Source organism: Bdellovibrionales bacterium, assembly GCA_016716765.1.
Lineage (GTDB): Bacteria > Bdellovibrionota > Bdellovibrionia > Bdellovibrionales > UBA1609 > JADJVA01.
In genome coordinates, this window is the sequence record JADJVA010000025.1 from 230687 (window position 1) to 461372 (window position 230686).

219 protein-coding genes, 3 tRNA genes, 2 other RNA genes and 5 pseudogenes (2 of these 229 cut by a window edge) are annotated in these 230686 nt (G+C 44.9%); 108 read left to right on the forward strand and 121 right to left on the reverse strand.

Annotated elements, in window-relative coordinates; genetic code table 11:
* The 10 genes from IPL83_17415 to IPL83_17460 form a co-directional block, all read left to right on the forward strand.
* Window positions 1-539, forward strand: partial view of a DNA translocase FtsK gene (locus IPL83_17415; protein ID MBK9040904.1) — the end only. 1897 nt of this gene lie to the left of the window's left edge; 539 of the gene's 2436 nt are visible here — the last part of the coding sequence; its start codon lies beyond the left edge, outside the window; its stop codon occupies window positions 537-539.
* 220 nt (window positions 540-759) lie between these two features.
* Window positions 760-1230, forward strand: coding sequence for a hypothetical protein (locus IPL83_17420; protein ID MBK9040905.1), 471 nt, complete (start codon window positions 760-762; stop codon window positions 1228-1230).
* Window positions 1227-2105: a tetratricopeptide repeat protein gene (locus IPL83_17425; GenBank protein ID MBK9040906.1), complete on the forward strand. Its 879-nt coding sequence runs from the start codon at window positions 1227-1229 to the stop codon at window positions 2103-2105. The genes IPL83_17420 and IPL83_17425 overlap by 4 nt, the downstream gene beginning before the upstream one ends.
* The gene (locus tag IPL83_17430; GenBank protein ID MBK9040907.1) at window positions 2102-2329 is read left to right on the forward strand and encodes a hypothetical protein; all 228 of its coding nucleotides are present in this window, start codon (window positions 2102-2104) and stop codon (window positions 2327-2329) included. Before IPL83_17425 ends, IPL83_17430 begins: the two co-directional genes overlap by 4 nt.
* Window positions 2316-3200: a 4-hydroxy-tetrahydrodipicolinate synthase gene (locus tag IPL83_17435; protein MBK9040908.1), complete on the forward strand. Its 885-nt coding sequence runs from the start codon at window positions 2316-2318 to the stop codon at window positions 3198-3200. The genes IPL83_17430 and IPL83_17435 overlap by 14 nt, the downstream gene beginning before the upstream one ends.
* The gene (locus IPL83_17440; protein ID MBK9040909.1) at window positions 3200-3898 is read left to right on the forward strand and encodes a 4-hydroxy-tetrahydrodipicolinate reductase; all 699 of its coding nucleotides are present in this window, start codon (window positions 3200-3202) and stop codon (window positions 3896-3898) included. The genes IPL83_17435 and IPL83_17440 overlap by 1 nt, the downstream gene beginning before the upstream one ends.
* Before the next feature lie 62 nt (window positions 3899-3960).
* Window positions 3961-4428: a 2-amino-4-hydroxy-6-hydroxymethyldihydropteridine diphosphokinase gene (locus IPL83_17445; GenBank protein MBK9040910.1), complete on the forward strand. Its 468-nt coding sequence runs from the start codon at window positions 3961-3963 to the stop codon at window positions 4426-4428.
* Between the two features lie 52 nt (window positions 4429-4480).
* Complete coding sequence (fsa, locus tag IPL83_17450; GenBank protein MBK9040911.1) at window positions 4481-5122, forward strand: fructose-6-phosphate aldolase; 642 nt, start codon at window positions 4481-4483, stop codon at window positions 5120-5122.
* A gap of 13 nt (window positions 5123-5135) precedes the next feature.
* The gene (locus tag IPL83_17455) at window positions 5136-5576 is read left to right on the forward strand and encodes a hypothetical protein (protein ID MBK9040912.1); all 441 of its coding nucleotides are present in this window, start codon (window positions 5136-5138) and stop codon (window positions 5574-5576) included.
* A gap of 59 nt (window positions 5577-5635) precedes the next feature.
* On the forward strand, window positions 5636-7927 hold the full coding sequence (locus tag IPL83_17460; protein MBK9040913.1) for a hypothetical protein: 2292 nt from the start codon (window positions 5636-5638) through the stop codon (window positions 7925-7927).
* Here the strand turns inward: IPL83_17460 and IPL83_17465 are convergent.
* Complete coding sequence (locus IPL83_17465; protein MBK9040914.1) at window positions 7924-9510, reverse strand: lytic transglycosylase domain-containing protein; 1587 nt, start codon at window positions 9508-9510, stop codon at window positions 7924-7926. The two genes, IPL83_17460 and IPL83_17465, sit on opposite strands and share 4 nt — an antisense overlap.
* A 161-nt stretch (window positions 9511-9671) precedes the next feature.
* Here IPL83_17465 and IPL83_17470 point away from each other — a divergent pair, with 161 nt between their 5' ends.
* Window positions 9672-11132, forward strand: coding sequence for a metallophosphoesterase (locus tag IPL83_17470; GenBank protein ID MBK9040915.1), 1461 nt, complete (start codon window positions 9672-9674; stop codon window positions 11130-11132).
* Between the two features lie 186 nt (window positions 11133-11318).
* Window positions 11319-11513: a hypothetical protein gene (locus tag IPL83_17475; protein ID MBK9040916.1), complete on the forward strand. Its 195-nt coding sequence runs from the start codon at window positions 11319-11321 to the stop codon at window positions 11511-11513.
* A 23-nt stretch (window positions 11514-11536) separates the two neighbouring features.
* On the opposite strand, the gene ligA is transcribed toward IPL83_17475, so the two are convergent.
* Window positions 11537-13681 (reverse strand): NAD-dependent DNA ligase LigA, encoded by a 2145-nt coding sequence (gene ligA / locus IPL83_17480; GenBank protein MBK9040917.1) that lies wholly within the window; start codon window positions 13679-13681, stop codon window positions 11537-11539.
* 129 nt (window positions 13682-13810) lie between these two features.
* Between ligA and gatC the strand changes: the two genes are divergently transcribed.
* The 6 genes from gatC (at window position 13811) to IPL83_17510 (ending at window position 19933) form a co-directional block, all read left to right on the forward strand.
* Window positions 13811-14092, forward strand: a complete 282-nt coding sequence (gene gatC, locus IPL83_17485) for an Asp-tRNA(Asn)/Glu-tRNA(Gln) amidotransferase subunit GatC (GenBank protein MBK9040918.1) — start codon at window positions 13811-13813, stop codon at window positions 14090-14092.
* Window positions 14093-14098: 6 nt separating this feature from the next.
* Entirely contained in the window at window positions 14099-15574 is a 1476-nt protein-coding gene (gene gatA / locus IPL83_17490; protein ID MBK9040919.1) for an Asp-tRNA(Asn)/Glu-tRNA(Gln) amidotransferase subunit GatA, read from the forward strand.
* The gene (gene gatB, locus IPL83_17495) at window positions 15561-17000 is read left to right on the forward strand and encodes an Asp-tRNA(Asn)/Glu-tRNA(Gln) amidotransferase subunit GatB (GenBank protein MBK9040920.1); all 1440 of its coding nucleotides are present in this window, start codon (window positions 15561-15563) and stop codon (window positions 16998-17000) included. Before gatA ends, gatB begins: the two co-directional genes overlap by 14 nt.
* Window positions 16997-17905 (forward strand): Ppx/GppA family phosphatase, encoded by a 909-nt coding sequence (locus IPL83_17500; protein ID MBK9040921.1) that lies wholly within the window; start codon window positions 16997-16999, stop codon window positions 17903-17905. The genes gatB and IPL83_17500 overlap by 4 nt, the downstream gene beginning before the upstream one ends.
* An 86-nt stretch (window positions 17906-17991) precedes the next feature.
* Window positions 17992-18393 (forward strand): DUF192 domain-containing protein, encoded by a 402-nt coding sequence (locus tag IPL83_17505; protein MBK9040922.1) that lies wholly within the window; start codon window positions 17992-17994, stop codon window positions 18391-18393.
* 112 nt (window positions 18394-18505) lie between these two features.
* On the forward strand, window positions 18506-19933 hold the full coding sequence (locus IPL83_17510) for a LysM peptidoglycan-binding domain-containing protein (GenBank protein MBK9040923.1): 1428 nt from the start codon (window positions 18506-18508) through the stop codon (window positions 19931-19933).
* Window positions 19934-19948: 15 nt separating this feature from the next.
* Here the strand turns inward: IPL83_17510 and IPL83_17515 are convergent, their stop codons facing one another.
* Window positions 19949-20320: a PilZ domain-containing protein gene (locus tag IPL83_17515; GenBank protein ID MBK9040924.1), complete on the reverse strand. Its 372-nt coding sequence runs from the start codon at window positions 20318-20320 to the stop codon at window positions 19949-19951.
* 506 nt (window positions 20321-20826) lie between these two features.
* Here IPL83_17515 and rho point away from each other — a divergent pair.
* The 6 genes from rho to IPL83_17545 all read left to right on the forward strand — a co-directional run bounded on the left by rho (window position 20827) and on the right by IPL83_17545 (window position 29158).
* Window positions 20827-22395 carry a transcription termination factor Rho gene (gene rho / locus IPL83_17520; protein ID MBK9040925.1) on the forward strand — a complete coding sequence of 523 codons (1569 nt, stop codon included), beginning with the start codon at window positions 20827-20829 and terminating at the stop codon, window positions 22393-22395.
* Between the two features lie 217 nt (window positions 22396-22612).
* Entirely contained in the window at window positions 22613-23686 is a 1074-nt protein-coding gene (prfA, locus tag IPL83_17525; protein ID MBK9040926.1) for a peptide chain release factor 1, read from the forward strand.
* 14 nt (window positions 23687-23700) lie between these two features.
* Window positions 23701-24582: a peptide chain release factor N(5)-glutamine methyltransferase gene (gene prmC, locus IPL83_17530; GenBank protein ID MBK9040927.1), complete on the forward strand. Its 882-nt coding sequence runs from the start codon at window positions 23701-23703 to the stop codon at window positions 24580-24582.
* A gap of 25 nt (window positions 24583-24607) precedes the next feature.
* A complete protein-coding gene (gene murA, locus IPL83_17535; protein ID MBK9040928.1) occupies window positions 24608-25861 on the forward strand; it encodes a UDP-N-acetylglucosamine 1-carboxyvinyltransferase in 1254 nt (417 codons plus the stop codon).
* Between the two features lie 36 nt (window positions 25862-25897).
* Window positions 25898-28831, forward strand: coding sequence for a tetratricopeptide repeat protein (locus tag IPL83_17540; GenBank protein ID MBK9040929.1), 2934 nt, complete (start codon window positions 25898-25900; stop codon window positions 28829-28831).
* 30 nt (window positions 28832-28861) lie between these two features.
* Window positions 28862-29158, forward strand: coding sequence for a hypothetical protein (locus IPL83_17545; protein ID MBK9040930.1), 297 nt, complete (start codon window positions 28862-28864; stop codon window positions 29156-29158).
* 33 nt (window positions 29159-29191) lie between these two features.
* Here IPL83_17545 and IPL83_17550 read toward each other — a convergent pair whose 3' ends face one another.
* Window positions 29192-29860, reverse strand: a complete 669-nt coding sequence (locus IPL83_17550) for a hypothetical protein (protein ID MBK9040931.1) — start codon at window positions 29858-29860, stop codon at window positions 29192-29194.
* A gap of 349 nt (window positions 29861-30209) precedes the next feature.
* Between IPL83_17550 and serS the strand changes: the two genes are divergently transcribed.
* Complete coding sequence (gene serS / locus IPL83_17555) at window positions 30210-31532, forward strand: serine--tRNA ligase (protein MBK9040932.1); 1323 nt, start codon at window positions 30210-30212, stop codon at window positions 31530-31532.
* A 245-nt stretch (window positions 31533-31777) separates the two neighbouring features.
* Window positions 31778-31867 (forward strand) — tRNA-Ser (locus IPL83_17560).
* Window positions 31868-32012: 145 nt separating this feature from the next.
* Here IPL83_17560 and IPL83_17565 read toward each other — a convergent pair.
* Window positions 32013-32621 carry a hypothetical protein gene (locus IPL83_17565; GenBank protein ID MBK9040933.1) on the reverse strand — a complete coding sequence of 203 codons (609 nt, stop codon included), beginning with the start codon at window positions 32619-32621 and terminating at the stop codon, window positions 32013-32015.
* Window positions 32614-32820 carry a helix-turn-helix transcriptional regulator gene (locus IPL83_17570; protein MBK9040934.1) on the reverse strand — a complete coding sequence of 69 codons (207 nt, stop codon included), beginning with the start codon at window positions 32818-32820 and terminating at the stop codon, window positions 32614-32616. Before IPL83_17570 ends, IPL83_17565 begins: the two co-directional genes overlap by 8 nt.
* A 253-nt stretch (window positions 32821-33073) precedes the next feature.
* On the opposite strand from IPL83_17570, the gene IPL83_17575 reads away from it, so the two are divergent.
* From IPL83_17575 to IPL83_17605, 7 genes are all read left to right on the forward strand, one after another.
* Window positions 33074-33241, forward strand: coding sequence for a type II toxin-antitoxin system Phd/YefM family antitoxin (locus IPL83_17575; protein ID MBK9040935.1), 168 nt, complete (start codon window positions 33074-33076; stop codon window positions 33239-33241).
* Window positions 33242-33440: 199 nt separating this feature from the next.
* Window positions 33441-34730: an aspartate--tRNA(Asn) ligase gene (gene aspS / locus IPL83_17580; protein MBK9040936.1), complete on the forward strand. Its 1290-nt coding sequence runs from the start codon at window positions 33441-33443 to the stop codon at window positions 34728-34730.
* Window positions 34727-34909, forward strand: coding sequence for a hypothetical protein (locus IPL83_17585; protein ID MBK9040937.1), 183 nt, complete (start codon window positions 34727-34729; stop codon window positions 34907-34909). Before aspS ends, IPL83_17585 begins: the two co-directional genes overlap by 4 nt.
* 178 nt (window positions 34910-35087) lie before the next feature.
* The gene (locus IPL83_17590) at window positions 35088-35747 is read left to right on the forward strand and encodes an HD domain-containing protein (GenBank protein MBK9040938.1); all 660 of its coding nucleotides are present in this window, start codon (window positions 35088-35090) and stop codon (window positions 35745-35747) included.
* Between the two features lie 108 nt (window positions 35748-35855).
* Window positions 35856-37643, forward strand: a complete 1788-nt coding sequence (locus IPL83_17595) for a DUF1538 domain-containing protein (GenBank protein ID MBK9040939.1) — start codon at window positions 35856-35858, stop codon at window positions 37641-37643.
* Entirely contained in the window at window positions 37640-38002 is a 363-nt protein-coding gene (locus IPL83_17600) for a P-II family nitrogen regulator (GenBank protein ID MBK9040940.1), read from the forward strand. Before IPL83_17595 ends, IPL83_17600 begins: the two co-directional genes overlap by 4 nt.
* Window positions 37995-38324 carry a hypothetical protein gene (locus IPL83_17605; protein ID MBK9040941.1) on the forward strand — a complete coding sequence of 110 codons (330 nt, stop codon included), beginning with the start codon at window positions 37995-37997 and terminating at the stop codon, window positions 38322-38324. Before IPL83_17600 ends, IPL83_17605 begins: the two co-directional genes overlap by 8 nt.
* Window positions 38325-38353: 29 nt before the next feature.
* Here the strand turns inward: IPL83_17605 and IPL83_17610 are convergent, their stop codons facing one another.
* The 8 genes from IPL83_17610 to IPL83_17645 all read right to left on the reverse strand — a co-directional run bounded on the left by IPL83_17610 (window position 38354) and on the right by IPL83_17645 (window position 49951).
* Window positions 38354-39682 (reverse strand): BamA/TamA family outer membrane protein, encoded by a 1329-nt coding sequence (locus IPL83_17610; protein ID MBK9040942.1) that lies wholly within the window; start codon window positions 39680-39682, stop codon window positions 38354-38356.
* Window positions 39679-40353, reverse strand: coding sequence for an FMN-binding negative transcriptional regulator (locus IPL83_17615; GenBank protein MBK9040943.1), 675 nt, complete (start codon window positions 40351-40353; stop codon window positions 39679-39681). The genes IPL83_17610 and IPL83_17615 overlap by 4 nt, the downstream gene beginning before the upstream one ends.
* On the reverse strand, window positions 40311-40748 hold the full coding sequence (locus tag IPL83_17620; GenBank protein MBK9040944.1) for a GNAT family N-acetyltransferase: 438 nt from the start codon (window positions 40746-40748) through the stop codon (window positions 40311-40313). Before IPL83_17620 ends, IPL83_17615 begins: the two co-directional genes overlap by 43 nt.
* 68 nt (window positions 40749-40816) lie before the next feature.
* Window positions 40817-41476: a hypothetical protein gene (locus IPL83_17625; protein ID MBK9040945.1), complete on the reverse strand. Its 660-nt coding sequence runs from the start codon at window positions 41474-41476 to the stop codon at window positions 40817-40819.
* Window positions 41477-41525: 49 nt separating this feature from the next.
* Window positions 41526-41951 (reverse strand): DUF1398 family protein, encoded by a 426-nt coding sequence (locus tag IPL83_17630; GenBank protein MBK9040946.1) that lies wholly within the window; start codon window positions 41949-41951, stop codon window positions 41526-41528.
* A 141-nt stretch (window positions 41952-42092) separates the two neighbouring features.
* Window positions 42093-43307 carry a hypothetical protein gene (locus IPL83_17635; GenBank protein MBK9040947.1) on the reverse strand — a complete coding sequence of 405 codons (1215 nt, stop codon included), beginning with the start codon at window positions 43305-43307 and terminating at the stop codon, window positions 42093-42095.
* On the reverse strand, window positions 43273-44088 hold the full coding sequence (locus tag IPL83_17640) for a transglycosylase domain-containing protein (GenBank protein ID MBK9040948.1): 816 nt from the start codon (window positions 44086-44088) through the stop codon (window positions 43273-43275). The genes IPL83_17635 and IPL83_17640 overlap by 35 nt, the downstream gene beginning before the upstream one ends.
* Complete coding sequence (locus tag IPL83_17645) at window positions 44063-49951, reverse strand: hypothetical protein (protein MBK9040949.1); 5889 nt, start codon at window positions 49949-49951, stop codon at window positions 44063-44065. Before IPL83_17645 ends, IPL83_17640 begins: the two co-directional genes overlap by 26 nt.
* A 312-nt stretch (window positions 49952-50263) precedes the next feature.
* Between IPL83_17645 and IPL83_17650 the strand changes: the two genes are divergently transcribed.
* From IPL83_17650 to IPL83_17690, 9 genes are all read left to right on the forward strand, one after another.
* Entirely contained in the window at window positions 50264-51307 is a 1044-nt protein-coding gene (locus IPL83_17650; GenBank protein ID MBK9040950.1) for a polyprenyl synthetase family protein, read from the forward strand.
* Complete coding sequence (locus IPL83_17655; protein ID MBK9040951.1) at window positions 51301-52155, forward strand: ABC transporter ATP-binding protein; 855 nt, start codon at window positions 51301-51303, stop codon at window positions 52153-52155. The genes IPL83_17650 and IPL83_17655 overlap by 7 nt, the downstream gene beginning before the upstream one ends.
* Complete coding sequence (locus IPL83_17660) at window positions 52152-52895, forward strand: ABC transporter permease (protein MBK9040952.1); 744 nt, start codon at window positions 52152-52154, stop codon at window positions 52893-52895. The genes IPL83_17655 and IPL83_17660 overlap by 4 nt, the downstream gene beginning before the upstream one ends.
* The gene (locus tag IPL83_17665; protein ID MBK9040953.1) at window positions 52892-53686 is read left to right on the forward strand and encodes a sterol desaturase family protein; all 795 of its coding nucleotides are present in this window, start codon (window positions 52892-52894) and stop codon (window positions 53684-53686) included. Before IPL83_17660 ends, IPL83_17665 begins: the two co-directional genes overlap by 4 nt.
* Window positions 53668-55185, forward strand: a complete 1518-nt coding sequence (crtI, locus tag IPL83_17670) for a phytoene desaturase (protein ID MBK9040954.1) — start codon at window positions 53668-53670, stop codon at window positions 55183-55185. The genes IPL83_17665 and crtI overlap by 19 nt, the downstream gene beginning before the upstream one ends.
* Window positions 55185-56030 (forward strand): phytoene/squalene synthase family protein, encoded by an 846-nt coding sequence (locus IPL83_17675; protein ID MBK9040955.1) that lies wholly within the window; start codon window positions 55185-55187, stop codon window positions 56028-56030. The genes crtI and IPL83_17675 overlap by 1 nt, the downstream gene beginning before the upstream one ends.
* Window positions 56027-56785 carry a lycopene cyclase domain-containing protein gene (locus IPL83_17680; GenBank protein MBK9040956.1) on the forward strand — a complete coding sequence of 253 codons (759 nt, stop codon included), beginning with the start codon at window positions 56027-56029 and terminating at the stop codon, window positions 56783-56785. Before IPL83_17675 ends, IPL83_17680 begins: the two co-directional genes overlap by 4 nt.
* Entirely contained in the window at window positions 56782-57252 is a 471-nt protein-coding gene (locus IPL83_17685; protein ID MBK9040957.1) for a sterol desaturase family protein, read from the forward strand. The genes IPL83_17680 and IPL83_17685 overlap by 4 nt, the downstream gene beginning before the upstream one ends.
* Window positions 57253-57330: 78 nt before the next feature.
* Window positions 57331-57486: a transposase gene (locus IPL83_17690; protein MBK9040958.1), complete on the forward strand. Its 156-nt coding sequence runs from the start codon at window positions 57331-57333 to the stop codon at window positions 57484-57486.
* A 65-nt stretch (window positions 57487-57551) separates the two neighbouring features.
* Here IPL83_17690 and IPL83_17695 read toward each other — a convergent pair.
* The 5 genes and pseudogenes from IPL83_17695 to IPL83_17715 all read right to left on the reverse strand — a co-directional run bounded on the left by IPL83_17695 (window position 57552) and on the right by IPL83_17715 (window position 60325).
* Window positions 57552-58119: pseudogene (locus IPL83_17695) on the reverse strand (DUF1211 domain-containing protein).
* Window positions 58120-58140: 21 nt separating this feature from the next.
* Complete coding sequence (locus IPL83_17700) at window positions 58141-58332, reverse strand: MFS transporter (GenBank protein MBK9040959.1); 192 nt, start codon at window positions 58330-58332, stop codon at window positions 58141-58143.
* Window positions 58329-59027, reverse strand: coding sequence for a pirin family protein (locus IPL83_17705; GenBank protein MBK9040960.1), 699 nt, complete (start codon window positions 59025-59027; stop codon window positions 58329-58331). The genes IPL83_17700 and IPL83_17705 overlap by 4 nt, the downstream gene beginning before the upstream one ends.
* A gap of 28 nt (window positions 59028-59055) precedes the next feature.
* Window positions 59056-59427 carry a VOC family protein gene (locus IPL83_17710; GenBank protein MBK9040961.1) on the reverse strand — a complete coding sequence of 124 codons (372 nt, stop codon included), beginning with the start codon at window positions 59425-59427 and terminating at the stop codon, window positions 59056-59058.
* 289 nt (window positions 59428-59716) lie between these two features.
* Window positions 59717-60325 (reverse strand): TetR/AcrR family transcriptional regulator, encoded by a 609-nt coding sequence (locus IPL83_17715; GenBank protein ID MBK9040962.1) that lies wholly within the window; start codon window positions 60323-60325, stop codon window positions 59717-59719.
* 90 nt (window positions 60326-60415) lie between these two features.
* Between IPL83_17715 and IPL83_17720 the strand changes: the two genes are divergently transcribed.
* From IPL83_17720 to IPL83_17740, 5 genes and pseudogenes are all read left to right on the forward strand, one after another.
* Entirely contained in the window at window positions 60416-60784 is a 369-nt protein-coding gene (locus IPL83_17720; GenBank protein ID MBK9040963.1) for a cupin domain-containing protein, read from the forward strand.
* Between the two features lie 17 nt (window positions 60785-60801).
* Window positions 60802-61254 carry a hypothetical protein gene (locus IPL83_17725; protein ID MBK9040964.1) on the forward strand — a complete coding sequence of 151 codons (453 nt, stop codon included), beginning with the start codon at window positions 60802-60804 and terminating at the stop codon, window positions 61252-61254.
* Between the two features lie 197 nt (window positions 61255-61451).
* A complete protein-coding gene (locus IPL83_17730; protein ID MBK9040965.1) occupies window positions 61452-62033 on the forward strand; it encodes an AbiEi antitoxin N-terminal domain-containing protein in 582 nt (193 codons plus the stop codon).
* Window positions 62030-62875, forward strand: a complete 846-nt coding sequence (locus IPL83_17735) for a nucleotidyl transferase AbiEii/AbiGii toxin family protein (GenBank protein ID MBK9040966.1) — start codon at window positions 62030-62032, stop codon at window positions 62873-62875. Before IPL83_17730 ends, IPL83_17735 begins: the two co-directional genes overlap by 4 nt.
* Before the next feature lie 238 nt (window positions 62876-63113).
* Window positions 63114-63937, forward strand: a pseudogene (locus tag IPL83_17740) (transposase).
* Between the two features lie 45 nt (window positions 63938-63982).
* Here IPL83_17740 and IPL83_17745 read toward each other — a convergent pair.
* The 7 genes from IPL83_17745 to IPL83_17775 are packed head-to-tail and all read right to left on the reverse strand — an operon-like array spanning window position 63983 to window position 67873.
* Window positions 63983-64510, reverse strand: a complete 528-nt coding sequence (locus tag IPL83_17745) for a GNAT family N-acetyltransferase (protein ID MBK9040967.1) — start codon at window positions 64508-64510, stop codon at window positions 63983-63985.
* A 6-nt stretch (window positions 64511-64516) separates the two neighbouring features.
* Window positions 64517-64897, reverse strand: coding sequence for a VOC family protein (locus tag IPL83_17750; GenBank protein MBK9040968.1), 381 nt, complete (start codon window positions 64895-64897; stop codon window positions 64517-64519).
* Window positions 64898-64933: 36 nt separating this feature from the next.
* On the reverse strand, window positions 64934-65314 hold the full coding sequence (locus IPL83_17755; protein ID MBK9040969.1) for a GFA family protein: 381 nt from the start codon (window positions 65312-65314) through the stop codon (window positions 64934-64936).
* Between the two features lie 11 nt (window positions 65315-65325).
* Window positions 65326-66141 carry a class D beta-lactamase gene (locus IPL83_17760; protein ID MBK9040970.1) on the reverse strand — a complete coding sequence of 272 codons (816 nt, stop codon included), beginning with the start codon at window positions 66139-66141 and terminating at the stop codon, window positions 65326-65328.
* Window positions 66134-66649, reverse strand: coding sequence for a hypothetical protein (locus IPL83_17765; GenBank protein ID MBK9040971.1), 516 nt, complete (start codon window positions 66647-66649; stop codon window positions 66134-66136). Before IPL83_17765 ends, IPL83_17760 begins: the two co-directional genes overlap by 8 nt.
* Before the next feature lie 6 nt (window positions 66650-66655).
* A complete protein-coding gene (locus tag IPL83_17770; GenBank protein MBK9040972.1) occupies window positions 66656-67207 on the reverse strand; it encodes a GNAT family N-acetyltransferase in 552 nt (183 codons plus the stop codon).
* A 15-nt stretch (window positions 67208-67222) separates the two neighbouring features.
* Window positions 67223-67873, reverse strand: a complete 651-nt coding sequence (locus tag IPL83_17775; GenBank protein MBK9040973.1) for a nucleotidyltransferase domain-containing protein — start codon at window positions 67871-67873, stop codon at window positions 67223-67225.
* 81 nt (window positions 67874-67954) lie between these two features.
* Between IPL83_17775 and IPL83_17780 the strand changes: the two genes are divergently transcribed.
* The 3 genes from IPL83_17780 to IPL83_17790 all read left to right on the forward strand — a co-directional run bounded on the left by IPL83_17780 (window position 67955) and on the right by IPL83_17790 (window position 69935).
* The gene (locus IPL83_17780; GenBank protein MBK9040974.1) at window positions 67955-68497 is read left to right on the forward strand and encodes a hypothetical protein; all 543 of its coding nucleotides are present in this window, start codon (window positions 67955-67957) and stop codon (window positions 68495-68497) included.
* A 141-nt stretch (window positions 68498-68638) separates the two neighbouring features.
* Window positions 68639-68998 (forward strand): winged helix-turn-helix transcriptional regulator, encoded by a 360-nt coding sequence (locus IPL83_17785; GenBank protein ID MBK9040975.1) that lies wholly within the window; start codon window positions 68639-68641, stop codon window positions 68996-68998.
* Window positions 68982-69935 carry an SRPBCC domain-containing protein gene (locus IPL83_17790; GenBank protein MBK9040976.1) on the forward strand — a complete coding sequence of 318 codons (954 nt, stop codon included), beginning with the start codon at window positions 68982-68984 and terminating at the stop codon, window positions 69933-69935. The genes IPL83_17785 and IPL83_17790 overlap by 17 nt, the downstream gene beginning before the upstream one ends.
* A gap of 125 nt (window positions 69936-70060) precedes the next feature.
* Here IPL83_17790 and IPL83_17795 read toward each other — a convergent pair whose 3' ends face one another.
* From IPL83_17795 to IPL83_17820, 6 genes and pseudogenes are all read right to left on the reverse strand, one after another.
* Window positions 70061-70477 carry an SRPBCC family protein gene (locus IPL83_17795; protein MBK9040977.1) on the reverse strand — a complete coding sequence of 139 codons (417 nt, stop codon included), beginning with the start codon at window positions 70475-70477 and terminating at the stop codon, window positions 70061-70063.
* Window positions 70478-70619: 142 nt separating this feature from the next.
* A pseudogene (locus IPL83_17800) lies at window positions 70620-71095 on the reverse strand (VOC family protein).
* Between the two features lie 75 nt (window positions 71096-71170).
* Entirely contained in the window at window positions 71171-71443 is a 273-nt protein-coding gene (locus IPL83_17805; GenBank protein ID MBK9040978.1) for a YdeI/OmpD-associated family protein, read from the reverse strand.
* 53 nt (window positions 71444-71496) lie between these two features.
* Complete coding sequence (locus tag IPL83_17810) at window positions 71497-72048, reverse strand: SRPBCC family protein (protein ID MBK9040979.1); 552 nt, start codon at window positions 72046-72048, stop codon at window positions 71497-71499.
* A 118-nt stretch (window positions 72049-72166) separates the two neighbouring features.
* Window positions 72167-72370: a DUF4287 domain-containing protein gene (locus IPL83_17815; protein MBK9040980.1), complete on the reverse strand. Its 204-nt coding sequence runs from the start codon at window positions 72368-72370 to the stop codon at window positions 72167-72169.
* Window positions 72371-72394: 24 nt separating this feature from the next.
* On the reverse strand, window positions 72395-72766 hold the full coding sequence (locus IPL83_17820; protein ID MBK9040981.1) for a DoxX family protein: 372 nt from the start codon (window positions 72764-72766) through the stop codon (window positions 72395-72397).
* Window positions 72767-72896: 130 nt separating this feature from the next.
* Between IPL83_17820 and IPL83_17825 the strand changes: the two genes are divergently transcribed.
* Together IPL83_17825 and IPL83_17830 are read left to right on the forward strand one after the other, a co-directional pair.
* Window positions 72897-73457 carry a helix-turn-helix transcriptional regulator gene (locus tag IPL83_17825; protein ID MBK9040982.1) on the forward strand — a complete coding sequence of 187 codons (561 nt, stop codon included), beginning with the start codon at window positions 72897-72899 and terminating at the stop codon, window positions 73455-73457.
* 335 nt (window positions 73458-73792) lie between these two features.
* A complete protein-coding gene (locus IPL83_17830; GenBank protein ID MBK9040983.1) occupies window positions 73793-74341 on the forward strand; it encodes a DUF1697 domain-containing protein in 549 nt (182 codons plus the stop codon).
* A 351-nt stretch (window positions 74342-74692) separates the two neighbouring features.
* Here IPL83_17830 and IPL83_17835 read toward each other — a convergent pair whose 3' ends face one another.
* Window positions 74693-75256: a dihydrofolate reductase family protein gene (locus IPL83_17835; GenBank protein ID MBK9040984.1), complete on the reverse strand. Its 564-nt coding sequence runs from the start codon at window positions 75254-75256 to the stop codon at window positions 74693-74695.
* Window positions 75257-75356: 100 nt separating this feature from the next.
* Window positions 75357-75754: pseudogene (locus tag IPL83_17840) on the reverse strand (SRPBCC family protein).
* Between the two features lie 371 nt (window positions 75755-76125).
* Here IPL83_17840 and IPL83_17845 point away from each other — a divergent pair.
* The 3 genes and pseudogenes from IPL83_17845 (at window position 76126) to IPL83_17855 (ending at window position 77330) form a co-directional block, all read left to right on the forward strand.
* Window positions 76126-76389 carry a winged helix-turn-helix transcriptional regulator gene (locus IPL83_17845; protein MBK9040985.1) on the forward strand — a complete coding sequence of 88 codons (264 nt, stop codon included), beginning with the start codon at window positions 76126-76128 and terminating at the stop codon, window positions 76387-76389.
* Window positions 76390-76436: 47 nt separating this feature from the next.
* Window positions 76437-76835, forward strand: a pseudogene (locus IPL83_17850) (SRPBCC domain-containing protein).
* A gap of 3 nt (window positions 76836-76838) precedes the next feature.
* The gene (locus IPL83_17855; GenBank protein MBK9040986.1) at window positions 76839-77330 is read left to right on the forward strand and encodes an SRPBCC family protein; all 492 of its coding nucleotides are present in this window, start codon (window positions 76839-76841) and stop codon (window positions 77328-77330) included.
* Window positions 77331-77412: 82 nt separating this feature from the next.
* On the opposite strand, the gene ssrA is transcribed toward IPL83_17855, so the two are convergent.
* Window positions 77413-77764: a transfer-messenger RNA gene (gene ssrA, locus IPL83_17860) on the reverse strand.
* 114 nt (window positions 77765-77878) lie between these two features.
* On the opposite strand from ssrA, the gene IPL83_17865 reads away from it, so the two are divergent.
* On the forward strand, window positions 77879-78745 hold the full coding sequence (locus tag IPL83_17865; GenBank protein ID MBK9040987.1) for an aldo/keto reductase: 867 nt from the start codon (window positions 77879-77881) through the stop codon (window positions 78743-78745).
* Window positions 78746-78747: 2 nt separating this feature from the next.
* On the opposite strand, the gene IPL83_17870 is transcribed toward IPL83_17865, so the two are convergent.
* The 8 genes from IPL83_17870 to IPL83_17905 form a co-directional block, all read right to left on the reverse strand.
* Entirely contained in the window at window positions 78748-81807 is a 3060-nt protein-coding gene (locus tag IPL83_17870) for an efflux RND transporter permease subunit (GenBank protein ID MBK9040988.1), read from the reverse strand.
* Window positions 81804-83069, reverse strand: a complete 1266-nt coding sequence (locus IPL83_17875; GenBank protein MBK9040989.1) for a TolC family protein — start codon at window positions 83067-83069, stop codon at window positions 81804-81806. Before IPL83_17875 ends, IPL83_17870 begins: the two co-directional genes overlap by 4 nt.
* Before the next feature lie 46 nt (window positions 83070-83115).
* A complete protein-coding gene (locus IPL83_17880; GenBank protein ID MBK9040990.1) occupies window positions 83116-84804 on the reverse strand; it encodes a hypothetical protein in 1689 nt (562 codons plus the stop codon).
* A gap of 173 nt (window positions 84805-84977) precedes the next feature.
* Window positions 84978-85808 (reverse strand): hypothetical protein, encoded by an 831-nt coding sequence (locus tag IPL83_17885; GenBank protein ID MBK9040991.1) that lies wholly within the window; start codon window positions 85806-85808, stop codon window positions 84978-84980.
* Between the two features lie 540 nt (window positions 85809-86348).
* Complete coding sequence (locus IPL83_17890) at window positions 86349-87305, reverse strand: TIGR02147 family protein (GenBank protein MBK9040992.1); 957 nt, start codon at window positions 87303-87305, stop codon at window positions 86349-86351.
* A 171-nt stretch (window positions 87306-87476) separates the two neighbouring features.
* Window positions 87477-89039 carry a hypothetical protein gene (locus IPL83_17895; protein MBK9040993.1) on the reverse strand — a complete coding sequence of 521 codons (1563 nt, stop codon included), beginning with the start codon at window positions 89037-89039 and terminating at the stop codon, window positions 87477-87479.
* 154 nt (window positions 89040-89193) lie between these two features.
* Window positions 89194-89580, reverse strand: coding sequence for a hypothetical protein (locus IPL83_17900; GenBank protein ID MBK9040994.1), 387 nt, complete (start codon window positions 89578-89580; stop codon window positions 89194-89196).
* Between the two features lie 145 nt (window positions 89581-89725).
* The gene (locus IPL83_17905) at window positions 89726-90499 is read right to left on the reverse strand and encodes a M48 family metallopeptidase (GenBank protein MBK9040995.1); all 774 of its coding nucleotides are present in this window, start codon (window positions 90497-90499) and stop codon (window positions 89726-89728) included.
* Window positions 90500-90718: 219 nt separating this feature from the next.
* Between IPL83_17905 and IPL83_17910 the strand changes: the two genes are divergently transcribed.
* Entirely contained in the window at window positions 90719-91696 is a 978-nt protein-coding gene (locus IPL83_17910) for a serine/threonine protein kinase (protein ID MBK9040996.1), read from the forward strand.
* Window positions 91697-91757: 61 nt separating this feature from the next.
* Here the strand turns inward: IPL83_17910 and IPL83_17915 are convergent, their stop codons facing one another.
* Complete coding sequence (locus IPL83_17915) at window positions 91758-92417, reverse strand: hypothetical protein (GenBank protein ID MBK9040997.1); 660 nt, start codon at window positions 92415-92417, stop codon at window positions 91758-91760.
* 291 nt (window positions 92418-92708) lie between these two features.
* The gene (locus tag IPL83_17920; GenBank protein MBK9040998.1) at window positions 92709-93092 is read right to left on the reverse strand and encodes a hypothetical protein; all 384 of its coding nucleotides are present in this window, start codon (window positions 93090-93092) and stop codon (window positions 92709-92711) included.
* A gap of 240 nt (window positions 93093-93332) precedes the next feature.
* Here IPL83_17920 and ffs point away from each other — a divergent pair.
* The 9 genes from ffs to IPL83_17965 all read left to right on the forward strand — a co-directional run bounded on the left by ffs (window position 93333) and on the right by IPL83_17965 (window position 98764).
* Window positions 93333-93431, forward strand: an RNA gene (gene ffs, locus IPL83_17925) — signal recognition particle sRNA small type.
* A 19-nt stretch (window positions 93432-93450) separates the two neighbouring features.
* Window positions 93451-94755, forward strand: a complete 1305-nt coding sequence (dnaX, locus tag IPL83_17930; GenBank protein ID MBK9040999.1) for a DNA polymerase III subunit gamma/tau — start codon at window positions 93451-93453, stop codon at window positions 94753-94755.
* Window positions 94756-94802: 47 nt separating this feature from the next.
* Window positions 94803-95147 (forward strand): hypothetical protein, encoded by a 345-nt coding sequence (locus IPL83_17935; protein MBK9041000.1) that lies wholly within the window; start codon window positions 94803-94805, stop codon window positions 95145-95147.
* The gene (locus IPL83_17940; GenBank protein ID MBK9041001.1) at window positions 95144-95467 is read left to right on the forward strand and encodes a YbaB/EbfC family nucleoid-associated protein; all 324 of its coding nucleotides are present in this window, start codon (window positions 95144-95146) and stop codon (window positions 95465-95467) included. Before IPL83_17935 ends, IPL83_17940 begins: the two co-directional genes overlap by 4 nt.
* A 17-nt stretch (window positions 95468-95484) precedes the next feature.
* Window positions 95485-96105: a recombination protein RecR gene (gene recR / locus IPL83_17945; protein MBK9041002.1), complete on the forward strand. Its 621-nt coding sequence runs from the start codon at window positions 95485-95487 to the stop codon at window positions 96103-96105.
* On the forward strand, window positions 96105-96698 hold the full coding sequence (locus IPL83_17950) for a gliding-motility protein MglA (GenBank protein MBK9041003.1): 594 nt from the start codon (window positions 96105-96107) through the stop codon (window positions 96696-96698). Before recR ends, IPL83_17950 begins: the two co-directional genes overlap by 1 nt.
* 20 nt (window positions 96699-96718) lie before the next feature.
* The gene (gene nadA / locus IPL83_17955; protein MBK9041004.1) at window positions 96719-97699 is read left to right on the forward strand and encodes a quinolinate synthase NadA; all 981 of its coding nucleotides are present in this window, start codon (window positions 96719-96721) and stop codon (window positions 97697-97699) included.
* Complete coding sequence (locus IPL83_17960; GenBank protein ID MBK9041005.1) at window positions 97692-98291, forward strand: 4'-phosphopantetheinyl transferase superfamily protein; 600 nt, start codon at window positions 97692-97694, stop codon at window positions 98289-98291. The genes nadA and IPL83_17960 overlap by 8 nt, the downstream gene beginning before the upstream one ends.
* Before the next feature lie 68 nt (window positions 98292-98359).
* Window positions 98360-98764, forward strand: a complete 405-nt coding sequence (locus IPL83_17965) for a hypothetical protein (protein ID MBK9041006.1) — start codon at window positions 98360-98362, stop codon at window positions 98762-98764.
* On the opposite strand, the gene IPL83_17970 is transcribed toward IPL83_17965, so the two are convergent.
* The 6 genes from IPL83_17970 to pbpC form a co-directional block, all read right to left on the reverse strand.
* Window positions 98761-99432, reverse strand: a complete 672-nt coding sequence (locus IPL83_17970) for a hypothetical protein (protein ID MBK9041007.1) — start codon at window positions 99430-99432, stop codon at window positions 98761-98763. The genes IPL83_17965 and IPL83_17970 overlap by 4 nt on opposite strands.
* Window positions 99433-99445: 13 nt before the next feature.
* On the reverse strand, window positions 99446-100747 hold the full coding sequence (thrC, locus tag IPL83_17975; GenBank protein MBK9041008.1) for a threonine synthase: 1302 nt from the start codon (window positions 100745-100747) through the stop codon (window positions 99446-99448).
* Window positions 100744-101715: a homoserine kinase gene (locus tag IPL83_17980; GenBank protein MBK9041009.1), complete on the reverse strand. Its 972-nt coding sequence runs from the start codon at window positions 101713-101715 to the stop codon at window positions 100744-100746. Before IPL83_17980 ends, thrC begins: the two co-directional genes overlap by 4 nt.
* On the reverse strand, window positions 101712-103787 hold the full coding sequence (thrA, locus tag IPL83_17985) for a bifunctional aspartate kinase/homoserine dehydrogenase I (protein MBK9041010.1): 2076 nt from the start codon (window positions 103785-103787) through the stop codon (window positions 101712-101714). The genes IPL83_17980 and thrA overlap by 4 nt, the downstream gene beginning before the upstream one ends.
* 9 nt (window positions 103788-103796) lie before the next feature.
* Entirely contained in the window at window positions 103797-104192 is a 396-nt protein-coding gene (locus tag IPL83_17990; protein ID MBK9041011.1) for a hypothetical protein, read from the reverse strand.
* Between the two features lie 84 nt (window positions 104193-104276).
* On the reverse strand, window positions 104277-106400 hold the full coding sequence (pbpC, locus tag IPL83_17995; GenBank protein ID MBK9041012.1) for a penicillin-binding protein 1C: 2124 nt from the start codon (window positions 106398-106400) through the stop codon (window positions 104277-104279).
* Window positions 106401-106639: 239 nt separating this feature from the next.
* Between pbpC and IPL83_18000 the strand changes: the two genes are divergently transcribed.
* The 3 genes from IPL83_18000 (at window position 106640) to IPL83_18010 (ending at window position 115085) form a co-directional block, all read left to right on the forward strand.
* A complete protein-coding gene (locus tag IPL83_18000) occupies window positions 106640-112576 on the forward strand; it encodes a hypothetical protein (protein MBK9041013.1) in 5937 nt (1978 codons plus the stop codon).
* 695 nt (window positions 112577-113271) lie between these two features.
* Window positions 113272-114714, forward strand: a complete 1443-nt coding sequence (locus tag IPL83_18005; protein ID MBK9041014.1) for a hypothetical protein — start codon at window positions 113272-113274, stop codon at window positions 114712-114714.
* A 92-nt stretch (window positions 114715-114806) separates the two neighbouring features.
* On the forward strand, window positions 114807-115085 hold the full coding sequence (locus tag IPL83_18010; protein ID MBK9041015.1) for a hypothetical protein: 279 nt from the start codon (window positions 114807-114809) through the stop codon (window positions 115083-115085).
* 271 nt (window positions 115086-115356) lie between these two features.
* Here the strand turns inward: IPL83_18010 and IPL83_18015 are convergent, their stop codons facing one another.
* Window positions 115357-116679 (reverse strand): HAMP domain-containing histidine kinase, encoded by a 1323-nt coding sequence (locus IPL83_18015; protein ID MBK9041016.1) that lies wholly within the window; start codon window positions 116677-116679, stop codon window positions 115357-115359.
* On the reverse strand, window positions 116676-117344 hold the full coding sequence (locus tag IPL83_18020) for a response regulator transcription factor (protein MBK9041017.1): 669 nt from the start codon (window positions 117342-117344) through the stop codon (window positions 116676-116678). Before IPL83_18020 ends, IPL83_18015 begins: the two co-directional genes overlap by 4 nt.
* A gap of 531 nt (window positions 117345-117875) precedes the next feature.
* Between IPL83_18020 and IPL83_18025 the strand changes: the two genes are divergently transcribed.
* Window positions 117876-118829, forward strand: a complete 954-nt coding sequence (locus tag IPL83_18025; GenBank protein MBK9041018.1) for a transposase — start codon at window positions 117876-117878, stop codon at window positions 118827-118829.
* Window positions 118830-119097: 268 nt separating this feature from the next.
* Here the strand turns inward: IPL83_18025 and IPL83_18030 are convergent, their stop codons facing one another.
* The 3 genes from IPL83_18030 to IPL83_18040 form a co-directional block, all read right to left on the reverse strand.
* Window positions 119098-119433: a DUF4087 domain-containing protein gene (locus tag IPL83_18030; GenBank protein ID MBK9041019.1), complete on the reverse strand. Its 336-nt coding sequence runs from the start codon at window positions 119431-119433 to the stop codon at window positions 119098-119100.
* A gap of 411 nt (window positions 119434-119844) precedes the next feature.
* Complete coding sequence (locus IPL83_18035; protein MBK9041020.1) at window positions 119845-125031, reverse strand: hypothetical protein; 5187 nt, start codon at window positions 125029-125031, stop codon at window positions 119845-119847.
* Between the two features lie 164 nt (window positions 125032-125195).
* Entirely contained in the window at window positions 125196-125894 is a 699-nt protein-coding gene (locus IPL83_18040; protein MBK9041021.1) for a hypothetical protein, read from the reverse strand.
* Between the two features lie 151 nt (window positions 125895-126045).
* On the opposite strand from IPL83_18040, the gene IPL83_18045 reads away from it, so the two are divergent.
* Entirely contained in the window at window positions 126046-126423 is a 378-nt protein-coding gene (locus tag IPL83_18045) for a two pore domain potassium channel family protein (GenBank protein ID MBK9041022.1), read from the forward strand.
* Window positions 126424-126443: 20 nt separating this feature from the next.
* Window positions 126444-126833 (forward strand): hypothetical protein, encoded by a 390-nt coding sequence (locus IPL83_18050; protein MBK9041023.1) that lies wholly within the window; start codon window positions 126444-126446, stop codon window positions 126831-126833.
* A gap of 10 nt (window positions 126834-126843) precedes the next feature.
* Here IPL83_18050 and IPL83_18055 read toward each other — a convergent pair whose 3' ends face one another.
* Together IPL83_18055 and IPL83_18060 are read right to left on the reverse strand one after the other, a co-directional pair.
* Complete coding sequence (locus tag IPL83_18055; protein MBK9041024.1) at window positions 126844-127116, reverse strand: response regulator; 273 nt, start codon at window positions 127114-127116, stop codon at window positions 126844-126846.
* Between the two features lie 175 nt (window positions 127117-127291).
* Window positions 127292-127636: a hypothetical protein gene (locus IPL83_18060; protein MBK9041025.1), complete on the reverse strand. Its 345-nt coding sequence runs from the start codon at window positions 127634-127636 to the stop codon at window positions 127292-127294.
* 389 nt (window positions 127637-128025) lie between these two features.
* Between IPL83_18060 and IPL83_18065 the strand changes: the two genes are divergently transcribed.
* Both IPL83_18065 and IPL83_18070 read left to right on the forward strand, forming a co-directional pair.
* Window positions 128026-129018 (forward strand): hypothetical protein, encoded by a 993-nt coding sequence (locus IPL83_18065; protein ID MBK9041026.1) that lies wholly within the window; start codon window positions 128026-128028, stop codon window positions 129016-129018.
* A 94-nt stretch (window positions 129019-129112) separates the two neighbouring features.
* The gene (locus tag IPL83_18070) at window positions 129113-129634 is read left to right on the forward strand and encodes a DUF1499 domain-containing protein (protein MBK9041027.1); all 522 of its coding nucleotides are present in this window, start codon (window positions 129113-129115) and stop codon (window positions 129632-129634) included.
* A gap of 80 nt (window positions 129635-129714) precedes the next feature.
* Here IPL83_18070 and IPL83_18075 read toward each other — a convergent pair whose 3' ends face one another.
* The 10 genes from IPL83_18075 to IPL83_18120 form a co-directional block, all read right to left on the reverse strand.
* Window positions 129715-130908 carry a hypothetical protein gene (locus tag IPL83_18075; protein MBK9041028.1) on the reverse strand — a complete coding sequence of 398 codons (1194 nt, stop codon included), beginning with the start codon at window positions 130906-130908 and terminating at the stop codon, window positions 129715-129717.
* 162 nt (window positions 130909-131070) lie between these two features.
* Window positions 131071-131808 carry a queuosine precursor transporter gene (locus IPL83_18080; GenBank protein MBK9041029.1) on the reverse strand — a complete coding sequence of 246 codons (738 nt, stop codon included), beginning with the start codon at window positions 131806-131808 and terminating at the stop codon, window positions 131071-131073.
* Between the two features lie 15 nt (window positions 131809-131823).
* Entirely contained in the window at window positions 131824-132774 is a 951-nt protein-coding gene (locus IPL83_18085) for a heme A synthase (GenBank protein MBK9041030.1), read from the reverse strand.
* Entirely contained in the window at window positions 132771-133655 is an 885-nt protein-coding gene (locus IPL83_18090; GenBank protein ID MBK9041031.1) for a protoheme IX farnesyltransferase, read from the reverse strand. The genes IPL83_18085 and IPL83_18090 overlap by 4 nt, the downstream gene beginning before the upstream one ends.
* A gap of 62 nt (window positions 133656-133717) precedes the next feature.
* Complete coding sequence (locus IPL83_18095) at window positions 133718-134050, reverse strand: cytochrome C oxidase subunit IV family protein (protein MBK9041032.1); 333 nt, start codon at window positions 134048-134050, stop codon at window positions 133718-133720.
* Between the two features lie 10 nt (window positions 134051-134060).
* Window positions 134061-134714 (reverse strand): cytochrome c oxidase subunit 3 family protein, encoded by a 654-nt coding sequence (locus IPL83_18100; GenBank protein ID MBK9041033.1) that lies wholly within the window; start codon window positions 134712-134714, stop codon window positions 134061-134063.
* Complete coding sequence (ctaD, locus tag IPL83_18105; protein ID MBK9041034.1) at window positions 134701-136296, reverse strand: cytochrome c oxidase subunit I; 1596 nt, start codon at window positions 136294-136296, stop codon at window positions 134701-134703. The genes IPL83_18100 and ctaD overlap by 14 nt, the downstream gene beginning before the upstream one ends.
* Window positions 136297-136306: 10 nt before the next feature.
* Entirely contained in the window at window positions 136307-137245 is a 939-nt protein-coding gene (gene coxB, locus IPL83_18110; GenBank protein ID MBK9041035.1) for a cytochrome c oxidase subunit II, read from the reverse strand.
* A 1-nt stretch (window position 137246) separates the two neighbouring features.
* The gene (locus tag IPL83_18115; GenBank protein MBK9041036.1) at window positions 137247-138071 is read right to left on the reverse strand and encodes an SCO family protein; all 825 of its coding nucleotides are present in this window, start codon (window positions 138069-138071) and stop codon (window positions 137247-137249) included.
* A gap of 2 nt (window positions 138072-138073) precedes the next feature.
* Window positions 138074-138586 carry a cytochrome c gene (locus IPL83_18120; GenBank protein ID MBK9041037.1) on the reverse strand — a complete coding sequence of 171 codons (513 nt, stop codon included), beginning with the start codon at window positions 138584-138586 and terminating at the stop codon, window positions 138074-138076.
* Window positions 138587-138805: 219 nt separating this feature from the next.
* Between IPL83_18120 and IPL83_18125 the strand changes: the two genes are divergently transcribed.
* The 3 genes from IPL83_18125 to IPL83_18135 are packed head-to-tail and all read left to right on the forward strand — an operon-like array spanning window position 138806 to window position 140586.
* On the forward strand, window positions 138806-139492 hold the full coding sequence (locus tag IPL83_18125) for a CsgG/HfaB family protein (GenBank protein ID MBK9041038.1): 687 nt from the start codon (window positions 138806-138808) through the stop codon (window positions 139490-139492).
* A gap of 5 nt (window positions 139493-139497) precedes the next feature.
* Window positions 139498-139890 (forward strand): DUF4810 domain-containing protein, encoded by a 393-nt coding sequence (locus IPL83_18130; protein MBK9041039.1) that lies wholly within the window; start codon window positions 139498-139500, stop codon window positions 139888-139890.
* A 12-nt stretch (window positions 139891-139902) separates the two neighbouring features.
* The gene (locus tag IPL83_18135) at window positions 139903-140586 is read left to right on the forward strand and encodes a DUF799 family lipoprotein (GenBank protein ID MBK9041040.1); all 684 of its coding nucleotides are present in this window, start codon (window positions 139903-139905) and stop codon (window positions 140584-140586) included.
* A gap of 62 nt (window positions 140587-140648) precedes the next feature.
* On the opposite strand, the gene IPL83_18140 is transcribed toward IPL83_18135, so the two are convergent.
* Window positions 140649-141788, reverse strand: a complete 1140-nt coding sequence (locus IPL83_18140) for a hypothetical protein (protein ID MBK9041041.1) — start codon at window positions 141786-141788, stop codon at window positions 140649-140651.
* Window positions 141789-141877: 89 nt separating this feature from the next.
* The gene (locus tag IPL83_18145; protein MBK9041042.1) at window positions 141878-143065 is read right to left on the reverse strand and encodes an aldo/keto reductase; all 1188 of its coding nucleotides are present in this window, start codon (window positions 143063-143065) and stop codon (window positions 141878-141880) included.
* Window positions 143066-143154: 89 nt separating this feature from the next.
* Here IPL83_18145 and IPL83_18150 point away from each other — a divergent pair, with 89 nt between their 5' ends.
* The gene (locus tag IPL83_18150) at window positions 143155-143763 is read left to right on the forward strand and encodes a hypothetical protein (GenBank protein MBK9041043.1); all 609 of its coding nucleotides are present in this window, start codon (window positions 143155-143157) and stop codon (window positions 143761-143763) included.
* 16 nt (window positions 143764-143779) lie between these two features.
* On the opposite strand, the gene IPL83_18155 is transcribed toward IPL83_18150, so the two are convergent.
* The 4 genes from IPL83_18155 to IPL83_18170 all read right to left on the reverse strand — a co-directional run bounded on the left by IPL83_18155 (window position 143780) and on the right by IPL83_18170 (window position 147581).
* A complete protein-coding gene (locus IPL83_18155; protein MBK9041044.1) occupies window positions 143780-144175 on the reverse strand; it encodes a hypothetical protein in 396 nt (131 codons plus the stop codon).
* Between the two features lie 164 nt (window positions 144176-144339).
* Window positions 144340-144756, reverse strand: a complete 417-nt coding sequence (locus IPL83_18160; protein ID MBK9041045.1) for a hypothetical protein — start codon at window positions 144754-144756, stop codon at window positions 144340-144342.
* A gap of 44 nt (window positions 144757-144800) precedes the next feature.
* Complete coding sequence (locus IPL83_18165; GenBank protein MBK9041046.1) at window positions 144801-147146, reverse strand: cbb3-type cytochrome c oxidase subunit I; 2346 nt, start codon at window positions 147144-147146, stop codon at window positions 144801-144803.
* Between the two features lie 75 nt (window positions 147147-147221).
* Entirely contained in the window at window positions 147222-147581 is a 360-nt protein-coding gene (locus tag IPL83_18170; protein ID MBK9041047.1) for an alkylphosphonate utilization protein, read from the reverse strand.
* A 196-nt stretch (window positions 147582-147777) separates the two neighbouring features.
* On the opposite strand from IPL83_18170, the gene IPL83_18175 reads away from it, so the two are divergent.
* Window positions 147778-148449 (forward strand): MOSC domain-containing protein, encoded by a 672-nt coding sequence (locus IPL83_18175; GenBank protein ID MBK9041048.1) that lies wholly within the window; start codon window positions 147778-147780, stop codon window positions 148447-148449.
* A 74-nt stretch (window positions 148450-148523) separates the two neighbouring features.
* On the opposite strand, the gene IPL83_18180 is transcribed toward IPL83_18175, so the two are convergent.
* Window positions 148524-150245, reverse strand: a complete 1722-nt coding sequence (locus tag IPL83_18180) for a hypothetical protein (protein MBK9041049.1) — start codon at window positions 150243-150245, stop codon at window positions 148524-148526.
* Window positions 150246-150512: 267 nt separating this feature from the next.
* On the opposite strand from IPL83_18180, the gene IPL83_18185 reads away from it, so the two are divergent.
* From IPL83_18185 to IPL83_18215, 7 genes are all read left to right on the forward strand, one after another.
* Window positions 150513-152564: a DUF1588 domain-containing protein gene (locus tag IPL83_18185; protein MBK9041050.1), complete on the forward strand. Its 2052-nt coding sequence runs from the start codon at window positions 150513-150515 to the stop codon at window positions 152562-152564.
* On the forward strand, window positions 152564-153883 hold the full coding sequence (locus IPL83_18190) for a DUF1552 domain-containing protein (protein MBK9041051.1): 1320 nt from the start codon (window positions 152564-152566) through the stop codon (window positions 153881-153883). Before IPL83_18185 ends, IPL83_18190 begins: the two co-directional genes overlap by 1 nt.
* Before the next feature lie 245 nt (window positions 153884-154128).
* Window positions 154129-156063: a hypothetical protein gene (locus IPL83_18195; protein ID MBK9041052.1), complete on the forward strand. Its 1935-nt coding sequence runs from the start codon at window positions 154129-154131 to the stop codon at window positions 156061-156063.
* A 45-nt stretch (window positions 156064-156108) separates the two neighbouring features.
* The gene (locus IPL83_18200) at window positions 156109-157326 is read left to right on the forward strand and encodes a U32 family peptidase C-terminal domain-containing protein (protein MBK9041053.1); all 1218 of its coding nucleotides are present in this window, start codon (window positions 156109-156111) and stop codon (window positions 157324-157326) included.
* Between the two features lie 467 nt (window positions 157327-157793).
* Complete coding sequence (locus IPL83_18205) at window positions 157794-159563, forward strand: hypothetical protein (protein ID MBK9041054.1); 1770 nt, start codon at window positions 157794-157796, stop codon at window positions 159561-159563.
* A 559-nt stretch (window positions 159564-160122) separates the two neighbouring features.
* Window positions 160123-161646 (forward strand): hypothetical protein, encoded by a 1524-nt coding sequence (locus tag IPL83_18210; protein MBK9041055.1) that lies wholly within the window; start codon window positions 160123-160125, stop codon window positions 161644-161646.
* A gap of 116 nt (window positions 161647-161762) precedes the next feature.
* Complete coding sequence (locus IPL83_18215; protein ID MBK9041056.1) at window positions 161763-163550, forward strand: zeta toxin family protein; 1788 nt, start codon at window positions 161763-161765, stop codon at window positions 163548-163550.
* 5 nt (window positions 163551-163555) lie between these two features.
* On the opposite strand, the gene IPL83_18220 is transcribed toward IPL83_18215, so the two are convergent.
* Window positions 163556-164074 (reverse strand): rhomboid family intramembrane serine protease, encoded by a 519-nt coding sequence (locus tag IPL83_18220; protein MBK9041057.1) that lies wholly within the window; start codon window positions 164072-164074, stop codon window positions 163556-163558.
* Window positions 164075-164385: 311 nt separating this feature from the next.
* Between IPL83_18220 and IPL83_18225 the strand changes: the two genes are divergently transcribed.
* The 3 genes from IPL83_18225 to IPL83_18235 all read left to right on the forward strand — a co-directional run bounded on the left by IPL83_18225 (window position 164386) and on the right by IPL83_18235 (window position 167171).
* Window positions 164386-165267, forward strand: coding sequence for a hypothetical protein (locus IPL83_18225; protein ID MBK9041058.1), 882 nt, complete (start codon window positions 164386-164388; stop codon window positions 165265-165267).
* A gap of 306 nt (window positions 165268-165573) precedes the next feature.
* Window positions 165574-165843, forward strand: a complete 270-nt coding sequence (locus tag IPL83_18230; GenBank protein MBK9041059.1) for a hypothetical protein — start codon at window positions 165574-165576, stop codon at window positions 165841-165843.
* Window positions 165844-166112: 269 nt separating this feature from the next.
* Window positions 166113-167171 (forward strand): hypothetical protein, encoded by a 1059-nt coding sequence (locus IPL83_18235; protein ID MBK9041060.1) that lies wholly within the window; start codon window positions 166113-166115, stop codon window positions 167169-167171.
* Window positions 167172-167223: 52 nt separating this feature from the next.
* Here the strand turns inward: IPL83_18235 and IPL83_18240 are convergent.
* From IPL83_18240 to IPL83_18265, 6 genes are all read right to left on the reverse strand, one after another.
* Window positions 167224-167299: transfer RNA gene (locus IPL83_18240), tRNA-Val, on the reverse strand.
* 85 nt (window positions 167300-167384) lie between these two features.
* A complete protein-coding gene (locus IPL83_18245; GenBank protein MBK9041061.1) occupies window positions 167385-167939 on the reverse strand; it encodes a hypothetical protein in 555 nt (184 codons plus the stop codon).
* A gap of 31 nt (window positions 167940-167970) precedes the next feature.
* The gene (locus tag IPL83_18250; protein ID MBK9041062.1) at window positions 167971-169080 is read right to left on the reverse strand and encodes a winged helix-turn-helix domain-containing protein; all 1110 of its coding nucleotides are present in this window, start codon (window positions 169078-169080) and stop codon (window positions 167971-167973) included.
* Between the two features lie 264 nt (window positions 169081-169344).
* Entirely contained in the window at window positions 169345-171816 is a 2472-nt protein-coding gene (gene lon, locus IPL83_18255) for an endopeptidase La (GenBank protein ID MBK9041063.1), read from the reverse strand.
* 83 nt (window positions 171817-171899) lie between these two features.
* A complete protein-coding gene (clpX, locus tag IPL83_18260) occupies window positions 171900-173228 on the reverse strand; it encodes an ATP-dependent Clp protease ATP-binding subunit ClpX (protein MBK9041064.1) in 1329 nt (442 codons plus the stop codon).
* On the reverse strand, window positions 173228-173845 hold the full coding sequence (locus IPL83_18265; GenBank protein MBK9041065.1) for an ATP-dependent Clp protease proteolytic subunit: 618 nt from the start codon (window positions 173843-173845) through the stop codon (window positions 173228-173230). Before IPL83_18265 ends, clpX begins: the two co-directional genes overlap by 1 nt.
* A 306-nt stretch (window positions 173846-174151) precedes the next feature.
* Here IPL83_18265 and IPL83_18270 point away from each other — a divergent pair, with 306 nt between their 5' ends.
* Window positions 174152-175723 carry a leucyl aminopeptidase gene (locus IPL83_18270; GenBank protein MBK9041066.1) on the forward strand — a complete coding sequence of 524 codons (1572 nt, stop codon included), beginning with the start codon at window positions 174152-174154 and terminating at the stop codon, window positions 175721-175723.
* A 5-nt stretch (window positions 175724-175728) separates the two neighbouring features.
* Here the strand turns inward: IPL83_18270 and IPL83_18275 are convergent, their stop codons facing one another.
* The 6 genes from IPL83_18275 to IPL83_18300 all read right to left on the reverse strand — a co-directional run bounded on the left by IPL83_18275 (window position 175729) and on the right by IPL83_18300 (window position 181656).
* Window positions 175729-176385, reverse strand: coding sequence for a hypothetical protein (locus IPL83_18275; GenBank protein MBK9041067.1), 657 nt, complete (start codon window positions 176383-176385; stop codon window positions 175729-175731).
* Between the two features lie 136 nt (window positions 176386-176521).
* The gene (gene gshA, locus IPL83_18280) at window positions 176522-177775 is read right to left on the reverse strand and encodes a glutamate--cysteine ligase (protein MBK9041068.1); all 1254 of its coding nucleotides are present in this window, start codon (window positions 177773-177775) and stop codon (window positions 176522-176524) included.
* Entirely contained in the window at window positions 177750-178526 is a 777-nt protein-coding gene (locus IPL83_18285; GenBank protein MBK9041069.1) for an EI24 domain-containing protein, read from the reverse strand. Before IPL83_18285 ends, gshA begins: the two co-directional genes overlap by 26 nt.
* A 1-nt stretch (window position 178527) precedes the next feature.
* On the reverse strand, window positions 178528-179685 hold the full coding sequence (locus IPL83_18290) for a hypothetical protein (protein MBK9041070.1): 1158 nt from the start codon (window positions 179683-179685) through the stop codon (window positions 178528-178530).
* A 59-nt stretch (window positions 179686-179744) separates the two neighbouring features.
* On the reverse strand, window positions 179745-180764 hold the full coding sequence (locus tag IPL83_18295; GenBank protein MBK9041071.1) for an ArsA family ATPase: 1020 nt from the start codon (window positions 180762-180764) through the stop codon (window positions 179745-179747).
* Window positions 180745-181656, reverse strand: a complete 912-nt coding sequence (locus IPL83_18300; protein MBK9041072.1) for a P-loop NTPase — start codon at window positions 181654-181656, stop codon at window positions 180745-180747. Before IPL83_18300 ends, IPL83_18295 begins: the two co-directional genes overlap by 20 nt.
* A gap of 151 nt (window positions 181657-181807) precedes the next feature.
* On the opposite strand from IPL83_18300, the gene tig reads away from it, so the two are divergent.
* A complete protein-coding gene (gene tig / locus IPL83_18305; protein MBK9041073.1) occupies window positions 181808-183112 on the forward strand; it encodes a trigger factor in 1305 nt (434 codons plus the stop codon).
* An 8-nt stretch (window positions 183113-183120) separates the two neighbouring features.
* Here tig and IPL83_18310 read toward each other — a convergent pair whose 3' ends face one another.
* Window positions 183121-183723, reverse strand: coding sequence for a hypothetical protein (locus tag IPL83_18310; protein ID MBK9041074.1), 603 nt, complete (start codon window positions 183721-183723; stop codon window positions 183121-183123).
* A gap of 86 nt (window positions 183724-183809) precedes the next feature.
* Here IPL83_18310 and IPL83_18315 point away from each other — a divergent pair, with 86 nt between their 5' ends.
* Entirely contained in the window at window positions 183810-184304 is a 495-nt protein-coding gene (locus IPL83_18315; GenBank protein MBK9041075.1) for a hypothetical protein, read from the forward strand.
* Between the two features lie 19 nt (window positions 184305-184323).
* Here IPL83_18315 and IPL83_18320 read toward each other — a convergent pair whose 3' ends face one another.
* From IPL83_18320 to IPL83_18340, 5 genes are read right to left on the reverse strand one after another with little or no spacing between them, the layout of a single operon-like run.
* Window positions 184324-185754, reverse strand: a complete 1431-nt coding sequence (locus tag IPL83_18320) for a S41 family peptidase (GenBank protein ID MBK9041076.1) — start codon at window positions 185752-185754, stop codon at window positions 184324-184326.
* 8 nt (window positions 185755-185762) lie between these two features.
* On the reverse strand, window positions 185763-186932 hold the full coding sequence (locus IPL83_18325; protein MBK9041077.1) for a peptidoglycan DD-metalloendopeptidase family protein: 1170 nt from the start codon (window positions 186930-186932) through the stop codon (window positions 185763-185765).
* Window positions 186929-187864 carry a hypothetical protein gene (locus IPL83_18330; GenBank protein MBK9041078.1) on the reverse strand — a complete coding sequence of 312 codons (936 nt, stop codon included), beginning with the start codon at window positions 187862-187864 and terminating at the stop codon, window positions 186929-186931. Before IPL83_18330 ends, IPL83_18325 begins: the two co-directional genes overlap by 4 nt.
* A 6-nt stretch (window positions 187865-187870) precedes the next feature.
* Window positions 187871-188530 (reverse strand): cell division ATP-binding protein FtsE, encoded by a 660-nt coding sequence (gene ftsE, locus IPL83_18335; protein ID MBK9041079.1) that lies wholly within the window; start codon window positions 188528-188530, stop codon window positions 187871-187873.
* A gap of 19 nt (window positions 188531-188549) precedes the next feature.
* Window positions 188550-188837: a hypothetical protein gene (locus IPL83_18340; GenBank protein ID MBK9041080.1), complete on the reverse strand. Its 288-nt coding sequence runs from the start codon at window positions 188835-188837 to the stop codon at window positions 188550-188552.
* Between the two features lie 178 nt (window positions 188838-189015).
* Here IPL83_18340 and IPL83_18345 point away from each other — a divergent pair, with 178 nt between their 5' ends.
* Together IPL83_18345 and IPL83_18350 are read left to right on the forward strand one after the other, a co-directional pair.
* Window positions 189016-190809 (forward strand): hypothetical protein, encoded by a 1794-nt coding sequence (locus IPL83_18345; protein ID MBK9041081.1) that lies wholly within the window; start codon window positions 189016-189018, stop codon window positions 190807-190809.
* Window positions 190788-191441: a hypothetical protein gene (locus IPL83_18350; protein MBK9041082.1), complete on the forward strand. Its 654-nt coding sequence runs from the start codon at window positions 190788-190790 to the stop codon at window positions 191439-191441. The genes IPL83_18345 and IPL83_18350 overlap by 22 nt, the downstream gene beginning before the upstream one ends.
* 42 nt (window positions 191442-191483) lie before the next feature.
* On the opposite strand, the gene IPL83_18355 is transcribed toward IPL83_18350, so the two are convergent.
* From IPL83_18355 to IPL83_18380, 6 genes are read right to left on the reverse strand one after another with little or no spacing between them, the layout of a single operon-like run.
* The gene (locus IPL83_18355) at window positions 191484-192077 is read right to left on the reverse strand and encodes a NifU family protein (protein ID MBK9041083.1); all 594 of its coding nucleotides are present in this window, start codon (window positions 192075-192077) and stop codon (window positions 191484-191486) included.
* Complete coding sequence (locus IPL83_18360; GenBank protein ID MBK9041084.1) at window positions 192074-193294, reverse strand: cysteine desulfurase; 1221 nt, start codon at window positions 193292-193294, stop codon at window positions 192074-192076. The genes IPL83_18355 and IPL83_18360 overlap by 4 nt, the downstream gene beginning before the upstream one ends.
* On the reverse strand, window positions 193291-194673 hold the full coding sequence (sufD, locus tag IPL83_18365; GenBank protein MBK9041085.1) for a Fe-S cluster assembly protein SufD: 1383 nt from the start codon (window positions 194671-194673) through the stop codon (window positions 193291-193293). Before sufD ends, IPL83_18360 begins: the two co-directional genes overlap by 4 nt.
* Window positions 194674-194695: 22 nt before the next feature.
* On the reverse strand, window positions 194696-195445 hold the full coding sequence (gene sufC / locus IPL83_18370) for a Fe-S cluster assembly ATPase SufC (GenBank protein MBK9041086.1): 750 nt from the start codon (window positions 195443-195445) through the stop codon (window positions 194696-194698).
* 17 nt (window positions 195446-195462) lie between these two features.
* Complete coding sequence (gene sufB / locus IPL83_18375; protein MBK9041087.1) at window positions 195463-196908, reverse strand: Fe-S cluster assembly protein SufB; 1446 nt, start codon at window positions 196906-196908, stop codon at window positions 195463-195465.
* Between the two features lie 57 nt (window positions 196909-196965).
* Window positions 196966-197397, reverse strand: coding sequence for an Rrf2 family transcriptional regulator (locus tag IPL83_18380; protein MBK9041088.1), 432 nt, complete (start codon window positions 197395-197397; stop codon window positions 196966-196968).
* Window positions 197398-197598: 201 nt separating this feature from the next.
* On the opposite strand from IPL83_18380, the gene IPL83_18385 reads away from it, so the two are divergent.
* The 7 genes from IPL83_18385 (at window position 197599) to IPL83_18415 (ending at window position 205420) form a co-directional block, all read left to right on the forward strand.
* Window positions 197599-198525 (forward strand): hypothetical protein, encoded by a 927-nt coding sequence (locus IPL83_18385; GenBank protein ID MBK9041089.1) that lies wholly within the window; start codon window positions 197599-197601, stop codon window positions 198523-198525.
* 92 nt (window positions 198526-198617) lie between these two features.
* Window positions 198618-199355 carry a protein TolQ gene (gene tolQ, locus IPL83_18390; GenBank protein ID MBK9041090.1) on the forward strand — a complete coding sequence of 246 codons (738 nt, stop codon included), beginning with the start codon at window positions 198618-198620 and terminating at the stop codon, window positions 199353-199355.
* 5 nt (window positions 199356-199360) lie between these two features.
* Window positions 199361-199777 (forward strand): protein TolR, encoded by a 417-nt coding sequence (gene tolR / locus IPL83_18395; GenBank protein MBK9041091.1) that lies wholly within the window; start codon window positions 199361-199363, stop codon window positions 199775-199777.
* 18 nt (window positions 199778-199795) lie between these two features.
* Window positions 199796-200536 carry a TonB family protein gene (locus tag IPL83_18400; protein ID MBK9041092.1) on the forward strand — a complete coding sequence of 247 codons (741 nt, stop codon included), beginning with the start codon at window positions 199796-199798 and terminating at the stop codon, window positions 200534-200536.
* Window positions 200537-200549: 13 nt separating this feature from the next.
* Window positions 200550-201974 (forward strand): PD40 domain-containing protein, encoded by a 1425-nt coding sequence (locus IPL83_18405; GenBank protein MBK9041093.1) that lies wholly within the window; start codon window positions 200550-200552, stop codon window positions 201972-201974.
* The gene (locus tag IPL83_18410) at window positions 201953-204439 is read left to right on the forward strand and encodes a glutamine-synthetase adenylyltransferase (protein ID MBK9041094.1); all 2487 of its coding nucleotides are present in this window, start codon (window positions 201953-201955) and stop codon (window positions 204437-204439) included. Before IPL83_18405 ends, IPL83_18410 begins: the two co-directional genes overlap by 22 nt.
* Window positions 204440-204469: 30 nt before the next feature.
* Window positions 204470-205420, forward strand: coding sequence for a peptidylprolyl isomerase (locus IPL83_18415; protein MBK9041095.1), 951 nt, complete (start codon window positions 204470-204472; stop codon window positions 205418-205420).
* Window positions 205421-205569: 149 nt separating this feature from the next.
* On the opposite strand, the gene IPL83_18420 is transcribed toward IPL83_18415, so the two are convergent.
* From IPL83_18420 to IPL83_18445, 6 genes are all read right to left on the reverse strand, one after another.
* Complete coding sequence (locus IPL83_18420) at window positions 205570-206430, reverse strand: hypothetical protein (protein MBK9041096.1); 861 nt, start codon at window positions 206428-206430, stop codon at window positions 205570-205572.
* A 212-nt stretch (window positions 206431-206642) separates the two neighbouring features.
* On the reverse strand, window positions 206643-210656 hold the full coding sequence (locus IPL83_18425) for a hypothetical protein (protein MBK9041097.1): 4014 nt from the start codon (window positions 210654-210656) through the stop codon (window positions 206643-206645).
* 333 nt (window positions 210657-210989) lie between these two features.
* Window positions 210990-211742, reverse strand: coding sequence for an OmpA family protein (locus IPL83_18430; GenBank protein MBK9041098.1), 753 nt, complete (start codon window positions 211740-211742; stop codon window positions 210990-210992).
* On the reverse strand, window positions 211739-212509 hold the full coding sequence (locus IPL83_18435) for a flagellar motor protein (protein MBK9041099.1): 771 nt from the start codon (window positions 212507-212509) through the stop codon (window positions 211739-211741). Before IPL83_18435 ends, IPL83_18430 begins: the two co-directional genes overlap by 4 nt.
* A gap of 6 nt (window positions 212510-212515) precedes the next feature.
* The gene (locus IPL83_18440; protein MBK9041100.1) at window positions 212516-212764 is read right to left on the reverse strand and encodes a flagellar FlbD family protein; all 249 of its coding nucleotides are present in this window, start codon (window positions 212762-212764) and stop codon (window positions 212516-212518) included.
* 20 nt (window positions 212765-212784) lie between these two features.
* Window positions 212785-213252: a cyclic nucleotide-binding domain-containing protein gene (locus IPL83_18445; protein MBK9041101.1), complete on the reverse strand. Its 468-nt coding sequence runs from the start codon at window positions 213250-213252 to the stop codon at window positions 212785-212787.
* A 134-nt stretch (window positions 213253-213386) separates the two neighbouring features.
* On the opposite strand from IPL83_18445, the gene IPL83_18450 reads away from it, so the two are divergent.
* Complete coding sequence (locus IPL83_18450; protein ID MBK9041102.1) at window positions 213387-214370, forward strand: NAD-dependent epimerase/dehydratase family protein; 984 nt, start codon at window positions 213387-213389, stop codon at window positions 214368-214370.
* Window positions 214357-215238, forward strand: a complete 882-nt coding sequence (locus tag IPL83_18455; GenBank protein MBK9041103.1) for a transglycosylase domain-containing protein — start codon at window positions 214357-214359, stop codon at window positions 215236-215238. Before IPL83_18450 ends, IPL83_18455 begins: the two co-directional genes overlap by 14 nt.
* Here IPL83_18455 and IPL83_18460 read toward each other — a convergent pair.
* From IPL83_18460 to IPL83_18530, 15 genes are all read right to left on the reverse strand, one after another.
* Window positions 215235-216044, reverse strand: coding sequence for an ABC transporter permease (locus tag IPL83_18460; GenBank protein ID MBK9041104.1), 810 nt, complete (start codon window positions 216042-216044; stop codon window positions 215235-215237). The genes IPL83_18455 and IPL83_18460 overlap by 4 nt on opposite strands.
* Window positions 216041-216967 carry an ABC transporter ATP-binding protein gene (locus IPL83_18465; GenBank protein ID MBK9041105.1) on the reverse strand — a complete coding sequence of 309 codons (927 nt, stop codon included), beginning with the start codon at window positions 216965-216967 and terminating at the stop codon, window positions 216041-216043. Before IPL83_18465 ends, IPL83_18460 begins: the two co-directional genes overlap by 4 nt.
* Before the next feature lie 185 nt (window positions 216968-217152).
* Window positions 217153-218172, reverse strand: coding sequence for a tRNA dihydrouridine synthase DusB (dusB, locus tag IPL83_18470; protein MBK9041106.1), 1020 nt, complete (start codon window positions 218170-218172; stop codon window positions 217153-217155).
* A gap of 28 nt (window positions 218173-218200) precedes the next feature.
* Window positions 218201-218276, reverse strand: a tRNA-Phe gene (locus IPL83_18475).
* Window positions 218277-218376: 100 nt separating this feature from the next.
* Window positions 218377-219537, reverse strand: coding sequence for a cystathionine gamma-synthase (locus IPL83_18480; GenBank protein MBK9041107.1), 1161 nt, complete (start codon window positions 219535-219537; stop codon window positions 218377-218379).
* Window positions 219534-219737 (reverse strand): hypothetical protein, encoded by a 204-nt coding sequence (locus tag IPL83_18485; protein ID MBK9041108.1) that lies wholly within the window; start codon window positions 219735-219737, stop codon window positions 219534-219536. The genes IPL83_18480 and IPL83_18485 overlap by 4 nt, the downstream gene beginning before the upstream one ends.
* 81 nt (window positions 219738-219818) lie before the next feature.
* Window positions 219819-220220: a hypothetical protein gene (locus IPL83_18490; GenBank protein ID MBK9041109.1), complete on the reverse strand. Its 402-nt coding sequence runs from the start codon at window positions 220218-220220 to the stop codon at window positions 219819-219821.
* On the reverse strand, window positions 220217-220651 hold the full coding sequence (locus IPL83_18495; GenBank protein MBK9041110.1) for a hypothetical protein: 435 nt from the start codon (window positions 220649-220651) through the stop codon (window positions 220217-220219). Before IPL83_18495 ends, IPL83_18490 begins: the two co-directional genes overlap by 4 nt.
* The gene (locus IPL83_18500; GenBank protein ID MBK9041111.1) at window positions 220639-221415 is read right to left on the reverse strand and encodes a hypothetical protein; all 777 of its coding nucleotides are present in this window, start codon (window positions 221413-221415) and stop codon (window positions 220639-220641) included. The genes IPL83_18495 and IPL83_18500 overlap by 13 nt, the downstream gene beginning before the upstream one ends.
* Window positions 221416-221709: 294 nt before the next feature.
* On the reverse strand, window positions 221710-222324 hold the full coding sequence (locus tag IPL83_18505) for a hypothetical protein (GenBank protein ID MBK9041112.1): 615 nt from the start codon (window positions 222322-222324) through the stop codon (window positions 221710-221712).
* A gap of 12 nt (window positions 222325-222336) precedes the next feature.
* Window positions 222337-223113, reverse strand: coding sequence for an MCE family protein (locus tag IPL83_18510; GenBank protein ID MBK9041113.1), 777 nt, complete (start codon window positions 223111-223113; stop codon window positions 222337-222339).
* 10 nt (window positions 223114-223123) lie between these two features.
* On the reverse strand, window positions 223124-223834 hold the full coding sequence (locus tag IPL83_18515; GenBank protein ID MBK9041114.1) for an ABC transporter permease: 711 nt from the start codon (window positions 223832-223834) through the stop codon (window positions 223124-223126).
* Between the two features lie 62 nt (window positions 223835-223896).
* The gene (locus tag IPL83_18520; GenBank protein MBK9041115.1) at window positions 223897-224667 is read right to left on the reverse strand and encodes an ABC transporter permease; all 771 of its coding nucleotides are present in this window, start codon (window positions 224665-224667) and stop codon (window positions 223897-223899) included.
* Complete coding sequence (locus IPL83_18525) at window positions 224642-225394, reverse strand: ABC transporter ATP-binding protein (GenBank protein MBK9041116.1); 753 nt, start codon at window positions 225392-225394, stop codon at window positions 224642-224644. Before IPL83_18525 ends, IPL83_18520 begins: the two co-directional genes overlap by 26 nt.
* Window positions 225394-226149 carry an ATP-binding cassette domain-containing protein gene (locus IPL83_18530; protein MBK9041117.1) on the reverse strand — a complete coding sequence of 252 codons (756 nt, stop codon included), beginning with the start codon at window positions 226147-226149 and terminating at the stop codon, window positions 225394-225396. Before IPL83_18530 ends, IPL83_18525 begins: the two co-directional genes overlap by 1 nt.
* Window positions 226150-226422: 273 nt before the next feature.
* On the opposite strand from IPL83_18530, the gene mdh reads away from it, so the two are divergent.
* The 5 genes from mdh to IPL83_18555 form a co-directional block, all read left to right on the forward strand.
* On the forward strand, window positions 226423-227367 hold the full coding sequence (mdh, locus tag IPL83_18535) for a malate dehydrogenase (GenBank protein ID MBK9041118.1): 945 nt from the start codon (window positions 226423-226425) through the stop codon (window positions 227365-227367).
* 27 nt (window positions 227368-227394) lie between these two features.
* On the forward strand, window positions 227395-228564 hold the full coding sequence (sucC, locus tag IPL83_18540; GenBank protein ID MBK9041119.1) for an ADP-forming succinate--CoA ligase subunit beta: 1170 nt from the start codon (window positions 227395-227397) through the stop codon (window positions 228562-228564).
* On the forward strand, window positions 228564-229433 hold the full coding sequence (gene sucD / locus IPL83_18545) for a succinate--CoA ligase subunit alpha (GenBank protein MBK9041120.1): 870 nt from the start codon (window positions 228564-228566) through the stop codon (window positions 229431-229433). Before sucC ends, sucD begins: the two co-directional genes overlap by 1 nt.
* 65 nt (window positions 229434-229498) lie before the next feature.
* Window positions 229499-229924, forward strand: a complete 426-nt coding sequence (gene ndk, locus IPL83_18550; protein ID MBK9041121.1) for a nucleoside-diphosphate kinase — start codon at window positions 229499-229501, stop codon at window positions 229922-229924.
* A 165-nt stretch (window positions 229925-230089) separates the two neighbouring features.
* Window positions 230090-230686, forward strand: partial view of a tetratricopeptide repeat protein gene (locus IPL83_18555; protein MBK9041122.1) — the 5' portion only. 180 nt of this gene lie beyond the right edge of the window; the window shows 597 of its 777 coding nt (coding positions 1-597); its start codon is at window positions 230090-230092; its stop codon lies off the right edge, out of view.

Sequence of the window (230686 nt, forward strand, 5' to 3'; positions counted from 1 at the left end):
GTCCTCGTCGTGATGTTGTGACGGGACTGATAAAAACAAACATTCCGGGCAGGGTGAGCTTCAAAGTTGCAAGTAAAATGGATTCTCGAATTATTCTCGATGAAAGTGGTGCGGAAAGACTTCTGACAAGAGGAGACATGCTCTATTTAGCTCCTGGAGTAGCAAAACCCGAGCGTCATCATGGGGCCTACGTCAGTGAGGCTGAGCTGACTCAGCTCACCGAACATTGGGCAACTCAGAGTGAGCCCGTATTTGATCCATTGGCAATGAAAATTCTTGAGGGCAATGGTGGCGGATATGATTTATCTGACGAGCTTGGTGGAAACCAAGGCACGGAGTCCGAGTTTGATGATCGCTATGATGAAATTTTGGCTTATGTTGCGGGATTAAAAGAAATTAGTGCCTCTCTCATTCAACGAAGATTTAGAATTGGCTACCCACGCGCGGCCCGCCTCATTGAGATGTTCGAGGCCGAAGGAGTTATAGGGCCTTCGAGTGGCAGCAAGCCGCGTCAAGTTCTAGTTGGTCCCATATCTTGAAGGCGGGAGCCTCGCCTTTGGTCTGGCTCCACAGATACCAGTGTGGGTGTATAGCTGCTTGCTCTCACAGGCAAACCTATGATTCGATAGCTCTACAAACTCAAGGAGGATTTAAATGAGAAGTCTATTGGTCAGCGCAATGTTAATGATCGGGATTCACGCGAATGCAAACCTCATCGACACGCCTATTTTTACGTACGGCGAACTTCAGCAAAATTTAATGAGTGATGCCGAACCGATGGGATTGCCTTGGAAGACGGGAGAAAAGGCTAACTACAATATCGATATGGGTTTTATTAAGGGAACGGCCGTCATGACAGTTCGTGAAGAGACGACGGTTGGATTTTGGCTTGATCAAGATATGGATCTCGGATTCATGGGAAAGCAAAAAGTTGAAATCTACATCGATAAGCAGACGGGAAAGATCTTGGAATTAAGAGTTAATGGAAAGAAACAGCAACCACCCGAGCCAGGCCAGACCGAAGTTGAGGAAACAAAACAGGACAGAGTAACCGTTCCAGCGGGAACTTTTGATTGCATCTACGCTCGCATTAAGGATATAAGCAAAAACGAAACTTCTGAGGCGTGGATCAACCCTTCAATCGTTCCAATTATGGGCCTGATCAAGCAAGTAGCACCCGGTGCGATGGGTGAGGTAAAATTGGAGCTAACTAGTTTTGATAAAAAATGATGACTAGAGTTTTTATTGTTTTTTTGACGGCGAGGCTTATTTGGCTCGCCGTTTTAGTTTCAATTGATAGGAGCGCGATCGCTCTGAACCTCGGAGAAGGCCTTTCAGTAAAGCAGATGGTTGATCAAACTCGTGCGATGTCTCTTCGGGGAGAACGTTTTCAAGCTCAGAACCAGCTCGTTTTCGCACTCAATAATTCAAAGATTTCTATGAGAGAGAGGGCGATTGTCAAAGTGGCTTTGAACGAGCTTTCAAGACAATTTTTCAGCGACAGGGCCTTGGCAATCTTTGAATTGGGAGAATCCAACCTCTATGCCAAAAGAAACAGAGAAGCCCTGGAAAGATATCGAGAAGCACAGGACCTGGAGCCAGAAAATACAACTATTTTTTCAGCAAGGGTAAGGGCTCTCTTGGCACAGGGAGACTGTGCTGAAGCCGAGAAGTTAGCAGCACAGTCCATAGCTTTGCAGCCCTATGATGAATTGGTGAAACTCATTCAACTGAGATCACAAATTTGTACGGGGCAGAGCACTCTGTTCCAAAAAAGATGGGATTCGGAACTGAGTGACTTGGAAAAAAATTATGGACAAGCTGTTGCGTGGTTCAGAATTTTAGCTGCACACCATAGATCAAAGCTTTCGATTAAGTCCTTACGTCAGATATCTGTGGAACATCCAGACTTTCCCGAGCCACGTTACTATCTGTTTCTTCAGGCAACGGATCCTCACGAGAAGAGGATGCGAGGGGAAGAATATGTGAGCCTATGTAAAAAGAGTGACCATTTGGTGCGCCGACGATTTATCTATGAGCCTCAAATGTGCGAGCATGTTCAGACCGTAGAGGATATTCTTGCCAAGGGAGACCCGAACAGATGAGTCCATTTCAAGGTCTGCCCTTTTTGATCTTTGCAATATTGTCTGCCTGCATTTTTGGATGTGGGGTCAAGGGCGATCCGCTTCCTCCAGAGAGGCCTGTGGAGTTGGGAAGAGGGAAACCGTCCTATATTCGAGCAACAGAGGGAATGAATTACCCCGGCTTGTCTCCTATAAATAGGGAAAAAAATCAGTCTGAAGAGGAGGAAGAAGATGAAACCCGATAGTTTTTGTGGGGTTGTGACGGCTTTGGTGACACCTTTTAAGAACGGAGCAGTGGATTTTTCTTCTTTAAGAAAGATTGTTCATCATCAAATTAAAAATGGAATATTCAAATTTATAGTGAATGGGACGACTGCAGAAAGTCCAACTCTCGATCATCATGAGGTGAAAGAAATTTATCGATTTGTGAGAAATGAGGTTGGTGAAAAATCCATCATTGTCGTGGGGACTGGTTCCAATTGCACACGTAAAACGATTGAATTTTCGAAGGAGGCCGAATCCTGGGGTGCGGATGGCTTGCTCGTCGTAACACCCTATTATAACAAGCCACCGCAAGAAGGACTTGTTGCACATTTTTCAGCTGTGGCTCAAGCGGTTAGTATTCCTCTCATTCTTTATAATGTGCCGAGCAGGACAATTACGGCGATGACCTTGGAAACAGTGAGTTCCTTATCCAAAATAGAAAATATTATTGGAGTGAAGGAAGCCAGCGGAGATATTGAATTGGGTCGCCAAATTTTGAAAAAGTGCGCAAAGGGTTTTTTTGTTACATCGGGCGATGATTTTTCCTGTTTGGAGTTAGCGGTAGAGGGTGGAAGGGGAGTTATCTCAGTTGTTTCTCATCTTATTCCGGCAGAATTAATAGCGATGATGAATGCTGCCGTTGAAGGTGATACCAGAGTTAAAGAGAGTTTTTTGAAATATTCTGGACTATTAAAGGCACTTTACTCAGAAAGCAATCCAATCGGAGTAAAAATGGCCCTTTTTAAAATGGGAATCATTGAGTCTCCTGAAATGAGACTTCCCTTGGTAGCCATGAGTTCGCCTGCAACCGCAGATCTTGTTGAAGAGATGAAAAACTTGGGGTTGGTTTGATGTCTAAGAAAAAAGTTTTAGTTACTGGTTCACGAGGGAGAATGGGCCAGGAAATTCTCTCCTTGTTGAAGGAAAATAGTCTTTTGGAGCTAGGCTATGAATTGGACAGACAAACGGATAAATCGTGCTTTCCTCCGCTTCTGGATGTTGACGTTGTGATTGATTTTTCGTCTTTGGAATTATTCAGGGAAGGCCTCTCGTGGTCAGTTCAAAATGGGGTGCCTTTTGTCAGTGGTACCACCGGACTTAGCGCTCAAGATTATCGAGAACTTGATAGAGCTGCTTGTTCTATTCCGGTTCTATGGTCCGCAAATATGAGTCTTGGTGTAAATGTTCTTCTTGAATTATTGGGAAAGATGCGAGCATTGAGTGCCTATGATTTTCAGGTAGAGGAATTTCATCACAATAAAAAACTTGATAAACCGAGTGGAACGGCTGTCATGATTCAGGACAAGCTAGAGAAAACCTTAGGCAGAAAAGTGCCCGAGCCTTTGTCGGGAAGAGGCGGCGGAATATTTGGTATTCACAAGGTTTGGGTCATGGCTGAGGAAGAACTTTTGGTATTTGAACATACCGCCCTGAATCGGCGAATTTTTGCGCGAGGAGCAATAAGTTGTGCCTCCTGGTTGCTAAATCAGAAGGCTGGTTTGTATGGGGTTAGCGATATGTTGGGATTGCGGGAAACGGCAGGAAAATGATTGAGGAACTTCATCGAGCATTACTAGGGATAAGGGTGTTTTCCTCAGAGGGCTCCCTCTTGATGCAGAAGATCGTCGTGGAGTTAAGGACTGAGGCCGAGGTTTTGTCGTCCTCATCAATTTACAGGGTTTCGGGTGAAATCAATCACCCTGATCATGTCCATGAACTTAAGCGCGTGGAAAAATTTGATGGTTTAGCCGCTGTTCTTTTGGCATCTACGACGCAGGAGCCTAAGGCTCTGCTGAACTTTTTGCGGGAAATCGAAGTCAAATACCGCAGTGAAGTTTTACGGAGAAGTGTGAGTCTCAATTTACTGGCATTTGATGACGAGGCCGTCATGACTCCTGAACTCACTTTGCCTCATCCCGAACTTCATCGCCGCCCAGAATTTGTTTTGCTGTCAGCTGAGGTTTGGGGAGACTATTTTCATCCGGTCTTGAGGGAAAACCTCTACACTTTAACGCGAAAGTTTCATGACGAACAATGGGGCAGGTTTTACGCACAAGGGAAAACCCTTCTTGATTTTTGAATTAAGGAGCCTTAAATGTTAGCCCAATGAATCGCTTCTGAAGGAGAATGGAATGAAATTTTTTATTGATACTGCAATGATTGATGAAATTCGAGAGGCGAATAAGCGTGGTCTCGTTGATGGAGTCACGACAAATCCCACCTTGGTCGCAAAGACCGGTAAGCCACACAGCGTGGTTATCAGGGAGATCTGTCAGGAGGTCGATGGATTGGTGTCGGCTGAGGTCCTTTCTCTTGAGGCAAATGAGATGTACAGAGAAGGAGTTGAGCTAGCCAAGATTCATGACAATGTCGTTGTGAAAGTGCCAATGTGCGATGAGGGATTGATCGCAGTTAGACGCTTCGCGGCGGAAGGAATTAAGACAAATGTAACTCTGGTTTTTTCGCCTTTGCAAGCCTTACTTGTGGCTAAGGCGGGGGCAACTTTGGTTTCTCCGTTTGTGGGCAGACTTGACGATGTCAGCCAGGATGGAATGGAGCTTATCGGCCAGATGAGGCAAATCTTTCAGAACTATAGTTTTGATACGCAGATATTAGTAGCTAGTATACGTCATCCTATTCATATTTTTGAATCAGCGATGATCGGTGCTGATATTGTCACAGTGCCTTTCAAGGTTATCCAGCAACTGACGAAACATCCACTTACGGACAAGGGAATTGAGCAGTTTTTGAAGGATGCGAAAGGTATAGCGTAAACGATTGAATATAATGCGGCTGACCCTATCTTTTGTCTTTTGCGTCCTCCTGAGTTGCACTCACGGAGGACTTCGTCTCGATGAGTTGGATCAACCGCTGGCTGATATTGAAAGGGCGGTGCTTGATTCTTTGCCGGTTGGGAAAAGAGAGGTCAGTCTCAATGGCCGCGAGTTTTTTTCAGACTATTTTGTGGTTGTTGAAAAGAAGGCCAGAGCTGCTGGGCGTACGAATGTAAGATATTATGCCCACGTTTATGTCCTTGGGGACCGGCGTCCCTACTCGGTTGAGGGAGTTATTAGAAAGCAGGTTCGTGAATCTTCGACGCTAGGCCCAGAGTATGAAGAGGCGGGAGTCGATGACTATCTGACAGTCGTCTTGGTAAAAAAAATTAAGGCCGCGCTCTCTAAAGGTCGAGTGGATCGTAATGTAATTGACGATTTTCGAGTATTTTAAGATAATTAACTCTCAGTACCTTAATCTTCGTGGTGGCGTCAGCTCGGGATTGTGTAAAGGTGAAAAAAAGAGGATTTCGAAAGAATCAGCCCATTTGGCCAATTTTCCTGATGGTGGCCTTATGCATTCAATTATGGTCCCAAAAGCTTTCCTATATTGATTTTCGTTCGATGCCAAATTCCTCATTGGTGATTGGGCAAGCAAAGATTTCGCCGGCCTGGGCTGCATTTGAAGACAGTCGAAGTACCTGGGTGCAAACAGAAGACAATTTGTCAGTGCCGAAAGAGAAAGGAATACTGATCTCTTCTGGAACAAGAACACTGACGTACGAGCAGTTATCAGTTGAGATCAATAGGCCGCCCCACAGTTCAAAAGAAAAGAAGCCATCGAGATTGCCAAAAGATCCTCAGATCACTCTTCTTAATGGCATTGTTATCAGCCAAAAGGATGTTTTGATCGACTCAGATTCAAGGCCAAGAGTTCAAATTTCGAGCATAGATTTAGATGCTTCGCCGATGCTGAAGATCGCAGAAGGGGGCGGGCGTGGAGATTCATTTCTCACCAGGATGGGTCAAGGATATCTGTCCCCAGCCCCAGCCATTGAAGAAATGTCGGACCTGCAGAAAAAAGCTCAGGAGCTTGTTTCGGGCGAGCTGAAGCGCCGCGAAGAGGAGAGTCAGCGCCCTCGGCTTGTGCCAACAGAATCGGGCGGTGCAATAATAGTTGCCAAATCATCTGACTCAGACAATGGGAACACGTCAAGCTTTTGGATGTCTCCAAGTGAAAGACGTGGGCATGATTTGGCCAAACAACCCCTCAAGCCTGATCCCGGCGAGCCCGTATTGGCTGCGGTAACTCTGTTGACCCCTGATCTTGCGGAGAGAAATCAGAACTTCCTTCTGTCTGGTCGGTTCAATCTTTCTGGTGGGCTTGCTTATGTAGCGGGAGCGATGCGATTTGAATTGGTGCATTACTTGTATGACGTGCCTGTGGCTCAGGGCGTGATATGGGAGGACGAAGCAAAATTTGAAATTGCAGTCAAGGAGCTCAAAGGAGAATTGTCTCTTCGTCTTGTCGATCATGAGGGTCAGATTTTGGGGATTGGAACTCTTCAGCTTCATACTTTGAGTTTACCTCCAACAAATCAGATCAAGATCAGCAATATTAACATTCCTGTTATACCCGCTCCGCTCGGCGCAAAAATTGAGATTGTCTCAGCGTATTCGATTGGAACGGATGCACTGATTCCCTTACCCAAAGCAAAGGTTGAGATTCAGGGACTCAATAGAACTTACAATAGTGATCGGCGTGGACTAGTAGAGGACTCTGATTTTTTGCCTGGGTCTAGTTTTTTGCTTCGTGCTCGCTTGAAGAACTTTTGGGGAAGCCTCATGGTGGGTGCTAGCGGAGGGTCGCAGAGAATCCACTTGTTTCCGGTCAAAATGGTCGATGCGTTGTTGGGCCTGATAGCAAAAAATGAATTTGAGAGAAGAGATTTTCTGGAGAAGGCCATTGTGTGGGGTCGTGTGGTTCGAGACGGACAGCCCGTAGCGGGTGCAGTCGTTGAGTTTGCTGGCGATGCAGAGGTGGCTCCAGTCTATTTCAATTCTATTTATATCCCAGATTCAAATTTAATTGGAACCAGTAGCAATGGTCTTTTTGCATTTGTAGGAATCGATTCTGGAATTCAGTCTGTGCGAGCTCGAATTGGTGGTGTTCCTCACCCAGCCAGGATTATTCTTAGTGAAGGAAAATTTGTTTCAATTGTTGAATTAGAAACGGGAACTCCTGTTTCATCACTCATTAAAGTGACTTCTGCTCCGGAGCGAAAAAATCCAGCCTCGGCAGCTTTTTTGGTGATGGGCACAGAGAATGAACAGAGAGTAGAAAAGGAAACTATTCTGACCTTGCCCAGGAGCAATGACCTCACACTGGTTGAGGCAGATGGTGGAGAGGGAACTGAAATTGTGCGTCTTAACTTGGATGGAAGCAGGGCAGGAATTTCCGTTCCGATGATTCCGTCTCATTGGCTTGCTGATTTGGCTATAAAAAAGCGGATTAACCTAGAGGGAGAAAAAGGGGTTGTTGTCGGGTTCGTAAACAACAAGGACTTCGAAGTGTTTATTGACGACAAGGAACCCTATCTCCCTGAAAATAAGGTGTACTTTGATCGAGATGGACAAATATTGAGAGAAGGCCGGGGTAAGGCTGGAGGGGGCTTTGCCCTGTTCAATCTACCAACTGGGTTTCGATCAGTTGTTATTGTACCGAGTGGTTCGGATAGAGTATTGAGCCGCATTGTTGTGGCTGAACCGGCCGTCACTAACCTTATTCCAGAAATAACTCTCTAATTTTGGCCAACTTTGACGGAATTTGCTTTGGCTTGGGGAACAGAGTTCTCTTGGCCAACTTTTCTTTTGAGTTGGCTGCCAAATCCAGGAGGCAGGTGCAAATTAAAACCTCTCGGCAAAAGTGGATTGGACGCGGATGAGTTTCGAAGATCTAAGTTTAATTCAATGATGGCGTTAACTTCCAGTCCTGTTAGGGAGGCTATTCTTTTGAGACGAAGGGGATTCGCAATTTTTATGACTTCTCTTTCCAACAGATCGTCTTTAACTGCAAACGGAAAAATTTCATTGTGGTATTTTTCAGCGTAGAGCGCGGCCAAAAAGCAGGTATAGAAGTTCGAGGATGCAAACTTGAAACTTCCTCCGTGGTATTTGCGGATTATTGTCGCCAAATCTGAGGATTGTACTTTTCGCCGAGCCTTTAGAACTCCTCCGATGCCATGATTGTATCCTGTTACGGCGAGTGGCCAGCTCTTCAGTGCGTGAAAATAGCTGCGAAGGATTCGAGCTGCGGCGAGAGTCGCTTTGAGGGGAGAATTTCTTTCGTCAATATCACTGGATATGTTGAGGTAGGCTTTCCCTGTGCGAGGCATAATCTGCCAAATACCGCTTGCTCCGACCTTTGACTGGGCCTTGACATTAAAACTGCTCTCCACGAACGGAAGTCGCGTTAAATCGGCGGGAAGCCCCTGAGCAGAAAAAATTTCTTCCATATAAGGAATATAACGCTGACTCCAGCGCAGACCTGAAACAAAAAAATCCATCTGACCAAGTTGTGAGCGAACATTTTGAGCAGCGAAGCGAAATGCTGAAGATCTATTTCCAGGAAGCTCATTGATGGCATCAAACAATGCTTGCTCTGACGGCGAAAGATGTCCAAATGAATTTGTTTTAGAGAGGCGTCGGAGAAGATGAATGATTTGCGCCTTTTCTTGGGACACATATTTTTGAGCACGTTCGCGTCTGAGCCACAATGGACCTTTTCCTTTGGCAACAATTTCTCGCGTATCGATAACCTTAAATACAATCCATGGATATCTCATGTGATGAATGATATGAACATTGGAATCGTAGCGTGTGTAAACATCAAACCAAAATTGCGTGCGCTTAAAGAGACTCTCAGGAATGGTAAATTGAGCATCTACTCTATCTAACGGATCTTTGAGGGCATCAAGACGTTGAAATGGATTTGGATTTATCAGGGGGGAACTATTCTGTGAGCCAGTTTCGGAGAGATTGTGATCGGAAAGGAATTCCAACTCTCTGGGCCAAAGAGTAGAGTCCTTAAGAATCTGCGGATCAATTTCATTGTTCGAGTCGTTCTCCGCGAGACTTTCAGCTATCTCATTTTGAGATGGTAAAGGCGACTCAGATTTATCAAATATCTGCGCCCAACTGTCTTGGAGCCAATCAGCTCCAGTTTCAATTTGGAGGCGAATAAATGAGTTCTCAGGTAGATTTAGAAATAGGACGAAAAGGAGGGACAAGAAACCAATGAAAGAGAGAAAAAAAACTAAATAGGAAGCAATGAGAGTATGAACTTTTGGCCTGATCTTACTTTGGTTTTTGAGTGTAGACGACGACATGAGAGGCATACTGAGCAAGATTGGTGCCAAAAATAAATAAAAAACATCAATAATTTCAATATGTTGTGAATTGATGGTTTTGTAAGGGCCGAATTTTGTTAAACATACAGGCGCATTATTGAGCGCAGAGGCATGAAACGTCGATGAATTTGTATCGGAAAATGATTGAAGAGCTTCCGGATTTTAGTCAGGCTAAGTTTACCGCTGTGGTCAGCGATTTGCACCTTTGCGATGAAGAACCGCTCAATTCGAAATTTCCTCTTTGGAAGAAGTATAAAACACGACAATTTTTCTTTGATGAAGTCTTTCGTGATTTTCTTCAATCTATCGTACATCGTGCAGGAGGAGAACGCGTAGAGCTGGTACTCAACGGAGACATATTCGATTTTGACAGCGTGAACCATTTGCCAGATGAGCCACCCTACCGAATCACTTGGATTGAAGGGCAGCGTGGTCTTCATCCCCAGGCCGAGAAATCAATTTACAAGATTCAAAGGATTCTTGAGCACCATCGAGATTGGGTGTTGGCCCTGAACTGGTTTATCAACGCTGGGAACAGAGTCATTTTTGTGATTGGAAATCATGATCTAGAACTTCATTTTCCTTCAGTACAGGATGTAGTTATTCAAGCTCTTGGGCTAAATCCGAAGGATCAATCCAGTGTGCGTTTTGTGGAATGGTTTTATATTAGCAATGCGGATACCTTAATAGAACATGGCAATCAGTACGACCCTTATTGTTTGGCTCAAGATCCGGTGAATCCATTTATACTTCGATTGAATCGAGTGGAGATCAGAATTCCGTTTGGTAATCTTGCCACTCGCTACATGATTAACGGCATGGGTTTTTTTAACCCTCATGTTGATACGAATTTTATCATGTCCGCTAAAGAATACGTGCATTTCTTTTTTAAGTATGTCGTGCGTGCTCAACCGATGTTGCTTTGGACTTGGCTTTGGGGAGCAACGGTGACCTTATCTCAATCCTTTTGGGATCGTCTCATTCCCTCCATAATTGAACCTCTCACGGTTGAAGACAAAGTCGAACTCATCGCTGCCAAGGCCAACGCTACTTCACGAATGGTGAGAGAATTGCGTGAACTTTTTGCGACTCCGGCTGCGAGTACGCCAACGATCCTGATGCGGGAACTTTGGTTAGATCGAGCATTTTTGATTCTAATTGCCTTTTTTGTAATTTTCCAAATTATCCTTTCTATTAAGACTGTTTACTCCTTATCTTTTTTCTGGATGTTTATTCCTCTATCACTCTTTCTGCCCTTTTTCCTATTCTACTCACGTTCGATTACCTCCGAGGTTATCCAATACAAAGAGCCGAGCGAAAGAATTCTCAGCATGGCCAGTGTTATTACGAAGGCCAACCGTATCGTTTATGGGCACACTCATGTGGTTCGCCATGAAATCGTTGGCAACGTGGAGCACCTCAATTCTGGTACCTGGTCCCCTGCCTTCCTTGATGTGGAATGCGAACAGCCAATAGACCAAAAAACCTTTGTTTGGATATACCCTGGTTCTAAGGGACTCAAAAGGGAGGCCCGTGTCTACCAGTTCAAGGACGGCAAGCCCCATGAAGTATTTGGCACGGCCGGCAGACATCGACACTAAATAATGCTAAGCATTAGACGCGATTAGTTAAGTCAATAAATGCGAGAAAGAGCTGAAGCTAGGATCATTGTATTTGATCTTTTTCAAAATTTTTGACCAAAATGCTGTTTGGCGAGGCTGAGGGCGGTTATACTGGCCCCCATTTGTTATATTGGAACCAACTTAATTGAATAATTGGAGGCGTCCATGTCAGAAGTACTTGTTGTAACGAGCAAAGTAAAAAAATTCATCAAGGAAAATGGTGGTTGCAATACATCTTCGGAGACCATTGAGGTGTTAAGCGATGCCGTTAAGATTTTATGCCAAAAGGGCGTTGATCAGGCAAAAAAAGACGGACGGAAGACCGTCATGGCACGTGATATCAGTGTCGAACATGTTTGATTTTTGGTTTCGAGCCTAGTTTTCTAATTGGTAGGGCCCGATGGTAGAGCAGAGGGCCTATTTTTTTTAATGAGATCTTCGAATTCTCCCCATTCCAGAATTTTTATTCCTAGCTCCTTGGCTTTATCCAGTTTTGAACCCGGTTCAATTCCAGCTAGCACATAGTCTGTTTTTTTGGAGACTGAGGAGCCGCTCCTTCCTCCGAGTTCGGCGATCAAATCTTTAATTTCATCTCTTTCTTTTGGTAAAGTGCCAGTGATTACAATATTGAGGCCCGCCAATGGCTTTGATCCTTGCTCTTGTCCATGGCTTTGGTCGGACAAGACGGTGACCCCATTTTCAACAAGATGTTTGATCTCTTGCACAAAAGATCGGTCTGCCAGTGAATTGGCAATCGAGGCGGCAACTGTAGGTCCAACATCTTCGATTTCAAGGAGCGATTCGTAGTTGGACTTGAGGAAATTATCGAGTGATCCAAAACGATGGGCCAGATTTTTTGCTGTCTGCTCGCCGACAAAGCGAATCCCCAAGGCAAAGATGAATCTGGAAAGTCTTACTTTACGTGAAGCTTCAATATTCTGGATAAGCGTGGAAGCAGATTTTTCTCCCATACGCTCCAAGCCGATGAGAGACTCCTTGTTGAGTTTATAGAGATCAGAAAAACAGGTGACAATTCCTTTGTCGACGAGCTGATCTATCATTTTGTCGCCAAGCTTATCGATATTAACCGCGCGCCGCGAGGCAAAGTGTTTCAAAGACTCCTTTAAAATAGAGTCGCACAGACGGTTGGTGCAGCGACTGATGATTTCACCTTCGGGTTTTTGTACGGGATTTCCGCAGGAGGGACATGCTGCAGGCATGACAAAGGGCTTGCTATCTTTTTGGCGCCCTTCAGGAATCGATTTAACGATTTCTGGGATGACATCACCGGCGCGCTGAATAACGACCGTATCTCCAATGCGAACGTCTTTGCGGTCAATTTCCTGTTGGTTATGTAGAGTAGCATGAGAAACAGTCACGCCTCCAACCCTCACGGGCTTCAATATTGCCACTGGAGTGAGAGCCCCAGTGCGACCGACATTGACGACAATATCAAGCACCTTTGTTTGAGACTGCTCAGGTTTGAACTTGGCGGCAGTTGCCCAGCGAGGACTTCGGGCAATCAGTCCAAGTTCAGATTGCAATTTTAAGGAGTTAACCTTGATGACGACTCCGTCAATTTCAAACGGCAAATAGTGCCTTATTGAATCAATAAATTCGTAGTACTTTAAGGAGGCGCCAATATTTTCAAGGCGAATGGCCAAGGGATGGTGCAAAATATCTTGCCGCTTAGGGGTGAGTTTGAGCCCCTTCTCACGAAATTCAGATAGTCCTCCAGGAAATCTTGAAACCCCCAGAGTTGGCAGACCCCACTCAGCAAACTTGCCTACAATATCCTCCTGGCTTTTGAAATCGACTCCATTGATGGATCCTGTTCCGTAGGCATAGAAACGCAGACTGCGTCCAGCAGTTATTTTAGGGTCAAGTTGACGTACGCTACCAGCAGCGGCATTTCGCGGATTTGCAAATGGCTGAAGACCGTTCTCTTCTTGCCACTGATTTAGTTTTAAAAAATCGGCCTTATGCATGATCAGTTCACCTCTGATCTCAGCGAGGGAAGGGACATGGGGGGAGGGCCTCAGCCGCAAAGGGATTGTTTTGACGGTGAGGATGTTAGCGGTGACGTCCTCGCCAATCAGGCCATCACCTCGAGTCACAGCCGCACGCAAAATTCCGTTCTCATAGACGAGTTCAAGAGCAAGGCCGTCGAGCTTTGGTTCGCAAAAGTACTCGATATCTTTTGCGATTGAGAGCTGGGATTTAATTCGTTCATCAAAAGCGATAATCTCGTCGAGGGAATAAGTGTTCTGAAGGCTGAGCATTGGTTCGGAGTGCGAGCGCTTAATAAATTGCTTTGCAGGTGTCCCGCCGACCCGACGGGTGGGAGAATCCGGAGTCAGCAATTCGGGGTGATCGATCTCTAGCTGCTGAAGTTCACGAAAAAGATTATCGTATTCATAATCAGATATGATTGGTCGATCTAGAACGTAATAGGCATAATCATGCTGTTCGATTTGGTTACGAAGAGAAAGAATTCTTGAGGCGAAATTTTGCTTGAGAGAGTTCATTAATGGAAAATAGAGGGAGAATACTTGGTGGTCAAAGAGGACTCAATCGAAAATTAACGCGTCGCTTCGACCAAGAGGCTGGCACCAATTCAGACAATAAGGTAAATTCCACAGGGAGAGGATTATACAATGATTTCGAGGGAAATCATCGAGTCAGCTGCTCGATTAGCTCGCTTAAAATTGACTGAAACAGAAGTGGTACACTTTAGCGGGCAGCTTGCGGCAGTCATGGAGGCTTTCGCCAAGATCAGCAAGATCAATACAGATGGCATTAAGCCTTTGGTCACGCCAACGGATATGTCTCAACGTTTAAGGGAAGACAGGGTTGAACCTTGGCCCGACGTGGATCAGGCCTTGGCTCAGGCCTCTGAACGAAGTGGAAATCTCTTTAAAGTGCCGCCAGTAATATGAGGAAGAATGGATTTATTTGAGAACGACGCAACTGGGATAGCTGCTCTTGTGAGATCCAAGCGTGTGAGTGCAGTTGAAGTTGCTACGACCTATCTCGCTCGGGCCGAAAGGCTGAACGGTCTGCTCGGAGCTTTTATTCTGCTCAATCAGGAAGTCATAAACGAGGCCCGGAAAATAGATGAAAAGATAGGCAAAGGGATTGATGTCGGACCTCTGGCTGGAGTTCCCATTGCCATCAAAGACTTGTTATGCACAAAGGATATTCGAACCACGGCGGCATCAAAGATCCTCGAAAATTTTGTTCCTCCATACTCCGCCACAGTTGTCGATCGTTTAGAAGCCAAGGGCGCGGTCTTGTTAGGAAAGACGAATCTTGATGAGTTCGCAATGGGGTCCAGCAACGAAACCTCCGCCTATGGGGTTTGCCGAAATCCCTGGAACAGAGAATATGTGCCTGGTGGTTCGAGCGGAGGCTCTGCTGTTGCGGTGGCTTCTCGCATGAGCCCTCTAGCCATAGGGACCGATACGGGAGGGTCCATTCGCCAGCCGGCCAGTTACTGTGGAGTGGTGGGGCTCAAGCCAACTTACGGGCGAGTGAGTCGCTATGGCATCATTGCCTATGCTTCGAGCTTAGATCAGGCAGGACCAATGACTCTCACTGTGCGGGATGCGGCTCTTGCGCTGGAAGTTATTGCAGGAGCGGATTCAAGGGATTCAACCTGCGCACAATTCGAGGTGCCCCGCTTTAGTGAAAAAATATCACGCAACATAAAGGGCCTTAAAATAGGAATTCCACGGCAATTTTTCCAATCAGGATTAAATGGAGAAATTGAGCGTGTTGTTAAAAATGCCGGGGATCTTTTAAAAGAGGCAGGTGCAGAATTGATAGAAGTCGATTTGCCACTCACGGAAGTGGCCGTTGCGACTTATTACCTTCTTGCTACGAGCGAAGCATCGAGCAATCTTTCTCGGTACGATGGAGTGAGATACGGTCGTCGAGCTGATTTTACAAAATCTCCAGCGAAAACTCTTGAGGAATTTTACACGAGGACGAGGAGTGAAGGCTTCGGCGAAGAAGTCAAAAGAAGAATTATACTTGGAACCTATGCTCTCTCGAGCGGATATTACGATGCGTACTTTAAGAAGGCGGGACAGGTGCGACGTCTGATACGTGATGAATTTTTAAATGTCTTTGAGCGATGTGACGTTATTATGGGTCCAGTGACCGCAATTCTTCCCTTTAAAATTGGTGAAAAGGTGAGTGACCCTTTGGCCATGTATCTCAATGATGTTTACACAACTTCGGCAAATTTGGCGGGAATTCCCGGGATGAGCGTTCCGGCTGGCATGACGGAGCAAGGTTTTCCAGTTGGAATTCAACTTCTTGCTCCACACTTTGAGGAACAGCGGCTTTTTAACGTGGCCACTGCAATAGAAGCGGTCGTCGGAATGAAGGGGAGACTTCCTGATGTCATCGGGTGATTGGGAAGCCATCATTGGTTTAGAAATTCATGCTCAACTTTTGACAATGAGTAAGATTTTTTCTCCTGATTCCGCCTCTTTTGGGGGGGGAGATAACCAACATGTTCATCCGGTGTCTTTGGGGATGCCGGGGACTTTACCAGTATTGAACGAGAAGGCGGTGGAACTATCGGTTCTCATTGGTTTGGCTTTGAATTGCAAGATCAACAGGCAATCTGTATTTTCTCGTAAAAATTATTTCTATCCCGATTTACCTAAGGGATATCAAATATCTCAGTTTGATGTTCCTCTCTGTGAAAACGGCCATATTGATTTCTTTGTTGAAGGCGAACCTATGCAGGTAGAAATAACGCGCGCTCATATGGAAGAAGACGCGGGAAAGTCCATTCATCATGGCGATGGGACTCTTCTCAACTATAATCGAGCAGGCGTACCTCTCCTAGAAATTGTTTCTGCCCCAGTCATTCGATCACCAGCGGTTGCAGCTGAATATGTAAGAGCGATTCGCAGGACCTTAAGATATTTAGATGCTTGTGATGGAAACCTAGAGGAGGGATCTCTTCGCTGCGATTGCAACGTGAGCATTCGCCAGAGGGGCAATCAGCAACTGGGAACGAGAGTTGAAATTAAAAATATAAATTCATTTCGTTTCATTGAGAAGGCTATTGAATACGAAATTCAGCGACAGATTGATCTCGTAGAAACTGGTCAGCGGGTTGTACAAGAGACCAGACTTTTTGACTCGGTGAAAAATCGGACCTACTCCATGAGATCAAAAGAGGATGCTCACGATTATCGATATTTTCCTGATCCGGACTTACTACCCTTAGAGATTTCTTCTTCCTGGATTGAAAACCTTGGGCAAAGGCTTCCAGAATTACCATTTCAGAAAGTTCGTCGTCTCCAGAATGATTTTGGTCTGTCCCACATCGATGCCACTCACTTGGCAGATGAAATTGAACTGGCGGATTATTTTGAAGAGGCTGTCAAAGCCTCCTCCAATCCGAAATCGACCTGTAATTGGATTATGGTTGAGCTGTTGAGAGAGCTAAATCTAGGTAAGATTGAAATCAGGAATTCGCCGGTATCCCCCAAGAATTTGGGTTCACTCATTCATTTTATTGATCAAGGAACTATCTCAGGAAAGATTGGCAAACAGGTGTTTGCCGAGATGTGGTCGTCGGGCCGCAGGCCCGACGAGGTAATTGAAGAGAAGGGGTTCGTGCAGGTTTCAGACAACTCGACTTTAGAAAAGATAATCAACGCAATTCTGGCTAAGAACTCCCCTCAGGTAGAACAGTATCGGAGTGGAAAAGAAAAAGTTTTTGGCTTTTTTGTGGGTCAAGTAATGAGAGAAACAAAGGGGCAAGCTAATCCTGATTTGGTGAACAGTCTCCTTCTAAAGAAATTGAGACCACCTTTATGAAAATAGCGGCTTTGGATTTGGGTTCAAATACTTTTCTATTATTGATTGTTGAAATTGAAAAAGGAAAAATCGTGAAGGTCCTTCACGATGAATATCGTGTCACGCGGTTGGGTCAGAATATGGATCATGCGCGCGTTTTTGCACCCGAGGCACTGAAGAGGGCTGAGGAATGTCTCAGGGAGTATTCCTTGAAAATCTCTGAATTTAAGCCAGAGGTGGTGAAAGCTGTAGCGACCAGCGCAGCTCGAGAGGCCAACAACAAGGAAGACTTTATCGCTATTGGGGCTAAGTATGGAATTCCGATCGAAATCATATCGGGGACGGAGGAAGCAAAACTCTCATTTTTTGGAGCAACGAGCGATTTCATTCAAAAGGGGAATTGTCGAGTCATCGATGTAGGGGGTGGTTCAACGGAGTTTATTCTGGGAAGTAAAGGCGGAATTCAAGCAAGCCGTTCTCTCGATATGGGCTGTGTTCGATTGACCGAGAGGTTTATTTCTGGACACCCGGTTTTTGGTCAAGAATTGAGAACATTACGTACATTTGTCCAGAGCCAGCTTGAACACTTGCCTCACGATATCTGCACGGATTCGGGACCCGTTATAGCTGTTTCGGGAACGCCGACGACTCTCGCGTCTGTAATTCTAGGAGAAAAGGAATTCAATGCGAAAAGTATCCACGGGTTTAAATTGAAGTTGGCAATAATGGAAGAGTGGTGTGAGAGAATTATGGCTATGACTCTCACGGAGATTTCATCACTTCCAGGAATGGAGCCACAGCGGGCCGATGTTATTTTGGCTGGTTTATTGATTTTGATTGAATCGTCAAAGATTCTTGACGTTGAAGAACTTATTGTATCGGCAAGGGGCGTCAGATACGGAGTTGCTTTGGAGGTTGCAAAATGAATTTGTGGTTCAACAGTATTCTGTTCATTTGTCTCACGATTTCTCCACTCTTGGCAGTTGGCGAAGGTACGACTTTTGACCGACGTATGATTCAACTAGGCAATGTCAAAATGGTGGTCGAGGTGGCAGATACGGATGAACGAAGATCTGAGGGGCTCATGCATCGTAGGTCTTTGGCAAAAAATGAGGGCATGATGTTCCTTTTTAGCAAGGAACAAGTCCTTTCGTTTTGGATGAAAAACACGTTTATTCCTCTTTCAATAGCTTTTTTTGACAAGAATAGGACTCTGATCGAGATTGTTGACATGGAGCCGTCGAAATCGGTTTTAGAGCGAGAGATCCCGCAATATCGAAGTAGCAGACCAGCTCTTTATGCATTGGAGGCAAATAAAGGATGGTTCAGAGAAAACAAGGTGTCCGTTGGTGCAACATGGAACTGGACAGATGAGAACGAATCGAAAAGTAGGACAAAGGTCCGGTCTAAATAATCGGGTGACAAAGGGCGGGCCAACGAGAATTATTATTTTCCCTCATAGTCTAAATATGATCTAATGTTTACAGTATTTTAGCGGTTTGTCGTCAAATTGAGGTTAGGCAGCAATGAATAAACTCTTAAGTGTCCTCCTACCAATTATTTTTTGTTTTGGCGTCTCGTCTTGCACTTCGGGAAGTGTTGAAAAGGATAAGGCGACTGAATCCTCAGCTGAATCGGATGCTGTGGTGGGTGAAGGCGGGGAGGATTCCGAAGGTTTGATTGAAGGGGAGACTGCAGAGGGCGAGGGTCTCTCTGTTGAGAGTGGTTCAGAAGGGAGCGAGGGGGCCAATGGGAATTCTGAATTTTCAGATTCTACGGATGTGGGCGAGAAATTGGCTGATGATGAGGGGATGGCTGATGATGGGTTTTCTGAAGATGGCATAGCCAAAGAAACAGGTGAATCTTCAGATAGTGCGATGAGCACGAGTCCTGAATCTGGATCGAGTGAAGACATCAGTCCAACTCCTGAGCCAGGAATGATTTCTGAAACTGGGGACACTGGAGCGACGACTGGAACAGCAATTGAAGAAGGGAGTATGCCCAGTGAGTCTTCGATTTCTTCTGTTGAAAGTGAGGGAGAGGCGCCTGCCCCTAAGCCACTTGTTTCCTTAAAGAAGATTGCAAACACCCCCTATAAAAAGAATGGAATTCTTGTGAATGCGGTCTACTTGGCTAGACCGGGGGACACGCTTGTAGGGATCAGTAAGAAGATTTATGGATCGAATAGGAAATCAGATCTTTTAAAGGCTAATCCGAATCTCAAACGAAGAGTAAAGACTGGGGATAAAGTTTATTACAATTCACCGCGTCGCTCCACCGATGAGTCTCAGCTTCTCGTTTACTATGAGGACAATGGCGTTTCTCCCAGTATGTATGCGGCCCAGGAAGGGGATAATCTGAAGATTGTTTCCAAGAAATTATTGGGTCACGCTGATAGTTGGAAAGAGATTTGGTCAACCAACTTAGATGTTGAGTCAAAAGGTGATCTGGTTGCAGGAACTCAACTTCGCTATTGGGGTACTGACGTAGCAGTAGAAGCACCCATTCCACAGCAGGCAGAAAGCGGAGAAGGTGGCGCTCAGCCCCCAAATGGAGGACTTGCTTCAGGTACTGACGGGGGAGTTCCACCTCCGCCTCCATCTGATTTCGGAAATCCCCCTGACATGGCCGCAAATAATCCGCAGAATCCCCCTGGGGATTTTGAACCTGGGGCGCCCCCAGATGCAGCGAGTGCGGGAGGGATTGAGCCACCACCACCACCACCTCCTCCTCCTCCACCCCCATCTGCGCCGGGTGAGGACGGAATGCAGGCTAAGGCTGAGGAAGGAGGAGGACTCAACGACTTGATGAATGGTGATCCAGATCAAACGATGGCTCTCGGTGTTGGTGCTCTTCTCTTGTTTGCTTCTGTAGCTCTGTTTGTGATGGTCAGAAAAAAGAAGAGACGTCAGTCTCTTGACTTTAACACATCGACCCAAACCCAAATTGAGTGAGCGCGAAGCTTGGGGCTAGGCGACACGCCTAAAAATGTTGTCTAGGACGTCTCTGCGAGTTTCACGCTTACTCTCGACAAAGTACATCAGATCGTCAACGATCTGTATGTCACGGTTGTTTGTTGGATGAAATCGTACCCCGAATCCCAAAGTATTTTTCCACACAACTGTCGCTGTAATATTTCGTCTTCTGCCACTGACGACAAAAGTGAGATTTACCTTATCCTCAGCCCCAAGTCCTAGAACGCCAGTTTCTAGAAATGCGCCAGTCAAACTAATATTTCGCAGCTTACCCTTATCGGATTGTCGGGCATAGCTTCGTCGGAATTCCACATCCATGACTAACGGAAGCCGCGGAGCGGGTAAATCAGAATTGTAAGTCTCCATGTTAAAAACCCTCCCTCGATATAAATTATCGGTATTAGCCAAAAAAAATAAAGAGAAGGACGAAACATTTTCTTCGAACTGACTAAACCTTTGTCAAAAAACTGGTGATATGGTGGCCCGAATTGAAACGTCTCCGGCCGCTGAATTCATGGGGGCAATTTCACCGCAATTTGCCCATTTGTCATAAAGGGAGACCTGTTGGCAACGCAGCACGACGTTTATTTTGATGATTGACAGAGGCTCTGGCGCAGCCATAATTAATGCCAGCCGTGAGTAAGGGTTTTCGTTGGCCTAATAGTAACATTAATGAGCAAGTGTGTTTTAATTGTAGGGTCTTTTCGCTAGCCACTCAGGCTATTTTATTTCTCGGATAAAAATTCAAATAAAAATGAAGTGAAATCACTCTAAGAATACGAAGTTTATCAAGCGACCTGGGAAGAGATGTCATCTCTCTGTTTTATCATGAAAGGGACCGCCTAGAGGTAGGTGGGAAGTGTGAATAAGTAATGTCAGAGGAAAAAGAGCCTACAGCTCCAGTTGGAGCGGTCGAGTCGGAGCCAAGAGCAGAAAATCGCGTGGAAGATAATCGGTTAGAAGAAAATCGTGGGGATCGAGATCGCGATAGACACCACAAGAAGAGGGATTTTCGGCCCAACAATCTTCATAAGAAGGGTCGACCGTCTCACCAGCAACAGAAGCGCCATCAATATGGGGGAGCTCCAAACAACGGCAAACGTCAGATGCCGATGCGCGAGGAAGATGAAATTGAAGTCATAGACGAGAATGTCGATTTGTCAGATATCAATTTGAGTGAGGATGAGCGGGGTGATCTCAGCTCAAAAAATCTCAAATCAAAAGATATTCGTGATCTCACCGCTCTGGCAATAAAGCTTAAAATTGAAAATGCGGCCGGAATGCGTCGGCAAGATATGGTTTTTTGGATATTGAAGAGAGCAGCCCAGCTTGGAGATATCTACGGTGATGGAGTTTTGGAGATATTGCCTGATGGCTATGGTTTTTTGCGCTCTCCCGATTATAATTATCTTCCAGGACCTGATGATATCTATGTCAGTCCCTCTCAAATTCGCCGTTTTGGATTGCGCACGGGCGACACGATAACTGGTACGGTACGACCGCCCAAAGATGGGGAGCGATATTTTGCCCTGTTGAAGGTTGATGCTCTGAATTTTGAGCCACCAGAAAAGGCGAAGAATAAAATCCTATTTGACAATTTAACCCCACTTTATCCGCAAGAGCGATTGTTATTAGAACACCAGCCCAACGAATATACCACCCGGGTGGTCGATTTGATGGCACCTTTGGGAAAAGGTCAGCGGGCTTTGATTGTTGCTCCTCCGCGCACAGGAAAAACAGTTTTGCTTCAGAACATTGCTAACGCAATTTCCAGCAATCACCCTGAGGTGAAGCTTATCGTTTTGCTGATCGATGAGCGGCCTGAAGAGGTGACCGATATGTCTCGCACGGTAAAAGGGGAGGTTGTGAGTTCAACCTTTGATGAACCACCAACAAGACACGTACAAGTCGCTGAGATGGTTATAGAAAAGGCGAAGCGTCTTGTTGAACACAAGCATGATGTGGTCATTTTGTTGGATTCAATCACGCGCCTGGCTCGTGCCTACAATACGGTGGTGCCGCCCTCGGGAAAAATCTTGTCTGGCGGGGTGGATTCCAATGCGCTGCATAAGCCAAAGCGATTTTTTGGTGCTGCTCGTAATATTGAGGAGGGCGGAAGTCTAACGATTATAGCTACCGCACTGATTGATACGGGATCGCGAATGGACGAAGTCATTTTTGAAGAATTTAAAGGAACCGGTAATTCTGAAATTCACTTAGACAGAAAACTCATGGAAAAGAGAATCTTTCCGTGTATGGACATTAATAAGTCGGGAACTCGTAAAGAGGACCTTCTAATTGAAAAGGGTGAGCTGAATAGATTGTGGATTTTACGCAAGGTATTGGCCCCTATGAATGTTGTGGATAGCATGGAGTTTTTGTTGGATAAGTTGAAAGATTGCAAGGGCAATAAAGACTTTTTGTCAGGGATGAGTGGCTGATAACTATTTGAAAATAAAAGAAAAAGTAGTATTGATTGGGATTGATCGGAATGATCACAAAGAATTGACGCGCATAGCAAAATATGTGGACAACTCTGTGGATGTTTCGCTCAGGAAAGATGATAATTTTTACAGAGAACTACCTTGATAACATGCCTAAAAAATATAAGTAAAGATAAACATCCAAAAAAGAATTGATTAGGAAGCGGAGCGAAAAATGTTTTCAAAGCTCGAAGAGGTGGAGAGTCGTTTCGAGCGAATTCAACAAGAGTTGCAAGAGCCCGGAATTGCAAATGATCAGGACAAGTACAGAAATTTAATGAAGGAACTATCGAGCCTTCAGGATGTGGTTCGTACTTTTCGGGAATACAAAAGAACCTTAGCTGAAATTGCTGGTAACAAAGAAATATTGGAACACGACAAGGACGAAGAACTCAGAAATCTCGCTAAGGAGGAATTGGCGGATTTGGTCCAAGTCCAAGATCAGTTGCAGAGGGATCTACAGGTTCTATTATTGCCAAAGGATCCAGCTGACGAGAAGGATGTCATATTAGAGATCCGTGCGGGTGCAGGTGGAGACGAGGCGAGTCTTTTTGCCGCTGAATTGTTTGCGGCCTATTCTCATTACTCGAGCAAACGAGGATGGAAAGTCAATTTGATCAGTGCATCTCCTGGCAACTTAGGTGGGTACAGAGAGATTATTGCTTCTATAGCTGGCGATCGTGTTTACTCAAACTTAAAGTTTGAGAGTGGTGTTCATCGAGTTCAGAGGGTTCCAAAGACTGAGTCTCAGGGAAGAATTCACACGTCAACTGTCACTGTGGCCATTTTGCCTGAGGCAGATGAAGTGAGCGTAAAGATTGACCCCAACGACTTGCGTATAGATGTGTTTCGTTCGAGCGGACACGGGGGCCAGTCTGTTAATACGACGGAGTCAGCTGTTCGAGTGACTCATATTCCGAGCGGTTTGGTGGTGAGTTGTCAGGATGGCAAGTCACAACTTTCAAACAAGGAACAAGCACTCAAGGTATTGTATTCTCGGTTGTTGGCTCTAGAGGAAGAAAAAGCAAGAAAGGAAGCTTCCACAGCCAGATTGGCTCAAATGGGAACTGGAGATCGAAGCGAAAGAATAAGAACCTACAATTTTCCCCAGTCGAGAATAACGGACCATCGAGTTGGATTAACTATTCATCAGTTGAATGAGGTATTGGCGGGAGACATGGAGCCAATCATTGATCCTCTCAAGGCTCATTTTCAGGCCGAACTGCTGAAACAACAGGGTCTGAAATAGGACGACAGCTGAAAATGACTATTGATGGGATAATCAGGCTTGGTACTCAGAAATTAACGGATGCTCTGATAGAAAACGCGCGGCTGGAAGCGGAGTGGCTTCTGGCTGAAAAGTTGAAGTGGCGTCGAGAAGATCTCATCATCAAAGGGTCCTTGGGAATTACAGAGGACCAAGAAAATCAATTTTTTGCTTGGATAGAAAGAAGGGCCGCAGGCGAACCATTTGCCTACATTCTTGGTTACCGGGACTTCTATCGGTCCCGCTTCTTTGTTGGACCAGGTGTCTTAATTCCCCGCCCTGAGACTGAGATGCTTGTTGAATTTGGTGAAAAGTGGCTGAAGTCTCTTAAACCTGAAAGGAAAGGAAATTTCAAATTCATCGATTTTGGCTGTGGAACAGGATGTATCGGACTATCACTGCTGAGACAATGTGGCGGGAATTTATTAGCGATAGATATTTCTGCTCAAGCCTTAACTTATGCTATTAAAAACGCTCAGACTTTGGGCCTTATGGACCAAACAACTTTCATTGAATCAAGTGTGCAGGATTTCGAGAAAAAAATGGGATCTGCCTTGTCTGACTGGAACAAGGTCGATTTAGTCTTGGCAAATCCTCCCTACATTGGGCTTGAGGATCCAGAAATCAGTCCACAGGTGAAGAAATTTGAACCTCATTTGGCTCTGTATGGAGGCCAAACTGGATTGGAGCAATTTTCAGAATGGGTTCCAATAATAGCAAGAAGCCTGGCTAAAGGTGGGGCTTTGGTCGTCGAACACGGAGCAAAACAGTCGGAGCAAGTTGTCAAAATTATTCTGCAGAAAGGTCAATTTGAACGCGTTGAATCCTATCATGACCTGGCGGGATGGGATAGAATGGTGTTCGCGATAAAGAAATAGATGTCAAAGGGAGAAGGTTACACGAATGGATAAAATGGTCGTAGCAAAGAGCGGTCCTCTCTGTGGAACCGTAGCGACAAGCGGGTCCAAGAATTCAGCTTTGCCTATCCTCTTTTCTTCGCTATTGGCAGAGGGTGAGCATTTTTTTGAAAATGTGCCAAATCTTGTGGATATCGAATCGACGGCAATGCTTTTGAATTCCCTAGGGGCCCGTTTTAGTCGTGAAGGAAATACAGTCAAAATTCAAACGCAACGGGCAGATAGTTTTGAGGCTCACTACGATATTGTTCGCAAGATGCGGGCAAGTATTTTGTGTTTAGGACCGCTTCTTGCTCGCTACGGACACGCAGTTGTAAGTCTGCCAGGCGGTTGTGCAATTGGCTCTCGTCCCATTAATTTCCATTTGGATGGCTTGAGAGAATTGGGCGCCGATTTGAAGATCGAGAAGGGTTATGTCATTGGGGAATGTTCTCGGTTGCGCGGAGCGAGGATTTTATTTGATTCCCCAACCGTGGGGGGCACTGAAAATCTCATGATGGCTGCCGTGCTTGCCGAAGGGACCACCCTTATTGAAAATGCCGCGAAGGAACCAGAAATTATCGACCTCGCCAATTACCTAAATGCGATGGGAGCTCGGGTTACGGGTGCGGGCACAAGTATTATAAAAATTGAAGGAGTTAATTCGTTAAAACCGGCTACTCACCGAATTATTCCTGATCGAATTGAAGCAGGAACTTTGTTGATTGCAGGAGCGATAACGGGTGGAGAGGTAACTGTTACGGATTGTGTGGTTGATCATCTTGAAGCCCTCTTGTTGAAGATGGAGGAGAGTGGATTAAAGATATCTCGAGGAAAAAATGAAATCACTGTCCATCGAAATAATGGATTTCATGGAGTCGATATCACAACGGCACCTTTTCCGGCTTTTGCAACAGATTTGCAGGCCCAGTTCATGGCTTTGATGACTCAGGCGGAGGGAACCAGCCTCATATCTGAAACGGTGTTTGAGAATAGATTTATGCATGTTCAGGAGTTGGTGCGACTGGGTGCTGATATAACACCAAAGTCTCGAGTGGCGGTCGTCCGGGGAACTCCCGGGCGTCTCGAGGGAGCACCGGTGATGGCGACAGACTTGCGGGCCAGTGCAAGTCTGGTACTCGTCGGTCTCGTCGCCAGTGGAGTGACTAAAATCAGTCGTATCTACCACTTGGATCGTGGGTATGAAAGACTTGAGGAGAAGTTGTCGAACTTAGGGGCCATTATAAAACGCGAGAAATAGAAATGGGTTTTCAAGAATTCACGGAAGAATCATTGAATGTCAGATCGTCCAAAAAAATGGATTATTAAAGATACCGACGGGCGAATCCATGGGCCATTTGGCACTGAGAAAGTGCTTTATAAAATTGGCCGGGGGGAACTGTGCGGCGATGAGTCCATTGCGACATTTCCTGGCGGGAGTTGGTTTGCCATCTCTCAAGAGCCTCAATTCTATGATCGCTTAATGGAGGCCTTGGAGGGTGAGGATTCTTCCCTTGCCTATGATGAAAATTATGATTCCTTGACTCCCCTGGGAGGGAAGAGTGGAAGAAAATCTCACTCCTCTGCAGCAAGCGGATCAGAAAGCCAATTGACTTCATCCGCAGAGAGTGCCACGGAAAAGAAAGCGCAGGATCCTGTTCGAGGGAGTGTAAAGAGAGAGATCGAGACAAGTGATCCAACAGAAGATGACAAGAACCATAAGTTAGAAAATGACAATCTCAATCCTCAAGAGCGATCAAAAAATAAAAAAAGAGAACGTCGCAGTTCTAAAAGACAAGAGGACGGTAGCGGTGTCATCGAGCTGGCTGATCTCGGAAAATTGATAAAGAAGGAGAAATTCAGACAACTTAGACTCCCGATGATGATTGGGATCATTGTGATTGCATTGGGTGTAATTTCTCAACTTGAAAGGGAAAAAAAAGGGGAACGTGTTCATTTGCTTCACTTGCATCAAGGAACGAAGCCTTTGTCTAAGGTTCAACTTGCTGAACGGACGCGTCGCGCTCAGGAGATGTATACAGCTGGAAATTATTTTAGTCTTCTGAATGCACAAAATGAGCTTATCCAAGTCATAGAGGGCGATCATCAAAATGCCAGCATGATAGCCTTACTTTGTCTGACCTACTTTGAATTGTGGCCATACGCTTATCAAGACTCAAGTGATTTGAAAGCAATCAGTATTGCCAATCAACGAGTGAGTGGGATTGATCCTGCGGGCCAAAACACGGCGACCTGCCAAGTGGTGGATCTTTTGGTTCGGAGTAGGTATCCAGAAGCAAAGAGTTTGACGGAGGCGATTCTCGAGACTTACAGCGCCTCTGCTCAACCACCCACTCCGTTTTATTATTTAAAGGCCTACTTGTTATCCGGGGGGCGGGAGCTTCAAACCGCAATAGGATATTTAAATTCAGCACAGCAACTTTCTCCTAGATGGCTCGCTCCATATATTTTGGAGGCGGAGTTTCGGACAAAATCAGGGAACTCTAGTGAAGCAGCAAAGATCTATCGTAAGGTGTTGAGTCAAAATCCCCATCATAAGATCGCAAAGATTGAATTGGGCTTGCTTGAAATCAAGGACTTGAATCATTCAGAAAAGGGATTTGAGTTGATAAAGGAAGCCTTGGCGACAAATGATTTGGTTCCAACTGCCACATTCTCGCGGGCTTATTTTGGTCTGGCTGAAGTGGCTTTGGCTCGCAAAGACAATACGCTGGCTTTGGAATACGCCCAAAAATCATATTCTTATAATTCCAGCAATGCCATGGCCAAAAATGTGATCGTTGTTTTAGGTGGCAAAGAGAGGCTAGCAAGCACTTCGGTAAGCAGCCAGCAAATGGTTTTTCAAGGTGATCAGTTTGTGCGTGAAGGTGATTACAATGCTGCTCAGGCGCATTATAAAACGGCTTTTGAGCTCGATAAGACAAACGCTCTGGCTGCTTACAAAGCTGGACAAAGTCTGTGGCAATTGAGTTTCAGTCGTGAGGCGATTGATTGGCTTAATAAGGCCATAAAAGCGGACCAAAAACTTATTGATGCCTACGTGCTTTTAGCGGATTACTTCACTCAACGTTATGATTTTCTATCTGCGGCCAGAGTTTTGGCGCAGGCGCAACGAGTGGCACCCAGGAGTCATGAAGTTTTTCGAGGCTATGCTTTGGTAGAGCTGCGACGTGGAAATGCCAAGGGAGCAATAGGCTACGGGAATAAGGCTCTCTCTCTTTACGAGACAGATGTTGAAACCAATATTTTATTGGCTCAAGCTTATTTTGCTGATAATGATCCGAATCAGGCCTATAAATATGCATCTAAATCCATAGAATTAGATATCAATAGTCGGCAGGGGCAAATTGAATATTCTCGAGCGCTTGCTGGGATCAAGGGCATTGAGATGGGATTAGATTATCTTCTTAAGCTCGTCAACAGCTACCCACTTGTAACGGAATACCGAATGGCTTTAGGTGAAATGCTACTGAGCGACGAAAGATTCCCTGAAGCGATTGAGATATTTCGGCAGGTAACCGAAATTGAGGAAAAACCAAAAAAGGCTTTCTTGCTCTTAGGCAAAGCACAGCGACTGCATGGTCAGACTCAGGCGGCCTTGGAGTCTCTTCTGAAATCAGCCGTTCTAGATCCGGCTGACACGGAACCTCTCTTTGAGGCCGGGCTGCTTTACTTGGAGATTGGCAAGCCTACGGAGGCAAAAACACAATTTCAAAGGGTTTTGCGAATCAACGCGAGTCATCCGAGCGCTCATTATCATTTGGGAAGAGCAGCGATTCAAATGAGTGATCCAAAAGAGGCCTTGGCTCAAGCCGAAGAGGAGAAAAAAATTAATCCAAACCTCGCAGACGCCTACATTCTGGCCGCCGACGCTCACTATCGAATGAATCAACACAGTCTTTGCGCACGAGAGTACACGACAGCCATCAAGCTGCGTCCTCAAGGGGCAGAAGCCTATGTGAAACTGGCCCGCTGTTATCGACTGATGGGCAGTTTTGATATGGCCGAAAGCATGTTAAAGGCAGCCTCTAAATATGATTCTGCATTGCCTGATATCTATCGAGAGCTAGGTGAGGTTTATCTTGGAAAGGGAAATTTGGTTCTTGCGGCTGAGACTTTTAATCAATACTTCCAGCTCAGTCCGGGAGCACAGGATCGCGTGTTGATTGAAAAGCGGATCGAAGATGCGGCACGCGGAGCGAATCGTTAGAGACAAGTTATCGCTAAATAGGAGGGGCCCATGGCTCAGCTGGTAGAGGCATTTCAGGAAAAATTCAAGAAGACATCAAGCAGTTTTGGATTGGGGTTGGTTCGCCTGATATCTGGCACAATTCTGGGTCTAGCCTTTGCGTTGATAGGCGATGAAGCCATTAAATATGGCATTTTTTCCTTTCTATTTGTTATGGTATCAATTACAGCCGCATTTCTCAGGTTATCCAAATCCTGGCGGCTATCGAGCGTTTTGGTCTTTGACCTTTTTTGCGTCCTTCTCGGAATGCTCCTCAGGCTTTATATCTTGGTGGCTCCCGGGCAGTAGCAAAGACATAAGATCAAATTGAGCAAATGATACTTATACTTTGGACTTTCCCGTGATTCTATTTTTTTCTTGTTCGCCTCGAGATTTAGTCGCCAATTTAACTCGAATTAATGTACGAATGTTTTGAATTTTGGAAAATTTGACATTCAATTCCTCCAGGCGATCTAAAATTGCTAGAGATTCATGGTATGAACCTAGGTAGGCTAATATATGGGCCATTTCAGTCAGGCTTACAGTATTCTGAGAATCGATAGCTAAAGCCAGTTCAATCACGTGATAAGCATCTATGTACAGTTCGAGCCGCCGCAGAAGCTGACCCTTCTTGTTCAAAAAGAATATGTTACCAGGGTATTTGGTAGAAGCATCAATTGTAGTTTCAAGTGCTTTCTGAGGACTGTTCACCTGTTGGATCTGTATCAAATTCAAAAGATTGCGGTCGGTAGGTCCCTCAATCTCTATGGCCTTCTGTGCGTGGCTCTCCGCCAATTCAGGTTGACTTGCTTGCAGGTAAAGCTGGGCGATTTTCGTATGAGCCTGGACATTCCATGGTTGGACATCCAAGAGTCTCTCCAGCACTGCGATGGCGCTCTTCGCTTCTCCTTGATCGGACAGCTGTCGAGCCCTTTTGAGTGACCACCGCGCCTGATGTTCGTGATTTTGAAATCGGGGTTCCCTTAGGGATTGGCTTGAGGCGAGTGCCACTCGACAACTCCCTCTTTCTCTGGGTGGAGAGCTGTCCCAGTTCGGTTGACCATGGACATAGCCACCAGAGACTAAAAAAACGAAAATAATCAAAGAAATATTTACATGTACAAATTCACCTTTGTGGTAATCAGATCCTCTACATGAAGTCTGGAAGGTTGAAAATTGATAGCATGAAATTAACATGCCAAGTTGGTGGCTTGGGTTGGGTCGCGAAGATAAAAGAATTATTTTACCCTAAGTTCTCATCAGGCATTTTGAAACCGCTTGACTCCAAAACGTCTTATGGAGTCAAGATGGAGAAAAAGCCGCCGGGAATTTGCAGTCGAAAAGAATGAGGAATGTATCTATGATCGATATCAAGGCTCTCGAGAAAAGCGAACAAGTGGATGGGTTGGGAAGGTCTTATTCCGAGGCCTACCGTGAATCCTTAAAGAACCGCGGCGAAGACGGCTCTCTTGTGGATCAACTACTCAGTTTGAATAGCGAACGAAAGGCACTTGTTACTCAAGCTGAACAGGCCCGAGCCGAACAAAATCGGGTTGGCCTTGAAATCGCAAAGAGAAAGAGAGCCGGAGAGAATGCCGACGTACTATTGTCTGAAATGCAGAAACTGAGTTCACAGATCAAAGAAATGACTGAGTTGTCAGTCTCCAAAGAAGCGGAGCTAAATGAGAAGCTCTCGCGGCTGCCAAATATTTGTCATCACTCCGTGCCAATCGGTAAGGGTGAGGAGAATAATCTTGAAATTCGCCTCGTTGGTGAAATTCCCAAATTTGCGTTTAAGGCAAAAGACCATATTGAACTTGGCGAAGCCCTGGGTATTATTGATTTTGAGCGTGGCGGAAAAGTAACAGGTGCGAGATTTACCTTTCTGCGTTCGGCAGCCTCGGCCCTTGAAAGAGCACTCATTCAGTTTATGATGAATGTTCACACGCTTGAGCACGGCTACGAAGAGATGATTCCCCCTTTTATTGTGAATAGCCAAAGCCTGTTTGGCACTGGGCAGTTTCCAAAGTTTCGAGAGGACGTCTTTCATTTGGAGAACACGGACTACTATCTCGTACCCACAGCGGAGGTTCCCGTAACTAACTATTTTGCGGGTGAAGTTTTGGAAGAATCCCAGTTGCCTCTTCGCTTCTGTGCTTACAGCCCCTGTTTTCGGTCAGAGGCCGGTTCCTACGGTAAGGACACGAAAGGACTGATTCGACAGCATCAATTTAATAAGGTTGAACTGGTCACTTTCTCTCATCCCGACAAGTCTTATGAAATGCATGAGGCTCTTACATCGCATGCAGAACGCATACTCCAGAAACTGGAGCTTACGTACAGGCTTGTCTCTCTTTGTTCCGGTGACATTGGTTTTGGTGCGGCAAAGTGCTACGACCTCGAAGTCTGGTTGCCGGGGCAGGAGAAATTTCGGGAAATTAGTTCCTGTTCTAACTTCGAAGACTTTCAGTCCAGGCGGGCTGATATTCGTTTTCGCCCTGCAGGAGCCAAAGCCAAGCCCAGATTTGTTCATACCCTCAATGGTTCTGGTTTGGCAGTTGGCCGGACCTTGATAGCCATCATCGAGAACTACCAGCAGGAAGATGGTTCTATCCTCATTCCAAAGGTCCTTCAGCCCTATATGGGGGGGAGAGAAGTTATAGGTTCGGCGGCTAGGAGCTAACTTTGGTACGGTATCGGGTAAGGCATCAGGTACGGCATCAGGTGCGGCAGCAATTTTTGTGGCTTCAGACGCAACGCGCCTTTAAATCGAGAACATTCCGCCCAGGGAACAGAAATCAATTGCCAGGCTGGACTTCACTTCGTAACTTGCCCGACGGGATTTCTGCTTCTGTTGTCGCGCCAAAGTTGAAAACTCAACTGCTGCATGTTAAGTAGTCTGACCGAATTCGTACAGTTTCAGGTTGAGGAGAGGTGGCTGAGCGGTTGAAAGCACCGGTCTTGAAAACCGGCAGACCTTTGCGGGTCTCGTGAGTTCGAATCTCACCCTCTCCGCCACTTCGAACCAATTAAGCATCTGAAATCAAAAATGAAAATTTAAAGTCGCAAGACCGAGAGCAGATGTTCTTGTCAGACTTGGTTCTACGGTTCTGGTTCTACGGTTCTCCGGTAAAAGGCTCCAAGTCACTAAACATTCAAATCACTAAGCATTCAAATCTCCCATGTGTTCTCTTCTCGCGGTAATGTTAAACGCAGCAAGCTGCCATAAAATTAAAATGAGAAGGATGGCCGTTTTTGAAAGGGCAATATCTTTCGATTCAAAAAGAACCTGTCCTGTTGCCTGGTTAGTTTCAACACGAGGCTTGTCCAGAAGATTGAATTGTATCCCGATTGACACTGTACCGGTCTTGCCGTTAATGGCTTCATTTTCTGTTGCTCGATGAATGTTCAGGGAAAAAATTGAAAAGAACAAAAGGAAAACCAACAAACTGAGCGTTGAGATATAGGCAGTTCGCGAAGCCTTTCCAGTAATGTATTGTTCCCGTTCATCACGTTCTTTCAAGTTAGCTAAACGCTTTAAAGTTTTTTCTCGTGCTTCCGGCAATGCGACCAAGAGAACGAGAAATAGGATCAATACTGCGAACCACAACATCAAATTCCATGAGAGCAGCTCCCATATTGCTTTTGTTAGGAAGGGGGCATCTTTTAGAATTTCTTTCTCTGGACTAATGGTTCCCCAGGCCATGCATATGAAAACAAAAGGCAGGGTATAGACGAGATAGTTTTGGATATGATGAACGACTTTATTCATGGCGAGGTCCTTTCTCAAAAAATAGTTTTTCAATTCCAACTTTAAAAAATTTAGCTAAGCGAAAGGCAAGCTCCAGAGAGGGATTATAGCTTCCCTTCTCTAAGGCGATGATGGTTGCTCTTGTTACATCGACGGACTCGGCCAAATCTTGCTGAGTGAGACCCTTCTCAAATCTCAATTCCTGAATTCGGTTGTTAATAACCAGTTTTCCTTCAATGCGTGGCATGTGACCTTTCTCCATCGATTGCAATTGAATGTATAATAGACTGTACATTTAATGATGTCAAATAGACTTTACATTTCAAATAGTGAGTACGAAGGTGGACGCACAACTCAGTCAAATCAATAAGTTAGTTCAGGAAATAAGACTTTATAAAAACCGTTAAAGTTCTTGTAACGATAAATGGGAGGTTTCTATGAAGGATTTAAAGCTATGAAAAGATGTAGTGACATTGGCAGAGTTTAAGAGTCAGGCAGCCGCGCTTCTTGATCGAATCAACACTGCTTCACAGCCGCTATTAATAACCCAAAATGGCAAACCCGCAGGGGTCTTAGAAGAATCCTGGGTAAATGTCGATCTAATGCCAGAAGTGTTGAACATTTTATTCCTTGTGTGTTAGGTTTACTTAACTCATCGATGAGGACAGACCCCTCTGAGAGGTCAGAACGAACCGAAAGTGAGAAGTCGCAGGTCTTAGTAGTTCTGAACGGATAACCCACCCGACAGTGGCAATCAAGATCAGGGTTCTCCCTGAAAGCTGGATGGCACCACCTGCCGTCTTTCAGGTTCCAGCAGTTACAGACAGAAGAGAGTAGTTTATGAAACGCACGTTTGTAGAACGTGCGGGAGACATGATTGGTAAAGAGATTCGTCTGGTCGGATGGGTCTTTCGCTATCGCGCCCTCGCAAAGACAGTATTTATTGTCTTAAGAGACTGCACGGGCTCAATCCAAATTGTGGCGGCTCCGGATCGGGTTGCTAGTCTTGGCATGAAACTAGATGATGTTGTCGACATTCGTGGTCGTGTTCGAGAAGAACCTCGATCAAAATCAGGATTTGAAGTCGATTTACTAGAGGCGACGATTCTCAACCCCTCTGCACATGACCTACCCTTCAACTCCTCTTCAGATATTTCTCAAGTTGGAATTGAGGTAGTGCTCGATCATCGACCCCTTAGTATTCGGACGGAGTCCGTTCAAGAAATCTTTCAGGTTCAGGCGTCGATTCTCGATGGTTTCAGGTCATATTTAAGAAGGAATCGATTCACTGAGATTGTAACCTCAAAAATTGTTGCGAGTGGAACAGAGGGCGGAACTAACCTTTTTCAAATTAAATACTTTGAAAGAACTGCCTATCTTGCTCAAAGTCCACAGTTCTACAAAGAACATGGTGTTGCCGCATTTGAGAGAGTGTTTGAGACGGCACATGTCTACCGAGCTGAACCACACGCGACAAGTCGGCACTTGACGGAATATTACTCGCTCGACTTGGAGATGGGATTCATCAATGACCCGGAGGAACTGATAAGCCTTGAATGCGGTCTCCTTTCAGAAATGTTTGAGGACCTAAATACGAAGTTTGGAGATTCGATAAAAAAGCGATCTGGAGACTTCCTTCCAGACATGACAAAGACTCCAACATGGGAGTTTGCAGAGTGTATGGAGCGTCTCAAGAAGACATTTGGAAGGACAGATCTAGTTGATGACTTAGATCCACAGGGAGAAAGACAGCTCTGTGAAATTGCGCACAAAGAGTATGGCACTCCGAGTGTTTTTGTAATTGGCTTCCCTCTTGCCGCGCGCCCTTTTTACACACACCCCAGAGGAAACAGCGGCGCAGCTCAGAGTTTTGATTTATTGTTTCGAGGGATTGAAATCACCACGGGTGGACAGAGATTGCATACCAGAGCAGCGCTAGAGCAGGCATTGCTGACAAAAGGGGTGGACCCAAAAGCCTTTGAAGGTCATCTTAGAATGTTCGATCTTGGCATGCCTCCTCATGGTGGTCTTGCGATTGGACTCGAACGATTGACAGGTCAGGTGCTTGGACTTGCTAATGTCAGAGAGGCAACGATGTACCCCAGAGACAGAAATCGAGTTGAACCATGAGCGTACCTCCAACAATTGAAACAAAGAGATTGATTCTGAAAGAAGTAAGTCTTGTCGACTACGAAGTCATTGGGCATTTGACTTCGGCGGTGCCTTGGCCATATCCAAAAAATGGCGTGAAGGAGTTTTTAGAAACATTCATTCCTAAAATTAGAGGCTATGTAAAAACGTGTCAATGAAGTTTTCATTGACATCAAAGTAGTTCTTTTAATTTAAAAAAGAATGAAAGCTTGGCGTCCTAAACCCCTTGAATTAGGTTTTGGCGGCGAGTCGGCCAATTGCCTCGCAACGAAAAACATAAGATAGCTAAGCCACTGCCAACCGCGGAGAACTCCATGTCTATTGGTCGGAAAAAATATGAATCTCACTGATTGGGAACCAAAATTTGAAACGAAGATTTCAGAGATTGCATCGTCTGATGATCCTGCCCACGATCTGCTTCATTTCAAGAGAGTAGTGTATCTTTCTAAGTACCTTTGTGAGCGTGAAAATGGGGAAGCTGAAGTTGTCGTCCCAGCGGCATGGCTTCATGACCTCGTCATAGTTCCTAAAGATAGTCCGCTTCGCAGCCAAGCCTCTCGGTTGTCTGCCGATAAAGCAATCGAGTTCTTGAGATCAATCGGATATCCTGTGAGGTTTTACGATGAAATTGCTCATGCAATCGAAGGTCACAGCTTTAGCGCGAACATTGAGGTCAAAACCATTGAAGCGAAAATCGTTCAAGATGCCGATCGTCTTGATGGGCTGGGAGCAATAGGCATTGCCCGATGTTTTGCAACAGCGGGTCTTATGAAACGAACCTTCTATAGTTGCCAGGATCCATTTTGTGATGTCAGAACGCCGAATGACTCTCTATTTGCCGTTGATCATTTCTTCAAAAAACTCTTTAAGACGGCCGAGACAATGAAAACCCCATCTGGGATCGAGGAAGGCCGTAAAAGACTTGCAGTGATGAAGGACTATTTGTCGTCGTTGAGGTCAGAGGTTTCGAGTGGACCAATGGAGTGGTTCTACTAAGTTTAAGTGGATTTCTGAAATTACGCAGCCCATTAGGACTCGCGTTCAAGGTATCCGCCCGTGATGATTTAGATTCTGGATCTAAATCATCAGCGAGGTTATAACAGCATGAAGTCAGTTCGCTTTTCTGAATATGTTCATGAAATTTCAGTTCAGCAAAATGCAATTTCTTACAAAACTCTGATGCCAAAAATTGAAGAGGACAGCGCCGGTAAGGATAAACCCTATTCACCTCCCAAACTTCACTTAAAGCCAATGGATATCTATAAATTACTAAGGCCATATGTAGGTATACGATTTATGGATCAACTTAAAGCTGTTGGCCCCCTGGCTGTATATCTAGCGATCTTTCAATGGCTGGTTCTCAATGAATCAGTTCAGAATTCTAGCATGATAGGCGTTGGTCTCTTTGCAGTCATTGTTGGCTTAATGCTTTTTATGGAGGGCCTAAAATTGGGTCTGATGCCATTTGGCGAAATCATTGGAAATGTCCTGCCTCGAAAAGCGGTGCTTCCAATTGTTCTCGGCATTGCATTTTTGCTAGGCGTAGGAGTTACGTTTGCGGAGCCCGCCATTGGCGCACTTCAAGCGGCAGGAAAAATCGTTGATGTTCAGAAGGCACCAATCCTATTTTCCCTATTAACAGATCGCGCTCCAATCACTGTGATTATTGTAGGCATCGGGGTAGGAATTGCTGCGGTATTGGGGACGATGCGATTTATTTATTGCTGGAGTCTAAAGCCGCTCATCTATTATAGTTTAATTCCAACCATGATTCTCACTGGATATCTATTCTTCGATCCGGAAATAAGCAAGATTATTGGTCTTGCGTGGGATTGCGGTGCTGTCACAACCGGTCCCGTGACTGTTCCATTGGTATTAGCTCTTGGGATTGGTGTGGCCTCAGCTGTTGGAACCGGCGGCTCCACTCTTTCAGGTTTTGGAATTGTCACCTTAGCTTCGGTTTTTCCAATCCTGGGAGTTCTACTTTTTGGAACTTATGTGGGACTTACAACATCACCTGATCAAATTATTGCAGCAGCACAGGCCCTCGCGGCAGCACAGGAGGGTGTTACGCCGGGATGGTGGGAAGTCTCACCGGGCGTTGATGTCGTGCTAGGCGTACGCGCGATTGTTCCTCTGGTTCTGTTTCTACTTTTTGTTTTAATGGTTGTTCTTCGTGAGAAACTCCAGCAAGCCGGAATTATTCGTTACGGAATATTTTTAGCAGTGGTTGGCATGTGCATATTTAACGTGGGACTTACTTACGGCCTATCAGAACTTGGTGCGCAGTCTGGTGGTTTTGTTCCAGGATCATTTGCACGAATTGAAGGCATGGTGAATTCCCCTCTATATGGTTATGCTATCGGAGTGACAATCGCATTTTTATTCGCGTTTCTTTTAGGTTTTGGTGCAACCTTGGCCGAGCCCGCACTGAATGCGTTAGGCACAACTGTTGAAACTCTAACCGCAGGTGCATTTAAAAAATCACTTCTGATGTACTCGGTTGCTTTCGGAGTCGCGCTCGGAATTGCAATTGGTGTATTAAAAATTGTTTTTCAAATCCCTCTGACCTACTTGATAATTCCTGGATACGTCATAACTTTGGTACTTACAGTGTTCTCCACCGAAGAATTTACAAACATCGCTTGGGACAGCGCCGGTGTAACTACGGGGCCTGTCACAGTACCTCTAGTTCTTTCCATGGGATTAGGATTTGGAAAGGCCGTTGGAGTTGTTGAAGGCTTTGGAATTTTAGCTTGTGCTTCGTTTTGCCCAATAATGGCAGTTCTAGCATCCGGTATCTACATTCAATACAAAGTAAAAAGGGACAATAAAAAAATCGTGAGCACATCTGTGCAAGTCGCATTTCCAGATCAGGGAGTTGTACTATGAGGAAGATAACTGTTTTAACTGACGTCGCATTGATCACATGTATTGTACAAAGAGGTGCTGCAGACAAAATCGTGAAAGCCGCACAGGAAGCTGGAGCCCAAGGGGCCACCGTTTCGTTTGCGAAGGGAACAGGAATTCGCGAACGCCTTGGTCTTCTGGGTGTTGCCGTTGAAGTTGAAAAGGAAATTATCAATGTGGTTGTATCGACTGACCAGGCTCATCGCATTTTTGAAAAAATGTATCTAGCAGGAAACCTAGATACTCCCGGTCAAGGTTTTATCTATATTACCCCACTAGAAAAGGCGGCGACATATATTCCGCAGGCCGTCCTTGAGAAGTTTGGAGAAAAAAATGTCTGAATTAAAATTAATAACTTGCATTCTTTACCGGGGCGGTGGCGATAAAGTTTTAAAAGCACTGTACAAACGGGGGATCGTCACCACCGGGCACAGGCACGCAAGGGGAAGTGCGATTGGAGATGCAGTCGGTAAGGACGGTTTACCAAAGCAATTTGAAAAGGAAATACTCACAGTCCTGGTCAATAAATCGGAAGCAGAAGAGATTTTTGAGTTTATATTCAACATTGCGGAAATTGATCGCCCCCATGGTGGCTTTTTGTATATGGAAAATCTAGATAAGGCATCGACCTACAAAATACCGGAAGCGCCAGTGGAATTTTAAACACTCACTAAGGTTGAAACTATTCCGACTTAAAAAAACTGCTGAACCCCGAAACTCCAATTCATCGTATCGCTTTTCAAGATCGGTTTGGCGTAGTCCAGGCGTACGATGAATCTATAAAATTTTGGCAGAATAAGTCTCAGGCCCGCTCCGAGGCTTGCGGCTTTGACTTTTGTCATTTCTGAGGCCTCGTCGCCGACCGCTCCAAAATCGACAAATCCAACCCCTTGAATGAAATAGGAAGGCTTCTCAAACATCAGGTATCTGGTCTCTGAGTTACTGACTGCAAAATGACTTCCGGCAAACCGATTGTCAGCAAACCCACGTATTCGATCAAGGCCACCCAGATAATACCAGTACTGAAGAACCTGTGTTGAAGTGACGCCCGCAATCAGCCTTTGTGCAAGCTGCCAGCGCGGCAATATGGATTTGAATAGGTGAAAGCTTAAATCAATCTGGACAAACGGATCTGCGCTGCTATCGAGTGAATTGGCATAGCCAAAGTGGGCGCCGATAGATTGGCCGCTAAGCGCTTGTGGCTCTCCCACGATGTCACCAACCTCAAGTCCAACTTTAGAGATCAGCAGTTCTGTCGAGGGAGGCAGACTGAGATTTGGTCCATTTTTATGGATAACTGAATCTGGCAAGATTTCGGTAGAAAAGCTGTCTTTGTTGTATTCGAGTGAAAATCTGAGAGTGACTTTCGACGAGATATCACGAAAATAATCCGCGTAAACCTTCTCTCTCTCGTGTAAGAATCCTCTTTTAATTTCGGGGTCGCTCTTATCTTGGTCGTACTTTATTCGGATTCGTCTTGTGTTCCAATATTGTAAATCGATGCCTTGAGGCTTGCCAAAGAGTCTGGGGTTTTTGAACCACACAACTCCAGAGCTGGCACCACCAAGATTCTCATATTGTGCACCCGCTTCTAAGAATTCACCCAAAATATTTGGATCGTAGACCCCAATGGTGTACTGCGAGACTCCTCCACCAGAGTTAAGTTTCAAAATTGGAATTGTGGTCCACTTCTCAATGACTGCAATCCTCAATTCGGCTAAGTCATTTCGATTTTGTCTTGTGATGGTGTATTCGACTTTGGAGAATAGTCCGGTGCGCTTCAGGCGATTAATTTTTTCCTGAATCTGATTTTTGCAAAACCATTCTTTGTCACTGAGACCGAGCTCCATCTCAATAAACTTTATACTTGTTTTCTCATTTCCTGAGATTTGGACAGATTCGAAAGCCAGTCGTTCGTCAGGCGAGCACCGTTCACTTTCGGATCCAAAAGAATCAGAGGTGCTTAAGATAAGAATTAATAAAGAACAAAATAAATATGCCTTCATTAAGAAATCACTCATTCTCCATTCTCAATCATCATCTCTCGAACTGCACGGCTCATGTCATAGGTTCGTTCCTTTAAACCCTCAATTACCCCTGCCCTATCCTCAGTACTGCGATTTTGAGAAAGTTTAAATTTTGCGTCTACTTTTTCAATTTTAAATCTAAATGAAATGATCGCTGAAGTCAGAGCGGTCTCATCCAATAAATCATCCGGAAGTTCAAACTCCCAAGGGCTTGGATTCGACTTCTCAAAAAAGCGTGTGAGTTGCCTGAGGATTTCAACTTGTTCCGAAAAAGACTCAACCAACTCTACTTTTCCTTGCAAATGTGCGACGGCGTAATTCCAAGTCGGAACATCACGACCGAATTTATACCATTTTGGAGTGATGTAGGTGTGAGGACCTTGAACTATAAATGTAGCGTTTGGATTGTCTATGAAATGCCTCCATTGAGGATTTTGCTTGGACATATGCCCAATAAGAATCCTGTCTTCATTAGGCCTTGTACTAAAAATAACCGGCAAATGATTGATAAACGGCATTGAGTTTTCTGAATACGAAAGAATTGTCATGAAAGCATTCTGCTCAATTAATTTTCTAACTCTGTATTCTTGATTGGGTAAAAAGTGCTTCGGCAAATACATGACTAACTCAATTTTCTTTTGTAGGCGAAGGACCTTTGTTTCCAATCGTGGCGCTCATAGAATTTCTTGCCTCGTTCATTTTCGATTCCAGTGCAAAGTCGTAAGCCATTGCAGTCTAACTCCTTGGCAAGATCTTCAGCATATTTAAGAAGTTTTGCACCAAGCCCTAAAGATCTATGTGATTCAGTGGAAACCAGATCATCAATGTAGAGATGCTTTCCATGAGCAAAGTCATGGAGGATTCTATATCCCATCACCGCGAGAATTCTATTTTCACTTTCAATGCCTACAATTTCATATCCGTCAGCTTCATGAGCATCTGTAAAAATCGTCACGTAGTCTTCATAGGATAAGTCTCTCCTGAGTTCTTTCATGATCGGAAAAAATCGTTCAAGATCTCTTTCATCTTTTGTCTTTACGAACTGAAAATTATCAATCATTTGCCACATCCAGAATATGCATGGTGGGCCCCGGAGCCCTCGCACCACTGTCAATCAAGCATTTCTTCTCACTTTGGCGCAAAATCTCGTTCTTTAAGTGCCTTCAACAGTTTGTCTTTGCCATTTCCAAAAAGGTTTTCTCCATGTCCGACAATTATATTTTCAAAATCAAAAGAGAAAAGTTCGGTCAAAGATTCATTGAAAGCTTCTTTGTCATCGATGAACTGAGCAAAGAACTTACTCATAGCAAGCCTTCTATAGGTGCCAAATAGATTTAAAATTATCCAGGACCCAATTCCCTTGGCATCAATCAGATTAAAACAGAGATCTGCAACAATTAGAGATTTCGATCCTTTATGGAAAAATGCGACCTCATTAATCTTTGAAATTCCTTTTAATTGAATCATTGGCAAATCCTCTTGATATAGCCAATGCACTGAGGAAAGTTCATCACTCCAAGTAATTTCAGGTTTTGAGATTTTGCCACCGACAGGCGCCCACTTCTTAGCTGAAGGGAAAACAGAGCTTGCCTTTGGAACTCCTGCACAATGAAACAAATTGGGTGCAACCAAATCTGTAACGCCATTGATTTTTTTGAGTTGATGAAGATCCAAACAAGAGCCAGGAGATATCAATATTGATCCGGTTTTTAGAGGAACAAATGTCGATCTAACTGGAAGGTTCATCAAGGGCATTTTTTTTACTGATTCAAGAAATATAAGATCCATTATTCTCACCTAACACGCAAAGCTTTCAACGTTCTCATCTTGGAAACCTCTACGATTTTCTATCTACCTGAACAGCTTGATATTCCTCTTTGTAATTTTCGCCTTCACAACCAAAATATGTGACGGTTCTCTTGATGAAATCAACGTCATAACTCACAACTCCTGCCTTCCAGGTGGCATTCAAAAACTCAGGAAAGGTACTTTTTCCGGCTTGATCAATTCGAAGCGCATGAATAAGGGCATCTTGATTAAACTTTGGAACGTCAACCATATCCCGGACAAGTGGTTCTCCCTGCATAGCAACGGGCCCATCTTTTGTTAAAAATAAGCTCTGACAAGACGGTAGTGACCAAATGTTGCGAATCACACCTGATTGCCGTAAGACTTCAGCAAGAAATGGAAAACCACCAATCTCTGGTCGAATTCCCATTGCCCTTTTTTGCGCCGCCATCAAATTTTCAATCGCTTTACTCATTTCTGCCTCCTTCGCAAAAAACAAAAAAGCGTCATTCTAAGCGCTTGAATCCTCATTAGACCACGGTATCACGGAATTGAGAATATCGGAAGCAGAAGCCAACAATTGAAAGGGCTCTCATACAAAAAAGCCCACCCCGGATTAGCGGACTTCAAACTTCACTGAGTCGACCGACTGACCTGACGCAGTTTTTAGATCGACTCGATACTTGCCTCGCTGAAGAGGCCAGACGATCATTTCTTTTGCCACACTCAAAAGGTGATCGTTCAGGTAGAGTTTATGCCCCCATTGTGGATTTTCGATTTCGATCGGGAGCTTTTGCAACGGCAATGGGATGTCAGGATCAAGGCCGACCAACATGTCAGGCGCAGGATACCGAATCCGACTGATTGTGCGACGGGGAAGTGGTTCTGATGGTGGTACGTATGTAGTGAGTTGTCCTTTGGGATTGGGATGAAGAGCCAACATGAGGCTCCGCCAAATGGGTGCGGCACCACTCATGCCGCTGACGTTCCACATCGGATCGCCGTTGAAATTTCCAATCCAAACGCCAACGGTGAATTGAGGAGTCCATCCAATGCACCAGTTGTCGCGCATATCCTTGCTCGTTCCAGTCTTTACCGCTGCGGGGAAAGGGAGAGTAAGCAGACTATCCATTCCAAACGTAAAGCGGCGGTATTCAGGAGCGGCCAGAATATTAAACATCGATTGGCGAGTTTCTTCAGAGAAAGCGGCACCCTCAACGGTGAATTGACGATACCCTTGAGTCATTTCCCAAAGCGTCACATCAATAGCGCCCAAGGCAAGGCTTGGACCATAGTATTCATCCTCTTGCAATTGTTCAAAACCCAAGGCGTGCAACCGATCTAAAACCCGTGGCTCACCTACGAGTTGGAGAGCTCGCACGGCTGGGACATTCATGCTTGATCCAAGAGCATCGCCGACGCCGACCAGACCTCGAAATATTTGATCGTAGTTTTTGGGATGATAGACACGCCCTTGAGAAACTGAAATATCTGCTGGAGAATCTTCAAGAAGGGATTCAGTCCTGAGAAGTCGCCAATCGAAGGCTGTCGCATAAACGAAAGGTTTAATCGTTGAACCCGCCTGCCGTCTGGTCTGAATTCCGTCGATTTGTTCGGCCGAGGCGACTCCAGCTCCGGCGTTGGCCACATAGGCTACGACTCGCCCTGACTGAGACTCTAGGACCAGCACTGCGCCGTCATTTACATTTTGATTCTTAAGATTACGAAGTTGTTCGCGCAAGGCAAGCAATGCAAGTTCTTGTAATCGGTAATCTAGTGAGGTTTGTATGATGCTTTTACTTGATCCATTTTCGGTAAAATGTTTTGACAATACAGGAATTAGCTCTCGTGGTCTTGACAATCGATAGGCCTTGGAAAAAGTTTGCTGGGCAAGATTCTGCATTGACTGGCAATCGGTTGTGCCGAGAATCAGGCAGGCACGTTTTGCCACTAATTCTGCCCCTGAATTGGGTGAACGTAACAGAGCAATTAGGAGTGCGGCTTCCTCCTGCACCAGTCGAGGGATTTTTCCCAAAGTAACCAAGGCTTGCTGCCCGCAATCCAATCAGCTCACCACGAAACGAAACTAAGTTGACGTAGGCTTCTAGGACTTCTTTCTTACTCCAATGAGCGTTGATTTTTAGCGCAGTGGCCATCTGGTTTGCCTTTTGCCAGAGGTTGCGACGGTGGCTAACTTTGCTGTCGTTTATCAATCCAACAAGTTGCATAGTCAGTGTACTTGCGCCTCGTTGAGATCGTCCCGTCACACGTTCCCAAGTCGCTTTCGATAAGGCAAGCAAATCAACGCCGGGATGTGAATAGAAGCGGCGATCTTCAGCTCGCACCAAAAGATCATGAAATGCAGGCGAAATATCTGACCATTCGACCCAATCCAAACTGCGTTTCTCACTACGAGTTCGAATTGATTCCAGGGGATAGCCATTTCGATCAACAACCCAGACATCCGAAGGCTGATAACTTTTACGAACATTTGCAAATGAGCGCACTCTGATCGTGGACCATGTGAGCGCCAAGGCCAGCAAAGACACTGTGGCGCACATACCGACAACATCAGGTTTGCGAATCCTAGCGAGAGACTTTCCAATTCGCATTGGGTACCTCTCCAAAAGTTTCCGGTGAATACATTGCCTCAACTCTCGAAGGCGGCAATTTGAATTCACCCGCGGAATTCAACCGAACTCGGTAACTTATGCGGTAAGTTCCACGGGGCAAATATGCGGCATAGGAAATAAAATTGGCGTGAGATTTTTCTTCATACTCGGTCGGCCAGTCTTGTATTTCTGTCGTCGGAACATTGGGCTTAGGCGCACGATCAAGAAGACGGGACGAACCATCCAAACCGGTACCTAAATGAGAAGCTCCCGCTGGAATTGGATCGCGGACCACAACCCAAGGTTGATCTGCCTTAGCGGTGACAGTCAGTTCAACATTAACCACATCTCCGATTTTCCAGATACCAGGGACTGTCTGGGTGACGGCAGTGATCTTTCGAGAGATTTGGTAGCCCATATCGAGCGGCGCCTTTAACGGGATCGCCGAGATAGTTTCGAAGTGAATCCATGGTTTGCCTGAGCCAGAATGATTGAATTGAACCTGTACGTTGCCTCTCTCTGAACCCTTTGGCCAATTCAAGAGTTTCCGTTCACCGTTAGGCGAAACCTGCCAGCTAAAAGTCCCGCTGATGTTTTCCGCACTCACTTTTGTTTCACCTGTGACTTTCTCTTTCTCGAATTCGCGGCTGAATCGGCGAAGTTGAGTGACACCCCAGGCGTTAGCCATTGTGGTATCCCAATGACCAAGGCGTAGTCTTGCAACAACTCCTCTCGCCATTCGACCTACATCTTGCCCCCATGAGGGTTCATTAATAGAAACCCCAAAAACTCCCATGGCTTCTTGGTCGCGTGAAGAGAATAAGCGCCATTGACCTTCCCAATCCAAGTCACCTTGAAGATTCATCAATGAACCCTGAAAATTGATTCTGGAACGCAAGATATTTTCGGCCTGCTTCAACTGAGCCTCTCGATTTGGAATGTCCGTTTGCCGTTTGAGAAGTTGAAACCAAGCTGTGGCCGTCTCATTTTTCCAAACGTTTGGCGTGATCTGCACGGTGAAAAGAAAGTTTGGTGAAAACGCCTTGTATCTAGACAGCGTCTCCATCACGAGAATTTTAGCTTCACCAGTATAATGATCCCGCACATAATTGTCCCACCAAGAATGGCAGGCATATTGCCCTTGAATATAGGAGGTCAGACCAGAAATCAGACGCGCACGAGTGGCTGACGGCAATTCATAGTTATTTTCATCCAAAATGTTCATGATGTAACGGGTGAGCTGAGCCGAACCGCAAGAGGATACGGGAAAAAATTTGAGTAGTCCGTAGCTATCGAAATAAGAGGGGAGTGACTCAATCAAACGCTTGATCTCATTCTTGTCTTCTAAGACGATGCCCCGTGAAATTTTTTGTTCGAGGCAGCTATAAGCATATTCGTCCAAGTAAGACTTCACTCCCGCGAGTCCCGACACCAAGGTCGCGCGCGCGTGAACTCCAAGACCACCCTTTCCGGGAATTGAGTCAGATGGCTGTCTCACCGGAATTTGATTTGTTTTATCGAGTTGAAAGAGAGTGGATTGAAACACACGGGCAGGAACTGCAGGTTCAACGCGGACTTTCGCCATCATTGAATCCTCAGCGCCACTCACGGAATCTTTAGCCTTTATACGAAATGAAATTTCCTTGAGACCCGTCGGTACTATGAGAGGTAAGTCGAGCGTCTTAGCCTCGCTTGGCTTCAGTTCGACAGGTGGTAGTTTCGGCAGCGACCCAATGTCTTTAGCGATAATCTCCAGGGAAACCTTCATTGATCCTGATGTGGTGTTGCGGAGTGTGAATGCATTTTTGATTTGATCACCCTCACGAACCAAAGGTGCGAATCCAGAGTAAATGATCAAATCTTTTGATGATTCAACGGTGACATTTCCATCTCCAAATAAATTTTCACCCCCTGTCGCGATCGCAACAATTCTGAAGCTGGTCATAGAATCATTGAGGGGCACGGTGATCTTTGCTTCACCGGAAGAATCGAGTTTAAGCCTGGGATGCCAGAGAATAACGGGTTCGAAGAGCTCGCGTGTGTCGGCAGCGAGTGCTCCGCCGCCGCCACCAGGGGGTTTAGCCTTTGAACCAAAATGACGGCGACCGACAACTTGATTTTGGCCAGAGCTTGTTGAAACGGCCAGGCTTCGTTGGCCCATCATTTCGCGGAGAATCTTCCAGCTCGTATTTTCTTTTAGTCGAAGTAATGCCTCATCAACCGCCGCGACGACCACCTCAGAACCTGCGGGAAGTTTAGCGCCAGTGGCTGTATTAACCTGAATGGAAACCTGCGCATTGTCTCTTGCACGATATTTTGTTTTGTCTGACTTAACAGTCACCAAAAGTTCATGGGCTTTCCATCCTACTTTTAGCTCAACCATTCCCATCTTCATTGCGGGCTTTGAAAGATCAAGCAGAGCTGTGGGCTTAGGATCTCCAACCCGACCGCGCAAAACCAGAGTTGATATAAATACGTTAGGTGCATAGTTACCCTTGATCGGGATTTCGATCACAGGATTGTCACGACGAACTTCAGTCACAAATGAATCAAGAACACCTTCCCTCTCGACTGTGACCAACACAGTTGACGTCGGAAAAGGAGAGCGAACGACAAGTTTAGCCTTGTCACCGGGCTCATAGCGATTCTTCTCTGGTAAGAGGTCAATCCGATCACTGTCACTAGGAACCCACCAGCTATCAGTCCCAGATTCATAGACACTCATTGCAACTGAGGCGTAGGTTGCTCGCCCTTTATCATCGAGAGTTTTGGCCTGAAGGGTGATGCTCCCAGCAGGAAGTCCCTTAGGATCACATTTGAAACGACCGAGTTCATCACTCTTACCCTCACAGACTTTTCCTAAGGCAGTTACTTCAGATTTAGAATCGTAGGAGTAAAAGCCACCGACAAGACGTTTGCGATGGGTGATGTGATTCGTCCGAAAGGCTTCAAGAGTGAAAGCTCGGTTGCTCTGGGGTTCACCTGCATTATTGGTAATGACGCCCATCACCTTGGTTTTTCCCGGTTCCGAGTACCAATTATCAGAGCGCAAGCCGACAACATACTCAGCTGGGAATACCGGAACCTGTGAGCCAGTCGTTTTTACCTCGCCGTTTGGATCTGTGTATTCCATTTCTAAGGCGAGCTGTTGAATCTTGGTCACCAATGGCAGGTCAGTAAGCTTGGCCAAGAGCCCACCGTCTGCATTGAGAGCTAAATCATGCACCTTGAGGAAAGCTTCCTCCGACGCTTGATGACTTTCGGAATCAATCACGCCTGTCTTTACGGGCGTGGCAAAGAAATTATAATCCGCTCCGCCTGGGACATCAGGTACAAAATTTCCGGGCTGAAGACTGGCCCGCAGTTTGACTTTTAATCCCTTCGCTGGTCCGCCTGAAAGATAGCTTGCAGAGAGATCGGCCTTCACTTCTGATGGTCGCACAAGTGGCTCGCCTTGGATCTTTATTGCAGCTTTCATCAGCGGGAGCCGATATTCACTCACGACGAAATGGCCTGTCTCCTGCGCAGTCCAATCGTAAGGATCGCTTTCTTCGGTCTCCCTTTGGGCAATCTGATCCTTATTGGAAAGATAAATTGCATATCGCCCGAGACTTGCATCTTTTGGAATGGTGAATTTGCCAATGGCGGTACCAGTCGATTTATCGAATTCAAAGGGCAGTGTGTATGTTTTCCTGCTGCCTTGGTGAACTATAAGAACTCGTTTGGGCAAACGTCTTTCGTTCATCATCGCAAGCCCGGATTCACGATGTTCGCGCACAATATGCTTCATCTGTATCGCTTCACCAGGTTGGGCGGCCATGCGATCAAGGACAGTGTGCGTAACAATTGGTCCCCATTGTCGGGAAAGGTATTCAGTAGAAACATTGAAGCGATAGGATTCAATTCCCTTGGACCAATTGCTGGATGAAAAGGAAAAATCGTCAGCTTTTTGTGCAAAGGCAAAGATTTCACATAGTTCATAATCGGAACCCTCAGCCTCATCAGAACCGCTGTTCAAAACGCATGGGTCATCTATCTCACTCAAGCGCAGGACGCCTTCGCTGTTCGTAGTGCCTTTCGCCAGCTCTCGTCCTGAAGCATCTAATATCGAAACCTTGGCTCCGCTCACAGGTTTTGCAGTAGACAGCTGAGTGACCCACACCAACGAAGATTCTCGTCCGCTTTTAAAGTGGACAGCCATGTCTGTGACTAAGGCTGTCGTCGCAACATACATCGGAGCTGCGCCAAACAATGCTTCGCCTAATCTTGGACTGGCCATCTCTACAACATAGAACCCTGGCTTACTGAGCGGAATGCCAACCAATTCGAATTCCCGTTCTCCAAGGGGCTTTGGCATTTGAAACTTCGATCCTTGTCCTTCCCCTAACACCGGGGAGTTTCTCCTTTCGTACTGGTGTTCCTTTCTCAATACGTTTCGATACCAGTCAATAATTTCAGCAGACTTAGCTTGGCTTGAAAGATTCAAGGTCCTTCCTTCAATCGTAACTTGCTGAATAGCCATTTGCTTTTCAATATTGCGGACACTTACCGGTAAAACCGGATCGGCTTTGAGCTCAATTATTCCAAACGATGCAGGGAACTTTATCAAAGGTGAATATTCGTCAGTTGCGACATCAAGCGGATATTTTTTCTGATTTGTTAAAACTCTTCCCAATTCATCTTTGAGTTTTCCAGGAAGTATAACTTTGAATTTTGTTGAATCCGGGAAGGGAGCTCTAAAGGTCAAAGAACCAACCTGTTTGTCCTCGAAGTTGCTGGTAAGCTTCCCATCTACGTCGGTCCCAGGAGTTGTGATAAGTGTGCCATCAGCGTTTTTTTTCTGATCACCCTCAATGAGTTCAACTGGAATCCAGGTTTTACCATCGGCAGCGACGAGCTTTGCGCCCTTGAGTGACTTGAGTGACACGCGTTTGTTGAACATCACACTCATATTTAGAATGGGATTGCAGGGACGCTCGGGAACGGATCGCTCGCATGAAAAGTGTGCTTGAAATGGTTCAATGACTTTGAAATCAAAATGTTGAGGCTCTTCAACTGGCAACCCAGTCTTGGAGAGGATCCCTTGCGGCCAATGCAGAACAACCTTGGCTTCTTCAGGAAATCGTCGATTGCCCGCTAAGACAATAAACCCTTCCATTTCTTTGATTTGCGAAAAGGGCTTTGGAGGTTTTTGATCCAAGAGGCTTTCGTAGGTGTTCCAGCGCCAATTGCTTTTAATGGCAGCTTTAATGACCGCCTCAGAATCCTTTCCTTCAATGACTTTTATCCCCACTTTATCGGGCATTCCTTGCACTTCAAAATAGGCTTTTGCTTCAACTGATTTCGGGTCCATCGCTCCGTCAATGAGGGCGACAAAATACTGATCCGGCTCGATGTCGCCATAAATCGGCTCGATACCTAAGATTGCTGGCCCTGCTGTCGAGAAGCTATATTCCTCGAGACCTTCTATTTTTGCGCCAGATAAGTCCTTCGCATCGGTCTTTATTTTAAAAGTACAGCGAATGCCCGCCTTAAGAGGTTTCTCAAAATCCAAGACCCAGTTCTTGTTATCCGCCCATCGGGTGGTGAATTTTGGGCTCTGTTGAGGCGCAGTTGCATTTTGACCATGTGTTGGTTGCTTTTTGGTGGCTACATTGCAAGTCATTGTGAAGGGATCGGTCTTGGCGCGCGGATCACCCATAGCGACCATGTCTACTGAAAACCGAACCGTGGTTTGCTGCACTTGTTTTACCGAGCCGGTGGGATAGAAATTGATCACGTGGGCGGCATGGGCGCTGATGACGTTGAACACAAATAGAGCAGATGCATATCGCGCAAGAGCGGGCCAATGAGTCGGGGTCATATATGCTAACCTCATCAATGATTTTTATAACAACGAATAATTATTCATGTCGCTTTACGAATTGTAAATGCGGAAGACCTGTCCAAAGATATAATTCGGCGCACAAGAGGGGCAATGGCGCTGACCCAAGATCGGCCATTCAAGGTAATTTCATGTCTAATGCTGAGTGTGGATTGAAGTTGTTGTGCCTCTACTTGGCCGGAGTGCCGACATGAGCTTCTCTAGGCCCAGCGGTAATTTTTTTCCATCTTTAAGGCGTCGCGCACCTCGTTAACTATCGTTTCTCATGGAGTTTTCGCCTATGTTAGATCAATGCTCGAAAGCCAAAGCGGTCGACTTGAGCGCTCTCGCTCAAGTCAGCTCACAGAAACGAGTTTTCTAGCCGACGTTAACCGTACGGCCTTGCGCACTTTTTCGGCTCGAGCCAGCGATCTCTTGCTGCAAATGGCGATCGAACAATTGACTAACGTAGGCAAACAGCTGCGCCCACGTTTGGTATATGGACTGGGGCAAGCCTTTGAGGTTGATAGCTCGCACTTGATTGGCTGGGCGACCGCTTGTGAGATTTTGCACAATGCCACTTTAGTTCACGATGATTTGCAAGATGGCGATCAATGGCGCCGTGGCATCGAAACGATTTGGAAACGTTTTGGCGTGGCACAAGCCGTAAATCTTGGTGACTTTTTAATTTCGGTTGCGCCACTGCCACTCTTTGAAAGCGAGATTGAACCCTCCGTGCAAGTCGCAATTGCGCGTCTCTACTCGGTGACGGCTGCACGCATTGTCAACGGTCAGAGTTTTGAGCCACTACTCAATGAGATGCGCTCGATCGCTACTCTTGAAGAGGATTATCTCAAGTGCATTGCGCAAAAGACTTCGGCGCTATTTGCAGGTATTGCTCGCGGCGTGGCGATCATCGCGCAACGTGATGAGGCTTTTCAAGCCCAAATTGAGTCTTTGTTTTTTGATTTGGGCGCGATCTTTCAAATTCAAGACGACATTTTGGATTTGTTCGGCGACAAGCGCCGAGAAACAAAAGGCTGCGACATCAAAGAGGGCAAGGTCAGTTTCTTAGTTGTGACTCATCTGAAAAATTATCCTGACGATCTCAATCTCATTCGCTCTATCCTCACCAAACCTCGCGAGCAGACCAGTGAAAATGATGTGCAGATCATCTCGCAGCTCTTTGAACAGCGCGGAACCTTGGCGACTGCTTTGAGCGAGCTCGAAGAACTGATGGCGCGTGTACGAAATGCTGAGGTATTGCAAATGGAATCGAAGCTTGCCGACTTTGTCAGGGGTTTTGCGGCGCAGGTTTTAGTGCCGATCCAGCATCTGGGGAATCTGTCATGGTAAAATCGGGAGCACCTGCACTTCGCTTTGAGTCTGTCAGTAAACACTTTGGGCAAGTTGAAGCTCTGCGCGACATTCACTTGGAAATTGCACCCGGCGAAATCGTGGCAATACTGGGCTGTAACGGCGCGGGCAAAAGCACATTCATTAATCTTGCGAGCGGACTCAAAACTCCAACCCAAGGACGAGTTGAAGTTTTCGGACTCGAGGCTATGGCCCCTCTCAGCAATCAATGCCGCACGACCCTGCCGCAAGAACTGAGCTTTCCAACCCATTTGAAAGTGCGCGAGATCCTACAAACCGTCTACGCTCACTTTCCAAATTCAGATTGGAAGCACCTTGCGGAGACGCTTGAAGTCGAACCCCTGCTCGATCGACTCACCTCTGAGTTGAGCGGTGGTGAGCGCCGCAAGCTCGCCTTGATTTGTGCCTTGGCCGGTGATCCAGGTCTTGTTTTACTGGATGAGCCGACAGCCAACATCGATCTCGTTGGGCAAACGCTCGTGCGCCAGATCTTGTTGGGTCACTTTAAGGGTCAGAAGCGCTCGCTCGTGTTTTCATCTCACCAAATGCGAGAGGTTGAGGAGCTTGCCGATCGCGTGGTGGTATTTAAGGAAGGCCGCATCGTCGCCGATACAACTGTTCGAAACGTGAAAGATCAGCTTGGCTTGAAGAAGGTTCGCTTTGTCCCATCGCAAAGTGAGCACGCGATTGAGCGACTTGGCACCAATAGCGACGACTTACTTAAAGAGATCCTTCGGCAAGATCCAGGAGCTCGAGCTATTGAAATTGCAGAATCGACTCTTGAAGAATCGATTCTGCGTATTTGGCAGTCAGGGCCGACAGTATGAACCTACGCCTTTTCGTGGTTCACACGCGCTGGATGTTGCTTGAGTTGTTACGACAGCCTTCCTACCTTGTGTCGACGATTGCTTTTCCCGCTCTATTCTATTGGATCTTTGCGATCCCTGAATCAAAGGATGTTTCATCCTCCAACTTTTTGATGGCATCGTTTTCTGGATTCGCTGTGTTTGGCGTGATCTTTTTGCAGTTTGGAGTTGGAATGGCGCAAGGACGGAGCTCGAGCTGGAGTCACTACTTAAAAACCTTGCCGGTGAGTCCTTGGGCATTTTTAATTGCACGCTTCGCCACGGCCCTCATCTTCGCACTCGCTGCGGCTTTGGCGATCGTGGTGATGGCGGTCACAATGACCGAAGCCCGTTTGGCCTTCACTGCTTGGAGTGAGTTTGTCCTAGGGCTCTTTGCGGGCGGAATTGCCATCTGTTTTATGGGTCTCGCACTAGGTTATTGGGCCGGTGAGAAGTCGGCACTCCCCATTGGCAATCTGATTTATTTGCCTCTGACCTTTGCCGGCGGACTGTGGAAGCCACCAAATCTTTTGCCGGATTCGCTAAAAACTCTCTCGACCTACTTGCCGACGCGTCTATACGGCGAGGTGTTGTGGGCCACGGTGCAAAGTCAAAAGGTCGAATTGGAATACTCCCTTGGGCTCGTCGCCTATGCGGGGCTGTTCGGGCTCATTGCCTGGTTTGGCTACCGCCGCGATGCCGATCGAAAGGCGCACGCATGACAAGCCTGTCACACTTTGAACAACTTGACTCGTATTTGCCGGTCGCTCTCAACAGTTGGACGGTCTTTGCCCTTGCCGTTCTGGTCTTAAGCGGGTTTATTCTCGTCCGTTACTTCGCAATGGTTGCAATTTTTTATTATCTATTTTGGCGCAAGCATGTGGGCGTGGATCAGGTTCACTATCTACATGATCAAAAGACTCGTCCCGGCCAGGTGGCGTATGAAATCAAATGGTCGGTGGTCTCAACTTTGGTTTTTTCTGTTTCTGGCTATCTTATGGGTTGGTTATGGCAGCATGGCTGGACAAACATTTACCTGCAACTCAATCAGTTTGGATTTTGGTATTTGCCTGTGAGTCTCTTTTTACTGAGCCTCATTCATGAAGTTTATTTCTATTTCACTCATATTTGGATGCACCGACCGGCGGTCTATCGCCGCATTCATGCGGTTCACCACTATTCGCGCAAAACCAGCCCTTGGGCCTCATTCTCATTTCACCCTCTAGAGGCGGTGATTCAAGCGGCCTTCTTGCCACTCGCAACCTTGGTGATCCCCCTGCATCCCTTGGCAATTGTCACTTATTTGACGATGATGACTCTGAGTGCAATTTCAAATCATCTTGGCGTCGAACTAATCTCGGCGAAAGGTGTGACGAGCTGGTTTATCTCGGGCGAGCACCACGCGCTTCATCATGAGCGCTTCGATTGCAACTATGGTTTGTACTATCGCTTTATGGATCAGGTGTTTGGCACCGATCGAATGAAAGAGGACCTATGCAAAAATCCGTCGTAATCGGCTCTGGTTTTGGTGGTTTGGCATCAGCAGTTCGCTTGCTTAAAAAAGGCTACGAAGTGACATTGCTCGAGGCGCGTGAACAACTCGGCGGTCGCGCTGGTGTGTTCAAACAAGACGGTTTCACCTTCGATGCCGGACCAACTGTGATCACGGCACCCTACCTGCTTGATGAGCTCTTCACCATGCTGGGTGAAAATCCGCGCGACTACTTTCAACTGACTCCGATCGACCCCTTCTACAGAATTCAATTTCATGACGGCTCATCTTTTGACTACGTCGCCGACGGCGAGCGATTGATTGAAAACATTCGCGCACTCAGCCCCAAGGATGTCGATGGTTACCGCAAGCTGGCTCAACATGCAGAGCGCATCTTCGATGTTGGCTACACCGGACTCGCCGATTATCCCTTTGAGACAGTTGGCTCAATGTTGCGTGTCGCCCCTGATATGATTCGCTTGAAGAACTATCGCAGCGTTTACTCCCTCGTCTCTTCATACATCAAAGACGAGCGATTGCGCCAAGCTCTCAGCTTCGAACCACTCCTGGTCGGTGGAAACCCAACGAAAATCACTTCAATCTATTTGTTGATCCACTGGCTCGAACGAAAGTGGGGAGTCCACTTTATCAAAGGTGGTACGACGGCGTTAGTCGGAGCTTTTGAACGCCTGCTGATCAAGAAGGGCGTCCATATTATAAAGAATGCGCCGGTTGAACGCATCGAAGTTGAGAGCGGGCACGTCAGTCGCGTGTTTACGGCCGATGGCAAATCCTACAAAGCAGGCGTCGTCGTCAGCAATGCCGATCCGGTACGAGTCTATCGAGACATGATCGCACCAGAACATCGTTCGAAACATGCCAACTGGCGCCTGAAGATGAAATCGCACTCGATGAGTTTGTTTGTCGCCTACTTCGGCACAAAAAAGACCTATGAGCACCTGGCCCACCATACGATCTTGCTTGGTCCCCGCTATCAGGGCCTACTCTCTGATATTTTTGATCGCAAGGTGCTCTCAGATGACTTTAGCCTTTATCTGCATGCACCCACTCGAACCGACGCCTCCATGGCGCCAACTGGACACGAGTGTTTCTACGTCTTGTCGCCCGTGCCAAACAGTTTAAGCGGAATCAATTGGAGGGAGGAGGGCGAGCGTTACAAAGAGAAAATCTTTAACTGGCTTGACCAGAAGCACTTGCCCGGCCTGAATGCCAATCTGGTCAGTCAAACTTTTGTGACTCCCGATTATTTTGAAAGCACTTTGCGTAGCGAGCGTGGAGCTGCATTCGGCATCGAACCTTCATTTCGCCAATCAGCTTATTTTCGCTTCCACAATCGCTCAGAGGATGTCGATGGCCTCTACTTCGTTGGCGCGAACACTCATCCTGGAGCGGGCGTTCCTGGTGTGCTGAGCTCTGCAAAGGTTTTGGATCGCGTTTTGCCCAGTGCTCAAGTCAATCGCTCAGCGCAGGCATCGCGTGCGCGTGATTTGGAGTTGTGATGAATCCAACAGAAGTCATGGCCACTCACGGCAAGTCATTTTACTTTGCGAGTTTATTTTTCCCGCAGAATCAATTCATGAAGATTGCGCGCCTGTACATGCTCTGCCGTAAGGTTGATGACACGGCCGATGAACTTGAAGCCAGCCGGGCACTTCCGGCTCTGATTGAAATTCGTCAGCAGATTTCAGATCCGACCCATCAAGGACCGTGGCAAGAGGCTATCTCGACCTTGTCCTCTTACGGAGTCGAACGTCGCCACATGCTTGAGCTACTCGATGGTGCGGAGTTCGATGCTCGCGGAGGAGCAATCACTGATCAAGCGATGCTGTTGAAATACTGTTATTGGGTTGCGGGAGTCGTCGGCTTGATGATGTGTCCTCTTCTTGGCGTTCGAGAGGCTCGCGCTTCACGTCACGCGGTTGACCTTGGAATCGGCATGCAGTTGACGAACATCTGTCGCGACGTGAGAGCCGATGCTCATGGTGGGCGAGTTTACCTGCCTGCGGACGCACTCGCCCAAGCGGGTTTAAATTTCGAGGATCTTCGCGCCGAGACAGCGTCTGAGAGTTTACGTCGCTTGGTGCGCGAACATTTGGATCTTGCCGATAGATTTTACGCCAACGCCTACCGTGGACTTGCCTATTTGCCATTTCGTGCAAGGCTTTGCATCGTGCTGGCTGGGGAAGTTTATCGCCACATTGGTGTAAAGATTCGCAGTAAGGATTACGACGTTTTGCACGGCCGAACCTATCTCTCATATTTTGAAAAGCTTGTGGTGGCCTGCAAGTGTCTTAGCTTTTTCATTCGACCTCGTTTCTGGCGCCCGCGCGAGGCGGTCGCATGACCTACTCTCAATTTCTACTCGTGTTTATTGTACCTCCCCTATTATTTTTGATCGTGTCTTATCTGCGTACCGAAGACCCTCTCAAACCCTATTTCAATCGCGGCATACTTTTGCTAGCATTGATGGCGCTGATCTACACAACGCCTTGGGACAACTATTTGGTCAAGTCGGGCGTGTGGACTTATGAAGACGCGCGTGTGCTTGGCCGCATTGGTTATGTTCCGATCGAAGAGTATTGTTTTTTCATTTTACAGAGCTACCTCACCGGCCTCTGGTGCTTTTTCACACAAGGTTCCATCGCAATTCGCTCTCTCGAGAACAAGGGCGAATGTGGATTTGCTTACCTCATGGGAATCATTTTTTGGCTGGTTACTTTTGGCATCGGTGTTTTTGCTTGGGGTTCGGAGTCGACGCGATATCTTTCGCTCATTTTGGTTTGGGCGACTCCCGTGGCGCTCATGCAATGGGTCATCGGAGGTCGTGCATTGATACGCAATTGGCGCCTTTACCTAACCTCATTGGTTCCGCCCACTTTGTACTTGTGGGCGGTGGACGCCTATGCCATTGGCAATGGCGTTTGGTCGATCTCAACAACGCAAACCATCGGATGGGAGATTGGTAATCTTCCCATTGAAGAGGCTGCATTTTTTCTAATGACCAACGTCATGCTATGTCAGGGCTTAATTTTATTCGTGGCCTTGCGCTCTGAGTTTCTGCAAATCTGCGCGCGTTTGAAGTTAAAGGCGGTTTTATGATAATGTGGTGGGGAGTTTTTTGGTTGTCCTTCGCAGTGATGGAGTTTAACGCCTGGGTGCTGCATAAATATGTCATGCACGGAGTCCTCTGGTTTTTGCACGAAGATCATCACGCTCCGGTCGCAGGTCATTCCTATCAACTGAATGATTTTTTTGCGATCTTCTTTGCCGTACCAAGCTTCATGTTTATTTTATTTGACAGTCTTTATAACCTACCAATGCTCGGCGCAATCGGATATGGAGTGATGGCTTATGGAGCCGTTTACTTCACGGTCCACGAAGTGATCATCCATCGCCGCTGGAAGTTCTTTCACGTACGGGACAATTGGTATGTGGAAGCGCTCAAAGTGGCTCACAAAGTTCATCACTCAGTTCAGGGTAAATATGGCTGTCGTAATTTTGGCATGCTGGTTGTTGCGCCCCAGTACTATCGCGCAGCTTTGCGACGTCGACGTAAATTTGAATAGTTCTCTCGTTGGTTAATAAGAACAGGTCGAAATTCCCAACCAAATTGTCGAATCTTTCAATTCGAGAGTTTGTGACGAGTGCCTCAACGAGCACGTCCTTTTTTTCTCGAAGATGCTCGAGAGGAAATCGACACCTGGCGCTGGAGGTACAAGAACATTACTCCACATTCAGCACTAGGAACGAAATCTCCGATTGAATTTGTAAACGAGCAGGAATCTATGTTCGCAAGCTAACGCCACATGACTCAGGTTACTCGACCTACAGAGTCTTGGGCCAACCGCCATTATAGTAGGAGAATCTATGACATTTGCTTTTCAATTCTCTTGTCTGGAAGTAACCAAATAAGAGCGACCACAGAAAAGATTCCAAAAGCAACCTGCGGGAGCCAAAATGATGTTAACAGCCCTAAAATATACAAAACTAACGAAGAATGCTCTTTAAATTTACTGCCAACGGCTTTGTGTATAACAGACTCGGTATCGTGATTTCTTAACAAACTGTTTGTTAGGACGTAATAGCTAACAGCACAACCCAATAAAACTATTCCATAAAGTGTTACAGTAACACCTTCAAAATGATTCTCCCCATCCAACCAGATGCAAAAGGAATCAACAAAGCCAAAAAGCAAAAACAAATTTGACCAGAGAACTCGTCCATCAACTTTTTACCGTCTGGAATAGGTGATGGTGGTTATTCCAATAAATTCCCACATAAATAAAACTGATGATGTAACTCAGAAAAATAGGACCTAAATTTAATAGCGCTTCTAGTGAAACTTCATGCGGAACTTTTATCTCTAAAACCATTATCGTAATAATGATCGCGATTACTCCATCACTAAATGCTTCTAATCGACCTTTATGCATAATCTTCCTTTACGGTGGGCCTCATATTTTGAGCACCACTTTACTACTTACGGCACTGCTTTTGTAAAGAATTAATGACCAATTTGACCCAACCCCATTGTTAATACCACTTACATCATGCATCCATGTACCGATATTAGATAAAAACGTTGCTGTCCAAATAACAGCAATGGGCTTTTCTGCTAAAGGGGCTAAAAGAGAATCTGATTTCATGGCAAATCAAAGAGGATAAACTCAGCCCCTTTGCTCCACCTTAATTTTAGTTGCTCAAACTCCGTGATTCCTGCTCCGTCTCCAGCTTCAAGAACCGCTCCATCTGCTCGGACCTCACCTTTAATAACTTGTACCCACATGTTCCGATTTTTAAAAGTTTTGATTGTTTTCTCCCCAGCATCTTGTGGTTTCGCCACATACATATCGACATCTTGATTGAGAGAAACTGAATTATTACGACCATTCTTTGAAGCGACTAAAATCAAATCACTATTTCCAAAACCATCCACAAAAGATTTTTGACCGTAACTTGGGTCAATTCCAATTTTCTCTGGCAAAATCCAAATTTGTAAAAAATGAGTCTCTTTATCTTTATGGTGATTATATTCAGAATGACGAACCCCTGTTCCCGCACTCATGCGTTGAACTTCGCCAGGACGGATAATCGTAGAATTCCCTATAGAGTCTTTATGCTCTAAGGCTCCATCAATCACATAAGAGATAATTTCCATATCGCGGTGAGGATGGGTATCAAATCCTGTTCCACCTAAAATAAGGTCTTCATTAATCACTCGTAGCACACTAAATCCCATATGCTTTTCGTCATAGTAGTCCGCAAAAGAAAAAGTATGTTTTGATTTAAGCCAGCCATGATTTGCTGGGCCTCTATCTTGGGATTTTCTGATGTGAATCATATTTTACTCCTCATTGAACCGAATTAACTTACTCACTTAGCGGTGATTCGAACCCAATAATATTTCCAAACGGATCTTTTATTTGCATGATGATCCGATTTGTTTCTTTGACCTTCAAAGGACCCCGATACAAATTTCCACCAATTTCTTTTACTTTCGATAAAACTTGTTCGATGTCGTCAACTAGCCAATATCCAATTGAACCACCACAAGAAAACGGATTTTTCGCATCAGGTGTAGTGATGTCAAAATAAATTCCTGAGATTTTGAACGAAACAAAAAGTTCTGTGTCTTCAATCGGATCTTGATTGAACAAAGATTTATACCAATCACGACTTTTAGAAACTTCATTCGAAAGAAGTCGTATCGTTGCGAATTCTTTTATTTCAAAACCCATCATCAACTCGATTTTTTAGTTGCCGTTTTCAGTCCAAAAAAACGACCATTTCATACAATGTTTATTTATAAAACCGTATCGAATTCTTCAATGATTTCAACCGATTAAAGCAAGAAACCCGACTGTCTCAAAAAATACAGCCATCTATCTATTTGAAATTATTAAGTAATTTCAATTTTAGAGGCAAATGGTGGAGGTATTTTTTCGCCTCTAACCCCTTGATTTTACTCATACCGGGCTTCGTTGGGCTTCATATAAATATTAAATCCTGAAAAGCGACTTGGGTCAAAGCTCACTTCGTCTTTTCGCAGAGACCATACTCTAGGCCTATGATGGCGGCTTTGACTCGGGAATTGAGTTCAGTATCGCTATCCGGGGAGCTTTTTTTCCGACCACCTCTTTCATAAACTTCGAATAAGATATTGGGGACTCCGACTGCTCCGAGCAGATAGCGAATGGCATGGTTTATATTAGGTGTTGATAGTCTTTTGATCTTTAGATGAGCTTTTAAAGTTTGTTCTAGTACTTTAAAATGACCCGAAAAGTTCTTTTTTAGAAAACGGACAACAACTTCATCGTTTGATAATACATCTGAAAGTATTGATGTAAGAAGCTTTCGACTATCTCTTGAAAATACAGCTATTTGAAAAAGAACAGCTTCAAGATGAGGCTCTTTGGTATTCAATGGCTCGAGGTTTTCTAAAAACTTTTGATAAAATTCATTTAAAAGCTTGAGTACAAATTTTTCCTTCGTTCCGAAGTGGTAGTTAAACATTCCAAGGTTAGCACCGGCTCGCTCTGCGATGTCGCGGGTCGATAGCCCTGCGATGCCGCCCTCAAGTATGAGTTCAATTCCAGCTGCAATCATTTTTTTGTCTAACTCATTAGATTTTCTGGCCATTTTTTACCCAGTCCCAATAACTATACAGTTGAATAATAATCATTGTTTTATAACTACTCAAGTGTATAATGAAAACAATTGGAGGTACAAATGATTTTAAAAATACTTAGTTCGGTTTTACTAGCTTCGATAATTACAACTTATGCTGTCGCAAAAGAAGGGAATTCTATGAAAGGCAATGTTTCAAAGGACTTAGAGTTTAATAAAGAAAACAAGGTTGTGAAGCCACTCTTTAGTGAATCTTTTAAGGTCATGGGTATTGGATTAACCAAAAGTCAGAAACTTGAAAAACATCAAACGCCGACCGCAGCATTTCTCTATGTAGAGAGCGGTAAGGTCACTTTTACAATGAAAGGTGAAGTGACGACTCTTAGTCCGGGGGATTATTTTTCTATTCCGCCTAAGGAAATGCATGAGGTCGAGGCAATAGAAGATTCCCGTCTGATGTTGATGAAGTAAAGCTTTAGGAGGCTTATATGACGAATCAGGCAGCTACTGATATTTGCACGACCAGCAGGAAATTTGTTGGGAAGAAAAATCTTATTATTGGATTGTGGACGATGGGAGCCTTCATGTTTTTAGGCTTCGTCTTGGTTTATCTGAGAGACTTTGCACCAAATGCAGCAGAGTGGGCATCACAATACTCAACTGGAGCTCATTTTGAGACTCGATTGGCTCATGTTCATGGAACATTGTTCGGATTTTTGAACATCGTGATTGACTTCCTGCTTTATCAATTTCCAGTCTGTGATCGGGGCACCCGATTGATTTCATGGTTGAGTCTGGGTGGGATTCTGATGCCAATCGGAATTTTAGGAGAGGTCGTTTTAGGCACATCACCCATTTTTGTACTTGTTGGTGCCACGAGCATGACTGTAGCCATGGTACTCTATGGCTTCGCCCTTTGGCGACACAGCCCAGCCTCATAAATCCATGCCATATCTGATAGTCTTACCCAGATCGTGATTGTGGGTAAGATCATTAAATAATCCATTCTATGTTTTTTGCGGTTCTTGGACAAAAGTGACATTTTCTTTAAGAAATGTCACTTTTCACCCACGACCCTCGACAAAACAAAAGCGACATTTTTATTGAAAAATGTCGCTTTTGTCGTTTTAATATAATTATGACCCCACAACAAGAATCAAAGCTCAAAAAAAAGAAAGTCTTCACTCTGGCTGAAGCCGAAGCCATTGGCCTCACTCGGCAGGATCTCGCTAAACTTGTGAAACAAGAAAAGCTACTTCGCATGGGAAGGGGTATCTATTCGCACCCTCAAGCACCAGTGGATCGAGAGATTGATTTTCAGGTCGCTTGTAGCAAACTTGGGCCTGATGTTGTTGTGGGCGGTCTCTCTGCTCTGTACTATTACAACCTAACTGAACAAGTCCCTCAGCAAGTTTGGGTCTTGGTGCCATCGACAAAGAAAACAAGAAGCAAAGACTATAGGCTCATTCGCACCAAAACTCCGCTCAACAAAGCCATCATCGAGGGCCAAGGATATAAAATCGTGAGCCTTGAAAGAGCTATTGTTGAGAGCTTTAAACTTGCCACCAAAATTGGTGAAAGAATCGCAATAAAGGCCGCCAAGACCGCCATTCAGCAAAAGCGAACTAACCTCAAAAAAATTGGAACTACGGCCAGAGAAATAGGCCTTGATTCCTACATCACCAAGTATTTCGAGGCCATTATAGGATCAATAACATGACAACAAAAATTAAGGGTGAGTCCGTCAGGGCGAAACTGAAAAGTTTCGCCTCAAAAATGAAAATAAAATATTCGCATCTTGAAACAGTATTTTTGATTGAGCGACTTGTTGCTCGACTTATCGCTGACAAAAAGCTGAGTCAAAACCTGGTATTCAAAGGCGGCTTTGTTGGGCTTAAAGTCTATCAGTCCCCTCGATACACGATTGATCTCGATGCTCTTCTTGTAAAATCAAACATCGAGCAGACTCTTGCTTTGGTCAAACAACAAGCTCAATTCGATATGGATGATGGAGTCTGGTTTCGCTTTGAAAGCCAAATGGATTTGGCAACCCAAGGGGAATATGGTGGCATTCGCCATACTTATCGGGCTGGCATCGGTGAACTACTCAAAGACATAAAACGGGCCCAAATCATCAACTTTGACCTTGGGATTGGCGATCCTATAACTCCGGGGCCACAAAAGGTAGAGGTAAAAACTTTTACTGGGAATGAAACTCTCAGTTGGTCAGTCTATCCGGTTGAAACAATTTGTGCAGAGAAACTCCATGCTTTGATTTCTCATGGCGACGACAACTCTCGCTCAAAGGATGTTCACGACCTTGCGATATTTCTACCGAAATCTGACGCACAAACTCTAAAGAAAGCCATCAAAAATTGCTTTGAATTTCGAGAAACTGAAGTTCCTGAAAGTCTCATTGAAGTAATAAGAGTCTTGAAAACTGGTCGATTGGAAAAGGGCTGGGATAGTGCCATGGCATCAATCACTGAGCCAATGAGCTTTGAGCAAGCTTTTAATAAAATGCTAAAAGCGATTGAGGAAATTGAGACCAAGTGGAGCTGAATTACAGATGTCTGTAAGCTTAGGCTCCGCTAATTTGAGCTAATACTTGAATTGTAGACAGCAATAAGAGTCTCGACCATCGAGATCAGGTGTTGTTTCGACTTATGCTGATTGAAAGAATCTCTTTTTTTGTAGGGGCCATAGATCGCCCAGATGAATTTAGGAGAATCAATGACCTAGCCGGGCCAAACTGGCCCAGGATCTGTGATAAGATCTGGGCCAAGAAAGGACCCAAGGCATGGCAAGAAAAAGGTATACCCCAGAGGAAATTATCCAGCATTTGCGCACGGCATAACTGGAACAAAGCAAAGGTTTAACTCAACTTGACGCCGCTCGTAAGATTGGCGTCACGCCTGTGACCCTATCGCGTTGGAAGGCCGAATTCGGCGGTCTTCGCGTCGATCAGGCCAAAAGGCTGAAAGACCTTGAGCAAGAGGCCAGCCGGCTACGGAAAATAGTTTCCGATCAAGCCCTTGATATTTTGATTTTAAAGGAAGTTTCCAAGGGAAACTTCTAAGCCCGGCGAAGCGAAGCAGTGCCGTTCAAATGGCGATGCGTGAACTTAAGGTCAGCGAGCGCCGGGCATGTAAAATCATAGGACTGATCAGATCCACGCAGCGGTATGAGCCAAAGCCCAACCTTGAGCAAGAACAGCTTCAGGGTCGGGTTATTGAATTGGCTGCGGAGTATGGCCGGTATGGATACCGTCAAGTGACAGATCTATAGAATATGGAGGGCTTTGCAGTGGGATCGGACAACGGGCCAGAATTTATCGCAAAAAAACTAGTGGCATGGATAGCACTTGAAGTGCAACCGCTGTTCATCCAGCCTGGTAGCCCCTGGGAAAACGGATATTGCGAATCGTTCAATGGAAAGATGAGGTATGAATTATTGGATGGAGAGATTTTCTACTCGCTGCTTGAAGCCAAGATCATCATCGAGAGATAGAGGGTGCATTACAATACGAAAAGACCACACAGCAGCTTGGGCGGAAGGCCACCGGCCCCAGAGACTTTTCAACCAACACTTAAGTCGCTTGCGCAGGAATTATTAACAATGTAAGTGGTACTAAAACTCCCGGCTCGTCAGAGGTGGGTCGAATAATGATCATAATTCATATCTCCAAGAGTCCCGGATATGGCCTTTTACTTCTTTAGTTCCTTTGATAAAACCAACTCTCTGCATGCCTAGTTTTTCCATTACTTTGAAAGAAGGCACATTACGGGTATCGCAAGTAGCGTAGATCACTTTCAAGTTTAATTTTTGAAGACCAAACTGGATTAAGGCTTTAGCCGCCTCGGTTGCATAACCTCTATTTTGAAATTCTGGATTGATTGCCCATCCTAAGTTGGCCACCTGACTTGTTTCGGTTTCTCTGCGAATGCCACAACCACCAATGAGAAGGCCATTTTCCTTTAAGCATACTGCAAAATCAAATTTGTATCTTGGTGCAGATTTTATTTGCTCGACCATTTCTGCTACGAATTTATGAGTATCTTCCAATGAGTTTGGACCCCATAATTCATACTTTGAGAAATCAGGGTTTGAACCATAAATGTGAACTCGTTCCCAGTCATCAGCCTGATATGGGCGAAGTATAAGGCGGTCGGTTTGAATCGAAACGGTTTCTATCATTTCATGCTACCCATGAAATACCGCTTCAATATTGTGTCCATCTGGATCCAATACAAAAGCTCCATAGTATTTCTCGTGATAATGAGGTCTTGGACCCGGCTTGCCATTGTCTTTTGCACCAGCTGCAATTGCCGCTGAGTAAAACTCATCGACCTTCTTTTTATTATCCACCCGAAAGGCGACATGAACATGGGGTTTGTTGGGTGTACCTTCTGAAATCCAAAAGTCAGGTTTCGGTGGTTCACCAAATCCAGCAACGCCAACTCCACCAGTATGTTCAGTTGGAATTTCCAATAACATTTTATAGCCGATGGGTTTCAATGCGTTTTCATAAAATAGTTTGCTCTTTTTGTAATCGCTAACTGCTACGCCTGTATGATCAATCATTTATTCTCCCTTAGCTTCATCTTGGAAATCTCCAGGTCACTGTTCATTTTGTGGCAAACCATCTACGATGTCATAATAGTCACCTTTATTTGCAACAAAAATATGTCTTACTAGTTTTGTATTTGTTGGCCCATCAGATACCCCCATTGAAATGCCAATCCAGTCTCTATGAATCGGGTCGAAAAACATCGATGATCCGCAGGTGGAGCAAAACCCTCGACGCACTTTCTCTGACGAATGATACCAAGTGATTTTCTCTGAACCATTTATTCTAACTGCTGAGCGGGGAACATCCGTACCGGCTTCGAAGTGACCGGTATGTTTTCTACATTTTGTACAATGACACGCGCTTGGGGCCGGAAGATCACCGTCAACTTCAAAAGTAACAGCCTGGCAAAGACAAGAACCCTTATGAATTTCTTGTTTACTCATTTTACTAGTCCCATTTTTTCCAAAATCTCAATCACCGTGTTACGCACTCGTGGCCCGGCTGGTGGCCCTTGTGGAACCAAATCTGTCGCATTTGCGGCGAAGACATACTCACTCTTGCCATTATTTAAGACACCGACAAACCATCCGATCATTTTGTCAGGTTTATCCATACATGAAGTCCCCTGTAGACAACCGGTTCCTGTTTTCCCGTAAAGCTCAGAATTTTTACCTAACTTTTTAACGAGGATGATTTTTTTAGTATTTTCAATTGTATCTTTAGCCAGTGGCAATTCGCCATTCCAAAGTTTTGAGATAAAGGCTAATTGCTCATGAGCAGAAATCTTTAAGCTTGAGGTTTGCCATGGCTCTATTCGAGGTCCGCTGAAATCCTTATTTCCGTATGAAAATGTCCCCAAAAATCCATGAATGGCCTCTTTTCCCAACTGAGGCATGATCCAAGATGTAACCCAAATGGCCGAAGCGCTCATCCAGGTGTAGGGCGTAAGATCCTTATCAATCTCAACTCGACCTCGCTTAACACCATCCCATTTGATAACTTGGTTTTCATCCTTCAATACTTTTTTTTCGAAAGCCATTAATGCAGCCGCAATCTTAAACGAAGAACATGGTGGGAATCGTTCTTGGCATCGCTTAGAACTGTATTCAGAGATGATTTCTCCAGTTTTAAGATCGGAAATTAAAAAACATCCGTCACGATCGGTAAATTCATTCTTTAGTTCATTTTCGGTAAGTGCAAAAGAGTTAACACTGATAAAAAATAGAAAAAAGTAAGTTGCAGCGAATTTAGTCATTTCTTGGTCTCTCAATAGCTAAATATCCACCTGAATATTTAATGTCCAAACTCACTTCTTTCCAATCTGGAAACGGAACCACAAAACTATTCATCTTTTCTTCAGACTCAAATTCAATCTCAGCCGATACGAGATGGGTAAAGGGCTCTAGAAATTCATCCACTGAAAATGTTTGATTATCATGACTCAATTTATAACGCTTCCTTTTCAAAACACGACCTTGAAGTTGACTCAGCAGCTTCATTTCGGATTCCCTTAGATACAGATTTGTAATCGACGTCTTAGACAAATCTCCATCTTTAGGAACGAACTTTTGAGTCAATTTACGATCAACTATCTTTCCTTCTAAAGAGCGAACTATTCGTAAGCGGAGATTCGTACCTACAAAATAACGGTCTTCAATTTGCTTGCACTCCGACGAGCTCTTGAGATTTGCCGGAAGGCCAGTCAAAAGGAATTTACGCTCGAATTCATAACAGGCATATTTACCAGCCTTTTTATTATTCATCGGAACTCACAAACGCAATCCCATAAGAACAGTGTCCACATACACTCCATTGGGGTATTTTAGATCCTTAGTTCGAAGGCCTTCTACTTGAAACCCAATCTTTTTGTAAGTCACGATCGCTCGATCATTAGTTTGATGAACACATAGATTTATTTTTTCAATCTTTGGATTGCTTTTTGCCCAATCAATCAGGGCCTTAAGCAGAAGACTTCCGACGCCTATACCTCGAAATTCCTTCTTTACGCCCATTCCAAAATCACCTGTATGAGCAATTCTTTCTCTGTGACCATTTGAAAAATCGAGTTGACCAATTACTTCGCCATCAATTTCTGCAACAAGAATAAGATGAAACTCATTATCAATTTTTGACTTAATCCAGTTGGCTTCTTGTTCAATGGTAAAATTTAATTCATGGGGTTGAGTCAGGGTGTAAATTTCTTCAGCCATTATCGATTTACCAAGAGTAAGATATGCTTCGGCATCACGCTCTAATGCTGACCGGATTTTCACAGTGCGACCGTCTCTTAACTGGTATATTTTTTCAGTAATCGTTCCCATATCTAGCCCCAAAGTTTAATCCAAATTAACCTTATATACACGTGACGCAGCAGCTTTTAAATAATTGAGGTTGGTCGGATCTTTCAACGAACGCCTAATCAACTGGAATGTTTTCGGATCATTTTCCTTTAGCCAAGCAAACCCTTCCTTTGGGCCCCAGAATCTTTTCTGTCTAACAAAATAGTAATGATCAATGAGAGCATTTTGAAACTCAGATCGCCTATACAAACCTTGAATGTCATTCATTCGGCAACGCTCCAGCTCTTTTTGAGCCCAGGCTATTGTTGCTTTAACTTCATAAACAGGATGACGCTTAAATGGTTTTTTTAAAAATTTATCAATTCTTCGCAAAAGAACTTTGGCATATGGTCCTTTGGAAAAAAGGATTCGAGCGTGCTTCCAGCTCAAATGTTGATCGCTGAGTACTTTTAAATCTTTTTCAGCGTAAACAAAAACATCCCAGAATTTGCCTTTAACTTTTTTGGCAATACGAGTCTTCTCACCTGACTTACAAACGCCTATGACATCGTAGTCGCTTGTTGGTGTCGTTTGACCTCTTGCGCGCGATCCATAAAGAATTACGGAGTGACATTTGTATTTGGTAATAAGCAGTCGAGCAATTGCCTGCAGAGTTTCATCTTTGAGCGAATGTAAATCCATCCCCAACCTCTATACTCATCTTGGAAATTTCCGAGCATTCCTCTCTCAAAAAGTCCAACACCGTCATCCTAAGCGCTTGATTCCTCGTTGCACAACGGAACCTTACTGGAAAAGAGTTTAGAGGTAAAAGCTAATGTTACCAATAGCTTAAACCCCTTTCCAGGTGTCAATTTGGTGGACAAAAACCCTGATGAGATTTTCAACCTATCCTCAATGAATCTTAGAATACAATCAACGGTTTCGACAACCCCGCTTTTTCGTAACAAAGCGTTCCTCAATCAAAAATACGTCGTTGAGGGGCTCTCTGCGCGGCAGATTGCTGTCCTCATTGGATGCGGTCATTCGGTCATAAATACGGCTCTAAGACGATACGGCATCGTTATAGAACCGCGAGCGTCCGGTTGGGTTAAATATGGGACCAAACTTGAGGGTGGGTTACGAATGCCTCATGTTCGAGAGCAAATGATAATTTCGACCATTCGACGAAAGCGCGCTTCAGGGTGGTCGTACCAAAGAATCAACTACTGGCTTCATATTCGTGGGATTAGGTGTCCATCGGGCCGCGGTCGTTGGCATTCGGCTACTGTACGGCGCATTTACGAACGGAGCCAAACAGTAGAAACTGACTGAGTTTAGATTTGAGATTTGTTTTTAATAAAAAATCAGGTCTGATTGCTAAGTCGATGTAATCACCGCGTTTATGCGCCCTTGACAGAACCCGATGCTTCATTTAGTATATAACCATCTAGTTAATTAACTAAAAAGGTTAATATGATTCAAGATCGATTGAGTTTAACATTTGGAGCCCTTGCAGATCCTACTAGGCGCGCAATTTTGGCTCGTCTTGCCAAGGGTGACGCAACTGTGGCCGACCTAGCAAAGCCCTTTATGAGTGAAATGAGTGCCCCTGCAATCACTAAGCATTTGAAAGTTCTTGAAAAGGCCGGTTTGATTTCAAAAGGCCGCGAAGCTCAATGGCGTCCGTGCAAACTTGAAAAAGAAGCTCTAAAAGAAGTTGCAAATTGGATGGATCAATACCGGCAATTTTGGGAAGAAAATTTTGATAGACTTGATCTTTACTTAAAAACAATGACAAAGAAAAAGGGAAAGAAAAATGGCCGCCAAAAATAAGCCGAATGAAATTTATATTGAAAGAATTTATGATGCCCCAGTTAAAATGGTATGGGACGCATGGGTAGACCCAAAACAAGTTGCTCAGTGGTGGGGTCCAAGAGGATTTACTCTCACTAGTCATAGCAAAGATGTAAGAACTGGCGGTCATTGGGATTATACAATGCATGGACCTGACGGGGTCGACTACCCCAACATCACTAAATACCTCGAAGTCGAAAAACATTCTCGCATGGTATATGACCATGGCGGTAACGCTGACCAACCACCTTTGTTTCGGGTGACTGTGAATTTTATAGATCTCAAAGGTAAAACGAAAATGGAAATGACGATGGCCTTCGCCACGGCTGAAGTTGCCGCTGGATCTAAGAAATTTATCAAGAAGGCAGGTGGAAACTCAACTTGGGATCGTCTTGCCGAGTATTTAGAAATGGAGTCTGCAAAGCAGGATGTATTTGTCATTAACCAAACCTTTGATGCGCCAATCAACTTGATGTTCGAAGTTTGGACGAATCCAAAACATCTCAGTCAGTGGACAGGACCTGCGGGCTCCAAGATAGATTATTTGAAAGCTGACATTAAACCTGGAGGAAGCGCATTTTACTGCATGACAGGACAAGGCGACGGAAAGATATTTGGAAAAGCTACTTATCTAGAAATTGATAAGCCCTGTAGAATTGTTTATACTCAGTGCTTCTGTGATGAAAATGAAAAGGTTAACCGACACCCAATGGCACCAACGTGGCCCGAAGTTATGAAGACAACTGTTTTACTCGAAGCGGAAGGTCCAGATCAAACGAGAGTCACTGTGAAATGGGAGGTCGTCGGAGACGCAACACCAGCTGAACGAGAAACTTTCAATAAAGCTAAAGCTGGAATGTCTCAAGGTTGGGGCGGTAGTTTTGATAAGCTCGAAGAATACTTGGCGAAAAAATAGTTTAAATCTCTGAGGCCGCATTCGAGACGCAGAAAGTTGACATTCCATTGAGGACATGGACTCAAGTTCAATGCAGAAATGGTGGAGGCCAACTTCGGCAAGTCGAACCCCATTCGTCCCCCATCTCAATTTTCTTCCGCATACTTCTTAAAGTTATTAAGTATCGATTGCCAGCCACTCTTCTGCATTTCTACCGGATTCTGATTTTCGGCATCAAAAACGGTCGTGACCTTCGTTACAGGTCCCTGTTGCTCGAAGCTAGTGATGACTTTTCGGCCGTCAGACAAAGTATATGCAATGTTCTTTTGATCAACGACTTCATCATAAATAGCTTCAAAGTCGAAACCAAAACTTCCGTCTTTTGCTTCCATTCTTGCGGAATACTTTCCTCCGACTCTAAGATCATTCGAGGCTCTCGGACAGCACCATTCTGGTACTGCAAAATTCCACTTCGTAATATGATTCGGCTCGGTCCAATACTGCCAAACCTTTGGAAGCGTTGTTGAGATCGTTGTTTCGATTTGAATTTTTGAGTTACCCATTTTTCCTCCTCCATTTATTTTTTATCTCGGTTCCGAGAACTCCGGGGGGACGGCCCGGGTTCTCAAACTCTGAAAGTGGTGGAGGCGACGTTTCGATTGTCGAACTCGAAGTTCCGCCAGACCTCCACGCCACCTATCGTTATCACTTTCCGCGTCGGGCAGCCTCAATCGCCGCCACGTCGATTTTTTCATTTTCATCATAGCGTTGAATGCTCGCTTAGCCTCATCTCCACCTTTCGACATCGCTTCGGTGAGCGTACGAGGTGTAATTTGCCATGAAAGCCCCCATCTGTCTGTGCACCAGCCACACATACTTTCTTTCCCGCCATTTTTCACAATCGCATTCCAATATCTATCTGTTTCTTCTTGATTGTCTGTTGCAATCTGAAAAGAAAAGGCTTCGCTATGTTTGAAGTATGAACCGCCATTGACTCCAATGCACGGGATGCCCATAACCGTGAATTCTACGGTAAGTACATCGCCCGCTTTTCCTGATGGATATTCGCTTGGAGCCCGATGAACGGAACCCACAGAACTATTGGGAAATATTTCCGCGTAAAAATGAGCGGCTTGTTCCGCTTCTTTGTCGAACATTAAGCAGACCGTATTCTTCGGTATCTTCATATAATAAACCTCCTAGTATCGCATCTGTGAAACCTAAGTTATCGTTCCCTGAGCGTTGAACCATATTATTCATTTAAACCATTTTCTTGCGCTCGGCCTACGATGGGGGCAACCGGGCCAACAACATGGCCGGCGCTTGCCTTCGATGAGCTCTTTGCGCGCTCTTTCAATCCTTTGTTTGCGTGTCTCTAGCTTTTTTGTTGATGTGATCCAACAGATCCACTCGTTGCGCGCGAGCGGAGTAATATCCCTCCAAGCCGCCTTAGCGGCCGGTGTTGAGAGGGCTTTTCGCAAATCTGTTGGCATTGTATGTAGTGGTCCAGCAATTTCTTTTTTTTTCATATTTTGAATTCCATTACAACCTCTCAGCCGGAAGTCCAATCTGGTAGTGGCCGTCATAACGACAATTGAGATCTATTTTTCGACTCGGCTAATGATTTTAATTTCGCCAAACCTCTTTCAAAGTGTCCACCGATGACTTTATCCAAATTAATGAAGCGTGAAATGAGACGCGGAATCATTGCTGTTTCAACAATACTCCAAGTAAACTCCGTGGCGGAACCTTTGGGCTCAAGGCGATATTCTCCAAAGTTTGTTACGTCGAATGGTTTCTTAAAATCCAGTCGCACAGAGACTCGTTTGTTTGGCTCGACTTCTACAATCGTGGCCTGTCCCATACCGGTGTTACTATTGCCTTCCCATGCCGAAGCAGCCCCAACGCCCTCATCAGGACCGGTGTAAGTCATTTTTAAAGTTGGATCGCCTTCGGTGAAGGGATTCCATTCTTGCATTCGTCTTGGGTTATTCACATAAGGAAAAATCTTTTCCGCCGGGACTTGAATCAGTATGGATCTTGAAATCGACAAACTGTCAGGAGCTGTTGTGTATGCGTAAATTGCTATAATTGCGACCAATACGACGAAGCCAATTAAAATTTTTATGACCATAACAAATAACCCCTTGTGCGCTTACATATAAGATTTAGAAAACAGATTTTAAGTTGGCATAGGCAAGCATTCTACAGCCCAGCGGAAACAACGTATCGATGTAGCACGCGAAATAAAATTAATTCCGTTTACCTTTAAAGAAGGCGTAGATTGCCATCGCATGCCCATGCCCCAAATTGAAATCCTTTTTTAACCACAAAACAATTTCTCCTGCTTTCGTACCTTCCTTAAAAAATCCTTTTTTTGCTTCTAACTTCTTAAAATCATCGGCTGATTTACCGGTCTTGTCTTCAATATTCGCTAAATAGGTTTTAAATGACATGTTCGCCCCTTGATTTGCGCGCATTCAAGTTAAGATTAAAAAATCCATCAGACGCGGGTATCTTAATAACAATCCACCCCACATAAAGCTCGCGACATAAACAGGGAATAACATATGGGTAAAAATTGGATTGCCCAACCTAAATTGTGCAGCAACGGCTCCACCTAAAAAGCCAGTAATCAGAACTGCGCCGATCACCGAACTTTTGGGAATTGCATGTAAGATGATGCCAACCAGTAGAAGAATGCCAACTAGAGCGACCGAAGATTCAGGGAAACCAAGGGCTACAGTGGCCTCTACCGAAAGCTTCGCCCGGACAATTTTCATTCCAGAATCAACGATTAAAAAAAGCAGGGTCACTCCACTTAGGATTCTACCAATTAGTTCACCATTCATTCGGAAGCTCCTTTTATTTGATGACAATTAGTATTGAATATAGTAAACTATATTCAATATGTCAACAGGTGCCAGAAGATACAACTCGTCAAAAAGAATAGAAAAAGCGCAGCTTACACGCGCTAACATTTTGAAATCTGCAACTCAGCTATTTTCGAAACATGGTATTGATCGAGTATCAGTCGATATGGTAGCCAGCGAGGCCAACGTCTCGACACCGACCGTTTATCAAAATTTTAAATCTAAGACGGGATTGCTTATTTCATTGATGGAAAATGTGTTGTTCGATGCGAAGTCGATGAACCTCTCTTCACGGGTCGATGAACTTGCGTCAGCAATTGAAATAATTGAAATGACTGCCGAAATTGCGCGTACCATCTACGAGAATGAGAACCATGTTTTGGGAATAGTCCGCGGATCTTCAACTTTTTCACCGGAATTAAAGCAAGCAGAAAAGGATTTTGAGGATATTCGATTCAAAATGCAAAAATCCCGATGTGAGAAATTAGGAAAGATGAAGGCTTTGCAAACTGGAATGAAAGTTTATGAAGCTAGACAGCTCATGTGGATGTACACAAGCAGGGAAATCTTCAGAATGTTGGTCATCGAACAGAAATGGAGCAGCGAAAAGTATAAAGACTGGTTGTCGGCGACGCTTTACTCGAGTTTGATTTCAAACACTGAATCGTAAGCGCAGGCTTTTTCGGCCATCAACCCAATGAATATCGACGATAAACGCTTTCGTATGGTAGAACCAATTAATATTGATTGCACAATTGAGATGCTCAATAAGGTCAACCAGATTGATCCTATGGCGATTTTGAAGCCCTTGCGACCAGTCAAATAAGTTACTTTCTTGATTGTTTGGTTCCACCAAGCCTCATACGGTTCGATGAAACGATATTTTGGGTCAATCTCGAATAGTTAATCAGAAAACATAAACCCCCTTTTTTAATAAGGGCCGGAGTTAAACTGAATTTAGTTAAATGAATTGATTGATAATTTCAATCAAAATACCATTTACCTATGTCTAAATTGGTAACATATGTCGCATTACTCAGGGGAATTAATGTTGGTGGTAATAATATCATTAAAATGAATGACCTGAAAAAATGTTTTGAAGCATTGAATTTTTCAAATGTTAAAACATATATTGCTAGTGGGAATGTGATTTTTTCGGCAAACAAAATTAAGAACGATGTTCTTATCAAAACTATTGAAGAGGCTCTTCGAAAAACATTTGGGTACAAAGCTATTATTGTATTGAGAACCCAAGCTGAGATAGAGGCAACTGTTGATGGATTTCCTAAAATTTTTAAAAATATCACATGGAAACACAATGTCATTTTTCTTGGAAAAGATATTGATAGCAAATCGATTTTAAAATCTCTCTCATTAAAAGATGATATAGAAACTATAACCTATAAAAAAGGTGTCATTTATTGGTCTGCACAGATGAAGAACATTACCAAGTCAAATATGCTCAAGCTTTCAAGCAAGCCTGAGTACCAACGAATGACAGTAAGGAATCAGAATACAACTAGGAAGATTCTTGCTTTGATGAAAAAAGATTGATGACTTAGATAATTGCGCTCAATGCGCCCGGGTCGAACGACGTTTCGAAACCCGAATCGACTTGATAAAGATCTGGGCATGGAGTGTTCGTCCGATATGACAAAGCTGGAAATGAGGAATATCGAGCTAAGTTTGCTGGTGGAAAGCTTGTCGAGAAATTGCTATAGATTCGAGGTCCTTTGTGTTGTTGTTCAATAGAGAGCAGATGGTCGTGCCATAAGGATACAAGCGCTAATTTTATAATTAAAAAGGGGCGCAGCAGGCTGAAGACCAATATGTTCCAAATTCTGTTGGGCCTATCATGCGAATCGTCCCCCACCTTAATAGGTGACTACATACTTAAAATCTCTTTTAGTTTTGGATTCGATAGCGAAGATAGAGCCAGCCTTTGCCGAAAGTTTGATACTCCAGCAAATCCAATTTAAGAGTAATGTCTTTAGGTAGCACTGGGATAGTTGGTAAGCTGTTCCCAATCGTTACTGGTACAATTAAAAGTTGGACTTCATCAACCAGTCCTGCGTGAATAGCTTGTCCCGCAAGGGTTGGGCCTCCAATACAAATGTCGTTAGCCAAATTAGTTTTCATTTCACGGATCTTCTGCGCTTCAAAATTACTTTCAATGCGAGCTTTTTTTGAGGTCACAACCTTCAGTGTCTTAGAATAAACAATTTTTTCAGCTGCTTGCCATACGCGCCCGAATTCTTGATCGTCCGATCCCATTTTTTCTATATTCGGCGGATTTTCCCAGAACGACATTGTCTCGTAGTTCTTCCGTCCGTAAAGGTAGGTTCCGAAAGGCCGCATAACATTCGTGATAAGCGTCATTGAGCCCTCCATTGGCCCTCCCCAATCATAGTGTCCGTCTCCAATGTATCCATCCAGCGACATGATTGTAACGTAGCTTAATTTAGCCATCAAAAAGCCCCTTTTAACTTCCAATTTTTAACCATCGTCCCCACCACATAAAAAAGCCCGAAAGTGACCGGCGGCCAAGCCTTCGGGTTCAAACACCCAATCAAAGCTCAAGGACTGCTTTCAACTTCTCGAGATCCTTCTTTATCCAATCAGCATTGTTGTGAACTTCTCTTCTGTCATATCGGCCTGCCGGAAGAGGGTAAAAACAACCTCGCTGCCATTTTTATTTGGCAACACCCGCATTGGATTGTGAAAAGTAATTCCAGACTCCAAAGTCACATCGTGATCAGCCACACCAAACTTATTTGACTCGGCAAACTTTATTTTCACCTTGCCCATTGGAGAATCAGCAATCCATTCCCCATTTACAATTTTGATGGAACCGCTCAACCCAGTAGCCCATTTGGGCAGATTCATAGGATTTGAAATGAACTCGTACACGTCATTGAATGGCCGAGAAATTGAAATACTGATGTTTTTGGCTTCAAAAGTGTCCATCGTCCCCACCCCATAAAAAAGCCCGAAAGTGACCGGCGGCCAAGCCTTCGGGTTCAACGTTTTCGTCCCCATTCTTCATTTCTGAATTTGCCGCAATAGAGAGGCGGCCAGAATCAACTTACTAAAATCCGTATCAAATTCCCAAAATCGAGTTGCGAGAACTCCGGGGGACGACCCGGGTTCTCAAACTCTGAAGGTGGTGGAGGTGATGTAAACCCCCTATATTCAATAACTTATAACGTCTGGGCATCACTTGGGCAACAGGAGATGTTTTTTAATTAGCATTTTCAGCGTGTCCGTTAGTCAGCTCCAAAAAGATATCATGTCGGAAAAGGTTGACATATCGGAAATTTCCGACATATTATCTTTTTATGCAGCAAGTAGATGTATTTTCAGCCCTCGCAAATCCAATCCGTCGGGAAATTCTTATTCAACTAAAGAAAGGTCCGCAAAACGTAACGAAGATCTCGGAATGTTTCGAGGTGGGCCGACCCGCTGTATCTGAGCATTTACAAGTGTTGAGGCGCGCGCTCCTTGTCAAAGAAGAAATTCGAGGTAGAGAGCGCTTTTATCATATTGATCCAAGGCCTCTTAAAGAAGTTCAGGATTGGATGAATGTTTTTGAACGTTATTGAAATACCCACTTAACCACTTTAAATGAATTACTGTATAAGGAGTAAAAATGACCACGACTGAAAATAAAATGACAATTGAGCAATTCTATAATCATCCGCCCAGCGCCGTCTGGAAATGCCTAACAGTACCTGAACTACACGCTAAATGGTGGGCCGCTGGCGATATTCGGGCCGAGGTCGGTCATAAGTTTGAACTTGAAATGGGCGCATGGGGAAAACAAAAGTGCGAAATTCTCGTGGTGGAAAAAGAAAAGCTTCTCAAATACATTTTTGCAGCTGGTGTTCTTGATACAACAATATCTTTCGAACTTTCTCCTGATATCAACGGGACAAAACTTAAATTTACTCAAGAAGGATTCAATCTCGATAATCCAGCCTCTCGACAGGCCCTTGAAGGCATGGGACGTGGATGGCCTGGTCTTTTAAAAAATATTGATCGCACTCTTCATATGCACGAGTCACAGGAACGAATTGAAAAGAAAATTTTGTACAATGTGCCGCGCTCTCGCGTCTGGAAAGCAATCTCTAATTCAAAGGAGTTTGGTTCATGGTTTGGGATGGAGCTGAATGGACCCTTCAAAGCGGGCCAAACTATTTTCGGCCAAATCGTTCCGACAACTGTCGATCCAGAAGTCGCTAAACTGCAAGAGCCTCACCGAGGAAAAAAAGTAGAACTGTTTGTCGATCAAATTGAACCAGAGACAAAATTATGTTTAAAATGGCATCCGTTTGCAATGGATCCGAATGTTGATTATTCAAATGAACCCATGACGTTGATCACTTTTCTTCTTGAAGAAAAATCAGCGAACCAAACTCAACTGACAATTACCGAAGAAGGTTTTGAAAATCTGCCACTTTCTCGTCGTGCAGACGCGATCAAAGCCAACGATGGAGGCTGGGCACATCAAATGATTTTACTACAAAAATATTTGAATAAATAAAAGTTCACCACGCAGTCAGTTGAGGCGTAAAAAACAATCCCTACTTATTGTAAGTTATTGAAATCATTTATGATTTTTTAATTGGTGGAGGCGGGGGGAATTGAACCCCCGTCCGTAAGTGCTCCACTGTAAGGCGCTACATGCTTAGTCGATATTTTTAGTGGAACCAAAGTACTTCTACCGACAAAATTACTTCGGCCCCTCCCCCAGAAAATTTAGATTAAAGGCCCTGGAGAAAACAGCCCTTAACCGAGGTAACTACAGTGACATCTCGCAGCTAGTGTTACCAACTAACTGGTCGACGTTGCAGCTTAATTAGGCTGCAAGTGCATAGTTGTCGTTAGCAACTAAAAAGTGCTCGTTTTTACGAGGTCCACGAGCGCCCCGGCATGCTCCTTAAGCTTCACTACCCACGTCGAAGCCATGTCGCCCCCAATTTGGAGTTTAGCGTCAACTTTCTTAGAGAGTGTCCTCAAGAGAGATGGTGAAAATTATCATACATTCCATTAATTGTCGACAAACCTATTTTCCTAAATGTAGGTAAGGGAATGAATGAGTTTCCAGAAAAGGAAGGTGTTACGTTGAATTACATCCAATCTTCTTCGCGACCTAGCTTTATTTATGGCACTGCCTGGAAGGGTGAAGCCACGGCAGACTTGGTTAAATTGGCTCTATCTGCTGGGTTTTCAGCGATCGACACGGCCAATCAAAAAAAACACTATCGTGAGGACTATGTTGGATTGGCCCTTAAGGATCTATTTGATCAAGGTTTGGAGCGCTCCAGTCTGTTTTTACAGAGTAAATTTACTTTTGTGCAAGGTCAGGATCATCGAATTCCTTATGATCCTGATGCTTCATTTGCGGAACAAGTAAAAGATTCTTTTCAAAGTACTCTATCAAATTTGCATGCCGATTACCTGGATTCCTATTTGCTCCACGGGCCTCTTTCAAGGAATGGCATGACCGATGGCGATTGGGAGGTTTGGCAAGCAATGGAAGCTCTTTACGATGACGAAAAGACCCTAGCAATTGGACTCAGTAATGTGAGTGGGACGCATCTACGGCAGGTGATCGATTTAGGAAAAGTGAAGCCCAGTTACGTACAAAATCGCTGTTTTGCAGTCCAAGGCTGGGATCACGAAGTGAGATCTATCTGCAGAGAGAATGATATTTTGTATCAGGGATTTTCTCTCCTGACAGCAAATCAGCAGGTTCTTGAAGATGCACGAATCCAAATGCTTGCAGATCGTTATGAAGTGACCCCTCAACAAATCATTTTTCGTGCTTCTCAACAAATGGGAATGATTCCTCTTACTGGGACTTCAAATGAAAAGCATATGCGGCAGGATCTGAGCTGCAGCGAATTTGAACTGAGCGATTCTGAAATCTTTCTTGTCGAAACCATATCAGGATAGGACTAACTCTCAAGTAACACTTTCCGACGTTTTGGGGCAAAGAGAAGATAAACACAGGGAACAACAAGAAGAGTGCAAAAGGTGGAGAACAGAACTCCACCTATCACGGTAAGAGCCATGGGAATCCTCGTCTCGGCGCCAGGCCCAAGAGCCAGCGCTGCCGGAACAGCGGCCGCCACAGTAGCGATAGATGTCATCAGAATGGGCCGCAATCGGACGGGGCAAGCCTCAATTAAGGCTTTTTTCAAATCGAGACCCTGATCCCTTTGATGATTGGTAAATTCGACGAGCAAAATTGAATTTTTCTTAACAATACCCATCGTCAGCAAAATGCCAATAAGACTGTATACGTTTAAGCTTTGGCCCCCCAAGACCAACGCAATCAAAGAACCAATGAGACCAAAGGGAATGGCCAAGAATACGATCCACGGATCAGTAAAAGAATTAAATTGACTCGCAAGGACCATATAGGCAACGACCAAGCCCAAGACCATGATAAAAATAGTATCCCAGAGTTTTTTCTGAGGAGTTTCAGAAAATCTCACGGAATACCCCTCAGGAAGAATTTTCTGGGCAACCTCCTTGATTTGATTAACAGCTGTTCCTTCTTTCACGCCCTGGGGTAAGGACGAGTCTACGCGAACTCCGCGGATTCGATTCTCGCGATAAACAAATTGGGGAGACATAGAGGGCTTTAAATCTACAACTTGTTCCAAAGGAATTATCTCTCCTCTGTTGTTTCGAACGGACAGGTTTTGAATTTGCTCAATCTGCTGGCGATCCTTCTGTTGAAGCTGCACAAAAATCTGAAATCTTTGGGAACCTTTCGTGTAGCTGGCAGGGGCTATGCCACCAAAAGTTGAGTTAATAACACCGGCAACCTCCGCAATTTCAACCCCGGAGCGAGTCGCTTTCGCGCGATTAGGTATGACTTGGATTTCAGAAATACCAGATGCATCATCAGAACGAATATCTTGAAGAAATCCCAACCGCTCGAATTCGGCCTTCAGTGTCTCATACAACTGAATCTGCTGACTTGGATCTGGTCCGCTGATCGAAAACTCAACGCCGTTACCCCTTCGTCCTCCCAAATTTGAACCAAACCGGTCTCGAAAAAAGAATCTGATCCCACTGATGGACTTGGATTTGGTCCGCAATTCCTCAATGACCTCCGCCTGGGATTGCTTTCGAGCTCCTCGCTCTTTTAATACCACCATTGCGTTGCCTTTGTTTCCTTGCCCGCCCTGGCCAAAGCCACCCACGCTCACAAAGACTCGGTCGATAGAAGGGTGATTGAGAGCAAGGTCCTCAAACTGGCGCACCCGCTCATCCGTGTAACTCATTGATTTTCCGTTTGGAGCTTGAAAGGAAATTGAGATAACGCCTCTGTCTTGCGCTGGCACAAACTCCATATCCAAAAAGCGAAAGAGTCCTAAAGATCCAATTACGAGGAAAATCGACCCAAGAGAAACCTTCCATGGGTGATCGAGGACCTTGTCCAAAGTGGCCGCATAGAAATTTTGCAAGGAAAGCATGATCTGCTCAAATTTCTTTCCAAACCTCGTTGTTCGCTCACCGATGTTCAGCATTTGTGAACATCGCATCGGCGCCAGAGTTAATGATTCAAGACTAGAAAGAGCAATCGCAACTGAAATTGTGACCGCAAATTCAAAAAAGAATCGACCTTCAATGCCCTTCATGAAAGCGATAGGAGTAAAAATAGCAATGATTGCCAAGCTTGTGGCTACGACAGCAAAAGTGATCTCACGGCTGCCCTTGTAGGCGGCATTGACTCTGTCAAAACCCATTCGGGCGTATCTCACAATATTTTCCAATACAATGATCGCATCATCCACGACGACGCCGATAGCCAGTGCAAGTCCAAGCAACGAAAAAGTATTCAGAGTAAATCCCAGCTGATTTATGACAATAAAGGTCCCAACAATAGAGGTCGGTATGGCCAGTAAAATATTTGCCGTTGCTGACCAAGATCCTAGAAAGATCCAACAAACGAGCGAAGTGAGGAAGGCGGAAAGAAGAAGAGTGAAAATCAATTCACTTACGCTCTCTCGAATGAACTGAGTTCGATCAAACATAACTTCCAATTTGATTCCATCAGGCAAATTTTTCTGAATGACAGAAATTTTCTCCTTGACCCGGTCAGAAGTCGCCACCGCGTTGACCCCGCGCTGTTTGCTAATCGCCATATTCATCGCCTGGCGGCCATTGATGCGAGAAATCCGACGAGTATTTTCAATACCCTCGTAGACATTGGCGACATCTTTCAGCCTTATGGGAACAAAACTGGGACTTCCTCCGCGACGACTGATAATCAAGTTTCTGAAATCATCCACGTCAGAGATTTCACCCATAACCCGGATGACGTCCTCGTTGTCCTTATACTCCAACTTTCCGGCGGGTAACTCCTTGTGCTCGCGGCGGATACTTTCCACGATATCCTGAGACGTCAACTGAAACTGAGAGAGCTTTTTTGCGTCAAGATCGACTCGCAGCTGAGGCTCATGATACCCATATCCTCGAACCTCAGCGACCCCATCAATCGTGGCAAATTGATCAACGATTTGGTCTCGAAAGAGAATGTTCAGCTCACGAAGTGATAATTTTGGTGCGACCAAAGAGAGATAAATGATTGGCTCATCATCTGCATTTGCCTTCGAAACTGAGGGATTATCGACTGAGTCTGGCAATTGACTTTGCGCTCGAGCTAGCAGAGTTTGAACCTCCTGCAAAGCGAAATCAATATTTCGGTCCAACTCAAATTCAAGACTGATGCGTCCCCCATTTCTTTCTGCAATCGAGTCCATGTGGCGGATCCCAGACATCGAGACAAGGACAGCCTCTACCGGATCGATCACATCTTTTTCGACGACTTCAGGGGTCGCTCCATCATAAATGTAGCGAATTGTGACCGTAGGAAAATCGACATCTGGATTTTCATTGATACCCATTTGGCGAAATGACAAAAATCCAAAGAAAATCAAACTGAACATGAGAACCCATGCCAGCACAGGTCGACGAATTGAGATCTCTGATAAACTCATGGCCGAACACCCTTGGACCTAAGATATTCAAAATAAATCATTTTGGGCTCAAACTGAACACGATCGTAGGATCGTTTGATCTTGAGATAGTCATCGAGAGATCTGAGAACTTCCAAATCTGAAACAAGACCAGATTGAGATTCATTGATGTTTTCCTGATAACTTCTTTCTGCCATCTCAACAGCCAAACCAATTTTTTTTATTTCTTCCATTTTTGCGACTAAGGAGTTTCGTAATCTTTCAGTGATAGAAAGCTGATTTCTCTTCGCATCGGCGAGTTCATAATTCAACTTTTCTGCCTCTAAAGTTTTTTCACGCACCGCTGCTTGAGTTGTTCCACCGCCATACAATTCCCATTTGGCTATCAGGCTGACATCCCACTGGGAGTCCTTCAGAGTTCCAGTCCGATCAAGATAGTAGTTTCCACTCAAATCAATTTGAGGCCAGTAATCACCCTTTGCAGCATTGACCTCAGCTCTCGTCTGTCCAAGAGAGCTTTCGATGAGTTGGGTCTGTGGACTTGCTTCCAACTTTTCTGACTGACCTGATAAATCCAGTTTGCTATACCAATCCTCACTCAAGGGATCTTCGACCGGACTCCATTCTCGAAGGCCGGTTTGACGGACAAAGGTTTCTTTAGCGAGAAGAATTTTTCCCTGAATGGACTGAATTTCAGCTGACAAATTGGCCAGCTGGCTTTCAGCAGTAAACAATTCGGATTTTCTTGAGCGTCCAATTTTTACTCGCGAACGAAGATAGGAAACTCGTCGTTCGAGTATGCGTTCTTGTTCTTTGAGAGTTTGATCTTCTTTGTTCAGAGACAATATCTCGTACATCGACTTGGCTAAATCAGTGTAGAGATCAATTTCGGTCTGGATTCTGCTCCATTTAGAAACCTCTGGGTAAAATTTTGCAGCCTCCAGCAAGTGGTATTCTCCTCCTCCTTGAAACAATGGTTGAGTCAAATTCAAATAAACACTGTGCTGGTGCTTCTCGGTAGAGCCTGACGATGAGGAGGAAGACGAAGAAGATCCTGCATCCCCACCTCGCAAAAGTTGAGAGGTGAACAATGACAATTTTGGTCGAATGGATCCAGTGACCAGCTGTTGACGAACACGACTGCCTTCTTCATTTAATATTTGGTTTCGCAGGAGGCCTGTATTTCCCTTTGCTGATTCATAAGCCTCTCTCAAGGTAATTGCAGGTGTTTCCGGAGAAAAGAAAAAAATTCCTATTAGAAACAAAGAAAGTGAAACACCCATACTGAGTATGAGTGTTTCACGCGATTATCCATTTGGCAACTTGGTATTAAAAGCTCTGACTTGTCGTTTGAGAGAGCCCGCAATTGTAGTCGAATGTGAAAAAGATGGTGCCATTACGGCCTCCAAAGACACTGGAATCGCCACCAAAGGAGGCTGAGTGAGTGCTTTCGTTGTAGGACCATCCGTTATTTATGAGTGCTGTCTGTCCCTTGCCGCTGCATGAACCAGGTGGATTTGCAGGACCGTAATTCTGGTTGTATTCAAAACAGCCTTTTAGGGTGCCAACTGAAGGAGGTGGAACATTGTAAACTTGCAAACCACCGGTGCCTGCATAAAAGTTCGGATAATCAATTGTAAATGACGCTGTCTTGGGGCTTTCACCAGGGGCCTGCATGGTGGCAGTAAAAGTGCCCGGGCACCATCCAACTTGGTAGGGGCGAACTTCATATTTCCAATTGAATCGGCCGGAACCCGCAGATCCGGTTGATGTCCAGTCTCGCATGTTAGGGAGACCTGGGTCGCATGAATTCGTCCCAGGAGTTAGACACCAATTGGTGTTACTTGGAAAATTTTGCGCCGATCCAGAAATACCGACATTGTAGGGCCCACTGACGAACGAGAGGCTTGAAACGGGAGGATTATTTGTTCCGCCACCGTTACCGCCTGGATCTATTGGCGACAGGGGCTGATAGTTCTCTACAAATCCAATAGATCGTCCACCGGTAAGTCCCACAACAACGGCTTCAAGTTGAATGTTGCTTCCCGAACCCGAGCCCGCGCTCGCTGTGGCGGCCCGCAAAGCTGCATCGATTGTGCTTTTTGAAACGGCAAACTGACTTAACAAGTTTCCTGTGTTGAGGCAACCCTGTTGCGCGAGGTGAGAGTTCACATCTGATCTTGCGACTGTGGTCGTCGTCATGATGGTTACGTTTCGGGACTTTTCCCCTCTTTGAATGGCCCTGATCTGAATATTTGTTGCAACTTGTCCGTATTCAAATGCCCATCCTACACATTCGGTATCATTGCATCGTTCAAAAAAACCTTGAAGTAGTTCAGCCCCTTCACATTTTTCACGAGGTAGAGATGGAGGAGGAGGGGGGTCTTGAGGCTTTGGATTGACTTTAATACTTACGGAAATTTTAACGTCATTGGAAGACCGATCCTGGCCTTGATCTAATCCGTCATCAAACCACTGGAACTTGATCTCACAGGAATACGGGGTCGCACTTGGTGGCAAGCCCGAAACAGGCTTGTCTCCATCTGCATGATAGGAACAGGCTCCCGTTCTGTTATCACAGCCTCCACTCACATTCAAAAAGGACTGCATGTTTTTAATATATCCACCAAAGACTTCTTGATTGCATCCGAAACTCTGCAAGCGATAGCCAGAATTACTTCCACTGCTACCTGAGGATCCCCAATTGAAGGACCACGAGAGATTTGTGGATTCATCCTCGCGAATCTCGGCCTTTCCAAAGCTCATGTTGCCTTCAATATGATCTTTATTCACGTTGCCGTTTTGAGATCCAAATAGGTCGGCACCAAGATTACCATTCTGGCTCAAAGAATTAAAATCAAGGGTTTTCATTTTACCGCAATTGGAATACGCAATTGTGAGAAGAAGAGAAAGCGATATTCCAATCGAACTCACTATCAGAGAGGCTCCCTTATATTTATTAGTTCGCTCGCCGTTGCTACCTTTTATGAATTTTGGCCAAATGGGCTTAGTGCTCATGAATATTCCCCTTAAAAAATATAGGTAAAAAGAACTGAATCCAGTCAACGGGAGATATCCAATTTGATTCTGACAAGCTAGTTTGCAAGAAATGGTGCCGGCCGCAAGGGACCTAAAGGAGCCTAACTGATCAAAGAATTGACAGCTTTCTAATTAACCCTCAATTTCCTCCTTTACCAGGGAGGATTGTCTCCCAGTATCTTTACAGGATCTCGTCCTAACTCCAGCTGGCGCTTCCATTCGAGATCCAGAAAATAGGAGATATCGCCCTCCGCTCTGATATCCTCGCCATTTTGAGGATATTCACAGGGAGAGAATGGCATATATGTGTCAGGGGCGCAGAACGCCATTTTAATTGAATTCAAGTCATCGGTTTGGCGGTTGGCCCAATCCTGGAGAAGAATTGGGTGCTGTGGATCGATGCTCGGATCAAAAACATAAACTTGATTTCTTACTCTTGCCACGGGAGCGGTGTGATACCACCAGCTGACTTCTCCAGTTAAACTATTGGGAGATTTCACTGATAAATTTCCAAAGATGAAGACTCTATTGGGTTGGGAATAGCCCTTTATTTTCATCAGATTTTTCATCAAAGCAGCCCGAGCAAAACAGCCGTCATCTGGATAGAGCCATGTTGATCGGCGAGAAAAAAATGGAATCTGCGTCGGATCCGTCAGGAATTTCTCGTCACGCACATACCCAAAGGCAAGTGAAATTTCCTCAAAATCAGGCCACTCTTGAACGCGAAGAAAATCAAGCTTTTCAATTGGACCAGCCTCTTCCTCAGCATCTCTGTTCCAATCAAGGGGTACAGCGAGGCGATATAAAGCAAAATGACGTTGTCGAGCATTCCGCCAATCCTCTCCCCGTGCGCGGGAGGCAGAACCAATTTTGGCTGAGAAATTCAGAGGTAAATCGGTGGCTCTTGTTTCGCCTTGCGAAAGCCAAAGAAACAGAGGCCAAAAAAGACTCCAAATGAAGAAATATTTTCTCTTTCCCGCCATATATCTTCCCCCGGTTAAGCATGCCGTCACAGTGGTCTTTTGACATTAAACTCTTCGAGAGCGCCCTCATCAAAGGAATATTTTTCGAAGGAGCACTTTCTAATACATGAAATTTTTATCTCACTTGGCCGAGTTTTTACCCGAACAGATGAGCATTTCCAGACAGAAGATTCTCCCGGATATGGCGCATCAGGTTTTTTAGCGCTTCGCAGCTGAGGTTAAAAGTATCAGACAGAACAGTAGAAGACAGTGATTTTAATAAGTTAGGACTGTCTCAGAAGTTGTTGAAAGTCGATTTGCACAAAGGATTCTTAAGATTGATTGGCCGCCCTTTGGCAACTGCGAAAGTTCGCAGTCTGGCTCGATCCTTGCTAAAGATAACAGATGTAGAACGTATGCTGTCGGTCATGCTTGGGTCTTAGCGGTCGTTTCATTCCCCTCCCCCCCCTCGAATGGAATGACTGTTGGAACTGAAAAGTTCCTTCCCTTTTTGGCGCTGAGACCCCAAGTTGACCCTTTCATCCCCCCTCTGACAAGCCCCTACGGAACACGATCTGAAACCGGAAAAAGCTGGATGTTGAGCTGGTAGACTCTTTGGCCCTTGTTTTGGCCACGCTGTATACTGATATCTTTGTAGACACGCTTACGGAACTGACGAAGCTCGAACTTAATTTGTTCAAATTCTTTCTCAGTGAGAGCCAAAGTCAGGGCTCCAAATTCTCTTTCCGTCGGGTCATCTTGAAACAAAGATTCCAGTCCGAGATAAATAAGTTCTGCTTGAATTTTTCTAACCATGGCGACAGGGATATTTTCATAGCCATTTATTAGCTCTCGTCCCTTTTGAATAGATCCGTCAGGATTTTTCCGTAGTTCACCTGAATTCAAGAGTAGGTTGAGAGCTCGCTTTACTTCATCAATTGAAACGCGATCACGCATCACGCGGCGCAAATGGATCGGATCAAATTCAACGCCTTCTTGATCGACAAGAGTATAGAGAACCCAAGATACCCAGTTGGGAACTTTGCCCCAAATTTCAGAGTTGATTTCTCCAAGCCGAATCTTGCGTTTTGCTCTAAATTCAGACAATGACTTCAAATAACGATTTCGCTCTAAAGGGTCTCGGGCTTGACCATAAAGAACAAGGGCCTTAAATTCTTTGCCCTCGTCTCCTTGTAAGCCCAAGGCCTTAATAAACCTCTTAACCATGTCCATTGAAAGATTTCGTTGTCCCTCAATAATGAGTTTCAGATAGTTGGGTGACTTTATGTCAGCCGCCGCGCTGAAGGCAGCATAGGAATAGGAACGGACGGCGGTGCTCAAAGTTCGCTTCTTAAATTCGTAGAAATCACGCAAGTATCGACGAAAATCTGCATACTGGCCCAAAGCGGGAGCCACTGCTGGCGGTGCCGCCCGAGAATTACGGTCAACACTCGCGACGATTTGATTGCCACCCGTTCTTGCCATATCAATAGTTCCTATCACTGAGTGGGGAATCATCCCACATGGATCCCCTTTATAAAAGAAATTCCATGCAGAGAAGACAAAGACACCATGCGCCCAACAGTTAAATCCAATTAACCGTCACAGTGAATCAGAAAACGCAAATAAAGCAAATTGTATTCGAAAAAAGCAATATTTGCTCAATGCTTCACTCCGCAGGAATAAAAACTAAGGCCTTGTAGGTGGCGGTGGCCCGCTCTCTATCAACTTAAGAAAATCGCGCCCAGGCAGCACTTGGCTTTTAAATCCCAATTCGGCTGACTCGGCCACGCCCTTAAAGTGAATCCTTGCTCGAATGTTCCCATTTCCGTCATTATTCAAAAGTTGGGCGCGTGATAGATATCTAGCAAATTTCCCTTCGTGATCAACAATTCCCGTATTCACATTCGCCGCATTTAAGTTACGTTGGTATCCGTTAATTTGAATATCTAAGTTGGACTGCTGGCCCAAGCTATCTGCCAAAAGGAGAGGGCCTGAAAATACCAAAGCGTCCTGAATCGGGTTATTGATTGTTGTCACTGACCAAAGGGAAACCACAAAGGAAGATCTACCATAGGCAGCAGCCCACGATCGAAATTCTACATCGTTGGCTCCGGGAGCTCTCATAGGGGGAGTCGCGCAATTGCCTCGTCCCGAGCGAAGACATATAAGTACTTTTTTGACTGCGTCGCTGGTATTTTTTAAATAAAGCATGAACTCTGTAAAATTGGGGTTAAGAGATTCCAGAGAACGATGATAATCGCTTAGATTAAATGTGACATGGGCATTGCCCACGCGATGCACGACAAAGGCCGTTTTGCATATTTCGCCCTTGTTTGTAAACTGATCAATCCTGACGATCGTATTTTCACAAGTGGTCATGTCTCCATCGACACAAGCGAGGGTGACTGAAAATGGGTATTCATCGCCTTCGGTCGCAGGAGTTTCATATATGACAGAGCGATTATTTCGATCCAAAACTCCAGCAAATTTTGCATTCACGGGTCCCGTAGGACCATCAAAAATAAATTCCACTAGAACCTTGCGCGTTTTGACGTTTGCCTGAACTCCCATAGAGTTGATCGCAAGAGAAAAAGTCTCACTCTCTTGACGGAGGGGTTCCGGAATTTTGTCAATTTCAGCCTTCAATATGGGCAGTAGAATATCCACTCGACTGTCAGTAAAATAATTTCCCGCGGGATCAATTGTTCCCGTCACAGAGGGAGGCGCGCTGTAGGTTGTCCCGCCCTGCAATGGACCTGAACCTGACGAATCCATTCCGGCGGGGGAGTTTTGACCGATTACGTCCGGAGCCCCTGTTGACCTTTCCCGATATCGCTCTCGTTCGCCTATGGAATCGCTTCTCGTCTCCCCATCCCAGTCTTCCGGTGGACCTGGGTCGCCATCATTGTCATTGTCCACAACAGTGTCTGAGTCGCTTGCACTATTTTGTCCACCACGCCTGTACCGCTGAAGCCTCTCTTCATTTGAGCCCCATCTGCGACGGCGTTCAGTTCTTTCCTGTTCAGAGTCATAAGACCCCACGTGACCGTTGCCATAATAATCAAAGTTCCCATTCCGTCCCTGCTGATTATAGTTGCCTTGAATAGGAGGTGGCGGCGGCACAGCGACCGGCGGCGGATTCTTGGATTTCTTTCCAGAGCAAGCTCCAAAGAACAATCCAAAAAAAATGACGGCCAATATTCGAGAGAAATACCGCGCTCGAGTTGCGAAAATAAATGTGAAGTTCATTATTAGATCCCTCTCAATTCAATTCTAAAAAAATCCAGTCAAGAAAGAAGAAAGCAATCAATAGGCCACAATCACTGCGCCCAAATACGTCCAGATATGAAATAATAACAAAATCATGCCAATTTTCGGCGCGAGTAACGAAAATTGGCCAAAATTAGATCTGCTTATCAAGGAGTTCAACGTGGGACAGGCAACCAGAAAATCCCGATCCTGTAGAGAAGCGAACCCTTTTTCCTTGGCTCATCGCTAGGCGAATGAGTTCCATTTTCTCTCGGGTCAATGTCTCTGAGTCTTTCATTTGAGAAGAACCAGGACATACTTTAAAAATAAGAGATTTTGATTCCAGGGTTGAAATGCGAACGATCGTCTCGTTGGAGGAATCGTTTACTGCTATGGACTGAACAAACCCCACGTGAGAACTCCCGCCAAACTGCAGTTGATCCCAAACACTGAGACCTCCCCAATCAGCGCGTCCATAAAACGCAGGAACGAGCAGAGCAAGAACTGCGAGTGCACGAAAAATGGGGGCAAAGTTAATCATATATCAATTCTCCTTGGTCCTATCCAAAGCAGTACTTATGCCAGCGGTAAGCATTCAGCTCGTTTCCAATTCAAAGGTCGAAATTGAAAATCTCTTTGAGACACATCATGGCGCTGACTGTATAAACTTTGAACAATCAGAGAACTCAGACGACCATATGAGGATGGATTTCCGACTTCTCGCTCAAAAAGTCAAATTCATAGAAATTTTTTCGCAACCATTTTCTGCAATATCGATATTCGTCGCAGCATTCTTCGACCAAACTCCAGAAGAACCTAGAATGGTTGGGGAATCGTAAATGAGCTAATTCGTGAACAACAACGTAGTCAAGAACCTCGAGGGGTGCGCCTATCAGGCGCCAATTTAAACTGATATTCCCCATCGTCGTACAGCTCCCCCAGCGGGTTCGTTGTGAACGAAAAGAAAGGACTCTGGGCCAGAGATTCATCCTTTCGGAATAAAAGCGGACTCGTTCGCCAATGATACGTCGGCCTTCAGACTGAAAGAAATCTAAAAGGTAGGAGCGTATCTGGTACTGAGAAACGATATGATACGACGAATTCCACGCTGCCTGAGGGATAAAACATTCAAGCTCAAGCTCGTTGACGTTAAAGGTCGGATTCTCGACAGATTCCTTTGGGGAGAAATTCAAAAATCGATATTTTCCCAAGTAAAGAAACCCCTCTCCCTGAACAAATCTTTTTGGTGGATATTTTTGGCGCAAAGCTCGAAAAGCAAGCAATGAGTTTTCAAGCCAATTTGAATGTTCGGCTAAGAAAGTTTTGATCTCACTTTGCGAGGTTATTTTTCCCGTGGTCACGTGAATTTGCCCATTTGGCCTGATGCTTAACCGAATTGTGCGCCGATGAGATTTTCTCGACAAATAGACTTGGCGGCCATTTAGATTTAAGATTTGCATTTTCAGGATCTTCTAGCTCAAAGTATATTCTTGATCAAACTGTCACAATTTTCTCATTTTCACTTTCATTTTATAATTCAACCCATTTCAGTAGCAAGTCAAAGAATGGAGTTTTGGGGCGTTCATTTTTTACAAAATAAGAATAGTTCTGGTCTACTTGAATCAGCTCTCCATATTTTCATTGCATCAACTCTCAGAAATGCTTAGCTTGCCCTCATTATGAAGAACTCATTTTATAATTTAACTCCCGATCGGGTCATGAAATCCGCCGAAAAGGCTGGGTTTGCTCCAACGGGAGAATACACTCAACTGAATTCCTATGAAAATCGCGTTTTTGATATCAGATTGGAAAAGGGAACCTGTGCTCCTGAATTGAATGACCGATTGATCGCTAAATTCTATCGCCCGGGACGCTGGGATTTTGCCACGGTTCAAGAAGAACATACATTTTTACAGGAGCTTCGCGAATCTGGTATTCCCGTTATTGCCCCTTTTCGTTTAGAGGATGGCTCAACGATACAGGTATGTGATGAGATTTTAGTCAGCTTTTTTCCTAAAGCTCTTGGAAGAATCCCACAGGAATTGAGATTTGAGGATTTTAAAAAAATTGGTCGAACACTTGCAAGAATTCACAATGTCGGACAGCTGAGCGAGGCGAGGCACCGTCCTTCGCTTGGTTCAGATTCTATGGGTTGGCCAGCTCTTGAGCTCTTGGAAGATTGGGTTGTGCCCGAAGTTTGGAGTCGATACAAAAAATCCGCGAGCGAGATTCTCAATTGGTTGGACGAGGGATTGAAGGGAATAAAACTATTTCGAATTCATGGTGATTGCCATCGAGGAAATCTTCTTTTGACCCAAGTTCGAGATGAGCCGGAGGAATTTTTTCTACTTGATTTTGATGATTTCTGCAGGGGACCAGCCGTACAGGATTTTTGGATGCTGTTTTCTGGAGATTTAGAGACTTTCGAGGAAGAAGAGAACGCCCTTTTATCAGGATATGAGGAACTGAGAGATTTCAATTATGAAGAGCTGCAGCTAATACCTGCGTTGAGAGGATTACGAATTATCCACTATGCAGGCTGGATTGCAAAAAGGTGGGAGGACCCTTCCTTTCCGCGTTTATTCCCATCGTTTCGAGATTACAATTATTGGGCTCACGAGGTTGAAGCCCTCGAAAAAATTGTCTGGACGTTGTGATGTTCATCCTGCACCCAGGGGATTTTTGGGTGCAAGAAGATGTTAATTTATACTCCTTATTTTACTGATTAGGTTTTATGTTTTTAGGGCTAAAAGTAGATGGGAATTTTATCTGATTTTCTTCGTTGTTATTTTGCCCCTTCTTTGCCTGAGTTCTCAGACCTGAAAGTATGTTGTGTTTACTTGTAGTAAACGCCGTATTTTTTGAGTTCTTCCATGAGAAGCCCAATTGCTCTTTATAAAGAATCTTGAATGCTCTTGCATCAGATCTGGCTTGCAGGAGTCCATCCCCGTACTCTGCTCCCGGTAGAACAATGGCGCCTCCTACAGAAACCGAAGCTGCATAGTTAGATTGGTTTATTATTTTCTTAAGCTGTAACTCTAAGTACATATCTTGAAATTGATTGAAGGTCATGGAGTCTCTTGAGCGGTCCCAGTCATCTCCGAAAGCGGTTCTGAGAAAGCTGCTAGTCAGATCTGAAAAGCTCTCCGCATTATTTACCATGCGGTAGTCTCTTGCCAATGCACGTCGCTGTTCAGTGAATATTGCTTGCGCCTCTCCGCTTTGATGAACAGACTGAACAATTCTTGTCAAAAGTGCTTGGACACTTGTCGGTTGATCCAGATAGCCCTCGCGAATGGGAAGTAGGAATACAAATTCATCGCCTCCTATTTTTAGCATGAGATCTCCTCCTTTGCCCAAGCGAAGATTTTCGCGCATAGCTTCTCCAAAGGCGACGAGTTACTCGCCTGCCAGCGATGTTCTCCTCTCAAAATAATTGACCTTTCCCAAAAAATTCAAATCTGCAAAAATAACAATTGTCCCAATTGGAGCCTGCTTAACGAAGGCTTGGCCAGTTGTTAGCCCTCAGGGTGTTGGCATCAATGGCTTTGGTTTTAGAGTCAATGGTCAGAGGTCTGTCGTTGAAGACCCCCTCGAGTCCCTCAAACGCTGCTGGCAATCGAATTTTTAGAATGATTTGCCCCCAGCATCGATGGACTTGAACAAGACTTAATCCCCAATTGAAGAAATGGTTTCTATGTAGGCTTCTCCCCACGCCAGTACCTCATGAGATATTCTCAGGAGCTCTTCTTGAGGAAGGTTCGAGTACTCCGGAAACTTTCTGAGGAACTCCGATCTCCAGGTTGCCGCACTTGCAGAGAGTCCCTCGATGCGATTCTTTTCAATCACATCTTGCAGGTAGGCCCGAGTCTGAATTCTTAACAAAGCAATACACTCAGATCCGACAGACCTTGATGGTTCAGAAAGAGGATCAGGATTGGACACTTGACTGCTGCTGGCAGACGGCTGGGGGGCGGCCGTCTCAGCAGGCAAGGCAGAGGCTTGAATGCCAAACAATAAGGCAAAAATCGGGAATATGGGTGTCGTCACCATTCGGCCACGTATTTATGACATAAAGCATAATAAGTCGAGCTTATTTGTATAAAATATGAAGATTTGATGAAGGTCCCATTATGATTGCCAGCTGTACGCGAAACTCAAATCCAACGGGCGTCCTTGGCCATTTCTTGTGCGGCACGCAATAAATGGTCTCTCTGCTGTCGCGGGAGTTGAAGAGGGCTGCGGCATCAGCTAGAGTGGCCGCTCGTTTTTGTTTTGCATGAGGCTTCGTATGGCCGGGTCCCATACAATAGCTAGCTTAGTGAATCCCGCCAGGTCCGGAAGGAAGCAACGGTAACTAGGATTCTATGTGATATGGGGTGCCTGGCCACTTTTTTTGGGAGGCGTGAATTTGTCCTATCAAGTGATAGCGCGCAAATGGCGACCAAAGACTTTTGACGAGCTCGTGGGACAAACCCACGTTAGCCAGACCCTGCTCAACGCTCTTCGCAATGGCCGTCTTCACCATGCCCTATTGTTCACTGGTCCTCGTGGTACAGGCAAAACTTCTTCTGCACGAATATTGGCTAAGTCCTTAAGGTGTGCCCAATCCGTAAACTTTGTTCCCTGTCATAGTTGCCGTGACTGTCAGGACGTGGCAGCTGGACGCTCAATCGATGTGATTGAAATTGATGGAGCATCCAATAACGGAGTCGATGCAATCCGCGACCTGCGCGAAACGATTGGCTACATGCCCTCTTCGGGCACATACAAGCTCTATATTATTGATGAAGTTCACATGCTTTCGACAAGTGCCTTCAATGCTCTCCTGAAAACTTTGGAAGAGCCGCCTTCCCATGTCATTTTTGTGCTTGCCACAACGGAGGCCCACAAAATTCCCCATACGATTTTATCCCGTTGTCAGCGTTTTGACTTTAGAAGAATTCCAGTTCGAGCTATTGCCTCCCATCTCACAGAGATCTGCCATGCGGAAGGGATCAAATCTGATGAAGAGGCCCTTTGGTTGATTGCTCGTCAAGGCGATGGTTCCATGCGCGACAGTCAAAGTTTGCTAGACCAAGTCATCACGTTTTGTGGTGCTCATGTGACGAAAGCGCAAACCACTGAAATCTTGGGTCTCACGGATCGCACTTTATTATTGGATTCTATCGATGGCCTCACTCGGCAAGACGCAAAAAAGATCATTGAAGTTATTGAGAAGATTTTTACCGCAGGTTACGATCCCAAAATTTTCATTCAAGATCTACTCGAAGAATTGCGCAATCTTTTGCTTATTAAATTAAGTGAAGAAAGTTTGACTGGGATTGTGGATCTCCCAGATTCAGAGATCTTGCACTTACGAACCATCGCCGAAGATCTGTCAGAAGAAGACATTCACCTTTTGTTTGATATCGCATTAAAGGGTGGCAACGATTTAGTGAGAGCTCAAGACACACGAATTGTTCTCGAAATGCTCCTCCTGAGAATGACTTCGGCGCCGCGTATAGTCGATATTTTTTCTCTGAACGAGAATGCGGTTCGAGGAACGGACCTAAAAGCAGTAGAAAAAGTCACTCCAACACGAGAGTCAAACGCAACAAATGTGACCTCTGTTTCTTTGATTAATCCCGTCCCACTTCGACTCCCGCCTCGACTCCCACCGAGTCTTTCAAGGAACCCACAGTATTTGTGGCGAATCATGAATCTTCTGGTATAGAAACCAGATGGCTCGACTTACTGAGCAAAGTAAAGAGAATCAATCCGATGCTTGGAGCAAAACTTGAGCATACCTGCCTTTTGGGCGTGGATAAAAAAGTGATACGCCTGGGCGTTCCCGATAATATGAGATTTTTATCCGGACAGGTTGAGGACAAGGAATTTCAGAAAAAACTGCTGAACTATATCGGGACCTTTTGGGGGCCTGGCTTCAGTATCGAGACCAATTCCACCCAAAATTCTCCGGATAAGCTCTCCCCTCGGGCACTTGAAGAGAAAATGAAACAAGATGAGGTATTGCAAACTCGACAACAGGTCGAGAATCATCCATTTGTAAAATCAACCCAGAAGATTTTTAAATCTCAGATTAAGGGTATTAAGGAGACAACATGAAAGGATTTGGTGGTGGGCTGCAACAAATGATGAGACAAGCCAATCAAATGCAGGCTCGCATGAAAAAGCTCCAAGAAGAATTGGCCACTCGCGAATTTGAAGGGGGAGCAGGTGGAGGTGCTGTTTTGGTTAAGGTCAACGGAGACAATAAGCTTCTCTCGATACAGATAAAGCCTGATGTTGTGAGTTCCAGTGATTTGGAAATGCTTCAAGATTTGATTGTTGTGGCCACCAATGAAGCCATTAAAATGGCTAAAGATACTTCACAGCAAGAAATGTCGAAGATCACTGGCGGCATGAATTTTCCAGGACTATTTTAAAAGACAAGGGATCACGGATGATTCGACATGTGCCGTCCCTCGATAAGCTCACTCACGAATTGGGTAAACTTCCCGGTGTTGGTCCAAAAACGGCCCAACGCCTCGCCTATTATATTTTGCGCTCACCTCAAGACTACGTGGCAGGTCTCAGTCAGGCACTTCAGGCAGTTAAAGACAATGTTCACGAGTGTCCAGGATGTTTTTCGTACACCGAAGAGGTCAATTTATGCCGGTTTTGCCAAGATGTGGGTCGCAATGATGAAATCCTGTGTGTTGTGGAGGATCCTGCCGATATCTTGAGAATTGAGTCCTCAGGAGTCTTTAAGGGTCGCTATCACGCTCTTCATGGGGCTATCTCCCCCCTTGATGGCATACATCCTCAAGATTTAAAGATTCCGCCCCTGTTAAAGCGAATTCAGGACGGTTTAGATGGAATTCGTCCCCGCATTCGTGAAATTATTCTTGCTTTGGATGCAGATCTTGAGGGAGATACCACTGTGCTTTATCTTGCCAAGGTGCTCCGAGAAAAGGGCATTCAGATCTCACGAATTGCTCATGGTGTTCCAATTGGCGGAGATATCGACTATATTGATTTTAGGACACTGGGTCGGGCTCTAGAAAATCGGGTAGTGCTTTAATGTCGTTTGTAAATCGTGATACCAAAGAAATTCATTGCAAGATTGTTTACTACGGACCCTCGTTGGGTGGAAAGACCACTAATTTACAGTGGGTTTACCACAAGGCAATCAGTGAAGAAAAATCAGAACTTGTCTCCTTACCTGGAGACGTGGATCGCACTCTTTTCTTTGATTTTTTGCCGATCGATATTGGTGATATCAGAGGGTATAAAACCCGTTTTCACCTGTATACAGTTCCTGGCCAAGTGGTCTACGAGCCAAGTCGTAAACTCATTCTTAAGGGACTGGATGGCGTCGTCTTTGTAGCTGATTCACAGGCTGAACGTATGGATGAGAATTTTCAGTCCTTGGCAGACCTGGAAAAAAATCTGAAACTGCAAGGCTATGACATTGCAGATCTGCCCCTCGTCTTTCAATACAATAAACGGGACCTTCCTAACGCCCTCCCTCTCGCCGAATTACGCAGCTCTCTGAATCGCTTTAATGCACCCGATTTTGAAGGAACTGCTCGTGAAGGCAAGGGGGTGTTTGAAGCACTGAAGACAGTCTCAAAGTCGATTATCACTGTGCTCAAGGGTGGCGAGATTTATTGATTCCTGTTAAGGACCACGCCATGAAGGCTTTAGCTCGAGAGATTCTGAAGATAAAAGAGAAAACAAAGACGACCGTTCTCGCACATTATTATGAGGAAGGCGATATTCAGGATATCGCCGATTATGTCGGCGATAGTCTTTATCTCGCTCAAGTCGGCCAAACCTCGCCAGCAAAAAAAATTCTCCTGGCCGGAGTCTATTTTATGGCTGAAAGTGTGAAGATACTTTCTCCAGAAAAGACGGTTCTCGTTCCTGATCTTGCGGCTGGCTGCTCTCTCGTCGAGAGTTCTCCCTTTGATCAGTATCTGAAGTGGCGCCAACAGCATCCAGAGGCTATCTGTGTTACATATATTAATAGCAGTGCTGCGGTTAAAGGGATTTCTGATATTATCTGTACTTCGACTAATGCAGAACTCATTCTTAACTCTATTCCAGCGGGACGTCAGATTTTATTTGGTCCCGATTACAATCTCGGTCATTACCTTTCAAAAAAAATCGGGAGAGAATTGATTCTTTGGCCGGGGGCCTGCGAGGTTCATGTTTTGTTTTCTGCGCGCAAACTTTTTGAACTTAAATCACGATATCCTCAAGCTGTCGTTCTCGCTCATCCGGAATGTCTTGAAGGGATTCTCCAGTATGCAGATGTGATTGGGTCTACTTCAAGGCTCCTCAAGGAAGTCCAAGAGAATTCGTCGCGCACTTTTATTGTCGCTACCGAATCAGGCATCTTTCATCAAATGAAGAAGTTGCGACCTGAAGCCGAGCTGATACAAGCTCCTGCAGAGGGGAGTTGTGCTTGCAATGAGTGTCCCTATATGAAGCTCAATACTCTCGAGAAAATTGCTTCGGCTTTGTCGAGCCAGCAGCCAATTGTAGAGCTTTTGCCAGGCCTCAGTGAAAGGGCCAGAGTGCCATTAGATAGAATGATGAGGTTAACTAAGGGCGAAAAAGTCGCTTGGCCCGAGTCCTTTTCTTTTTCTGAGGGGCCGTCATTTGTTTGAGCTCTCCCTCATACGCCAGGACCTCGAGAAGCATTGGAAGTGGGGCCTTCTCCGCCTTGAAATCAGTGCTAAATGGTCTTCTGTTCAGGTCGGGCATCGCGAAGAGCTCCGAATAGAGATGCTCAAGGATGTCCGCAAAACCAATTGGGGCGAGTCGGTTGGCAATCTTCTCGTTCCTGGTCAGTTGGGAGGATTGAAGCGCGGCTTTTTTAGTATCAGTCATTGTCCATTGGTTGGTGGTTATGTTCTTCAAGAGGCTCCTCTCGTTGGTCATTCAATTGGCTTTGATCTTGAACAAGCATCAAGAGTTTCTTCCGAGATAGTGAATCGGATTTCTACGCCATCTGAATTGATAGACAGTCCGGATCCTGCATCACTTTGGACGGCAAAGGAATCCCTGTATAAGTCTCTTCCAGACGGTATTCAGCCAGCCGCTATCTCAGGCGTCAGGGTGTCTGATTGGTCAGTTCTTTCGAATAATCTTTACAGTTTTTCAGGCCTTATCTCTTCACCACAACACTTCCACAACTCCCATGGCCTGTTGTGGACAATTAATGATCTCAAAATGGGATTATGTCTTTCTTGGATTTAATTTTCTTGTGTTGGCACCGATAGGCTCTTATGGCAAGTCTTTGGTCCTAAACAGTCGAGGGATAAAAAATGAGAGCTAAGTCCGAGAGAAGAGCGGCCGATCGAAAATCGGTGGACGGAATTGAAGTATCGGAATTGACCTCTCTGTCAAATTATCGTGTTCTTGCGAAAAAGGGCATCATCATGGATGCTTCAATTACCGGTTTGTTGATTCGAGTTGAACGCACAGACCTTGTTCCAGAAGATTTAAAGACAAATCTGAGTCTTGATTCTCTCGTTGGCCAGCAAGTCGTTTTGTTCCTGCCGCAGATGAATTTGGATTTGGATGGAACAGTCAATCGGACTGCTCACAAGGGACGCGGCTTTTTTGAAATTGCCATTGTGTTTTCCAAAGAGGTTCCCGAATATTGGCGGGAGTGTCTGATTGATCTCCTCCCTTCACCAGGTGAATTTGGAAAAGTGGAGAATGGCTAACATAAATTAGAAGGCCAACTTGTTTTCAAAGGATGAAATGGGGGAAGCCCACTTCGGCTCATGAGTGCCAAAGAATAATGAGCTGGAAAAAACCACGACAAGGCCTCCAAAATATTTTTGTGCTCGCTCACTGGTGGATTCCCAAAACATTCCAAAGAAAAACACAAATCATAAGTGATTTTGTCTCTAGATATGACCAGGGCCTCGGGTTCTATGATTCCCTGCTGGGCAAGAAATTCACAAAATACCTTTCGCGCATATTCGGGCCAATATTCTAAGGACGGAGCTCCGGAAATGACCTTTTCTCCTTCTGCAAATTCAACCTGTTGAAGACCGCTAAATTTAGATTGTTCAGGATTGAAAAAGCGACCCGTGAGCCTAAAATTCCAAATCATCCCGTAGGGAAAAACGTAGTCCGGAATGTATTTATGTGGATTGATAACCATACCAACGCCCGCCTCTGACAGCCAATGAAGGATTTTAGACATTGGTTCCAAAGATTCGGATCCACCGAGCTGAACAGATAGATAGGGCCACCCATCAGGTCCGTTCTTTGGGGTCTCCGAAATGACTTTCCCTTGAGCGTAAGGAAGCAGAGATAGGACTTCCATCTCCCATTTTTCATCGCGAACTGACTCTGGTTGAGTCAGTAATTTTTCTAAGCTCATTTAAAACCTGCCGTTAAAAAAATGAGTGGGTTTGCCCTATTTTCGCTTGCAGGGCCTTCAATTCTGGTTCGATTTCCTGAAAATGAGAAGGGCGACTATATATCTCAGCTAAAGAGGATGGAAGGGGTATTTTGCGCCCTAGCAAAGGCTCCACAGTTTCTGAAAATTTTGAGGGGTGGGCAGTGGCAACAATGATCCAGCGTCCCTGCTTCTGGTCCAGACGAATCCACCCAGCAGTGGCTGTATGGGGACACCATATCTGTCCCCACTTACTAAATCCTTGGCGAATGGATTCCTGAATTTCAGCGTCACTGACCGAAAAGGCCTCAAATGCCGAGAGAACTTCTTTTCTCGTGGGAAACAGATGATTCAATCTCTCCATGTTGCTCGGATTGCCAACGTCCATGGCATTTGCCAAGGTCGGAATAGACGGCCTGGTCGCCCAAACATCATTTTTTAAATAGTCAACAAGCGGACAATTGGCATTTTGAACGAGAACAATCTTCCCAAGAGGAAACCCCATTTTTCTCGCATAAAAAGCACCCATTGCGTTGCCAAGATTTCCAGATGGAATAATGTAATTGGCCTCAGATCCATGTCGATGACAATGCTCAAGGCTGGACGAAGCATAATACAAGATCTGAGGCAGAAGCCGCCCGAGACTGATGCTATTGGCAGAGGTCAGTGCAAGCCTGGCCTTCGAGTTTGTATCAGAGAGCATCTCTTTGACGAGTCTCTGGCAGTCATCAAAGCTGCCATTGACAGCTAAGGCTGAAACATTATCGCCCCAAGCGGTGATCTGCTTTTCCTGGAGAGACGAAATCCGTCCCTTTGGAAAGAGCACCGTTACCTGAGTGTTTGGTCTTTGAAAAAAAGCCGATGCAACGGCTCCGCCGGTATCGCCCGATGTTGCGACCAAAATATGAAAAGAGATACCTCGCTGCTGAGCCAAACGACTGAGGCAGGAGGCGAGAAATCTCGCTCCAAAATCCTTAAAAGCGGCTGTCGGTCCATGAAAAAGTTCAAGAACTGAGGTTTCAGAATTGAGATCAAAAAAAGTTACGGGAAAATTGAATGCTTCTTGGCAGATACTTTCAAGAGATTGTTCGAGGAGATCGCCTTTTAAAAAGGGCCTGAGAATATCGACAGCAAATTTGGAAAACGAAGTTTTAGTTTCAATTCTCTTAATATGACTCAAATCAAAAATCGGTATTGACTCAGGAACGTAGAGGCCGCCATCGGGTGCAATGCCGTGAAGGAGCGTTTCTGAGAAGGGCAAAGAGCTTGCTTGATGACGTGTGCTTATAAACTTCACTTAGAAATCTGAGCTCCTCTCTTAGAAATACGTGAAATCCAACTCGTGCTGCTAAGGCCATTCGCTGCAAAAGCCATCTCCATTGCTACCTTCACCTTTTTCGCTTTTGCCTGACCATTCGCCCAAGCAAAAACACTTGGGCCCGATCCCGAAATGGAGACACCCAAGGCTCCAGCCAAAAGGGCAGCAGACTTTACCTCCTGAAACCCAGGGATCAATTTCTCCCTTTGTGGCTCAATAATAAGGTCACACAGACTTTCCTGTATGAGATCCATGTCATTTTTCATGCAACCAACCAAAAAACCCGCCAATTTAGCACTTTGTAAAACATGTTGTCTAAGCGAAACTTCAGATTTCAAGAGAGAGCGCGCTGTTTTGGTCTCGATTTGAATGTCTGGATGAACAAGAACACAGAGGATCGATTGCGGGCAGTGAATAGAGCTCAGTCGTCTTGCTCCACTTGTGAGCTGGAGTCCGCCAAACAAACAGGGAGCAATATTGTCTGCATGAGAATCTTGACCTGAAGTGAGATTCTCGCCGGCCAAGGCAAACTCCAGAAGATCCGTGATCTTCAAAGGCTTGCTTAAAAGACCATTGGCCGCCACCACCGCTCCCACTGCTGAAGCTGCCGAACCCCCCATTCCCGAAGCAAGTGGAATCCCCTTTTTGATAGAAATCCGAAACCCATAAGGGAGATCCAATTTCTCTCTCATTTTCATCAAAGATCGAGAAGCTGTGTTCTGTAAGGGCTCGAATGGCAACTCAGTGACAACACCTTCTATGCTCGCAATCTCTACTCTGGGCTCGGAGATCTTCTCCACTCTTACGTGGTCTCCCACTCCTTGAATCGCAAATCCGAGAATGTCAAATCCAACAGCAACATTTCCCACCGTTGCTGGAGCGAAGGCCACGAGACTTTTCCTGCGACTATTTTGCTTAGTTCGTAATCCTTTTTTAATGATACTCATAGCTGCGATGGTGCTCCAAGGTAATAGGCCAATTTGAGAAGATCCGCAAAAACTCCGCCAGCGGTGACTTCTGGTCCCGCTCCTGGGCCCTGCACGATCAGAGGCTGGTGGCAGTATCGTCTGGTTTTGAATGCCACAATATTATCTGTCCCAGCTATTCTTCCAAAGGAATGGTTTTGAGGGACGGATCTTAGCGCAACTTCTGCTCGGTTTTGAGAATCCACGCGACCCACATACCTTAAGACCTCGCCCTTTTGGCGAGACGCCTTGATTCTCTGATTCATCTCCGAATCATATTCAGCTAATCTCTCCAAAAATTCATCAAGACCGACTGTGCGAAGAGCCAGAGGTATCAGATTCTGAACCTCCACATCTTCGATACTCAGATGAAACTGGGCTTCTCGCCCCAGAATGACCAATTTTCTTGCGACATCTGTTCCTGACAAATCATCGCGTGGATCAGGTTCTGTGTAACCTTTAGATCGAGCCTCCAAAACCAATTCCGAAAAGGGCTTCGAGCCATCGTAAAGGTTAAAGAGATAAGAGAGAGTGCCAGAAAATACTCCTTCTATTTCGAAGACTTTATCCCCTGTCTGCACAAATTCTCTGCAAGTGTTAATCAGAGGCAGGCCTGCACCCACGGTCCCTTCGTAAAGATAGTGAACGCGATTCTTTTTAGCGGCCTCCTTGATCTTATAATAAAGTTCGAGTGGTCCAGAATTTGCTTTTTTATTAGGGGTCACGATGTGGATTCCCTGCTCGAAAACCGTCGGATAGCTCTCTGAGACAGTTGAGCTCGCCGTACAATCCACCAAAGCTGCGTGAGGAATTGAATCAGATCGAATGTGCCGAAGAAATTTCTCCAAATCAAAGGCTTGATGATTCTCTTGAAAGATCTCCTGCCAATGATTCAAGTCGATAGGCTTTTGGGAAAGAAGCATTTTGGTGGTATTGGCGATGGCCCGTAGACGGAAATCAACACCTAAACGATCATGCAAAAGATCAGTCTGACTCGCCAATTGTTGAAGAAGAGTAGCGCCAACCTGGCCGGGACCAATCAATCCAACAGAAACAGTTTGCCTCGATAAATAAAAGGCCGAGTGGACAGCTTGAAGGCCGCGAGTCGCATCTGCCTGGTCAAGAACAACTGATATATTTCGTTCAGAGGATCCTTGGGCAATGGCCTTCACATTTACCTTTGCCTCGCCCAAGGCAGAAAAAAATTTTCCAGCGGTTCCGGGATGATAGGCCATGTTATCTCCGACTGCTGCCAACACACAGCACATCTCCTGAACATCGATTTTTTGTACAAATCCTTGGAGCCTTTCTGCGTGAAAGGCCCTGTTTGCCGCCGCGGAGGCATCAGCAGCCTGGGCTTGGGGAACGACAAAACAAATCGAATGCTCCGAACTCGCTTGGGAAATCATGATAACGGAGATGCTCACTTCACGAAGTGCCCCGAATAGCCGACTCGCTACTCCCGGCACGCCGAGCATTCCCGTTCCCTCCACATTGATGAGAGCCACATTTTCGATGGTGGAGAAACCCTTTACAGGAAAAGTCGAAGAAGATTTTGTATGAATCAATGTTCCTGGCTTATTGAGATCAAAGGAATTACGAATACGAATAGGAATCTGATGGAGAATTGCGGGAGCTAGAGTTTTTGGATGAATAACTTTGGCTCCAAAATAAGCCAGCTCGCTGGCCTCATTATAGCTCATTTCATTTAAGACCACCGCATCAGGGACGCGCTTGGGATCTGCGCTGAGAACACCATCGACGTCCTTCCAAATAGTGATTTCCCTTGCTCCCAGCAAAACGCCAAAAATAGCAGCCGAAAAGTCGCTTCCGTTTCGCTTCAATGTGGTCGGAATCCCGTCCAAACTGGACGCGATAAAACCAGTGACAACCAAAAAATGATTGTTAAATTGATTGATCCAGCTATCCATTTTCGCTTGCGATATTTCCCAGTCTACGACTGGGCCATTTTCACTGTCACAAACAAACAATATTTTTCGCGCATCTAAAAAAGCGACGTCCAGTTGAGCTTCCTGTAGTGCCGAGGTCAGTATCTGAGCCGACTAAAGTTCGCCGTATCCAGAAACCAAATCTAAAATATGTTCGGAATAACTCTGGGAGAGAAAGGTCGCGTGCAGCAGATCCGAGATATCTTTGACATCATTGGTGATAATTTCTCGCAGGAGCTTCTTTTTTTCGGGAGAAACCAAAAGCATGTCAACCACTTCAAGATGACCATTCTGAATGGCTTGCAGTTTCTCTTTATAGATTTCGCTGCGGGATTTTGCCAAAGTCAATAGTTCGATCAGATTGCTTGTGACTCCCGACATTGCCGAAACAACCAAAGCAGTACGAGCCTTTGATTCAACGGGAACCCAGCGAACTATATTTTTAAAGCACTCGGCCGTACCAAGGCTGGTGCCTCCAAATTTATAAACGGTCCAATTTTTAAAATCCATTTAGAAAATCCAATCCATAAAATTGTCCTTGTTCTTGTTCTGATGAGACGGCCAGAGTGCTCCCCAATTTAAGAGGCTGACTGACTATCCACCCTTAATCAAAAAATTAACTTTTGCAAGGGGCTCTCCTAAGGGTGAAATGATCATCATCTGATGACGACCCGCTTCGGGTTTCTCAATTTTAAAAGGACTCATCGCATGACCCAAAATGCCCCCGTTCAATTTCAGTAGGCTGTTTTCAGGAACTTCCCCTTTAAATCGGACGTACAAAGCAATGCGGTTATCAGAAATCTTTGGATCCCTTATAAGGGTTGATCCCTCCGCAGGAAATACAAATTGGACCCGCTTTTCAGGAGCTAGCTCTATCACCTTGCCCAAAGGCTCAGTGCCTTTAATAAAAAACTCATTTTGGGGATTGCTCTTCCACTGGTGACGAATTTTTTGAGTGACTAAACCCTTCGGAATTTGAGGCGCTTTACTCGGCTCATCTTTGTGCAAATGCTCCATGATCTCCTGCCATGAAGGAGCCGCTCCAGAAACTCCGCTCACTTCGTCCATTGCTTGAGCGTCAAAATTTCCCGCCCAAACTCCTACTGTGTAGCGCTCACTTGAACCCACACACCAGTTGTCTCGATAGTCTTTGCTGGTACCGGTTTTCACCGCCGTCCAAAAGGAAGTCTCAAGAGGACTTTCCCATCCAAAACCAATGGACCGAGCATTGGCATCAGAAAGGATATTTGAAACAATAAAGGCGGCCTCTTGGGACATCGTGGACAGAGTCGATGGCCCTCCCGCTTTTCTCTCAATTAAATCGAGTTGTGACCAAATGCCACCGTTAGCCAGTGTGCGGTAGGCATTTGTCAGCTCATCTAGCCGTACATCTACAGCTCCAAGCACCATTGAAGCGCCATAAAAATCAGCTTCTTTCAATGTCGAAAATTGAAGGCTTTTTAAGATACCGTAGGTTTCTCCAAGTCCTAGAATTGTAACAACTTTGACTGCCGGGACGTTGAGCGAAGATCCAAGAGCCTCCCTCACAGAAACATCGCCATAAAAAGTCCGATTGTAATTAATCGGTCGATAAACATATTCTCCCCAAGATATTGTCGTTGCATCATCCACCAAAACGGAAGCTGAAGTTAAAATCCTGCTGTCGAGTGCTTTTGCATAAATAAATGGTTTCAGTGTTGAGCCGGCTTGACGAGGTGATTGAACCCCATCGACATGAGGACTCAAAGAACTTTTGACGGCTCCTACATAAGCAATGACTTTACCGCTGACATTCTCTACCACGATCGCTGCTGCATCGTGAACGTTCTTACCTTGAAGCCGGGCAATTTGCCTTTCCAGGATTGCAGAGACCTCTCTCTGCAGCTTCCGGTCTATACTTGAATGCACGATCATTTCTGTTGGATGGTCCCGGAAAAGTCGTCGAGCAAGATGCGGCGCCTCGTTTGGCATGGGAATTGAGCCCTTTGGCTTTTGGCTCATCAAACCCAAAGCCGACCTCAATTCATCACTATCACACTCATTATTCAGGTCGCGAGATAGGTTTGAAGAGCTTTCACCGAGCCTTCTCATCAGTGAACAAGCCCTTCTCTCGAGGACTTTAAAACTTTGATTTGGGCCCGATATCGAAGCCGCTAGAACAACTGATTCGCTATTATCCAGCGTCACGGGATGTTTGTTAAAAAAGGAATAACTTGCTGCCGGTATCCCTTGAAACTCTCCACGCAGATGGATCAAATTCAGATATGCCTCTAAAATCTCATTTTTACTCCATCTTAATTCTAGAAAGGGGGCTCGAACAATTTGCTGTAGTTTATGAATCCAAGACCCCTTTTTAATACGGCTATTGTTAACAAGGACCTCTGGTTGAATAAGATCGCTGAGTTGCATTGTAATGGTGCTTGCGCCCTGGACTCGATTGCCCTTAAAAATAGCGGCTGAGGCTCGAATCAGAGACTGAAGATCGAATCCAACATGAGAAAAAAAACGCTGATCTTCAGCTTGGATAACAGCCTGTCGGATGTCATCCGAAAATAAGCGGAGAGGATACCAACCCAGTCGACGCCGGTTAAAATCAGTACGCAAAATTTGCAAGGGATCACCATCGCGGGAAAGCAAAAGCCGATCTGATCCGGCAGCAAGCTGAACAACTCCCGAAAAGGAGGGAGTTAGAAAATAGCCGAGCGTAATTAAAGACAAAATGGCAGAGCTTATTGAGCATATTATTATGTTTAACTTACGATATCCCACGACTATCCCATCATTGGCATGCGAGTTTATATGAATATATTAGAAATGTCCTTCGGAATAACAAGTTTGGACCACGAAAAAAATGCAATCACACAAATCTATAAAGGATCAACAAGGAATAGTCGGTAGTATTTCCGCCAAACGAATTTGATTTTCAAATGGCAAATCACGAACGAGGTTTTTAAAATATGGATAAAACTAAAGGTGTTGGTAGGCTACTAAGTCTCGCGCTGCTATCGGTCTCCGCATTTGCGGCACTCGCAAACGATATGCAAGGAGTGAGTCCTATTCCCATAGGAAAGACTTCTGAATCAGTCACGCAATTGCGTATTGATTTCCCCGAGGGAATCGTTAAAAAGGATGTCTTTAGGGTTAATTGCGTTCCTGAGATGAAGGGCTCCTCGAGTTGGGCCGATAACGATACCAAATGGACATATAATTTTGAAACTGCCCGCGAATATTTCGAAGTTCCTCGATTGCCAGGCGGAGCCAGCTGTGAGGTTGTTCAGACGGAAGAACTTCAGTCTGTCAAAGGGCGCGTTTGGAAATCTGGTACGATCAACTATTCATTCTACGTTGCGGGTCCAAATGTTAAGGAAGTGATTCCCGCATCTGGGTTTCACAGTGCACTTCGGGACAAAGAGCCCGTTGTCCTTGTCATTTTTGATGGAGATATAGATCGGGATCAATTCTTTTCAAAACAGAGCGGCTATTTGAGTTACCTCAGTCGCAATGCCCCGGCTGAAAAGTTGAATTTCTCCCCAGTTCCAAAGGAACAAGCTGAGGAGTTATTTGCCCATTTTAAAGCCAACGATTATCTCTATGGGGCCGAATACAAAAGCAAAAATTGGGTGCTTGCAACTCTCAACCGTTCCCTCATTCCAGGCTCTGAAGTGAGTGTCAATATTCAAAATGTGACCAGCGGATACAAAGCCAATATTGTTTCCGAGCAGAAGTTCAATCGGAAATTCCAGGTGAGAAGCAATTTTAAAGCTGAGCTCACTTGCACCAGCTCAACGACAACAGGGACGCCATGCTTACCTAGGTCTCCGATTGTGGTTTCACTTAATGGAAAAGTAAAATGGGCCGACATTAAGGATTCCTATATTGAATATATCCCCTACAAATCAAAAGACAAAAAGACTGTGCGGGCGACGCCTGTGACTCCACAAAGTGAGGGAGAAGGATGGCTCAATACAGCTATCAACAGCTTGAGCGAGACTCTTCCCATTTTGGCCCGATTTAGTGACACTCTCGTTGAGTCGATTTCCTTTGAAGTTGCAGTCGAGCCAGAAACAGACGCTAGTGTCGTGCTTCCTTCGAATTTAAAAGATTTTGAAGGCCGCCGATTAGCTGAAAATAACAGTAAATTTCGGGTCCGCGTAGGCTCAATGGCCGAAATGATGAGAATCCCCCAGCCCCTTTCTTTTTTTGAGAGAAAAGCAGGCGGGAATTTATCTCTTCCAGTCGCCATTGTGAATCTCAATCAGAAAATCTCTATTCGTAAAACAGGACAGAACAAAAATGAATGGAAGCCGATCAGCGATATTCCCACAATCATTGAGGTCATTCGAGCTTATGAGGCTCGAGGTGATTATCGTAAGACGAGCCAATATGTTAGCCCCCTCAATAAGTTCAAATCTACACAAACGGACATGACTCTGTCTGGGCAAAAGAACAGAGGGACCTTTATCCAAGTTCCCTTTTCACCTAATGCCAAAGGACAGGTGGGTGGTTTCTACGCGATTGAAGTCTCCAGCCCCTCCTATGAGAAGCTAAGAGGAGCTGAGATGGGAGAGGGATACTACTTTAACCCCCGGTACACTCTTGCTCAGGTTACAGATCTTGCGGCACATGTAAAGGTGGGAAATGGAAATTCTCTCGTTTGGGTGACTCGATTATCAGATGGGCTCCCTGTGCCAAATGCACAAATTGAAATATTTAACTGTGTTGGACAAAAGGTGACAACTGCAACGTCAGACGTAAATGGTCTGGCTACCGTAAAAAACCAAGAGTGGGCATCGGACTGCGGAGCGAATGAGAGCTACTCAAGATATCTGACTAAGAATCAGTTTTATGTGGTCGCAAAGACATCCGATGATTTCACGCTGACTCATTCCTCGTGGTCGAGTTCCCGCTCCTATGCCTTTGGCGCTCCGGGCGTTGAATATTTTTACAACGATATCGTCGAGAATGCGCCGTTTTATCATGGCGTCGTAGGTGTAAATCTTGTTAAGCCCGGTCAAAAAGTGCCAGTCGAGATACACGCGAAATGGCCAAATGAAAAAGGCTTCCTCAGTGTTCCTTTGGAATCCCTTCCTAAGCGTGCAAAGGTTGTCAGCGTTGATGATGAAAAGCTTTTCTATGAATTCGATCTTGATTGGAATTCTGATCGAGCTTCGTTCACCTGGAATGTTCCAAAAGATGGATCGATCAAATTGGGCCGGTACGATATTCGCCTGCAAGGACCCAATGACATGAGCGAAAGGTCAGTCAATTCTAGCGGAGGAATTGAAGTTGCTGAGTTTAAGGTTCCCCTGATGTCAGGTGTTCTTTCATTTCCAACGGCTCCTTTGGTTTTGCCAAAAGTCATTCCTGTCAACGGCGTCATTCGATACGCCAATGGAGTTGGAGCTAAAGATCTAGCTGTTGATTTATCATATTACTTCGAACCCACGACTGTAAGGTTTGAGGGATTTGATGGCTTTTCATTTGGATCAGGGGTTGTTCGAATCCAAAGCCAAGAAGCTCCCCTGAAGGAGCTGCCCGATAGCAACAGACCAGAAACAATTTCTGGCATTCGCACGAACAAGGACGGAGCTGTTGTTCGAGATTTGGCAAGTGAAGTTCTGGGCAGTGGTAAAACTGTAGGAGAGATACTTCAAACGATCGACCGTCCGCAAAGATTAGTCACTCGTCTCCGATATCAAGATCAAATGGGTGAATATCAAACCCTTTCTCGGGGTAAGGATATATTCAATGCCCATTCCTTTATTGGAGCAAAAATTGTCGGCGGAGAGCCAGGCAAGGCTCAACTGCAAGTTGCCATGGTAGATGTAAACGGAAAGAACGTCACTTCACCATCCTCAGTTATTGTGAGCTTGTACTCAATTGAATCCAAGGTCATTGGTGAGGAACTCTATGGTGGCTTAATCAAAAATACTGTGGAGAGAGAGCTCAAACCCCTGGATTACGGTTGGACCTGTGGGGACCAGGAAAAGATGGTATGTAGCATTAAGAAGCTTAAGGCTGGAAGCTACGCTTTTCAAACGACTGATAATCGAACAAAGCAATCGGCTCACGTTCTATTTAAGGTGGATAGTTCAGGAAAGGTCTATGATGAAGGGGATTATTATTCAGAGGGAGATGAGGACAGTCAAAGACAGCTTCCACTTGCCCTCAATAAGCCTCTTTATAAGGGCGGTGAGAAGGCAGTGGTGAGTTTTCCAGCTCCCTTCAAACAATGTTCAGCCCTCATAACAGTCGAGCGAAGTGACGTGATCGACGCCTATGTTTCGCTCAATGCCTGTGAACGTGGATCAGTTGAGTTGCCTGTTGATGCGGCTTTGGCACCCAATGCGTTTGTTTCGGTCTATGCCGTGTCTGGTCGACTGTCTGCAATTCCAGTCGTATTGGGTGAACTTGATCTTGGACGACCCAATTATCGGCTCGGTTTTGCCAACATGAAAGTTGACTGGAATAGATACAAGGCAAATGTCGAAGTAAAAACAAACAAAGAAAAATACGAGCCTCGCGAAGAAGTTGAGGTTCAGGTTAGTGTGCAATCAGACAACGGAGCACTTGGGACCGGTAGCGTAACCATCGTTGCCCTGGAGGAGAAAATTCTCCAACTGAAAGCCAATGACACTTACAAGATACTCGACGCAATGATGCAACTCCGCAGTCACGACGTTGTTACAGTCACCCCGCTCGAGCGCATTGAGACCGTGTCTGCGAGCGATTCCGCTGACGTTCTCCTTGGAGCCGCCGAAAGAGCCCGTAAGGGGGGAGACGAAGGGGGAGATGGATCTTCTTCCAACGAACTCAAACGAAGAATTTTTGACGCTATGGTTGCGTTTGAATCAAATGTGCCGGTCGTTAATGGGCAGGCAACAATTAAATTCAAAACGAATGACAATCTAACGAGATATAAGATATTCGCAATCGTTAGTAGCACGAATAACAAGTTTGGTTTGGGAGAGGCTTCTTACCTGACTGAAAAGGATACCCAATCCTATTCAAATATCCCCTCGGTTGCCTACTCTGAGGACAAAATACCCATCCGTGTTACTTTGCAGAACAACACCTCCAAAAAGCAAAACTACAGAACAGAGGTGACATCTACGGCAAAAGACGGTTCTGGAAATACCTTGGAGACAAAGAGCTATTCAAAAAATGTTTCCTTGGAGAAGGCCAATTCAGTCGCGGTTGAAGTGGGTGAAATGACTTTTCCTGAGGGAGCTGAAAGAGTCGAATATCTTGTCCGGGTCTATGACGAAAGTGGAAAATTGGTTGATTCCATGTCGCCAGAAGCCCAGGTGGTTTTACCGAACGTTCCACTGGCCATTCATCACTCCTACCTTCAACAAGTTGAGAAGGGTGGAGCTCTCAATCTACGTCTAAATAAGGAAGCCACTGCACTGCCGAACCAAGGAGCGATCAAAGTTGCTCTTTCCAGTAGTCTTGTTGGTGGTGCTCTCGATCAAATTGACAAACGTATCGATCAGAACACCTTTGCGGATTTCTTTATTGAATCGAGGATCTATAAGGCTCTACTTAAGAGCAATGTGAAGAATCCCGCTCAACTGAAGAAGGCCTTAGAGAGTTTGGTTGGCTACGTCGACTCAAATGGTCTCGTTAAGTATTCTCCACAGGCTCAACGTGGAGATGTTTGGTTAACGGCCTCTATCATTAATGTTCTTCAATCGCAAAAGTGGGCGATGAATTATGTTCCGTCAGCTCTCATTTTAGGTTGGAAACAGGCTGTTGCTGCAGTTCTAAACAAGACACTCAGCCCAGACTACGTTGGAAAAACTCCCGCCCATTGGATTCGAGCTCAATCCGTCATGGGTGTGGCGGCCTTCGCATTTAGTGACCAGCAACTAGAGGATCTCTCCAGGAAAGTCGCTGGGAGTATTCTTAAAACGCTTGCTTCTAACAAGACGGCTTTTGGTGAAGTGATCGAGAATTGGAACAACGGTGCTTTGCTAGACCTATGGCTTCTTGAGGTTCATGCTATGCCAGAGAATGCACTTGCATCTCCGCGCTACATGCAACTGACAAATCCGGCTCGTCTTACATATGCTGGGAATTCTGCAGCTCTTGTAGGGAAGCCCGAGTTTTTATGGGATGCTGTGTACTCAGATCAAACACTTGAAACATCCAAACTTCTTTATGGATTGGCCCGTTTGAAAGGCGACTCAGCTATTGCTCGAGCCTTGGCCGCCGGACTGGTGAATGCAAGTGGCAATGAGTGGTATGGTCTCCGAACGATGGCCTGGGTTGCCGGAGGTCTCAGAGGATTTGGAAGCACCTATGAGCCTGAGGCCGTGAAAGGACAATCAAGAATCGAGCTTGTTGAAGAGAGGCAGACTCAGCAGGTCGATTGGGATTCGACTTCGCCAGTGAGGGCTCTCAATTCTCCTTGGAAATCCAGTCAAGAATCTGTTGTGGTCAGTCACAGCGGATTGGGTTACCCATGGGTTTCCGTCCAAGCATTGACTGCTGTTCCGTTGACGGCTTCTCAAGGTCAAGGATTGTCCTTGGAAAAGGAAGTTAAAAATGTAACAAGTGGTTCGAGTGCGAACTATCAGCCGGGGGATATTATTGAGGTAACTCTGAAAATCAACGCTGCTTCAAACACCTCGCATGTGGCTCTCTCGGATCCAATTCCTTCCGGAAGCAATATTCTCAGTGAGGCTTATGGATTTTTCGGTTCAGGCGAAAAATCATATCGAGGATACAAGCTCTACTTTGAGTACCTGCCTCGAGGAAAGACAATTGTAAAATATCAGTATCAGCTGAATAATCCCGGTACATTTAAACTTCCTCCGACACGTGCGGAAGGCTTGTATATACCAAGCGTATTTGGTGAGGTACCTAACGGTACTATAGTTGTGAAGTAGGCGTCGAAGCTATTTTTTGAACGGACTCTGTTTGGGGTGGTTTGTCGCGTAGACGGACCGCCTCTTTTTTTTGGACAATTTTGATCTCAGGAAATTTTTGGCATTGGAAGTGGCAAGACTATTTCTACTTTCGCTCCAACAACGCGTTTTTCAGAATTTTGCCCCAAATGGATATTGGTATTAGGACTCTCCCGCAACTAGCGACAGGGGGTTTCAAGGTGTTAAATCTACTCCGCTGGCCTATCTTTTGGGTCTGCAGTGATTCGAAAAATGCCTGTATTTGTAGCATTGGATTTGCCCCCCAACCATGGGTAAATGCGAAATAGCATAGATGAAGTCGAATTGGAGATGAAAGTTGGGATTTTTCTAGTTGCTCCCAGCTACTCGAGGCGTTGGCATTTTCGGCGCTCCTTAGATTTGGTCCACGCTACTTGTCGTGACCAAATCAGTTGCACTTGGGCCTGTGAGGCATTTCTGGCGTTTTGGATCTTGACGAAACTTGTAAATAAACATGAGTTTACGACAAAATTGGGAATGAATCTGGGCGATGGAAACTTATGCTGTTTTTACCTTACCTGCCAAGATGCTGAAATTTATTGCACTATTAACTCTCTCGCCGGGAGACCCGGGAGGATACCAATAAATTTGTGATTGGCATGAACTTTGCCCCACACTTACTTATTGAGGTATAAACGATGGATTTACAAAAACTACTCCACGTAGCTCTGTGTGGAATTTTGAAAGCTGGATATCAATACTCGGTATTGACTGCTCTGATATCCTTAGTGGGATTCCCCGCGATAGCTATGACCCCTGCGCTGAAATGCGTAAACCTGCTTAATGCTGGTAGTGGGACGACATCAAGTCTCGTTGAGAAAAACTTTGAATATGGTGGTTACAAATTTTCGGTGAGAGAAATGAGCCGCGAAGCCGGCATTGAGTTTCGCCCAAAAACTGCCTTTGATTCAGAATATCACAGATTGATGGCAAGAGATTCTGCTTTGGTAGCCGAAATCGGGAGCGTTTGGCAAAAACAACGGTTCGCAATCCATCATATTCCATTGAATATAGGAGAGGCTAAGACGAGAGCCTCTTTTCAAAAAAATTATGGTTTAAGAGTTTTAGATATGCCAATCAAAATGTCTGGAGGTGCTGAATACAGATTGCCCAAGGAATTGCGACCATTTGTGGACACTATTCAACAAATAGTTGAACATTTCCATCGTATAGCGCCGCCAGGGTTTGCTCAAAAGGCTTTCGCATACATTACCCTCGATCAGGGGATGGTTGATCCGGGAGCAACTCAACGAAAAGGTGGAGCACATGTTGATGGATTTCAAGGAGCAAGAATACATCCAAAAAATGAATTGAATTATTCTTATGTTGTCTCGAACCACACTCCAACCGCATTTTACGATCAACCGTTTCACCTTGAGCACCTTGAGGAAAGAGTCCATGATCATTTCCTTGAAATGGATCTCCAAAAAACAGATGCCGCAAGATTTTTAACTGAGGAATATAAAATATATTTAATGAATGCGTACACTGTTCACGAAGCTACTCAAGCTCAATCGCCAGGGTTTCGGACTTTTTTACGAATTTCCTTTGACGTAAAGGAATTTGACCGATTGGGGAATACGCATAACCCCTTGTTTGATTACAACTGGAAAATGGCACCAAGAGAAACTCAAAGTGGTCTCATAAAGTATTCTCCCTTATCCAAGGAACTGCAAGAAGCCATCACTGATGCGCAAAAAGGCAATACTAAAGCCCTAGTTAGACAATTTGAAGATTTAAAATCTTCAAATTTAGAAACCTTTTTTAATTTGTCCTATAAGATTGTCAAAGCTAAGGATAGACATTTACTTTCTATTTTGTTGCCGCATCTAATTGGGCTATCTGACCATGACGTGCGAGCGGTCCGACAGCTATTTGTTGTAGCGACGGAGAGAAATGCAGATTCATCGACTCAAGAATTATTTATTTCATCTTTGAAAAGACTTAAAGGGCATATAAAATATAATTTATTTGTCGATATTCTCTTTGAGGTTCAAGCCAATGCGCCATCCCTAATTTCTGATCAAATCTTTTCAGAATTGACGAAAGGAATCAAAGACGACCGCTTGAAACCGGAGTGAGCCTTGTGTTTCATGCGGAGGCTTTGTGGGGAGGGAATCGAATCTGGGTGGAGTAAGTAAGACGTAACCTTTTGCGCATGTAAACAGACAGCGTGGCTGCTTCAAACATCTCGCATGTGGCCCTCTCGGATCCAATTCCTTCCGGAAGCAACATTCTCAGTGAGGCTTATGGATTCTTCGGTTCAGGCGAAAAATCATATCGAGGATACAAGCTCTACTTTGAGTACTTGCCTCAAGGAAAGACAATTGTAAAATATCAGTATCAGCTGAATAATCCCGGTACATTTAAACTTCCTCCGACACGTGCGGAAGGCTTGTATATACCGAGCGTATTTGGTGAGGTACCTAACGGTACTATAGTTGTGAAGTAGGCGTCGAAGCTATTTTTTGAACGGACTCTGTTTGGGGTGGTTTGTCGCGTAGACGGACCACCTCTTTTTTTTGGACAATTTTGATCTCAGGAAATTTTTGACTTTGGAAGTGGCAAGACTATTTCTACTTTCGCTCCAACAACGCGCTTTTCAGAATCATATCGATTGGCGATTTCAATAGTGCCACGATAGGCCTCGCAAATAGCCCGCATTACCACTGAACCGAGCCCGACAGAGACGCGTCCATTTGGGAGGAGATCCAGCTTGCGGGTCATGCGTCGATAGCCAAATGAAGCGAGACCCTCCTCACTAAGTCCAGGGCCATCGTCTTCGATCGAAAGATAAACTCTATTCTCAAGGAGAGTTTTAAGAACAATTCTGATTTTCTTTCTAGCAAAAGAGGAAGAGTTTTCCAGCGCATTTCGAAAAAGGCGCCGTATGAGGTAGGGGTCTCCCACAAGAAAAATGGGAAGGCTCTCTCTATCACTATTGATTTCAATTTTTGACCTTGGTGAACGGATCTGAGTTGGCAATCTTCGATTTCCTCCAAAAGAATCTCTGCCAAATCGAAGCTTTGCTGATCTCTCTGGTAGCTCGGCTCCTGAACCTGTGCCAGAAATAGGAGGTCCTCGACCAGACGCCCAAGATAGTCAATCTCCTTTAGGGACAGACTTAAGAGTTCCTCTTGCACTTGAACTTGCAGCTTGTGATTATTTTGATGTAGAGTCTCCACCATACTTTTTAGTGAGGCCATCGGAGTTCTCAGATCGTGAGCTAATTCCTGAAGCAATTTCTTTCTCGCCTGCTCAACATCTCGCACATTGATCACAAGTTTTTCAATTTCGCTGGCCATAAAATTAAATCTTATCATCGCCTGACCAAACTCATCTTTTCTATGAATCGGAAATCGAGCCTTTAGATTGCCATTTTGGAGTTCTGTTATGACTTCGTCGGCGATCCCGATGCCCTTTCGGACACGGCTATATGTAATTGCAATCGTGGCCCCGATTCCCAAGATAAGTGAGCAAGCAAGTGACAGTAGGCTCAAGAGTGGGAGGAGTGGTGGGGGACTGCCAGCCGTTGATGGCGGTCCAACAAGTAGAAATTGAGGTGGAGCATTGGCAAGTCGTATGAGCATGTATTGTCCGTCTCCGCCCATAGGCCCAGAGGGCCCGCCTCTTTGGCCGGCGGGTTCGAGGAGTCCTGGCAGCAAGGGTGGCGGTTGAGAATTTTCTTCTTCAAGGTTTTCTATAATGAGATGGCCATATTCGACTTCTGGTTTTTGTAATTTTCTCCAATCCAATTTAAAGTGGAGCATATTCGTGAACAGGGTTTTTCCGTCCTGGTCAATCAGAGTCAGTTGCGGCCTTGGCAGATTTGTGTGCCAGGCGAGAAATTCCTTAAGACTTTCTACTTTGTCATTTGGATTGATTTTATCAACTGTCCTAGCGATCATTACGCCGGGAAAGAAGTCACTATTGGGTGACATCAGGCGAGCTAAAAAGGAGGTGAACAAGACCCCAAGAACAACGAAAATGGCTAAAAGGGAAAATGCGAGAAGAAAATATTTATGATAAATCTTAACACGGATCACACCCTCTCCAGTCGATAACCGACGCCATAGACTGAGGAAATTTTCAAATCAGCAATTTCCGAACTTCGAAATTTTGATCTCAGGTGGCTCACATGCGAATCAATTGTGCGATCAAAAATTTCACCGTCCTTATCAAGAATCTGAAGAATATTCTCTCTAGATACGATTGTGTTTGCTCTCTGAACCAAAAGAAAAAGGATATCAAATTCACGGCGATTCATTTCGACGGCCTTTCCTTTGTACATGACGATTCTTTGGTCGATAAGAAGGAGAAGCTCTCCAAATCTTGTTTGAGTTTCTCTCATTTGTGGTTCTCGAAGTACCGCTTTGATTCTTGCAACTAACTCTTTGTTTCCAAAGGGCTTCTTCACGTAGTCATTGGCTCCTCTTTGAAGAGCCTCAACGACACTGTCCTCATCAGTTTTAGCTGTTAAGATGATAATTGGGAGGCGAGACTGAGACTCTCTTACTTTGATTAAAAACTCTATCCCGCTTCCGTCACCGAGGCCGAGGTCCAGGAGAACCAATGAAAGCTTCTCATTTTCATTAATGGCAAAAGCTGTTCTGAGGCTATTTGCCAGAAAAACTCGATATCCCTCAGTCTCTAGATTTATTTGAATCCCCCGTGCTAGAACGGGATCATCCTCGACCAACAGTAAATTCACTTTCGCATGCCCCCGATATCAATATGACTTTTCGGAGTAAACAAGATTATCTTTAAAGTCTCCTTGAATGGAGGAGGAAAGTTAAGCTAGACAAAGGTTAATGCCGTTCACTTTTACTTGAGCGAAATAATTTCTTGAAATTTTTCGAGTGAAGTTGGAGAATAAAAAAAGAGCAGGTTGATGCTGCTCTTTCACATGCGAACTTTTTTAATTTCCACCGAAAGGAAATCAGATGACGAGTTCGCGTCAGACACCCTGCGCTAAGACTACCAACTTTTGATGCTCAATTCAACGAAAAACATCTCATCGGTTCAAGAATTTCTTGGGCAAGAAAATTCAATCCGCAAAATCTATTTCTTTCAATAGTTCACCTTGTAGGTGGAAAAAATGATGAGGGGTACTTCCACGCTCTTTCTCGAACTTGGGATATTGAATCCGACCTGAAGAATATGCCGGCCAAGAGTGCTCTCAGTAAAAAAGCGAGGCCGCGTCAGTTTTGAATTTTTCAAAGAACAAGTCGATGATGTGATCATGAAGTATGAACCTCATTGTCGAACTTGGCGAGGCCTTCGGGTTTATGCCACAGATGGCGACCAGTACGAACTTCCCAGAACTGAGGACATTTTGAATCAAGGATACCGTGGGTACCCCTGTGCCGGCGACAAAGAAACCCATTACCCGCGCATGTATGTGGTTCACTGCTACGATGTGCTTGGCGGTGTGACCAAAGCATTTCGCTATTCCAACGCCAATGAGGAAATGCACAATGCCATGGAAATTGCGGTGGGACTGGAGGAGAAGAGTCTCACACTTTACGATCGCCTTTTCTTTTGCAAGGATCTGGTTCGTTCCCACCAAGGCTCTGGAAGCTACTTTGTAGCTCGTTTAAAAGAAGATGGCTGGATCTTACCTGAGATCATCACGTTTGCCAAAAGCTCGAAGAGAAACTTCAGTTTTGAGTTTGAAGGGACCCTCATTCATTTGATCAAAGTTGTGAATCCTCGAACTGGAGAGACGGCCCTGTTTGCAACGAATTTGGAGAGAAGCCGGTTTAGGAACAAGGAAATCAATGATCTGTATGCGCTCCGCTGGGAAGCTGAGACCGCCAATCGGGATATGACCCACACGCTGAAGATGGAACAGTGGCACTCGCATTTTTTAAATGGAATTTTACAGGAAATTTACACGATTCTTTGGCTAATGAATCAGGCCAGAGTCCAGATGGCCCAAGTGCTTCGAAAGAGATGCAGTCTTGATCAACTTTTTGATTACACCAAATCCAATTTCAAACTGATAGTCGACTTCATCCTGGACAGCCTTGAAGACCTAACAATGAAAAGACATCGTCGTATCAGTCGTCGTCTCAGGTATCTTTTGAAAGTCTCGACTGAACATAGAAAACGCAGATCCAGATCTTATCCGCGTCAGGTTAAAAAAACTCGGAAAATATATCCGTCAGCATCGACCGTGCCGAGGCAAAAGTGAACGGCATTAAGACAAAGGTGATAGGAGTTGGCCAACTTGATTGTTGTTCCAAACTCCAAGGGTGCCTGGCTGAACCAAATCTCAGGAGTCCAGGATCTTCAAACATGCGTCCGGCAGCAGCGCTCACGTTGTGAGCACTGCACCAAGCCGAACTCGATCCTGAACCCCTGAGATTAGTTCAGCCAGCTCCCTGTGTCTTGGATACAACAGATTCACCGTAGGCTTGCGGGCCAGCCGCAGTATTAAAATTGAGATCTTTGACGATCAGTTATTTTGGTTTTGGTACATTTTCGTCCTTCAAACAGTCTTTTAGGAGTTTTGCTTTTGAGCTTTCGATATTAACTATTCTCTTAGTGTCGCTGTCACTTTGACCTGTAATGCATCCACACCAATAGCCGTAGTTGCCGTTCATATCTACATACTGAGAGTTAGTAGGATGTGCAATGAACTCAATCCCCTCTGCCTGATATCCGCCCTGCACTCCGATAGTCCACTCTCCATCTCTGTCAGTGAGCCAAAAGTTTCCTGGAGTCGGGTTATCAATCCAACCACATCTTGTTTCGCCTAAGGCCGAACTGGCAAATAAAGCTATCAAGGTCACCATAATTGCATTTCTCATATCGATCTCTCCTCTATATTTTGAAAACAGAATAAATATCAGCACAGTCTCATATGGGACTCGCGATTCTCTCAAGAATCCGCCCGTCTTTTGAAATTTTTCTGCCTTTAGATCTGCATACTTAGTCTTGTGTTAGTAATAAATGCACTTATTTAGATTTTAATACAGCGACTGGCCCGCAAGCCTACGGTAAATCCGTTGTATCCAAGACACAGGGAGCTGGCTGAACTAATCTCAGGTGTTCAGGATCGAGTTCGGCTTGGTGCAGTGCTCACAAAGGGAGCGCTGCTGCCGGACGCATGTTTGAAGATCCTGGACTCCTGGGATTTGGTTCAGCCAGGAACCCTTAGAGTTTGGAACAACAATCAAGCAGGCCAGTCTATAAGAGTTAAATGCTTAGCGCGTGCCCCTAATTTTCAGGCGATTTCCCTCTGAATAGGCCGCAAACTCAGGCGCATACATTGGCTGAACCGTCGCAGGGCTTACTTTAAACTCGCCGGCTGTTGCCGCGCGAAGGCGGTATTTGAAGTTATATTCACCCTGTGGGAGTTGTTCAAAAAAGAAATTCGTAACATTGTCTCGAATCTCTTCGTACCAGTAAATTCCCAAATCCCATTTGTGTTTCGAGGTTGTGTCAGTGGGTTCAAATCCAGCACCACGAGGATCTCGTAAGTGTACGTAACCGACTGGATGTTTTGATTTCAAAGAAATATGAACTTCAATTTCGTCTCCAATGGCAATTTGCGTGCCCTCTTCTATTGGCCTCAGAGCGACTTCTTTCTTCGATTTGTCTCGCAGAAAGAATTTTCGGTTTAGATTCAAGAAATCACCATTAGCTTTTTTGGGGAGCTCCTCTGTCGAAAATTGCCAATTGGCCGATGCAAACATTAGTCCGGGAGTCGATTTTTGAATAGTGATTGGCATAAGATTCGAATTCACCTTTTCGCCTTCATAGACAAGTTGATTTGCCTTTCCCAAATATTTGTCGGGTGAAAATTCCATTTTGATAGCTTTTTCGTTTCCAACCTTAACTGTTACAGCCTCTCTCTGACCCATTTGATTGGTTTTTGTGAGATAGTGAGCAAGTGAGTAAAGGACTTCAGAGGTCGCACGTGTTGAATGCCAATGATTGAGCTTTTTGTTCAAGAAAAGCCATTGCACAAGCCCATCACGCTTGCTGTCCTCAGAATCCAACTCCATGAGAGTTCTCAAAGCAAAGGCATGGGTTTCAATGGTGTCATTGTACCAAAGCCAACTGCGATCCTCACGTGCCCAGTGCGTTCCCTCGTCGGCACTGTACTTAGCAGAATCCATAACACTGTCCCAAACTAGCTTGGCATCCCGTGTACGGTTTGCCCTTTGGAGGGTCAGAGCCAAATAGCCCTTCAGATAAGGAGAATGAAGCTTCCAGTTTTTGAAGCTAAAATCCAGCATTGTTTTTCGTTCTGCCGCAGTAAAAATGCTCGTCCCCCAGTTGTTATTGGGATAATTGGACAATATATAATTTAAAAATGTAATCGTTTCCCAACAGCCATTGTGTGACATACATTTGTGAACAATTTCATCAAGGTAATGTTTGTGCAAATAGGCCCAGGCCTTTTCGGTTATGGCTTTGGGACCTTCAACTCCGAACTCCATTGCTTTTGAAAGGCCATAGACAACGTAGAGCGTGATGTAAGGAGAGGGAGGTCCGCCGGGAAACCAGGGAAATCCTCCAAGTGTGGTTTGCCATTTCTCAAGCTTCTGGAGAGCCAACTTGCGACTCTGATCGGCGATCCGGGAGTCGAGAATATTGACCAAATTATCTACTGGATTCGCTCCTCCCTTTGCTTCGTTAAGCCAAGGAGTCTCTTCGAGTGACATGCGGCGGTTTGGATCAGCAGCACTGAAATCCTCAAATTGAGTTTTCCGAGCAGACATTTGTTTGGCCATCTTTGCGACTGAGGGATACTTGTTGAAAAGAGAGCTCATGATTCCAGCTGAGACGAACTGATTCAATGTTTGTTCGATACACTCGTAAGGAGAATTCATCAAATAGGGAAGAGATGAGAGCACGGAATAGAACAACTGCGCATCAATTTGTACAGTCATCTTTTCATTGATGAGCGTATTATCCTTTTTGGCCAAGAGATCCTTAAATTCAAGATTGTGAGGTTCCTGGTTTTTCAGCGTGATAAATTTGGACTGGGCTAAGTGAAAGCGACCAGGCAAGATAGGCAGACTTCGAAGCTCACCGTCGGATTGACCTTTGGATTGAGCTGTTGCTTTGACGTAAAGATTTCCAAGACCCGGGGGCACAATCAAACTGATCGTATGAGTAAATGACTTCTTGGCTGGAATTGCAAAGGGGACGGCTGTCAGTTCAGATTTTTTGACCTTGTAACGTCCTGAGGCATCTGACTTTTGATCGTCTTCCAGGAGTCCAATATCGAGTTGCCCTGCAGTTTCTTTATCTGAAGTGTTGTTTACTACAAATCGCAAACTGGCATTGTCACCTTCGCGTAAAAAGCGCGGCAGATAGGGGCGAACCATGAGCTCTTTCGTAGTTTCTAATTGTTTGCTTGCACTCAATCCCATTAAATCCTGGGTGATTCCTTGAAGCCACAAAGTCCACGAAGTGACTGAGTCAGGCACTTGAAATTTAATTTCGATCATTCCATTTTCGTCGTTTTTCAAGTTTGGTTGAAAAAAGGCAGTCTCTGAGAAGTTGCTACGAATCTCGTTGGGCTGCTGGACGGACTTGACGGTGGAGTCCTGCTGCTTAGGAAGTTGAGGGACTGATGCAGTGGACTCAGCGGGGATTTCGGTTCTAATGGATTCTGACTTATTGGCGAAAGGCGTAGCGGAGCTGCCCTGTGGGCTTGCCCCATCGGCTGCAGGTACCGCTCCAGGTGTCATCATCTCTGACTCTGCTAATAGCATGTTGCCCCCACCTCGTCGGCCGGGGCCCCCAATCGCATAGTTTTGCATGAAAATCACATGATCCCTCTGCAATTGCGAAAATTCAGTGGGAAAATAATTACTCGATTCAAAATAGGCATTTTGTCCATTTCCTAGAGCGATATCGGGGGGATTGCTTACGAAGCGAGTCGGATAAATGGAGAGGAAGCTGTTTGAAAAATGAGGGCTTAGTTGATCGAGGCTCCGATCGTACATGTAGGCCAGAAGCTGAACTGAAGCGGTCTTCACCTTTTCCTTCTTAGGGCCGCTGAGCTTAAGGGACCAGGTTTCACTTTGACCTGGCCTGAGTTTGTCTCGAAATCGAGAGTATTCCAGACTTATCTCTTTGTTGTCCCAAGGGACAAAAATATTTTGAGACATAGTTAAGCTCTGATAGTCATTGATGAGTCGCAGAACAAATCCCACTCCACCACGGTGTTCTTCAGTCACCTTCCAACTCATGAGGAGATTGTCCTTGGTTGAATTGAGTCGTCGAGTTTCTGTGACAACTCCATCTTGAAACGCATCGAGTATAAGTGTTTGATTCTTAAGACCTGTCGGAGCCCAGATCGAGACTTCCTCTCCGACTTTAGCTTCTGTTCTATTTATTAGCAGGAGGCCTGGCAGCGCCGGACGATAAGAACTGTCGGCGACTAAAAACTCGGTTTGCGCCGTTAAGCTTGTGCCGTAAGAGTCCTTGGTTTCATAAATGAGACGATAGGCTCCACCCTTTAATGACGGAAGCAGAATAGTTGATGCACCCAAGCTGTCTGTTGTAACCAAGGCCGTCTTGACGATATCCTTCTGCGGCCAATCACGAACGACCAGCGCCCAATTGTAGGTCGGTGACCATCGAGACTGTTTGTCGTCGTCAGGTAAAGAGAGGCCAGGTGGTTTCAGTTTTTTTATATATGAAGGAGCAGGCAGCTCAGCTGGCATGACAGTCGATTTTGGCTCCGACAAAAGTACTAATCTCCAATTGCCAGTTCCGGGTGCTGGGTCTCCAGACAAAAAAGTACGACGAAGCTTGATTTCAGCTTCTTTGCCAGCAAGGACAAATTGCCCTTTGAGATCGAGATGGGCTTCGATGGTCTGCAATCCCAGAGTTATTGAGTTCTCACTGGTGCGAGTTTCTCCACCGTCGTCAATCACTTCGGCCCTTATGGCATAGGTGTATTTTATATCGCTTGCACCAGCCTTGAGCCTTTTATCTGCACTTGGAAAGAAGCCAATTTTGTATGTGCCATCGGAATGAACGCTTGTTTCTCCAGTTGAAATGACTTGAGATCTTTGAAAGCCTCCAAAATCCCAATAGTCAAAAAAACACCACCAGGGGAAAACAATCTTGCGCTCGACAGTGTAACGAACCTTTCCTGAAGTTAAGGGGGATCCAAAATAATATTTTGCTTCACCGATGATTTCAGCGTTGTGATTGAGGCGCAGTGGCGTCGTTTGAGGTTTCCAGGAGAGTTCAAAATTTGGTCGTTTGTATTCTTCGACTTGGACAAAATGACTGTCACTGCCCGTATGGATGCTCCACCTCCCGAGAGCCCTTCCGGTAGGGATTTCGAATTGGCCCCAAGCTGATCCAAATTCGTCGGTCATGACTTTTTGAGTGCTCACGACTTGTCCGTTGAGGTCGTGAAGGGACACGTTTTGCTGAGTTTTGGAGAGAGTCTTAAACTTGCCGGGAGCTTTGAGGGAAGCGTAAAAAACGGCCTTCCACATGATCTGTTGTTGTGGTCGATAAATGGACCTATCTGTATAAATCATGCTTCGAGCAGGAGCAGGTTTGTCATCAATTGGCGGGCTGTAAGATGAAAATTCCTGAAAGGTCATTTGACCCTTTTTACTAGCAAAAGCAACAAACTGACCAGAAGAGTTGGGCGTCTGCGTTCCTTTGAAAGTTGATTTTCCGAGCGAGTCAGTTATTAGTCTTTTAACCAGTTCCGAAGGTTTGGTGTATTGGAATCTAAGAACTTCAATGTCAGCCCCTTTTACGGGTGTGCCCGTGGCTCCGTTGTAAACTTCGAAGTCAACTGCTCCATTTTTGGATTGATTGGCAAGTACCAGATCACCAAAAATCATCATGCTCCCGCGCACAATATTCGAACTCTTCTCCAGCGTAGGACTCATAGAGACGGCCACAATATAAAATCCGGGTTTGTGGTCCGGTGGCGTGACAAAGGCTTTGTGCTGACGGAAATCTGTCGTGCTCGGAATATCAACGGACCATGTTTTGGTAGGTGTCTTCGTTCGAAGGACTTCGAGTTCCCGGTAGTCAGGATAGTGGTTGTAGTCCTTGTTCGCTATCATGAAATTTTTGATATCATAGCGAAAAGAAAAGAAGTGCAATCGAGTCAAATTTTTATAGCGGACATCAATGGATCTCCGCCCTGGGCCATCGACACGCATGGCATTCATTTCCAGGCTGGGGCTCTTGATTCTGTTTATAATATCTCGGCAGAGTTTTGCACCCTCTGAGGTGGGAAACTTCTTCGCTCCCATTTCAGCAATTTCCTTTGCCTTTACGAGAGCATAGGGATCGTCAAATTGTTCCCAAAACTCAGCGAGACGTCCGGCTCCCATAGAATACCAAGGTGTACTCTGATTTGTTGCAAGCAGGGTATCGAGGTGCTTCATGATGGCAGTCTTATCCTCCGACTCCGGAAACCTGGAGTGCAGTATCTTGAGGAGTTCGATTTGGGCATCAAGCGCCGCACCCGCATTTTTTTGACTCAGATGCCAACTTTTGAGGTCGTGGAGGATAAAGGCAATCTTTTGTAGAGGATGAATCTTCGAACTTGTTAATGAAAGCCCTTCAGAAATTTTCCCGACATCAGGTCAGGCAATTTGAGACGGTAGATTTCATTGGATTGCTCAGGTGTCCAACCGGCGGAGTCGTTTAGAATCTCGACAAACAGATGAGTCAGAGTGTCCCGAAAAGTATCACGGATTCCAGGTGGGTAGGTATTGGCCGCGATGTAGTCATTTAGCTGCGTTTTAGGAAGAGCACCCAACTCCTTGCGATCAGCCCAAGCAGAATTCAGGCCTTGAATGGCCTCAAAATATATTTCTTCAATCGTCCAGGATTTGAGGTCCTTCGCGGCCGCAGTTTGAATTTTCGTGCGCTGTCGGATTTCCCAGGAGTAGGCCTGCGCGTAGTACTGGAGCGAGTAGGCATTGAAAACATTGAGAAGTACCAAAGCTCTGGGGTCCTTAGGCCATGGCTTAGACCTAAAGTTTTTGATTGCGGTCTCATAATCGTGCAAACCAGTTTCAAGTTGTACGAGCTTTGTGAGAATGCGCGCCTGATCGAGGGGCTCTTTGACTTGTTGCCCTTCGCTCTTTAAAACATCAAGAGCGGCCTGAAATTTCTGCTCACTGATCAGTTGATCAATTTTTTTGATCAGACTCTGATAGTTGGTTCTACCCAGAGCTGGGGCTCCACTAAAAAGGGAAATAAAAACAGCGAGTAAGATGAGATTTGAGAAATAATTATTCATTCCAAAATCCTCCCCTTTGATCACACAAAAATCAACTTCGATTCAATGTCTCACGCAGACAGATACGATCTGTTTTCAAATTCAGGAGATTATTGGCGAAATGCACGACCTCAGACTTGCCAAACCCAGCTCACTCCAATAGTTTATTTAGATGCTCCATAGACATCACAAGTTAATGTGGAATTTCAGCAAATCCTTTGTTCTGAGTTTGGGAAGGCCTGTCTTTATCTATCTGTCTAGTCTTTCGATAACACTTCAAATTGGCTTTGCGGCTATTTTTTATTTTATCGAAGTGGACGAGAATCCAGGCATTTTAACATTTTTTGATTCGTTCTATTATACGGTGACTGTCATGACGGGTGTGGGCTTGGGAGACATCGCTTCAGTAACAACCGCAGGCCGAGCTGTTTCTATATTTATGATGTTAACAGGAACAGTTATTTTCGTTTGCTTTACGGGGGTTCTTGCGGCCTCTATTTTGCAAATTGAATCCGAGCATATCCGCAAAAACGGTCCGACGCCGAAGTAAGCCTGAGCGTTGAGGCTTTGGTGATTGAAGGAGTAGGATTGGCCAAGCATTTTGAAACAGAATGGTTTTTTGAATCTTTCGCTTCGGACCTGACTTTCATCAAAAAGCGGATGTTTGGGAGCCTGGCAGCTTATTTAGATGGGAAGATTGTCGCTGTTCTTTCGGAGAACCACACGGATGAAGTCTGGAACGGAATTCTTCTCCCAACTGAGCTTCAGTCTCATACTGATTTGCTGAACCAGTATCCCTTTCTCGAGAGTCATAAGATTCTAAAGAAATGGCTTTTTTTGCCCGCGACCGATTCTCACTTTGAAGAACTTGCTCTGCGTTTGGCGGCGAGAATTGCAGCAAGAGATCCCTTGTTTGGGGTTGTGCCAAAGGAGAAGAAGGCAAAAAAACAGATAAGGTAGCAGATGCGGTTTAGGAGTCTATCTTAAGCAAATCTGTTAAATTCTGTAAAACGTGGACTAAGGCATCAGTTTTACTCAACACCAGATGGGCCCCGCGCGCCATGATATCGTCAGCAGTGATCGTGCTTCCGCCAAGGCCTGAGAATAGAACAATCACTGGTAAATCGGGGCGCGCACTTTTTACGCGTTCAAGCAATTGAACCCCATTTAACTTGGGCATATTCGTATCATTGATAACGGCCGCTGGCTGATTTCCACCATATCCAGAATTGTCTCTGGCCATTTGAGTGGAATGACTTCTAAATCCAAATTGGACTCAAAGTAGTCCCTCCACATTTCTAAAATACGTTCTTCGTCGTCCACTACCAATATTCGCTGTCTCACGGTGACCTCCGATATTCACCATGCCTAAATCTGTGTCAGTCTTCGACCGAAGTACGTAATTAGGATGCCTGATTTCAAAAACCTGGACTTTTTCGGGGTCCTTCAGATTGGTGGAGCCTTTTGTAAGCCGAGGGAGTCATTCCTGTCCTTTTCTTGAAGTAATCATTAAAGACAGATTTTGAATTAAACCCTGAGTCAATAAGTTGATAGAGAGCAAAAATCGCTATGGGGAAGACAATGGCAACCCGGATCATATTCATAGGATGGAAGGCGAGTCCATAAGCTAATTCATTTTCATCAAAAAAAATATGAGACATCAAATACCAAAGACAAGCACCGATAAAACCAATGCCTAATACGCGATCGCTTGTTTTGCCTTCGTGGGGTACCGGAGATAAGCTTTCAAAAAAATGAATCAAAAAATAAATTGATATAAGCTGGAGCGGGAGCACGAGGCCATTTAAGAGCGGCCAACTTCCCTTAATCCCTGTCCATCGAGCTACATACAGAAATTGAGTAGAAAGATTTGAAATAAGTACCCAATAAGTGTGCCTTGAAACTTCTTGAGGGTCGGCAATAAAAACAACGACAAAATGAAGGTCAAGGTCATCGCGAGATGGACGTAAAACAATGAAAGCATAGATTAGAACTGCCCCTGACCTTTCAATTTAGTCAAAGGTAAAGCCCTCACAGATAGGTTCATGGGATTAGGCCCTTCTAACCAACATCACGGCGGGCCAGCGTTGATGTAGATGAAGATGGTTGCAAATAGACCTACGTAGGCCTAAAATTCAAATTCGGGGGTATTGTGGCTTTATTTATTTCGGCTATTTTTTTCACGTTGGTTGTAGAATCTAAAAATGCTTTTGGAGGGAATACTGATCAATTGAAGATTGTAAAGCCCACCGAAGGACTTCGTGTTTCACCCGGACAAAACGTTAGTATTGTCATTCAGCCGGCGAATAATGTAAATCTTAAGGAAATGATGGTTGTCAGTCTTGGTGAAATTCTTCAGATAACGGGCCCGCCTTGGGAATCTTCATTTCATGTACCCCCTACTGCTAACGGGACACTAAGCTTGACCGTAGTTGGAAAAGATCACAATGGAAAGATCTATGATTCCGAAGTAAGACTAACGGTCATTCAGAACTCATCATTACTCAGATTGGAAAGTGAAACAGACAGACTTTATTTTGAGCATCTTGATCCTGATATTTTTATGTATATCACCGTCAAGGGGGTATATCGAGATGGTATTCGCCGCGACCTTAACAAACTTGATTCAGGGACGGTTTTTACCAGCAGTGATCCGGATATTGCGGTAGTCAAACCCGATGGAAGGGTGATTCCCAAATCTAATGGAAAAACGAAGATCACTGTGCGAAATGGTGAGGCCATGATGTCAGTTCCAGTTGAAGTGTTAACTTCCATCGACTCTGAAATTAATCAAATCTCAACTCAGAATTCCGTTCCTAGGAACGGAATTCTGTCTTCGATTGTTAATGTGCATAACAAAGATGCTCAGAGGGCCATAGATTTGAGAGTCGTGATTGAATTCCCTATAAATCTGGCTTTATTAGAAGCAAAGGGAGAAGGATGGTCTTGCTCCAACGTGAGTAAAAATCACCTTGAATGCCAACGAGGGAATCTCAATGGAGGGTTGAGATCGGCTATTTATCTCAAATATAAGTCTGAGTCCCTCTGCAAAAATATCGAAATAGTGGCTAGTTTGCAGGCCGAAAATCAGGAAGAAAATGTTGATGACAATCTCAGTGTGCTGAGACTTCCCTGTAGCAGGTAGTTCATTTAGAAATATCGATTGACCTGAACAAAGAAATTTTGTTTAAGTACACCTCTGGTGTATATTTTAAAATATCAAGCAAGTCGAGTTAGGGATGACTCAAGTTTTATATGCGCCTGTCTCAGCTCAATTTATTTCCCATTGTTTGGCGGGGGTCACAGTGACACTTTTCTTCTCACCTATCAACGACATCACCACCGATCCGATTTCTCCTCCTCGCTATGAATATCTATCAACTGAGTTTCCAAAATTGAACTGGGCCTATCGACCGGAAAACCGCTCGATCCAAAAATCCAAATATCCAGAAATAATACCTTTGAGCATTGAGAACCACTTGCCGCCAGAGGTCTTTGCGGCGGTTTCCCAAATTGCGAACTCTCAGAGTGATTGGGTCGTCGTAAATATCAATTCCAGCGAGAAACGACTGGAGGCAACTGTGACCACGCTTCTTTTGCGATTCAAGGATGACTTAGTAATAGAAATCAGACCAGCACCACCCGGTGGGTCTGAGGTTCACATGCGTTCTAAATCCCGCGTTGGGCGTTCAGATTTTGGAGCGAACTCTAAACGTATAAGGGATTTTTTTTCCTTGATTAGGAAGTATTTTAAGATCTAGGGCGGAGCATACGCCCTCATGTGCTCTTGTGAAAAGCTGAATTGTCAGCTAGCTAGGTCTAGTCTGGAAAAATGTAGACTCTATTTAGGAATTCCAAGAATTTGTGTTGCCAAATTATAGTGAAGTTGGAAGAAAAGTGTTAAGAACTCCTGAGCAAATCCTGTGGCTATCGCTCGTGCCTTATCTGGGTGGTCTGCTATCTGCTGTTGGATTTCCATTGGCAAATGAGTCAGCATATCATCTTTGTTTAAGAGCCGTTGAACTATTCTGAAGGAGGTATCATATTCAATGGATTCGTATTTCCTGTGAAGAGATACGGTCACTTTTCCATCATCACTAAAGGCAAAAGAAAAGTTTTCATGTTGAAAAAAATGATCGCGATAAAATTTCCGTAGTCTTTCTTTGGAAATCTCTTCAGTGAGAATCGTATTTGCAATTTCAGATCCCCATTCTGCGCTCCCATGAGATTCATGAAAATAAATGAAATAACCAAAATCAAAAAGCAATTTTTCCTTTTCCGAAAGTGCAGAAAAGAGATCATCATAACGAAGCTGCTCATAGAAAATTTTGGCAAAATTGCGGGGAGATTTTCCATCTCGTTGTGTGAATGAGTCCACAAGGATCTCGTTGGATCGAGCGTGATAAAGATCATGAATGGGAAAAAGCCACGGAGCCATGACTCTCCCATCGACCTTCACATCTTGATCTATAAGGCCGACTGGGTAGATTCGTTGAGAAAAAAGGCGATTGATGGCTCTAAGACCAAGGTTTTCCCAAGTCAAAAGAAAGGTGGCTCCTGAGGAGTGAGCGAGTTGAATCATCTCGATCAAATTCGGAGAGAGGAAGCCGCGGCTGTCCCGCTCGACTAGCGAGACATTGTCACCATTAAGAGCTTCACTGATTCCTGTAGTGATATCATATATTGGAAATCGATCGTCCCCGTCATAGAGGCTTTTTCTGCCTCTAGAAATTCTCTTAAGAATTGTCCAAAGTGATGGAAGCGCCCTACGAAAGCGTGGGTCCGTTTGGTAAGCGCGCCAGATAGACTGTCGCATTTTCCTGTTCATTTCGTATTGTGGAAGTTCATTTAACGCGGCAGTTGCTAGATCATTGCTCTCCAGGAAGGCCCTCGATGGAGTCAGTTGGTCAGGAACATAAGCACCGAGATTGGAGAAGTCTTTCCGAAGGACCTGGTCACAAGGAGAACCTTGGGAAATGACCGAAGTTGCAAAAATCAAGAAGCAAGACAAACAGAGATTTAAAAAATATTTCATGGAGCTATGTTCCCAGCAAAACACATGCCATTAGACTCGGTTCTTGTGTGAAGGATTGATTGATGTAAGTAGGAGTTCATCAAGAAAAATAGGGAAAAAATGACAGGGGTGTCAGCGAGCGGTTTAAGATCTAGGGAAATACCCATCCTTTGCGCCTGAATTCTAGGGCGAATTGTGCGGTGATGAACCAAGAAGTGAGTTCGCAGCTGCCGTCTCAATGAGTTGTGAAGATTCTGAATGTCCAAGATAACGATCAATAGTATTGTGCAATAGATAAATAAAAGGCGTCAAACCGATGGCAATGAGAAGTTTGTAAGAATAGTTAGTCGCGACGATGCGAAAAAAATCATTGGTTTCTATTTTTCCCGGAAGCCAAAAAGCGATCCCAATAATAACAAAACTGTCGACAAACTGAGAGATCACAGTAGATCCAGTTGCTCGCAGCCAGAGCATTTTGCCATCTGTTTTTTGGCGAAAAAACCAAAACACGCTGACATCTATCAGTTGTGAAATGGCAAAAGCCACCAGGCTTCCAACAATGATCCAAAGGGACTGTCCAAATACTTTCTGAAAGGCCTCATCCTGAACTGGTGAAAAAGAGGCAGCAGGAATTTGAATGGCAAGGAACAAAATAACAAACGCATAGGAAATCAAAAGAATTGTCATCAAAGTCAGACGTCGAACCCCATCTCGTCCAAAGTACTCATTGATAAGGTCTGTCGAGAGAAATACAATTGGCCACAATATGACGCCGATACTGGCTGCGGGCTGGCCAATCAGCGGAAGATCCAAAGGAAAAAGAATCAGCTTAACTCCTATGACTTCTGCTAAAATAGCATTTGTGATGAAAAATCCAGTCAAAACAAGAAAAACAATGTCACGGCGTGATTCAATTTTCATAAATTCTCGTATTCTTCAGGGCAATTTCGAAAGACGCTGAGATTCAAAAACAATCCTGAGTCCGAATGCAAAAATAAGCGCAGCAAAGACAAGGTGTGCCACGGTGATGAGGGGCGGAATCCCCAATTTCACATTGGAAATTCCCACAAGCAGTTGTGCGAGGATGAGACCATTCATCCATCTTCCCGTGACCAACAGCGACCTAGGCACCTTCATTTTTGAGACCAAATAATAGGCTCCAAAAATTGCAAAAATGGAAATGTAGGCCCCTAGCCGGTGGATAACCTGTAATCCCACGAGGCCCCCAAAGCTGGGAAACCATTTTCCTTGGCAAGTTGGCCAATCGGGACAGGCCAATCCAGCATAATTGGAAGAGACAAGACCTCCCAACAAAATCTGTACATACACAATTGCGGAAACAAGGAGATAAAGAAAATTCACCCGACCCAATCCTTTGAGATTTATTTCGGGTTTATAACTGCCTTTGGACTCTTCGTGGTGAATGGACAAATAGATCCAAACCAAGCACCCAAAAAAGGCGATTCCCAAGCCCAAATGGGCTGTGACAGTTCCAAAATGCAAGAGTTTAAGGACAGTGAGGCCACCCATGACAATTTGAACGCCAAGAATCACTAAGGTGAGTTTGCTCAAATTTCGTATATGAGACGGTATAGCAGGGTTGAGATGCATGGCGATGCTAAGTGCCAATGTCATTAGAGCAATTAAGCCAGCAAGGACGCGATGTATGAATTCAAAATAAACTTGTACGTCAAAGTCAGGTATGAATTGGCCAAAACAGAGCGGCCAATCAGGACAGGCAAGGCCCGCGTCCATGGCGCGCGTGGCTCCACCCAATGCAATCAAAGTCAAAATCAAAATGCAAAGAGCAAAGGTCCCTTTTCGAAGCATCAAGAGGGAGGGAGAAGAAAGTGGACCGGCCCAGGTGAAGAGAGCTTGTCGGATCATAGGTTCCTCATTTCAAGAAAAATTTCCAACCACCTATCTAGGATGGGAACAAATAAAAAAGCCAACATACTAAAGTTGGTCCATAGAAAAAAGGAGAGCCATCCCGTTTTTCCCTTTGAACGAAAGAATCTCACAAATTCGAAAAGAACCTTGATTGAGAATGGAATGACGACCAGGAGATAGAGCCAACTCGAATCTATGATCCACGGAGAGATCACTGCGAGTGCAACATAAACGAGCATGTATATTCCAATGAAATAGAGAGTGCGAGAGTCGTCCATTGCAACAGGCAAAGTTGGGACATTTCCCCTTCGATAATCTTCTTTGTATTTTAAAGCAAGCGCCCAAAAATGTGGCATTTGCCACATAAACATAACGAGAAATGCGTAGACACATTCCCGAGTAAAGATTTGAGTGCTATTGGCGGAGTATCCAATCACCACAGGCATAGCGCCCGGAATGGCGCCCGGAATGGCAGCAAATATCCAGCGAGGTTTCCAGATCATAGTGTACAGTCCATTGTAACTAAAAATAGTCAGCAATCCCAGAAGAGCTGAAAGAGGTTGTATCCAAAACAAAACAAGACTGCCACAGCTCATCAAAGACAAAGAAACAATAAGACCTTGCTGGGGGCTCAATTCGCCAGTAGCAATCGGTCGTGCTTGAGTTCTATGCATCAGCCTGTCCAATTGATATTCCTGAACCTGGTTGAGGGCAAAACTACCTGCACTGATCAACGTGACTCCAAAAATGAGGCCCAAAAAATGGGTCCATTCAAAACTGTATTCGATTCGAAAACTAAGCCAATAGCCGGCCACTGCAGTAAGTACTACAAATGGGATCAAATTAAATTTCACTAGGCGCTTTAAAAAAATAAGCACAGGAGCCTCACCTGACTGCTCCAAAATCGGAGTTTCGAACCATTCGGAATTGGAAGCTGAGTCTACTTAGGTGACTGGTCTAAACGAGTCAAGATATCAAAAATTGAAAAGCCATACAATACGACCAAAAAGAAAATACCCGAACCAAAAATGAGTTTGTTCATTTTTCCATCATATTTTAAGCCCATAAAAAACAAGACGACCAAGGTGGCCTTTGTGCTTGCGACGGCCATCGCAAGGATGATGTTAAGTTTACCGAAATGAACGGCCTCACCCATAACAGTTGGGGAGATGAGTACAGTCAGCAAAGTTAAAATCATGAGCGCTGCAAAGGTCTTAAAATAAACCTGACTGGGAATGATGTGGTGTGTAGTGTCGTGGTTTCCGTGTTCCATGCCGTCTCCCTTAAGTCAGATAAAATAGCGGAAAAAGAAAAATCCATATCAAATCAATAATGTGCCAAAAAAGGCCTACGCCCTCCACGGGTGTAAAGTATTTGGGTCCAAACTCGTCCTTTGCGATAGCTCGATAAAGGATCCAACTGATCAACCCCATGCCAATTAAAACGTGTGCTCCGTGGAGACCCGTCATGGTGTAATACAAGCCAAAGTAGATTTTGATATGTTCAATATTGGCCATTTCTGGATTCGTGAAGAATTTCGCTGGTGCCAGACCCAAATGCAATTTGTGAGAATACTCAAAGTATTTCACCACCATGAAGACGGCCCCACACAAGACGGTAACGGCGAGACTTATGATCGCCTTCTGGCGATCACCCTTTTGGAAATAGTGAATGCCCAATGCCATTGTGAGGGAGCTAAAAATGAGCACAACAGTATTCAAGGCCCCCATTCGCCAATCCACCGTTGTGGCTCCCTTAAGGAAGACCTCAGGGTAAAGCCCCCGGAAAATTGTGAGAGCAACAAAGAGCCCACCAAACATGAGAATTTCGGTGGCGAGAAACAACCAAACTCCTTCTTTAGAAGCAATAAACTCCTTTTCAGGCGATTCGAAGTGATGTGCGTGATGATGCTCAGATGCCGTCTTAGCGATACTCATAAGGACCTGCCGTAATGACTGGAATTTTATTGAAGTTGTCATGAATTGGGGGTGAAGCAATCGTCCATTCCAGAGTTTTACCCCCCCAGGGGTTTGCTGTGGCCTTTCTTCCTGCAATAAGACCGTGAATAATTGTCCCTAATGCGATCAGAAAGCCAGTTGCAATTAAATAAGAGCCAACGGTTGAAATCCGATTGAGAGCTGTGAACTCAGGAAGGTAATCAAAATATCGTCGTGGCATTCCAAGACTCCCAAGAATGAATTGAGGGAAGAACGTCACGTTAAAGCCAAGAAAAATAAAAAACCAGGACAATTTTGCTGGAAATTCATTCACCATTTTCCCAAACATCTTGGGAAACCAATAATAAATCCCACCCATGAACGCCATCAGAGTCCCACCCACCATCACATAATGAAAATGAGCGACAACAAAGTAAGTGTCATGCAGATGAACATCCAGGGCAATTGTTGCCAGCATGATTCCAGTCAGACCGCCGATCAAGAAAAGAAACATAAAGCCAACGGCAAAAAGCATAGGAGCGTCCAATTTGACAGAACCCCTGTACATCGTGGCCACCCAATTGAACATCTTGATCGCTGTTGGAACGCCGACGAGCATGGTTATAAATGAAAACAAAATTCCGGCCCATTCTGACTGTCCGCTAACAAAAAGGTGGTGCCCCCATACAAAGAAACTCAGGACCGCAATCGCAAGGCTTGAATAAGCAATGGCTGTATAGCCAAAAATAGTCTTTCGGGAAAAAGTAGCAATCAATTCTGAAATGACTCCCATAGCTGGGAGAATCATGATGTAGACGGCAGGATGTGAGTAGAACCAAAAGAAGTGCTGAAATAGCACGGGGTCCCCACCCAATGTCGAATCAAAAATCCCCACTCCGAATAATCTTTCGAAGATCAACAGCAGGAGAGTGATTCCAAGTACGGGAGTCGCCAAAACCTGAAGAATGGCGGTCGAATAAAGGGCCCATACCATCAACGGCATCCGAGTCATGGTCATTCCAGGAGCTCGGAGGCGATGCACGGTAACGATGAAGTTGAGCCCAGTCAGGATCGAGGACATGCCCATCGTGAAGGCGCCGGCGACCATCAAGATGACACCACTTTTTGTTTGCAGGCTATAAGGAGTATAAAACGTCCATCCCGTATCAACTCCAGTTGTGAAGAGTGATGTCACAGAGATGAATGCGCCCAGCATGAAAACATAATAGCTGGCCAAATTGAGGCGAGGGAAAGCGACGTCCTTGGCTCCGAGCATAATAGGTAACAAGAAATTTCCCAAAAATGCGGGAATTCCAGGAATGATCACCATAAAAACCATAATGGATCCGTGATAGGTCATCACTTTGTTGTACTGATCGGGTCCCATGATTGTGGACCCCGGGGCAATCAGCTCTGTTCTGATCAAAAGCGCGTAAATTCCTCCAATGAAAAAGAAGACCAGGATGCTAAGGAAGTACATCAATCCGATCCGTTTATGGTCTAAGGTCGTCATCCACGACCAAAGGCCCTTCCCATGGTGCAGGTAGTCCTCATTGTGGGTTGCATTTGCAACATGAGCCATTGTTGTCTCCTTACTTCACTGTCTTAATAAATTCGATTAGGTCCGTTATCTCGTCATCTGTCAATTGCCCTTGGAAGGGCGGCATTTGCCCAGGAGTAAACCCTTTGACCACCTTAGCGTTAGGATTCAAAATGGATTCACGAATATAATTTTCGTCAACAAGTGCGCTACTCCCATCAGACAACAGCTCCGTTTTTCCAAAAATTTCTTTGAAGCTTGGACCAATGACAGTTTTTCCGTCAAGGCTGTGACACGCGCTGCAGGCCTTTGACTGATACAAGGCGCTTCCCCGCTGAGCCGGACTGTCGCCTGCTTTTCCCTGACCGCTGTCTGAAAGAGAGAGCCACTCGTTGAACTCATTTTGCGGCAGCACCTTCAACTTGGCTAACATATTTGAATGCTGGAGGCCACAAAACTCAGTGCAAAATATTTGAAATGTTCCGAGTTGATTGGCTTCAAACCAAAGCATTGTGTACATGCCAGGCACTGCATCCTGCTTGGTTCTGAAGGATGGAATAAATAAACTATGGATGACGTCGCCACTTGTCATCACAAGCTTGACGGGGGTGTTGATGGGAACGACCAATTCGTTCGTTGTTTTCTTTCCCGATTTGTACTGAAAATCCCAACGCCACTGCCATCCTGTGACACCAATTTCTATCGCGTTTTCTGGAACCTTCCGCTGGAGATAATAGACATAGGCACCCCAGGCGAAGACGCCCAAAAAAACCAACAAGGGGATGAAGGTCCAAAGAAACTCCAAATAGTAATTATGGCTAATGTAGGCCGTTTTGTCCGTGTCCGTTCGGCGCCGGTATTTGACAATGAAATAGAGCATTGCCACGATCAAAATCGCTCCGCCCAAAAAGCTCACTAACAATAAACTATCGTAAAGCAGGTCCCATTGACCTGCAAAGGTCGAGGCCTGCGGTGGCAAAAAGGATCTCATGTCAGCTTGCTCCTTGGTGCTTCCAGTTCTTACGCCAAGCTGGAATCAAGACTGCCGCCAAGGCAAGTATGGTCAAGATCGCAGCAACTCTCATAAAATTATATGCATAGAAAGAATATTTACCCGCAGTGGGGTCGAATTTAAAACAGAAAAGCATGACCTGTTCTGTCAGTGATCCAATCTTGCCCTTTGCGGCTTCTACCAATGACAAACGAAAAGTGTTCTCTGCAAACGCAACGCCATGAAGGTATCTCGATATTTCTCCCTGTGGTGTTACGATAATGACGGCCGAGGCGTGAGCCCACTCACCCGTAGATTTCTCAAATCGATAGCCGAAGCCAGCTTGCTCAGCCAAGCGCTGTGTATTCTCAGCGCTACCTACAAGAAAATGAAGTCCAGATTCTGCCCCGGGCTTTTTGAGCTGTTCCAGATGGCTTTGCTTTTTCTCAGCTGCCAAGTCTGCAGTTTCGTTGGGATCAATGCTGATTGTCACAACCCGAAACTCCTTACCAGGAGTCCATTTGCTCAATTTTAAAACATCGAAAAAACCATTCAAAAAGAAATTACAAAGGTTGGGGCAGCCGTAATAGACAAAATTCAACACCACTGGAATTCTTCCGTCAAAGAACTTTGAAAGAGGAACTGTGGTACCATTTTCATCTTGGAAACTCAGAGAAAGATCGAGTTGTGCACCGAGCTTTTCCTTGATTCCAATGCCTTCCGTCTGAGCGGCTTTAACATTTGCATGTTCTTTGGGCGCCTGGGCTTGGTGGTTCGCCCCTGCTGTCTGTCCAAATAAAAGAATTGAAAATATAATAACCCGCACTCTTATTTTCCCGCCTTGAAAGCATCGATTTCGCTTTGTGTGGGTAGAGTTGCGACAGCAGTTCCAGCCAAATCTCTAACATAATGAACCAAAGCCCATTGGTCTAATTCGGGAAGATCAAAAGCCACCATCGCAGACCCTGGGATTCCCTTTTTGAGGGTATTCATAATGGCAAAGGGGCTTGGCCCATTTTTCCAATTTGCAGGCGAAGTAAAGTCTCGAGGTTTTGGATTGAGACTCATCCCGCCAGGGCCGTCTCCCTTTCCCATATCACCGTGGCAAACGCTGCAATAGGTTTCATAAAGGGCTTTCCCCTTCACGATGAGCTCAGGCGTCGCCACCCAAATATTTTCGGGCACGGGAGAGGAAGTTTCCTTATTTTGAACTTTTGCAGGATCGCTACCGGGTACGTCAGGATGGGGAAGTTTTTGAATGAAAAGTATGTACACAAAAAAACCGAGGGAGACCCCAAGTCCTGCAAATAGAAAAAGGCCCCCATTTTTGTCTTCATTCATTGAAATAAAACCTCCATGCAGATCTTGCAGATATCCTGTGAGGAAATCGATAAAATAAATAAGGGGTAAAAACTAGCCCAATTCTAAAATAATGCATTTTAAAGGTCATTTATATTGTATCGCGTCATGCTTAGCCCTCATTGGGCCCTCGTTTATTGATAGTATCTTCCTCGCTGATCTGCTAAAGACACAAAGCATAAAAAGTGAAAGGAAGTTCTTATGCGTCTATTATCCATTGTTTCATCAGTTACTTTTTCAGCTATTTTTGGGGCCATTTTGATGAGTTGCGCCACAGAATCTCATCAGGCAGTAAAGGTTGAGCAATCTGGATCTGCTAACACAGCTTCTAGTTATCTGGGCGAAAAGCATCCTGTTGTAGTGGGTAAATTTGATAATCGATCAGGCTTTATGAGAGGGGTTTTCACTGATGGACCAGATCGCCTTTCAAGTCAGGCCAAAACAGTTTTGATTGCGCACCTACAACGAACTGGACGTTTTAGCGTTCTTGATCGTGACAATATGGAAGAAAATTCTGGGGAAGCAAAGCTTTCTGGAAAAAAGCAAAAAATAAAGGGAGCAGATTTTACGATCACGGGTGATGTTACGGAGTTTGGTCGTAAAGAGATCGGCGATCGCCAACTGTTTGGAATCGTAGGCAGTGGTAAAAAGCAAGCAGCATATTCGAAAATCACTTTGAATGTGGTGGATGTGGCAACTTCAGAGGTCGTGTTTTCAGCTTCCGGTTCAGGTGAATATGTTCTGAGCAACAGGGAGGTATTTGGTTTTGGCGGAACTGCTGCTTATGACTCTACCCTCAATGGAAAGGTGTTAGACCTTGCCATGCGTGAAGCTGTCGATCGTCTTGTTGAAGGTCTTGAACAGAAGAAATGGACCGTAACAAAATAGTGAAAATGCACGCACACAAGGCACACAAAGCAAACAAGGTATTTTTTCCTTTGATCTCTTTTTTTAGGGTTTCTTTGGTTTTGGTTGCATCCATTTTTGTAGGTGGATGCGCGAGCCAGTCGATCTATTACTGGGGTGATTACGAGGACCTTATCTATGCTCAATACCATGAGCCTGGAAAGGCGACACAAGAATATCAGATTGAAAAAATGCAGGCTGATATTCAAAGGGCAAAAAGCAAAAACAAACCTTTACCACCAGGATTTTACGCTCATTTGGGCTATCAATATTTACAACTTGGAAAAGCAGGTGAGGCTCGACAGTATTTTGAAACAGAAAAGGGAAATTTTCCTGAGTCTGCCGTGCTTATGGATCGGTTTTTGAAAAAATTGAAGTAGGAACCTTGTTGAATGAAGTATCAGAAGAAATTGAAAATGCTTTCTCAGACAGGATTCAATATAAAGATATTGTTGTCGGTCATTGGAAGCCTGTTTGTACTTGCTGGCTGTGCAACCCACATCCCTTACAACTATGAAAAATTTCGAGCGGCCAAGCCTCATTCGATTCTGATATTGCCTCCTACAAATCAGAGCACAGATATTCAGGGAACCTATAGTTATTTATCAACGGTTACGATGCCAGTGGCTGAAAAGGGATACTACGTTTATCCTGTTGCTGTAATCGATCAGATGATGAAGGAAAATGGCCTTCCGTCTGCCAATGAAATGCATCAGGCTTCACTGAAAAAAATTCGAGAAATTATCAATCCTGATGCCGTTCTTTACCTGAATTTAGAGCAGTACGGTACAAAGTTTGTTCTCTTGAGCAGTCAAACGACTGTGACTGTCTCGGGTAAACTCGTTTCCGCAAAGTCGGGCGAAGTTCTTTGGGAAGGTCGCGCGACTGCAACTGAGTCCTCTTCATCCGGTGGAGGAGGATTGGCTGACTTGCTAGTAAATGCGGTGGTTAATCAGGTCGTCAATTCAAGCACGGATCGTGCGCATGAGGTATCTGAACAAGCGAGCCATGTGCTTTTTTTTAGCAATAGCCAAGGACTCTTAAATGGTCCCTACAAGGCAAAAGCAACCGAATAGTTTTTATCTTTATCACCTAAGACTACCAACTAAGAACAATTTTTCGACACAAGGTTCGTCATCTATAAATTGGGGTCAAGATGAGAATCGAACTGAAACTCGAGGCTTTGAGGTGGAATTGGGTCAGGAGATCCCCACTCTATACCACCAGCCGAAGTAGAGACCTCAGCTATTTTTTTCCAGCCCTTAATAAAGGCAGTGCGCTTATAGAGCTTTACCTGAATGTTTCCGAGAAGCGCTTCGTAATCATAGAACAGGGAGCCCTGAGGAGTCTGAAAGGGCAAGAGCAAGAATTTGTCCGAAGGGGCTGAGGCTGATATTTCAATGCGTTCACCTTTATTATTCTCGGCGGTGAGCTCCCAGCGACCCCAGTGAATATCGAACTTCACCCGGTGACCATCGGTGCTGCGAAAGATGTATTCCCGCTCCTTGTGCCGAAGGCCAACGCACAAACCTGTTAGCCAATAGAAGGAATTAAAAATCTTCGGTTTTCCTCCGCCCGCCGCGAGGACCGTTCCTGGAGAGCCATCAAAATGATTAGACACCAACCACGCCCACCATTTTGGAAATGTGCGACCCCAGTTGCGATCTTGATAAGAGGGAGCGCGTTCCAAATAGATTCGTCTTTTATCGATTTCGATCCATCCGCTTGCGTAAGCGGAAGCTTGTGCGGGATACCAGTAAATTCCAGAAATGCCCGCCACCTGGAGACCCCATCCCATCGCATTAAAAGCCCAGTCCTTTTCAAATTCCAAATTCCAGCGAATTCTCCTGCCATTTTTGTCGGTAACTTCTCCCGATATGAAACGGTCGGTTGCTCTATTATTTGAGATATCAACGCGAACTTTGTCATATTGTGCTGAAAAATCAGATAAGGGAAAATTTTGTTGGTAGAAAGACATTTCTCCAAAAGACCCAAATTGAAGGAAGGAGCGACCTCCTTGCACATCCCATGGGTTTATCACCCCATACGTAAATAAAAATGCCTCACTGGTCGCCGGATCGATGACTTTATAGTACCACCACTCGTACCAGCTCCCAGTGTCAGGGCGGCGAGATCCCGATTGTGCAGAATCCCTGTTCCATTGATAGGTGTTGTATGGATCAACCTCATCAGAGGCTATATATGCTGGAGAAGCTTGATAGGGCATCACAAACAAGAGGAAGAGTAAAAGCAGGAGACAAATCCACTTCCAAAACATAGGAATATGTTAGCGCCCAAGAGTCTGATTTGCAATTGGGTTCCCTTGCGCCTTCTGGACCTTCAGTCCAATTGCTTACTTTCTACTTTCTACTTTTGAAATTCCGGAGTTTTAGAATTATCATAGAGAAAATCCAAATCATCTTGAGTCAGCAATTTAGAAAATTCCAGAGCTGAAACTGTGCGCTTCAGCTGGTCCAAAGTTCGGGGGCCGATGATCAAAAAGTCAGCTCTTTGGTGAGCGAGCACATAAGCGTTAGCCACCTGGTCTGGAGTGTAGTTTGATTTGTGTGCGAGGTTAAATCCATCAGTGAATTCAATCACCCGCCGAAACCTGGCTTCATTGGAGTCGTGAAAGAGAGAGTCGTAGACATGTCCCCAGTACCGATCACCCTGATTTTTTAAGTTTAGCGCGTGGGATTTGGCTTCTTTCCAGGTTTTTGAGAAAATTGAAAAGCCTCCTAGCGGAGAGTAGGTCATCATTTTGATTCCCTTTTGAAACTCAGGATTCATCATCTCTCGGTGATAAACCTGAACTCCGCCCGAATGGATCGTGACCGAACTCATCTCCAGTATCGAAAAATAGGGACTGCTGACAACAGGCATCACTAACTGGGGATTTTCGAGGGCTGCATGTCGAGCCTCTTCAATTCTTTCGGGCAACCAATTTGAAAGCCCCAACATCATAAATTTCTCTTTGATGTCAGGGTGACTGAGAGCCTCCAATATATTTCGTGCTGGAGTGAACTGCCGATTGATTTTGTTATAATTTGAAAAATCAAGGTCGTCTCGGTGCATAAGGTAAATGGAAATACGTCCATTTAAGCGTTGCGAGGACCCTTCAATTTCTTCTTTCACATTTGATACGATTTGGTCCCTATTTCCTTTTAGGCGGCTCTCATAACTTCCCGGCCCAATATCAAATGGAAATCCCCCTTTTGTAATAACATAAAGATCATCCCTATTTTGCGCTTTCAGCCACTGTCCAAGCTGGTCCTCAATGGAGTTAACGTAAATTGGTGCCGTATCAAACATGTTGATACCTTGAGCAACGGCCTCGTTTAACACAGCCACTGCTTGTTCATGTGGAATCTTGCCCAAATGATCCGTTCCCATAATCAAACGAGAAATTCTTAATTGGGGTCCAGTTGGATTCTCTAAGTTTACGTATTCCATCTTTGCCTGACTAGTAAATGGCAAACAGGAACTAAAAAGAAAAAAAAGAAAAATTAAATGCTTCCCATAAATCAAATCCAGTTTATAAGCTTTGTGATCCATTGTTCACCCATCCTTTGTCCAAATAATGATCTTTGAAGAATAGGTAGTCAGTATTCAAATCACTTTTGTAAATAGGAAAGGAAATATGCATGAGCAAGATACTGTTTTTTTTACCTCCCTTTGTTTTGTCTTTGTGTTGGGGGTGTGCGGTAGGGCCCTTGGTAAGCCATGAAACGGCTCGGACGGTAGGTCACTCTCATCATGAATTAATAGGTGGATACGGACAGGCGGGCTACGTTCTGAAGTGGAATTATGGATTGACGGATCGCTTGGATTGGGGACTTCAATGGGAATCGTTGAGCATTGGTATTCGCGGTAAATATGCTGTCATCAATGGCAAAAATGATGGGCTTTCACTGGCTTTGGCTTTGGGCACCGGAACTTCTTTGGGTGGAAGTCACGTCTATGGGGACATCATTGCGAGCTATCTCGCCGAGTCATGGGAGCCGTACACGACGATGAGAATTGTTCATGTAACCAACGATCCTCTGGAGCTGAGCGAAAAAGACACAGGAAAAATTTTGTTTACGGTGAGCAAAAGCGAATATATTTACGGACAATTTATTTTAGGAACCAGATATTGGTTTAACCCGCATTGGCTATTATCGTTGGAGGGAAGTTCTCTTTTTTCTCTCTCATCAGGTTTTGAAATCGAAAGAAATTTGATCTTAGGAGCTGGCTTGGGGTATCGATTTTAATACTTAAGTGAGGAATTTATTGGTGAGTGATTGAATCATTCTCCAAGCAAGTCAGGTTTCTAAGGCTGAGCCCGCCGGGTCCATCTTTCAGAACACTCAAGTCACCAGTAATCGATTGATCACTTCTGGAAATGCGAAGCCTAAAAGTTTGAGATGAGTCTTGATACAAGTTTTTATCGGCAGACTCCGTGACCTCATAAGCCGAATTAAGCTTTGCTGAGTTATCATCGTCGTCATGATTCACAATCAATGCCAATAGACGAGAGCCATTCTCGGCGGTGATACCCACTTCAACCCACTGGTCACCCTCGTCCTGCCAGCACGAGATGAGCGTTTTCTTGGTTGTTTCCTTTCTAGTTGCCTGGGCCGAGAAAATAACAGAGAAAGCCAGAAGACTCAAAAAAATGTGCACGCCAAAACCCCCCAAAATGATGTGTTGACTTGGTCAATTTGAACAAGCTTGTCAAAAAGACTAGCAAGAAAGTATCGAATGACAAAGCTCATCGAGCCAAAATCTTGTATTTGACGTTTTTACACGACTTGAAATCAAGTCACCATTTCAAATTTTTACTGTTCTCAGTGTCCCTTGTGACCACTATTTGCCGCCTCATGTTTTAGAGGCAATTGATATGAGACTTCCTGACCTTTTTGCCCATCTCGTTGGCTTAAGAGAAGAAGAGCGCCCTTTTTTGTAACATCTAAATTTTTCGGAAAGGAACAAATAAAATAAAGCTCTTCACTTGGCTCACATGTTGCTTTGACTTTCTTCTTTTCGAAGTGATTGAGTTCCAGAAGGGAATTCTTAACCAAGGGATTCTTCCAATCAATATCCAAAAGGAAAACCTTAAACTGACCGTCTCCAATTGGGAGAATTTCAGAATGAAAGGCTCCCGGCATACGAATAAACCCGCCGTGAGGTCCAGGCTGACTTTCGCCATGTCCCCACGAGCTACGAGCGCTAATAGCCATCAAGGCAAAAACAATTAATTTCATTCTTCTATCCTTCCAAGATTTCGCCCCGACGGCCGTGCTGGAGCTTAATTCTTGGAGCTTGTGTTTTGGTTGGCCCATCCCGCTTCATATTGTGGCCAATCCTTTTCAACGACCTTCGTCTCTGGCAGTAGCCTGGCTCCTCTTGAAAGGATAAACCAAAGAAGGGGTAATAGCCCACCAAAAACAAATACCATACCACCAAAAGATCGGCAATACGTCAGTGTTTTGAAAACTGTTCCTTGCACGAGTTCGGCAGAGCGAGCGTACCAAAGTCCCTTTTCCAATACAGCGATCAGTTGATAGACTCCAACAGGGAACAGATCGAGGAACATCATCATGGCGACCCCAATATTCAATGACCAAAAGGAAACTCGAATGAGCTTTCCATTCCATTGGGTCTTCGGAAAAAGATGTTGGCAACAAAAAAGCATTCCACATAGGGCTATATTTCCCTTCACGCCAAACATGGCGCCATGTGCATGGTTATTTGTAAGATACGTCGCGTGCTCAAAATAGTTGACGATTGGAAGATTGATCAGTGAACCAAAAACGCCAGCCGCAAAAATATTCCAGAAATTTACGGCGAGGATAAAAAGCCAAATCTCGTTCATGACGATGGATTGTTTGCCGCCGAGCTGGAGATGATCCGCTTGTTTGCCCTTTTGTCGCATTCCCCAGGCATCGAGAGTGAGAAGAAGCAAAGGGAGAACTTGCAAAGTTGAGAAAACGCTACCGAGCGCAATAATTCCTGTCGGCTTTGCAATCCAGTAGAAATTGTGGGCGACCCCAATTGTTGCTGTAAATAAAAACATCATGACTGCGAGAAAGATGGCTCTTTCAGCCATCACTCTATCAATAAAGCCCATTTGCACCAGAAGGTAGGCAACAATAACTGTCGTAAATACTTCAAATGTCACCTCCACCCACATGTGAACGACCATCCAACGCCAATAATCTGCCACTGCAAAATTTGTCTCCGGAAGAACCATGAGTCCAAAGAAAAGAAAAAACACCATGACACCGCTGCCATAAAGCAACCAAGCGGGAACGGACCAGAGGTTTTTCTTTGTCAACCATGGCTTCACCGCTCTATAAATAATGAAAATCCAGAGAGCAAACGCCAAAAGAAGTATTATTTGGAACAAGCGACCGAGCTCCATGAACTCCCATCCTTGGCTGCCAACCCAATATGCTAAGTCTCCTGAAATAATTCCCGTCTGACCCAAGTAGATACCCACGAGAGCCCCAAATCCGACCAAAACACACATGCAAAAAAGAAGGTTGATAAGCAGCCTTTGACCGCGAGGTACCCGAGCCAGCCGAGGAAGGAAAAAGATAGTGTAGCCTACCCAGCACATGAAGAACCAGAAAATCTGGAAAAGAGTATGGTAACTTCGAGACACTGAAAACGGGATGAGATCGCCGAGATAAATTCCAAAGGGACGAACGAAATCAGTGGCACATATAATTCCGGCCAGGATCTGAAATCCGAAAAGTATCATCGCGAGGGCAAAGAACTTATAGGTTGATCGTTGAGTTGGATACACAATGTTCCTTTCAAGATCATCTGTTGTGAGACACTTTCCCTTCGTCGAATCCGCAAACGGATCGGGGAAGATCACTTTTATTTGACCATAAACATACAGGACCAGCATGATGCCAAAAAACAAAACAAGAATTGAGATCACGCTCCATAGGTAGGTGTCGGTAGTTGCGACGTTTCCAACTTCTGGGTCATAAGGCCAATTGTGAGTGTAACTGTAATTTTCTCCAGGTCGATTGGTGACGGCTACCCAAGCGCCCCAAAATACAAAGGCTGAAAGATTTGCGATGTCATTTGAAGTTAAGACATGGCCAAGACGAATATGATTTTTGTAGCTTGGATCACCAAAGACTTTCGAATAATGGCTCTTCACGGATTGGTAGGCATAAATTTGAGCTTCATTGATAAGTATTTTTCGACTTCCTTCATTCCAACCATTAGTTCGAAGCTCTCGCTTTACCCGGAGGCCGATAGAGTCCTTGTCATTTTGGCTCAGCATTTCACTCGAGGCCTGCTTTTCGTAAAACTCTCGCATTGCGAGAAACTTCTGATGAAGTGAATCAGCTGTAAAGTCAGGCCCGCGTTCGGAGCCATCTCCCCAAAAGGTGCCATAATTCATTAGCCCGCGACGAAGGAAGACTTGCTGTCCGCGGTGAATTTCTTGCTCCGAAATGATGGTTTCGTTTTGGGCGGAAACAAAATCTGCCAACGGAGGAGCGGCGGAGTAGGTCGCGCCCCCGAGATAGATCAACCCAGCGACGCTTATAATCGTCACAAATAGGAAGTGAATCATCCAATATTTCTTATTCAATAGAATTTGCGCGATGTTGCTTTGATTTGAAGCCATAAGTGACAGTCCTCCCCCACGAAGTTGGCTCATAGTAGTTCAGTAACAAAGAAGCAATGAGAGCAGCGAATGTCGTTAAACCTTTTTTACAAATGAAGATTTTAAATTGATCGCCCCGATTCCATCAATTTTACAAGCAATGTCGTGATCGTCGACTGCATCGATAATTCGAATATTTTTTACCTTTGTGCCCGCCTTTAAAATGGAAGAGGAGCCCTTGATCTTTAGATCTTTGACGACAACTACAGAATCTCCCGAGGTTAAGACATGTCCGTTGGCGTCTTTGGTCAATTGCAAAGGAGATTCCTCTTCATTTGGTTTATTTGAAGCTACAAAGGAGCTCCACTCATGAGAGCATTCCGGGCAAATCCAAAAATTGCCGTCCTGGTAGATGTTTTCTGATTTGCATTTAGGGCATTCAAGTTGTTTTTTCATTTCCAACCGAGCATATCTAAAAGTGCTCCAATTAACTAATCCAATTTTTTAAGATCCGCGCCGCATAACGAATCGGTCGAGTGTTGTCAGAAGTTGGAAAAAAGAAAATAGACGTCAAAAAATAGCTGATATACAGATAAGGAATATTTGAATTAAATCTGATGAATTACATCTCTCCTTCGAAGGAAATTTTCTTATGAAATATATAGTCTTAAATCTGTATAGGGGGCAACCGAGTTTTTTAAATCACAAGCCAGAGATCTTTACTGCGATTAATAAGGCAGAAGTAGACCTATTAACAGTTTTTTTCGATCGCATTGATGGCGATGGGGTCGCAAATCAGATTCATCATGGTGGAAGCAAAAGAGTGATTCATCACTTCCCGAGCGAACACTATGAATTCTTTAGGGAAGTATATAGCGGCAACGAATTTAGAGAAGGATCTATGGGGGAAAATCTATCCACCCGAGGAATTGACGAATCAAATGTGTGCATTGGTGATGTGTATGAGATCGGAAATGTCCGGCTCGCGGTCACAGAGCCACGAAAACCCTGTGCGACAATAAATCATCAGTTTGGGATCGATGGCTTGGCTCGATTGACCCAAGAGAAGTCAAAGACGGGTTGGTTTTATCAGGTATTGAGCGAGGGTTTAATCAGAAGAGGGCAGGAATTGGTTCTGTTGGAGAGGCCATTTCCTCAGTTGACAGTAGAGAGTTGCATTCAAGCCCTTTTGGTAACATTTGATAAGAAGGTTCTTCGTTTGATTTCCAGTAATCCTGTCATATCTGCCTCCTGGCGGAGACCCGCTCAAGATTACTTAAAAACTGGCATCAAACCTGACGACAGGGAGAGGTTGGGAGACTAGATATTTTTTTTGGACTTAGAGAAAGGTCAATCTCTGCGATTTTTCAAAAAAAACCATCGGCGTTCCATTTCTCTTTATAATTGATCGCCAATTTCGCTAAACTTAAGTTCAAAATTTCTTCTTGTAATTAGGCCATTTTCCGAAATTGAATCAATGAGGGATTTAAGAGCGGGCTTTAAATTCGATTTTTCATTTAATTCTAAAGTTGTCAGACCCAGCTCGCGAGCGAGGTCATCAATGGACAACTGTGATTGGTATCTGTAATAGACCGGAATGATGGGCTCTCCAACGACTTGTTCTCCGCCAATAGCCAATAAGGCCGCTTGAAAGCGAGCATCGTCCAGATCAAATATTTCATTCATTTCAGAATTTAGTTTGTGCATAGAATTTACAGCCGCAAACGTATCTTGACGAAATAGGCTTGGGTTTTCCGATACGGAAGCCCGTACCGAGTCGACGTTACGGTTCATGCCCTGAGCGTGGCAGGAGATACAGGAAATGCCATTCACAACTTCATGTTGAATTCGCAGCGGGTCCTGTACGACAGTGACGGGAGCAACGTCAATCCGGCGACCCCTGCCATCTACGATAACATAAGCCTGCAGACCATTTGGCAGATTGAAGATGATCTCACCGCCATCTTGAATAAACGTCTCTGGTTCAAAAAAATTCATATTGAGAGCTATGGGACCCACGGGAAAATCGAAAATACTGGCACGCCCGCTGGTTGTGGCAAAATCATAGCTCTTCCAGTAAGCTCCAAATCGAGTTGGGTGGCGTTCAATCAATCGGTTGTTGGCTGAAACAAAGGAATTTCTAATGCCGACTCGAGCGACGTTTCTTTCGTTTAAATTTCTCGTCACGTCCACGCCCAGAGCAAACTCAAGATCTGCGATTTCAAGCGGAATTTGTAAAACCCTATAATACAATTCGGGTTCGCTGAGAGCCTTGAGGAGCCAATCTCCTCTCACGATAGGGACAGAAGTTCCAAGCTCGGCGGCAATTTCTTGACCTTGGAGAGCTTCTGCGGAGCTAGATGGAGTTCTCGCATAGGGATAGGCTGCTGCAATGGCGCCCCAGGTAACCTGGGTCCACTGAAGCTTTGAAAGATCTATACGAAAAATCAAATTTGACTCACTGATTGAGACCGGTGCAAAAATTTTGTCTCCCCATGATAAGCTGTTCAATATTTTTGACAATGCTAACCGCAGTTGCCTGGTTTCGCTGACCGTAATTTTATCTTGGTTGAGATAAGAAAAATTAATATATCTCTGACTTGTCAAATCAATCTGCTGTCCTTTTATTTCCGAGATGTCCTTTTGAATGAGATTGAATACTTCTGCCGAACTTCTTTTTTCTGTCAGCTTTAGGCTGAGAGGGATCTCATTCGCCCCGGCTTGGATCCAAGCCGAAATGATTTGTTGTTCTTCGGCTGGCATGATTTGGCCTTTTGGCATGTAACCTGATTTCAACATTCGTACGAGAGGGGAATTTTCAGAGTCCCCAGGAACAATCAAATTTCTTTCTCTTAAAAAAGCCAGACTGGTAATGTTTTTGATATCACCAAAGCCTTGGCTGTCAGTGCCGTGGCAGCCAGCGCATCTTGCCTGAATAATATCTGATGCACTCAGTTCGAGAGAAATATTCTCAATCTGAAAGGAAGATGGACCGGCGGAACTATTGCTTCTGAAGACAGTTTTTGCTTTAAATGAGGAACAGGAAGCCAGTGGCACGAGAAGCACGGAATAGCAAATAGGTAAATAATTGAAATTAAATCTTCTCGCTAAAATGCTCAATCTATATCCCCTCCCAATAGAGATATTTGCAATCGCTTAGCCACTCATTTTGATTTTGGGGCGCTTTTAGTGACTTAATAGGATGCACACTTGTCTATAATTGGAGCAGGTGTCCTATTTGTATGCGGAGTGCCTCGGAGTGGGATGTCTAAGATTTAAGGGCCACAATCTGCAAACATAGATCTCCACATTTTCTGAACTGCTTTTGATGGAGTCCATACAGGTTGGCCTCTAAAGTAATTGGTGTTTCAATCCGAGAAGAATTAAGTGAAAACAGAACTGATATTTGGAAAGGTGCAAATCCTGAAAAAATTGAATAAAAGACTGCGATTTGTTATCTTCTTTTTTGCGGCCATCAGTGTTGTGCTCGTCTACCAAAGCTGTGGAAAATTTGGATCTCGGCAAAGCGCCGTCGTTAACGGATCAAATATTAATATTTTCTGTCCTGAGCGAAAGGCAATGTTGCCTCGTCTGACTCCTTATGAGTACGGTCAGATTGTCAATGACTTGATGGGCGGCGATTTCGATTCTTCCATTCTGAGTGCCTTGCCGACCTTCCCAACTTTGTATGGTTTTGATCGTCTGGCCAATCCCCCCTTTGACAGGGCTTCGGCTGAATCTTACATCAACGTAGCGGAGTCTTTGGCCACTCAATTGACTGGAGATCAGAGCACGCTTGCCGGTTGCAACATGAAACTTCCCTTCTATGAGAAAACCTGGGACAACTGTGCCCTCCCCGTTGTTTTGAAGGCGGGTCGAGCGCTCTACCGCAGACCATTGAGGGCGAGTGAAGTGGCAGATCTCAAGGCTTTCTTTTTAGACTCTTTGGCTCTTGGCCATCAGAGAATTCGAACTTCAGTATCCGCAATTCAAGGATATTTAGATAGCGTAGCCAATCAGCCCGCGGGGGCATTTGCGCTGTCTGGGGTGTATGCCGCTGGATGGGCCTATGACCCTGACTGGCCTGAGAGGTCAGTTCAAGTGAAAATCTATGTGAAAAATCAAGGAGCAGGGGGGTTGGGAACTTATCTGGGATCAGCGCTGGCCAATCGTCCTCGCCCTGACGTAAATGCAGCCCTTGGGATTGCTGGCGATCATGGGTTTCTATTTCCCATTCCCGCCGCATACCTTAACGGGGCAAATTTCGAAGTGGCGGCTCTAAGTTATGGAACAGCCACGGATCAGCCACTCAACAACAGCCCGAAGCTGCTTAGTATAGTTTCAAATCTCTCAGGCTCAGCGGCAACTGGCGAATTGGACCAACCATTCAAGGATGCTCTCGGCGCCACTTTAGTGTCACTGGCCGCTTCCCCCAATTTTGTTTTTAAAATGGAATATTATCCAGGTGGTTTCGAGGACAATGAGGAAAGCTTTCGCAGAGCTTCCATTTTGTCTCTGTTAACTGGTTCGACTTTTCCGGATAGCGAATTGGCGGACAAAGCTGAGAAGGGAATCCTCGATCTATCTGAAATGAGAGTGCAGGCAGGACGCCTATTAGACAAATATTCTGGGCGATTTGCCGAAAGTTTTGGAGGCTATTGGATCGGCTACAAAAACAATCTGTCTAAAGACCGAAGTTCGCTCGATTTTGCTATGGGAGAAGAAGGTAGATTGGTTTTTAAAGAGATACTTTTGCAAAACAGTCCCATCTCTTCAATCTTAAAACCGGGATACACCTACGCAAACAACATTCTAGGCACCCACTACGGCCTCACTGGGGGATCCAGCCCCACGAACTTTCTCAAAGTGAACTCTGCCGATCGAGGTGGAATGCTCAATCAGGGTCATTTCCTGACGAGAACGGCAAATTCCGTGCAGACGAACCCAATAAAAAGAGGAACCTGGGTTCTCGACAAAGTTCTGTGTCGAAGTCTTCCCGCTCTCGACGCAGCTACCTTTGAAGAAATTGCTAAAGCTCAGGACAAAATTAATCCAAATGCTACTCTTGTTGAGCGCATGGAGATCCACCGAACATACGGGAGCCGGTGCGCAGCTTGCCATTTTCAAATTGATCCTCTGGGGTTGGGCCTAGAGAAGTGGGACATGGCAGGTCGGTTTCGCACCACTTATTCCAATGGCAAGCCAGTTCTATCAGGTCTTGATTTTGAAGGCCATAAGGTCGAGAGTCCAATTGAGCTTGCAGATGTAATGTCAAGTTCCAAGGATTTTCGCAATTGCGTGCGCATCAAGCTAGCCGCTTATGTTCAGGGTATTGATCCAACCCAGGGATCTTCTTGCGGAAGACAAATTGCCTCAGATGTTCCTTTGAAGGAATTAGTTGTCGATACAATTGTTGATACTCTACAGGAAAAAAAATAATGAAAGATATTTCTCGGCGCTTAGTTTTAAAAGGGATGGGTGTTCAACTCATACTGCCTCTTCTTCAAAACCTAGCGCCCCTATCTGCCCTTGCGGCCGCTCCAAATAAGAGAAAAAATTTTATTGGAGTCTTCTTTCCAAATGGAACGTATATCCCGACAGGACAACCAAACGGGTCATGGCACTGGGACTCTGCTGATGGCGTTCTGTATCCACTTAAAGAAGGGGGGGATGCTGTCAATCAGAATGTTATGATCCTCAGAAATCTCTACAATGGACAGCCGAGCAGAGATCCTCACTGGCAAAATTGTGCAGGCTTTCTTTCGGGCAATCTGATTCGACTCGAACTCACGAGGCCTCGCTGTGGAAAGAGCATTGACCAGTTTATTGCCGATGGCAAGAGCACACCGTTTCGATCAGTCGAAATTGGAGGCCCCTACTACCATGAGCATCTCCTTGGAGACCACCCAAACTATCCTCATACCTATATGAACCGAATTTCTTGGCGTTCAGATGAGCTCCCTTTGACACCTCACACTGATCCTTATGAACTTTTTAGGTACCTATTTGCATCGGGACAACAGGGGGCAAGGGCCTTGGCCTATTTGACTTCAAGAAAGAAGAGCGTGTTGGATCTGGCACTGAATGAGCTAAAATCAGTTTCAAATAAGACTTCATCAGAGGGCCGGCAGGCCTTAGAAGCTTACGCGACGGGCTTGAGAGAAATTGAAAAAGGAATACAAAGCGGGCAACCGGTTTGTACGCCACCAGGGGCTCCAACACTGGATTATTCAAATCGAAATATCAATTATGTAGATCGCGTTCAACAGTTTCAAAAGATGTTAGTTTTCGCATTAAAATGCGACCTCACAAATGTTGGTACGATCATGTATGCGCCTGCTGTTTCGGGAGAGATTAGCTATAGCGGCGATATAGGTCAGGGGATTGAACATCATAGTTGCGCTCATCACGGGGGTAATACCTCATCACTCGATCGTTTGAAGACCATGAATCGAATGCATATAAAATTACTTAAACATTTACTGAATCTCTTAAAAACAAATGGTCTTCTGGATAACACTTTAGTCCTCTATGGCACGGATATGAACGACGGCAATGTTCATGCAACAGATAATATTCCCACACTCTTGTGCGGGGGCGGAGCCGATCTCAAATTTGGCCAAGCGATCAATCTTCCGCGCACACCTTATCCGAGTCTCCTCTTATCAGGTCTGAGTCTCTTTGATATTCAAAAGACTTCGTTTGGTGAGGAAAATGTTCTCGCGACTAGCAATATCAATAGTTACATCGGCTCCTAAACGAGTGACGTCATTGCTAAATGATTGTCTCAAAGCAAGAAATGATCTGAATCTTAAAATGAGACAAATGAGGAAAAAAAAGTGTTCGTTTTGCATCTAGAATGCCGATGAGTCTCTGGGCAATACGTTTTTGTTAGCCCTAGATGGTGCGTGAATGTATAATTTGAGAAAGATAGCTGATCTCCTTGGCCGTCGTAGTTTTGAGTTTTCAAGAGAGAGCAAAAAAAGCGAGAGGGGTGTTCGAGATGTCTGCAGATCAAAGGCGAATTCTTTTAGGTAGCTTGTTGGCTTTCGTGCTTGGAGGCTCTTTCCTTCTTTTTCAAAACTGCGGTGGCAGTTTTGAATCAAGATATCCATTTCATGTTAGCTCAGGTGGTGAGCCTGGAGGGAATTCCACGGGAAGCAAGTTGACCTATTTGGCCTTCCAAGAATGTTGGGCCTCGGATGGGTCTGCCAAATTGGTAAGCTGTCTCCAAAAAAAGAATGTTGGGGTCAGCGGTCTTGAGCAAGGGCGGGTTGATGAGTGCGTTACCAAAAACAACGGTTTGGAATGGGATGTCGCTCGCTGTTTAAGCGTGAGCGGATTTCCAGTTCATGGCTACCGCTTGCCCAAGCAGAGTGACATTGACAAATGTGTTGCTGCGGTAGGAGCGTCGAAAGTAGCGGGATGTCTTGAAAAGAATGGCATAAAGCCAGACAGTCTGGGTCAGGCAAATATCGACCAGTGTCTGTCGAGTGCTGGAGGGCAGGCAGGAGTTGAAAAGTGTTTGCTTAAAAATGCTGTGTTTCCGGGTCGACTTTTCATTTCTCAGCATGAATTTCATGTTTGCGCTAAAACTGATTCTTTAGCCACTTCTGCCAAGTGCCTTGAGAATTCGGGCCTCCTCCCGGCGGGGGCAACTCAAGCCACAATTGATACTTGCGTTACCGCTGTGGGTGAGGATTCTGTTGTAAAATGTTTTCGCAATACCGGTATACTTTCTCGTGCACTTTTGGCTGCTCATGCCAATCGCTGTGTGGAAGAGGTCAGAGCGCCTAACTTGATCACCTGTCTCGAAGATAATGGCCTCTTTTTAAACGGCCTCGATAAGGCTGTTGCGCAAAATTGCGTGACATCTGTTGGTGCTGGTAATTTAACGAAATGTTTGCGTACCCAAGGACAGCTTTCGGCTGTTCCTACTCAAGCGGAAGTGCAGTTTTGTCATGATGTTGCTGGACCAGAAAATATTGATTCATGTCTGAGTGCGAATGGTTTGCTCATGCCGGGAATTGACGATGCAAGAATTGCATCTTGCATTGCAGCCGTTGGTCCAGAAAATATAGTCAAATGCCTTCGCAAGAACGCCATTATTTCAAAGGCTTTGAGCCAGCCTGATGTGAAGAGTTGTGCCATGTATGTTGGCAATGCGAAAATTGCCGGCTGCATAGAGAAAAACGGGCTTCTGCCTCCAGGAGTTGTCCAAGCAGACATTGATGCTTGCATTGCGAGCGTGGGTTTGGACAGTGTGGCAAATTGCTTGAAAACTAAAAAATTTACTCCGCAAGTTCTTAATCAAGAACACATCAATGCCTGTCTGCAACACAAGGGATTGCCAAGTTTGGCGACGTGCTTGACGGCGCATACGTTTCTCCCAACAGGAGTTACGCAGACGATACTAGATAATTGTGCCACAGCGGTCGGCGAACCAAAAATTGCAATTTGTTTGGCCAACAATAGTTATCTGCCGCTGATTCCAACTCAAGATCATATCAACGGTTGCAATATTCAGGGTGGGCAGGCCAATATTGCCCAGTGCTTAAATGACAGTGGGATATTGCCATTTGACGTTACCCAGGCCAATATCGATACATGCGTAACCAATGTCGGCTTGGCGAGTGTCGCCACTTGTTTGAGAAATGCCAAACTTCTGGCTATCCCCCTTTCTAAACTTTTGGCTGCAAACGGAGTTTTTAATCAGAACTGCTTTAGCTGCCATTCAGTTGGAACCATCAGGGGCGGATTCACAATCAGTGATTATACCTCCCTTTCTGCTCGCGTGGTTGCTGGGAACCCCGCGGGCTCCGAGCTCTATCAAAGAATGACAGCTGCCACGAACTTCATGCCAACAGCCGCAAAACTGGCCCCCGACCTCATAAAACGGGTGAAGATCTGGATACTTGATGGGGCTCAAAACAACTAGGAATAAAAAAGTTGTCCCGCAGAGTCTTTCGGTGTAAAGGGGCTGATGATCTGCCCTGAACTGTTAATGCCAGCTGGCGATATCCAGAAACTCAAATATGCCTTTATTTATGGAGCCGATGCGGTCTATCTCGGTGTCCCTCAGTATTCCTTGAGAGCGCGAGAAAATGAAATCGATCTAGAGGGTCTCAAAGAGGGCATAGACTACGCTCATGGCCTTGGCAAAAAAGTGTATGTCACAGCTAATATTTTTTCTCGAAATCGAAAATTGAAGCCATTTTTGCCTCAGCTGGCGGATTGGCTTTCTGCTAAGCCAGACGCTCTCATCATGAGTGACCCGGGTTTGATGATGCTGGTTCGGGAAAAGTTTCCCGACACGCCCATTCACCTTTCGGTCCAAGCCAATTGTATGAATTGGCAAAGTGCTTTGTTTTGGAAGAAGAGCCTCAATATCGAGAGGGTCATATTGAGTCGAGAATTGTCATTAGAAGAAATCACAGAAGTCAAAAACAGGGTTCCTGATTTAGAGCTGGAAGCCTTTGTTCATGGGGCTATTTGCATAGCTTATTCGGGCCGCTGTTTGATGTCGAGCTATATGAGCTACCGGGATGCCAACCAAGGCGTCTGTGATAATTCTTGTCGGGAAAAATACAAGATTCAAGTTGAAGATCTTCGTACTCCAGGAGAGTTTTACTCTCTCGAAGAGAATGACGAGGGCACCTACCTTTTTAATGCGAAAGACCTTTGCTTGATTGAGCATCTTCGCGACCTTATCGACGCTGGAGTTTCTTCATTTAAGGTTGAAGGCAGAACCAAGTCGGTGAACTATGTTTCGCAAGTGGCAAGGGTTTATCGGCAGGCGATTGATGACGCTTTTGCGGGGAAGAATTTTAACCCAGAACTTCGGCGGGAATTAGAGAAAATTTCTAACCGTGGGTACCACGACGGGTTCCTCATGAAGGAACCTTCGTCTGGGGGTCAAAATTATCTGACATCGAGAACTTCTACTCAAACATTTGCTGGACTGGTGAAGGGGCCATTAAATGGTGATGGTTTTTTGCCAATTGAGGTCCGAGGTACCTTTAAGGTGGGACAAACTTTGGAAGTGCTGGGGCCTCGTATGAAAAATAAAATATTTCAGGTAAATAAGATCTTATCTCCTAAAAATAAAGAAGTTGAAACGGCTCACTCAGGATCTGGGGATTATTGGGTGTCAGGCTGTGATGTGGCTATCGAAAACGGAATCGTTAGCCTAATAAAGTAGTCATTTTTTAAGGAATTGAAAAATCTCCGAACAACCATAGGCCAATTGTACAAGGCACTTTTGTATGCGTTGATTCAGAGGCAATCGCAATCGATTGTTGAACAAGTCAAGGTGTTGAAACAAAAAGCAAATCTCACCGCTAGAGATATGCCGAGAGAATGAAATTCTTGAGAAGATGAAAAAAACTGGTTTCGATTCACTCTTCGCAATTCGAAAGAAGTGACGTTCCTCGTCACCGTGGAGACTTAAAAATCCAGATTTGCAGCACCTTTTACCCTTCAACTCCAATTGAACTGACGGGAAAACAGGCACGCATTTAGCAATAAATCCTCTTGAATAGTTCAATATTGCATGGGCTTGGAAATGGTTCACGAGTTACAGCCAAAGATTTCTCAGTGGAATCAGCAAGGATCATGCGGTTGGTTGCTATCACTTTTGGATGTGAGCAACGGTTCAATTGGGAGGTTATGATGAAAACCAAATTGTTTAAATTTTTGAACGTCATGCTTTTGTCGATCTTCAGTATTTTCGCTTTTGCTGAGGCGCCTTCAGTGGGAAATATAGAGGATGTTTTAACGGAATTGTACACCAAGCAACCAGTGTTACGCGTTCAGTTGAACCCACAAATTTTCTATGAGGAGGCCGAAAAAGTAGTGGGAGTTTCAAATGCTAAGAAACTCGATCCACTTTTAAATACGACAAACCGTTCTGACTTCGAACAATTCATGAGGGTCAGAGCAAAAGTGATCCGTAGGCTCATACGTCATAACATTCCACCAAAGGAGTCTCTTCCCCGCATTATCGTTTCTGGCCAATCGGTATCGGGAATGTATACGGCCGCTCTTGCAGCTCAGGCAGGATTTGAAGTTACGGTTTATGAAAAAAGAGATGGCTATAGGCGAGAAATTCAGTGGTCCTCACGCCAATCTATTCCGGATTCTCTGGCTGCAATTGACATGACGTTGGCTGAAGAATTTATTAGATTTGTCGCTCGCCCGTTAGAGAAAGGTTATGGTGTTGTTCATCCTGACGGAAGCTTCACAATTCGAGAAGACAGTATAGGCACGTTCAGTTCACCTGATCCAAGAAAGATTCCTCAAATAGGTGCAGACATGCTGAGCAATTTTCCGGTCGGAACGGTAGAAACCAAAGTAATGGAAGCATTTCTGGAAACGTATACAAAAAACCATCCTAATATCATGCGCTTCCATGGACATATCAAGTTGGGAGGAATTAATCGAGAAAGTGGCTTGCATGATGTGACTGAATACAAATATGTTGAACAGTTCTCAGATAGTGGTAAGCCAAAATACGTAGAGGTTCAGATTGATCGACCAGATGATCGACCAACTTTAGTCATTATTGCTGAAGGCGTTGGTGGAACAACTCGGCGTGACGTTGGAATTTCTGCAACCCGCATATCGCCGGATCGTCTTCAGATGGCCGGCGTCGTTTGGCTTGAGCAGGCTGGGGAAATTACCACATTGTACGGCCAAGATGAAAGCCAGGGTTACGTTGCAGGATCTATGTCGACCAGAGATAGTAAAAAGCGATGGCTTGTTACAGATGTTCCACATTCTGTTCAAACTCGACTTGTTGCCACATCCAGCGCAGAAGCAAAGGAAGCTCTACTTGAGACAACGTTTCGAGAAATTGCTGAAAAAAATTTGAGGCTACCGCCTGGATCCCTGTTTGAAAGAGATGACAAAGGAAACTATAAAATTAAGATCTCTGGTGCTATTGAAAATCAACCAATAGCCACGTTCGAATTGCAACAAAGTATATCTCCTCGAGCAATCAGCGGACGCAATGTATTTCTTCTCGGTGATGCCGTTGGTAACGGTCATTGGGCAGTTGGCGGTGGAATTCACATCGCTATGGTTTCACATGGCGAAAGAATTAAGAAATTATTGGGCCATCTAACTCAAGGAGATTACATGAAAAAATTGAGATTAGCTGGTCAGGAATACAATCAAGGAGTGATCTCTGACTCTTTGGCATGGGCGCAAAAGGGACTTCACTTTTTCTATCTAGATAGCCCAAAAGAAATGGCCGAGGCCGTCTTCTTGGAAGCGATGGAGGGGTATTTCAAAGGTACAATCCGGAATCCTCAAATATATATTGATAAAAAAATGGGGGGAACTGGAACTCAGATTAAGGAAATCTCAAGTCCGCCAGGTACGACTGAAGGCCTCAAACCTAGTCTGACGTGCAGAAAAGTTGTATCTGATCGCTAACCGTGAATGAAATCATATATCATTTTCTTGGTAATTTTTAATGTTGTTAAGTACCCCGAAGTTTTTGACACCACGATGATATGTTGGGGATTGGCTATCGCCATTCCCTCAATAAAAGTCGCATTCAACCTCTGGCCAAGATTGTTGGTACCATCGATTGTATTATCGAGATTCAGAAAATGGGTAGAAGAATGAAATTGGTGATCCCATCTTTGTCTTGGGTTAGATGCACGCTGCGATGAAAGATGAAGTTGATTTACATAATCTAAAGGCACTCATGGAGGTTTTCTCAGTTCCAAGACGAAATGACATGCAAAGCCTTTCTTCGCGATCTATGATTACTGAATTAATGGTGATTTCGAACTAGATTAAGTTGAATTGAACCGAATTGATGAGACTTAGGTCTTGAATTTAAGAAACTTCAGGATTTAAAGTCAGTCTTTAATTGGCATAATTTGACGGGCCCCAAGTAAATTTTCTAATATCAAGCTAATGAGCTGATGAGCAAGAGAGGCTCACAATAATTAGGCCCAAGCCTGAAAGTTGAAATCGAATGTCAATGATTCAAAAAATCCTCATTTTATGTGTGCTGGCATCTCCACTTCCTGCTTCCAAAATACTTGCAGAACCTTGGGTTTCAAATCGTTATGCTCAAAACTGCGCTGCCTGCCATGCTCCCGGCCGCTATAACCTCAAGGCCAGCGCAAGGCGATGCACTTTGTCCTGCCAAGGATGTCATGTTAATCCAAATGGCGGCGGTATTCGTAACCAATATGGAGTTTGGAATCAACAACGTTGGCTTCGTTCCTTTTATTCCGATACGCTTCGGAACAAATATACGCCAGCACCTCTTAAGGATCAGAAATACGCCAAAAGTTCTGGGCAGGTGAATGATGATGAAACCCCTCGTTCACAATCAGAGAAGGGGAAGCAAGGTAAAAAGGCGGGCCGTGTTTCAAGATCCAAAGCTGATGTCACCCCAGAGAAGTCGGCTCCCGTTTTAACTACGGATAAGGAAATCCCCACGACAGTTCTATCTAGAACATTGAATCCAAGACTCACAGATTACGATCGCTCAGATTACAATGAATGGAAGACCGAGGTAGATAGGGAAGCATTTTTAAAAAGTGTTCCGGAGGAAGACCCCTATCGTCTGGAAAGGCGAGAGTGGATTTATGCCGGAGGGGATATTCGCTACATTTATGGGAATGTGGATCGAGATGGAACAAAAACGGACCTCAGTTTTCCCATGTCGGTAGATATGGGCATACGATTCAGACCTGTGCGAGAGAAGATCTCGCTGGTTCTTGAGAGCAGGTTTTTTAATACTCCCGCAAATAAGGACCTTGAAGAAGCTGTTACAACAAGCTCACAAGTAAGATCAGCTTACTTTATTGCCGACGATTTGTGGTTTAACACATGGTTTATGGCGGGTCTGTATCGCCCGATGTTCGGGAATTACGTTCCTGACCATAACTCCCTTGCTCAGGAATTGTCATTTGGAAGCAGTTCATATCGAGTCCTTTACAAAGCGGCAGGATTGGGGGGATCGCCGAACGTTCCCTACTTCAATATTCACGCGATCGCACCCATAGCCAATTCAACGTCCTTTCAAGATACGGGATTTGTGGCGAACCTTGGTGCACGGGCCGTCACAAAATCCCTTTCTGCAAACCTTTCCTATTGGAACACAACAAATGAAACCTCTGGACAAAAACTGATCAAACAAATGATATCGGTTTCGGGAGGTGGCATGCTTGGGCCTGTGATTGCCAATGCCGAATGGTTGAGAGTTGAAGAGGAATTCGCTCCGGGCAAGAAGGATGGGGGGAACGTGGTGACCCTTGATTTGAAAGCCAAATTGTGGCGGGAAAATTACTTTCCGTTTGGGTATTCTTACTCAAATGTCTCGAGGTCCCCGAGATTGGGTGTTGGAAAATCAAGCGAAGTGTTTTTAGGTTTTAAATCATTTCTGCTCTCAGGAATGGAGTTGGAACTTTTGGGGATTGACCGGTCAAATGAATCCAATGGGGTCAAAGCCAAAGAGAAAGTTTTACAACTTCAGGGACACTTATTTTTCTAATATATTGAGTTGTACCTATACCAGCATTAGACCTTTCATGGTCCTTATGGCATCACTATAATTTTTTTAAGTATGGCACGTAAATTGAATCTAGGGAGGCGGATGGGAGCGCTCGCTTGAATGTTAAAAAAAACACCTTTCTTGGTCGTCATTTCTTCTGGCAATTTTCAGGCTTAGTTCTTTTCTTGATGACTCTCGCCTTGAGTCTGCCTGTATGGGGTGATTTCTCTTGGGAAGAAGATAGCCTCAGTAAAAACAGTGGAGGGTCGAAATACACGGGTTACGCCAGCCAGGTAGAAAGTGATTTTGATATTCGGGGTTTTGGAATTCCTACTCCGGAGCGTCAGCAAATTCTAGACGAGATGATTGAAGATTGTCTTTCAGAAGAAGTCGATTCCGCAGAAAATGGCTCCACACAGAGGCCCACAATTTACGTCCTGATGGGGACGCCTGGCAGTGGCAAATCGACCATACATCAAATGCTGGTCAATAGGGGTTTTATTCCAAATAGCCTGAGAACGGTCATTGCCGCAGATCAATTCAAACCAAAATTTCGGGAGTATCAGGAACTACTAATCTCTAATTCTGCAAAAGCCGCTGTATATGTCCATCGCGAATCTTTGTTAGCAGCTGATATTGCATCCTATTTGGCGATCCAAAGGGGAGTTTCTTTTACTTTGGATGGCTCGGCTTCTCATTTACAGTCTCAACGCGAGCTCATACGGGCAGCCAGATCTAGCGGAAAAAATTATAGGTTGGTTTTGGTAAGAATTCGAACTTCTGTTGATTCTGCACTTAAACGCGAGGAGTTGAGATTTCAAGATAGCCAACGGAGAGTCCCTGCAAAGGATATTTTGGATAAAGCGGAGTCCATCAAAACTGTTTTCGCCGAAACGGCTGATGACTTCGATGAGGTCATAACAGTGAGCAATGAACGACATCCAAGGATCATTTCAGCAATCAAAGATGGGAGGTATGCAAGCTTTGTCGATCAAGTAGGCCCTGATAAATCAATCGATCCTACAGCGAGGCGAGCACATAAGCGTGATCCAATTGATGTGATCATCGATATTGATTGGACTTTGGCTTATTTATTGCCACCGTCGGGTGATGCGGCCGCTGATCCCGGAACTTTTCGTTTTGCCAATACCCTTTTTCGGTTTTCAGATTACGCCGCCCAGGTTATTTTTCACTTAGCGAGAGATTCAAGATTTCGCGTTTCGTTTTTTAGTGGTGGTTCAACCAACAGAATTGAGCATATGTTGCGTCAGTTAGAAATATTGCCTGGCTTAAGCGCTTTTGATGTCGCATTTCAAATTTTGACGAAACACAACCTCACAAATGTCAGCACTGATTCGAGTCTTCCTTTTTCTTCGAGGTTCAAGAAAGATTTAAGGACTGTTATGAGGAACATCAATCTGGAAAGAGCCATTTTGATTGATGATATCAAAGATTTTGGTCCGGAGAATCAGCACAGAAACATGCTGTGGGTTGATCATGCCTTGGGGTATTATAGAGATTTAGAGCAAATCAGACAGGCGCGAGCTGAGGGAGCGGATTCTCGATACCTGCCGCGAGAAATAAATGGCGATGGTGGGTTGCTTGATTGGCAAAGAGAGAGGCAGAAGCTCCTATACTCTCTCGGAGTTATTCTTGAAGTAGCTCGTTTGTCACAATCACAAGGGCGAACTCCCGTTCAGACACTAAATGAACTGACAAGAGACAAGAATGGAAACCTCATTTCGCGAGAGGATCCTCGTCAGATGAGATTTTATGAGGTCGGGCGTTTGGCTATTTCAGATGGCGATCCTTCTGGGAGAAGGGAACGAGCTGTTCTTTCTTTTGAATCTCCAAGGATTGGAAGCGACCAAGATAAATGTCGTCGCCATGTGGCTCGCTTCTAATTTTTTCAAGTTTTATGCAGTTTTGGTTTGAGAAAAAAATAGTAGTAAATGATCCCGGTGAATGCCCCTCCAAGGTGTGCTCCATGTCCTATAGGCAGTCCACCTCCTCCGGCTTGCGCCACGAGTCCCCAAAGATCAAGTCCTATAAATAAAACAGCTCCCCACACTGCTGGTATCGGAATTAAGCCAAAAATGAGAATTTTCTGGCGAGGAAACAACATTGAAAAAAGAAGAATCACACCAGCTATCGCACCTGATGCACCCAGAGCAGGTAAATCTGGTTTTCCAAGTACAAAAGCCGACACGAGAGCGTGGCATAAGGAGCTCACGATTCCAGCAAAAAGATAAAATCCAAAAAAACGAAATGATCCAAGCAATCGCTCGACAATAGGACCAAAGCTAGACAAGACATACATATTCATAAGGAAATGCAAAAACATGTTGTGCGAAAATGCCGAAGTTAGCAAAGTCCAAGATCGTCCGTCAGTTATGCTACTCCAGCTGACAAGAAAATGATTCATCATGAATTCGAATCGCTCGGATCGACGGAGGAAAAAGACCAGGCAAGGTAAATAAGAGTGTTCACCAAAATGAACAAGGTGACGACTTTGGCTCGCTTCTTTTCTGAATAGATGAGCTGTGTCATTCCTCTCCTCTATATCTCTGTTTGGACATCACCAATGGCATCAAACTTCTATAAGGTAAACGGATATCTTGCAGAAAAGCGAGAATTCTTGTGCCAAATCGTGTCTTAGGGCAATATTGAAGGAGATTTTAATCGGGGTAGATTTGTTTTCAATTATTCTTATCCGATTTATTAAAACTGGAGAAAATTATGGTCATTCATCGTCGGCTTCAAAAATTGACCTTGTTTGTTGGATTTAGTTTTTTTGTTTGCTTGGGCCTCGGTTCATTTTCAAGTTGGGCCGAAGAACTTTCTAAGCAGTCCCATTTTAAAAAGGTCTTTGTCATTGTTTTTGAAAACACCAGTTTTCGGGAAACAATAAAACAGCCCTTCTTTAAACTCCTGGCTGAACGAGGTGCCTTGTTTAAAAATTTTTCTGCTGAAACTCGTCCTTCTCAAGGCAACTATATCGCTTTGGTCAGCGGGAATACTCACAACGTGAGGACAGACGCGTCCGTTACCCTTGATGTTTCCCATGTGGGAGATCTGTTGGAGGGCAAAGGCTTGAGCTGGAAGGTCTATGCAGAGGACTATCCTGGAAATTGCTATCTGGGAGCGAAATCGGGAGGCTATGCGAGAAAGCACGTTCCCTTCTTAAGTTTCAAAAATATTCAGGAGAATCCCGACAGATGTGCTCGGATTACCAATTCTGAAGAGTTGGAAAAGGACATTCAGAACGGTAGTCTTCCTGAATATTCGCTATTTATACCCAACAACAAGAATAATGGTCACGATACGGGAGTAGCCTATGCAGATCAATGGTTTGCCAGTCGCTTTAAGGATTTGCTTGGGGATTCTCGTTTCATGAGTGACCTATTGTTGATTGTGACCTTTGATGAATCCGGATTCGTGACCGGAGGGGGCAAGTCCATTTATACGGTCGCCTACGGAGACTCCGTGATCGGGGGTATTGAGAATTCAACCCCACTCAATCACTACAGTATTTTGCGCTTAATTGAAGATGAATGGGCGCTTGGTACCCTCAATCAAAACGACCTTCAGGCTTCCTTGATTGAGAAAATCTGGAAATAGCAGAGTGAGTGATCGGTGATGACATCAGTGACGAGATCAGCGATGAGACGATCTGGCGAATCAGGGAGTGAATGCTACGCGCTTGCACCCATGTGTAGGCTTATCGCTGTAATGACGGCTTTTGTGTTGGCGCTTCCTATTGTGTTTGGCATTGTAGCAATAAAATTGGGTTGGCCGCACTCGATTGCGCCACTTGGTCTGTGTGTCGTCTTCATGATGGCTTGTTTTATTGTGTGGACTTGGTTTCGCCCCAAGCAATTTATTGTCGGCCATGATCTTCTCACAATTCAATGGCCAATAAGAAATATGTCATGGAAAAAATCTGATGTCTTGAGCGCCAAAATCATCTCAAGTTCAGAATTTCAAAAAGAATATGGGAGGGGTATGAGAATTGGAGCTGGGGGGCTTTGGGGGGGATTTGGGCTTCTAAAAACCTCGAGCCGTATGTTTCAAATGTACATTTCGCGAACTGATGAGTTTGTTCTCATTCATTTTCGAAATGAACGTCCGTTGTTGATTACACCCGAACGACCACAGCATTTTGTTCACCGTCTTTTGGCACCAAATAGGGTTTAAAACTTTTAAACTGGCCCACTTGATTGTTGTTCCAAACTCCAGAGCGCCTGGTTGAACCAAATCTCAGGAGTCCAGGATCTTCAAACATACGTCCGGCAGCAGCGCTCACGTTGTGAGCACTGCACCAAGCCGAACTCGATCCTGAACCCCTGAGATCTGCTTCAGCCAGCTCCCTGTGTCTCTTGGAGTTTGGAACAACAATCAAGTGGGCCAGTGTATTTACTTTTCACCCACCAAGGAGGGTTTGAACTTTGCACCTGAATCTCTACATGTCTTCTATATTATCAGACTTCCAGTTCCGAATACTTATTACATGTTTGTTCATGCTGGTGACACCTTGCCTTGGAGCTATCACCCATGCGGCCTCACTCAATTGCCAAGCTCTATTAGCACGTACAGACTACCGCGAAGGCGATCAAGTCACCTTAGACCCGGGATTGTCTGTTCTTTCTAGAAGGCCAGAATCCGGTAGCCTTGAGAATCGCTATCCTGGCGTGGCAAAAGCGATTGTCGCCGTGATGAATGGGCGAATACCTTATTTTCGATGGGCCCATGCACGTCCATTGACCGACGTCGATGCGGCAGAAATCATCTCAGAATTTCGACAAGTCAGCCATGATCTAAGGTCCGTTTCCGCAACATTCAACTTGAATTCCTATGATAAAGACCGATTCAATTCAGTAACAGGAACAATTCAGGAACAAATCCAGGCGGCGATCAAAAATTACAGCTCGTTTGCTTTGACCTCGGACAAGATCAACACCTTCACAGGCCTTGCTTTACAAATTCAAGCCTCGCTCTTTGAACTATTCGTGAGCACTTTTATCGACGGCGAAAAGTTTTGGTTTCATCAAAACGTTTTGGAGTTCTATCGCGGGCCAAATGTAAAATCTTCGGGAAGAATAAAACGACACAAAGGCGAGCATGAAATTGACATTGTAATTCGGCGTCGCAACGGCAAGGAAATGTGGGTTGAGGTAAAAAACAATGCGATGGATTGGACAGTGGAGGACTACGCTTCGTGGGCTGGAATTCTGCCATCGCAACTTTCGGATAATATGTTGCAGTTTTTTAAGAGTTACGATCGCTCGCGGTCCTTCGGCATGAATGGATCTATTTTAGATCAACTTAGAGTTCAGCTACAGACTCGGGAAGATCTGAATAAAGATCGATCCGTTGAGTTGATGCTAATTTCGAAATTTCCTATTTCGGCAGAACAGCATATTGCGTTGACCAACTCGGGAGTTCAAAGTTGGTCGATTTATTTTTCCTCGCAGGCGTTTTTGCCTCAATATTTTCATGCAATTTCGAAACAGATAGCACCTTAGGTTCTAATTCTGTAAATTTGTGACTTAAAATTATTTAATTATTTCAAGAGCTTGGTAGGGGATGCCGGGCTCGAACCGACGACATCCACCTTGTAAGGGTGGCGCTCTACCAACTGAGCTAATCCCCTATTCTTTTTTTTCAACGAACCTGGGTGGAAGGTAAAGAAAAACATGCTACTTGTCCAGATCGTTTTTTTATTCCATCAACTTCGTTTAAGGGCCTGAAGCTTCTTCAGGCCTGTCTTGCTCGTCGCTGTGCCTTTCATTACTTTTTTCAATTATGAAATGTCTATCTAAGACATTCGCTGCCGGATTTTCCTCGAGGTAGGGTCTGATAGTAAGGATCGTAAAGACACGATCTTTGTCGCAAGACAATTTACTTTTTTCAACATAGTTTCCCACAAATACGGTATAGCTGGCTTCTTGAGATGCTTTGGGCTCGAGATTAACCATCGCAAATCGAACTATTCTCTGCCCGGCTGGCGAAATGCCTCGGCCAGTGGCAATTGCCTTTAGGCTACTGCTGAATCGCCGAATTTCAACAATGCGAGAGCCGCGCCGTGTCACTCCTTCCGTTGTGAACTCAAAAAAGTCGGTTGGTCCCCCCCGGGGCTCAATCACCTTCCATAGTCCGCTAATTTCTTGCCAAGGAAAGGGGCAGTGGTTGGCAAAGGGCCACGGAACGGGGTCATCGGCACCTGCCAGTGGTTCGAGCGCGGATGCCGTGATCATCAGAAATGACATGAGAACTATCGCGGACTTTTTCATTCCATCCCCCAAGAAGCTTCATCTTTCGCCGTCAACTTATGTTGTTATCATACAAAATCCGAGTGTTGCGATTCAAATAATATCCGTTTTTGGCTCGATAAATGTATTTGGGCTTGTCGTAGTCGGGTTCGATCATTTTTCGAAGCCTCTTGATCGTAACATAGATCTTATTATCATGAACGGCGGGATCGTAGTCTTGCTTCCAGACCTTCTCTACGAGGGATTCTTTCGTATATACTTCGCCAGGGTTCCTCAAAAATAATCTAAGCATATCTAAGAGTATAAATTGGTTTTTAAAGTCGACTTTCCCTTTTTTCTTTTCGGTCACAGTGTTTGTTTCAGAATCAAAGACGATATCGAAGTCCGAATCATGCGAAGCCCCAATCAGCTTGAGTCGTTCGTCAATGCTTCGCGAGAGATATTTCAGATTTTCAGGGTCGACAGAACGTTTAGCCAAGTGCAAATACATTCGACCTAGATCCACTTCTCCTGAGTCTGTGTAGGTGATACCCATGGCAAATAGCAAGCTGACATGCATGTAGAGATTTTTCTGAATTTTCAGGAGATCGTAGCATTGCCAAAAAACATCGAGACACTGTTCGTATTTTCCCATCTTACGCAAGATATGGCCATTCAAAACCTGACTGGATAGACGCAAATCTGGGAAATCAAGAACTTGAAAAAAAACTTGGAGGTTATAGATCTCTTTGAGTGCATCTTCGTAGCGTCCCAAGAAATGATACACGATTGCGAGCCCATGGACCGCATAGCAAATGTCTTCCTTGTTGTCTGCGGAGAGCGCGAGTGCCAGAGACTTTTCTAAAAATTCGAGAGCTGTCGTATGTTGTGCCTTGTAAGAGGCACAGAGAGCGAGAGTGTAGTAGGTCTTCGCGTTGAGTTCCACGTTCTTATGAAGAACGAGGTCCTGAAGAGTCTCTTTGATGGCCTCGATTTTTTCGACATCTTCCATCTCCGCATAAATGCGCAAGAGCACATTTTGGCACTTAAGAAAGCCCGGGAAATCCCTTCCCTCATAAAAATGGGATGAGGCATGAGAAATCTTCTCTGCGGCCAATCGAAAATCTCCACGTTCAAAATAGAGTTTTCCGATTTCGTAGATTGACTCCTCTTTCATGGTCATTTCCGCCAATATTCTTCATTTGCAGGTTTTTAAGATTCTGTATTTTGTATCATAATTTCTTGAAAAAAACTGAAGGAAAGGTCAATTTTTTGTCAAAAAATGGGCTGAAGACCTTTAGTGGCGGGGATTTTAGGCAAATGAGCCGGGGTTCCCAAACTCTAGGCTAGCCCCGATAAATTTGACCACAAAGAAAGCACAGTCGTCTCATGGGGCCCTGCGCAAATCAGAGGGGCCCTCTTTTCTGTGCCAAATTCACAGAGGAGTTTAATGATGCTGCAGAGAATGCCCCGTATACTGAGCCTTGATTCCCGATGACCGTTGAGAGCGAACTTTAAAGATCTCCTTGGCATTTTTGACATCAAGAGCATTCACGAGCACCTGATCGACGTGATCGACCGAAATAACCTTGAGCTCTTTGAGCACTTCGGCAGGGATGTCCTTGAGGTCCTTTTCATTTTCCTTTGGGATTATGACCATTTTTATTCCTCCGCGATGCGCTGCCAAGATTTTTTCCTTGAGGCCACCAATTGCGAGGACTCGGCCACGCAAAGTGACTTCGCCTGTCATGGCTACCGTTCGCTTCACTGGGATTTTGGTAATTGCCGATACAATGCTAGTTGTGATTGCAATACCGGCAGAGGGCCCGTCTTTTGGAATGGCTCCCTCGGGGGCATGGATGTGCACATCTATATTGGAATAAAACTCCTTATCAAAACCAAAAAGAGGACCGCGTGAACGAACGTAGCTCATAGCGGCCGAGCAGGATTCTTTCATCACGTCTCCGAGTTGTCCCGTAATGGTAAATTTACCCTTTCCAGGTACGACGGAAACCTCCACGACCAGCAGATCGCCTCCAACCTCTGTCCAGGCAAGGCCGTTGGTCAGTCCGACTTCATTTTGTCCCTCAATTTTGCCATATTTGTAGCGAGGAGGACCCAGATATACGGACAATTTTTTTGGGGTGACCGTATATGTTTTGGATGGTTTGCTCTTCGTCTTCCCCTCTTTGCCAGAGGCGGAGGGGCTGACTGTTTGAGCTTGATCCGAAACTATCTCTTTGGCCACCTTTCGGCAAACGGTAGCCAATTGTCTTTCAAGACTTCTTACTCCGGCTTCCTTGGTGTAGGAGCGAATAATTTCGTGGACGGACTGATCTGTGAAGCTCACTTTATATGAGGTCAGTCCATGGTTTTCTATCTGTTTAGGAATCAGATATTTTTTTGCTATATGGAACTTTTCCTTTTCGATATAGCCCTCGAGATGAATGATCTCCATACGGTCAAGTAAGGGACGTGGAATGGGATGGAGCGAATTTGCGGTGGTGAAAAACATCGTTTTTGATAGATCGTAGTCCACCTCAAGATAGTGGTCTTGGAAGGTGCTATTTTGTTCCGGGTCCAAGACCTCAAGCAGGGCAGAAGAGGGGTCTCCTCTGAAGTCAGTGCTCATTTTGTCGATTTCATCCAGGAGAATGAGGGGATTGCCAGTGTCAACCTTTCGCATCGCTTGAATAATCTTTCCGGGCATTGCTCCAACATAAGTTTTTCGATGGCCACGGATCTCAGCTTCATCCCGAACCCCTCCCAAAGAAATACGAGCAAAGGGACGGTTCATTGAGCGTGCCACTGAGCGCGCCAGAGAAGTTTTTCCGACCCCCGGTGGGCCAACCAGGCAAAGAATGGGCCCCTTCAATTTGGTATTGAGGGCCTGAACAGCCAGATGTTCAAGGATTCTCTCCTTTACTTTCTCAAGACCCCAGTGGTCAGCATCCAAAATGGCTTCGGCTTCCTTAATGTCATGCTTTTCCTGGGAGTAGTTCTGCCAAGGGAGATCAAGTATCCAATCAATGTAATTACGCACCACGGTTGCTTCTGCACTCATTGGCGACATCATTTTCAGTTTTTTTATCTCTTTTAAAACTTTGTCTGGAGCCTCTTTGCTCATTTTCTTTTTCTTTAATCGTTCCTCTAACTCCATGATCTCGGCTTGGTAGTCGTCTTTCTCTCCCAATTCTTTTTGAATCGCTTGCATCTGCTCATTCAAATAATACTCTTTCTGGGATCGCTCCATTTGTTTCTTAACGCGATTGCGAATCTTCTTCTCAACTTCAAGAATTTCAATTTCAGAAGTCATGAGACTCAGCAGGTCTTCAAGTCTCTCGCCCGGGTCAATAATTTCGAGTAAGCGTTGCTTGTCCTCAATTTTGAGATTCAGTTGGGCAACGATGATATCAGAAAGTTCTCCATAATTTTCAATTGTTGAAACACGCATGAGAATTTCTGGAGGTATTCTTTTATTCAGCTTTACATAATTTTCGAAAGTATTCTTCACTGAGCGAACAAGAGCTTTTGCTTCCATTTCGCTTTCAGCTTTTTCCTGAAGATCCTCGACCTCCACCATAAAGAAATTATCAGAAGGTAGGAATCCCTTAATTCGAACTCGACGTTTACCCTCAACGAGAACTTTTACAGTCCCATCGGGAAGCCGTAATAGTTGAATGATTGTTCCCACCGTTCCAATTTCATAAATATCCTTGGGTTCGGGATTGTTTGTCTTTGCATCTCGCTGTGCCGCCAGAACGATATCAGTCTGTTTGCTCATGGCCTCTTCGAGGGCATTGATGCTTTTCTCCCTGCCTACAAAGAGCGGCATCATCATGTGCGGAAAGATAATCAAATCACGCAGAGGAAGCAGAGGTAACTTGTGTATTTTTGTTTCAGTTGTATTCTCACTCATAGATTCCCCTTCCTAAAACATTCCAACTCAAACCTAAAAGGTTCGATCCTTGAACATTCATTTGAGGCCAGATGAAACAGGGGTCAAGCACTTTCAGCGGAGTCGCTACCGGGGTTTCTCGTCTTTTTGGGACTAGATTCCTCACCCTCCGGCCGGTAGACCAGGCGGGGCTTCTCCTTCTGCGTAATGACACCCTTGTCGATGATACATTCCTTTACATCTGTCTTGGAAGGAATTTCATACATGATGTCTAGCATTGCCGTTTCCAGGACTCCACGGAGGCCGCGAGCTCCTGTATTGCGCTTAATGGCTTCTCGTGCAACAGAAGTGAGAGCTTCATCGGTAAATGAAAGTTCCACTCCTTCGTAGCTAAATAGTTTCTGGTATTGCTTGGTGAGTGCGTTTTTCGGCTTAACAAGGATGTCGATGAGGGCCGTCTCATCGAGAGAGTCTAAAACAGCAATAACAGGGAGTCGGCCAATAAATTCAGGGATCAACCCATACCGAGCCAAATCGTCCGGCTCGACCATTTTCAAGGGATTTGAGTGTTCCTCAAGTCTCTCGTCCTTGGTCTTGATTTCCGTGGCAATTCCCATAGTTTTGTGATTGACTCGATTTTCGATAATTTTCTCAAGTCCTACAAAGGCGCCACCGCAGATGAACAAAATATTGGATGTGTCTACTTGAATAAATTCCTGTTGGGGGTGCTTTCGCCCGCCTTTCGGAGGTAAATTTGCAACGGTGCCCTCTAAGATTTTTAACAGGGCCTGCTGAACACCCTCTCCGCTGACATCGCGAGTAATTGACGGATTCTCCGATTTACGTGAAATTTTATCAATCTCGTCCACATAAATAACGCCCCTCTGGGCCTTTTCAACGTCATAATCAGCTGCTTGAAGAAGATTGAGGACAACGTTTTCAACATCTTCACCGACATAACCCGCCTCGGTTAGTGCTGTCGCATCGGCCATAGCAAATGGGACATTCAATATCTTTGCGATGGTTTGAGCCAACAAAGTTTTTCCTGACCCAGTCGGACCGATGAGGAGAATATTAGATTTAGAAATCTCTACATCATCTTTCTTTACGCCCTTAGAAGAGGAATTGATCCTCTTGTAGTGATTGTGTACAGCCACGGCGAGGGACTTCTTGGCAGAATCCTGGCCAATGACATAGTCATCAAGGAAGCTTTTTATATCTACAGGTTTAGGAACCTTCAACAGGGACTTATTGGCTCCCTCGTCGCGGTCTCTCTCTTCTGCTATAATATCGTTGCAGAGTTCAATACACTCATCACAGATATAAACACCCGGCCCAGCGATGAGCTTCTTAACCTCTTTTTGACTCTTGCCGCAAAAACTGCAACAAAGAGTGCCATAAGCATTGTTACCGTTATTGTCTTTCTTGCTCATCAGCTGTCGCTTCCTTTTTTAATGGCCTTGCGATCTGTGACAATTGAATCAACCAACCCATAATCCATTGCCTCTGAGGCAGTCATAAAATTGTCACGATCCATGGCCTTATTGAGTTCCTCGAAGGATTTTCCAGTGTGCTTGCGATAGATCTCCGTAAGACGATTTTTTGTTCGTATGAGCTCCTTGGCCTGTATCTCAATGTCGCTCACCTGGCCTGAGATGCCCCCACCCATGATGTGTGGTTGGTGAATCATGACCCGAGCATTGGGCAACACGAATCTTTTGCCAGCGGCTCCGGCACAAAGCAACAAAGATCCCATGCTGGCTCCGAGGCCTATGCAGTAAGTGCTGACGTCACATTTTACAAATTGCATAATGTCATAAATCGCGAGTCCTGCAGAAACGCTTCCTCCAGGAGAATTAATGTAAAGATGTATGTCCTTTTCAGGATTCTCCATCGCCAAAAAAAACATCTGAGCGATGATACTATTGGCCACATCATCGCTGACTGGAGTTCCAAGAATAATGATTCTGTCCTTTAAAAGACGTGAATAAATATCGTAGCTGCGTTCGCCGCGTTGAGTCTGCTCTATGACTATTGGAACTAAGGCCATACAAGTCTCTTTCATTATGAATTACTTTCCACTACTACACTTTAAACCCTAACACGTTCGAGCGGAACAGTTTACCGTCATTTATGCCACAGGAGGCGCAAAAAAACGAAGTCCAATCCCACCCCTCAACCTGTGGTCTAATCCTCAGATGACAAGTTCCTATCGGGTCATCACATCTTGGACTTTATCAGTGTGAAAAGACTTTATTAGATCGCCGCTGTGTGCTAATAAATTGCTGATAAAATTTGCGTCTGTTTGGTACACGAAGATTTGCGTGACGCGTTAATGACGAAAGGGAGCGCCTCCATGAAATTGAGCATCGAGACTTTACAAAAATTAGAGATGAAGAATTCGACTTTGGTCATATTTGTGTGCAAGCAGTCCGTCCAGCAGGGCGACTCCAAAAAAGTAAAGAAGGGAAAAAAGAAAGTCCGGGAGTTGGATGTCATACAATATCCGGGGATTCAGTCGGAAGTAGCAGAACTGATCAAAGGGGCCATTGCGGAGAAATATTTTTCTGGGAAGGCAAAGGAGAGCATTCTTTTTCGGTCTTGTAATTTGAGTTCTGCCAGAAATGTCATTGCAATTGGTTTGGGTGAAAGTGATTCGGTTAACAATGAAACGCTGCGAGTGGCAGGCGCTGTTGCATTCAATCAAGTTAAAGCTTCCAAGTTCAAGGAAGCTTGCTTCCATTTGCCTTCGCTCCTTGCTTCAAGCAAAGACTCCGAAGGAGCTGCCCAGGCTTTTTTTGAGGGCATCTTGCTTGCCGAATACACTTACGATGATCTAAAAATGCTAAGCGAACCTGAGAAAAAGGCAGAGATGCCAACTGTTGAGAAAATCACAGCTCTCGTGAGCGAAAGTTCGGTCAAAGGATCTCTGAAGAAAGCATTGGAAACAGCAAAAGTACTGGCAGAGTGCACAAATTTTTCCAGACGACTTGGGGATACCCCCGGAAATTTGATGACGCCAGAGATTTTAGCTAATCAAACAGTCAAAGCGGCCCAAGGGACTGATCTCAAGGTGACTGTTTGGGAAAAGGAAAAAATAAAAAAAGAACGCATGGGTGGGCTTCTCGGAGTTTCTCTCGGAAGTGCGGTGGATCCGCGATTTATCATTATGCAATATTTTGGAGCTGAAAAATCAAAGAGGCCGATTGCGTTTGTTGGTAAGGGGCTCACTTTCGACTCTGGCGGCATCAGCATTAAGCCGTCGGCCCAAATGGATGAAATGCGGTATGACATGTGCGGAGGGGCCAATGTTATTGGAACCATGCTGGCTATAGCGAAGTTGGGTTTAAAAATAAATGCAATAGGCTTGGTGCCAGCAACTGAAAACATGCCCGGTCCCCTTGCAAATAAACCGGGAGATGTACTGACTTTTCGAAATGGAAAGACGGCCGAGGTTTTGAACACCGATGCTGAAGGCCGATTGATTTTAGCTGATGCACTGGCCTATGCGTCTGAGCAAAAGCCGGCTCTTATTATTGATGCGGCCACTTTGACTGGAGCGATTGTTGTGGCCCTTTCGAATATTTACACCGGTTTTTTTACTCGCGATGCTAAGTTGAGAAAGCAAATTGAAAGTGCGGCTGAAGTTTCAGGAGAGCTCTTGTGGGCGATGCCTCTTCACGACTTTCATGTTGAGGACATTAAGGGTTCGTACTCAGACCTTTCAAACATCTCCTCATATAAAGGAGGGGGGAGTTCCACGGCCGCCGCTTTTCTTGAACAGTTTGTGGAGAGCGGCACTCCATGGGCGCACTTCGATATTGCCGGAACGAGTTGGGCCTGTGGGAATAGATTTCCTTATTGTCCGTCAAAAGGAGCTTCGGGTGCGATGATTCGAACTTTCGTCGAGCTTGCGAGAGGTTACTGAAGGTTTTACCAGTTCATTTTGATTGGTGACGGGGAAGTTTCTTTGATTTGTTGGTGGTCTATAAAGAATTTGTTATTCGCTGACTTATCATAGAGTTTCACTGAGAACAGAGACCATTCCATTGGCCATTGTCCGGATATGTGATCAAAGCGAATACTGACTGGCGATTCCTCAAGGTATTTGAGCTCCAAATCTCCAGGTTCTTCTTCCAGAATTTTACCGGCTGGAATTGGAATTGCAGAAATGCGGTTTATGTCCTTGTCAATTTGGCAATTGCCCTCGACGACCATTATGGGTTTGTCACCAGCAATGGCCATGCCTTCGGCAAAGAACACAAGTTCAATGCGATCGTAGACTTGGCAAGCGAACTGTTTAGCACCGTCGGCTCCTCGGGTGATAAAATGGCCAAGTTCAATACCAAACTTGCCGTCGCCAAGCTTAGTCACCTTGGCTTCAGACAAGACCCGTCTCTGAGAGGCCAACTGGAGAGCGCTTCCCTCTAGGTGCGAAAAATCAAAGGCTTTCTGAATGGCGGCGGGCTGGCGTTTGTCGCCCCAATAGTAATAGGTGATCCCGTTCCAAGACTCGCTCGAAATCCAAACGCCGACAATTGTCGCCATTATGGTAATCACGCTGCCTACTAGAATCTTAGAATCTCTCATCTGCCCTAAATCCCTCATGACTCATAGAGCGTAGTTGCTCCTGACAAATATTTTATCGGGAAGAAAAATAGATTCGATAAGGGTCCTTTAAAAACCATGACCAAAGGCCGTGCGAAAGGAATCAAAAAAACTTGCCCTAAAGAGAACAGCCAGCTTTGTAACCCACAAACTCGACTTTTGACTGCTTAGCTTCGTAGGCGATTGCTAAAAAACCCAATTTTGCGAGCCAGCCATAAACATTTTCCATTGAGGCGCCCTCAATAGCTACCTTGAGGTCAGAAACGCAGAGTTTTTTGAAAACGACTCCGGGGGAGTTGAGACTCTCATTTGGTCCCTTTTTGCTATGAGCACGCAAGAATCCTCCGGCAAGATGACATCCAATCATATAAATAGAAGGTTCGGCGGTTTCAGCTTCTGTGACAATTCGAGTGGGGATCCCTTCCTGAATGATAACTTCTAAGATCTCGCGTCCTCCCTTGGCCGCCTTCATCTTTTTTCGTGCTTTATAATTCCAGTCTCTTACTTCATTTCCGGAGTTAACATGGACGACCCCCAAACCATAAGTTCCTGCATTGTTCTTAATGAAGGCAAAAGGTCGCTGCTTTATTCCCAATTCCTCATATTTAATTGCCAGGCGCTCAAGAAAATTGTCAACAGAGATAGCCAAGCTCTCCAGGTTCTCACTGTCTGCGAGATCGAAATGCGGAAAAAGTTCTGTGTCGACTTGAATGAATTTAGGGGGAAGATCAATCATCTTGGCGAATTCAAAGGCGAGGCCATTGTAGAGGTCAAAAAACTCGCTCTTGCGCCTTCTGTGCCAGCCCATAGTATGAGGTGGATTCATGGGAGTCTCCAGATCCTTGACGAATCCCTCATAGGAATGGGAAAAGTCATTATTGCAAATAATGAGATCCATCTTTTCACCATCAACAACAACTTGACCGTTAACCACTTCGGCGCCAAAAATCTTTAAGTTTCTTCCGGCTGCATTTGTTAAGGAAAGGGTTTCCTTTAAGGCTCTTGGAAAAGCAATTTTTGTCTCGTGTCCCGATTGATTCAAAAAATCAAAAAGAACGGCGACATTATCCCAATAAAAAAGATTTGTTGTATGCTCCTCGGTCAAAAGAGCTATTTTTTCTATATGAGGACCGTAATGAATATCCAAATACCTACGCACGATATCAACTGCTCGCTCCCTGTCTACTGGGCAAATGTTATTGAAACCTGCTGGAAAAATGTTGGCGTCGACAGGGGCAATCATGACACCTGAATCACGAATATCAAAACTCGAATAAAATGGAAAAGAAAGCCCTGTGCTTTTTGTTCGAAACCAGGAGTCAACATTAGCTCGATGCTCTACGATTTTACGATGAATGGTGTCGTGAATCAAGGGGGCTCCTTATTGCCGATGGGAGGGACTTGAGGACGGCAGCTCCGCCAACAACAGCGATTGGCATTATTAGGATTATCAGTCCGGGAACAGCGAGAGTCAGTGTCAAGGCCGCAGTCATGCCAAGCAGTTCTGGAAGAACTGATCGAACAAATCTGGCGCGCTCATAAAATTTCATTTCATAGATTTCGAATGAATGGTCCAGGATGTCAATTGCAAGAATCAAAAGAGCCAAGAATGAGGAGAGGAAAAATAATACAGGGATAAACGATATTAAAAGAATTAAGGCGCCAAGGAGCAAGGAAAAAAGGAGCTTGGCCGCCGCTGTGGGTATACTTCGGAAGAATGTTCCTAACCACCCCTTGGTTTGTGAGGCGTTTTCGCTGAGAAGTTCCAAAGAGATAAGGGCCCTTTCGGCCAAAACAGAATTAAAGGGGCTAGCCACAGCACCTGCAATGAGGAAGAACACATAGGTCCATAGAATAACAAAGCTAATCCAGATAAGAGCAAACGCAAGGTAGTACGCAGCTGTAATAATAGGGCTTGTCGGATCGGTAGAAATCAGAGCCATCGCAGAGGCGACCATCGAAGGCAAATAAACTATTCCCAGAGCAATTCCGAGGACAAATAAAATAAAATTCACGATAAAAGGGACATAGGTCCAGCGCCGTAGCTTTGGCATCGCCAGAAGCAAGAGAATCCCTTTAAATAAAAACGAAAAGCCTTGAGCAAATCTCTTCAAAGAATCCAATTTATTTTTCCTTCACTTTTTTGGGGAGAGGACCTTGAGACTTGGAGGTTTTTTCTAAAATTGATCGAGAGGTCTTGATCCGTCCTTGTCGACGAAGCCCTTCCCGTCGCTTCGCGTCTGGAGTCAAGTCGTTTCCAATCGCCAAGTCGGCCAAGTAAATTTCGACTTTCCTTTCTTGTAGTTCAATTTCTGAGAAAATGCTTTGGACTTCCGTAGCTTCGGCCGGGTCAGGAAATCGCATCGACTTAAGGATCTGGATGTTCTCCAGTATTCCCCTCGCCAACCGAATCTTCCACATTCTGAGATTATTTTCGACCTCTCCTTCATCTGTACCTTTAGAAAAACTTGGAGGGTGATTGAGGGCCTGCCAAATCGCCACGTAGGCTTCCTTGAGGTTTTTAGAAGCACGAGGCGACCAATCACGACTTCCCATCTCCGAGCTTTTGAGCAAATAGCCTTGTAAATACCTAAGAGATCCTATGTAAGCATTGGCGTGCTCAGGGAGTGTTTCGAGATTTGGCTGCACTCTTCCCATGAAGTAGAGAGTTTTGGCGAGGAGTTCTTTGCGGTTGGACGGGCTTTCGCCATCTCGATAAATGTCCTTGAGTCCCTTTTGAGAGAGAGAAAAATATTTCTCGGCAGTTTTAAGATCTCCATTTTTTGCGTATGCGGCGGCCAATCGGGCGGGCAGCTCCGCTTCAGCGACATCTGAAGACAAAAACTTCTTTCTTTTGAGAGCATCCTTGAGGCTTGCTATCTGTTTGACAGTTTGGCCCAGACATTCAAAGCAATAGGACAGGCGAAAAAGAGACTGTGCCTCTATTCGGGGGAATTTTTTTCCGGAAAGATTCACAACCTGCCGATAGACAACAGAGGCCTCCTGACATTTTTCCAATCCTTCCAAAGCGGAGGCTTTGTTGAATAGGGCCACCAAACCAAACTCAGAATTCGGATCACTCTTTAAAATTTTATCGAATTCGACAATTGCCGCTTCGAAATGCTCGCTCTCCATGTACTTTAAAGCTGTTCCAAATATTGTCTGATCATTGTCTCTTGTCTGACTCTCAAAGCTGGCCTCTGTGTCTGGCTTCGATAGCTTAGAGCAGCCGATGGCGATTGCAAGAGTAAATAGAAAGATGTTGGCCAAAAAAAAATTCATTTTATTGATCCCTTCAAGTAGGGTTCCATTAGGTTTGCGAGCCGAACGAGACCGTCGATTCAAGTGATGTCTGCTATCAAGTCCGGGATTCGAACAATCGCTGTGGATGACCCGAGAGTTCGATTGAATTTTTCAAGTTCGATCTCTTTTTGTTGATTAAAAAAGGAGAGCTTTCTGTGGAAGTCGATAATTGGTTGGAAGCGCGGGTCAGATTTGGTCTGATCACTCGGGGACCATTTTGGGTAGCAACGATTTATGATAACTGAATGCAGACTGTAGCCGCCTTTGCGTAACTCTGAGACAAAATATTCAGTGGCATCCAGATTTGCTCGATCAAATCCGGTAATCAGAAGGAAGGCACACTCTGGTCCAGTTAATAACCGGTGAATGGCAATGCTCCTCGTACAGACCTCGTTTTGTATCTCAGCCATTCCCTCAAAAAAGTCTGAAAGCTCAGTGATGAAATAGGAGCCGGTTATTTTTTCAAGGGCTGCCAATGCAGTTTTTGTTCCTCGACTGAAGAGTTCTTGCAAGAGTCCGATGGAACCCTCTTTCTTGATAAACCACTGGGAGATTGAATTCTGAAACAAGGAATAAATCTTCTGTGGGGCATAGAGAAAATCAACTGCATGCTGGGCTGGTGGAGTATCCAGGATGATAAGATCGTAGAGACCAGATTCAAGACTAAGAGATAGTTTCTCAAGAGAGGTAAACTCTTGGGATCCACTCAAGGTGGTCGCCATCTGTTTGTAGAGGTTATTTTTTAAAATTCGTTGTGCGCGTTCGGGAGAATGGGCGGCTCGTTCAATAAAACGATCAAAGATAAAGGAGGGATTTACCATCACGGCGGTGAGTGATCCAGAGGTTTCCTTCAGGTCAATTTTCATTTCTTGATCTGTTTGGGCACTAATACCCAAAGCATCAGCAAGGCGTCGCGCCGGATCTATGGTCAGAACAAGGACGCGGCGACCTCGTTTTGCGGCAAAAATCCCTAAACAGGCGGAGAGCGTTGTCTTGCCTACGCCTCCTGTACCCGCACAAACGATGATTTTATTGGAATCAAGAAACGAGGAAGTCACTGATCTTGATCCTTTCTGCTAACTCATCAATCAATCTAGTGCCAGTTGAACAGAACTGCAAAGGCAAGATATCAAAGTCTTCGGCAAAGGAGCGAAGCTTATGGATGGCGGATTGTTGGCGATCCATAACTACTTCGAGGTACCTTATAAACTCAATTCCCTCCTCATCTCGGGCGTTGTTGAGCTCCTCTTTGAGAGCGTGGAGGTCTGATTTGGTACCAGGAATTTCCCAGAATCGGTTGCAAATAATCTTTGGGACAATTCCCCACTCGCTTCTTAAATTCTCAACAAGATCTTGGCACTCAGACACGGGCAGCTCTTCGGGGAGTGTGACCACTCGGTATTGACAGTTTTTTGGGTTTTTGAGGATCGCTTCAATTTGCCGGGATTGTTCGCCCATGGGTCCAAAACGAACAGCCTCGGCGAGGCCTTTTGGGGCTCTCAAGAGGGCACGAAAGTGTCCTGTCGCAAAGGCATCAATAACGACGATGTCGTACTCAAAGGCCGGACCAACGCCTCTAATTCCGCTGGTTGCTTTGCCTAAAATGGATATCTCTCTGAGAGCTGGGGCAGCTTGAATAAAGGTCCTCATAACAACATTTTTAAAGAACAAATCCACCAAGGTTTCGATTCGGACATAGTGCTTGAAATATTCTCGTAAACAGGCTTCTCCATTCCAGCAGGAGACCCAGAGATTGGGTCTCCACTCCACGGGAGAGTAGGTAAAGGGCTCTTCCAAAAGAATCTGAAAATGGCTCTGTTCATTGAGTTCAACCAAAAGCACTTTTTTGCCTGATTGCGATAAACGCAGAGCGAGGCTTGCTGCAACCGTAGATTTACCCACTCCGCCTTTGCCGGAGATGAAGAGGATCTGTTGATCGATACGATTCATGGGGAAATTTCCCTCTCAATTATTAACGTGAAGCATTAATTCCTTGCCTGGGGCTGCCGCATCACTTAAAAGATTCAGTCTGACCCGGCTATTATATAGTTGGTTTTGGAAGAACTCAAACTCCTAAAGCGGTAGGAAATAAGGAGAGTCCATGAAAGTGAATTTGGAGAAATTGGATGGTCTGGCACACAGGTTTAGCTTTGAGATTGCAGCCGATAAAGTGAGCAAGGCCTTTGAAGAGGCCTACAAGGAATTGCAAAAGAGTGTTTCCTTAAAGGGATTTAGAAAGGGCAAAGCGCCGATAACCGCGATTCGCAGACAATATGGCGACCGCGTCAAAGATGACGTCCTTCAAAATCTTGTTTCAGAATCCTATGAGTCGGCCTTGAAAGAGCACTCCTTGGACCCTATTGGTTATCCAAGTATTCGCATTGATAAATTCGAAAATGATGAAAACTTTATTTTCTCCGCTGAATTTGAAATTCGACCGCAGATTGATCTGAAGAAATATGAGGGTTTGAGTGTCGAGAAGGAAATAGCCGTTATTGAAGATTCTCGAACTCAAGAAGTGTTAGAGAATATTCAAAGAAGCAATGCTGAGATGATTCCAATTTTTGAAGATCGGCCAGCACAGAGTGGAGACGTTGCTGAGGTAGCCTTTGAAGGATTTGTTGATGGCAAGCCCCTGGAAGGGGCTCAGTCCGACCAACATCTTTTGGAACTGGGGAACAAGCAGTTTATAGAAGGTTTCGAGGAAGGTGTTATAGGGATGAAGGTGGGTGTAACGACTTCGCTTAATCTCTCCTTTCCCGCTGAATATCACAACGCGGATGTGGCCGGAAAACCAGTTGTTTTTCAGGTTACCCTCAAGGGGCTAAAGAGAAAGGCGTTACCAGAAATTAACGACGATTTGGCAAAACGAGCGGGACCCTTTGAGAGTCTGGAGGCCCTCAAGATTCAAATCCGGAAAGATCTTGAGGAAGCTGAACAAGAGAGCATTAAAAGCGGACTAAAGGATAAAATTCTCAAGGCCTTGGTTGCTGAAAATCCCGTTGAAGTTCCTCGCTCCCTCCATCAGCGCCAGAAGGAACTGCTCATTGAAGATGTGAAAAAAAGAATGCATCAGCAAGGTCTTTCAGAAATGGATTTTGAAGAATACAAAACGAAGTGGGATCAGGATTTTAATGATTCGGCTACATTTATTGTGCAATCAAGTTTTTTGGTCGACGCGATTGCGGATAAGCTATCGCTGCGTCCTAGTCACCAAGATTTGCACGCTAAGATTAATGAGATTGCCAAACAGACGGGCCTCGAAGAAGCTCGCCTGAACGAATACTACCACAAGCCTGAGAATCAATCTCGGCTCTCATTTCAGCTGATGGAAGAAAAAGTTGTTTCCCATCTGATAGACAAGGCTATTATCAGAGAAGTCCCCAAAAGTGCTGGAGCTGAATGAACAAATACTCACTTGATGGCTGCTGGTGAGGCTTGGCAATAGTTGTGCCTTTCAAAGTGTTGTCGGCAGATATTGCTTGGCGATCGACAGTCATTTAGATCATAAGATACATAGCGTCCGGGAGGGCAGCTCAGGTTGGGACCAGAGCTGACCTCAGATCTAAAATGTCCATGGGTCACTTGAACGCCCTTTGCGTACAGCGCCCATTCAATTTGGTTCGTTCCAATTTTAAGAAGAGGCCGCTGTGTGAGCGTCGTTACCCAAAGATTAATTCGCCTTGATGTTCGTCCTTTGACAGAATCATATGTCATTTTTTTGGTTTCCGATGATCCGTCTGCACGAATGGACTCTACAATGAGCTGGTCGGCCTGTACACCTAAGGGGCCTAGGAAGTAGGTGAATTCAGCAGGATTTAGAACCCAATCGTGACATCTGAAGTGGACGAGTTCTGTGTGTCCTTTCTCATGGCAACTGATCTGAACTGACGCGTCCAAATGTTCGGCCTCATAATCTGCACCATCACTAAGGCCAGGCCTTTGATTACCCCAGGAACGAGGAACTACCAAAAATAGCAAAAAAATGAAAAATATGAAGATTAAATGACGAAACATAAAAACCCCCCTCTCGAAATCTTGCCCTAGCGAGAATCGACGGCTAGCATAGAAGCTAAACTTAGATTCCACGGAAGGACGTAGAAATGAATGCTACGAATAATCAGAACACTGTATCCAACGATTCGTCAAAGCAAGAATTTCCCAAACGCAGATGGCGGAATTACCTTCTTAATCCACAGTTTCAGTTGAAGTTCAGCGTTTATTTTATCGCGAGCGTTCTCGCGGTTGTTGGAGTGATGGTGGCATTCATTTTTACCCGTTTGCAGGATCTTCGTGAGGTCATCTTGCAGTTCTACGGAGAAGACACTGTTCTTCAGGCTCATATGGATGGGGCTATATTTGAAATAACGATGATAGGCTTTTTAACTCTGTTGGGCTTTTCTACCGTTTCTTTTTTCTATTCCTTAATAATTTCACATCGAATCGCCGGTCCAACTTTGGTTATATGTCGATTTATTGAAGATTTGAAAAAGGGCGACTATGAAGGCAATCGTCATCTTCGTCATTATGACGAACTCAAGCCAATTATAAATGGACTCAATGAATTAGCGGATATTCTGAAGAAAAATCAATCATAATGAAACGATAAGATATCAGTTATTTATTTGTCGGACTCTCCTCGGGTCTATTCATCACCTTCCATGCTCTCAGGTAATTATAGCCTTGGAGAATCTGGAAATCCTCTTTTAAGAGCAAATCCTTGGGCGACAGCTTTTCTCCCGAGTCCTCTTTTGATTCTGTCCACCAGTAGTTAATTGCATTTTCGGTTTCTGAGTTGGTTCCGCCTTTACTCTCTCGCCCTGGGTTTGCCAGTTTCGATATTTTTTCCTTTTCGCCCAACAAGTGTCCCTTCATGTCTTTTTCTCGTCGGATATCTCGATTGACTTTTGCTTTTGCCAATATTTCTGTACTGAAATTCTCTACGATAACATCAGGGGTAATTCCCTCTGCTTGAATCGAAACTCCTTTTGGGGTGTAATAGCGAGCAACGGTTAGCTTGAGGCCGGACCCATCACCCAATTTAACAACAGATTGAACGGACCCCTTTCCAAAACTTCTTTGCCCCATGATCAAGGCTCTCTTATTGTCTTGTAAGGCGCCCGCCAAGATTTCACTGGCACTGGCAGAGTATTCATCAATCAGGACAACAAGAGGGAAAGTCGGAAAAGCACCCGATTTTTTTGCATAAACGACTTCCTTTTCCTTTTTATTGCGTCCCATTGTACTCACAATAGTGCCCTTATCTAAAAACATATTACTGATTTCAATTGCCTGCTCAAGCAAACCGCCAGGATTGCGTCTGAGATCTAGGATTAGGCCAGCCACTGCCTTTTTGCTTTTGATGTGGCTTTCAATTGCTTTGCGCATTTCCTTAGCCGAATTCTCAATGAAGCTTGTTAGTTTTACATAGAAATATCCGTCCTCGAGGTCGGTTGTCTTGACGCTCTTGATTTTGACGGTTGCTCTGACAATTGAAAATACCTTTGGGCGCTCAAATCCATCGCGAAAGATCCCCAGATTTACTTTTGAACCGTTCTTTCCTCTCATGTGTTGGGCGGCCTCGACTAAAGTCATTCCTTTCGTGGACTCACCGTTTATTTCAACAATCTTGTCTCCAGCTTTCACTCCCGCCACATATGCGGGCGTATCTTCTATTGGCGAAATAACGGTAAGAATGCCATCCTGGACTGTTATTTCAATTCCTAATCCGCCAAATTCACCTGAAGTTTCGGATTCAAATTCCTTGAAAATGTCGGGTTCAAGAAAATTGGTGTGAGGATCAAGTTCTCTCAGCATGCCCTTAATCCCTCCGTAAATCAGTTTTTGAGTGTCAACCTCTTCGACGTAGTATTGCTGAACCAAATTGAGAACCTTGGCAAATAGCTGGAGATCGGCATAGCGCTCCTTAGCCCAGGATCCGATGCCTCCGACAGAAAACCCGACAATCCACAAGACCAAAAAAATGGGACCGATAAGCAGCCAATATTTTCGGGATCCATATTTCAAACCGTTCGTATTTTTATTCATTTAATCCCTCATCGTCGCAATTTTTCGATATCATTATGCCACTTCATCCAAGGTTTTGGATCAATCGAATCTGAAAAATGTCGAATTTCAAAGTAAATACCCGACTCCTGATATGTATTCAGACCAGAGAGACCAATCACCTGCTCCTCGGAAATTTTTTGACCTATCTTAACACTTACAGAACTTTGATGACTATAGACAGAGTAATACCTGTCGCCGTGGTCTATAATCACCGTGTTTCCATATCCGTCAATTGGACCCGCAAATTGGACTAGTCCATCAAAGACGGCCTTCACTGGGAGTCCCTGTTCACCTTTCAAAAATATACCTTTGTGGCTTGTTTTGAATCTATAGCGATCATTTTGGTTGATCCCATATTCTCGCAAGACTACCCCTTGTATGGGCAAAGGTAGAGTTCCTTTTCTTTCAAAAAAGCTTTCATCAAGCAGCGAGGGAATTTCGTTGATGTGTGAAATTTCATTCGCTCTTTTGCGCAGTCCAGCCAGATGGGCCAGATGATCTTGGCGGACCTGGCGAAGCTGAACCAAAAGCTTGCTTTTAGATTTTTGCTCAGACTCGAGGATGGATTCTTGCGACTTGAGTCGGTGTTGCGCCAGGACCAGATGTTGGATGTTGCGTTTTAACCTTGAGCGCTGAGATTCAAGGGATTTGATGTTGCTCTCAAAGTCTTGAATGATCTCATAGTCCCTGTCTGCAACCCTCTTCAAAAAGGCGAGATTTCGATCTAATTCAAAGGATGTCTGAGATGAAAAAATGGTTTCTAAGGTCCCATGCTCTCCCATTTTATAGAGCGTGCGCAGTCTTCGCGAGAGAAGTTTGCGCTGATTTTTTATGCGATCCTCCAATTTAACAATTGATTTTGCGAGACTGTTCGTATCAACTTTTGCGGATAGCATTTCATCAGTCAGCCTATTCCTCCTCTTACTCATGTCCTTGATTTTAACGTTTACATCGTAGAGGTTTCCAAGCAATTTCCTGCTATTTTCGTCCGAAATAACAAATTTCTCCTTTGTTGAGTGAAGATCGTCCACTAATTGTTCGATTGAATTCGGGGCCTCGATTTTTTCAGGTGTCTTCAATTCGAGAGATGCTTCCCCAATTGCCAAAGTCAATGGGGGAGCAATGCTTGCAATGAATACAAGAAGAGCAGGGGTCAAAAATAAAGCTCCTGATTTTGAGCAGCTGACCAGCCATTGCAAATTTTTCTGACGCAGAAAAAAGCTCCGAGAGATCCAAAGAATCCCCCCAGAAAGATTAAAAGAAAAACATCCTTGATACTGAGGAATCCCAAATATCGTCCCAAATTCAAGAGTCCCATTTGGGATTCGAGCACTGAGGTTTGAACTATAAAAAGAATATACACAACGAATATGGATAAAAGTCCAGCTAACAGCCCCATCAGCGCGCCTTCAACCACATATGGAATGCGAATCATTTCTGGTGTTGCACCCACCAGCTCCAATATTTCGATCTCATCCCGTCTTTGAAAGAAAATACTGCGAATGGAATTACCGACAACAAAAAGGCTTCCTCCCAATAGCACAATGACGAGAACCCAGCTGGTAAGAGTGAAGGCGCGAACGAGAGATGCATAGTTTTCTACCCAGCCCTGACCGTAGTAAATCTCTTCGACACCGTCCAATCGACCAATGTAGTCTTTGAGCTCCATCATAGTGGAAAGGCGGGCCTGATTAGGTATTTCGTCGAGAAGGCTTGTTTCAAAGCTGGGGGGTAAGGGATTGCCAAAATCAGGATCATTCAAGAAGTCAGGGGAGCGTGACGCCATTTGAGTCAGGAATTGACGGGCCGCCTCGTCCTTAGAGATATATTTTATCTCTTTAAATTTTTGAAGATCGTTCAGATATTTCTGAACCTTATTGAGTTCCTCAGTTCCAATTGAATCTCTCAAAAAAATGCTCATTCGAACCGAATTTCCCCAGTTGGTTAGAATGTGATTTAAATTTCGATGGACAAGCAGAAAAATGGCAACGACAACGAAAGTTCCGGTCAGAACGGACAAGGTAGCCAGTTGCATTGCAGTTTGTTGCTTCCAAGAGCGGAGGAATCCACTTGTCCAGATTGAATTCATATTAAGTTATGCATCCTTTACGACATGACCGTCGCGAATTTCAACGACTCGACGGGTATGATGATTGATCAAAGAGTAATCGTGAGTGGCGACAAAAACTGTTGTCCCTTGAGCATTGACTTTTTCAAGTAAATTCATAATTTCTTTGCTGAGATCTGGATCCAAATTTCCTGTCGGCTCGTCCGCGACAAGGACCTCTGGATGGTGGACTAAAGCGCGGGCAATTGCCACTCTTTGCTGTTCCCCTCCTGAGAGCTGTTCAGGACATTGCTTGAGCTTGTGAGCTAAACCCACTTCGTCTAGGATTTCACTGACTCTTCTTTGAATGTACTGTGTTCGATCTCCTCTGATTTCGAGCGGGAGAGCAACATTTTCAAAAACAGTGCGCCTCTTTAGCAAGCGAAAATCCTGGTAAACAACTCCTATGTGACGTCTAAAAAATGCAGTTTCTCTCGGCCGCATATCTCTCAATTGATAACCGGAAACGCACAATGACCCAGAACTTGGGAGGTCATAGGCAGAGAGTAGGCGGAAGAGAGTTGTTTTCCCGGCGCCGCTTGGGCCGATAAGAAAGACAAATTCTCCCTTTGAAATTTTCAAGCATATGTTATTTAGCGCACAGGTTGGTCCGGCATATGTCTTGTAGACGTGATGGAATTCAATCATTCTTCTATGTTAACGGGGCTCAGAGAAATTGGCCAGAAGCCAGGAGGTCCAGAATTTTTTGGTGTTGAATTCTCATAGCCAGGCGAATAGATTTTCCCTCTGAATCAGGGCCTTTGGGAAGAACATCTGAGTAGGCAGTCTTGATGCTTTTCAGCACAGCACCGTTATAAAATACCTGACTTACCAAGAACGGATTAACGCTACCCCAGTCTTCTGTCTGGACATGATAAGTGAGACCAGAAACTGAGATATCTGAGTTAAAGCCCTTTTCAACCAAGTTCAATCCTCCAAGACAGCTATTTTGCATTCAAGCCGAGCTCACAATCAAGGCATAGAACTGTGTATCAAAATAGTACAGTGATTTCGTTTAATTATCGAATCTTCTCGAGATTTTCGTTTATTCTCCTCCGAATCCATTCCGATAAGTTCTCATGGCCAGCCCCTTTCCTTCAATCCACTCAGCCGAATTCAAGAAAATCATCCCGTTGATCAGCCTTTTATTAATATTTAGTTGCTCGAAGGGAACAAGGAAGAGAACAGCTGCCGCAGGGCGAATCAGTCCTACCTATCAGGGTCCAGCTGAACCTGAATATTGCTCGGGTCCCATGGTTTACAGTGATTCAGTCCGCGTGACTGGAAAGGGACAATACCAAGCCAGAGAGTCCTTTTACGAAAACTCTTCGTCTGGCGGGCTTGGAGCTCCTGGATCGCCAAGGCCTATTCGGCACGCTGAAGTTCGGGTGACAAATTCGAGTGGAGTCCTTCTCCAATGCGGTGAGACCGACGAGTTGGGAACCTTCGGCTTATCTTTGCCCAGAGGGGATGGGATATTTACCTTGAGTATTAATTCTCGGGCGAACAATCAGTTTCTGAAGGCATCTGTTCTTAATGCTCCCGAGCAAAATTTGATTTATGGCTTGAAGGTTCAAGTCATAGCGACTGCTAACCAGGATTTGGGGGCTCTTACTGCTTTGGCGACAACGGAAGATGGTCTGTTGGGTGGAGCTTTTAATATTTTGGATCAATTGCACAATGCGAATGATTTCATAAGGAGCAAAGCGGGAAGTTGTGGAAGTCATTTTGTGGGCTGTCCAAATTTTACGGTTGCACCTAAGGTAGCTGTTTATTGGGAGCCAGGGTTTAATCCGGGTAGCTATTTTGAAGGTGCAAGCGCTCTCAGTTTTTATATACCCGGGTTCAGTCGTCTTTTTATTTTAGGAGGAGTGAACGGTGATATCAATTATTCTGACACCGATCACTTTGATAACTCTGTCATTATACATGAGTTTGGTCATTTTCTTGAAGATTCGATGTTTGTTTCCGATTCTCCCGGTGGTGAGCACAATGGAAATCGCGTGATTGATCCTCGTCTCGCTTGGTCTGAAGGCTGGGGCAATTTTCTTCAGGCAGCTGTTCGTGGCGATGGATACTATTTAGATACCGCGGGAAACATTAGTGGTAGCACGAATTTTATGTTTAGAATTGACTTGGAGCCGAATGGTGCCAGCGCAGCAAATGATCGCCCCCAATTCGATGGTGAGGGCAATTTTCGGGAATTTTCAGTTACGCGCCTCTTGTTTGACGTCAATGACAGTGCCGGAGTCGATGCGGGAAATGACAATGACTCAATAGATAATGGTTTTGGTTCCATTTGGGCGGCCTTAGTCATGTCCGGAGGCTTTGCAAGATCAAGTTTGAAGTTTCGAGATGTTAGCGTGTTGCACGATTTTGTCCACAATAGACTGTCTCCAACTCAAGATTGGTCACCTTTGAGAACAAGCGAAAAGCATGTTAATTCCTCGACCGATTTTCGCGCTGAGTACGGTCGTTATGTAACTACGACGGCTGGGGGATGCCACATATCTTTGAATCCGTATACGATCACTCCCTACAATAGCTCATCTGATAGCGGAAATTTCTCCACCTCTCATTTACTAAAAAATAATGAATTTTATCACTATAAACATAGCGGGGGTCCTCTCCAGTTAACTTTGAATTACGTGACTTCTTCGGGGACTGAAGCTGATTTGGACTTGTACATCTATAATTCCAGTGCGCGATATGGCGCCAGCGATGATATGGTTGGATATAGCCGTGAGGAACCAGCGACGCCGTCTTCGGGAAACATTGAAACAGAAAATATTTCGATCTCTTCCCTGCCCTCGGGAGATTACTTAATCAACCTGATGGTATTTACCGGGGGAGCCAGTGTTGGGTCAGAAACGCAATATGAAATGAAGCTTGGGGGAGTCAATTTATGCCCAGACAGTATGCCTTAAATAAGGGAAAAGGGAAGTCGAGACTCTCCAAGTGGCTGCTGTCGATGGCTCTCTTGATCTTAACTCTGGCATTCATCAGTTTGGCTCTTAATTATTTGCAGCAGCCGAGGAGAAGTTTGGCTGGCCAATTGGCAAATTACAAGGACCAGATATTGAATCCCATTAAAGGCGTTCAAGGCGTTAACTACACTAATAAAGTGAGTGGGCCACTTTTGGTAAAGATGAAGAAGACTGTCGCGGACGAGAGAATTGTGCCAGGAGCGCCATTTACTCTTAATGTGGAGATCTTCTCGGAAGAAGATATTGAAGGGGTTGATCTTAAGTGGTCTTTACCGAACGATATCGTTCTTGTGAGCGGTGAAATCGAGGAGAAAATCGATTTCATTTCTGGCAATGGCGGGGTCAAACAGACATCACTTACTTTAACGAGTGCCACTGAACAAAATCAGCAAATTCATCTATTTGTGAGTGGGCAAAGAAATGGCACCGCATTTGGAACCTCAATTCAATTTAATACACGCGATCAGGCTCTGATTGAAAATGAAAATGTCGAATTGGTTCGTCGTTCAAAAGAAAACATGGCTTTAGAGTCCAAGCTTTCCAATAGCAAACATGAGAAGATCTTTCGCTAATATGATGGCGGCTGTTTGCAATCCAATCTTATCACAGGCGAATCAAATCGGTGAAACGATCAATGTTTCATTTTTAAGCTCGTGACGAAGAATTCCCTGAATGGCGTCGAGAGTGCCCATCATCGAACTCGGGCATCCGCCGCAGGCTCCCTGGTAAATAATTCTAAGTTCATTGTCCTTAAACTCCAAGATTTCGACATCTCCTCCATCGGCCTGTAGGCCAGGACGAATCGTTCGATCCAAGATTTCTTCAATCTGCTTGAGCTCGGGACTTAAATGAGAGCGGTCAACAGTCCCTTTTTTAGAGGGACCATCGTCCGAAGTCGAGAAGTGGTAATTGTGTGTTGGCAAGCGGGTTTTGATAACGGAAATAACCTGCTCTTCAAAGTTGGCTTGGATCACGTCGATGTCATGCGTGATGGTAATGGTATTTTCAAAAAAATAGAGTTGCTTTACACCAGGTACAACAAATAGATCTCTTGCGAGTGGTACTTCTTCGCATTCCTCGATTGTGTGAAAGGTGGTTCGGCCCTCTGCTTTCACAGCAAAGTTAATAATAAATTTAAGTGCCGCTGGATTCGGGGTGTCCTGGGCTCGTACCAAAATATCATTGGGTGAAATGGCGGGTATGCTCATGTCAAAATCTCCAATGCCTTTCGGATAGCAGTAACTAACCGACTGATATCTGAATCTGAATTGTAAATAGAAAACGAAGCTCGAATAGTACCTGGCAGCCCAAAATAATCCATCAATGGTTGGGTGCAATGATGTCCCGTTCGAAGAGCGATTCCCTCTCGGTCAAGTAATTGACCGATATCGGAGGGATGGATGCCTTCAAATACGAAAGACACAATATTGGCCCGTCGAGGAGCTTCACCAACAAATCGGATACCAGGTAGCCCTTTCAGCTCCTCTCTCGCCTTTTCCGCAAGCTCTAATTCATGCCGATAGATGTTTTCAATGCCTAAGTCAGAAATAAAATTGAGTGCCTCGCCCAGTCCAATGGCTCCAGCAATATGTGGAGTTCCCGCCTCAAAGCGATGGGGAGCGCTCAGAAAAGTAGTCTTACTTGTTTTTACACGTTCAATCATTGATCCGCCGCTCTGGTAGGGTGTCAGGTCATTGAGCGCTTGTTCCCTTCCCCATAAGACACCAATCCCGGTAGGAGCAAAAATTTTATGACCAGAGAAAACCAAAAAATCGCACCCAAGTTCCTTTACATTGACTGGCATAAAAGAGACAGACTGGGCTGCGTCCAAAATTGTTTTAGCTCCGAATTTTCTGGCCTCTGTGAAAAGATCCTTGACTGGATTGATTGTACCAAGGGCATTGGAGCAATGAACGAATGAGACAATCTTTGTTCGCTCAGATAAAAGTGATCTGAAGCTCTCGAGGTTCAGACTCCCATCTTTATTGAGCTCAACGAAATTCAGGCCAAGTGATTTTTCCTCAGCTATCAACTGCCAGGGCACAATGTTTGAGTGATGTTCCATTCTCGAAAGCAGGATCTCATCTCCGGGCATTAGCTGTGATGCAAGGGTTCTGGCTAAAAGATTCAGGCCCTCGGTCGTTCCTTTGGTAAAAATCACTTCGTTGCTGTTTGAAGCGCCAAGGAAATTTGCAACTATTGCTCTGGAGTTCTCGAATGCAGCCGTTGCTTGATCACTAAGAAAATGAGCTCCACGATGCACATTTGCGGACTCTGTAAGATAGAACTTGGATAGGCGATCAACAACTCTGCGGGGTTTTAGACTTGTGGCTGCATTGTCCAAATAGACGAGTGGATGTCCATTGATCTCTTGAGAGAGAGCAGGGAACTCCTGCCGAAAAAAGTCTGCTGACCATTGAATCATGTTAAGAGCTCCGATTTACTTGTCTTGTCATCCAAGAGCTGTGACAACCATATTCCCAGTCCTTGGTTTAGGGGAGTGGTGTTTTCAGCGAGGTTCTGATGAATCTGAAGTACGTCCTTAACAAATCCATGAGTCAACATAGCTTCGGCATTTTTCTGTTCAATTCCTCGAGACTGAAAATAAAAGATTTGTTCCGGATCCAGCTGTCCGATACTGGCCCCATGGGTTGCCTTCACGTCATCAGCCTGAATTTCCAAGACTGGCAGAGTATCAATTTCAGCCGCACTACTGAGCAGCAGAGATTTGCTGAGCTGGCTTGAGTTAACATTTTGGGCCTCAGGTTCAATCGCTATTTTGCCTTCAAATACGATTTTGGATTGATCAGTGGCAATACCTTTAAAAAGCTGGTGGCTGTTTCCACGCCCTTGATAATGGCGCATGACAGTTCTAAATTCTTGTTGTTGGTGGCTTTTTGCCAGACAAATGCCGTCAACACGGACATCAGTCTGCTGGCCCTTGATATCAACGAGGAGCTCTTGTCGAGACTGTCGACTTCCTAAGCCAACCGAGAGAGAATTGAATGTAGCGAATTGATCGAGCTCATTTCGGCATTGGCTCAAATGGTAAGATGTGGAAGCCTCTTCCTGAATTTGGTGGAAATTCAAACGACTCGATGCCTTCTGTTGAATCTGAGTCACCACATTGCTGAAGGATTTTACTCCAGAAGCGCCGGAATAAATCAATGTTAAGTCTATTGAAGAACTCTCCCCCAAAGTGAGGAAATGTCGATAAAAGGGCGAAAACCACTCCCTGTCTTCTGTCGCCAACGCGAAATGGAGTATGACCAAAGGCCTTTCGATGTGGGTATTGGGAGAGACCTCTAGAAAAAATCCGTCCTCATAGAGAGCGCCATTAAGGCAAGAAAAAGAGTTACCTGCACTCAATTCAAAATGTTTAAGACTGAGCAAATTTTTTGAAGCAATTGAGCCCAGCTTTGCATCTTTCATAACATCTGAGAGCGAGTAGAGTTCGAGTCCGGCAGTCTGCTCCAAAGATGAAAACTTCTCTGAGAAGTGACCATTGATAAAGACCATGACCATGGTATCTGAAGCGAGACGCTCAAGAATGAGTTCTAATTTCTCATCTTCAATAGAGAAGTTCGGTGGATTCGCTCGGCTATAATCGTGACGTAAAAATAATTGAGGATTTATGTATTTCCAATCCTTAGAGTTTCGACTAGGAAAGCCACTTTCCTCAAGTTTCTCGAATAAATTCTCACGAAGGGCTATCTGGTCTGCTGACCAGTGTTTGCCGTGTCGAGACAATAAAGCTTCAGACAGGATCTTATATTTTTGAATCGTCTCAAAGGAGGTTTGCAAGACAAAATCCTTTCAAAGGATACTAAATCAGCCAATCGTATCCACGTTTTTCCAATTCCAGAGCCAGATCCTTTTTTCCGGATTTGACAATACTTCCATCAATCAAAACGTGAATAAAATCAGGAACAATAAAATCAAGAAGTCTTTGATAGTGAGTGATCATCAGGATGGCGTTTGACTTTTTCTTTAGATGATTAACTCCACTGGCCACAATTTTCAAAGAATCAATGTCGAGGCCAGAATCAGTTTCATCTAGAACAGAGAGTCGAGGAGACAAAACAGCCATCTGCAAGATCTCGTTCCGCTTCTTTTCTCCACCCGAAAAGCCCTCGTTCACTGAACGTTTAAGAAACTCCGTATTCATTTTGACGATTTTTGCTTTTTCCTCCACAAATTTGTCAAAATCAGACTCATTCATTTCCGGAATTCCCTGATGTTTGCACACGGCATTGAAGGCGGCCCTCAGGAATACCAAGTTGGATACACCTGAAATTTCAACGGGGTATTGAAAAGCCAAAAAAATTCCTTCCCGGGCCCGTTGATCTGGTGTCATCTCAAAGATATTTTTCCACTTCATATTAACTTCGTACTCAATCGATCCGCCCGTTATTTTATAAGAGGGATGGCCAGCGATGACTTTCGACAATGTACTTTTTCCCGAACCGTTTGGGCCCATGATGGCGTGGACTTCGCCAGCATTGATTTCTAGGTTGAGGCCCTTCAGAACGGGTTTCCCGTTGACTTCAGCACTGAGATTTTTGATCTTCAACATAGCTTTTCCAATCTCCTCTATCCAATGCTATTCTCGAGTTTCATCTCGATAAGTTTTACTGCTTCTACAGAAAATTCCAGGGGTAATTGTTTGAAGACTTCTTTGCAGAAGCCATTTACCAGCAGCGATATAGAGGCTTCCAAGTCAAGACCCCTCGATTGCAGATAAAACAATTGATCCTCGCTAATTCTCGAGGTTGAGGCCTCATGTTCAACAACAGCTGATTTGTTTTGAATTTCCAAGGAGGGGAAGGTATGAGCTGAACTCTTATCTCCAACTAACATTGAGTCGCATTGAGAGTAGTTTCGAGCGCCTTCAGCAGTGGGAAGAATTTTTACGAGGCCGCGGTAGCTATTTGTCGATCGATCTACCGAAATGCCCTTTGATAGAATGGTACTTTTCGTGTTTTTCCCAATGTGGATCATTTTGGTGCCAGTGTCAGCGATCATGTGATCATGGGTCAGAGCGACCGAATAAAAAGCGCCGACCGAGTTGTCACCTTGAAGAATCACGCTCGGATATTTCCATGTTATGGCTGAGCCAGCTTCGACCTGGGTCCAACTGATTTTAGAATTTCGACCCACGCACTTTCCTCGTTTGGTGACAAAATTATAAATACCCCCTCGACCCTCTTTATCTCCGGTATACCAATTTTGCACGGTGGAATATTTTATTTCAGAATCAGCCAAGGCAATCAGTTCAACAACGGCGGCATGCAATTGATTGGTGTCACGCATTGGGGCCGTGCAACCCTCGAGATAGTTAACGAAGCTTCCCGGCTCTGCAATAATAAGTGTGCGCTCAAATTGGCCAGTTTCCTCAGAATTAATCCGAAAATAGGTCGATAGATCTATGGGGCAACGCACGTCTTTTGGAATATAACAAAAGGATCCATCTGTGAATACGGCCGCATTGAGGGCCGCAAAGAAATTGTCAGTGTGGGGAACCACAGAACCAAAATATTTTTTCACGAGATCTTCGTGAGTGTGGAGAGCTTCAGAAATGGAGCAAAATACGACCCCGTAGCGGGCGAGGGCTTCTTTGTGTGTGGTTCCGATAGATACGGAATCAAACACAGCGTCAACAGCGACTCCTGAAATCCGTTTCTGCTCTTGCAACGGAATTCCCAATCTTTCGAATGTGCGCAACAGTTCGGGGTCGAGATCGTCAAGATTCTTTACCTTATCTTTTGTAGATCTGGGAGCTGAATAATAGCTGGTTTTTTGATAGTCGATCGGGGGATAATTGAAATGTCCCCAATGGGGCTCAACCATGGTTAGCCAGTGTTGATAGGCCCTGAGCCGATACTGGAGCATCCATTCGGGTTCATTTTTTTTCTGAGAGATAATACGAATAATGTCTTCATTCAGACCATTGGGAATTCTGTCCACTTCTACGGAGGTAGAGAAACCGTATTTATACTCACGAACTTCCTCTGCCCCATTTGTTTTTACCTGGTTCATCCAGTTCTCCAACTAGGTCTCAAATACGGCAACATTAAAATAGTCATTTACTGGATCTCATAAAGTAAGATCCTGTTCTTTATCTTGGACCTTAAGAATTTCAGAAAGGGCTAATGTTTTGTAAAACCCAACCAATCTCGCATTTAACTCAGCCATGGGCGACCTTACATTGCAGGTATCCTTTTGCAGACAAGTTTCAATTCCATTTATGCATTTAACGATTCCCAAAGGTCCAAGGATCAGTTCAACAAGTTCATAAAAAGATATCTTTGAGAGATCTCGAATGATGACATAGCCTCCCTGAGACCCCTGTTCGGACTTGAGAATACCTTTTTGTGTCATAAGTTGCATAACTCTAGCTGTTGCATCAAATGGGCACTTGGTTGCCTCAACAACTTCTTTTGCAGTGGTGAGTGTTCCCGGAGCTTTGTTGAACATGTATTTGAGCGCCATGAGGGCATACACAACTTTACGGTTGAGTTTATTCATTGATTTCTTCCCTAACCACCGAGGCAGATTGTCCGTTATCACTTAAAAAATGGTGCAGATTAACCAGGATCGAGAAATGAAAGCTAACCGAAGACGCTACTTTAATCAATTTAATATACGTCTTTTTTTAACGTATATAGCCAACTGAAGTTACAATTTTTTTTGAATGACTAAATTAAGTAATTTCAGTAGGTTAACATCATGATGTCAGCTTTTTCAAGACTCTTTATCATTGGGATGGGTATTATTTCCTTTCTCGTCTTGCTCTTGTTTGGTCTTCGGTATTTGGGTTTGCAACGGGAGTTCGAGGCCTACGATCATCCGCTTCTGAAGGACAAAAACCAGTTCTGGATTATTGCAAAAGGGGGTGGAGGAGAGATTGATCAGTCATACACTGAGCAAGCAATGACAGAAAGCTTCAAATTGGGACCTCATGTTGGAGTAGAACTTCCTTTGCGTCGCTCAAGTGATGGAGTGTGGTTTGTATTTCCTGGCCTTCGCCTTGAAGAGATGACAAATGGAGAGGGAATTCCAGAAATGGTGAGCTGGAACCAATTGTCATTTTTGGATGCGGGGTTTAATACTCATTGGCCCGATAGGAGACTCGATGAATTTCGCGGTAAAGGAATTAGGCTTTTAACTCTTAAGCGAGCTGCAGAAATATCAAAGGGACGCCTTCTTTTACTCACGTTTTTTGATCCAAATGCCACATATGTTCAGGAAGTCGTGGCACTCATCAACTCTCTTGATCTTGGAGAAAGGGTGATCATTCGCAGCCCATTCACCAAATTTGTTCGGGAGATGAAGAAGGTGGAACCTTTGTGGCTTTATGGTTCTGACTCACCTGGAGTCGGTCGAGCCATGATATTCGATAATTTAAAAATTGAAACGCTCATTTCTTTTCAGGAGGATATCATCGTTTCTCCGATATCTATGAATAATTCGCTCGTGTTTACGCCGACGCTGACTCTAGAAATTCAACGCCAGCAGAAATCTCTGATTTTGGAGTTGGAAGAGGACCCTTTTTCCAACAATTTTTTTCCCGAATGGATAGAGGGAGCTTTGAAGGGGGTTTTAACTTCTCGCCCAATTTGGGCCCTGAAGAAATTTCGTCCCGCCGCACCATAGATCGATAAACAGAAAGAAAAAGATATCTGAATTGTACTTAATCATTCCATTCTGGTTGCAGACAGCTCAATCTCCCGCTAGCTTATCTCTCTATGAATCAAGCGTGGGCAGCAACGAATCAGGCAGTATCTGTGTCCGTAAATGTTGGCGTCTGGGACGCGATTTGGTCGGCAAGCCTAGTTGTACAATTGACGCTGTTATCACTTGTCCTTCTGTCGATTGTTTGTTGGGCCGTTGTTCTTTCAAAGCGAAGACAGATCAGCCGATTGCGTCGGGCTAACGCTCCCTTTTTGGAATTTTTTTGGAAGGCAAACTCCCTTGACGATATTTTTGATGCAATGAAAGACCATCAAGAAAGCAGTCTCGCCCGCATTTTTAAAAGTGGATACTTGGAGTTGCGTAAAATTGCTGATTCAAATCTGGTTAGCAGGAAATCTGAGAATGATAAGGCTCCGTTGTTGACTGGGAGCGATAATCTGGAGAGGGCTCTGCGTAAGGCCTCAGATGAAGAAATCGCTGCAATGGAATTTCGTTTGACTCTTTTGGCGACGACTGGAAGTACGGCCCCCTTTATTGGATTGTTTGGCACCGTATGGGGAATCATGGGAGCATTTCAAAAAATAGGAGCAACAAAAGTTGCAAGTCTTGCTGTTGTAGCTCCTGGAATATCAGAGGCCTTGATTGCGACAGCTGTGGGATTGGCGGCCGCCATTCCCGCGACCATAGCTTACAATCATTTTTTAACAGAAGTGCGCAAGATGGATTTGGAAATGAGCAGTTTTTCTTCGGACCTATTGAATATTGCCAAGCGTAATTTTTTTCAGGGGTAAGTATATTGGGAATGTCGTCCACGTCCGGGGGCGGACGCGCCGTCCTCAGCGAGATCAACGTGACACCCCTTGTTGATGTCATGTTGGTCTTGTTAATTATTTTTATGGTCACTGCACCCATGATGAATCAGGGCCTCGATGTTGAACTGCCAGAAACAAAGGCGAGCGGTGTCGAAACAACAGAAGAGCCACTGACCCTGGTTATCAAAAAAAGTCAGAAACTTTTTTTGGGTGAGTCCCAGATCCAAATGGAGGGACTTGGAAAGAAATTGGCAGCTATCATGGAAACTCGAAAAAATAAGCAAATATATATCCAAGCGGATCGGCAAGTCGATTACGGTTATGTTGCCGAAGCCATGGGAGAAATTCGGGCCGCTGGAATCTACAGCATAGGTCTGATCACCTTACCAAAGGCCAAGTAATTTGTGGTTGTGCAAGACGTGTCTCCGGAAAATGATTCATTTGCGAAATTAATAGGAACCTCATTCCTGTTTCACATTGGACTTTTACTTTTCTTTTCTGTTAAGTCGCTCGTCTTTCCCACAGAAATGGTTGTCGTCAGAGAAGCGATTCGGGTGGATATTGTCGGATTGCCGGACAAGATTGAACCCAGAAACGAAATTCAGTCAATGCCATCCTCGGATAAGGACCCAAACAAACAAAAAAATGTGCCAGAAAAAGGTGATTTGCCAATGGCTGCAAAGGAGGCCCCTAAGGTGGATCTCAAGAAGGCAAAGGTGGATCAATCCAAAGCCATTGCGAAGTTAAATGCATTGAGCTCGATCGAAAAGCTAGCGAAGGAAATGAAAGAGGTAGCGGTGACGGGAGATTCGTCACCACGAAAGGAATTCAAAGGAAATGTTCTCAGTGCGGGAGAGGATTTGGTGGGTCTCGATGCGCTTGATCACAATAGTTATTTTGCGAGCCTCAAGAGGCAGGTTCAAAAATTCTTTGTCCTCCCTCAGTGGTTGGCGGAATCTGCATTGAGGGCGCAGGCCTTGGTAAAAATTGATGAACGCGGATATGTGGTGAGTCGAGAGTTACTAAAGTCCAGTGGTGATGCCGCTTTTGACGCAAAAGTTTTTGAGGCCATAGATGCCGCTTCACCGTTCCCTCCGCCTCCTCCAAGACTTGTTAATGTGATTGCTTTGAACGGAATGATATTTAATTTTCCAGATTGAACCGAGGTTCGCTATGTCATCAGATATCTTTTTGAGAGTCGCCTTTCTTCTTTCTCTTTTTTTGCTTCCCATACGGAGTTCTTCATGGGCAGAGGAAGCAAATGGCATTTACATTGACGTAGGGCAAGCAACGGTGAAGCGCAGTTTGATTGCCTTACCACCTTTTCAATTTTTTAGTTCAGATAAGACCAATAGCAAGAGTCTTGAAATAGGTCGGGAAATTTTTAATGTGGTTTATAATGACTTGCTGATATCGAATTACTTCACTTTTATTCGTCAGGAAGCTTTTTTGGAAGACACAGCTAAGGTAGGGATGAAGCCGGCTCCGGGAGAGCCAAATGGCTTCAATTTTCAGAACTGGCGCTCGATTGGAACAGAGTTTTTGATTCGCTCGGGATACAAGATAACTGGAACTAAACTTACTGTTGAGACTTATGTGTACCACGTCCCTCAAGCCAAGTTGATCCTTGGTAAAATTTACGAAGGCACAAAAGACTCCGCAAGAAAAATTGGTCATAAATTTTGTAATGATTTGATTCAAGTGCTCACGGGAAAGGATGGCATTTTTTCAACACAAGTCGTCCTTGCTGCAAATGAGGGGAAAAGTTCAATCAAAGAAATTTATACCATGGATTGGGACGGAGCCAATTTAAAAAAAATATCAAATCACAAATCTGTGGCGATTTCTCCAGCTTGGTCGCCGGATGGAAAACAAATTGCCTACACGGCCTTTGCTTATCATGCAAAAGCTAAGACCCGCAATGCAGATATGTTTCTCTATGAAGTAGAGACCGGAAAGAGGTGGCTGTTGTCCTTTCGCAAGGGGATAAATTCTGGAGCCGCTTTTATGCCATCTGGACAGTCTCTGTTATTGACGCTATCGCAATCTGGTAATCCAGATATTTTTGAAATGACCATTGACGGAAAAAATCTGCGCGAAATCACTCATGGGCCAAATCGCGCTATGAATGTTGAACCGGCTCCTTCGCCCGATGGCAAAAGAATAGCCTTTTCTTCTGATCGCAGCGGCAGCCCCATGATCTATATCATGGACACCAATGGCAAGAATGTTCAAAGAATGACCTTCGCTGGCAGATACAATGCCAGTCCGAGCTGGTCTCCAGACGGGAAGCTTTTGGCCTTCGCTGGAACGGACCGCTCAAGGGATGACCCAAAATTCTCCTACTTTGATATTTTTGTTGTGAACGTAGAAACAAGGCAATTGACCCGAATTACATCCGCATTAAAGCCCAACGGCAAACCTGCCGACAACGAAGATCCTTCATTTTCTCCAGATGGACGCCACATAATGTTTGTCTCCAACCGAACGGGTAAAAATCAAATATACATCGCGAGTCCTGATGGAGCCAATGAACGTCGGATCACGGTCGACAACAATTCCTACTATAAGCCCAAATGGTCCGGTCTAACGAAGTGAAGGAGATACAGGTTCCAGAGCTTTCCTTTTACTCTGAGTTGGACTGGGCAGAGGTTTCGCAAGGAAGTTCTGCCGTTGCCCTCTATAGGTCTTGGCTTGATCGATCCGATGCCAATTCCGAAATGGCAAGTTTGAGACTTGATCGCCATCGTGCTTGGTTGCGTGCAGCTCTCGCAACTTTTTTTGACAATGCAGCAACATCACATGTCGTTGAGTTTTGGAGTTATTCAGCTGACAAATTGATCTTGGAGGCATGGCGTGCTTGCGGTCTTGGAGATCTCCCGGTTGCTTTGATTGCGCTGGGTAAGCTGGGCGCTGAGGAATTGAACTTAAGTTCAGACGTTGACTTGATGGTTATTTCTGAGATTGGCCCAACCATTGAAATAGATCGAGCACTTCGGAAGTTTCGGATCCTTTTGGCTGAGAACACGGATTTTGGTTTTGTACTGAGATTGGATTTTGATCTTAGGCCTGGCGGTCGATTTGGGCCAATAGTTTCATCTCTTCCTCAGGTTGAGGATTATTATTGGTCTCAAGGAGAAACATGGGAACGCCTTGCATTGGTGAGGGCCAGAATTCTGCAAGGTCCTCCTGAATTCTGTGATGCCATAATGGATATTTTTGTGAGATTTTGTTATCGTAAGTTTTTGGATTACACTCTCTTAGACGACCTTAAGCAGCTGCGATCAAGAATACATCAACATTACCATTCGATGAACAAGAACGAATTTAACATCAAACTTGGAGTGGGTGGAATTCGTGACATCGAACTGTTTGTCCATGCTCTGCAAGTTATTCATGGGGGGCGTGATCGTACCATCCGAACTTCATCCACAGCAAAGGCTTTATCGGCACTGAGAGATAAGAAAATACTGCCGGACAATGAAGTCGAGTTGTTGGATTCAAGTTATTGGTTATTTCGACATCTTGAACACATGGTCCAACTTGGGAGTGACCGACAATCACATTTGCTTAACTTCAGTTCTCCTCCTATTGGTCGCAGATTTGCGAATCAAGAATTTGTGCAAATCAAGGTTGGATTGGTGAATCAAACTGTGACGACTTTATTGGGATCAGCAGAGGGTTCCAGAGAAACTTTGCCTCCAACAGAAGCCTTGCAAAGAAAGTGGCTATCTGATCTGGGATTTTCAGATGATTGTGTGAACTCGCTGTGGGCGGATTTAGTTAATCAAACGGCTCGATCGATGAAGCTTGAGCGAGACGAATCAGCACGTCGCAAGTTTCTTTACGATTACGTTGAAGAAATTGGACGCAATGGGGTCGACAAGGAATTGGCCCTCTCTTTGCTTTTGGATTTCACACAATCTATAAGGGCTAAAGCAACTTTTTTTAGTCTATTTGTACGTGAACCTCGGTTGGTACGAGATCTGGCCCGCCTGTTTTCCTCTTCTCCTTATCTCGGAAGAATTTTGGCTTCTCGTCCTGAATTGATCGATAGTTTTTTGTTTCGGACTCAGGAGCGGTTTTCTGGTGATCTTGAGATGAAGCTGGAAGAAATGGCTGAACACCGATTGCTAACTGAAATTATTGCAGCTAACCAGTTTTTGGTTGATAGAGATAGCACTGTTCTTTGTCAGAATCTGAGTGCTTGTGCAGACTACATTTGCTCTGAATTGCTTCAGCACCTTGATAGTCGGCCGGACACCGAGAGAATTAATTTGGTTGCTATGGGAAAATGGGGTGGAATGGAGCTTGGTTTTCGCTCTGATTTGGATCTGCTCTTTGTATCTAAATCGAGCCCTGATGCCAATGACCACAAGGTGGCCAAGCGCTTTATCCATCGACTCAATGATTTTCATAAAGGTGGGAAAATCTATTCCATCGACTTAAGGCTGAGACCCTCAGGTCAAGCGGGCCCTCTGATAGTGAGTCAGAGTAGATTGGAGGCCTTTCTTAAAAACGAAGCCTTGCATTGGGAGAGACAGGCCTATTTGAGAGCGCGTCCCCTTTCACGTCTGGACCTACCTTTTGCAGAAATTTGCTGTTCAAGAGGACTTTCTGAATCTGATCTTCGAGAACTCAAGAGGATCAGAACGAAATTGATTGCAGTTCCTGCTTCAGGCATCACAGATCTTAAGCTTTCCGCAGGAGGTCTTATTGATATTGAGCTAGCTATTCAGGCAAGGATTCTCTTTGAGAGAATCGTGCCGTCGGGACCAAGTATGAATGAGATGATGGAGGCAATCAAAAGTGGGCAGAACTGCGAGGTGGGAGATTTGACTCTTCTTCATCGAAACTACTTAGACCTTAGGGCCATGGAGCAAATGGCACAATTGTCCTTCAACCATAGCGGCAGCCAGATAACGCGGAAAAGCCAGGAATCTAAACGGCTCGCCTGTCTGTTGAAGAAAGATGAAGAGGAAATGCACCAACGTCTGGCTCAAATAATGAAACAAAGTACTGAAATTATTAAAGATATTGACCCAGCAGGGGCGTTTCAATAGCATTTTAGTATCTAAGAGAGGAAGTGCATCATGCAAAGGGTGGCTCTCCCGAATTTATTTTTTTTCATTTTGGTATCAACCAATGTCTCTCATTTTGTCTTGGCTCAGGATTCAAACAGTCCCCCGCAATCGCAGGCGGATTATCAACAGCAGCAACAACTACAGCAACAGCAACAGCAACAGCAACAGCAACAACTACAGCAGCAGCTACAACTACAGCAACAGCAACAACTACAGCAACAGCAGCAACTACAGCAACAGCAGCAACTACAGCAACAGCAGCAACCAGGGCAACCAGCACAGCCAGGGCAACCAGCACAGCCAGGAGCTGGCTCTTCTTCAAGCCCAAGAAGGAGCCTATTAAGTCAGAGAAATAGTGAGGCGGCCGCCCTAGAAAAGGAGACACGTAACAAGGTCAGGGCGATCAAGGCCTTGAAGGGGGTCAGCGCGGTTCTTGAAACGAGCCTTGGAAATATTAAGATTCGACTCTTTAATCGTCGTGTTCCTAAAACTGTTTATAATTTCGTGAGCCTTGCAGAAGGAACGCAAGCGTTTCGTGAGAATTCAACAAAGGAAATGAAAACAGCTCCCTTCTATAATGGATTGCTTTTTCACAGGGTTATTCCAAAATATGTTGTCCAAACGGGAGATCCACTCGGGACCGGTCGAGGGGGGCCGGGATATAAATTTGAAGATGAGCCTCATCCGGCTCTTAGGCACAAGAAGGCTGGGATTGTATCAATGGCCAACTTCGGACCAAACACAAACGGTAGCCAGTTTTTTATCACCTTAAAACCAATGCCAGAACTTGACTTTGACAGTGCTCAGAATGCTTTCAAGAAACGTGGGAATACCGTTTTTGGGGAGGTCACCGAAGGCATGGAGGTCGTGAGAAAAATTTCTGAAGTCCCTCGTGACAACTTCGATAAGCCCTTGGAAGCGGTTGTTTTAAAAAGAGTGATCATTCACCGCCAGCACTGATTCCGTTCAATCACTCATGAAGAGAATCGAACGTACAGAAAAATAAAAAAGCCACCTTGTTTCCAAAGTGGCCTTTTAAATTTTCCATATCTCCTCTGATTATTTTTTTGTGCCTTTCCGCAACAAAAATAAAGAGAGGGAGAATTAAATTAAAGTCCGCAAGCTTCCTCAAAATCCTTAACCGCTTGTTTTGCAGCAGCAGCATCAAGATTTCCTCCGAGAGCAGCTACCAGAGCTGTTCCACGAACGACATCAGCTAAAGATTGCGTTTTTGCAAGGTAACCGTTGATAGAAGCAAGTGCCTCGGCAGGATTGGTTTTGGCCAGATCAGCTGATTCCTTTAAGACCGCAGACAATTGGTTGCCCGCAAAGACAATCGCCACAGAAACTTCATGTAGCCGCTCAGCCACACTAGAGTCATCCAAGGGATTGGCAGTTTTCGCCGTACTTGCAACAGTATTGAATTCGATCAAAGCAGTAACGTAGGCTTGAGCAGCCTCCTTTACCATCACCTCAGCTTGAGCCAGAAATTCGGGTGTAATATGTTTGCTCTCTCCTTTTTGTACTTGGCCTTTCAAGCTAACCAAATATTCTTGCGCACTTACTATTTGTGCATTCATTTTTGAGACGGATACAGGAGTGCCTTTTGATGAAAAAGCCAATGCAGGAAGTTGGTTGAAATTGCCAGCGAAGTTCGTAGGAATCGTGCCGCTCACCCCAAGGGTATAGGCCACTTGTTGAAACTGACTAAAGGGATTGCTAGGTGACTGCGCTCCTTGTGGGTTTGTAGCAGCAGTTTTAAGAGTGAGTCCTCTTTGTCCATTTCTGGAAGCAGGAGCCTCTCCAGGTTTAGCTTGAAGAAGTTTTGCAGCTTCGGGACGCTCTAGACCCTTACCTGCTGCTGGCTCACCACCCTTGCGAGCTGATTCAAGTGCCCTCTGAGCATAAGAACTGCTGGCTACTGCTATAGCCAAGCCCAGCACTGTCATTTTAACTGATTTATTTGTCATTTCTATCCCTCACTTCATAGTATTTATAATTATTATCTTTCATAACGTAAATTCAATCACGACCCTTAGCCTCACAAGCCCCGCAGGCCCCCTGCAGCCTAAATATGCATTCTCCGACATCTGGTCTGCAATGATAATGCCATTCTCATTGAAACTTAACATCATCAACTATTTTTTTGTAGGTGGCCAATTCAGTGGTCACTGCTATCATTTTACAAAACCGCGTGGATAAAAAGCCTCTCATCTTCAGTCAAATTTTCCCATGGTGGTGTCGACAGCTGACTCATTTCACCCTCATAGGCCGCAAATTGCGGAGCTCCCTTTTTGCGGTCTAAATACTTCTCTGCCAGCTCCTTCAGCCTGAGTTGTCGGTATTGCCACTCACCGTAGGGAAAAGCATCCTGATCTGGGTCTATAAAATTCACGCTACCCTCTACAGCCCTCAAGAGAGCTTGTACATTAGCGTCTACCGGCACACCTATTTTTAGCTCTAAAGATAAAATATTCAGCATCAGCCACTCTTTAGCCCTATCCAGGTGGTCGGTTCCCACTGTTCCGTTCTGATCAGGCTTGTATTTCATTAACATTTCTAGGCTCGTTAGTATCCACTCTCGATTCTTAATAAAAATATTTTCAGCCTTTTTTAACATTTCTTCATTGTTATAGCGTTTATCGCGAGAAAACATTTCTCTAAAAAGCGGCCTTATCAGGTGATCCAAATAAAGTTCAAATTCAAGTCGTACGGCAGATACGATAGGAAGATACTTGTGGCGCCCTCCATGACAGTTTTCTAGCTCTTGGCGTTTCACATATCGCGGCGGATCCATGTGGAGGAAGCCGTTCTTTGATTTGAAGTTTTGAACGTTCTGCTGGGGAGAAGGATTGTTTGGCTGCAGTTCAGCTGAATACATCAAATCAGCCATTCCTCCGTGGGGGCCACCACTACCATCTGTGCTATCTGTTTCGTCAAACTGACAATCCTTAAGGGTTCCAGGCTGGTCCAGATATTCTCTGTACCCGTAAATCGCAGGCAAGAACCGGTCGCGGATCATTTTTTTATAGTTGGCGCTGGCGATATCAAGGGCATTGTTATAGTGCCGCTCAACATGATTTCCCCACCACTTATCAAAGGATGTCTGGGGAGCCTCTTCGCCCTCATTGGGTGGCTTTGGAGGTCCATCTGCTTTGTCGAGCACATCGTCGTAAAGGGTATTTGCTACCAACTCAGAGAGGGAAGAAAACTTCTTTCCTTCATCGTCGTACCACCTGTATTCGTCAAATGTGCGCAGGACTGGAAGATGGCGGTTAGGTGCACTTTTGTACTGAGGTTTACATCTAGTGGCAAAGTCGTTTGTCAGGCGAGGTGGATAGAAGTCCATTTTAAAGCCAAAGGGATCGCTCACACTCGATTTTGGACTCTCTCCAAAAGTGATTTCCCAGCCCCGATCAGAGGTGTTGCTTTTGATTCCGGGCATAATTCGGGACAGCCAACTCTGGCGCTCAGTCAGATCCATACCGCAGGCCATATTGATTAAAAGGTAGCTGGCAATATTGGGCGCGGGAATGCCCCTGAATTCTTTTGGATAATCGTCCTTTGCGCCCAGCTTGATCAACGCTTGTGTGGTGCCCTGGAGATAGGTCTCAGAGTTGGAGATTGAACCAGGGAGCGTATTGCCGAAGCGCCGTCTGAGCTCAGAAAAATAACAGAGAGGAGGAATGTCAGCCCCGTCAAGTTTGTCGGTCAGTGCTTCACGGAAAGCTTGGGAGTCTTTCTTTGCCTGTTCCTTTTCGGGAGTGCCCGTCTTTTTAAGGTCGCGCTTAACTCGCTCTACATCAAAATTCAGCTCTTGCATCACCTCAGTGGCAGAGTCACCAAGAAGTGCATTGAACTGGGCAATGCAATATTCATCATAATGCTTGGAAAGATCCCAGATTTGTTGCAAGGCCGCCTTAGTTTCCTTGGCATTTGCAGATCGCAGTCCCTTTTCAATAAACTTTAAGTTAGAGACTAAGTTTGTTATTCGGGGGTCATTTTCGGTTTTTTTGGCCGCTGGATCGGAAGTCTTATCCGGACTTTCAAAATTGGAACTATAAAATTTCAAAATGCTTGCTTGACCTTCTGGAGTCTCAAGGCTGGCAATCCAATTGCCGAGGAATTCTGCTTGGGTGGAAATGTTTCGTTCTTGAGCCACTTTCATCGCAGCGATCGACAGACTCCCATCGTCGGCCACAAAAACTGCTTTGTCGTCCTCTGTACTTGACTCAGGATTGTCTACAATTCCATTCATGCCGGCATAAGGGTTGGCATCACCAAAGAGAATACTGGACTGATAATTCGTCTTATCAACGAAATCCTGATAAAAGAGGCGCGTATCCTGATATCTGTTGACGAGGTGGACTGATTGTTCAACCCAAGCGACATAGGAGGCGTTCACCTTCTGAAGAATAAGCTCACGCCAGCTTTTCTGATCGTCAGCATAATTATCTAAGGACTGAAAAATAGTTCCATCGTAACACTTTGGACCGGTGGGAGTATCGAGGAGCCGACTTGGATGAGAACGATCTGGTTTCCATTGCTGGAAGAGGTTTCCGCATGATTCCACATCGTACTTTCTGGTGATGACCCCTCCCCCCTTAGAAAAATTCTGAAATTCACTGAGAAGTTGCTTTTCAGAATTGTCGGCCTCGGTCGACAGGTCCCAGCTATAATAGGGCTTCATGATAAATGACTCAACCACTCGGTCCCAAGCCATGAAAACGACCAAATGCATTCCGCGTCCTGCCCAGCCCAAAATCCTCAATCCGGGATGTGGCGCTGCCGTTGAGACGCCGGCTGCCGCAGCTCCTCCCATTTCAATGCCTGTTACAATGATCTGATTAGCCGCGCGAGCGACAGGAGGAGCGATGAGTTTAAGAGTTGAATAGGTCTGTTTTGCTTTTCCAGCTGTTGAACTGGCATTTTTGAGTGCCTTGATACCCTTGATGGCAGAGTTAAAAGCGTAGGAGGTTGCTGAGGCAGCAGCAGCAGCAGCGATCACCCTCATCGTAGAGCCGAGATATTTGTAGGCCATCTTGTTGCGTATCCACTGATTGTAGGCGAGATCGCAATTTTGAACGTGTTGGGCCTGTTCCATCGGCGAGGCAAAGTTTTTTGGATTCGACATGTATCCCAAATAACAATTCTTCATTGACGTGTAACTATCTGCGATCAGTTCTGAGATCAAAGATCCACCCGCGAGTGAAAAGTAATTGATGAGGGGCCTTGCGAGAACTTGAGTTTTCATTGAAACTCCAGATCTCTTCAATGCAACATCCATCGCCCGTCCTGTTACTCTGGCCCCCGCCATGAACGTAAATAAATGAAACAGTTCGCCGAAATCGAGCAATGTATCCTTACTAAAATACATGCCCGTGGAATCTTGCAGGCCGTGAGGGTTTTCATGAGGTGAAAAAAGCTGAGTGCCAGCCGAAACGACGTTTGCTGCCACATAAAAAAGGGCTGTTTCAACAGGGAAAACCCGAGCTGTGTCTTTTACGGCTTTCACAACTTCACTCGGTCGGAATTGCAGGAGATGTTCGCTATTTGGCAAAAGCAATTGGGCAGGGATCTTCTCGCCATCTTTTCCTTCGAATTCATAAAGAAGGTAGTCGTCAATTTTTCCGGTTTTTTCATTTAGGACTTGGGTTTTTTCAGGCTTTGCTCTGGCCAGTTTAAGTGGATCGGCATTTCGATACAAAACTTCATAGATCATGGGTTTTAGTGAGTTTTTGTAGATTTCACCGTAATAGCCACGCCAAGCGGGATTACGAGCGTAGCGAACAACTTTTTTGAGGTCTTTCAACAGCTCAATCGAAGCGGGATCTAATGTGCCATCCCGTCTTAATTTCGGGTCGAGATTGAGTGCATCAATCGCGTATGCTAGTGCTAACTTCAAATACTTATTTTTTAAATTTCCGGATTCAAATTGGGCTCTCGAAGTGGGGAGCCCAGCCAGAGCCAATCGTTCGAGCGAGCGGACGATCAATTCAACGCTATAGACTGAGACTCCATCCAAATTGGCTGGTTGAAATTTTAAACCTTTGAGAAAATGACCGAGCCCGACGTCTATGAGAACATCAATATGCTCGGTGTTTCCTAACCCCCGACCGGACCCATCAGCAAGAGCTTTGGTGTTTAAATTGCCTGAGAATTCAAAGACTAAGAAAATAATACTTAAAAAGTGCATGATATGTCTCATGTTGGCGATCTTCTGCAACAACGGTGCCTGTCCCTTCAGTTATTTTTCTAGTCAAAACCCTAAAAGAGGCCACATAAAATCCATAAAAGAGAACAGCTTCAGAGTTCTTCAGCTTTCGGCGGTGACAATTGTCGGCAAAGTACCAGGACGGCACTGCAGTGACCATAACTTTGTCAGATTGAGGCCCAATGGGAATATATGAGTGTATTTTTTAGGTCTTTCATAACTGCGAGTTATAGCCAATCAAAAAAATCGATATGGAGGGAGGATTATGGTGCTAAGTTTGGCGCTAAATAATTTTGGGGTTCAAATGTTTGAGAATTAAAACAAGTTGTCGTTGGTGAGGATCACAATTTCGAGTCTTTGATTGTTGGGGTAATTTGCTTTGTCGGATTCAGAAAAAAGTGGTCGTTCTGATCCGTAACTCACAGCCACAAGGCGCTCGGATGGGTAATTGTAGCGGCGGACGAGGTAACGAATAAAACTTGTGGCGCGGCCCGAAGCAAATTCCCACTGACTCGGGAAGGAAGAGTTGGGCACAGGACCCTTATTGGTGTGGGATTCAATGACTAATTTTCTTCCGGTACCTTTTAGGTAGGAGCAGAGGGCATCAAGTGGCTCTAAAGCTTCGCCGCGAAATTTTAATGAATCCTGAGCAAAGAGAGCGCTGGCTTTGAGAGTAATGCGGACTCCTGATTCTATGGCTGCGATATCTAGAATGAGTCCTTTGCCTTTTCCCTTCATCAAGATTTCTTCAACGAAGAGTTCAGTTTGCTCAAGGGTTTCGCGTGTTTTGTTGCTGCTGTCAGTTTGGTAGGTTTTTATCGGCTGGTCGATGGGAGAGTTTTCCTTGATACCTTGATTCACCTCAGCCCCTGAGCCCCCTGCGGCACCAAACTGAATAAGATATTTCTTGATAGATTCTTGAAACTCCTGGCTCTTTTCTTTGTTGATATCACTGGTCGCATAAAGAACAGCAAAAAAGGCAAACATGAGTGTGATGAAATCAGCGTAGGAGACAAGCCAACGGTCATGGCTTTCAGATTCGTCACTTGCCGATTTTCTTTTTCTCATAGACGATTCATTTTATCTGTATTTTTGAGGGTATAGGATCTAATTTTTTCCTCGATAATAAAGGGATTTAAGCCCGTTAGGATGGCGACGGCTCCGTCAATAATCATTTGTTTGAGTTCGATTTGCCTGAGGACCTTGCGCCGAATTTTGTTGGCAATAGGTATGAATATCAAATTCGCAGAACCCACCCCATAAATCGTAGCGACAAATGCCACGGCTATACCTTGCCCTAAAGCGCTGGTGTCAGTGAGATTTGCCATGACCTGAATCAAGCCCAGAACAGCTCCAATAATGCCAATGGTAGGGGCGAATCCTCCAGCGTCAGACCACACTTTTGCTCCAGCAAACTTTCTCGCCTCTTCGATCTCAAGATCTCGTTCAAAAACGTCTTTCAAGACAGCTGGATCTGTCCCGTCAATCATGAACCGAAAGACGTTCTTCATGTAATTGTTATTGAATTTTGGTAATCGATTCTCAACTGCCAAAATGGACTCCCGACGTGCAAGCTGTGCCGAAAACACAATTTCCTTTGCGACACTCTGAAGCTCTTCCGTATTGTCGGTTTTAAAAGCCTCCAGAAAAAGCATCAGGCCAGAGGAGACATCGTCAAGAGTATTGGCAACCAGAGTGGCTCCGAGAGTTCCTCCAAAGACAATCAGAGCGGCTGCCAGCTGAAGGAGGGATGATGTTTGGCCTCCCTCCAGGGCATTGCCGAGAACAATTCCACCAACGCCGACAATGAGACCAAGTAGTGTGAGTAAATCCATGAATATCTATTCCTGCTTTTCGATTTGGTCATTTAAAAAGGTGGATGGCAGCAATGAAAAATCACCCATTTCTCTCTGAAAACAAGCTCTTTTGAAGTTTATAATGTGAGTTTTAATGGTCTCAATCGATTCCGAGACAGGTAATTTCTTATTATCGTTAAATGTAATGACAGTGTCGGGAGTGGCCTCAATGTGCAAAATGAGATCGGAATTAATATGGAGGGGAGCTCCGTTAAGTCGATGTACAACGATCATTTGGAATGCCTCATTGCCTTTTAAAAGTGACTGAGATTCTTCTCGCGCGCAAAACCGAGATCATTTGTCGTAATCCGCAATCGTCCAGCTAAAAAATGTGCCAATTCACGATAAAACTTCACTGCAATAATTGGATTGGCATCCATCAAAACCTTGAGACTGTTATAAGGGACTTCTACGATTGTTGTTTTCTCTATCGCGACGGCAGTCGCTGATCTCTTCTCACCATCAAGAAAAGCCATTTCGCCAAAGTGGCTTCCTGTACCCAAAGTTGCGACCTCCATGCCTTCTCCTGATTGCGTATTCTGGAGGATGCGAACAGATCCGTATTTGATAAAATAGGCCGCCCGTGCCACTTCCCCTTCCGTAAAGATTTTGTCTTGTGGAGGATAAACATGGATCTGTGAAATTGAGCCTATCAGTTCCAGTTGTTCAGGATTGAGTTCTTTAAAAAGGTAGGCATTTTGTAAAACATTCTTTTCTGCCATCTTGAATTCCTTCTCTTACTAATTATGTGATTTCAGATTATCAATAATCTGCAAATCGGTCCAAACAAGGTGATATCAACTATAAAATCATGGACTTTAGATGGATAAGACTGGACTTAGGGAGAAACAAAAAAATGAAAGTTTTGATAACTGGAGCCACTGGATTTGTGGGAACTTGGTTGACCCGAGATCTTTGTCAGAAGGGTCTTGAGGTTCGTATTCTATGTAGGGGGCCTGAACTTCCACTTGAACTCAAGGGTTTGCCAATTGAAGTGGCTCATGGAGATATCACTTCAATCGAAAGCCTCGAAAAGGCCGTTAAGGGAGTAAAATTGGGTTTTCATTTGGCCGGGCTTGTTGGTTATTCGCGATCAATGCGGAGCGAAATGGAGCGAGTCAACGTCCAGGGAACAGCAAATATCTTACGGGCAGTGGAGGCAGAGGGGGGCATAAAATTGCTGCACATGAGTTCAGTGACGGCAATTGGGGCGAGTTTTGATGGAATTCCCTTAAATGAGAATTCGCAATTCAATTTGTCACATCTTAATTTGGGCTATTTTGAAACGAAGAGAGAAGCAGAATCACTGGTAAAAATATCAGTTGAGGAAGGGAGAGTCGACGCAGTTATTGTGAACCCTTCGACGATCTATGGTGCAGGTGATGCTCTTAAGGGCAGTCGCGGGACGCAAATCAAGGTAGCGAAAGGGATATTCCCCTATTATACTGGCGGGGGGGTTAATGTCATTGCCGTTGAGGATCTGATACCGTCTTTGTGGGCCGCTGTTACCAAGGGACGAACGGGAGAACGATATATTCTGAGTGGCGAGAATCTGCTGATTAAAGATCTCTTTGGCATCATCGCCGATGAAGCGGGAGTTCGACCTCCACACATATTCCTGCCAAATGTGCTCGTGCACGGGTTAGGAAAGGTGGGAGACATTTTAGAGAGATTTGGAATGAAAGGACCATTAAATTCTGAAACAGCCTGGACATCGACTCTATTTCACTGGTTTGATTCGAGTAAAGCTAGAAATGAGCTAGGGCTGAAGACGAGACCTGCGAGAGAGGCCATTGCTCAAAGTATCAGGTGGATGAAGGAACAACATGTTATATATTAAAGTAAGTCGTACGCTTGCCATCATATCAATTCCATTTCTTTTTCTTTTAGGAATGGCAATTTTATTGGGTTTTCTTCTGACAACTTTGCCAGATGTGGGGGAGTTGCGAAATTGTTTGACCACTTCGATGAATCGAGTAGAGCTCTGCTCTAAAAGTCAGTCTTATGTTCGTCTGGCAAACATTTCCCCTTTAGTTGTCGATGCCGTTCTTGCCTCGGAGGACGCCTCATTTTTTAGTCACGATGGATTTGACTGGTTTGAAATTAGGGAAAGTTTTGAGACGAATGTAAAAAGGGGGCGATTGGCTCGCGGAGGATCCACCATTACCCAACAGTTAGTAAAGAACGTCTTTCTTGATAAAGAGAAAAGTTTTATTCGAAAAATTCGAGAAGCTTTTTTAACGAAGGAAGTTGAAAAAAAATTTTCTAAGCAAGATATTTTGGAGAAATATCTCAATGTTGTAGAATTTGGTCCGAACGTTTTTGGAATTAAGGCGGCAACGCAGTATTATTTCCAGAAATTGCCCTCACAGGTAAATCTTCTTGAGGCTTCGTTTTTGGCATTTTTGCTTCCTAACCCAAAGGGCCATCATGCCTACTTTAAGAAGGGAAACCTTACAGATTACGCACGCAAGCGAATTCTTAGTATTTGTACGCGACTTTACCGATTTAAGAAAATTTCGAGCGCCGATTGGGAAATCGCGAGCTTTAGATTGATCGATTTTCCTTGGAAGGGCTTGATATGGGAAAAGACAGAAATGATGGATACTGTTGACGAGATATTAAAAGATGAGACGGGAAATTCGGACTTTGAAATCCCAGTCATTGAAGAGGAAATGCCAGAAAATGATTCTGAAACCCATATTTAATGGAATATTTGCCTTGTGAGTCGATGTGTTGCCCAGTTGGATAATAAGAATCCGACCGCAAAAAGAATTCCAATATTGAGAAAAATAATGGAAGGCATTTCTCCCGTGAGGAGCGCTCGAGTGGCAATGACGGCGTGAGTGAGAGGGAGCAGATAGGTGAGATTTTGAATGAAGGGGGGCAGATGTTCAAGGGGGAAATAGGTTCCGCAAAATAATGACATCGGAATCATGAATCCTGACTGTGCATAAATAAACCAATCATAGGTTTTCGCATAAGATGTTAGAAGCAGTCCAAAAGATGAAGACACCCAGCACAAGAGAGCAGCCACAAATAAGGCGGGCAGAACTAGCCAAGTCTCGACCAGTCCCTGCGTAGCGCCCACTGCGGCTACAACTGAGGAACTTAAAAATCCCTTTGTGGTCGCCCATAAAATCTCTCCCAAGACAATTTCGGCGGGTTCAATGGGAGCCAATAAGATGACCTGATAGGTCTTTTGTGTTGTCAGTTTAGAAAAACCACCATAGGAACCCTCCAGAAAAGAAACAAACATTCCAGACGATATGAGGAGCGCCGGGAAGAAGAACTTCACGTAGGGGGTGCCATCGACCTCTCCAATGAAAAACCCCAATCCGTAGCCAATTGCTAAAAGGTAGATAAGCGGTTCAAAAACAATCCAAAAAACTGAAACAAGAATGCTATATCTGAAGCAAATGGCATTTCGGTACCAAACAGCAAAGGCCCCCTTGCTCCAGTTCGGAATAGTAAGTAGATTATTGGTGTGCCTTCCGTTTAGCTTCATTCTCACCTGTCTTTCCGTAGTTCATAGCCCGCAATCCTCAGAAAAACGTCTTCAAGAGAGGCCTTTCTAACGACGATATTGCTACTTTCAATATCAGCAATAACGGATCTGCCATTTTGTCCGGGCTTAATGAATAAACGGAGTCTTTGACTCACCACCTGATATTCAAATTTGTCCCTCACTTTTTTTAAAAAATACTCCATTTCGTCCATCGGAATATGAAACTCAATCACTTCAACCCCAACGTGTTTGTGAATCAGAGAGAGAGGAGGTCCTTCACAGAGGATTTTTCCCTTATCAATGATCACAACCCGATCGCACAAATCTTCGGCTTCTTCCAAGCGGTCTGTAGATAAAAGAATCACTTTCCCTTGGCGTTTCAATTGGCCAATACTTTCTGAGATCCATTTCTGTTCTTGGATGTCTAGCCCCTGAGTGGGTTCGTCCAAAAAGACAATTTTTGGATTATTGACAAGAGAGCGCGCCAGAGCCAGGCGACGTTGCATTCCTATCGTAAGAGATCCAACCAGGCGGCCGTCGAACTCTTCCAAGTGCACGAATCGCAACAGTTCGCGTGCCTTTGTGCGAGCATGCCTTTGAGGTATACCAAAGTAGCGAGAGTGGACGAGCAAATTATCCAATACACTGAACTCGTTATCTAGAGAATTGGCCTCTGGAAGCACGCCGATCTGGCCTTTTATTTTGCGAGCATTGGTTTTTACATCTAATCCGAAAACAAAGAGCTCTCCCGAAGTGATAGGAGAATTGCAATACATCATCTTCATCGCCGAGGTCTTTCCTGCTCCTTTTGGACCAAGAATACCGAAACACTCGCCTTCTCGGATCTGAAGATTCAAGCCGTTGACTGCCGTATTAGTGTTCTGAGAAAACCTTTTGACTAGGTTGCGTGCCTCTATGACCACCGCCATCGATTAAACCTGCTCTCTTCCTTCGGCTTTAAATGGATAGAATCATTTTCTCACATCCAGAGAAAACGGCAATGGATTCCATGCAAGAGTATTGGTTCATCTCATTTCTTGATTAGAATGGGATGGGGTCTAGGGTCCAGTTCGCCTGCTAAATTTTAAGGTGAATACATTTAAGAAAGAATGGTCTAGCCATGACCGCCCATCAGAAAAGCTTCCTCTCCTGTGTCCGCCTGCACCAATTGTTTTACAGAATCAAAATAGAGCCTGATGCGATCTTTCAATTCGACTTTCTCTTTGCTTGAGAATAAATCTCGTCGAAACCGACTGGCGTCTGGATAGCCTGCAGAAAACCATGCAGCTAGTTTCTTCAATTGGAGAAGGACGATTCTTTCAGGAAAATGTGTCTCCAAGTGAATGCATAAATTTTGAAAAACCAAATCAAAATCTCGGTCGATAGGTTGGGATTCGCCTCGAAAGAGAGCAATTGCCTCACGGAAAATCCAGGGATTCTTCAGGCATCCCCTTCCGATCATCACAGCATCGCAGCGAGAGGATCGAAGTCTTTCGATGGCAGCACTTGCGGAAGTGAGGTCTCCGTTGCCAATAACAGGAAGAGAGCTCGTTTTTTTGACATCAGAGATATATTCCCAGTCGGCCTTGCCCGAATAGCCAGCAGCTCGCGTTCGTCCGTGTATCGTGACCCAGGTGATTCCTTCTTCGCTTGCGAGGCGCACAACTTCGGCCGAGTTTCGACTCTTTTCATCCCATCCCGTGCGAATTTTTATGGTGACGGGAATACCTACCGCTCCTTTTACTGCAGCCAAAATTTTTGAGAGATGAGGAAGGTCCCGAAGGACACCAGATCCAGCTCCTTTGTTGACAACCTTTGGAACGGGACAACCAAAGTTAAGGTCGACAAAATCCGCTCCCAAATCCTCTGTTAACTTGGCGGCTTCGGCCAAATGTCCAATATGTTCCCCAAATAGTTGGATCCCTACGGGTCTTTGAGGCTCTTCAAATTTCATAATTTGTCTGGTTCTGGCGCTTTCATAATGAAGCCCGTTGGCGGAGACCAATTCGGTGATAACGGCTCCGCAACCCATTTCTCTCATAAAGGAACGAAAGGCACAGTCAGTAATCCCGGCCATTGGAGCGAGAAGGAAGGGATTATCCTGTAGATATTTGAGCAGGCTTGTTTCAGTCATGAAAAAAAGTTGCTTGAACCTTAAAAAATGGTGGCTTGGGACGGAATTGAACCGCCGACACAAGGATTTTCAGTCCTCTGCTCTACCGACTGAGCTACCAAGCCACGGCGCTTAAACAGCAGAAAAAAATGAGAGTTATACTTATGCCGTTACATTGGGAACTGTCAAATGTAAGCCCCATTAAAATGACTGAAGCGGCGCGGCTTAAATTTTATCAAGGGCCTGTTCTAGGTCTTGGACCAAATCACTCAGGGTTTCTATCCCCACGCTCAAGCGAACCAAGCCATCATCGATACCCAAGGACTTTCGGATTTCGGGAGGCACGCTTGCATGAGTCATGATCGCTGGATGCTCTATCAGCGATTCGACTCCCCCTAAACTCTCTGCCAACGAGAAAATTCTAACAGACTCAAGAAATCTGCGAGCGGGCTCAATTCCTCCCTTTATATAGAGAGTGATCATGCCTCCAAAACCCCGCATTTGCTTTTTTGCGAGATCATGTTGGGGATGAGAGGCCAAGCCAGGATAGAGAACTTTCTCAACTTTTGGATGGCTTTCTAGCAAGTTAGCAAGAACTCGAGCATTTTCTTCATGGGCTCTCATTCTTATGGCGAGTGTCTTGAGGCTTCGCAAGGAAAGAAAGGCATCAAATGCCGAACCCACAGGGCCCATGGAGTTGCTCAGGAAGGCAAGCTTTTCTGCAAGATCATCCCGCGAAGTAACAATCACGCCACCCACAATATCGCTGTGTCCGCTAATATATTTAGTCGTCGAGTGAACCACCATGTCTGCGCCCAAAGCCAGTGGATTTTGAAAATAGGGACTCATAAAGGTATTATCAACGGCTGACAATATATTGTGCTTTTTGCAAATAGCGGTGAGGCCTCCAATGTCAGCCAATTTGAGCATTGGATTAGTTGGGGTCTCCAGCCAGACCAATTTTGTATTTGGCTGAATGGATTCTTCAAAACGGATTGGATTGGTGAGATCAATGTAGCTGAATTCTATACCAAAGTGCCTAATCACTTTATCAAAGAGGCGAAAACTCCCCCCATACATATCATCTCCAGCAATGACATGATCGCCGGTTTTGAGTAAATGCATAACAACGGTAGCAGCTGCGCAGCCTGAAGCAAAGGCGAAGCCGTGCCTTCCTCCCTCAAGAGAAGCTATACAATTTTCAAAGGCCTTGCGAGTTGGATTCGAGGTTCGACTGTATTCGTAACCTCTGTGCTTGCCGGGAGATTCCTGCACATAAGTGGAAGACAAATAGAGAGGGGTCATGATAGCCCCTGTCGTTGGATCCGGAAATTGTCCGCTGTGGATGGCTCTTGTTTCAAATCCCAATTCGACTGCTCGCTTCATTTTTCGCCTTTGCTCTGTCCGTCGCTCTCGTCAAAATGGAGAGCCCGCAGGACCAGGTTGATTCTTTCGATGGGGTCCGTGGAATAGGGGATTCCAGTTAACCTCATTCGCTCCTCTACCAATTTCTCTTCGGGGGCTGGCTTTAAGAGCTCTTCTACGAGAGCCTCAAGATTTTCCACCTTCATTTGATCTGGTTTCACATTTCCTCCTCTCCCATCAACCCTTATCGTTACCTAACAGGAGGGCGTTTCATCAAGCTCTGACTCGTCGTTCGAGGACTCTCAATTATCTTGCCAAAAGCCTGGTAGTGAGGACCCTCCCTTTTTCGTCGTACGCGTTGAATCCTTCATGAGGCCCTCCGTCAGGTAAGTTCTACGGTCAAGAGCTCGTTGTGCCTGTTGCAGGCAATGAGTACCCAGGGTCTTCACTTCTAGAATCTGTTTTAACTCGGGAATAGAAAGTTGCTTAATACGATCAAAGTCGCACAGGAAGCGGAGTTCCGATTCTCCAGGAACAAGCTTGTTTTGTCGCCAACAGGCCACAGGTGTGCGTCCTTCCTCCATTTGTTTCTTGCATAGGTAATTCGCCACTTCCTGATCGGTTATTCTGGCTAAGGCGACTCCATCAGCTTTTGCAATCCAAATGAATCCCCAAAAAAGAAAAAAGTGGATGGAAGCCTTCATTTGAGCTGGCTCAATAACTCTGTGAGCCAGGGTCCTAGGAGAAGAACAAGATAGGCCGGAAATTGTAAAAACAAAATGGGAATTAACGCAATGAAGGGAAGTGTATTGAGAGCTTTTGATATTTGTTCGTCACAGGCAGCGGCGAGATCTTTTTCGATTTGCTTTACATCTTCCAATATGGGGACGCCCTTTAATCCGAGGCTAACAAGATCCAAGACGATTTGTCTCCAAGATGTCCAGTAAGGGGATTCTTTGAGCTGACGCGCTTGATTGTTCTTTGAATCGGCCAGCCAAAGTTCGAGGAGATAAGAAATGGGATTCTCTGGATATTCTTCGATGAATTGGCGAATCGAAGTCTGAACTGAGTTTCCATTTTCGATACTCATTCGCAAGGTCAATACAAACCGCAACGGAGGAGCTAGATCTTCCACTTAATCCTCCGGCCCATATTTAGCGTCCATAGAAGTCCTATGATAAACATCACAAATGATAGAACGATCCATCTCAAGTGCAGCTGGGAGCCATCACGAAAGAGAACGTGAACAAGCAATGCAAGATATAAACCGGCAAGAATCCACGCCTGAATACGCATCTGAAAAAGAATTTGTCCGGACTTATGTCGAAATTCGCGCTCCATCTTCATCTTTCTTCGTAAATTTTCAATTCGTCGCAGCGATTCGTGTGAATTCGTGTGAGCACGCTGAAGTTCTCTCATTGTTTCAGTCCAATTGTTCCCAAAAGACAGCCTATTTTTGTGTTGTGAAAAAACAACAGACGAACGAATTTGCATGAGTTTGGCTTTGTTGAAGCCAATTTCCTCCTCAACTATTTTATCAAAAGCAGATCGGAATCCTGAACCCGTTCGTAGCAAAATGAGCAAGCGATCCAGACAAAAAATAAACTTATCCTGAAAAGATTTTTCCCTCTGAAAAATGACAAATTGAACTGAAAAATAAAAGAACAACAATGTGGAAAATAAAAGCAACCATCTCCACATTTCGTTGGGCAGCGGAAGGGCTCCAATGATCAAAATTAAAATAAAGGATGAGGTGCCAATTTTTGTCAGTGCATCCTCGCTGATAAAATGTTGATGTTGTATTTGTCCGAAGATTCGGATGACGAAAAGATATGCGGACATCATTTGAAAAAGGCGAAATATGATAATCAAAGCGTCCATGCGGAAATAAAAATGCAAAAAAAAAGCTCAAGATTATTTTTTCTATTGACGATAGATGTCACGCAGGTAAACTTTTGATTGTTACCAACAAAGGTAAACAACAAAGTAAGTTCATCCTAGGAGGAGACATGGCTAAGAAGAGAAAAAAAGCAGCAAAAAAAGTCGCTAAGAAAGCTACTAAAAAGAAAGCAGCAAAGAAAACTTCTCGTAAAAAGAAGTAAGCTTCGTTTTTTGCTTCTCATACGAGAGCCCTTGGGTTATCCCAGGGGCTTTTGTTTTTTCAGTTCATTGCAGAAGTTTTTTGGGAGAAATTTAGAAAAAGTAGGTGTATCCGAGAGCGCCCGTAGGGGTGAGAACAAGATCCTCAATATCAACCAACAGACTGATTTCAGCAAAAACTGAAGATCCCGACCACTCTCCACCAAGTTGGAGATACTGAATTCCCAAACTTGGAAATAGAAATATTTCAGAAAACTGTCCCGTTTTCCTCTCATTTTGGCTCAAAAAGCGATCAGCGAGAAACCCCGGGTTTGTTCGCTGTATTTCGCCTTTTCCAGTCCCTACCGTGTACCAACGTCCGATGCCTCCAGCAAGATAAGGTAGGAAGGAAACGCCTGATATATATCTCCGGATCTGAGTTACAAAGGTTTGATACCCCTCTCCGAATCCAACGCCACCCTGTAGGCTAAACTCGCTAGAGAAGTTCAACTCAAGGTGGGCTCCAAGAATTCCCCAAACTCCGGAGCCAATGAGCCCAACTCCCACCTTTCGGTGGTTTCTGAGAGAAAAACCATCAGGTTCGCGAGGAATATGGACTTGATTGATGACGCTTCGGGAACCCTCTTCCAGAAGAATAGCCGAGTGTGCGTGAGTGGAGATAAAACCTACAAGCAAGTGCACGAAGAGACAGAGAGAAAATTTGAACATCTGGGCTCCTTATCAAAACAACTTAGCTTTGATGCCTTCCTCTTGGAGAAATTTCTTGATTGCAGCCTTATCTAGACTTTCGAGGCGCCAGATGAGCTTATTGAGCAGCGCTAGCGTTTTTTCAGCCTCTGGGCCTCGTAGATCCTGGGTCAAGTGTGCCACGTTATCTGAAATAATGATGAGATTTTTGACCAATTTTTCGGCTTCCTTGTTTGAAGTGGCTCTGTCGAGAAGCTGGAGAGTCTTATTCAAGTTTGTAACTAAACGATTCATCATTTCAATGGTGTCGACGACGGATCCTTGGTTTTTATCGACAAACTCGATTATTTTTCCGGCTAGCCCGTAACTTTGAGAAATGAGTTGATCGATGCGAGGGGGATCTTCCCCTCGAACAATAGCTCCAGGCTCGAGAGTGGATTGATTGGAAGATCCAGGGGTGATTTCTAAGAATTTCTCACCAATGACCCCCGCAAGATTGATGTAAAAGCGTGAATCCTGGCGCAGAGTCTTCCAAGCAGTTTTATCAACCTGAATCCTAATCTTAAGCTTCACTTCTTCGCCATTTTGCATTTTTAAATCAGGGGAAAAATCAATCGACTTAACTTTTCCCACTTTGATTCCCATCACGCGTACGGGCGAACCCACCTCGATTCCTCCGGCAAAATTATATGCCACTGTCAAATCCGAGGTGTTTGAGAATGGATTGAGAACACCAAGAAAATAGGCGAAAGCTATCACTAATGCGACAGCCACTAAAAATAAAACCCCGACCTTAGTTTCCGCTTTCATATCACCGTCCCTAGTAAAAATGAGTGAACAACCAAGAAAGTACAAAATCAATAATAATTATGGCTACAGATGTCGACACTACGCTACTTGTGGTCGCCAGGCCAACACCTTCTGCGCCCGGTTTACAGCGGAACCCGTAGAAACAACTAAACAATGGTATGGTGGCGCCGAAACAGGCCCCCTTGACTGTGGAAAATAGGAGATCTTGAAAACTCACAAAAGTCCGCATGGACATCAAAAAGCTGCCGAGAGAATATCCGAGACTCACTTGGCTTACGATCATGGCGCAAAGGAGGCAGACGAGATTGGCAATCACGCTCAGTAGGATGCCTCCGATAATGCATGCGACAAATCTGGGGACGACCAGAAATCGGACGGGGTCAATTCCGAGCATTCGGAGGGCATCTATTTGTTCGGTGACTCGCATGCTGGCGACTTCTGCAGCGAGTCCTGCGCCAACGCGAGAGGTGACCAATAGGGCAGATACGACGGCCCCCAGTTCGCGAAGTATGAGAAGAGGTGCAAATCCTGGAACCAAAGCATCGTTTTTTATGACGAGCTTCATGTGAAAACTGGCCTCAATGATCGTGACGACAGCTGCGAAGCTGACACAAAAGACAACAATGGGTGTGCTTTCGTAAGCCACAAACACGATTTGGTGAAGAATATCCTTGGGGCGAAATGGGGGCGAAATAGTCCGACCCAGGGTTTGAGCTGTCAAAGCCGAGAAGCCAATGACTCCTGAAATTGCGTCATGAATGGGTGAGATACCTTTCTCTTTTATCAATTAATCACCATCTTTAGGATAATTTCACCCACAAAGCTTGTCATCCAATCTGCGACGACGATTCCAACCATTGAAGCAACAGCAGTGCTGACGACCGAGCGTCCAACTCCTTTTGTCCCGCCTGTGGTCGTATATCCTTTATAAGTGCAAATGGAGGCCAAAATGAGGGCGAAGGTAAAGCATTTGATCAAGCCATTTCCAATTGAGATACTCGTAATTATCGTTGGTATATGGCGTAAATATTCTTCTGGGTTAATTCCAGAAAAAAACATGCCCATGAGGAGGCCTCCTGCAATAGACATGATCAGGCCAAGTGCCAGAAGAAAAAAACTAGAAACAACGATTCCTACAAAACGTGGAAAGATAATCTCACGTATGGGGTTGGCTCCAAGACATCGTATGGCATCAATCTGTTCAGTCACCCTCATCGTTCCAAGTTCCGCTGAGGTAAAGGCACCAATCTTTCCGCTCAACATGAAGGCAATAAGAAGAGGGCCGACCTCTCGGATTGTCGCACTGGTTGAGAGGCCGCCCAGGTATCCCAGGGCCCCAAACTCTTTTACCTGCATCGTGAATTGAACTGTCATAATAGCGCCAACAAAAAAACCCGCTAAGCCTGTGGTTGAGAAGCTCTGTTTGGTGACCTTCCAGATCTGCTCACAAATGAGTGAAAAATGCCATTTGCCTTTCAGGGCGATGAGGGAGACGTCCTTCAAAAAAATGAGGCATCCTCCTATATCATTAATTACTAGAATCAGTAGATGCAATTGCCAAGGCCTCCTGTAGGAATTCAACAACGAGTGGGTGGTCTGAATTTTTCAAATCTGCGGGGCTTCCCCAGGCAATGATTTTGCCCTTATCCAGAACAATAATTTTATCGGCAATAGCGAGGGCACAACGCATATCGTGGCTGACGACCAAGGACGTCGTGTTCAGAGTTCGACTGAGGGATCGAATCAATTCATTGATAGTTGTGGTGGTGACGGGATCAAGTCCTGTTGTGGGCTCGTCAAAAAGAAGAATTTTCGGTCCAATTGCGATTGTCCGGGCCAGGCTGACTCGCTTTTGCATTCCATAACTCAAGCTGGCGGGCATTTTTTCCGAAATTTTTGGGAGATTGACGAGTCGAAGAACTTCCTGCACACGTTTGTCAATTTGATCTTCTGAAAGGTTAAAATGTCGTCGGAGTCCAAAGCAAATATTGTCATGAACGCTTAAGGAGTCAAACAATGCCGGGTGTTGAAATACCATTCCGCATTTTCTTCGGATATCAAAATACTCTTCTTCGCTGAGATGGCTGACTTCTGTGTTATCCACAAATATTTTGCCAGAGGTAGGCCTGAGCAGGCCAACGATATTCTTTAGTAAAACTGACTTGCCTGTGCCCGAGGTTCCCAGAATAAAAAGAATTTCTCCTGCTTTAACTTCAAAACTGATGGAATCCAAAACCCTTCGGTCTCCAAATGTTTTGATCACATTTTCAAATCGAATCATCAAGACACCGTCAGCGGACCACTAGAGTTACCGCGGATAAATTGATAAACTGTTGGGTTTTGGTGCGCTTTCGTCTCTGATTCAGTTCCAGTAATGATCAAACCCCCGTCAATAAGCATACCTATCCGGTCGGCCATTTGATAGGCCCGATTCATATCGTTGGTAATTGCAATCACAGTCGAATTTTTCTCATCTTGCAGTTTGATAATTAAATCAACAATTTTGCGGCTCGTAATTGGGTCCAGTCCAGCTGTTGGATCATCATAGAAAATAATTTCTGGATCTAATGCCAGGGCCCTGGCAATTCCAAGGCGCTTTTGCATTCCTCCGCTGATTTCCTCTGGCAGGAGGTCTCGAGCATGAAGGATGCCGACTTCGTTTAGAAAAAAATCGATTCGACGATGGATCTCCATCTCGTCACAAGCGGTGGTCTCTCGCAGGGGAAACGCAATGTTTTCGGAACAAGTGAGAGAATCAAATAGAGCATTTTTTTGAAATAACATTCCCATGTGACGCATGAGATCTGTTTTTTTGGATGTGGGACAATCATAAAGATCGACCCCATCAATAAAAATTTGACCGAGGCTTGGTTCCAGAATGCCAGCGATGATCTTGAGAAGCACTGACTTCCCTTGACCACTTGGACCAATCAGAACAAAGATTTCCCCTTTTTTTATCGTGAGGTTGATATTCGATAGAAGCTCACGCCCATCGAAACTCACACCGATATTTCTAAGCTCGATCAAGGTTGACACTATGCTTCAATTTCCGATGAAAACGGTTGGTGAACCACTTACATTCTTGCAAAACCAATGGAGACTGGCAAATTTGATTATCTTCATAGCTTGTGCCAAGCATTAATCTGGACTGAGATCTTCGTCGCAATTTTTTTTCAAACCGCTTATTGCCATATATATAGATAGATTGGTTGTACAAAAGCCTGGGTTTGCTATACATCGAATCTAAACATTTGATTTTGTTGCGAATTGACAACATTTTATGAGAGGGATTGAAGGAGTGAAATCATGATGCATAAGAGAAAAAAGATAACTGTTGTTGGTGCAGGTTTTGTTGGGTCCACGTGCGCACACTGGGCAGCAATAAAGGAGCTCGGCGATGTTGTTCTCGTCGATATCAATGAGGGAGCGGCCAAAGGAAAAGCTCTAGATCTTTATGAAGCGTCTCCAGTTGATGGTTTTGATTCTCGCGTTTATGGGACCAAGGATTACAAGGATACTGCTCATTCAGATGTGGTGATTATCACTGCCGGAATTCCGCGGAAACCCGGAATGAGTCGCGATGACTTGCTAGCGACGAATGCGAAAATCATGAAAGCAGTCTGTGAAGGGATTCGGGAGTATTCTCCAAACGCCGTTGCGATTATTGTGAGTAACCCTCTTGATGCCATGGCTTTCGTGGCAAAGGAAACTTTGGGATATCCTCCGGAGCGAGTGATCGGCATGGCAGGAGTTCTCGATGGGGCTCGCTTTCGATCATTCATTGCAGAGGAGTTGAATGTCAGTGTTAAAGACGTTCAGGCCTTTGTACTTGGGGGTCATGGGGACACAATGGTGCCCATGCCCAGACACTGTTCTGTCGGTGGAGTTCCGCTTATGGAAATCATGAAGAAAGACCGCATTGACGCTCTTGTCGACAGAACAAGAAAAGGTGGAGCAGAAATTGTCCAGCTTTTACAAACAGGCTCCGCCTACTATGCGCCATCCGCAAGCGCCGTACAGATGGCAGAATCAATTTTGAAAGACCAAGGAAGAATACTGCCTTGTGCCGCTTTCTTGAGGGGTGAGTATGGAGTGAGAGATCTTTTTATTGGAGTTCTTTGCAAATTGGGAGGCAAGGGCCTTGAAAAGGTGATCGAGGTGAAGCTCAACGATGAAGAGAGAGCTGGCCTTGATAATTCGGTGAAGGCCGTGCAAGAACTTGTCGAAGCTCTCAAAAAACTTAATTACAAGTAGGGCATAAGGCCAAAGGAGAGGATAGCAATGAATATACATGAATACCAAGCCAAAGAGATTCTTCGTCATTTTGGCGTAACGACCTTGAAGGGCGTTATGGCTGTGTCAGTAGAGGCGGCCGTAAAGGCGGCCACGGATGTTGGAGGTTCATTGTGGGTCGTAAAAGCCCAAATTCATGCCGGAGGAAGAGGGAAAGGTGGCGGAGTAAAATTGGCCAGATCTCTCGATGAAGTTCGGAGTGTGGCAAAAAATATTTTGGGAATGAATTTGGTGACTCACCAGACGGGTCCCGAAGGCAAAGTGGTTCAGAGACTCTATGTCGAACAAGGTTGTAATATCTCGAAGGAGTATTACGTTGCGGCTCTGTTAGACCGCGCCTGTGGACGAGTCACTCTGATGGCAAGTTCTGAGGGTGGAATGGACATTGAGGAAGTGGCAGAAAAATCCCCTGAAAAGATTTTTCGGGTGGTTGTTGATCCTGCAGTTGGATTGATGCCTTTTCAAGCTCGACAACTGGCCTTTAATGTTGGAATGAAGGCAAAGGTTGCAGCCAAAGCATCCAAGGTTTTTTTGAGCCTTTATGAGGCCTTTGTTAAGAGCGATTGCTCAATGGCAGAAATCAACCCACTCGTTGAAACAAAAGAGGGGGAGGTCATCGCCCTTGACGCTAAAATGAACTTTGATTCCAATGCCCTTTACCGACAGCCTCACATTGTTGAGTATCGTGATTTGAGCGAAGAGGATCCTTCAGAGATAGAGGCGAGTAAGTATGAACTTGCTTTTATTAAGTTGGATGGAAATATAGGTTGTTTGGTCAATGGTGCTGGTCTAGCAATGGCCACAATGGACATTATTAAGCTTCAAGGCGGGAGTCCTGCGAATTTTCTCGATGTAGGAGGAGGAGCTGACAAAGCGAAAGTGACCAATGCCTTTAAATTGATCCTCAAGGATCCCAACGTGAAGGGCATTTTAGTGAATATTTTTGGTGGGATCATGAAATGTGACATCATTGCTGAAGGAGTGATTGCGGCTAGCAAAGAGGTAGGCTTAAAAGTTCCGCTGGTAGTTCGATTGCAGGGGACTAATGTTGAACTGGGAAAAAAGCTTCTGACTGAAAGCGGCCTTAACATCATTCCCGCCGATGATTTAACGGATGCCGCAAAGAAAATTGTTGGCCAAATAAATGGAGGTCGCTAGTGGCTATTTTGGTGGATAAAAATACAAGAGTTATTTGCCAGGGTATAACTGGAGCACAGGGGAGCTTTCACTCTGAACAAGCGCTTGCCTATGGTACCAAGATGGTAGGAGGGGTCACTCCTAGCAAGGGTGGCAGTCAACACTTAGGATTGCCCGTGTTTGACACCGTGGAACAGGCAGTTCGAATGACCCGGGCCAATGCATCCGTCATTTATGTGCCTCCGCCTCTTGCTGCAGATGCGATCATGGAAGCCGTTGATGCCGAGCTTGATTTGGTGGTGTGCATCACAGAAGGAATTCCAGTCCTGGATATGGTCAGAGTGAAGAGATATATGCAGGGTCGCAAGACACGTCTCATTGGTCCTAATTGTCCCGGGGTTATCACGCCGGGTGAGTGCAAGATTGGAATTATGCCTGGGCATATCCATAAGCCCGGTCGCATTGGTGTACTTTCCCGCTCGGGAACTTTGACTTATGAGGCCGTTTGGCAGTTGACCAATCAAGGACTTGGCCAGAGCAGTTGCATTGGCATTGGCGGCGATCCCGTGAACGGAACAAATTTTATTGATATTTTGGAGATGTTCAATGCGGATAAGAATACAGATGCCGTCATCATGATTGGGGAGATTGGTGGCTCAGCAGAGGAAGAGGCGGCTGAGTACATCAAGCGTGAATTCAAGAAGCCCGTGACCTGTTTTATTGCCGGAGCCACCGCCCCAAAGGGAAAACGAATGGGGCATGCGGGAGCCATTATCAGTGGTGGCAAAGGGACGGCCGAAGCCAAATTTGAAGCTCTTCAAGCGGCCAACTGTTCTATTGCCCGGAGCCCAGCCGAACTGGGACTGACTCTTAAGAACAGCTTGAAATAAATCTATTTGACGCACATCTTGGGCCCCGCCTATAAGGAGCCCAGGAATTTTGCGAGGAGACAAAAATGGCAACTGAAAGAACATTTAGTATAATTAAGCCGAATGCGGTCAAGAAGAATGTCGTGGGCGCGATTGTCCAAAAATTTGAAGAGAATGGCCTCCGGATTGCCGCTTTAAGAATGACAAGGCTTGATCGTTCCAAATGTGAGGAATTTTATGCTGAGCATAAGGCTCGACCTTTTTTTGGTGAGTTGGTGAGCTTTATGACTTCCGGACCCGTAGTGATCATTTGTTTGGCTGGTGAGAATGCTGTGGAAAAGAATAGAACACTTATGGGTGCCACTGACCCTGCAAAAGCAGATGTGGGAACGCTTCGTCGGCTCTTTGGCGACAATGTGGGTGAGAATGCGGTCCATGGCAGCGACAGTCACGCAAGTGCTGAACGTGAGCTGAGCTTATTTTTTGAGAAGTCTGAGATCGTTAACGTTTAGGTCTCGGGAGCTATAAGCACCTCTATCCCGTCCTGCGGACGGGATAGGAAGCTCGTACTACCTTTGTGGGTCTTTGGGTTTTTTCCCTGAAGCTGTGCGCAAACTCCATGAAACATTCAGGGCGTATTTTTTGCGCCGATGTCTTTTCTTTGTTAGGTTCTCAAGATGAGGTTTCGTAAATCGAAATTATCGATTCTAGCAGCTGTTTCTATACACCTTGCTCCTGTTTTTCTTTTCTCGTGTGCTCCGGGACAGGCAACGGTCGAGCGTCGAGCTCAACTGCATTTGCAGATCGGAACGGCCTTACTTGGAAAGGGCAATTACCCGGGAGCTCTTCAGGAATTACTGATAGCTGAGCAATTAGACCCTGAAAATCCAGCAATTCAAAACAATCTCGGCCTTGCCTTTTTTGTTCGGCAGAAGTACCCCGAAGCTGAACAACACATTCAAATGGCCTTGGTTAAGGCTCCTCATTACACGGATGCAAGAAATAATCTGGGGAGACTTTATATCGAAATGGGGAACTATAATCAGGCCATAGTCGTTTTAAAACGAGCAAATGAGGACCTTACGTATCCATTTCCAGATAAAACGCTGACGAATTTGGGAATTGCTCACTTTAATAAGGGTGAGTTCGCTGTCGCCAGGGATTATCTAAAGAAATCGCTTGGGATAAAAAGGGAGAATTGCCTCACCTTCAACTATTACGGACGTGCTCTTTTCGAGTTGAGCGACTTTCAGTTAGCTGCGGAGTCGTTTGAC

Coding starts and splice junctions, on each gene's coding strand:
- nadA (MBK9041004.1), top strand. CDS start 96,719: ATGAAGGCTTTAGCTCGAGAGATTCTGAAGATAAAAGAGAAAACAAAG.
- IPL83_17445 (MBK9040910.1), top strand. CDS start 3,961: ATGCAGAAGATCGTCGTGGAGTTAAGGACTGAGGCCGAGGTTTTGTCG.
- IPL83_17890 (MBK9040992.1), bottom strand. CDS start 87,305: ATGATTCCCCACTCAGTGATAGGAACTATTGATATGGCAAGAACGGGT.
- IPL83_18035 (MBK9041020.1), bottom strand. CDS start 125,031: ATGAAGCACCTCGATACCCTGCTTGCAACAAATCAGAGTACACCTTGG.
- IPL83_18170 (MBK9041047.1), bottom strand. CDS start 147,581: ATGAAAAAACAACTTGAATGCCCTAAATGCAAATCAGAAAACATCTAC.
- IPL83_18430 (MBK9041098.1), bottom strand. CDS start 211,742: ATGAGAAAAAGAAAATCGGCAAGTGACGAATCTGAAAGCCATGACCGT.
- IPL83_18160 (MBK9041045.1), bottom strand. CDS start 144,756: ATGAAATTAATTGTTTTTGCCTTGATGGCTATTAGCGCTCGTAGCTCG.
- murA (MBK9040928.1), top strand. CDS start 24,608: ATGGATAAAATGGTCGTAGCAAAGAGCGGTCCTCTCTGTGGAACCGTA.
- IPL83_18120 (MBK9041037.1), bottom strand. CDS start 138,586: ATGAATGAAGACAAAAATGGGGGCCTTTTTCTATTTGCAGGACTTGGG.
- IPL83_18075 (MBK9041028.1), bottom strand. CDS start 130,908: ATGAAATATTTTTTAAATCTCTGTTTGTCTTGCTTCTTGATTTTTGCA.
- IPL83_17745 (MBK9040967.1), bottom strand. CDS start 64,510: ATGATAGAAACCGTTTCGATTCAAACCGACCGCCTTATACTTCGCCCA.
- IPL83_18265 (MBK9041065.1), bottom strand. CDS start 173,845: ATGGCCTTAGTTCCAATAGTCATAGAGCAGACTCAACGCGGCGAACGC.
- IPL83_17970 (MBK9041007.1), bottom strand. CDS start 99,432: ATGAGCTTAGAAAAATTACTGACTCAACCAGAGTCAGTTCGCGATGAA.
- IPL83_18320 (MBK9041076.1), bottom strand. CDS start 185,754: ATGAATAAAAATACGAACGGTTTGAAATATGGATCCCGAAAATATTGG.
- IPL83_18190 (MBK9041051.1), top strand. CDS start 152,564: ATGAAAGATATTTCTCGGCGCTTAGTTTTAAAAGGGATGGGTGTTCAA.
- IPL83_17725 (MBK9040964.1), top strand. CDS start 60,802: ATGACGAATCAGGCAGCTACTGATATTTGCACGACCAGCAGGAAATTT.
- IPL83_17910 (MBK9040996.1), top strand. CDS start 90,719: ATGAAGAACTCATTTTATAATTTAACTCCCGATCGGGTCATGAAATCC.
- IPL83_18440 (MBK9041100.1), bottom strand. CDS start 212,764: ATGATCGTTGTACATCGACTTAACGGAGCTCCCCTCCATATTAATTCC.
- dusB (MBK9041106.1), bottom strand. CDS start 218,172: ATGACTGAAACAAGCCTGCTCAAATATCTACAGGATAATCCCTTCCTT.
- IPL83_18165 (MBK9041046.1), bottom strand. CDS start 147,146: ATGGCTTCAAATCAAAGCAACATCGCGCAAATTCTATTGAATAAGAAA.
- IPL83_17515 (MBK9040924.1), bottom strand. CDS start 20,320: ATGGAGACTTACAATTCTGATTTACCCGCTCCGCGGCTTCCGTTAGTC.
- IPL83_17795 (MBK9040977.1), bottom strand. CDS start 70,477: ATGGGTAACTCAAAAATTCAAATCGAAACAACGATCTCAACAACGCTT.
- IPL83_17950 (MBK9041003.1), top strand. CDS start 96,105: ATGTCGTTTGTAAATCGTGATACCAAAGAAATTCATTGCAAGATTGTT.
- sucC (MBK9041119.1), top strand. CDS start 227,395: ATGAATATACATGAATACCAAGCCAAAGAGATTCTTCGTCATTTTGGC.
- ctaD (MBK9041034.1), bottom strand. CDS start 136,296: ATGGCTCATGTTGCAAATGCAACCCACAATGAGGACTACCTGCACCAT.
- IPL83_17470 (MBK9040915.1), top strand. CDS start 9,672: ATGATTGAAGAGCTTCCGGATTTTAGTCAGGCTAAGTTTACCGCTGTG.
- IPL83_17965 (MBK9041006.1), top strand. CDS start 98,360: ATGAGAGCTAAGTCCGAGAGAAGAGCGGCCGATCGAAAATCGGTGGAC.
- IPL83_18350 (MBK9041082.1), top strand. CDS start 190,788: ATGCCCAGACAGTATGCCTTAAATAAGGGAAAAGGGAAGTCGAGACTC.
- IPL83_18235 (MBK9041060.1), top strand. CDS start 166,113: ATGTCTTCTATATTATCAGACTTCCAGTTCCGAATACTTATTACATGT.
- IPL83_17870 (MBK9040988.1), bottom strand. CDS start 81,807: ATGAGTTTATCAGAGATCTCAATTCGTCGACCTGTGCTGGCATGGGTT.
- IPL83_17465 (MBK9040914.1), bottom strand. CDS start 9,510: ATGTCGTCGTCTACACTCAAAAACCAAAGTAAGATCAGGCCAAAAGTT.
- IPL83_17505 (MBK9040922.1), top strand. CDS start 17,992: ATGATTCAACTAGGCAATGTCAAAATGGTGGTCGAGGTGGCAGATACG.
- aspS (MBK9040936.1), top strand. CDS start 33,441: ATGAAACGCACGTTTGTAGAACGTGCGGGAGACATGATTGGTAAAGAG.
- IPL83_17435 (MBK9040908.1), top strand. CDS start 2,316: ATGAAACCCGATAGTTTTTGTGGGGTTGTGACGGCTTTGGTGACACCT.
- IPL83_18355 (MBK9041083.1), bottom strand. CDS start 192,077: ATGAGCATACCCGCCATTTCACCCAATGATATTTTGGTACGAGCCCAG.
- IPL83_18525 (MBK9041116.1), bottom strand. CDS start 225,394: ATGATTCGATTTGAAAATGTGATCAAAACATTTGGAGACCGAAGGGTT.
- IPL83_18045 (MBK9041022.1), top strand. CDS start 126,046: ATGCTCCATAGACATCACAAGTTAATGTGGAATTTCAGCAAATCCTTT.
- IPL83_17500 (MBK9040921.1), top strand. CDS start 16,997: ATGAAAATAGCGGCTTTGGATTTGGGTTCAAATACTTTTCTATTATTG.
- IPL83_17610 (MBK9040942.1), bottom strand. CDS start 39,682: ATGAGTGATTTCTTAATGAAGGCATATTTATTTTGTTCTTTATTAATT.
- IPL83_18315 (MBK9041075.1), top strand. CDS start 183,810: ATGAATGCTACGAATAATCAGAACACTGTATCCAACGATTCGTCAAAG.
- IPL83_17420 (MBK9040905.1), top strand. CDS start 760: ATGAGTGATGCCGAACCGATGGGATTGCCTTGGAAGACGGGAGAAAAG.
- IPL83_17990 (MBK9041011.1), bottom strand. CDS start 104,192: ATGGATTTTAAAAATTGGACCGTTTATAAATTTGGAGGCACCAGCCTT.
- IPL83_17630 (MBK9040946.1), bottom strand. CDS start 41,951: ATGAGTAAAGCGATTGAAAATTTGATGGCGGCGCAAAAAAGGGCAATG.
- serS (MBK9040932.1), top strand. CDS start 30,210: ATGATCGATATCAAGGCTCTCGAGAAAAGCGAACAAGTGGATGGGTTG.
- IPL83_18040 (MBK9041021.1), bottom strand. CDS start 125,894: ATGAATAATTATTTCTCAAATCTCATCTTACTCGCTGTTTTTATTTCC.
- IPL83_18445 (MBK9041101.1), bottom strand. CDS start 213,252: ATGGCAGAAAAGAATGTTTTACAAAATGCCTACCTTTTTAAAGAACTC.
- IPL83_17805 (MBK9040978.1), bottom strand. CDS start 71,443: ATGAAAAAAAAAGAAATTGCTGGACCACTACATACAATGCCAACAGAT.
- IPL83_17935 (MBK9041000.1), top strand. CDS start 94,803: ATGCTTGGAGCAAAACTTGAGCATACCTGCCTTTTGGGCGTGGATAAA.
- IPL83_18145 (MBK9041042.1), bottom strand. CDS start 143,065: ATGGATCACAAAGCTTATAAACTGGATTTGATTTATGGGAAGCATTTA.
- IPL83_18465 (MBK9041105.1), bottom strand. CDS start 216,967: ATGGCGGTGGTCATAGAGGCACGCAACCTAGTCAAAAGGTTTTCTCAG.
- IPL83_17980 (MBK9041009.1), bottom strand. CDS start 101,715: ATGAGTATCATTAAAAAAGGATTACGAACTAAGCAAAATAGTCGCAGG.
- IPL83_17650 (MBK9040950.1), top strand. CDS start 50,264: ATGCTCGAAAGCCAAAGCGGTCGACTTGAGCGCTCTCGCTCAAGTCAG.
- IPL83_18360 (MBK9041084.1), bottom strand. CDS start 193,294: ATGATTCAATGGTCAGCAGACTTTTTTCGGCAGGAGTTCCCTGCTCTC.
- IPL83_18070 (MBK9041027.1), top strand. CDS start 129,113: ATGACTCAAGTTTTATATGCGCCTGTCTCAGCTCAATTTATTTCCCAT.
- IPL83_18025 (MBK9041018.1), top strand. CDS start 117,876: ATGAAGTATGAACCTCATTGTCGAACTTGGCGAGGCCTTCGGGTTTAT.
- rho (MBK9040925.1), top strand. CDS start 20,827: ATGTCAGAGGAAAAAGAGCCTACAGCTCCAGTTGGAGCGGTCGAGTCG.
- ftsE (MBK9041079.1), bottom strand. CDS start 188,530: ATGATTGAATTCCATCACGTCTACAAGACATATGCCGGACCAACCTGT.
- IPL83_17835 (MBK9040984.1), bottom strand. CDS start 75,256: ATGGCTAAATTAAGCTACGTTACAATCATGTCGCTGGATGGATACATT.
- IPL83_17920 (MBK9040998.1), bottom strand. CDS start 93,092: ATGGTGACGACACCCATATTCCCGATTTTTGCCTTATTGTTTGGCATT.
- IPL83_17710 (MBK9040961.1), bottom strand. CDS start 59,427: ATGATGGGTTTTGAAATAAAAGAATTCGCAACGATACGACTTCTTTCG.
- IPL83_17475 (MBK9040916.1), top strand. CDS start 11,319: ATGTCAGAAGTACTTGTTGTAACGAGCAAAGTAAAAAAATTCATCAAG.
- IPL83_17905 (MBK9040995.1), bottom strand. CDS start 90,499: ATGCAAATCTTAAATCTAAATGGCCGCCAAGTCTATTTGTCGAGAAAA.
- IPL83_17820 (MBK9040981.1), bottom strand. CDS start 72,766: ATGAATGGTGAACTAATTGGTAGAATCCTAAGTGGAGTGACCCTGCTT.
- lon (MBK9041063.1), bottom strand. CDS start 171,816: ATGAGTGAGAATACAACTGAAACAAAAATACACAAGTTACCTCTGCTT.
- IPL83_17880 (MBK9040990.1), bottom strand. CDS start 84,804: ATGAGCACTAAGCCCATTTGGCCAAAATTCATAAAAGGTAGCAACGGC.
- gatA (MBK9040919.1), top strand. CDS start 14,099: ATGGATTTATTTGAGAACGACGCAACTGGGATAGCTGCTCTTGTGAGA.
- IPL83_18100 (MBK9041033.1), bottom strand. CDS start 134,714: ATGAGTATCGCTAAGACGGCATCTGAGCATCATCACGCACATCACTTC.
- IPL83_18125 (MBK9041038.1), top strand. CDS start 138,806: ATGCGTCTATTATCCATTGTTTCATCAGTTACTTTTTCAGCTATTTTT.
- IPL83_18270 (MBK9041066.1), top strand. CDS start 174,152: ATGAAATTGAGCATCGAGACTTTACAAAAATTAGAGATGAAGAATTCG.
- fsa (MBK9040911.1), top strand. CDS start 4,481: ATGAAATTTTTTATTGATACTGCAATGATTGATGAAATTCGAGAGGCG.
- IPL83_17785 (MBK9040975.1), top strand. CDS start 68,639: ATGATTCAAGATCGATTGAGTTTAACATTTGGAGCCCTTGCAGATCCT.
- IPL83_17625 (MBK9040945.1), bottom strand. CDS start 41,476: ATGGATCTTATATTTCTTGAATCAGTAAAAAAAATGCCCTTGATGAAC.
- IPL83_18275 (MBK9041067.1), bottom strand. CDS start 176,385: ATGAGAGATTCTAAGATTCTAGTAGGCAGCGTGATTACCATAATGGCG.
- gatC (MBK9040918.1), top strand. CDS start 13,811: ATGATTTCGAGGGAAATCATCGAGTCAGCTGCTCGATTAGCTCGCTTA.
- IPL83_17865 (MBK9040987.1), top strand. CDS start 77,879: ATGAATGAGTTTCCAGAAAAGGAAGGTGTTACGTTGAATTACATCCAA.
- IPL83_18080 (MBK9041029.1), bottom strand. CDS start 131,808: ATGAAAATTGAATCACGCCGTGACATTGTTTTTCTTGTTTTGACTGGA.
- IPL83_17645 (MBK9040949.1), bottom strand. CDS start 49,951: ATGACCCCGACTCATTGGCCCGCTCTTGCGCGATATGCATCTGCTCTA.
- IPL83_17770 (MBK9040972.1), bottom strand. CDS start 67,207: ATGGGAACGATTACTGAAAAAATATACCAGTTAAGAGACGGTCGCACT.
- ndk (MBK9041121.1), top strand. CDS start 229,499: ATGGCAACTGAAAGAACATTTAGTATAATTAAGCCGAATGCGGTCAAG.
- IPL83_18480 (MBK9041107.1), bottom strand. CDS start 219,537: ATGAAGCGAGCAGTCGAATTGGGATTTGAAACAAGAGCCATCCACAGC.
- IPL83_18340 (MBK9041080.1), bottom strand. CDS start 188,837: ATGCAAAATAGCTGTCTTGGAGGATTGAACTTGGTTGAAAAGGGCTTT.
- gatB (MBK9040920.1), top strand. CDS start 15,561: ATGTCATCGGGTGATTGGGAAGCCATCATTGGTTTAGAAATTCATGCT.
- prmC (MBK9040927.1), top strand. CDS start 23,701: ATGACTATTGATGGGATAATCAGGCTTGGTACTCAGAAATTAACGGAT.
- IPL83_18205 (MBK9041054.1), top strand. CDS start 157,794: ATGATGAAAACCAAATTGTTTAAATTTTTGAACGTCATGCTTTTGTCG.
- IPL83_17815 (MBK9040980.1), bottom strand. CDS start 72,370: ATGTCATTTAAAACCTATTTAGCGAATATTGAAGACAAGACCGGTAAA.
- IPL83_17540 (MBK9040929.1), top strand. CDS start 25,898: ATGTCAGATCGTCCAAAAAAATGGATTATTAAAGATACCGACGGGCGA.
- IPL83_18055 (MBK9041024.1), bottom strand. CDS start 127,116: ATGGCCAGAGACAATTCTGGATATGGTGGAAATCAGCCAGCGGCCGTT.
- IPL83_17735 (MBK9040966.1), top strand. CDS start 62,030: ATGACAACAAAAATTAAGGGTGAGTCCGTCAGGGCGAAACTGAAAAGT.
- IPL83_18245 (MBK9041061.1), bottom strand. CDS start 167,939: ATGAAAAAGTCCGCGATAGTTCTCATGTCATTTCTGATGATCACGGCA.
- IPL83_17790 (MBK9040976.1), top strand. CDS start 68,982: ATGGCCGCCAAAAATAAGCCGAATGAAATTTATATTGAAAGAATTTAT.
- IPL83_18085 (MBK9041030.1), bottom strand. CDS start 132,774: ATGATCCGACAAGCTCTCTTCACCTGGGCCGGTCCACTTTCTTCTCCC.
- IPL83_17900 (MBK9040994.1), bottom strand. CDS start 89,580: ATGATTAACTTTGCCCCCATTTTTCGTGCACTCGCAGTTCTTGCTCTG.
- IPL83_17685 (MBK9040957.1), top strand. CDS start 56,782: ATGATAATGTGGTGGGGAGTTTTTTGGTTGTCCTTCGCAGTGATGGAG.
- IPL83_18135 (MBK9041040.1), top strand. CDS start 139,903: ATGAAGTATCAGAAGAAATTGAAAATGCTTTCTCAGACAGGATTCAAT.
- IPL83_17830 (MBK9040983.1), top strand. CDS start 73,793: ATGTCTAAATTGGTAACATATGTCGCATTACTCAGGGGAATTAATGTT.
- IPL83_18510 (MBK9041113.1), bottom strand. CDS start 223,113: ATGAAAGCGGAAACTAAGGTCGGGGTTTTATTTTTAGTGGCTGTCGCA.
- IPL83_18490 (MBK9041109.1), bottom strand. CDS start 220,220: ATGAAGGCTTCCATCCACTTTTTTCTTTTTTGGGGATTCATTTGGATT.
- IPL83_17760 (MBK9040970.1), bottom strand. CDS start 66,141: ATGACTAAATTCGCTGCAACTTACTTTTTTCTATTTTTTATCAGTGTT.
- IPL83_18230 (MBK9041059.1), top strand. CDS start 165,574: ATGTCATGGAAAAAATCTGATGTCTTGAGCGCCAAAATCATCTCAAGT.
- IPL83_17430 (MBK9040907.1), top strand. CDS start 2,102: ATGAGTCCATTTCAAGGTCTGCCCTTTTTGATCTTTGCAATATTGTCT.
- IPL83_18140 (MBK9041041.1), bottom strand. CDS start 141,788: ATGTTTTGGAAGTGGATTTGTCTCCTGCTTTTACTCTTCCTCTTGTTT.
- IPL83_18220 (MBK9041057.1), bottom strand. CDS start 164,074: ATGATGAATCATTTTCTTGTCAGCTGGAGTAGCATAACTGACGGACGA.
- IPL83_18175 (MBK9041048.1), top strand. CDS start 147,778: ATGAAATATATAGTCTTAAATCTGTATAGGGGGCAACCGAGTTTTTTA.
- IPL83_17730 (MBK9040965.1), top strand. CDS start 61,452: ATGACCCCACAACAAGAATCAAAGCTCAAAAAAAAGAAAGTCTTCACT.
- IPL83_18195 (MBK9041052.1), top strand. CDS start 154,129: ATGTCTGCAGATCAAAGGCGAATTCTTTTAGGTAGCTTGTTGGCTTTC.
- IPL83_17545 (MBK9040930.1), top strand. CDS start 28,862: ATGGCTCAGCTGGTAGAGGCATTTCAGGAAAAATTCAAGAAGACATCA.
- IPL83_17660 (MBK9040952.1), top strand. CDS start 52,152: ATGAACCTACGCCTTTTCGTGGTTCACACGCGCTGGATGTTGCTTGAG.
- IPL83_17510 (MBK9040923.1), top strand. CDS start 18,506: ATGAATAAACTCTTAAGTGTCCTCCTACCAATTATTTTTTGTTTTGGC.
- IPL83_17585 (MBK9040937.1), top strand. CDS start 34,727: ATGAGCGTACCTCCAACAATTGAAACAAAGAGATTGATTCTGAAAGAA.
- IPL83_17680 (MBK9040956.1), top strand. CDS start 56,027: ATGACCTACTCTCAATTTCTACTCGTGTTTATTGTACCTCCCCTATTA.
- IPL83_17700 (MBK9040959.1), bottom strand. CDS start 58,332: ATGAAATCAGATTCTCTTTTAGCCCCTTTAGCAGAAAAGCCCATTGCT.
- IPL83_17810 (MBK9040979.1), bottom strand. CDS start 72,048: ATGGTCATAAAAATTTTAATTGGCTTCGTCGTATTGGTCGCAATTATA.
- sufC (MBK9041086.1), bottom strand. CDS start 195,445: ATGTTGAAGATCAAAAATCTCAGTGCTGAAGTCAACGGGAAACCCGTT.
- IPL83_18095 (MBK9041032.1), bottom strand. CDS start 134,050: ATGGAACACGGAAACCACGACACTACACACCACATCATTCCCAGTCAG.
- IPL83_17915 (MBK9040997.1), bottom strand. CDS start 92,417: ATGCGCGAAAATCTTCGCTTGGGCAAAGGAGGAGATCTCATGCTAAAA.
- IPL83_17595 (MBK9040939.1), top strand. CDS start 35,856: ATGAAGTCAGTTCGCTTTTCTGAATATGTTCATGAAATTTCAGTTCAG.
- IPL83_17665 (MBK9040953.1), top strand. CDS start 52,892: ATGACAAGCCTGTCACACTTTGAACAACTTGACTCGTATTTGCCGGTC.
- IPL83_18225 (MBK9041058.1), top strand. CDS start 164,386: ATGGTCATTCATCGTCGGCTTCAAAAATTGACCTTGTTTGTTGGATTT.
- IPL83_17765 (MBK9040971.1), bottom strand. CDS start 66,649: ATGAATAATAAAAAGGCTGGTAAATATGCCTGTTATGAATTCGAGCGT.
- IPL83_17750 (MBK9040968.1), bottom strand. CDS start 64,897: ATGATTGATCATACAGGCGTAGCAGTTAGCGATTACAAAAAGAGCAAA.
- IPL83_18200 (MBK9041053.1), top strand. CDS start 156,109: ATGATCTGCCCTGAACTGTTAATGCCAGCTGGCGATATCCAGAAACTC.
- IPL83_17720 (MBK9040963.1), top strand. CDS start 60,416: ATGATTTTAAAAATACTTAGTTCGGTTTTACTAGCTTCGATAATTACA.
- mdh (MBK9041118.1), top strand. CDS start 226,423: ATGCATAAGAGAAAAAAGATAACTGTTGTTGGTGCAGGTTTTGTTGGG.
- IPL83_17605 (MBK9040941.1), top strand. CDS start 37,995: ATGTCTGAATTAAAATTAATAACTTGCATTCTTTACCGGGGCGGTGGC.
- IPL83_17440 (MBK9040909.1), top strand. CDS start 3,200: ATGTCTAAGAAAAAAGTTTTAGTTACTGGTTCACGAGGGAGAATGGGC.
- IPL83_18420 (MBK9041096.1), bottom strand. CDS start 206,430: ATGACAAATAAATCAGTTAAAATGACAGTGCTGGGCTTGGCTATAGCA.
- prfA (MBK9040926.1), top strand. CDS start 22,613: ATGTTTTCAAAGCTCGAAGAGGTGGAGAGTCGTTTCGAGCGAATTCAA.
- IPL83_18005 (MBK9041014.1), top strand. CDS start 113,272: ATGGATTTACAAAAACTACTCCACGTAGCTCTGTGTGGAATTTTGAAA.
- IPL83_17855 (MBK9040986.1), top strand. CDS start 76,839: ATGCACGAGTCACAGGAACGAATTGAAAAGAAAATTTTGTACAATGTG.
- IPL83_18450 (MBK9041102.1), top strand. CDS start 213,387: ATGAAAGTTTTGATAACTGGAGCCACTGGATTTGTGGGAACTTGGTTG.
- IPL83_17620 (MBK9040944.1), bottom strand. CDS start 40,748: ATGATTGATAATTTTCAGTTCGTAAAGACAAAAGATGAAAGAGATCTT.
- IPL83_17600 (MBK9040940.1), top strand. CDS start 37,640: ATGAGGAAGATAACTGTTTTAACTGACGTCGCATTGATCACATGTATT.
- ligA (MBK9040917.1), bottom strand. CDS start 13,681: ATGAACTCTCTCAAGCAAAATTTCGCCTCAAGAATTCTTTCTCTTCGT.
- IPL83_18415 (MBK9041095.1), top strand. CDS start 204,470: ATGCAAAGGGTGGCTCTCCCGAATTTATTTTTTTTCATTTTGGTATCA.
- IPL83_17640 (MBK9040948.1), bottom strand. CDS start 44,088: ATGCGAATTGGAAAGTCTCTCGCTAGGATTCGCAAACCTGATGTTGTC.
- IPL83_17940 (MBK9041001.1), top strand. CDS start 95,144: ATGAAAGGATTTGGTGGTGGGCTGCAACAAATGATGAGACAAGCCAAT.
- IPL83_17655 (MBK9040951.1), top strand. CDS start 51,301: ATGGTAAAATCGGGAGCACCTGCACTTCGCTTTGAGTCTGTCAGTAAA.
- IPL83_18425 (MBK9041097.1), bottom strand. CDS start 210,656: ATGCACTTTTTAAGTATTATTTTCTTAGTCTTTGAATTCTCAGGCAAT.
- IPL83_18410 (MBK9041094.1), top strand. CDS start 201,953: ATGGTCCGGTCTAACGAAGTGAAGGAGATACAGGTTCCAGAGCTTTCC.
- IPL83_18250 (MBK9041062.1), bottom strand. CDS start 169,080: ATGACCATGAAAGAGGAGTCAATCTACGAAATCGGAAAACTCTATTTT.
- IPL83_17425 (MBK9040906.1), top strand. CDS start 1,227: ATGATGACTAGAGTTTTTATTGTTTTTTTGACGGCGAGGCTTATTTGG.
- coxB (MBK9041035.1), bottom strand. CDS start 137,245: ATGAGATCCTTTTTGCCACCGCAGGCCTCGACCTTTGCAGGTCAATGG.
- IPL83_18030 (MBK9041019.1), bottom strand. CDS start 119,433: ATGGTGACCTTGATAGCTTTATTTGCCAGTTCGGCCTTAGGCGAAACA.
- IPL83_18300 (MBK9041072.1), bottom strand. CDS start 181,656: ATGAATCGTATCGATCAACAGATCCTCTTCATCTCCGGCAAAGGCGGA.
- IPL83_17895 (MBK9040993.1), bottom strand. CDS start 89,039: ATGAACTTCACATTTATTTTCGCAACTCGAGCGCGGTATTTCTCTCGA.
- IPL83_17875 (MBK9040989.1), bottom strand. CDS start 83,069: ATGGGTGTTTCACTTTCTTTGTTTCTAATAGGAATTTTTTTCTTTTCT.
- IPL83_17590 (MBK9040938.1), top strand. CDS start 35,088: ATGAATCTCACTGATTGGGAACCAAAATTTGAAACGAAGATTTCAGAG.
- IPL83_17455 (MBK9040912.1), top strand. CDS start 5,136: ATGCGGCTGACCCTATCTTTTGTCTTTTGCGTCCTCCTGAGTTGCACT.
- IPL83_17675 (MBK9040955.1), top strand. CDS start 55,185: ATGAATCCAACAGAAGTCATGGCCACTCACGGCAAGTCATTTTACTTT.
- clpX (MBK9041064.1), bottom strand. CDS start 173,228: ATGAGCAAGAAAGACAATAACGGTAACAATGCTTATGGCACTCTTTGT.
- IPL83_18130 (MBK9041039.1), top strand. CDS start 139,498: ATGCACGCACACAAGGCACACAAAGCAAACAAGGTATTTTTTCCTTTG.
- IPL83_18385 (MBK9041089.1), top strand. CDS start 197,599: ATGATGTCAGCTTTTTCAAGACTCTTTATCATTGGGATGGGTATTATT.
- IPL83_18455 (MBK9041103.1), top strand. CDS start 214,357: ATGTTATATATTAAAGTAAGTCGTACGCTTGCCATCATATCAATTCCA.
- recR (MBK9041002.1), top strand. CDS start 95,485: ATGATTCGACATGTGCCGTCCCTCGATAAGCTCACTCACGAATTGGGT.
- IPL83_18210 (MBK9041055.1), top strand. CDS start 160,123: ATGATTCAAAAAATCCTCATTTTATGTGTGCTGGCATCTCCACTTCCT.
- IPL83_17715 (MBK9040962.1), bottom strand. CDS start 60,325: ATGGCCAGAAAATCTAATGAGTTAGACAAAAAAATGATTGCAGCTGGA.
- tig (MBK9041073.1), top strand. CDS start 181,808: ATGAAAGTGAATTTGGAGAAATTGGATGGTCTGGCACACAGGTTTAGC.
- IPL83_18505 (MBK9041112.1), bottom strand. CDS start 222,324: ATGTTCAAATTTTCTCTCTGTCTCTTCGTGCACTTGCTTGTAGGTTTT.
- sufB (MBK9041087.1), bottom strand. CDS start 196,908: ATGAACCAGGTAAAAACAAATGGGGCAGAGGAAGTTCGTGAGTATAAA.
- IPL83_18310 (MBK9041074.1), bottom strand. CDS start 183,723: ATGTTTCGTCATTTAATCTTCATATTTTTCATTTTTTTGCTATTTTTG.
- IPL83_17885 (MBK9040991.1), bottom strand. CDS start 85,808: ATGGCGGGAAAGAGAAAATATTTCTTCATTTGGAGTCTTTTTTGGCCT.
- tolQ (MBK9041090.1), top strand. CDS start 198,618: ATGAATCAAGCGTGGGCAGCAACGAATCAGGCAGTATCTGTGTCCGTA.
- IPL83_18150 (MBK9041043.1), top strand. CDS start 143,155: ATGAGCAAGATACTGTTTTTTTTACCTCCCTTTGTTTTGTCTTTGTGT.
- IPL83_18330 (MBK9041078.1), bottom strand. CDS start 187,864: ATGAATTCAATCTGGACAAGTGGATTCCTCCGCTCTTGGAAGCAACAA.
- crtI (MBK9040954.1), top strand. CDS start 53,668: ATGCAAAAATCCGTCGTAATCGGCTCTGGTTTTGGTGGTTTGGCATCA.
- IPL83_17845 (MBK9040985.1), top strand. CDS start 76,126: ATGCAGCAAGTAGATGTATTTTCAGCCCTCGCAAATCCAATCCGTCGG.
- IPL83_18290 (MBK9041070.1), bottom strand. CDS start 179,685: ATGAATTTTTTTTTGGCCAACATCTTTCTATTTACTCTTGCAATCGCC.
- IPL83_17565 (MBK9040933.1), bottom strand. CDS start 32,621: ATGAATAAAGTCGTTCATCATATCCAAAACTATCTCGTCTATACCCTG.
- IPL83_18435 (MBK9041099.1), bottom strand. CDS start 212,509: ATGGATTTACTCACACTACTTGGTCTCATTGTCGGCGTTGGTGGAATT.
- IPL83_18380 (MBK9041088.1), bottom strand. CDS start 197,397: ATGAATAAACTCAACCGTAAAGTTGTGTATGCCCTCATGGCGCTCAAA.
- IPL83_18405 (MBK9041093.1), top strand. CDS start 200,550: ATGTCATCAGATATCTTTTTGAGAGTCGCCTTTCTTCTTTCTCTTTTT.
- IPL83_18000 (MBK9041013.1), top strand. CDS start 106,640: ATGGATAAAACTAAAGGTGTTGGTAGGCTACTAAGTCTCGCGCTGCTA.
- IPL83_17705 (MBK9040960.1), bottom strand. CDS start 59,027: ATGATTCACATCAGAAAATCCCAAGATAGAGGCCCAGCAAATCATGGC.